General features: G+C 65.2%; 206 protein-coding genes, 1 tRNA gene and 1 pseudogene (2 of these 208 running past the window's edge). 117 read left to right on the top strand and 91 right to left on the bottom strand.

Translation table 11 applies throughout. The annotated features are described in order from the left end of the window. On the top strand, positions 1–579 hold the 3' portion of the coding sequence (locus DCM79_RS21770) for a LysR family transcriptional regulator (RefSeq protein ID WP_257176278.1). 306 nt of this gene lie to the left of the window's left edge; only the last 579 of its 885 coding nucleotides appear in the window; its start codon lies beyond the left edge, outside the window; its stop codon occupies positions 577–579. A 143-nt stretch (positions 580–722) separates the two neighbouring features. Here the strand turns inward: DCM79_RS21770 and DCM79_RS21765 are convergent, their stop codons facing one another. Together DCM79_RS21765 and pobA are read right to left on the bottom strand one after the other, a co-directional pair. Continuing rightward, positions 723–1,142, bottom strand: coding sequence for a PaaI family thioesterase (locus tag DCM79_RS21765; protein WP_257176277.1), 420 nt, complete (start codon positions 1,140–1,142; stop codon positions 723–725). A gap of 219 nt (positions 1,143–1,361) precedes the next feature. Beyond that, the gene (gene pobA / locus DCM79_RS21760) at positions 1,362–2,531 is read right to left on the bottom strand and encodes a 4-hydroxybenzoate 3-monooxygenase (RefSeq protein ID WP_257176276.1); all 1,170 of its coding nucleotides are present in this window, start codon (positions 2,529–2,531) and stop codon (positions 1,362–1,364) included. 252 nt (positions 2,532–2,783) lie between these two features. On the opposite strand from pobA, the gene DCM79_RS21755 reads away from it, so the two are divergent. The 9 genes from DCM79_RS21755 (at position 2,784) to DCM79_RS21715 (ending at position 11,715) form a co-directional block, all read left to right on the top strand. Beyond that, the gene (locus tag DCM79_RS21755; protein ID WP_257176275.1) at positions 2,784–3,800 is read left to right on the top strand and encodes a TRAP transporter substrate-binding protein; all 1,017 of its coding nucleotides are present in this window, start codon (positions 2,784–2,786) and stop codon (positions 3,798–3,800) included. Between the two features lie 207 nt (positions 3,801–4,007). After that, positions 4,008–4,517 carry a TRAP transporter small permease gene (locus DCM79_RS21750; RefSeq protein WP_257176274.1) on the top strand — a complete coding sequence of 170 codons (510 nt, stop codon included), beginning with the start codon at positions 4,008–4,010 and terminating at the stop codon, positions 4,515–4,517. Between the two features lie 2 nt (positions 4,518–4,519). Continuing rightward, the gene (locus DCM79_RS21745; protein WP_257176273.1) at positions 4,520–5,839 is read left to right on the top strand and encodes a TRAP transporter large permease; all 1,320 of its coding nucleotides are present in this window, start codon (positions 4,520–4,522) and stop codon (positions 5,837–5,839) included. Between the two features lie 11 nt (positions 5,840–5,850). Beyond that, positions 5,851–6,312: a DUF3237 domain-containing protein gene (locus DCM79_RS21740; RefSeq protein WP_257176272.1), complete on the top strand. Its 462-nt coding sequence runs from the start codon at positions 5,851–5,853 to the stop codon at positions 6,310–6,312. Between the two features lie 248 nt (positions 6,313–6,560). Beyond that, positions 6,561–7,370 (top strand): crotonase/enoyl-CoA hydratase family protein, encoded by an 810-nt coding sequence (locus DCM79_RS21735; protein ID WP_257176271.1) that lies wholly within the window; start codon positions 6,561–6,563, stop codon positions 7,368–7,370. Then, positions 7,367–9,250 carry a feruloyl-CoA synthase gene (locus DCM79_RS21730; RefSeq protein WP_257176270.1) on the top strand — a complete coding sequence of 628 codons (1,884 nt, stop codon included), beginning with the start codon at positions 7,367–7,369 and terminating at the stop codon, positions 9,248–9,250. The genes DCM79_RS21735 and DCM79_RS21730 overlap by 4 nt, the downstream gene beginning before the upstream one ends. 25 nt (positions 9,251–9,275) lie before the next feature. Then, complete coding sequence (locus tag DCM79_RS21725) at positions 9,276–10,037, top strand: SDR family NAD(P)-dependent oxidoreductase (protein ID WP_257176269.1); 762 nt, start codon at positions 9,276–9,278, stop codon at positions 10,035–10,037. A 13-nt stretch (positions 10,038–10,050) separates the two neighbouring features. Next, a complete protein-coding gene (locus tag DCM79_RS21720; protein ID WP_257176268.1) occupies positions 10,051–10,470 on the top strand; it encodes a thioesterase family protein in 420 nt (139 codons plus the stop codon). A 93-nt stretch (positions 10,471–10,563) separates the two neighbouring features. Continuing rightward, positions 10,564–11,715: an ABC transporter substrate-binding protein gene (locus tag DCM79_RS21715; protein ID WP_257176267.1), complete on the top strand. Its 1,152-nt coding sequence runs from the start codon at positions 10,564–10,566 to the stop codon at positions 11,713–11,715. Positions 11,716–11,846: 131 nt separating this feature from the next. Here the strand turns inward: DCM79_RS21715 and DCM79_RS21710 are convergent, their stop codons facing one another. Continuing rightward, on the bottom strand, positions 11,847–12,575 hold the full coding sequence (locus DCM79_RS21710) for a glutathione S-transferase family protein (protein WP_257176266.1): 729 nt from the start codon (positions 12,573–12,575) through the stop codon (positions 11,847–11,849). A 36-nt stretch (positions 12,576–12,611) separates the two neighbouring features. Next, on the bottom strand, positions 12,612–12,872 hold the full coding sequence (locus tag DCM79_RS21705) for a hypothetical protein (protein WP_028138605.1): 261 nt from the start codon (positions 12,870–12,872) through the stop codon (positions 12,612–12,614). A 112-nt stretch (positions 12,873–12,984) separates the two neighbouring features. Between DCM79_RS21705 and DCM79_RS21700 the strand changes: the two genes are divergently transcribed. Both DCM79_RS21700 and DCM79_RS21695 read left to right on the top strand, forming a co-directional pair. Further along, entirely contained in the window at positions 12,985–13,683 is a 699-nt protein-coding gene (locus tag DCM79_RS21700) for a YafY family protein (RefSeq protein ID WP_212087737.1), read from the top strand. A 5-nt stretch (positions 13,684–13,688) separates the two neighbouring features. Beyond that, complete coding sequence (locus DCM79_RS21695; protein WP_257176265.1) at positions 13,689–14,012, top strand: YkgJ family cysteine cluster protein; 324 nt, start codon at positions 13,689–13,691, stop codon at positions 14,010–14,012. On the opposite strand, the gene DCM79_RS21690 is transcribed toward DCM79_RS21695, so the two are convergent. Together DCM79_RS21690 and DCM79_RS21685 are read right to left on the bottom strand one after the other, a co-directional pair. Next, on the bottom strand, positions 14,009–14,407 hold the full coding sequence (locus DCM79_RS21690; RefSeq protein ID WP_257176264.1) for a hypothetical protein: 399 nt from the start codon (positions 14,405–14,407) through the stop codon (positions 14,009–14,011). The two genes, DCM79_RS21695 and DCM79_RS21690, sit on opposite strands and share 4 nt — an antisense overlap. Before the next feature lie 259 nt (positions 14,408–14,666). Continuing rightward, positions 14,667–15,014 (bottom strand): DUF3307 domain-containing protein, encoded by a 348-nt coding sequence (locus DCM79_RS21685; protein ID WP_049820470.1) that lies wholly within the window; start codon positions 15,012–15,014, stop codon positions 14,667–14,669. 416 nt (positions 15,015–15,430) lie between these two features. Between DCM79_RS21685 and DCM79_RS21680 the strand changes: the two genes are divergently transcribed. The 3 genes from DCM79_RS21680 (at position 15,431) to DCM79_RS21670 (ending at position 18,247) form a co-directional block, all read left to right on the top strand. Next, complete coding sequence (locus DCM79_RS21680; RefSeq protein WP_257176263.1) at positions 15,431–16,876, top strand: TAXI family TRAP transporter solute-binding subunit; 1,446 nt, start codon at positions 15,431–15,433, stop codon at positions 16,874–16,876. Between the two features lie 149 nt (positions 16,877–17,025). Beyond that, positions 17,026–17,244, top strand: a complete 219-nt coding sequence (locus DCM79_RS21675; protein WP_028138611.1) for a hypothetical protein — start codon at positions 17,026–17,028, stop codon at positions 17,242–17,244. A 217-nt stretch (positions 17,245–17,461) separates the two neighbouring features. Continuing rightward, on the top strand, positions 17,462–18,247 hold the full coding sequence (locus DCM79_RS21670) for an enoyl-CoA hydratase/isomerase family protein (protein WP_257176262.1): 786 nt from the start codon (positions 17,462–17,464) through the stop codon (positions 18,245–18,247). 84 nt (positions 18,248–18,331) lie between these two features. Here DCM79_RS21670 and DCM79_RS21665 read toward each other — a convergent pair whose 3' ends face one another. Continuing rightward, positions 18,332–18,976: a glutathione S-transferase family protein gene (locus tag DCM79_RS21665; protein WP_257176261.1), complete on the bottom strand. Its 645-nt coding sequence runs from the start codon at positions 18,974–18,976 to the stop codon at positions 18,332–18,334. Positions 18,977–19,065: 89 nt separating this feature from the next. Between DCM79_RS21665 and DCM79_RS21660 the strand changes: the two are divergent. After that, a pseudogene (locus tag DCM79_RS21660) lies at positions 19,066–20,085 on the top strand (helix-turn-helix transcriptional regulator). A 98-nt stretch (positions 20,086–20,183) separates the two neighbouring features. Further along, positions 20,184–20,432 carry a hypothetical protein gene (locus tag DCM79_RS21655; protein WP_028138614.1) on the top strand — a complete coding sequence of 83 codons (249 nt, stop codon included), beginning with the start codon at positions 20,184–20,186 and terminating at the stop codon, positions 20,430–20,432. 54 nt (positions 20,433–20,486) lie between these two features. Here DCM79_RS21655 and DCM79_RS21650 read toward each other — a convergent pair whose 3' ends face one another. From DCM79_RS21650 to DCM79_RS21635, 4 genes are all read right to left on the bottom strand, one after another. After that, the gene (locus DCM79_RS21650; RefSeq protein ID WP_257176260.1) at positions 20,487–21,719 is read right to left on the bottom strand and encodes an EAL domain-containing protein; all 1,233 of its coding nucleotides are present in this window, start codon (positions 21,717–21,719) and stop codon (positions 20,487–20,489) included. Between the two features lie 291 nt (positions 21,720–22,010). Further along, complete coding sequence (locus DCM79_RS21645) at positions 22,011–22,958, bottom strand: fatty acid desaturase (RefSeq protein WP_257176259.1); 948 nt, start codon at positions 22,956–22,958, stop codon at positions 22,011–22,013. Between the two features lie 16 nt (positions 22,959–22,974). Then, on the bottom strand, positions 22,975–23,991 hold the full coding sequence (locus tag DCM79_RS21640) for an alpha/beta fold hydrolase (RefSeq protein WP_257176258.1): 1,017 nt from the start codon (positions 23,989–23,991) through the stop codon (positions 22,975–22,977). A gap of 138 nt (positions 23,992–24,129) precedes the next feature. Further along, complete coding sequence (locus tag DCM79_RS21635) at positions 24,130–24,933, bottom strand: MBL fold metallo-hydrolase (RefSeq protein ID WP_257176257.1); 804 nt, start codon at positions 24,931–24,933, stop codon at positions 24,130–24,132. 172 nt (positions 24,934–25,105) lie between these two features. Between DCM79_RS21635 and DCM79_RS21630 the strand changes: the two genes are divergently transcribed. Next, positions 25,106–26,308 (top strand): MFS transporter, encoded by a 1,203-nt coding sequence (locus tag DCM79_RS21630; protein ID WP_257176256.1) that lies wholly within the window; start codon positions 25,106–25,108, stop codon positions 26,306–26,308. Positions 26,309–26,498: 190 nt separating this feature from the next. Then, positions 26,499–27,449, top strand: coding sequence for an AraC family transcriptional regulator (locus DCM79_RS21625; RefSeq protein ID WP_257176255.1), 951 nt, complete (start codon positions 26,499–26,501; stop codon positions 27,447–27,449). A gap of 75 nt (positions 27,450–27,524) precedes the next feature. On the opposite strand, the gene DCM79_RS21620 is transcribed toward DCM79_RS21625, so the two are convergent. Continuing rightward, positions 27,525–29,138 (bottom strand): acyl-CoA synthetase, encoded by a 1,614-nt coding sequence (locus tag DCM79_RS21620; RefSeq protein WP_257176254.1) that lies wholly within the window; start codon positions 29,136–29,138, stop codon positions 27,525–27,527. Positions 29,139–29,348: 210 nt separating this feature from the next. Here DCM79_RS21620 and DCM79_RS21615 point away from each other — a divergent pair, with 210 nt between their 5' ends. The 4 genes from DCM79_RS21615 to DCM79_RS21600 all read left to right on the top strand — a co-directional run bounded on the left by DCM79_RS21615 (position 29,349) and on the right by DCM79_RS21600 (position 35,755). Continuing rightward, positions 29,349–30,554: an ABC transporter substrate-binding protein gene (locus DCM79_RS21615; RefSeq protein ID WP_257176253.1), complete on the top strand. Its 1,206-nt coding sequence runs from the start codon at positions 29,349–29,351 to the stop codon at positions 30,552–30,554. A 247-nt stretch (positions 30,555–30,801) separates the two neighbouring features. Beyond that, entirely contained in the window at positions 30,802–31,869 is a 1,068-nt protein-coding gene (locus DCM79_RS21610) for an HlyD family secretion protein (RefSeq protein WP_257176252.1), read from the top strand. Then, entirely contained in the window at positions 31,866–34,640 is a 2,775-nt protein-coding gene (gene rbbA / locus DCM79_RS21605) for a ribosome-associated ATPase/putative transporter RbbA (RefSeq protein WP_257176251.1), read from the top strand. The genes DCM79_RS21610 and rbbA overlap by 4 nt, the downstream gene beginning before the upstream one ends. A 2-nt stretch (positions 34,641–34,642) precedes the next feature. After that, complete coding sequence (locus DCM79_RS21600; RefSeq protein ID WP_257180813.1) at positions 34,643–35,755, top strand: ABC transporter permease; 1,113 nt, start codon at positions 34,643–34,645, stop codon at positions 35,753–35,755. Between the two features lie 138 nt (positions 35,756–35,893). Here DCM79_RS21600 and DCM79_RS21595 read toward each other — a convergent pair whose 3' ends face one another. After that, a complete protein-coding gene (locus tag DCM79_RS21595; protein WP_257180812.1) occupies positions 35,894–38,947 on the bottom strand; it encodes an AAA family ATPase in 3,054 nt (1,017 codons plus the stop codon). A 286-nt stretch (positions 38,948–39,233) separates the two neighbouring features. Between DCM79_RS21595 and DCM79_RS21590 the strand changes: the two genes are divergently transcribed. Next, entirely contained in the window at positions 39,234–39,725 is a 492-nt protein-coding gene (locus DCM79_RS21590; protein WP_257176250.1) for a hypothetical protein, read from the top strand. Positions 39,726–40,199: 474 nt separating this feature from the next. On the opposite strand, the gene DCM79_RS21585 is transcribed toward DCM79_RS21590, so the two are convergent. Both DCM79_RS21585 and DCM79_RS21580 read right to left on the bottom strand, forming a co-directional pair. Then, entirely contained in the window at positions 40,200–44,615 is a 4,416-nt protein-coding gene (locus DCM79_RS21585) for a hypothetical protein (protein ID WP_257176249.1), read from the bottom strand. A gap of 275 nt (positions 44,616–44,890) precedes the next feature. After that, a tRNA-Met gene (locus DCM79_RS21580) sits at positions 44,891–44,967 on the bottom strand. Positions 44,968–45,276: 309 nt separating this feature from the next. Between DCM79_RS21580 and DCM79_RS21575 the strand changes: the two genes are divergently transcribed. From DCM79_RS21575 to DCM79_RS21560, 4 genes are all read left to right on the top strand, one after another. Continuing rightward, complete coding sequence (locus DCM79_RS21575; RefSeq protein WP_257176248.1) at positions 45,277–46,710, top strand: coniferyl aldehyde dehydrogenase; 1,434 nt, start codon at positions 45,277–45,279, stop codon at positions 46,708–46,710. A gap of 143 nt (positions 46,711–46,853) precedes the next feature. Beyond that, on the top strand, positions 46,854–48,452 hold the full coding sequence (locus tag DCM79_RS21570; RefSeq protein ID WP_257176247.1) for a GMC family oxidoreductase: 1,599 nt from the start codon (positions 46,854–46,856) through the stop codon (positions 48,450–48,452). Between the two features lie 305 nt (positions 48,453–48,757). Next, entirely contained in the window at positions 48,758–49,270 is a 513-nt protein-coding gene (locus tag DCM79_RS21565) for a CvpA family protein (RefSeq protein WP_257176246.1), read from the top strand. 213 nt (positions 49,271–49,483) lie between these two features. Continuing rightward, positions 49,484–50,266 (top strand): SDR family oxidoreductase, encoded by a 783-nt coding sequence (locus tag DCM79_RS21560; protein WP_028138631.1) that lies wholly within the window; start codon positions 49,484–49,486, stop codon positions 50,264–50,266. Positions 50,267–50,429: 163 nt separating this feature from the next. On the opposite strand, the gene DCM79_RS21555 is transcribed toward DCM79_RS21560, so the two are convergent. After that, positions 50,430–50,906, bottom strand: coding sequence for a DUF3775 domain-containing protein (locus tag DCM79_RS21555; RefSeq protein WP_257176245.1), 477 nt, complete (start codon positions 50,904–50,906; stop codon positions 50,430–50,432). After that, entirely contained in the window at positions 50,881–51,306 is a 426-nt protein-coding gene (locus DCM79_RS31855; protein ID WP_373568144.1) for a hypothetical protein, read from the bottom strand. The genes DCM79_RS21555 and DCM79_RS31855 overlap by 26 nt, the downstream gene beginning before the upstream one ends. On the opposite strand from DCM79_RS31855, the gene DCM79_RS21550 reads away from it, so the two are divergent. The 8 genes from DCM79_RS21550 to DCM79_RS21515 all read left to right on the top strand — a co-directional run bounded on the left by DCM79_RS21550 (position 51,194) and on the right by DCM79_RS21515 (position 60,239). Continuing rightward, positions 51,194–51,901 (top strand): MBL fold metallo-hydrolase, encoded by a 708-nt coding sequence (locus DCM79_RS21550; protein ID WP_373568123.1) that lies wholly within the window; start codon positions 51,194–51,196, stop codon positions 51,899–51,901. The two genes, DCM79_RS31855 and DCM79_RS21550, sit on opposite strands and share 113 nt — an antisense overlap. 219 nt (positions 51,902–52,120) lie before the next feature. Beyond that, the gene (locus tag DCM79_RS21545) at positions 52,121–52,963 is read left to right on the top strand and encodes a fumarylacetoacetate hydrolase family protein (protein WP_257176244.1); all 843 of its coding nucleotides are present in this window, start codon (positions 52,121–52,123) and stop codon (positions 52,961–52,963) included. Positions 52,964–53,147: 184 nt separating this feature from the next. Beyond that, positions 53,148–53,759, top strand: coding sequence for a glutathione S-transferase family protein (locus tag DCM79_RS21540; RefSeq protein ID WP_257176243.1), 612 nt, complete (start codon positions 53,148–53,150; stop codon positions 53,757–53,759). A 15-nt stretch (positions 53,760–53,774) separates the two neighbouring features. Continuing rightward, positions 53,775–54,644, top strand: a complete 870-nt coding sequence (locus DCM79_RS21535) for an MBL fold metallo-hydrolase (protein ID WP_257176242.1) — start codon at positions 53,775–53,777, stop codon at positions 54,642–54,644. Positions 54,645–54,791: 147 nt separating this feature from the next. Then, positions 54,792–55,940, top strand: coding sequence for an alpha/beta fold hydrolase (locus DCM79_RS21530; protein WP_274069729.1), 1,149 nt, complete (start codon positions 54,792–54,794; stop codon positions 55,938–55,940). Between the two features lie 67 nt (positions 55,941–56,007). After that, positions 56,008–56,979 carry an iron exporter MbfA gene (gene mbfA / locus DCM79_RS21525; protein WP_257176241.1) on the top strand — a complete coding sequence of 324 codons (972 nt, stop codon included), beginning with the start codon at positions 56,008–56,010 and terminating at the stop codon, positions 56,977–56,979. Positions 56,980–57,149: 170 nt separating this feature from the next. Beyond that, complete coding sequence (locus DCM79_RS21520) at positions 57,150–58,622, top strand: amidase (protein WP_257176240.1); 1,473 nt, start codon at positions 57,150–57,152, stop codon at positions 58,620–58,622. Between the two features lie 273 nt (positions 58,623–58,895). Then, positions 58,896–60,239 (top strand): hypothetical protein, encoded by a 1,344-nt coding sequence (locus DCM79_RS21515; protein WP_257176239.1) that lies wholly within the window; start codon positions 58,896–58,898, stop codon positions 60,237–60,239. 21 nt (positions 60,240–60,260) lie between these two features. Here the strand turns inward: DCM79_RS21515 and DCM79_RS21510 are convergent, their stop codons facing one another. Continuing rightward, entirely contained in the window at positions 60,261–61,349 is a 1,089-nt protein-coding gene (locus DCM79_RS21510) for a Zn-dependent alcohol dehydrogenase (protein WP_257176238.1), read from the bottom strand. A gap of 92 nt (positions 61,350–61,441) precedes the next feature. Then, entirely contained in the window at positions 61,442–63,226 is a 1,785-nt protein-coding gene (locus tag DCM79_RS21505) for an acyl-CoA dehydrogenase family protein (protein ID WP_257176237.1), read from the bottom strand. A 229-nt stretch (positions 63,227–63,455) separates the two neighbouring features. Between DCM79_RS21505 and DCM79_RS21500 the strand changes: the two genes are divergently transcribed. Further along, complete coding sequence (locus DCM79_RS21500) at positions 63,456–64,157, top strand: SDR family NAD(P)-dependent oxidoreductase (RefSeq protein WP_257176236.1); 702 nt, start codon at positions 63,456–63,458, stop codon at positions 64,155–64,157. Positions 64,158–64,279: 122 nt separating this feature from the next. Then, positions 64,280–65,110 carry an enoyl-CoA hydratase gene (locus DCM79_RS21495; protein ID WP_257176235.1) on the top strand — a complete coding sequence of 277 codons (831 nt, stop codon included), beginning with the start codon at positions 64,280–64,282 and terminating at the stop codon, positions 65,108–65,110. A 189-nt stretch (positions 65,111–65,299) separates the two neighbouring features. On the opposite strand, the gene DCM79_RS21490 is transcribed toward DCM79_RS21495, so the two are convergent. Together DCM79_RS21490 and DCM79_RS21485 are read right to left on the bottom strand one after the other, a co-directional pair. Then, positions 65,300–65,923: a GNAT family N-acetyltransferase gene (locus tag DCM79_RS21490; RefSeq protein ID WP_257176234.1), complete on the bottom strand. Its 624-nt coding sequence runs from the start codon at positions 65,921–65,923 to the stop codon at positions 65,300–65,302. A gap of 69 nt (positions 65,924–65,992) precedes the next feature. After that, complete coding sequence (locus tag DCM79_RS21485; RefSeq protein WP_257176233.1) at positions 65,993–66,196, bottom strand: DUF1127 domain-containing protein; 204 nt, start codon at positions 66,194–66,196, stop codon at positions 65,993–65,995. Between the two features lie 110 nt (positions 66,197–66,306). On the opposite strand from DCM79_RS21485, the gene DCM79_RS21480 reads away from it, so the two are divergent. Continuing rightward, positions 66,307–67,206 (top strand): transcriptional regulator GcvA, encoded by a 900-nt coding sequence (locus DCM79_RS21480; protein WP_257176232.1) that lies wholly within the window; start codon positions 66,307–66,309, stop codon positions 67,204–67,206. A gap of 156 nt (positions 67,207–67,362) precedes the next feature. Here DCM79_RS21480 and DCM79_RS21475 read toward each other — a convergent pair whose 3' ends face one another. From DCM79_RS21475 to DCM79_RS21465, 3 genes are read right to left on the bottom strand one after another with little or no spacing between them, the layout of a single operon-like run. Further along, on the bottom strand, positions 67,363–67,776 hold the full coding sequence (locus tag DCM79_RS21475) for a Rieske (2Fe-2S) protein (RefSeq protein WP_257176231.1): 414 nt from the start codon (positions 67,774–67,776) through the stop codon (positions 67,363–67,365). Further along, on the bottom strand, positions 67,776–68,885 hold the full coding sequence (locus DCM79_RS21470) for an amidohydrolase family protein (RefSeq protein WP_257176230.1): 1,110 nt from the start codon (positions 68,883–68,885) through the stop codon (positions 67,776–67,778). Before DCM79_RS21470 ends, DCM79_RS21475 begins: the two co-directional genes overlap by 1 nt. Positions 68,886–68,910: 25 nt before the next feature. Next, on the bottom strand, positions 68,911–69,969 hold the full coding sequence (locus DCM79_RS21465) for an amidohydrolase family protein (RefSeq protein WP_257176229.1): 1,059 nt from the start codon (positions 69,967–69,969) through the stop codon (positions 68,911–68,913). 144 nt (positions 69,970–70,113) lie between these two features. Between DCM79_RS21465 and DCM79_RS21460 the strand changes: the two genes are divergently transcribed. Next, positions 70,114–70,596 (top strand): CinA family protein, encoded by a 483-nt coding sequence (locus DCM79_RS21460; protein WP_257176228.1) that lies wholly within the window; start codon positions 70,114–70,116, stop codon positions 70,594–70,596. A gap of 172 nt (positions 70,597–70,768) precedes the next feature. Here DCM79_RS21460 and DCM79_RS21455 read toward each other — a convergent pair whose 3' ends face one another. The 12 genes from DCM79_RS21455 to DCM79_RS21400 all read right to left on the bottom strand — a co-directional run bounded on the left by DCM79_RS21455 (position 70,769) and on the right by DCM79_RS21400 (position 84,099). Beyond that, positions 70,769–71,044: a DUF1488 domain-containing protein gene (locus DCM79_RS21455; protein WP_257176227.1), complete on the bottom strand. Its 276-nt coding sequence runs from the start codon at positions 71,042–71,044 to the stop codon at positions 70,769–70,771. Between the two features lie 86 nt (positions 71,045–71,130). After that, positions 71,131–72,600 (bottom strand): AMP nucleosidase, encoded by a 1,470-nt coding sequence (locus tag DCM79_RS21450; RefSeq protein ID WP_257176226.1) that lies wholly within the window; start codon positions 72,598–72,600, stop codon positions 71,131–71,133. Between the two features lie 206 nt (positions 72,601–72,806). After that, entirely contained in the window at positions 72,807–74,141 is a 1,335-nt protein-coding gene (locus DCM79_RS21445) for an HlyD family type I secretion periplasmic adaptor subunit (protein WP_257176225.1), read from the bottom strand. 10 nt (positions 74,142–74,151) lie between these two features. Further along, entirely contained in the window at positions 74,152–75,900 is a 1,749-nt protein-coding gene (locus tag DCM79_RS21440; RefSeq protein WP_257180810.1) for a type I secretion system permease/ATPase, read from the bottom strand. A gap of 257 nt (positions 75,901–76,157) precedes the next feature. Then, positions 76,158–76,427 carry a GlsB/YeaQ/YmgE family stress response membrane protein gene (locus DCM79_RS21435; protein WP_028138655.1) on the bottom strand — a complete coding sequence of 90 codons (270 nt, stop codon included), beginning with the start codon at positions 76,425–76,427 and terminating at the stop codon, positions 76,158–76,160. A 110-nt stretch (positions 76,428–76,537) separates the two neighbouring features. Then, positions 76,538–77,515 carry an ABC transporter ATP-binding protein gene (locus DCM79_RS21430; protein ID WP_257176224.1) on the bottom strand — a complete coding sequence of 326 codons (978 nt, stop codon included), beginning with the start codon at positions 77,513–77,515 and terminating at the stop codon, positions 76,538–76,540. Further along, positions 77,512–78,927, bottom strand: a complete 1,416-nt coding sequence (locus DCM79_RS21425) for an amidase (RefSeq protein WP_257176223.1) — start codon at positions 78,925–78,927, stop codon at positions 77,512–77,514. Before DCM79_RS21425 ends, DCM79_RS21430 begins: the two co-directional genes overlap by 4 nt. After that, a complete protein-coding gene (locus tag DCM79_RS21420) occupies positions 78,924–79,121 on the bottom strand; it encodes a hypothetical protein (RefSeq protein ID WP_135164504.1) in 198 nt (65 codons plus the stop codon). Before DCM79_RS21420 ends, DCM79_RS21425 begins: the two co-directional genes overlap by 4 nt. After that, positions 79,118–80,173, bottom strand: coding sequence for an ABC transporter ATP-binding protein (locus DCM79_RS21415; protein WP_257176222.1), 1,056 nt, complete (start codon positions 80,171–80,173; stop codon positions 79,118–79,120). Before DCM79_RS21415 ends, DCM79_RS21420 begins: the two co-directional genes overlap by 4 nt. Positions 80,174–80,175: 2 nt before the next feature. Further along, positions 80,176–81,078, bottom strand: a complete 903-nt coding sequence (locus DCM79_RS21410) for an ABC transporter permease (protein WP_257176221.1) — start codon at positions 81,076–81,078, stop codon at positions 80,176–80,178. A gap of 210 nt (positions 81,079–81,288) precedes the next feature. Further along, positions 81,289–82,242 carry an ABC transporter permease gene (locus tag DCM79_RS21405; protein ID WP_024338965.1) on the bottom strand — a complete coding sequence of 318 codons (954 nt, stop codon included), beginning with the start codon at positions 82,240–82,242 and terminating at the stop codon, positions 81,289–81,291. A gap of 198 nt (positions 82,243–82,440) precedes the next feature. Next, positions 82,441–84,099, bottom strand: coding sequence for an ABC transporter substrate-binding protein (locus DCM79_RS21400; RefSeq protein WP_257176220.1), 1,659 nt, complete (start codon positions 84,097–84,099; stop codon positions 82,441–82,443). A gap of 199 nt (positions 84,100–84,298) precedes the next feature. Between DCM79_RS21400 and DCM79_RS21395 the strand changes: the two genes are divergently transcribed. Continuing rightward, positions 84,299–85,894, top strand: a complete 1,596-nt coding sequence (locus DCM79_RS21395) for an ABC transporter substrate-binding protein (RefSeq protein ID WP_257176219.1) — start codon at positions 84,299–84,301, stop codon at positions 85,892–85,894. An 801-nt stretch (positions 85,895–86,695) separates the two neighbouring features. On the opposite strand, the gene DCM79_RS21390 is transcribed toward DCM79_RS21395, so the two are convergent. Further along, positions 86,696–86,899: a hypothetical protein gene (locus DCM79_RS21390; protein ID WP_257176218.1), complete on the bottom strand. Its 204-nt coding sequence runs from the start codon at positions 86,897–86,899 to the stop codon at positions 86,696–86,698. Between the two features lie 128 nt (positions 86,900–87,027). Here DCM79_RS21390 and pgm point away from each other — a divergent pair, with 128 nt between their 5' ends. The 4 genes from pgm (at position 87,028) to DCM79_RS21370 (ending at position 91,777) form a co-directional block, all read left to right on the top strand. After that, complete coding sequence (pgm, locus tag DCM79_RS21385; RefSeq protein WP_257176217.1) at positions 87,028–88,674, top strand: phosphoglucomutase (alpha-D-glucose-1,6-bisphosphate-dependent); 1,647 nt, start codon at positions 87,028–87,030, stop codon at positions 88,672–88,674. Between the two features lie 305 nt (positions 88,675–88,979). After that, positions 88,980–90,029, top strand: a complete 1,050-nt coding sequence (locus tag DCM79_RS21380) for an aromatic ring-hydroxylating dioxygenase subunit alpha (protein WP_257176216.1) — start codon at positions 88,980–88,982, stop codon at positions 90,027–90,029. Positions 90,030–90,032: 3 nt separating this feature from the next. Next, positions 90,033–90,785 carry a GntR family transcriptional regulator gene (locus tag DCM79_RS21375; RefSeq protein WP_028134773.1) on the top strand — a complete coding sequence of 251 codons (753 nt, stop codon included), beginning with the start codon at positions 90,033–90,035 and terminating at the stop codon, positions 90,783–90,785. Positions 90,786–90,796: 11 nt separating this feature from the next. Further along, the gene (locus DCM79_RS21370; protein ID WP_257176215.1) at positions 90,797–91,777 is read left to right on the top strand and encodes a PDR/VanB family oxidoreductase; all 981 of its coding nucleotides are present in this window, start codon (positions 90,797–90,799) and stop codon (positions 91,775–91,777) included. A gap of 124 nt (positions 91,778–91,901) precedes the next feature. Here DCM79_RS21370 and DCM79_RS21365 read toward each other — a convergent pair whose 3' ends face one another. Then, entirely contained in the window at positions 91,902–93,863 is a 1,962-nt protein-coding gene (locus tag DCM79_RS21365; protein WP_257176214.1) for a bifunctional diguanylate cyclase/phosphodiesterase, read from the bottom strand. Between the two features lie 271 nt (positions 93,864–94,134). Here DCM79_RS21365 and DCM79_RS21360 point away from each other — a divergent pair, with 271 nt between their 5' ends. Beyond that, positions 94,135–95,079, top strand: coding sequence for a hypothetical protein (locus DCM79_RS21360; RefSeq protein WP_257176213.1), 945 nt, complete (start codon positions 94,135–94,137; stop codon positions 95,077–95,079). A gap of 19 nt (positions 95,080–95,098) precedes the next feature. Here DCM79_RS21360 and DCM79_RS21355 read toward each other — a convergent pair whose 3' ends face one another. Then, on the bottom strand, positions 95,099–95,464 hold the full coding sequence (locus DCM79_RS21355) for a nuclear transport factor 2 family protein (protein ID WP_257176212.1): 366 nt from the start codon (positions 95,462–95,464) through the stop codon (positions 95,099–95,101). Between the two features lie 101 nt (positions 95,465–95,565). Here DCM79_RS21355 and DCM79_RS21350 point away from each other — a divergent pair, with 101 nt between their 5' ends. The 3 genes from DCM79_RS21350 (at position 95,566) to hemC (ending at position 98,898) form a co-directional block, all read left to right on the top strand. Then, positions 95,566–96,156: a TetR/AcrR family transcriptional regulator gene (locus DCM79_RS21350; protein WP_257176211.1), complete on the top strand. Its 591-nt coding sequence runs from the start codon at positions 95,566–95,568 to the stop codon at positions 96,154–96,156. A gap of 52 nt (positions 96,157–96,208) precedes the next feature. Further along, positions 96,209–97,834, top strand: a complete 1,626-nt coding sequence (locus tag DCM79_RS21345) for a GMC family oxidoreductase (protein ID WP_257176210.1) — start codon at positions 96,209–96,211, stop codon at positions 97,832–97,834. Between the two features lie 83 nt (positions 97,835–97,917). Further along, the gene (gene hemC / locus DCM79_RS21340) at positions 97,918–98,898 is read left to right on the top strand and encodes a hydroxymethylbilane synthase (RefSeq protein ID WP_257176209.1); all 981 of its coding nucleotides are present in this window, start codon (positions 97,918–97,920) and stop codon (positions 98,896–98,898) included. 124 nt (positions 98,899–99,022) lie between these two features. Here hemC and hemE read toward each other — a convergent pair whose 3' ends face one another. Next, complete coding sequence (gene hemE / locus DCM79_RS21335) at positions 99,023–100,057, bottom strand: uroporphyrinogen decarboxylase (protein ID WP_257176208.1); 1,035 nt, start codon at positions 100,055–100,057, stop codon at positions 99,023–99,025. A gap of 102 nt (positions 100,058–100,159) precedes the next feature. Here hemE and DCM79_RS21330 point away from each other — a divergent pair, with 102 nt between their 5' ends. Beyond that, the gene (locus DCM79_RS21330) at positions 100,160–100,375 is read left to right on the top strand and encodes a hypothetical protein (protein ID WP_257176207.1); all 216 of its coding nucleotides are present in this window, start codon (positions 100,160–100,162) and stop codon (positions 100,373–100,375) included. Between the two features lie 174 nt (positions 100,376–100,549). Next, the gene (locus tag DCM79_RS21325) at positions 100,550–102,454 is read left to right on the top strand and encodes a diguanylate cyclase (protein ID WP_257176206.1); all 1,905 of its coding nucleotides are present in this window, start codon (positions 100,550–100,552) and stop codon (positions 102,452–102,454) included. Positions 102,455–102,459: 5 nt separating this feature from the next. Here DCM79_RS21325 and DCM79_RS21320 read toward each other — a convergent pair whose 3' ends face one another. Beyond that, positions 102,460–102,678, bottom strand: a complete 219-nt coding sequence (locus DCM79_RS21320; protein WP_257176205.1) for a SlyX family protein — start codon at positions 102,676–102,678, stop codon at positions 102,460–102,462. Next, the gene (locus DCM79_RS21315) at positions 102,668–103,435 is read right to left on the bottom strand and encodes a rhodanese-related sulfurtransferase (protein ID WP_257176204.1); all 768 of its coding nucleotides are present in this window, start codon (positions 103,433–103,435) and stop codon (positions 102,668–102,670) included. Before DCM79_RS21315 ends, DCM79_RS21320 begins: the two co-directional genes overlap by 11 nt. Before the next feature lie 197 nt (positions 103,436–103,632). On the opposite strand from DCM79_RS21315, the gene ggt reads away from it, so the two are divergent. The 5 genes from ggt to DCM79_RS21290 all read left to right on the top strand — a co-directional run bounded on the left by ggt (position 103,633) and on the right by DCM79_RS21290 (position 109,837). Next, positions 103,633–105,219 (top strand): gamma-glutamyltransferase, encoded by a 1,587-nt coding sequence (gene ggt, locus DCM79_RS21310; RefSeq protein WP_257176203.1) that lies wholly within the window; start codon positions 103,633–103,635, stop codon positions 105,217–105,219. Positions 105,220–105,433: 214 nt separating this feature from the next. Further along, entirely contained in the window at positions 105,434–105,997 is a 564-nt protein-coding gene (locus DCM79_RS21305) for a (2Fe-2S)-binding protein (RefSeq protein WP_373568140.1), read from the top strand. A gap of 4 nt (positions 105,998–106,001) precedes the next feature. Further along, complete coding sequence (locus DCM79_RS21300) at positions 106,002–107,018, top strand: xanthine dehydrogenase family protein subunit M (protein ID WP_257176201.1); 1,017 nt, start codon at positions 106,002–106,004, stop codon at positions 107,016–107,018. Positions 107,019–107,020: 2 nt separating this feature from the next. Next, positions 107,021–109,312, top strand: coding sequence for a xanthine dehydrogenase family protein molybdopterin-binding subunit (locus tag DCM79_RS21295; protein WP_257176200.1), 2,292 nt, complete (start codon positions 107,021–107,023; stop codon positions 109,310–109,312). A gap of 60 nt (positions 109,313–109,372) precedes the next feature. Next, positions 109,373–109,837, top strand: coding sequence for an FKBP-type peptidyl-prolyl cis-trans isomerase (locus tag DCM79_RS21290; RefSeq protein WP_212092113.1), 465 nt, complete (start codon positions 109,373–109,375; stop codon positions 109,835–109,837). Positions 109,838–109,923: 86 nt separating this feature from the next. Here DCM79_RS21290 and DCM79_RS21285 read toward each other — a convergent pair whose 3' ends face one another. Then, positions 109,924–110,142: a CsbD family protein gene (locus tag DCM79_RS21285; RefSeq protein ID WP_257176199.1), complete on the bottom strand. Its 219-nt coding sequence runs from the start codon at positions 110,140–110,142 to the stop codon at positions 109,924–109,926. 128 nt (positions 110,143–110,270) lie between these two features. Between DCM79_RS21285 and DCM79_RS21280 the strand changes: the two genes are divergently transcribed. The 3 genes from DCM79_RS21280 (at position 110,271) to DCM79_RS21270 (ending at position 111,872) form a co-directional block, all read left to right on the top strand. Further along, on the top strand, positions 110,271–110,786 hold the full coding sequence (locus DCM79_RS21280; protein ID WP_028134790.1) for a cupin domain-containing protein: 516 nt from the start codon (positions 110,271–110,273) through the stop codon (positions 110,784–110,786). A 126-nt stretch (positions 110,787–110,912) separates the two neighbouring features. After that, positions 110,913–111,341 (top strand): VOC family protein, encoded by a 429-nt coding sequence (locus DCM79_RS21275; RefSeq protein WP_028134791.1) that lies wholly within the window; start codon positions 110,913–110,915, stop codon positions 111,339–111,341. A 42-nt stretch (positions 111,342–111,383) separates the two neighbouring features. Then, the gene (locus DCM79_RS21270) at positions 111,384–111,872 is read left to right on the top strand and encodes a VOC family protein (protein ID WP_028134792.1); all 489 of its coding nucleotides are present in this window, start codon (positions 111,384–111,386) and stop codon (positions 111,870–111,872) included. 122 nt (positions 111,873–111,994) lie between these two features. Here the strand turns inward: DCM79_RS21270 and DCM79_RS21265 are convergent, their stop codons facing one another. Both DCM79_RS21265 and DCM79_RS21260 read right to left on the bottom strand, forming a co-directional pair. After that, a complete protein-coding gene (locus tag DCM79_RS21265) occupies positions 111,995–113,179 on the bottom strand; it encodes a hypothetical protein (RefSeq protein WP_257176198.1) in 1,185 nt (394 codons plus the stop codon). 2 nt (positions 113,180–113,181) lie between these two features. After that, a complete protein-coding gene (locus DCM79_RS21260; RefSeq protein WP_257176197.1) occupies positions 113,182–113,883 on the bottom strand; it encodes a FecR domain-containing protein in 702 nt (233 codons plus the stop codon). A gap of 51 nt (positions 113,884–113,934) precedes the next feature. Here DCM79_RS21260 and DCM79_RS21255 point away from each other — a divergent pair, with 51 nt between their 5' ends. Continuing rightward, on the top strand, positions 113,935–115,365 hold the full coding sequence (locus DCM79_RS21255) for a phospholipid carrier-dependent glycosyltransferase (RefSeq protein ID WP_257176196.1): 1,431 nt from the start codon (positions 113,935–113,937) through the stop codon (positions 115,363–115,365). 54 nt (positions 115,366–115,419) lie between these two features. On the opposite strand, the gene DCM79_RS21250 is transcribed toward DCM79_RS21255, so the two are convergent. Next, entirely contained in the window at positions 115,420–116,061 is a 642-nt protein-coding gene (locus tag DCM79_RS21250) for an OmpA family protein (protein WP_257176195.1), read from the bottom strand. A 502-nt stretch (positions 116,062–116,563) separates the two neighbouring features. Here DCM79_RS21250 and DCM79_RS21245 point away from each other — a divergent pair. After that, positions 116,564–116,809 (top strand): hypothetical protein, encoded by a 246-nt coding sequence (locus DCM79_RS21245; RefSeq protein WP_028134798.1) that lies wholly within the window; start codon positions 116,564–116,566, stop codon positions 116,807–116,809. 102 nt (positions 116,810–116,911) lie between these two features. Beyond that, positions 116,912–118,078, top strand: a complete 1,167-nt coding sequence (locus DCM79_RS21240; RefSeq protein WP_257176194.1) for a winged helix-turn-helix domain-containing protein — start codon at positions 116,912–116,914, stop codon at positions 118,076–118,078. A 39-nt stretch (positions 118,079–118,117) separates the two neighbouring features. On the opposite strand, the gene DCM79_RS21235 is transcribed toward DCM79_RS21240, so the two are convergent. After that, positions 118,118–118,630 (bottom strand): DUF2809 domain-containing protein, encoded by a 513-nt coding sequence (locus DCM79_RS21235; protein WP_257176193.1) that lies wholly within the window; start codon positions 118,628–118,630, stop codon positions 118,118–118,120. Positions 118,631–118,708: 78 nt separating this feature from the next. Here DCM79_RS21235 and DCM79_RS21230 point away from each other — a divergent pair, with 78 nt between their 5' ends. The 10 genes from DCM79_RS21230 (at position 118,709) to DCM79_RS21185 (ending at position 133,041) form a co-directional block, all read left to right on the top strand. Further along, positions 118,709–120,049 carry an MFS transporter gene (locus DCM79_RS21230; RefSeq protein WP_257176192.1) on the top strand — a complete coding sequence of 447 codons (1,341 nt, stop codon included), beginning with the start codon at positions 118,709–118,711 and terminating at the stop codon, positions 120,047–120,049. A gap of 352 nt (positions 120,050–120,401) precedes the next feature. Continuing rightward, positions 120,402–121,508, top strand: a complete 1,107-nt coding sequence (locus tag DCM79_RS21225; protein ID WP_257176191.1) for an efflux RND transporter periplasmic adaptor subunit — start codon at positions 120,402–120,404, stop codon at positions 121,506–121,508. Between the two features lie 226 nt (positions 121,509–121,734). After that, positions 121,735–124,872, top strand: a complete 3,138-nt coding sequence (locus tag DCM79_RS21220; protein WP_257176190.1) for an efflux RND transporter permease subunit — start codon at positions 121,735–121,737, stop codon at positions 124,870–124,872. Positions 124,873–124,906: 34 nt separating this feature from the next. After that, positions 124,907–125,506: a TetR/AcrR family transcriptional regulator gene (locus DCM79_RS21215; RefSeq protein ID WP_257176189.1), complete on the top strand. Its 600-nt coding sequence runs from the start codon at positions 124,907–124,909 to the stop codon at positions 125,504–125,506. 169 nt (positions 125,507–125,675) lie between these two features. Next, positions 125,676–126,299, top strand: coding sequence for a flavin reductase family protein (locus tag DCM79_RS21210; protein WP_257176188.1), 624 nt, complete (start codon positions 125,676–125,678; stop codon positions 126,297–126,299). 251 nt (positions 126,300–126,550) lie between these two features. Further along, entirely contained in the window at positions 126,551–128,818 is a 2,268-nt protein-coding gene (locus DCM79_RS21205) for an acyl-CoA dehydrogenase (protein ID WP_257176187.1), read from the top strand. Further along, complete coding sequence (locus DCM79_RS21200) at positions 128,818–130,101, top strand: acetyl-CoA C-acetyltransferase (protein ID WP_257176186.1); 1,284 nt, start codon at positions 128,818–128,820, stop codon at positions 130,099–130,101. The genes DCM79_RS21205 and DCM79_RS21200 overlap by 1 nt, the downstream gene beginning before the upstream one ends. Positions 130,102–130,103: 2 nt before the next feature. Continuing rightward, positions 130,104–132,200, top strand: a complete 2,097-nt coding sequence (locus DCM79_RS21195; protein WP_257176185.1) for a 3-hydroxyacyl-CoA dehydrogenase NAD-binding domain-containing protein — start codon at positions 130,104–130,106, stop codon at positions 132,198–132,200. Between the two features lie 7 nt (positions 132,201–132,207). Beyond that, positions 132,208–132,618 (top strand): acyl-CoA thioesterase, encoded by a 411-nt coding sequence (locus tag DCM79_RS21190; protein ID WP_257176184.1) that lies wholly within the window; start codon positions 132,208–132,210, stop codon positions 132,616–132,618. Positions 132,619–132,849: 231 nt separating this feature from the next. Next, positions 132,850–133,041, top strand: a complete 192-nt coding sequence (locus DCM79_RS21185) for a hypothetical protein (RefSeq protein ID WP_257176183.1) — start codon at positions 132,850–132,852, stop codon at positions 133,039–133,041. Between the two features lie 226 nt (positions 133,042–133,267). On the opposite strand, the gene DCM79_RS21180 is transcribed toward DCM79_RS21185, so the two are convergent. Beyond that, entirely contained in the window at positions 133,268–133,717 is a 450-nt protein-coding gene (locus tag DCM79_RS21180) for a nuclear transport factor 2 family protein (protein ID WP_246776440.1), read from the bottom strand. 153 nt (positions 133,718–133,870) lie between these two features. On the opposite strand from DCM79_RS21180, the gene DCM79_RS21175 reads away from it, so the two are divergent. Both DCM79_RS21175 and DCM79_RS21170 read left to right on the top strand, forming a co-directional pair. Further along, on the top strand, positions 133,871–134,545 hold the full coding sequence (locus DCM79_RS21175; RefSeq protein WP_257176182.1) for an HAD family phosphatase: 675 nt from the start codon (positions 133,871–133,873) through the stop codon (positions 134,543–134,545). Between the two features lie 93 nt (positions 134,546–134,638). Then, on the top strand, positions 134,639–135,484 hold the full coding sequence (locus tag DCM79_RS21170) for a DeoR/GlpR family DNA-binding transcription regulator (RefSeq protein ID WP_128924068.1): 846 nt from the start codon (positions 134,639–134,641) through the stop codon (positions 135,482–135,484). 3 nt (positions 135,485–135,487) lie between these two features. On the opposite strand, the gene DCM79_RS21165 is transcribed toward DCM79_RS21170, so the two are convergent. Continuing rightward, the gene (locus tag DCM79_RS21165) at positions 135,488–135,913 is read right to left on the bottom strand and encodes a type II toxin-antitoxin system VapC family toxin (RefSeq protein WP_257176181.1); all 426 of its coding nucleotides are present in this window, start codon (positions 135,911–135,913) and stop codon (positions 135,488–135,490) included. Beyond that, complete coding sequence (locus DCM79_RS21160; protein ID WP_257176180.1) at positions 135,910–136,194, bottom strand: type II toxin-antitoxin system Phd/YefM family antitoxin; 285 nt, start codon at positions 136,192–136,194, stop codon at positions 135,910–135,912. The genes DCM79_RS21165 and DCM79_RS21160 overlap by 4 nt, the downstream gene beginning before the upstream one ends. Positions 136,195–136,420: 226 nt before the next feature. Between DCM79_RS21160 and glpD the strand changes: the two genes are divergently transcribed. From glpD to DCM79_RS21125, 7 genes are all read left to right on the top strand, one after another. Continuing rightward, positions 136,421–137,971, top strand: coding sequence for a glycerol-3-phosphate dehydrogenase (glpD, locus tag DCM79_RS21155; protein WP_257176179.1), 1,551 nt, complete (start codon positions 136,421–136,423; stop codon positions 137,969–137,971). Further along, positions 137,968–139,044, top strand: a complete 1,077-nt coding sequence (locus DCM79_RS21150; protein WP_257176178.1) for an ABC transporter ATP-binding protein — start codon at positions 137,968–137,970, stop codon at positions 139,042–139,044. Before glpD ends, DCM79_RS21150 begins: the two co-directional genes overlap by 4 nt. Before the next feature lie 11 nt (positions 139,045–139,055). After that, on the top strand, positions 139,056–140,141 hold the full coding sequence (locus DCM79_RS21145; RefSeq protein ID WP_257176177.1) for an ABC transporter ATP-binding protein: 1,086 nt from the start codon (positions 139,056–139,058) through the stop codon (positions 140,139–140,141). Next, positions 140,141–141,043: a carbohydrate ABC transporter permease gene (locus tag DCM79_RS21140; protein WP_257176176.1), complete on the top strand. Its 903-nt coding sequence runs from the start codon at positions 140,141–140,143 to the stop codon at positions 141,041–141,043. The genes DCM79_RS21145 and DCM79_RS21140 overlap by 1 nt, the downstream gene beginning before the upstream one ends. Next, positions 141,043–141,849 (top strand): carbohydrate ABC transporter permease, encoded by an 807-nt coding sequence (locus DCM79_RS21135; RefSeq protein ID WP_024341434.1) that lies wholly within the window; start codon positions 141,043–141,045, stop codon positions 141,847–141,849. Before DCM79_RS21140 ends, DCM79_RS21135 begins: the two co-directional genes overlap by 1 nt. Before the next feature lie 71 nt (positions 141,850–141,920). Next, the gene (locus tag DCM79_RS21130) at positions 141,921–142,250 is read left to right on the top strand and encodes a DUF2160 domain-containing protein (protein WP_028134820.1); all 330 of its coding nucleotides are present in this window, start codon (positions 141,921–141,923) and stop codon (positions 142,248–142,250) included. A 130-nt stretch (positions 142,251–142,380) separates the two neighbouring features. Next, complete coding sequence (locus tag DCM79_RS21125; protein ID WP_257180808.1) at positions 142,381–144,123, top strand: ABC transporter substrate-binding protein; 1,743 nt, start codon at positions 142,381–142,383, stop codon at positions 144,121–144,123. A 194-nt stretch (positions 144,124–144,317) separates the two neighbouring features. On the opposite strand, the gene DCM79_RS21120 is transcribed toward DCM79_RS21125, so the two are convergent. The 3 genes from DCM79_RS21120 to DCM79_RS21110 form a co-directional block, all read right to left on the bottom strand. Next, entirely contained in the window at positions 144,318–145,418 is a 1,101-nt protein-coding gene (locus DCM79_RS21120; protein WP_257176175.1) for an alkene reductase, read from the bottom strand. A gap of 188 nt (positions 145,419–145,606) precedes the next feature. Next, positions 145,607–146,110: a DUF1993 family protein gene (locus tag DCM79_RS21115; RefSeq protein WP_257176174.1), complete on the bottom strand. Its 504-nt coding sequence runs from the start codon at positions 146,108–146,110 to the stop codon at positions 145,607–145,609. A 275-nt stretch (positions 146,111–146,385) separates the two neighbouring features. After that, positions 146,386–147,687 carry a lytic murein transglycosylase gene (locus tag DCM79_RS21110; RefSeq protein ID WP_257176172.1) on the bottom strand — a complete coding sequence of 434 codons (1,302 nt, stop codon included), beginning with the start codon at positions 147,685–147,687 and terminating at the stop codon, positions 146,386–146,388. A 186-nt stretch (positions 147,688–147,873) separates the two neighbouring features. On the opposite strand from DCM79_RS21110, the gene htpX reads away from it, so the two are divergent. The 3 genes from htpX (at position 147,874) to DCM79_RS21095 (ending at position 150,199) form a co-directional block, all read left to right on the top strand. Further along, positions 147,874–148,821: a zinc metalloprotease HtpX gene (gene htpX, locus DCM79_RS21105; protein WP_257176171.1), complete on the top strand. Its 948-nt coding sequence runs from the start codon at positions 147,874–147,876 to the stop codon at positions 148,819–148,821. A 133-nt stretch (positions 148,822–148,954) separates the two neighbouring features. After that, positions 148,955–149,596, top strand: coding sequence for a tetratricopeptide repeat protein (locus tag DCM79_RS21100; protein WP_257176170.1), 642 nt, complete (start codon positions 148,955–148,957; stop codon positions 149,594–149,596). A gap of 210 nt (positions 149,597–149,806) precedes the next feature. Continuing rightward, on the top strand, positions 149,807–150,199 hold the full coding sequence (locus tag DCM79_RS21095) for a DUF3551 domain-containing protein (RefSeq protein ID WP_257176169.1): 393 nt from the start codon (positions 149,807–149,809) through the stop codon (positions 150,197–150,199). Between the two features lie 575 nt (positions 150,200–150,774). On the opposite strand, the gene DCM79_RS21090 is transcribed toward DCM79_RS21095, so the two are convergent. The 3 genes from DCM79_RS21090 to DCM79_RS21080 form a co-directional block, all read right to left on the bottom strand. Then, entirely contained in the window at positions 150,775–151,122 is a 348-nt protein-coding gene (locus tag DCM79_RS21090) for a hypothetical protein (protein WP_257176168.1), read from the bottom strand. Between the two features lie 164 nt (positions 151,123–151,286). Next, complete coding sequence (locus DCM79_RS21085; protein WP_257176167.1) at positions 151,287–152,087, bottom strand: hypothetical protein; 801 nt, start codon at positions 152,085–152,087, stop codon at positions 151,287–151,289. 324 nt (positions 152,088–152,411) lie between these two features. Further along, entirely contained in the window at positions 152,412–153,857 is a 1,446-nt protein-coding gene (locus tag DCM79_RS21080) for a short-chain fatty acyl-CoA regulator family protein (protein ID WP_257176166.1), read from the bottom strand. 230 nt (positions 153,858–154,087) lie between these two features. Here DCM79_RS21080 and DCM79_RS21075 point away from each other — a divergent pair, with 230 nt between their 5' ends. The 3 genes from DCM79_RS21075 to DCM79_RS21065 all read left to right on the top strand — a co-directional run bounded on the left by DCM79_RS21075 (position 154,088) and on the right by DCM79_RS21065 (position 156,701). After that, entirely contained in the window at positions 154,088–155,722 is a 1,635-nt protein-coding gene (locus tag DCM79_RS21075) for an isocitrate lyase (protein ID WP_126260485.1), read from the top strand. A 30-nt stretch (positions 155,723–155,752) separates the two neighbouring features. Continuing rightward, positions 155,753–155,962, top strand: a complete 210-nt coding sequence (locus tag DCM79_RS21070; protein WP_028134831.1) for a hypothetical protein — start codon at positions 155,753–155,755, stop codon at positions 155,960–155,962. 184 nt (positions 155,963–156,146) lie between these two features. Next, positions 156,147–156,701 (top strand): hypothetical protein, encoded by a 555-nt coding sequence (locus DCM79_RS21065; protein WP_257176165.1) that lies wholly within the window; start codon positions 156,147–156,149, stop codon positions 156,699–156,701. A 119-nt stretch (positions 156,702–156,820) separates the two neighbouring features. On the opposite strand, the gene DCM79_RS21060 is transcribed toward DCM79_RS21065, so the two are convergent. Then, entirely contained in the window at positions 156,821–157,702 is an 882-nt protein-coding gene (locus DCM79_RS21060) for a metallophosphoesterase (protein ID WP_257180807.1), read from the bottom strand. Between the two features lie 107 nt (positions 157,703–157,809). Here DCM79_RS21060 and DCM79_RS21055 point away from each other — a divergent pair, with 107 nt between their 5' ends. Continuing rightward, positions 157,810–158,301 (top strand): NUDIX domain-containing protein, encoded by a 492-nt coding sequence (locus DCM79_RS21055; protein WP_257176163.1) that lies wholly within the window; start codon positions 157,810–157,812, stop codon positions 158,299–158,301. Between the two features lie 150 nt (positions 158,302–158,451). Next, a complete protein-coding gene (locus DCM79_RS21050) occupies positions 158,452–158,967 on the top strand; it encodes a GNAT family N-acetyltransferase (protein WP_257176162.1) in 516 nt (171 codons plus the stop codon). Between the two features lie 144 nt (positions 158,968–159,111). Here the strand turns inward: DCM79_RS21050 and DCM79_RS21045 are convergent, their stop codons facing one another. The 7 genes from DCM79_RS21045 to DCM79_RS21015 form a co-directional block, all read right to left on the bottom strand. Further along, a complete protein-coding gene (locus tag DCM79_RS21045) occupies positions 159,112–159,327 on the bottom strand; it encodes a DUF3551 domain-containing protein (RefSeq protein ID WP_257180806.1) in 216 nt (71 codons plus the stop codon). Between the two features lie 396 nt (positions 159,328–159,723). Then, on the bottom strand, positions 159,724–162,102 hold the full coding sequence (locus tag DCM79_RS21040) for a TonB-dependent receptor (protein ID WP_257176161.1): 2,379 nt from the start codon (positions 162,100–162,102) through the stop codon (positions 159,724–159,726). A gap of 147 nt (positions 162,103–162,249) precedes the next feature. Then, on the bottom strand, positions 162,250–162,654 hold the full coding sequence (locus DCM79_RS21035) for a DUF2946 domain-containing protein (RefSeq protein WP_257176160.1): 405 nt from the start codon (positions 162,652–162,654) through the stop codon (positions 162,250–162,252). A gap of 154 nt (positions 162,655–162,808) precedes the next feature. Then, the gene (locus DCM79_RS21030) at positions 162,809–164,872 is read right to left on the bottom strand and encodes a hypothetical protein (RefSeq protein ID WP_257176159.1); all 2,064 of its coding nucleotides are present in this window, start codon (positions 164,870–164,872) and stop codon (positions 162,809–162,811) included. A gap of 7 nt (positions 164,873–164,879) precedes the next feature. Continuing rightward, positions 164,880–167,684 (bottom strand): DUF4159 domain-containing protein, encoded by a 2,805-nt coding sequence (locus DCM79_RS21025; protein ID WP_257176158.1) that lies wholly within the window; start codon positions 167,682–167,684, stop codon positions 164,880–164,882. Beyond that, complete coding sequence (locus DCM79_RS21020) at positions 167,681–168,625, bottom strand: DUF58 domain-containing protein (RefSeq protein ID WP_257176157.1); 945 nt, start codon at positions 168,623–168,625, stop codon at positions 167,681–167,683. The genes DCM79_RS21025 and DCM79_RS21020 overlap by 4 nt, the downstream gene beginning before the upstream one ends. Then, positions 168,625–169,623 (bottom strand): MoxR family ATPase, encoded by a 999-nt coding sequence (locus DCM79_RS21015; protein ID WP_257176156.1) that lies wholly within the window; start codon positions 169,621–169,623, stop codon positions 168,625–168,627. The genes DCM79_RS21020 and DCM79_RS21015 overlap by 1 nt, the downstream gene beginning before the upstream one ends. Before the next feature lie 256 nt (positions 169,624–169,879). Between DCM79_RS21015 and DCM79_RS21010 the strand changes: the two genes are divergently transcribed. The 5 genes from DCM79_RS21010 to DCM79_RS20990 are packed head-to-tail and all read left to right on the top strand — an operon-like array spanning position 169,880 to position 173,465. Continuing rightward, complete coding sequence (locus DCM79_RS21010) at positions 169,880–170,491, top strand: DUF1285 domain-containing protein (protein WP_257176155.1); 612 nt, start codon at positions 169,880–169,882, stop codon at positions 170,489–170,491. Next, positions 170,488–171,159: a CoA pyrophosphatase gene (locus tag DCM79_RS21005; RefSeq protein WP_257176154.1), complete on the top strand. Its 672-nt coding sequence runs from the start codon at positions 170,488–170,490 to the stop codon at positions 171,157–171,159. The genes DCM79_RS21010 and DCM79_RS21005 overlap by 4 nt, the downstream gene beginning before the upstream one ends. Further along, positions 171,156–171,419: a DUF6111 family protein gene (locus DCM79_RS21000; RefSeq protein ID WP_028134844.1), complete on the top strand. Its 264-nt coding sequence runs from the start codon at positions 171,156–171,158 to the stop codon at positions 171,417–171,419. Before DCM79_RS21005 ends, DCM79_RS21000 begins: the two co-directional genes overlap by 4 nt. 10 nt (positions 171,420–171,429) lie before the next feature. Beyond that, on the top strand, positions 171,430–172,698 hold the full coding sequence (locus tag DCM79_RS20995) for a CCA tRNA nucleotidyltransferase (RefSeq protein ID WP_257176153.1): 1,269 nt from the start codon (positions 171,430–171,432) through the stop codon (positions 172,696–172,698). Continuing rightward, a complete protein-coding gene (locus tag DCM79_RS20990) occupies positions 172,695–173,465 on the top strand; it encodes a sulfite exporter TauE/SafE family protein (protein ID WP_257176152.1) in 771 nt (256 codons plus the stop codon). The genes DCM79_RS20995 and DCM79_RS20990 overlap by 4 nt, the downstream gene beginning before the upstream one ends. 161 nt (positions 173,466–173,626) lie before the next feature. Here the strand turns inward: DCM79_RS20990 and DCM79_RS20985 are convergent, their stop codons facing one another. Further along, on the bottom strand, positions 173,627–174,730 hold the full coding sequence (locus tag DCM79_RS20985) for an acyltransferase (RefSeq protein ID WP_257176151.1): 1,104 nt from the start codon (positions 174,728–174,730) through the stop codon (positions 173,627–173,629). 757 nt (positions 174,731–175,487) lie between these two features. Here DCM79_RS20985 and DCM79_RS20980 point away from each other — a divergent pair. Beyond that, complete coding sequence (locus tag DCM79_RS20980) at positions 175,488–175,976, top strand: hypothetical protein (protein WP_257176150.1); 489 nt, start codon at positions 175,488–175,490, stop codon at positions 175,974–175,976. Between the two features lie 125 nt (positions 175,977–176,101). Here DCM79_RS20980 and DCM79_RS20975 read toward each other — a convergent pair whose 3' ends face one another. The 5 genes from DCM79_RS20975 to DCM79_RS20955 form a co-directional block, all read right to left on the bottom strand. Next, entirely contained in the window at positions 176,102–176,299 is a 198-nt protein-coding gene (locus tag DCM79_RS20975; protein WP_257176149.1) for a DUF2158 domain-containing protein, read from the bottom strand. 290 nt (positions 176,300–176,589) lie between these two features. Then, positions 176,590–177,336: an HAD family hydrolase gene (locus DCM79_RS20970; protein ID WP_257176148.1), complete on the bottom strand. Its 747-nt coding sequence runs from the start codon at positions 177,334–177,336 to the stop codon at positions 176,590–176,592. Next, a complete protein-coding gene (gene hemF, locus DCM79_RS20965; protein WP_257180805.1) occupies positions 177,327–178,214 on the bottom strand; it encodes an oxygen-dependent coproporphyrinogen oxidase in 888 nt (295 codons plus the stop codon). Before hemF ends, DCM79_RS20970 begins: the two co-directional genes overlap by 10 nt. A 134-nt stretch (positions 178,215–178,348) precedes the next feature. Continuing rightward, on the bottom strand, positions 178,349–178,981 hold the full coding sequence (queE, locus tag DCM79_RS20960; RefSeq protein ID WP_257176147.1) for a 7-carboxy-7-deazaguanine synthase: 633 nt from the start codon (positions 178,979–178,981) through the stop codon (positions 178,349–178,351). 18 nt (positions 178,982–178,999) lie between these two features. Further along, positions 179,000–179,458, bottom strand: a complete 459-nt coding sequence (locus tag DCM79_RS20955; RefSeq protein ID WP_257176146.1) for a tRNA (cytidine(34)-2'-O)-methyltransferase — start codon at positions 179,456–179,458, stop codon at positions 179,000–179,002. A gap of 278 nt (positions 179,459–179,736) precedes the next feature. Here DCM79_RS20955 and petA point away from each other — a divergent pair, with 278 nt between their 5' ends. From petA to DCM79_RS20925, 6 genes are all read left to right on the top strand, one after another. Beyond that, positions 179,737–180,267, top strand: a complete 531-nt coding sequence (petA, locus tag DCM79_RS20950; protein WP_028134854.1) for a ubiquinol-cytochrome c reductase iron-sulfur subunit — start codon at positions 179,737–179,739, stop codon at positions 180,265–180,267. 62 nt (positions 180,268–180,329) lie between these two features. Then, on the top strand, positions 180,330–182,402 hold the full coding sequence (fbcH, locus tag DCM79_RS20945) for a cytochrome b/c1 (RefSeq protein ID WP_257176145.1): 2,073 nt from the start codon (positions 180,330–180,332) through the stop codon (positions 182,400–182,402). A 264-nt stretch (positions 182,403–182,666) separates the two neighbouring features. Beyond that, entirely contained in the window at positions 182,667–183,341 is a 675-nt protein-coding gene (locus DCM79_RS20940) for a dienelactone hydrolase family protein (RefSeq protein WP_257176144.1), read from the top strand. Positions 183,342–183,397: 56 nt separating this feature from the next. After that, positions 183,398–183,964, top strand: a complete 567-nt coding sequence (locus DCM79_RS20935; protein WP_257176143.1) for a hypothetical protein — start codon at positions 183,398–183,400, stop codon at positions 183,962–183,964. Positions 183,965–184,196: 232 nt separating this feature from the next. Then, positions 184,197–186,362, top strand: a complete 2,166-nt coding sequence (locus DCM79_RS20930; protein ID WP_257176142.1) for an anthranilate synthase component I — start codon at positions 184,197–184,199, stop codon at positions 186,360–186,362. A 9-nt stretch (positions 186,363–186,371) separates the two neighbouring features. Beyond that, entirely contained in the window at positions 186,372–186,911 is a 540-nt protein-coding gene (locus DCM79_RS20925) for an adenine phosphoribosyltransferase (protein ID WP_018323310.1), read from the top strand. Between the two features lie 14 nt (positions 186,912–186,925). On the opposite strand, the gene DCM79_RS20920 is transcribed toward DCM79_RS20925, so the two are convergent. The 11 genes from DCM79_RS20920 to DCM79_RS20870 all read right to left on the bottom strand — a co-directional run bounded on the left by DCM79_RS20920 (position 186,926) and on the right by DCM79_RS20870 (position 197,765). Next, positions 186,926–187,258 (bottom strand): GIY-YIG nuclease family protein, encoded by a 333-nt coding sequence (locus DCM79_RS20920; RefSeq protein WP_257176141.1) that lies wholly within the window; start codon positions 187,256–187,258, stop codon positions 186,926–186,928. Between the two features lie 85 nt (positions 187,259–187,343). Then, positions 187,344–188,012 (bottom strand): hypothetical protein, encoded by a 669-nt coding sequence (locus DCM79_RS20915; RefSeq protein WP_257176140.1) that lies wholly within the window; start codon positions 188,010–188,012, stop codon positions 187,344–187,346. Between the two features lie 60 nt (positions 188,013–188,072). Beyond that, the gene (locus DCM79_RS20910) at positions 188,073–188,825 is read right to left on the bottom strand and encodes a hypothetical protein (RefSeq protein ID WP_257176139.1); all 753 of its coding nucleotides are present in this window, start codon (positions 188,823–188,825) and stop codon (positions 188,073–188,075) included. 216 nt (positions 188,826–189,041) lie between these two features. Beyond that, a complete protein-coding gene (locus DCM79_RS20905; RefSeq protein ID WP_257176138.1) occupies positions 189,042–190,274 on the bottom strand; it encodes a M48 family metallopeptidase in 1,233 nt (410 codons plus the stop codon). A 146-nt stretch (positions 190,275–190,420) separates the two neighbouring features. Further along, positions 190,421–190,981 carry a LemA family protein gene (locus DCM79_RS20900; protein ID WP_257176137.1) on the bottom strand — a complete coding sequence of 187 codons (561 nt, stop codon included), beginning with the start codon at positions 190,979–190,981 and terminating at the stop codon, positions 190,421–190,423. 140 nt (positions 190,982–191,121) lie between these two features. Next, positions 191,122–192,099, bottom strand: coding sequence for a small ribosomal subunit Rsm22 family protein (locus DCM79_RS20895; protein ID WP_257176136.1), 978 nt, complete (start codon positions 192,097–192,099; stop codon positions 191,122–191,124). A 112-nt stretch (positions 192,100–192,211) separates the two neighbouring features. Next, positions 192,212–195,676, bottom strand: a complete 3,465-nt coding sequence (gene smc, locus DCM79_RS20890; protein WP_257176135.1) for a chromosome segregation protein SMC — start codon at positions 195,674–195,676, stop codon at positions 192,212–192,214. Positions 195,677–195,893: 217 nt separating this feature from the next. Further along, entirely contained in the window at positions 195,894–196,550 is a 657-nt protein-coding gene (locus DCM79_RS20885; RefSeq protein WP_028134866.1) for a DsbA family protein, read from the bottom strand. 134 nt (positions 196,551–196,684) lie between these two features. Beyond that, complete coding sequence (locus DCM79_RS20880; protein ID WP_257176133.1) at positions 196,685–197,176, bottom strand: DUF721 domain-containing protein; 492 nt, start codon at positions 197,174–197,176, stop codon at positions 196,685–196,687. A 9-nt stretch (positions 197,177–197,185) separates the two neighbouring features. Then, entirely contained in the window at positions 197,186–197,509 is a 324-nt protein-coding gene (locus DCM79_RS20875) for a HigA family addiction module antitoxin (protein ID WP_257176132.1), read from the bottom strand. After that, positions 197,481–197,765 carry a type II toxin-antitoxin system RelE/ParE family toxin gene (locus DCM79_RS20870; protein ID WP_257176131.1) on the bottom strand — a complete coding sequence of 95 codons (285 nt, stop codon included), beginning with the start codon at positions 197,763–197,765 and terminating at the stop codon, positions 197,481–197,483. The genes DCM79_RS20875 and DCM79_RS20870 overlap by 29 nt, the downstream gene beginning before the upstream one ends. Positions 197,766–197,849: 84 nt before the next feature. Here DCM79_RS20870 and mutY point away from each other — a divergent pair, with 84 nt between their 5' ends. Together mutY and DCM79_RS20860 are read left to right on the top strand one after the other, a co-directional pair. After that, positions 197,850–198,965 carry an A/G-specific adenine glycosylase gene (gene mutY, locus DCM79_RS20865; protein WP_257176130.1) on the top strand — a complete coding sequence of 372 codons (1,116 nt, stop codon included), beginning with the start codon at positions 197,850–197,852 and terminating at the stop codon, positions 198,963–198,965. 50 nt (positions 198,966–199,015) lie between these two features. Continuing rightward, the gene (locus tag DCM79_RS20860; protein WP_257176129.1) at positions 199,016–199,435 is read left to right on the top strand and encodes a PaaI family thioesterase; all 420 of its coding nucleotides are present in this window, start codon (positions 199,016–199,018) and stop codon (positions 199,433–199,435) included. A 217-nt stretch (positions 199,436–199,652) separates the two neighbouring features. Here DCM79_RS20860 and DCM79_RS20855 read toward each other — a convergent pair whose 3' ends face one another. Beyond that, a complete protein-coding gene (locus tag DCM79_RS20855) occupies positions 199,653–200,930 on the bottom strand; it encodes a flavin-dependent oxidoreductase (protein WP_257176128.1) in 1,278 nt (425 codons plus the stop codon). A 125-nt stretch (positions 200,931–201,055) separates the two neighbouring features. Between DCM79_RS20855 and DCM79_RS20850 the strand changes: the two genes are divergently transcribed. After that, positions 201,056–201,676, top strand: a complete 621-nt coding sequence (locus tag DCM79_RS20850) for a glutathione S-transferase family protein (protein WP_257176127.1) — start codon at positions 201,056–201,058, stop codon at positions 201,674–201,676. A 100-nt stretch (positions 201,677–201,776) separates the two neighbouring features. Here DCM79_RS20850 and DCM79_RS20845 read toward each other — a convergent pair whose 3' ends face one another. Then, the gene (locus DCM79_RS20845) at positions 201,777–202,700 is read right to left on the bottom strand and encodes a LysR family transcriptional regulator (RefSeq protein WP_257180804.1); all 924 of its coding nucleotides are present in this window, start codon (positions 202,698–202,700) and stop codon (positions 201,777–201,779) included. A gap of 91 nt (positions 202,701–202,791) precedes the next feature. Between DCM79_RS20845 and DCM79_RS20840 the strand changes: the two genes are divergently transcribed. The 5 genes from DCM79_RS20840 (at position 202,792) to DCM79_RS20820 (ending at position 208,981) form a co-directional block, all read left to right on the top strand. Next, the gene (locus DCM79_RS20840) at positions 202,792–203,235 is read left to right on the top strand and encodes a nuclear transport factor 2 family protein (RefSeq protein WP_257176126.1); all 444 of its coding nucleotides are present in this window, start codon (positions 202,792–202,794) and stop codon (positions 203,233–203,235) included. Between the two features lie 65 nt (positions 203,236–203,300). After that, positions 203,301–203,456 carry a DUF1127 domain-containing protein gene (locus DCM79_RS20835; protein WP_257180803.1) on the top strand — a complete coding sequence of 52 codons (156 nt, stop codon included), beginning with the start codon at positions 203,301–203,303 and terminating at the stop codon, positions 203,454–203,456. 133 nt (positions 203,457–203,589) lie between these two features. Further along, positions 203,590–204,171, top strand: a complete 582-nt coding sequence (locus tag DCM79_RS20830; RefSeq protein ID WP_257176125.1) for a biliverdin-producing heme oxygenase — start codon at positions 203,590–203,592, stop codon at positions 204,169–204,171. Further along, positions 204,168–206,714: an HWE histidine kinase domain-containing protein gene (locus tag DCM79_RS20825; RefSeq protein ID WP_257176124.1), complete on the top strand. Its 2,547-nt coding sequence runs from the start codon at positions 204,168–204,170 to the stop codon at positions 206,712–206,714. Before DCM79_RS20830 ends, DCM79_RS20825 begins: the two co-directional genes overlap by 4 nt. A gap of 257 nt (positions 206,715–206,971) precedes the next feature. Next, complete coding sequence (locus DCM79_RS20820; RefSeq protein ID WP_257176123.1) at positions 206,972–208,981, top strand: methyl-accepting chemotaxis protein; 2,010 nt, start codon at positions 206,972–206,974, stop codon at positions 208,979–208,981. Between the two features lie 56 nt (positions 208,982–209,037). On the opposite strand, the gene DCM79_RS20815 is transcribed toward DCM79_RS20820, so the two are convergent. The 3 genes from DCM79_RS20815 to DCM79_RS20805 form a co-directional block, all read right to left on the bottom strand. Next, positions 209,038–209,724: a glutathione S-transferase family protein gene (locus tag DCM79_RS20815; protein ID WP_257176122.1), complete on the bottom strand. Its 687-nt coding sequence runs from the start codon at positions 209,722–209,724 to the stop codon at positions 209,038–209,040. Between the two features lie 125 nt (positions 209,725–209,849). Further along, the gene (locus tag DCM79_RS20810) at positions 209,850–210,176 is read right to left on the bottom strand and encodes a hypothetical protein (protein ID WP_257176121.1); all 327 of its coding nucleotides are present in this window, start codon (positions 210,174–210,176) and stop codon (positions 209,850–209,852) included. Between the two features lie 228 nt (positions 210,177–210,404). Beyond that, positions 210,405–211,535, bottom strand: a complete 1,131-nt coding sequence (locus tag DCM79_RS20805) for a site-specific DNA-methyltransferase (RefSeq protein ID WP_274069726.1) — start codon at positions 211,533–211,535, stop codon at positions 210,405–210,407. A 424-nt stretch (positions 211,536–211,959) separates the two neighbouring features. On the opposite strand from DCM79_RS20805, the gene DCM79_RS20800 reads away from it, so the two are divergent. Continuing rightward, the gene (locus DCM79_RS20800; protein ID WP_257176119.1) at positions 211,960–212,901 is read left to right on the top strand and encodes a neutral zinc metallopeptidase; all 942 of its coding nucleotides are present in this window, start codon (positions 211,960–211,962) and stop codon (positions 212,899–212,901) included. Between the two features lie 189 nt (positions 212,902–213,090). Continuing rightward, entirely contained in the window at positions 213,091–213,654 is a 564-nt protein-coding gene (gene moaB, locus DCM79_RS20795; RefSeq protein ID WP_257176118.1) for a molybdenum cofactor biosynthesis protein B, read from the top strand. 251 nt (positions 213,655–213,905) lie between these two features. Here moaB and DCM79_RS20790 read toward each other — a convergent pair whose 3' ends face one another. Further along, entirely contained in the window at positions 213,906–214,835 is a 930-nt protein-coding gene (locus DCM79_RS20790) for a helix-turn-helix domain-containing GNAT family N-acetyltransferase (RefSeq protein WP_257176117.1), read from the bottom strand. 62 nt (positions 214,836–214,897) lie between these two features. Then, entirely contained in the window at positions 214,898–215,473 is a 576-nt protein-coding gene (locus tag DCM79_RS20785; protein ID WP_257176116.1) for a glycosyl transferase, read from the bottom strand. A 324-nt stretch (positions 215,474–215,797) separates the two neighbouring features. Here DCM79_RS20785 and DCM79_RS20780 point away from each other — a divergent pair, with 324 nt between their 5' ends. Next, positions 215,798–216,637 carry an RMD1 family protein gene (locus DCM79_RS20780; protein WP_257176115.1) on the top strand — a complete coding sequence of 280 codons (840 nt, stop codon included), beginning with the start codon at positions 215,798–215,800 and terminating at the stop codon, positions 216,635–216,637. On the opposite strand, the gene DCM79_RS20775 is transcribed toward DCM79_RS20780, so the two are convergent. Together DCM79_RS20775 and DCM79_RS20770 are read right to left on the bottom strand one after the other, a co-directional pair. Next, positions 216,631–217,830: an acetate/propionate family kinase gene (locus tag DCM79_RS20775; RefSeq protein ID WP_257176114.1), complete on the bottom strand. Its 1,200-nt coding sequence runs from the start codon at positions 217,828–217,830 to the stop codon at positions 216,631–216,633. The two genes, DCM79_RS20780 and DCM79_RS20775, sit on opposite strands and share 7 nt — an antisense overlap. A 2-nt stretch (positions 217,831–217,832) precedes the next feature. Beyond that, the gene (locus tag DCM79_RS20770; protein WP_257176113.1) at positions 217,833–220,247 is read right to left on the bottom strand and encodes a phosphoketolase; all 2,415 of its coding nucleotides are present in this window, start codon (positions 220,245–220,247) and stop codon (positions 217,833–217,835) included. Between the two features lie 220 nt (positions 220,248–220,467). On the opposite strand from DCM79_RS20770, the gene DCM79_RS20765 reads away from it, so the two are divergent. From DCM79_RS20765 to DCM79_RS20750, 4 genes are all read left to right on the top strand, one after another. Then, entirely contained in the window at positions 220,468–221,634 is a 1,167-nt protein-coding gene (locus DCM79_RS20765; RefSeq protein WP_257176112.1) for a PA0069 family radical SAM protein, read from the top strand. Between the two features lie 22 nt (positions 221,635–221,656). After that, the gene (locus DCM79_RS20760) at positions 221,657–222,112 is read left to right on the top strand and encodes a VOC family protein (protein WP_257176111.1); all 456 of its coding nucleotides are present in this window, start codon (positions 221,657–221,659) and stop codon (positions 222,110–222,112) included. Positions 222,113–222,182: 70 nt separating this feature from the next. After that, a complete protein-coding gene (locus DCM79_RS20755; protein ID WP_257176110.1) occupies positions 222,183–223,052 on the top strand; it encodes a ribonuclease HII in 870 nt (289 codons plus the stop codon). Between the two features lie 296 nt (positions 223,053–223,348). Beyond that, positions 223,349–224,857 carry a glycosyltransferase family 39 protein gene (locus DCM79_RS20750; RefSeq protein ID WP_257176109.1) on the top strand — a complete coding sequence of 503 codons (1,509 nt, stop codon included), beginning with the start codon at positions 223,349–223,351 and terminating at the stop codon, positions 224,855–224,857. A gap of 121 nt (positions 224,858–224,978) precedes the next feature. Here the strand turns inward: DCM79_RS20750 and DCM79_RS20745 are convergent, their stop codons facing one another. Further along, positions 224,979–225,785: a uracil-DNA glycosylase family protein gene (locus tag DCM79_RS20745; RefSeq protein ID WP_257176108.1), complete on the bottom strand. Its 807-nt coding sequence runs from the start codon at positions 225,783–225,785 to the stop codon at positions 224,979–224,981. A gap of 134 nt (positions 225,786–225,919) precedes the next feature. Between DCM79_RS20745 and DCM79_RS20740 the strand changes: the two genes are divergently transcribed. After that, on the top strand, positions 225,920–227,149 hold the 5' portion of the coding sequence (locus DCM79_RS20740; protein WP_257176107.1) for an electron transfer flavoprotein-ubiquinone oxidoreductase. It continues 432 nt past the right edge of the window; the window shows 1,230 of its 1,662 coding nt (coding positions 1–1,230); it begins with the start codon at positions 225,920–225,922; its stop codon lies off the right edge, out of view.

Here is a 227,149-nt window from a genome sequence, read left to right as displayed (position 1 = left end):
GGCCGGCTGCATGTCGGGCCGGTCATGACCGCCTATCTCAAGCGCTATCCCGAGGTCGCCTGCGAATTGCGGCTCTCCGACCATCTCGTCAACCTGGTCGAGGACGCGGTCGACGCCGCGGTGCGGATCGGCCACCTCGCCGATTCCTCGCTGGTGGCGCGCCAGGTCGGCGAGATGCGGCGGATCGTGGTGGCCGCGCCGGCCTATCTCAAGCGCCATGGCGAGCCGAGGACGCCGGAGGCGCTGCGCGGGCATCAGACCATCCAGTTCGGCCCGTCCGCGAGCTGGCATTTCATGCAGGACGGCCGCGACATCGAGGTGACGGTCGCGCCGCGCTTCACCAGCAACAGCGCCGACGCCGCCCTGCAATATGCCGAGGCCGGCGGCGGCGTGACACGGGTGCTGGCCTATCAGGCCGCCGAAGGGCTGAAGCGCGGGCGGCTGAAGATCGTGCTGGCGAAATACGAGCAGCCGGCGTTGCCAATCCACATCGTCTACCCGACCTCGCGCCTGCTCTCAGCCAAGGTGCGCGCGTTCATCGATCTCGTGGTGGAGACGGCGGAATGGAGGTTTGGGTAGGTCTCGTGTCCCGGACGCGGTGCGGCGCGAAGTGCCGCTCCGCAGAGCCGGGATCCAGAAAGCAGTACGGTCCCATGCGAGTATGGGTCCCGGCTCTGCGCAGCAGCGTTGCACGCTGCAGCGCGTCCGGGACACGGAGAGTATCACCCCTTCTTCGGCACCACGCGGAACGTCCCGCTCGCCCGCGCGATCACGGCATCGTCGGCTTTCGCCAGACATTGCGCGAAACAGATCGTGGTTCCGGTCTTGATCGCCTCGCCCTCGACCGCGAGCCATTGACCGATCTCGGCGGCCCCGGCATAGTCGACCGACAGCGAGATGGTGACCAACGAGGTCGACCAGCCCGTCGCCTGGGCACAGCTATAGCCCATGGCGGCATCGGCCAGCGCAGCAATCAACCCGCCATGGATCAGCCCGCGTGCGTTGGTGTGCGGCGTCGCCAGCCGCAATCCCACGGTGACGCCTTTCTCGGTCTTCTTGGAGTAGAGCGGCTCCCAGGGATCGGTGAGCGGCGCCTTGCGGAAATGCGGCTCGAAGCCGGCGGGAATGTCGGTGAGGGTCATGGCTGTCTCGCGCTATCGTGTCACCGGCATTGAACACGACGGACGCGACGGGCGCATCAATTACAAAGTTTCAAACGGGATTTGCGCGCGTGTTTGAAACGCGCGAGGGCACAGATCGCGTAGGGTGGGCAAAGGCGCGTAGCGCCGTGCCCACGATCTCTGCACGATTGAGAAAGATGGTGGGCACGCTCACGATTTGCCCACCCTACGGCACGGTCCTTAAAACGGCAGCCCCACGTAATTCTCCGAGAGCGACGTCATCGCCGCCTGCGACTGCGTGACGTAGTCGAGCTCGGCGAGCTGGATGCGCGCGCCGATGCTGCCGGTGTCGGGGAATTTGTGCAGCATCGAGGTCATCCACCAGGAGAAGCGCACGGCTTTCCAGACCCGGGCCAGCGCCTTGCCGGAATAGGCGTCGATGCCGGCGCTGGACTTCTCGTCGTAGAATTCGCGCAGCGCGCCCGCCAGATAATGCGCGTCGCTGGCGGCGAGGTTGAGGCCCTTGGCCCCGGTCGGCGGCACGATGTGAGCGGCATCGCCGCACAGGAACATCCTGCCGAAGCGCATCGGCTCGGCGACGAAGCTGCGTAACGGCGCGATGCTCTTCTCGATCGAGGGGCCCGTGACGAGGCTGTCGGCCGCCTCCTGATCGAGCCGGCGCTTCAATTCGTCCCAGAAGCGGTCGTCCGGCCATTGGTCGACATGGTCGTCGAGCGAACATTGCACATAATAGCGGCTGCGTTTGGTCGAGCGCATCGTGCAGAGCGCAAAGCCGCGGGCGTGATTGGAATAGATCAGCTCGTGGCTGACCGGCGGCGTGTCCGAGAGAATACCGAGCCAGCCGAACGGATAGACCCGCTCGAACTCCTCGATCGCAGAGGCCGGAACACTGGCCCGGCTGACGCCGTGGAAACCGTCGCAGCCGGCGATGAAGTCGCAATCAAGCGTGTGGGTGACGCCGTCCTTGACGTAAGTTACGCGCGGGTGACTGCCGTCGAAATCGTGCACCTGGACGTCCTTGGCCTCGTAGACCGAGACGAGACCGGTGGTCTTGCGCGCATTCATCAGATCGAGCGTGACCTCGGTCTGCCCGTAGATCATGACCGTCTTGCCGGTCGCACCCTTCATGTCGATACGATGACGGCGCCCGGAAAATGCGAGCTCGATGCCTTCGTGCACCAGACCCTCGGCATGCGCCCGGGTGCCCGCGCCGACCTGGTCGAGCAGCGCGACGGTTCCCTCCTCCAGCAGGCCTGCGCGGATACGGCCGAGCACGTAGTCCGGGCTCTGCCGCTCCAGAATGACATTATCGATGCCGTAAGCGTGCAGCAGTTGCCCAAGCAACAATCCGGCCGGCCCGGCCCCGATGATTGCGACCTTTGTCCGCAATACTTGCTCCTCCCGATCCTGTAGGTTTTCGTGGCGGCCTGCTTGTCGCTTCAAGACGCTCAGGATAATTATACCATATAATCGTTGGGCAAAAGGGGAGCGCGGTCGCCGCGAAGGCGACAAGTCCATGCAACAGGGCTGACGGTGGATGCGCGCCAATTCCGGCTTGAACCCGTCCGCCATCTAGATAACATGTTAATTAATCAGACCGGGCCGTCGAAGCCCGCCGTCGACAACAGGGAGAGACGCGTGATGAGAAGAGCCTGTCTGGCATTGCTGCTGGCCGCGAGCGTGACGCCTGCCTTGGCGCAGGACAAGACCTTCGATCTGAAGATCTCGCACTGGGTACCGGCTTCGCATCCGCTGCAGAAGTCGCTGGAAGACTGGGCAGCCGCGGTCGAGAAGGATTCCGGCGGTACCATCAAGGGCAAGGTGTTTCCGGCCCAGCAGCTCGGCAAGGCGTTCGACCATTACGACATGGCGCGCGACGGCATCGCCGACGTCACCTACGTCAATCCCGGCTATCAGCCCGGCCGCTTCCCGATCATCGGCGCCGGCGAGCTGCCGTTCCTGATTTCGGACGCCAAGGGCGGCTCGATGGGCCTGGACGCCTGGTATCGCAAACATGCCGAGAAGGAGATGAAGGACGTCAAATACTGCCTCGCCTTCGTCCACTCGCCCTCGTCGTTCCATTCCAAGACCAAGAAGATCGTGATGCCCGAAGACGTGAAGGGCATGAAGATCCGCCCGGCGCACGCCACCATGGCGAACTTCGTCACCTCGCTCGGCGGCACCAACGTGCAATCCTCGGCGCCGGAAGTGCGCGACATCATCGAGCGCGGCGTCGCCGACGGCGTCACCTTCCCCTGGGGCTCGCTGGTGCTGTTCGGCATCGACAAGGTGACCAAGTACGACATGGAGGCGCCGCTCTACACCACGACCTTCGTGTTCGTGATCAACAAGGACAAGTACAACGCGATGTCCGACAAGCAGAAGGCCGCGATCGACAAGAACTGCTCGGTCGAGATGGCGGGCGTGGTCGGCGAGCACTGGGGCAAGTTCGAGGATGCCGGCATCGCCAAGGTGAAGGCGGAATCCAGCCACGAGGTCTACAAGCTGACGGCGGAGCAGACCGCCGCCTGGAAGAAGGCCGCCGAGCCCTTGGTGAAGACCTGGAGCGACGGCGCCAAGAAAGCCGGCGCCGATCCGGATGCCGCGCTCACGGACCTCAAGGCCTCGCTGAAGAAGTACAACGCACTGGCGGAGTGACGCCAGCGGCCGATCAGACGCTTGCTGCACCTCTCCCGCTCGCAGGAGAGGTCGCGCCGAAGGCGCGGGTGAGGGCTCTCTCCTCTTGGGGGCTCTCGATTGCAGAAGCACCCTCTCCCCAACCCTCCCCCGCAAGCGGGGGAGGGAGCGCACCTCCCTCGCGGAAAACCTGAACCGGCTTCGCTGGACTGGATAGGATTCTTCCTCATGAAGCGCTCCTGGATGGATCGCGTGATCGACTCGATCGAATGGATCGCGGCCGGCTTCGTCGGCATCGTCGCGCTCGACATCTTCCTGTCGGTGCTGCTGCGCAACACGCTGAACTATTCGATTCCCGACAGCTTCGACATCGGCCGCATGCTGCTCGGCATCCTCATCTTCTGGGGCATCGCCGCGACCTCCTATCGCGGCACCCACATCACCGTGGACCTGATCTGGGCCAATGTCGGGCCGCGCTACCAGCGCATGATCGACGTGTTCGCGACGCTGGTATTGCTGTTCGTCGTGACGGTGCAGACCTGGACGCTGTTCGACAAGGTCCGGCTGACCTACAACGACAATGTCCAGACCTTCGACCTGCACATGCCGACCTGGCCATTCTTCCTCGTCGCCTGGATCGGCGACGTCTGCGCCGTGCTGCTGATCGCGATCCGCACGTACCGGCTGATCTTTCACCCCGAAGACATGCAAGAACCGAAGATCAAGGTGACGGAGTGACCATGAGTACCGACGCCGTCGCCGTCATCGGCTTCGTATCCCTGTTCGCCCTGATGCTGCTGCGCGTGCCTGTCGGCATGGCGATGGGCCTCGTCGGCGTGACCGGCTTCAGCTACCTCGTCGGTTCGACGCCGGCCCTGAAGATGGTGGGCCAGGTCACCATGCGGACGGTGACCGATTACACCTTCGGCGTGATCCCGATGTTCCTGCTGATGGGCTCATTCGTCAGCAATTCCGGCATGAGCCGCGAGCTGTTCCGCGCCGCCAACGGCTTTGTCGGCCATTTGCGCGGCGGGCTCGGCATCGCCACCGTCGGCGCCTGCGGCGGCTTTGCCGCGATCTGCGGCTCCTCGGTCGCGACCGCCGCGACCTTCTCCGCCGTCGCCTATCCCGAGATGCGCCGGTTCGGCTATCCGCAATCCTTCGCCACCGGCGTGATCGCGGCCGGCGGCACGCTGGGCGCAATGCTGCCGCCGTCCACCGTGCTCGCGGTCTACGGCATCATCACCGAGCAGGACATCGGAAAGCTGTTCATCGCCGGCATCATTCCCGGCCTTCTGGCGATGACCATGTACATGATCACGATCTTCCTGATCGGCTATTTCCGTCCCGATTTCCTGCCCAAGGGCAAGGCGACGTCGTGGCGCGAACGCTTCGCCGGGCTGAAGGACATCTGGGCGCCGGTGCTGCTGTTCATATTCGTGATCGGCGGCCTCTACGGCCTGCCCTTCCTGCCGCGCTTCACCCCGACGGAAGCCGGCGGCGTCGGCGCCACCGGCGCCTTCATCATCGGCGTCCTGACCGGACGTCTCGATCGCGAGAAGGTGCTGGCCTCTCTGCTGCAGGCCACCCGCACCGCGGCCGCGGTGTTCACCGTGCTGATCGGCGCCCTGATCTTCGGCTATTTCCTGACGATGACGCAGACGCCGCAGAAGGTCACGGAATTCCTCACCGGCCTCGGCCTCGGCCCCTACGGCGTGCTGGCGCTGATCATGGTGATGTATCTCGTGCTCGGCTGCTTGATGGACGCCATGGCGATGATCATCCTGACCGTGCCGATCATCTTCCCCGTCATCATGCATCTCGGCTTCGACCCGATCTGGTTCGGCGTCATCATCGTGATGACCGTCGAGCTCGGCCTGATCCATCCACCGGTCGGCATGAACGTCTTCGTCATAAAGAGCGTGGTGAAGGACGTCTCCTTCACCACCATCTTCAGGGGCGTGATCCCATTCGTGGCAACCGACCTCATCCGCCTCGTGATCCTGATCGCCTTCCCACTGCTGGCGACCTGGCTGCCGACGCGGATGATGGCGAATTGAGAGGTGACGCGATGACCACACCCACCCTCCAAACCAAATACGCCTTCACCATCACCGCGCGCATCGGCGACGTCGTCACCGCCGGCGAGACCGGGATCGGCGTTCGTCGCATCATCCCGATCATCGGCGGCGAGGTGACGGGCGCGATCACGGGCAAGGTGCTGCCGTTCGGCGCCGACTTCCAGACCATCCGCCCCAACGAGCTGATCGATCTCGAAGCGAAATACGCCTTCGAGACCGACGGCGGCGCCGTGGTCTATGTCGAGAACAAGGGCATGCGCTTTGGCCCGGTCGAGCTGCTGCAGAAGCTCAAGCGCGGCGAGCCGGTCGATCCCAAGCTGATCTATTTTCGCACCGTGCCGAAATTCGAGACCGGCCACGAGAAATATCGCTGGCTGATGGAGCACATTTTTGTCGGCTCCGCGGCGCGGCACGCGGACCGCGTCGTGATCGACGTGCACCAGGTGCTGTGAGAGCTACTACCTCGTCATTGCGAGCGCAGCGAAGCAATCCAGAGCCCTCCGTGGAGAGTTACTGGATTGCTTCGCTGCGCTCGCAATGACGGAGAGTGTGGCAACAGCAGCGCGTCAAAATGCCCCCGAGCCTCTGGCCGCGGCGTCAGACCCCGGCAACCGATCGCTGCCCGGCGTTGATATCGTCCTGTCCTCCTTGACTCCCCCAGAATTCGTTATACAACATAACTATTCTGACAAGGACGCAAATGACACAGGGAAACGCCGAGACCGCTGCCGCGGGTGGCTCCGGGCTACTCCGGATCGAGAGGGCGGACCGGGTTCTGACCGTGGGTCTGAACCGGCCGGCCAAGCGCAATGCGCTCAACGACGGCATCATCCTGGAAATCGGTGAGTGCTTTGCGTCCCTGCCCGAAGATATCGGCGCCGTCGTCATCCACGGCATCGGCGACCATTTCTCCTCCGGCCTAGACCTCTCCGAGCTGACAGAGCATGACGCGACCGGCGGCCTGCTGCATTCCCAGATGTGGCACCGGGTATTCGACCGCATCCAGTATAGCCGCGTGCCCGTGATCGCGGCCCTGAAGGGCGCCGTGATCGGCGGCGGGCTGGAACTCGCCTGCTCGGCGCATATCCGCGTCGCCGAGCCCTCGACTTATTTCGCGCTGCCGGAAGGACAACGCGGCATCTTCGTCGGCGGCGGCGGCTCGGTGCGGCTGCCGCGGCTGATCGGCGTCGCCCGGATGATGGACATGATGCTGACGGGCCGCGTCTATAGCGCGACCGAAGGCGCGTCCTATGGCTTCGCGCAATATGTGACGGAAGCCGGCAACGCGCTCGGCAAGGCGATGGAGCTTGCGACCAAGGTTGCCTCCAACGCGCCGCTGACCAATTTCGCCGTGCTCCAGGCGTTGCCGATGATCGCGGAGGCCAATCCGCAGACCGGTCTGTTGATGGAATCGCTGATGGCGACCGTCGCGCAGAGCGACAAGGAGGCAAAACGCCGGATCCGTGAATTCCTCGAGCACAAGACCGCGAAGGTAAAGCCGAAGCCATGAGCGCGCAGCCGTCCTCTTCCAGCATGGAGCGCGGCGCGAGTGCCTTCCCGCTGCGGCCCATCTCGTTCGGCGATCCCGCCGTCAACATCGAACGGCGCGACGACGGCACGATCTATCTCAGGCCGAAGCAGCCGCTCGGCGACTATCCCGTCCGCCTCACCGACCGCCTGCATCATTGGGCGGCCACCACGCCGGATCGCGTCTTCATGGCGGAGCGCGAAGGCAGCCGCGGCTGGCGCAAGATCACCTACGCCGAGTTGCTCGTCGCGAGCCGGCACATCGCTTCAAGCCTGATTGCGCGCGGCCTGTCGGCGGAGCGGCCGGTCGTGATCCTCTCCGGCAACTCGATCGACCACGCCCTGCTCGCGTTCGGCGCGTTCTACGCCGGCATTCCGTTCTGCCCGGTATCGCCGGCCTATTCGCTGGTGTCGAAGGACTACGGCAAGCTGTCCTATCTGATGAAGCTGCTGACGCCCGGCCTGGTCTTCGCCGAGGATGCCGACAAGTTCGCCGATGCGCTCGCCGCCAATGTTTCGCTCGGCACCGAGATCGCGGCCTCCTATGGCCGCGTGCCGGGCCGCGACGTCACGCTGCTCGCCGACCTCATGGCGACGCCGACCCGCAGCGATCTCGACGACGTCCATGGCAGGATCGGCCCCGACACGATCGCGAAGTTCCTGCTGACCTCGGGCTCGACCGGCAATCCGAAGGCCGTCATCAACACCCAGCGCATGATCTGCGCCAACCAGGTGATGCTGCGCGAGACGCTCGCTTTCCTGAAGGACGAGCCGCCGGTCATCGTCGACTGGCTGCCCTGGAATCACACCTTCGGCGGCAATCACAATATCGGACTGACGCTCTACAATGGCGGCTCGATGTATCTGGATGCCGGCAAGCCGATGCCCGGCGGCATCGAGGAGACGGTGCGCAATCTCCAGGAAATCTCGCCGACGGTCTATTTCAACGTGCCCAAAGGCTATGAATCGCTGCTGCCCTATTTGCGCGAGGACCAGGGCCTTCGTGCAAAATTCTTTGACCGCCTGCACGCGATGTTTTTCTCGGGCGCGGCGCTCTCGCCGTTCATCTGGGACAGCCTCGACGAGCTCGCGGTGAAGGAAAAAGGCTATCGCGTGCCGATGCTGACCGGGCTGGGCGCGACCGAGACCGCGCCGTTCTTCATGTCGGTCAATCCGCGCACCAGCCGCTCCGGCCATGTCGGTCTGCCCGTTTCGGGCAACGACGCCAAGCTGGTGCCGAACAACGGCAAGCTGGAGGTGCGGGCCAAGGGGCCGAACGTCATGCCCGGCTACTGGCGCCAGCCCGACATCAGCGCGAAGTCCTTCGACGAGGAAGGATTTTACAAGATGGGCGATGCGCTCAAGCCCGCCGATCCCGACGATCTCAACGCCGGCTTCGATTTCGACGGCCGTGTCGGCGAAGACTTCAAGCTTGCCAGCGGCACCTGGGTCAGCGTCGGCCCCTTACGCGCGCGCCTCACCGCCGCCTGCGCACCGCTGGTGCGCGACGTCGTCATCGCCGGCATCAACCGCGACGAGATTTCCGCGCTGGTGGTGCTCGACCTCGACGGTTGCCGGCTGATCAATCCGACGCTGCCGGCCGACGATCTCGTCGTCGCGACGCGCGACCGTCTGGTGCGCGAAGCCTTCCGCGAGCGCCTGACCGGTTTCCTCAGCCAGGCCACGGGATCCTCGACACGCATCACGCGCGCCATCCTGATGGACACGCCGCTGTCGATCGACAAGGGCGAGGTCACCGACAAGGGCTCGATCAACCAGCGCGCCGTGCTGGAGCACCGCACCGAATTGATCGAGGAGCTCTACGCTGCCAATCCATCCAACCGTGTGATATCGGTCGGATAAGAAATCAACGCTACAGGAGAACGCCATGTTGTTGAAGGATCAGGCAGCCATCGTCACCGGCGGCGCATCGGGACTGGGCGCGGCCACCGCGCGAAAGCTGGCGGCCCAGGGGGCCAAGGTCGCGGTGTGCGATCTCAATACCAAGCTTGCCGAGACGGTTGCGGCCGAGATCAAGGGCGTGGCCGTGACCTGCGACGTCTCCGATGCCGCCTCGGCCGAAGCCGCGGTGGCGCAGGCTGCGAAGGCCCACGGTCCGGCGCGCCTGCTGGTCAATTGCGCCGGCATCGGCGTTGCCAAGCGCGTGGTCGGCCGCGACGGCCCGATGGCGCTCGCCGATTTCGACAAGGTGATCAAGGTCAATCTGATCGGCACCTTCAACATGCTGCGCCTTGCCGCCACCGAGATGTCCAAGCTGGAGCCGCAGGCGACCGGCGAGCGCGGCGTCATCATCAACACTGCGTCCGTTGCCGCCTATGACGGCCAGATCGGGCAATCCGCCTATTCGGCGTCCAAGGGCGGCATCGTCGGCATGACGCTGCCGATCGCGCGCGAGCTGGCGCAATTCGGCATCCGCGTGCTCACCATCGCCCCCGGCCTGTTCCTGACGCCGCTGCTCGCGAACCTGCCGCAGGAAGCCCAGGACTCGCTCGCCGCCGCGATCCCGTTCCCGCGCCGGCTCGGCCAAGCCGACGAGTTCGCCGCGCTCGCGCTGCACATGGTCGAGAACGCGTACCTGAACGGCGAGGTGGTGCGCCTCGACGGCTCACTGCGCATGGCGCCGAAGTAAAGGCGAGCGACGCATGTTCGTGAACCGGCGCGAGGTCCAGATCCAGTGGGGCGATTGCGACCCCGCCAACATCGTCTACTACCCGCGCTATTTCGCGATGTTCGACGATTCGACCTCAACCCTGTTCGAGGTCGCCGGCTTCTCCAAGCAGGATCTGGTCCGCAAATACGGCCTGGTGGGCATCCCCATGGTCGACACGCGGGCCACGTTCTACATCCCCTCGACCTATGGCGACTGGATCACCATTGAAACGAAAATCGAGAGCATCAAGCGCTCGAGCTTCGAGGTGAAGCACAACGTCTACAAAGGCGAGACGCTGGCGCTCGAGGGGTTCGAAACCCGCGTGCTGGTCGGCCGCGATCCCGTTAACCCCGACAAGCTGAAATCGGCACCATTCCCGGCGGAAATGGTAGCCAAGTTCACGGGGAGTTAGAGCCTGGAGCTAAATCGCCGCATCACCAAAAGAGGGGGCTGAAATACCCCCCGATTTCTGCTTTCAAAGAAACACGTAAAGGGAGGAAATAGAATGAAACGCTTTTACCTGACTGCCGCGATCGCCGCGGCGACGCTGGCGCTGCCGGCGCTGCCCGCGCTGGCCCAGTCCAGCGAGATCACCATCGGCATCACCACAACCACGACCGGCCCGGGCGCAGCGCTCGGCATTCCCGAGCGCAACGCGCTGGAATTCGTGCCGAAGGAGATCGGCGGCGTGCCGCTGAAGGTGATCGTGCTCGACGACGGCGGCGATCCCACCACCGCGACCACGAACGCCCGCCGCTTCGTGACCGAATCCAAGGCCGACGTCATCATGGGCTCGGCGCTGACGCCGCCGACGATCGCCGTCTCCAACGTCGCCAACGAAGCCGGCATTCCGCATTTCGGCCTGGCGCCGTTCCCGATCACGCCGGAGCGCATGAAGTGGTCGGTCGCAATGCCGCAGCCGATTCCGATCGTCGGCAAGGTGCTGTACGACCACATGAAGGCCAAGGGCGTGAAGACGCTCGGCTATATCGGCTATTCCGACTCCTACGGCGATCTCTGGTTCAACGATCTGAAGGCGCAGGCCGTGCCGATGGGCATGACCATCGTCGACGAGGAGCGTTTCGCCCGTCCCGACACCTCGGTGACCGGACAGGTGCTGAAACTGGTCGCCGCCAATCCCGACGCCATCCTGGTCGGCGCATCCGGCACCGCGGCCGCGCTGCCGCAGACCGAGCTGCGTGAACGCGGCTACAAAGGCCTGATCTACCAGACCCACGGTGCCGCCAGCATGGACTTCATCCGCATCGCCGGCAAAGCGGCGGAAGGCGTGCTGATGGCCTCTGGCCCCGTCATGGCCCCCGAGGAACAGCCGGACAGCGCGCTGACCAAGAAGCCGGGCCTCGCGCTGAACGCGGCCTATGAGGCCAAGTACGGCCCGAACAGCCGCAGCCAGTTCGCCGGCCATTCCTACGATGCGTTCGAGATCCTGAAGCGCGTCGTCCCAGTGGCGCTGAAGACGGCCAAGCCCGGCACGCCGGAATTCCGCGAAGCCATCCGTCAGGCGCTGCTGTCGGAGAAGGACCTCGCGGCAAGCCAGGGTGTCTACAACTTCACCGAAAAGGACCGTTACGGCGTCGACGAACGCGCCCGCATCCTGCTCACGGTGAAGGACGGCAAGTACGCGCTGGTGAAGTAGGCGCCGAGAGTCGAGAGACGACGAGAGCCGGCCCGACGGGCCGGCTCTTTTGTTTTGGCATCTGGTTCGAACTGCTCTGAGGTCGTCATGCCCGGGCTTGTCCCGGCCATGACGGTGTGGCGACATCAGCGCTACGCCGCCTGCCGCAGCGGGGCCCAGGCGAATTCGGGGTAATACGTCTCCATCATGCGGTCGACGAAGGCGGTGAGGTTCGGAAAGGCCTCGGCGCGCTCGCGCAAGATCGATTCGAAGAACGGCGTCAGGACGCCGGCGAGCATACCGAAGGCGGTGGCGTCGACGCCGCAGGGCTTGCTGCCCATCAGGTACGCCTTGTCGCCGAGCTGCACCGAGAGCGCAAACAGCGAGCGCACGGCGAGGTCGACGTCGTCATCGGGGGCGTGGCGGCCGAGGCCGGAGAGCAGATAGTTCTCGGCGACGCGGAACTGCGCATCCTCGCGCAGCTTCTCGCGGTTGTGCTCCGGCGCGCCGTCGAAGAAGTGCGCGGGTCCCTTGGCGAAATTCACCGGATCGACCCAGCGCGCCCCGACCAGCCCCCAGTAGACATGGTGCTCCACCATCCGCTCGAACGCCCAGGCCTGCGCACGCTCGGCCAGCGACAGGCCGGCATCGAAATCGAAGCCGTAGCGACGCTCGATATGGGCGCGGATGAAGGTGGAATCAGCCACCGCCTCACCACCGTCGTCGATGAACGGCAATTGCCCCTTGGGCGAGGCCGGCGGCATCGCCCGCTCCTTCCGGTAGGGTAGTCCCGCCATCTTGAGCTGCACCTCCGTCTTGGTGACGAAGGGGCTGATTTCCGGCAGGCCGAAGCCAGTGCCGAAGCCGTAAAGCGTGATCATGCGAGCTCTCCTGAACCTCTCGAAAGTCGACGGAACCTAGCGACCGGCTGCTGCCACCATGGTGGCAGCAGCCGTGATATGTTCTGCGAAGCGGGCTCCCCGCCAGGCGCGGCCCATCACGTGGCGGACCAGCGCGTCCGCGGCCTGGGTCAGCGAGCGTGCCACCACGCTTGCGAGAGCAAACCGGAGATCGACGGCCATGAGATCGAGCGAAACGAGGCGGCCGAATGCCGATACGGACCACGCCTGTGCCCGCAGCATCGGAATCGCCGGGCCGAAATGGGTTGGAATGATCATGGACAAATCCCCTTCAGTCGATGTGTTGTCCCGGTATAGAACCCCCCTGCTGCCAACATCCTGTCAGCAGCCGCGCGCCGCTTGCTGAAAAACCACCGATAAGAGAATTGTCATGAGACGCGCCGACCGGCTGTTTCAGATCATCCAGGTGCTGAGGCGCACGCGTAAGCCGCTGACGGCGGACGCCATCGCGGCCGAGCTCGAGACCTCGAAGCGCACGATCTATCGCGACATCGCAACGCTGATCGGCCAGCGCGTGCCGATCCGCGGCGAAGCCGGCATGGGCTACATCCTGGAGAAGGGATTTGACCTGCCGCCCTTGATGCTGACGCCCGACGAGATCGAGGCGGCCGTGCTGGGCGCGCAATGGGTCGCCGGCCACGCCGATTCGGCGCTGGCGCGCGCGGCCGAAGATCTGATGGCCAAGATCGCAGACACCGTGCCCGAACGCTTGCGCCCCTTCGTGCTGGAGCCGGCGAGCCGCGCGCGCCCAAGCTGGAACAGGGAGCCGGACCGCCTGGACATGGCGCGCACCCGCACCCAGATCCACGAAGGCAAGAAGATCATGCTGCGCTATCGCGACGAGCAGGGCCGCGCCAGCGAGCGCATGATCTGGCCGATCTCGGTCGGCTATCTCGAAGCGGTGCGGCTGCTTGCCGCCTGGTGCGAGCTGCGCGGCGACTTCCGCAGCTTCCGCACCGACCGGGTCGTCGAGGCGAACTATCTCGACGAGAAATATCCGGAACGTCGCGACGTGCTGCGCGCAAGATGGCGGCAGAGCCTGGTCTGGGGCCCGCCAAAGGACACGTGACGAGGATGCAGGAGAGCTCCCCCATCGATCCGTCGAGCTGCTGCCAGAGTTGCGGCGCGTGCTGCGGCTATTCGGCCAACTGGCCGCGCTTCTCGATCGAGAGCGACGAGGAGCTCGCTGCGATTCCGGAGACGCTGGTCAACGAACGCCAGTCCGGCATGCGCTGCGAGGGCGATCGCTGCTCGGCCCTGCAGGGGGACATCGGAAAAGCCACCGCATGCGGCATCTATGCGGCGCGGCCGGAGGTGTGCCGCACCTGCATGCCGGGCGATGCCGAATGCGCGATGGCGCGGCGGAAGTTCGGATTGCCGTCGATCGCAATCGTTTAGGCAGGAACGGCTTCGCCGATCTCGTCGTCGAGCTCGTCATCGAGCGGGGCGAGCACCGACAGCGGCTTGGTCGACAGCGTGATCGGCTTGCGGCCGCCCGACAGCGACGGCGAGGCTTTCGCCGCGCCCTCCCGCGACAGCGCATAGAGCGTCGAGCCGACACGGCCGCCGTTCTCGATCAGATCGCGCTCGGTGCAGCTCGCTGCGATCACGACCGCCAGCGAATGCAAATGGTTGCGGCGATAGCAGAACAGCGCCAGCCTGGCGCGTGCGTCAGGGGAAACACTCTCAACCAACCTCGGCAGGCCACTCTCGCTGGCGCGGTACATCTCGCCAAGGAGTTCGTCGCGAACCGGGCAGAAATCGCTTTCAAAGGCGTCGCGGCTTGAAAACATTGCAGTTCTCCCTCGTGTGAGGAAGATGCAGCGCAATTCTCTAATGAAAGGTTAACCACGCCGGCCGGTAGTCACCCGGGGTGCTTGCGCCTGTGGACGAATCAGGAGCCGCAGGAAGAAGCTCGTGAGGAGCTGCGTAGCCCGGATGGAGCGCAAGCGTAATCCGGGGCCAGACTAACCGCATCGCTCGGTTGCGCCGTCTGGAACGAATCCCGGATTGCGCTTCGCTCCATCCGGGCTACGGGATCAATCGCTGGTCTCAGTTCGCCGCCATGAAGATGGAAAGGCCGAAGCCGGTCAGATGATGCAGCGCCTGGTCGACGCCGATCAGGGTCCAGAACCAGGGATGCGCCAGGTCGACCCCGAAATTCGCCGAGACGAACCCCTTGGCGCGGTCGATCGTGATGTGGATCACGAAGTCGATGAAGGCCACGAACCAGAATTTCGGCGCCACGATCAGGATCAGCGGCAGTGCAACCGCAAGGTGAACGAGGCAGTGCACCAGAAGCGGCAGGGCCCAGCCGTGCTTCTGGTCCTTGCCATGCGCCATCCAGGCGGTCTGGAGGACGAAGTCGGCGATGATGTGCTTGAAAGTGAGCAGCAACATCCAGCCAATGAGCGCTTCGACCGGAACCGCCGATGACATGGGTGGAAACGACAAGGCTGACGCCCTCATTGACGTGACAAGGAAAATTGGAGCGTTCAGCGCAACTTATTATTGGACCAGGTCTGGACCGGTCAAATCGCCGGAAGGCGCGATTTATGACATCTCCCGCGGCGGAATGCAGCCGGGGGAACCGGAAATTCGCCAAGTGTGGCTAACCGGGCATAGGGGCGAGCCATGGCCGCGGAAGCCCCGCGTAAGGTTACCTTCGGCTCGAAATTTGCTTTCCGTGACCTTCGCGCTATCATCCCAGATAGAGAATACCGTTCTTTTTTCAGACGTTTACAAATTTTAGGGCGCGCCCCGCGATCGCATCCGCGAGCTGCCCACCACCGAGACAATAAGGCCAGAGTGCTGCCATGAGTACTGAAGGCCCGATTTCGTCACTTGCCGAACCGCCGCCCCGGCGCCCCAAGGTGATCAAGACCAATCAGCAGCAGGTCTTCCTCTACGTCGTGCTGACCCTGCTGTTGTCGCTGGCCACCGTCTGGGCCGGCCGCGCGATGCTGCACAATTCGGAAACGCTGACCTTTGCCGTCGGCGCCCCCAACAGCGACGAGGCGCTGTTCGCGGCCAAGCTCGCCACGGTGCTGACGTCCAACGCCTCGCGCTTGCGCATCAAGATCGTCAACAACGCCGACAGCACCAAGGCGCTCGCACAATTCGACCGCAAGCAGGCCGACCTCGCCGTCCTGCGCACCGACGCCAAGGTCCCGCTGCGGGCGCGCACGCTCGCGATCCTCGAGCACGATCTCGTGCTCCTGCTCGGCCCCGGCAACAGGAAGATCAAATCGATCGCCGAGCTGAAGAAGAAGAAGGTCGCCGTTCTCGCCGAGAGCGAATCCTCCCTCGCCTTCGTGCGCAGCATTCTCGACATCCCCGACGGTCCGGACGCGGCGAAGATCCAGATGGCGCCGCAGGGCGCAACGCTCGACAAGCTGTTCGCACCGGCAAGCGGCTTTGGCGCGGTCGTCGCCATCGTCCATGCCTCCAGGGCGGTGCGGGACAAGACCTATGAGCAGGTCGCCAAGCGCGGCGGCTTCACGCTCAACGCGATCGACGAGGCCAAGGCGCTGGCGCGCAGGCTTCCCGGCATTTCCAGCGAGACGCTGACGGCAGGCACGCTGTCGACATCCCCGCAAATTCCCGATGACGACCTCGACACGATCGGGCTGGAATGGCTGCTGGTGGCGCAATCCAGGATGTCCCCGAGCACGGGAGGCGAGCTCGCCCGCATCGTCTACGAGAACAAATCCGCGCTCGGGCTCGACAACGGCTTTGCCACCAGGATCGAGCCGGCCTCTGTCGAGAAGGACGCCTTCGTGATGGCGCACCAGGGCGCGGCCGATTACATCAACGACGACACCAAGTCGTTCATGGATAAGTACAGCGACTTGATGTATGTGGGCGCCGCCGCGCTCAGCGTCATCGGCTCGATCTTCGCCGCGATCTACGCCAAGATCACCCGCATCGCGCCGGAGAAGGCCAGCGAACTCTCCACCGCCATCCTCGACATCGGCGAGCGGATCGAGCACGCCCACTCGCTGGATCAGCTCGAATGTCTTCAGGACGAGCTCGAGGGCATCCTGCGCGGCGCCGTCATCGGACTGCGAGACGGCACGATCAGTACCGATGGGCTCGACACCTTCAAGCTGGGCTACGAGTTCGTCCGCGACGAGATCGGCATGCGCCGCGACTATCTGAAACGTCATGCCAGCGAGACCGAGACGTCGGCGCCGGGCACCGGGCCCGCCCCGCACGACGACAGCAATGTCGTGGTCGTCAAGACCGCCCAGAGCGCCTGAGCAGCCGGGTCGTTCGAGGCCGCCGCTGCAGCGCATCACGACGTGCTGCATTGCGTCCGGGTGCGCGGCTGGGGCTGGGACCTCCGCCCTGTCGGTAGGAACTAGCGCGATCTGCAACCGTTGGTTCCGTTGCAACCGGAAACCTCCGCATGCGTGCACTCCTCATCATCCTCCTCCTGGGAATGCTGGCGGCGGCCGGCTACTTCGCCTATTCCGCAATAGCGGTCGAAGGCGAGCCGATTCCGACGGAAGGCTATGTGGCGCTGGCGCTGGGCGCGGGGTTTTCCATCATCGTCGGCGTCGGGCTGATGGTGCTGCTGTTCTTCAGCAGCCGTCGCGGTTACGACGAGCCGCCGCATTTCAGGTAGACCCCATGACCAAGGCGGCCTGCGCCGCGGTCACCATCAGCGTGCTCGGCAGGTCTTGCTGTCGGACCGGCGGCGTGCTCTGGGTGCTCGACGCGGTGCCGCACGTTCCGGGCCTGCGACAGCTTCGAGATGGCACGGCATCCCGATCTCGCTAAGACCGGCGGCGACGCCGAGGCGAAACGCCGCGCCCTCCAAAACAGGTACGATGGAGACAAGAATGTCGGACGTCACCGACGCAGCGACCAGCCCCCTGCTCCAATGCGACGGCGCACGCGCCACCATCCGCCTCAACCGGCCGAAGCATCTCAACCGGCTCCAGGCGGAAGACCTCGACGAACTGGTCAGGCTGTTCGACCTGATCGAGGCCGATCCAGCCATCCGCGTGCTGGTGCTGACCGGCACCGGCCGCGCCTTCTCCGCCGGGTATGACCTCAACTCGGTCGCCGAGCGCGCCGTCAGCGCAAACGAGCAGCAGAGCGCGGGCTCTGCCTTCGAACTCGTCGTCAACCGGCTGGAGGATCTCGGCGTGCCGACGATCTGCCGGCTCAACGGCGGCGTCTATGGCGGCTCGACCGATCTCGCGCTCGCCTGCGATTTCCGCATCGGCGTCGACACCGCCGAGATGTTCATGCCGGCGGCTCGGCTCGGGCTGCATTATTATCGGAGCGGCATCAAGCGCTACGTCACCCGGCTCGGCATCGACAACGCGAAGCGACTGTTCCTGACCGCGCAAAAGATCAGTGCCCCGGAGATGCTGCGGATCGGCTATCTCACCGCGATGGTGCCGGTGGAGTACCTGGACGAGGAGGTCGACCAACTCGCGACGGTTCTCGCCGGCAACGCGCCGCAGGCGATGGCCGGCATGAAGCGCGCCATCAACGAATTCGCCCGCGGCGAGCTCGATGATCGCGCCGCCGACCAGCGCCACCGCGACAGCATGCGCGGCGAGGAGATCAAGGAAGGCATCAAGGCGTTCGCAGAGAAGAGAGCGCCGCGGTTTTGAGGGAGCCAAACCCTCCGCTGTAGTCCCGGACAAGCGCGCCTCAAGCGCGCGTCCCGGGAGGACAGCGGAGGTTGGCTTAACAGCTTAGCTCGGAATCGCCTTGGCATGCTGCGCGGCCATCTCCTCATCCGCCGCGTTGATGCGCTGGAATGTCGGTCGCGAGGTCATGCGCTCGGCGTAGCGGACGAAGACGTCCTTCTTCGGGACGATGCCGAACATCATGGTCCAGCTGAACGCGACGCCCCACAACACATCGGCGGCTGTCATACGCTCGCCGAGCAGATACGGCCCCCTCGACAGCTGCGCTTCGAGCGCGCCGAGCATGGTGTCGTAGTCGGCATAGGGCGACTGCGTGATGGGCGCCGGCTCGCGCTGCATGAACTTGTCGATCAGCGCCGGCTCGAAGGATGAGCCGTAATAGGCGATCCAGCGTAGATATGGGCCGCGCAGAGGATCGTTCAGCGCAGGTGTCAGACCCGCCTGCGGGAAGAGATCAGCGAGATAGATGGTGATCGCGACCTGCTCGGTCACCAGGGCCTCGCCGTGGCGGATCGCCGGGACCTTGCCGAGCGGATTGATGGCGAGATAGGCCGGCTTCCGCTGCTCGCCGGCCTTCATGTTGAGGACGTGGAGATCATAGGGCGCGCCCAGCTCCTCCAGCAGCACCCGCGTGCCGGTGGCGCGGCTTTGCGGCGAGTAATACAGCGTGATGCGGTTCGGATCGGTCATGGCAGGCTCTCCCGGGGCGCTCTCTGGCAAGGCGCATCTTGTAGAGACCCATACCTGACATCCCCTGTCAGGTATGGTTTAAGGAAATCATGCGCGCGAGCCGGATGCTGTCGATCCTCACCATCCTCCAAGCCAGGGGGCAGGTCACCGCGCCCGAGCTTGCGAAGTCCTGCGAGGTCTCGGTGCGCACGATCTATCGCGACATCGACGCGCTCGCGGCGTCGGGCGTGCCCGTCTACGCCGACCGCGGCGCAGAGGGCGGTTACCGCCTGCTCGACGGCTACCGCGTGCGACTGAACGGCCTGTCGCAGAGCGAGGCCGGCGCGCTGTTCCTGACCGGATTGCCCGGTCCTGCGGCGGCCCTCGGCCTCGATGCGGCGATGATCGCCGCGCAGAACAAGCTGATGGCGGCGCTGCCCGCCCATCTGCGCGAGGACGCCAATCGTATGCAGGAGCGCTTTCACCTGGATGCGCCGGGCTGGTTTGGCGAGGCGGAAGAACCGAAACATCTACGCACGATTGCCGGCGCGGTGCTGCGCGGGACATTGATAAAAATCCGCTACCAGAGCTGGCGTTCCGAGAAGCAGCGCCGCCTCGCGCCGCTCGGCCTCGTGCTGAAGGGCGGGAACTGGTACCTCGCGGGCCAGGTCGACGCTAGCGTGCGCACCTATCGTGTCGCGCGCGTGCTCGACTGCGCGGCGCTCGACGAGAACTTCGAGCGCCCCACCGATTTCGACCTTGCCGCCTATTGACAGGCCGCGACACTTCGCCTCGAGGCCGAGATGCATCCCAATGTCGCGGTGGTGCGGCTGTCGCCGTTCGGCGTCAAGCTGCTCGACGCATTGAGCCAGCCTTACGTCAAGGCGCGTACGCAGCTCGCAGAGACCGGCGATGCCGACGGCTGGCGCATTGCGCGCGTGCCTGTCGGCAAGACATCCTGGCACGCCGCGGCCGAATTATTGCGGCTCGGCCCCGAGGCCGAAGTGCTGGAGCCCGCCGATCTCCGCGACAAGATGACGGAACTGACGCGGGCGATGGCCGCGCGCTACCGCGCGGCGCGGAAAACATCACACCGGCACATTACGCCGCAGGCCACGAAACAATCCTGAAACACGATTCTCCTGATCCCGCGTGAACGCGATCGCATCTCGGCCCGACCGAGATGCAGGGACACAACAACGGCCCTAGCACCAAATGGAGAATGAAGATGTTTCGTAAGCTTGCTCTCGGTCTGATCGCCGCCGGTTCGCTCGGCGTTGCCGCTCTGGCCCCGACCGCCGCTTCGGCCGGCGGCTTCCATCACCATCACGGTCATCACCACTGGGGTCCCGGCTGGGGCTTCGGCGGAATCTACCTCAACACCGGCGTCAGCAATTGCTACCAGGAACGCCTGGTCCGGACCCGTCACGGCCTGCGCGTGCGCGTCGTCAATGTCTGCGCCTACGGGATCTACTGAGCCGCCTGCATCTGTTGACGAATCCCGGTCGCCCGGCGACCGGGGTTCGCCATCTCAGCCTGCGAGAGCAACCGGCGTCGCCGATGCCCCGTGCCCGTCGGCGAGAGCATTGCGCGCGGAGATCCACCGTTCGGCGCGCGATCGCCGCAGCGAGGGCGCAAAGAAAAAGCCCTGGGCGACATCGCAGCCGATCCGGCGGATGATCTCGAGCGCTTCGGAGCTCTCGACGCCCTCGGCCACGACCTTCATGTTGAACGCCTTCGCCAGCGCCACCGAGGCATCGACGATCTTCATCATGTCATCGTCGGATTCGCAGCCCTTGATGAACGACTGGTCGATCTTCAGCTCGCTGAACGGCAGCCGCGCCAGGGCCGCGAGCGACGAATAGCCGGTGCCGAAATCGTCGATGGCCGTCCCGATCTTCTTGAGCCGCAACCGCACCAGGATGTCGTTGGCACGTTCGACGTCCGCCATGGCCGAAGTCTCGGTGATCTCCACCGTCAGCGAGGTCGGCGAGATGTTCTCGCGGCGCAGGATCTCCTCGATGCGGTCGGGCAAGGCCAGATCGGACATCAGCGAGCCCGAAATGTTGACGGCAATGGTGAAGCCGGGATTGCGCTCGATCAGCTTGCGGCCCTGCGACATCGCCGATGACAGGATGCAATCGGTCACCTCGCGCATGAGGTCGGCCTCCTCGGCGATCGGAATGAAGACCATGGGCGAGACCATGCCGAATTCGGCGGTGCGCCAGCGTGCGAGCGCCTCGGCGCCGACGACCCTTCCGGTCTCAAGCGATATCTTCGGCTGAAACTCGACGAAGAATTCGCGATCGGCGAGGCCGCGCATGATTCTCGCCGGCGTGATCGGGAGTTGCGGCGAGGTCGATGCCGCGGCCAGCGGCGCACGCCGCGGAGATTCGAGTGCGCTGCGCAAGCGGTTCAGATCGAGCGGCTTTGTCAGGCATCCGCCGACCGACAGCTTCAACCCGTTCGCGACCCGTCGCGTGGCCTTCATGATACGATCGTCGCAGCCGCTGATGATGACGATCGACATCTCGCGGAGGCCTCGCTCGGCGACGAAGTGCAACAGCTCCACCCCGTCCCGCTCTCCGAGCGACAGGTCGAGCGCCATGATCTCGAAGGCCTCGCGGCCCAGCAGCTCGGTTGCGGCCTCATAGGAGGACGCAACGACCGTCTCGTAGCCGAGTTTCGCCCCGATCTTGCCGATCAGGACTCGCTGCACCAGGTCGTCGTCGACCACCAGAAGACGGCCTCTCGTCGCGCTCATCACCAAACTCTCCAGACGTCGGCGGCGTTGATGACCCCAACGCTTACAGCAGCGGTCTCGCCTGGTCATGAATACAACACGGCTAAAACTTTCCCGATCCGGAGGGATTCGTTAGGCATCTTCTTCGAGGCGCCAAGCGATTGATTTTGATCAGATTTATGCCGAGCGCGACGGCACGGTACCGGAATGCTCCGGGCCATCGAGCAAGTGCATGAACACGTCGTAAAGCTCGCTATCGGAAGCCGGCAAACCCACGACAAACTACGGGAAACTCCATCGGCGCTCGTCCGCCTAGCCGGCCTGCCGCTGCCGGCGAAACCAGGTCCAGGTCTCGCGCGTCGTTCGGATGTAGCCGTGGCCGCGATGGACGATCTCGTCGTCGACGATTGCGTTCAGCTTCGGCAGCGCGTGAAACGGGATCGAGGGATAGGCGTGGTGCTCGACATGGTAAGGCATGTTCCACGCGAACCATTTGACGAACGCGGCGGTGTAGGTGGTGCGCGTGTTCTCAAAGGCGCTGCGGGTGCGCTCGCAGCCGGTGTGCTCGGCATAGAGATAGGGCCGCAGGAAGAACTGCCCGATGATGAGCGGGACGATCCAGACCCAGAGCAGTAGCGCCGACGTGAACCACAGCGAGAGCGCCAGCAGCAGAGCATAGAGCGCGACATAGACCCGCGCCTCTCTGACGATGACGGCGCGCTTGCTCTCGGGGATCCACGGCACGGTGACGTTGCCGGTGATCGCGTGACCGAGCATCAGCCGGAGACGGCCGGCGACCTGGAGCAGGCCGCTATAGGCGATCGCGAGCTGCGTGTCGGATGTCGGTTTCACCCCGACGATCAGCTCGGGATCCTTGTCAGGATCCTGGGTATAGCGGTGATGGTCCCAGTGAAACAGGCAGTAATATTCGTAAGGCAATCCGATGATGAAGGCTGAGACGTGGCCCACGGCTAGATTGAGGCCGCGACTCCTGAACGCGGTCTTGTGCGCGGTCTCGTGCACCGCCATGAACAGGAAGGCCACGACATAACCCTGCAACGCCATCAACGGCAACGCCCAGAGCACGCCCCATCTCGAGGAAACCACAGCGATCGCCGCGCCCACCAGCAGGATCGCGCCATAATGGCCAGTGGTCTGCATAGCGCCCTTGAGATCGGAGCGGACCGACAGATCGCGCAGCATCGCCGGCGTCAGCGGCTTCAGGCGGTGGCCGGGCTCTGAAACGGTCGTGTCTGTCATGATCGAAATGCCTGTCCTACTTGCCGAGAAGCGCCACGACCTCGGCCTTGAGGAAAGCAAGGTCGCGCGGATTGTTGACTGGGTTGCCGGCGCGATGGCCGTGCAGCGACGGAATCGGATGCAGCACGGCCGATTTCGCGTTCACCAGCCGGCCGAGCTCATCCTCGTTGTCGCGGGCGTCGAAATAGCGATCGGTCGCGCCCGGCATCAGCAGCATGTGGGCCTTGACGGCCGCCAGCGCGCGATCGATATCGCCTGCGAACCTCGCGCAGCGGCTGATATCGCCGTTCTGCCAGATGCCGATCTGCGTCAGAAGATCATTGGCGTCGCGCCGGGCAAATGTCGCGTCCCAGGTGCGGACGAGATAATCCTCCAGCGAGGTGAAGCCCGCCTCGCGCCAGAGCTCGTCGCGATAAAAGCCGTGCGACATCGCCCAGCCGGCATAGACGCGGCCCATGGCGCGATAGCCGGCGACCGGCTTCTCGGCGAAGCGGCCGTCGCGGAAGGCGGGATCGGCGGTGAGCGCGGCCTTCACGCCTTCGAGGAAGACGTAATTGTAGGGTGCGCAACGCGCACTGCCGCAGACCACGGCCGCGCGCGCGACCATGTCGGGATGCAGCGCCGCCCAATGATAGGCCTGCATGCCACCCATCGACCAGCCGTAGACGAGGGCCAGCTTCGAAATGCCAAGGCGCTCGGTGAGAAGCCGGTGCTGGACCGCGACGGCATCGTGATAGCTCACCTCGGGAAATGGCGCGGGGGTATTCGACGGCGAGGATGACAGGCCGTTGCCCAAGAGGTTCGGGATGACGATGAAGTAGCGCGTGGGGTCCAGCACACCATCGGGCCCGATCAGCCATTCGGTGTCGATGTGCTGCGCGCTGAACGAGGTCGGATAGAGGATGACGTTGTCCCTGGTCGGGGTCAGCGTGCCATAGGTCTTGTAGGCGAGCTTCAGCGCGGGGAAGACGGCTCCGGATTGCAGCGTGACATCGCCGGCGTCGAAAATCTCGTAATCCTGCGGCCCCGTCATGCGTCCAACTCCCGCTCACGCGGCCACAGCGTGCCGCGACTTGCACGATGCATCGATCATGCCGGACCGCATCTGCATCATTGCAGTCTATACTGTACTTATAGTACAGTTATTCGAGACAAGCAAGATAGATCCGGCTCAGGCGATCGCCGCCAGATAGCGCGCGACCGACGCCGCGAAGGCGGCCTTGGCGCCGGCGGCGATGTTGCGCCCCCACCACGCGCCATAGATGCGATCGAAGGCGAGCGGCTCGACGGCTGCCGCGATCCGCCGCACCGCGGCTGCATTGAGCGGCAAGTAGTTGGGATAGGAGTACATGAAGCTGACGAAGCGGCGGTCCATCGTCACCTGGGCGATGTCGCCGGTGAGCAGCGCCCCCCTGCCGTCCGCACTGCGCGCCGAGTGCAGCATGGTGGCGCCGGCGAAATGACCGCCGGTTCGCAGCAGCAGCACATCGTCGGAGATCCGATGGCTTTCGCCGGTCCAGTGCACGATCGAAGAATGCGGTCGCGTGACGAAAGCGCGATCGTCCGCGTGCAGATAGACCGGCACGCCGCCAAAGGTGTCGCTCCAGTCGGCGACCGCGCCGTAATAGTGCGGGTGCGAGATCGCGATTGCCTTCAGTCCGCCGAGCGCTGCGACGTATTGGATGGCTTCATCGGTAGCGAGTGGAATGCAATCCCACATCACGCAGCCGTCGCCTTGAGGCACCAGCAGCGCGCGCTGCCCGATGGCGAAGCTCGGTTCCAGGCCGATCCCGGTGAGGCCAAGATCGTCGCGGCCCACCACGCGGTGCTCCCGCGCCAGCTGCTCGCGCGTGAGAAAGGTCTGTCCGTTCCAGTTCACGAACTGCCGCTCGTCCTCGCAGATCACGCAGGAGGCGGGCGGATTTCCGCCGCTCGGGAATTGCGCGCCGCAGGTTTCGCAGGTCCAGAGAGGCATGGCTCGAGCTCCGTAGCAGACCGCAGGATGACATTGCGAACGAGCTTTCGGCAAGGCCGGTGAGCATCAGCCGTGATGGGAACCAACGCGGCGGGCGCCCGTTACGTTCGGATCAACGCCAGATCGATTGGCCAAGAGGATCACGACAGACGAACAGCATGCTTGGGTATCGATGACATCGCGGCCTCCCTCCCCGTCCCGTATCTGGCCTCTGTTCGCGCTCAACTTCTTCATGGCCGACATGCAGTCGGGCATCGGGCCGTTCGTCGGCGTCTTCCTTCAGGAGCGCGGCTGGGCGACCGGACTGATCGGCACCGCGATGACGATCGGCAACGTCGCCGGCATGCTTGTCACGACGCCGATCGGCGGCTTCATCGATGCCAGCCGCAACAAGCGGATGTGGGTCGTGATTCCCGGCATCTGCGTGGTCTCGGCCTCTGCGATCATCCTGATCTCGCAGAATTTCTGGGCGGTGACGTTTTCGCAAGTGGCGCAATCGCTGGCGAGCGCCGCGATCGTGCCGGCCGTCACGGGCATCACGCTCGGCATCGCCAAGCAGAAGGGCTTCAACGCGCTCAACGGCCGCAACCAGGCCTACAACCACGCCGGCAACATGGTTGGCGCTGCGCTCTCGGGTTATCTCGGCTACAAGTACGGCTATTTTGCCGTGTTCGCGCTGGCCGCCCTGTTCGGCGCCATCGCGATCGCCTGCGTGATGATGATTCCGGCCAAGGCGATCGACGACCGCGCCGCACGTGGCAGCAATGAGGATGACCCAGACAGTGCCCCTGACGCGCTCTCGATGCTGCTCAAGCATCGCGCGCTGCTCGTACTCGCGCTGGCGCTGGCGCTCTTCCATCTCGGCAACGCCGCGATCGTCCCGCTCTACGGACTGGCGGCGGTCGCCGAGGGACAGGCCAATGGCCCGAGCTTCGTCGCGACCACCGTGGTCATTGCGCAGGGCGTCATGGTCGTGACCTCGCTGATCGCAATGAAGGCGGCGAGCAAGCGCAATTACTGGCCGATCATCCTGATCTCCTTCATGTTCCTGCCCATCCGCGGCGTGCTGGCGTTCTTCGTCACGGGATGGTGGGGCGTGGTGCCGATGCAGGTGCTCGACGGCATCGGCACAGGACTGCAGACGGTCGCCGTTCCCGGCATGGTTGCGCGCGCACTCAACGGCACCGGTCGCATCAATCTCGGCCAGGGCGCCGTGATCACGGTGCAGGGCGTCGGCGCCAGCCTCAGTCCCGCGCTCGGCGGCTGGATCGCGCAATGGATCGGCTACGGGCCAACCTTCCTGCTGCTTGGCGGCTTTGGCCTCGCATCGATGCTGCTGTGGTTCGCGCTCGGGGCGGCGGTGAAGAAGTACTGAGCTTCGCCATCGCGCGAACACCGCCGAACTGCTCGTGCGATGCGGCGCACCGAACTGCGGCACCGCGTCGCGTCTTCGCACGTCATCGCGAGTGGCTTATCACGCAATCCCGCGCTTTTGCCGTTGCGGTGCACCGGCCTGACGGTACAACCTTGCTCCAAATCACCGACGAACCTGCACCTTCCGATCGATGACACAGCCACAGCTCTCATTCAGCGGCGATCCGACGGGGCCGGCCTATGAGGGGTGGCGCGAGCAGTTCTGCCGGAAGGTGATGGGGACCGATTTCGTTCCGATCGGGGACGGCCCAGTGCACCGGACAATCACGCCGGCCATCCTTCCGCGCCTGAGGCTGTCCGCCTCCTACGGGACGCCGATGAGCTTCGTGTCCATGGGCACCAACGACGAATTGGTCGTCGCCATGTCACCGAATTCGGATCTGAGCGGCACCATGGGCAGGCGCCCGCTGAACGTCGCGGCCGGCGACCTCACGATCGGAGATCCGTCGATCAGGGGGGCCCGAGTTAGTCAATTGGCCTACGGCAACTTTCAGACCGCATTGTTGCCCCGCAAGGCGCTGCTGCGCGCGTGCCCGAATGCCGAGGACCTGATCGCGCAGCCGATCCCTGGCACCAGGCCGATCACATCGATGTTCCTGCGATATTATGACCTGGCGCATACGCATTCGGACAAGCTCGCCCCGGCCGAGCTCGACGCGGTCTCGCAGCACCTGTTCGACCTGGCCGTGCTGATGATCGGAGCCCGCGGCGATGCCGCCGAGGAGGCGCGCATGCGCGGCCTTGCAGCGGCGCGTTTCGAAACGCTCAAGTCCGACATCCTGGCGCGGCTGGACAGCCCCGGGCTGTCGCTGACCGGTCTTTCGGCCGCGCATCGCATCAGCCCACGGACGATCCAGCTGCTGTTCGAGCAGGCCGGCATCACCTATAGCGGCTTCGTGCTGGAGCAACGCTTGCTGCGCGCCGAGCGGTTGCTTCGAAATCCCGCCATGCGTACCCGTAAGATCATCGAGATCGCGCAGCTCGCGGGCTTCCACGACGTCTCCTATTTCCATCGCGCGTTTCGCCGCCGCTTCGGACAGACCCCGGACGACGTCCGGAAGCTTTCCGGCGAGGCCGGCTAAGCGAACTCGAGCACGATCTTGCCGAAATGACCGCCCTGCTGCATCGGCGCAGCGCGTCCAGTGAAGCGCGCCCGCTCAGGTGCCAAAGCTCTTCTGCACCGCCTTGTCGAGCGTCTCGCCGCCGACGAAGCGCTGGCGCAGCTCGCGCTTGAGCAGCTTGCCGCTCGGATTCTTCGGCAGGGCATCGACGAAGATGACGCGCTTGGGCACCTTGAAATGCGCCATCTGGCCGGCGCAATGCTTGATGACGGTCTCTTCGTCGAGCTTCTCGCCGCTCTTGACCACGACGATGGCCGTGACCGCCTCGATCCAGCGCGGATCTGGCAGGCCGACCACGGCGACCTCCGACACGGCGGGGATGCGATAGACCATCTCCTCGACCTCGCGGCTCGCGACGTTCTCGCCGCCGGTCTTGATCATGTCCTTGACGCGGTCGACCACGGTGATGTGGCCCTCGTCATCGACGGTGGCGAGATCGCCGGAGTGGAACCAGCCGCCCGAGAACGCCGCCGCGGTCTTCACGGGATCGTTGTAATAGCCGGAGAGCAGATGCGGCGAGCGGTGCACGATCTCACCGACCTCGCCGACCTTGACGTCCTCCATCGCATTGTTGACCACGCGCGTCTCGACGTTGAGCACGGGCTTGCCGGCCGAGCCCGCCTTGCGCAGCTGGTCCTCCGGCCGCAGCACGGTCGCGAGCGGCGCGATCTCGGTCTGGCCGTAGAAGTTCCAGAACTTCACGGCGGGCAGCCGACGCTGGAGCTCGAGCAGGACTTCCACCGGCATGATCGAGGCGCCGTAATAGCCCTTCTGCAGGGTCGACAGATCGGTCTTGTCGAAGTTCGGCGAGCGCAGCATCGCGATCCAGATCGTCGGCGGCGCGAAGAACGAGGTGATCTTGTGCGCCTGGATCAGCGCCAGGATGTTGTCGGCGGTCGGCTTGCCCGTGATCACGCCGGAGGCACCGAGATAGACTTGCGGTCCCAGGAACACGTCAAGCTGGGCGCAATGATAGAGCGGCAACGCGTGCAGGAACTTGTCATCCACGCTCATGCCGCCGTCGATGATACAGCTGACATACTGCCACATCACGGCTTCATGGGTCAGCATGGCGCCCTTGGGCAAGGATTCCGTGCCCGAGGTGTAGACGATCTGGGCGAGATCGCGGCTGTCGACCGACGCTTCCAGGAACGAGCCGTCGGCATCAAGCAGGTCGTCGAAGGTGGTGAGACCCGCGGGCGCGGTCGCAGTATCCTCGCCCGGCAGCCAGATCATGTTCTCGACCGCGCAATCCTTGGCGCTGGCTGCGCGCGCGGACTCGACGAAGTCCGGCCCGGCCGCGAGCAACTTTGCCCCGGAGCTCTTCAGGATGAAATTGATCTCGTCGGGATTGAGCATGAAATTGACCGGCACCAGCACGGCGCCGATCCGCGCCGCCGCAAAGCGCAGCGCGGCGAAGGCGTGCGAATTGCGCGACAGCACCGCGATGCGATCGCCCTTGCTGACGCCGAGGCCGAGCAGGCCGCGGCCGAGCCGGTTGCAGATCGTATCCATCTCGGCAAAGCTCCAGCAGACGTCGCCGCAGCTCACCGCGAGCTTGTTCGGCTCGCGTCCCGCCGAGCGGCGCAGCAGATCGCCGATGGAATGCTCGCGCGCTTTCGAGATGGTGGCTGCAATGTCTCCGGTCATTTCCGTCCCCTGAATTGGCAATCCGCCGGAGATCCGCGGAGCATGGGGCGACGCCGTTGCATTCGCGGGATTCCGATGTTTGCGCAAAACGTAGTCGGCGCGATGGGCCGCGTCAATTCGGCTCGCATGCGCGGCGTCGTTACGCAAGAATTGCCGCTTCGCCGAGGCAATCTGAACCGGCGCACCAACTATAAAATCAGAGGAAATACCATGTGCCGGATTATTATGCGTGCCGCCTTTGCGGCCGGGCTCGCATCGTTCGCAATCAGTCCATCCTTCGCCCAGCAGGCGCCGCTCAAGATCGGAGTGCTCTCCGACTTCTCCTCGGTCTATTCCGACATCGGCGGCATGGGCAATGTCGAGGCGACCAAGATGGCGATCGAGGATTTCGGCGGCCAGATGTTCGGCAAGCCGATCGACATGGTCTCGGCCGACGTGCTCAACAAGCCCGACGTCGCCTCCACCATCGCCCGTAAATGGTGGGAGACCGAGGGCGTCGACATGATCATCGACCTGCCGACCTCGGCGACCGCGCTCGCGGTGATGGAGCTGTCGAAGCAATACGAGAAGATCATGATCGTGACGGACGCGGCGAGCTCCGACATCACGGGAAAATCCTGCTCGCCCTATACCGCGCACTGGACCTACGACACCTACGCCAACGCGCACACCGTCGGCAGCGCCATCGTCAAGAACGGCGGCGACACCTGGTTCTTCCTCACCGCCGACTACGTGTTCGGCCATTCGGTGGAGCGCGACACCGGCGATGTCGTTAAGGCGGCGGGCGGCAAGGTGCTGGGCAGCGTCAAGCATCCGCTCAATACGGCGGATTTCTCCTCGTTCCTGCTCCAGGCCCAGGCCTCCAAGGCCAAGATCATCGGCCTCGCCAATGGCGGCGGCGACACCATCAATGCGATCAAGCAAGCCGGCGAATTCGGCATCGTCGCCGGCGGCCAGAACCTGGCCGCGATCGTGATGTTCATCTCCGACGTGCACAGCCTGGGCCTGAAGCTGGCGCAAGGCCTGATCGTCACCGAGGCCTATTACTGGGATCTCAACGACAAGACCCGCGCCTTCGGCAAGCGCTTCCTGGAACGCGTCAAGCGCATGCCGACGATGAACCAGGCGGCGACCTACAGCGCCACGCTGCATTACCTCAAAGCCGTGCAGGCGGCCGGCACCAGGGACACAAAGACGGTGATGGCCAAGATGCGCGAGCTGCCGGTGAAGGATGCCTTCACCGACAATGGCGTGCTGCGCGAGGACGGCCGCATGGTGCACAGCATGTACCTGTTCCAGGTGAAGAAGCCGGAGGAATCGAAGGGGCCGTGGGATTATTACAAGCTGCTTGCCGAGGTTCCTGCCGACCAGGCGTTCCGCCCCCTCAAGGATGGCGGCTGCCCGCTGGTGAAGTGAGGCGGCGAGGTTCGGGCGGATCGTAATCCGTTCAACAATCCGCTCGTCCGCCTGATCCATTTGGGCGGACGAGCGGCGACGACGTCGCGCAGCCCAAAATAGAGGCAAGGATGGCTCGCACCGCGGTCTGATCTGCATCAAGTTGCGACGCAAAATTCGCTGCATGTTGGGGCCGCCCCTCCCGCGCGATCAGCGGCCGGGCGCACGTCTCTCAACAATGGGCGCCACCTCGCGGCGTTTTGAACAGATGAACTTCACTTCGGGTCGCGTCATCGCCGCGATCGCCGTCCTCGTTGCAGGTGGCGGCTACTATTATTGGCAGCACCGCGATACCAACACGCTGCCGGCAGGCTTTGCCCGCGGCAACGGCCGCATCGAAGCGGTCGAGATCGACATCGCGACCAAGACACCGGGCCGGATCCGCGACATCCTGGTTGGCGAAGGCGACTTCGTCCGCGCGGGCCAGGTGCTGGCGCGCATGGACACCGAACAATTGCAGGCGCAGCGCCGCCAGGCCGAGGCGCAGCTGCAGCGCGCCACGATCAATGTCGAGACCGCGAAGAGCCTGGTGAACCAGCGCGAGGCCGAACGCAAGGCTGCGGAGGCCGTGGTCGACCAGCGCGTCGCGCAGCTCGACACCACGAGCCGCAAGCTCGATCGCTCCGAACAATTGATCAAGACCAGCGCGGTGGCGCAGCAGGTCCTGGACGACGACCGCTCCGCCAACGCCACGGCAAAGGCGGCGCTCGCCGCCTCCCACGCCCAGGTCGCGGCATCCGAGGCTGCGATCAGCTCCGCCCGCGCCATGGTGATCGACGCCGGCGCCGCCGTCGACGCGGCAAAGGCCGCGATCGAAAGCATCAATGCCGACCTCAATGACAGCGTGCTGAAGGCGCCGCGCGACGGCCGGGTGCAGTATCGCGTGTCGCAGCCCGGCGAAGTGCTCGCCGCCGGCGGCCGCGTCCTCAACATGGTCGATCTCGGCGACGTCTACATGACGTTCTTCCTGCCGACGGCCGCTGCCGGCCGGGTCGCGATCGGTGCCGAGGTGCGTCTGGTGCTCGACGCCATTCCGCAATACGTCATCCCCGCCAAAGCCACTTTCGTCGCCGACGTCGCGCAATTCACGCCAAAGACGGTCGAGACCGAGGAGGAGCGCCAGAAGCTGATGTTCCGCATCAAGGCGCATATCGCGCCCGAGCTGCTGCGCCAGCACATCGAGCAGGTGAAGACCGGCCTGCCGGGCATGGCCTATGTGCAGCTCGATCCGGCCGCGCAATGGCCAGGCAATCTCAACGTCAAGCTGACGAGATGAGCACCGGGGCCGCAGCCGAGCTGCCTGCCGCGCCCGGCAGCGTGGTGCATCTCGACGACGTGGGCCTGAGCTACGGCAAGACCCGCGCACTGGAAGCGATCACGCTCGACCTTCCGTCCGGCTGCATGGTGGGACTGATCGGCCCCGACGGCGTCGGCAAATCCAGCCTGCTCTCGCTGATCGCCGGAGCCCGCGCCATCCAGCAGGGGCATGTCCACGTGCTCGGCGGCGACATGGCGAGCGCGCGCCACCGCCGCAACGTATGCCCTGATATCGCCTACATGCCGCAGGGGCTCGGCAAGAACCTGTATCCGACGCTGTCGGTGTTCGAGAACATCGACTTCTTTGGCCGCCTGTTCGGGCACGACGAGGCGGAGCGCAACAGACGGATCGCCGGTCTGCTGCGCGACACCGGCCTCGCGCCCTTCGCCGACCGGCCGGCGGCTAAGCTGTCCGGCGGCATGAAGCAGAAGGTCGGCCTGTGCTGCGCCCTGATCCACGATCCCGAGCTCTTGATCCTGGACGAGCCGACCACCGGCGTCGATCCGCTGTCGCGCCGCCAGTTCTGGGAATTGATCGCCTCGATTCGCGCTGGCCGGCCCGGCATGAGCGTGATCGTCTCGACCGCCTATATGGAAGAGGCTGCTCAGTTCGATTTTCTGATCGCGATGAATGCCGGCCGCGTGCTGGCGACCGGAACGCCGGCCGCGCTCAAGCAGCAGACCGGCGCCGACACGCTCGATGAAGCCTTCATCCGCCTCTTGCCCGAAGCCGATCGCGGCAATCATACCGATGTCGTCATCCCGCCGCGCGGCGAGGACCATGACGAGATCGCGATCGAGGCCGACCACCTGACGCGGCGCTTCAACGGCTTCGTGGCCGTCGACGACGTCAGCTTCCGCATCAGGAAGGGCGAGATCTTCGGCTTCCTCGGCTCGAACGGCTGCGGCAAGACCACGACCATGAAGATGCTCACCGGCCTGCTGCCGGTCACCGAAGGCACCGCACGGCTGTTCGGCAACGCCATCGATGCCGGCGACATGTCGGTGCGGCGGCGCATCGGCTACATGTCGCAGGGTTTCTCGCTCTATTCCGAGCTCACGGTCGCGCAAAATCTCGACCTGCATGCGCGGCTGTTCCAGCTGCCGGCGGACACCATCGCTCCGCGCATCGACGAGATGATCGCCCGGTTCGATCTCGCCGAGGTCGCCGATTCTCTGCCCGATGCGTTGCCGCTCGGGCTGCGGCAGCGCTTGTCGCTGGCGGTCGCCATGATCCATGCGCCCGACATCCTCATCCTCGACGAGCCGACCTCGGGCGTCGATCCGGTCGCCCGCGACCGCTTCTGGCAGATCCTCGCCGAACTCTCCCGCAAGGACAACGTCACCATCTTCGTCTCGACCCATTTCATGAACGAGGCGGAGCGTTGCGACCGGATCTCGCTGATGCATGCAGGCAAGGTGCTGACGTCGGACACGCCTGCGGCGATCGTGGCTGCGCACGGCACCGCGACGCTGGAGCAGGCCTTCATCGCCTGCCTGGAACAGGCGATCGCAGACGCGACCGTGCCGGCCGGCCAGCCGGCGACCGCCGTGCCAGCGCCCGCACCGGCAACCGCCGCGCCACCGGCCCGGCGCAACGCCGCATTCAGTTTGACGCGCATGCTCGCCTATTCCCGGCGCGAGACGCTCGAGCTGCGGCGCGACCCGATCCGGGCCACGCTCGCGGTTCTCGGCAGCGTGCTGCTGTTGTTCGTGCTCGGCTACGGCATCAGCATGGACGTCGAGAACCTGACCTTCGCCGTGCTCGACCGCGACGACACCGCGATCAGCCGCGACTACAGCCTCCAGATCGCGGGCTCGCGCTACTTCACCGAGAAACGCCCGATCACCGACTACGCCGATCTCGACCGCCGCATGCGTGCCGGCGAGATCGGCCTCGCCATCGAGCTGCCGCCGGGCTTTGGCCGCGACGTCAGCCGCGGCCGCCATGTCGAGATCGGCGCCTGGGTCGACGGCGCCAATCCGACGCGAGCCGAGACGCTGCGCTCCTACGCCCAGGCGATCCACGCCAACTGGCTCGCGCAGAAAGGCCGCGAGCTCTATGGCGAGGCGGCGATCGCCGGCGCCTACCAGCTCCAGCTGCGCTATCGCTACAATCCCGACGTCATCAGCGTCGTCGCGATGGCGCCGGGGATCATCCCGCTGCTGCTGGTCCTGATTCCCGCGGTGCTCGCTGCGCTCGCCGTCGTGCGCGAGAAGGAGCTCGGCTCGATCGTCAATTTCTACGTCACCCCGGTGACGCGGCTGGAATTCCTGCTCGGCACCCAACTGCCCTATGTCGTGCTCGCCTTCGCCAATTTCCTCCTCCTGGTCGGCTTCGCGCTCACCGTCTTCGGCGTTCCCTTCACCGGAAGCTTTGCGACCTATGCCCTTGCCGCCCTGTTGTATGTCACGGCGACGACCAGCATGGGACTGGTGATCTCGGCCTTCATGAAAAGCCAGATCGCCGCGCTGTTCGGCACCGTCCTGATCACGTTGATCCCGGCCATCCAATATTCCGGCCTGATCGATCCGGTCTCCTCGCTCCAGGGACTGGGGGCTGCAATCGGGCAGCTCTATCCCACCACCTATTTCGTTACGATCTCGCGCGGCACCTTCTCCAAGGGGCTCGGCTTCGACACGCTCCACAACGACCTGCTGGCGCTCGCCGTCATGGTACCCGTTCTGATGACCGCCGGCGCAATGCTGCTGAAGAAACAGGCCCGGTGATCATGCGTCTCGACCACGTATTTCAGCTCGGGGTCAAGGAACTGCGCGGCCTGGTGCGCGACCCCATGCTGCTCGTGCTCATCGTCTATTCCTTCACGCTTGCAATCTATGCCGGGGCCAAGGCGCTGCCGGAGACGCTGAACCGCGCCGCGATCGCCATCGTCGACGAGGACCGTTCGCCAGTCTCGAACCGCATCGACCTGGCATTCACGGCGCCGTACTTCTCCGAGCCGCGGCTGATCTCGCAATATGAAATGGACCGGCGGATGGACGCCGGGCTCGACACGTTCGCGCTGAACATCCCGCCGGAATTCCAGCGCGACCTGCTGGCACGGAAGTCACCGGCCATTCAGCTGAACGTCGACGCAACGCGGATTTCGCAGGCGTTCAACGGCGGCGGCTATGTCGAGCAGATCGTCAGCGCGGAGATTGCGGAGTTCCTGGCGCGGACGCGCAATGCGCAGAGCGTGCCGATCGAGCTGACCCTGCGGGCACGCTTCAACCCCGAGCTGAAGAAATCCTGGTTCGGCGCCGTCGACGAGCTCATCACCTCGATCACCATGCTCTCGATCATCCTGACCGGCGCGGCGCTGATCCGCGAGCGCGAGCACGGTACGATCGAGCATTTGCTGGTGATGCCGGTCACGCCGCTGGAGATCATGGTCAGCAAGGTGTGGTCGATGGGGCTGGCGGTGCTCGCGGCCTCCGCGCTGTCGATCGTCTTCGTGATCAAGGGCTGGCTGGCGATCACGATCGACGGCTCGGTCGCACTCTTTCTGCTGGGGGCGGCACTGCAGCTGTTTGCCACCACCAGCATGGGCATCTTTCTCGCCACCGTCACCGGATCGATGCCGCAGTTCGGATTGCTGCTGATGATGACCCTTCTGCCGCTGCAGACTCTGTCCGGCAGCATGACGCCGCGGGAGAGCATGCCGCAATTCGTCCAGGACATCATGCTGGCGGCACCCAACACGCATTTCGTGATGCTGGCCCAGGCCATCCTGTTCCGCGGCGCGGGCCTAGAATCGGTGTGGCCGCAGCTTCTCGCGCTGGCCGTGATCGGCGGCGTCTTCTTCGCGATCGCGCTGCGCCGGTTCCGCGCGTTCCTGGCGTGAGACACGGGGCCGCGCTGCAAAAAGTGCGAAAACAACCCCATGCACAGTAGCCAAGCCCTTGCTTCGCCTACAGAATTTATTTGGCTTGTCGGGCAGTCAAGGCGCGTTGCGCGGAGCTGACCGGGGCGGGAAGCGGAATCAGCTCAGCTCGTTGCCCCGGGCCAGCATCCCGGTCAGCATCGCCTCTGCCTTGCGCTGCAGCGGCCGCGCGCCGCTTTCGGACGCGATCGCGATGGCCCCGCGCAAGGACGCGAGGACGGCCGCCTTGCCGTTCTCGCTCGCGACAGGCGTCACCACGGCCTCGCCGAACAGGGCCTCGGCCTCGAGCCCGGAGAATCCCTGCTGTCGCGCGGTGTTGCGCGCCTCGCGCAGCATGTTCTGAGCCGCCTTAACATCGCCAAGACGCCAGGTTGCGAGCGCCAGATAGATCGAGCTGCGCAGCACGGCCGAAGTATAGCCGACCGCCTTCGCCTCCTCGCGCGCCTCGATCAGCATGCCGCGCGCCCGGTCGAGCAGCCCCTGTTCCAAATAGGCCATGCCGAGGTGGCAGGCGAGCACCGGCACGAACAGCCGGATGCCGTGCTTCTGCGCCAGCACAAAGCCATCTTCGAGAATGGCGGCCGCCGCGGCGGGATCGCCCCGGCCGAGCATGAGCCAGCCGCCGCTATAGGCGGCGGCGACGCGGTCGTAGGGACGGCCCGTCTCCTCGGCGATCGCGGCGGCCTGTTGCTGGAGCTGCTCGGCGGCCTCGAGGTCACCCATGACGGTATGGGTGAAGCTGTTCATCATGCAGCAGAGGAGGAGGAGGGAGCGCGGCGTCGTGCCGGTCGGGGCGATGGCTTGCGGACCCTCCAACTGCGCGTGAGACTCGGTCAATGTCAGCGCTGCCTCGCGAAAGCGGCCGGCGAGGAAATACGCCTGTCCGAGACTGTATCGAGCGAGATTGAGCCAACCCGCATTGCCCCATTGTTCTGCGAGACGAACCACCTCTTCCGAAACGGCGACGGCTTCGACCGGCGCTCCGAAGAAGTTCTGCGCGCCCGCTCTGACCGTCATGGCGGCGACCTTGCGTCCGATGTCGTCGATCGCCCCCGCCCGGCGCTCGGCGTCCTTTCCGAGATCTAGCCACTCGGTCACCTGACCGGACGCAATGAACGCCGCTCGCGCTTCCGTCCGCAAATCGATGGCGTCCATCTCCCGTAAACGCGTCATGGGCGTCTTGTCCAGCGAGCCCATCGCAATCTCGAAATAGCTGGCCGCGTCTAAAAATGCCGAGCGGCTCAAGCATTTTCGACCCGCGCTCCTGCCGTGGCTGAACGCCTTGAGCCAATCGCGGGCGCGCACCGCGTGATAGCACAGCGCGTCGGGCTCATCCGCGCTCGCCCGGTCGCTCTCCAGCCTCGCAAGAATGCGCGCGTGAATGCCTTCGCGCACCTTTTCGACCATGGAATCATAGGTCACCTGACGGACCATCTCGTGCCGAAACTCGAGCACGTCGCCCAACTCGCTGTCGATCCTGACCAGCAGTTCGGCGCGATCGAGCGACGCGAGGCAATCCTGCAGGCTGTCCTCGGGCAGCTCGAGCAGCTTGCGAAGCATGGCGACGCTCGATCGCGGGCCAAGCGCCGCCGCGACCTGCAGGATGGAGCGTTCCGGCCGCGACACCCGATCGAGCCGCGCGGCAATGACCCCCTGAATACTCGAGGGGATGCCGAACTCCTCGATCGGCCGCATCAGCGCGAGATCGCCCCATTGGCCGTGGAGCGTTCCGCTGTCCCGAAGCCCGCGGCACACCTCCTCGATGAACAGGGGGACATTGGCCGTGTGCGAGATGATCCGGTTCTTCAGATCGTCGTTCGCCGTGGAGGGACCGAGCATGTCGGCCAGCATGGCCAACCCAGAGTCATCGTCGAGAGGCTGCATCGCGACGATCTCGGCGCGGCAGCGCGCAATCCAGACCGGCATGCCGTTTGGCCTGGACGTGAGGAGGACGAGCAGACCCGGCACCTGAAGCGAAGCCATCGTCGCCACGATCGTATCGCTGGCCCGGTCGATCCAGTGCAGATCCTCGAGCAGCAGGACCGTCGGCTGGCGACGGGCGAGGCGCTCGACGATGCCACAGCTGACCTCGGAGATTGCGCGTCCCCGGGCGTGAGGCTCGAGCTGATTCCACTGCGGATTGGTAATCGGCAGATCGAGCACGGCGTCGAGGGCGCAACTTTCAATCTCCCCCAGATCGTTGCGGGGATCCGAGGGGCTGCCGGGGTCCTTGGCGGCCGCCTCCAGAGCCGAGAGCAGCAGACGCTTGAGCGTGCTGAACGGCGCCCCCTGCAAGTTCGGGCTGCACTCGGCGTCGATCAGGCGCCAGCCGTGGGGCCTGAGCTCCTGGACAAATTCGTGCGCGAGCCGCGATTTGCCGATGCCGGCATCGCCCAGCAGCAGAACCGTCTGCCGGCCCGTTCCGGCGCCCTCGACCGCACGAGCCAGCAACGCCCGCTCGGTCGTCCGATCGACGAATCGCGAGACGCTGCGCGCACGCCGCACCCGCCAACTCGACAGATCGCTGGCCCCAACGATCCGATAGACCGGCACGGACTGATTGAAGCCGCGCAGCGGCTTGTCACCCAGAAACTCGAATCGGACGTGCCCTTCGGCAAGCTCCTGGCAGGCCTGCGACACGTAGATCTGATTCGCCTCGGCCGCAGCCTCCAGCCGGGCGGCCAGGTGCTGGGCCGCTCCGCCAATCTCGTAAACCTTGGAAAACTCGCTGGCGACCATATAGGCAACGACATGGCCGGAGTGGAGACCCACCCGAACCTTAAGGTCGGGGTCACCGAGGCTTGCAACGCGCCGGACCAGCTCGATCGCCGCGTGGCAGGCCAGCGGCGCATGATTGTCGTCCGCGATCGGAGCACCGAACACCGCAGAGAGCCCGTCGCCCAATTCCTTGCTGACGATGCCTCCGAACTGACGAACCGCGCCTCTCATCGCAGCCAACGCCGGCTCCAGGCGCGAGACAGCCTCCTCCGGATCGAGATCTGCAACGAGCCCGGTCGAGTCCACGACGTCGGCACGGAGAATCGTCACGAACCGCCGTTCGCTCTCCGGTTCGGAGCGTCGCACGGCCACCCCGCATTTGGAGCACCAGCTATCGCCTGGGTCGATCGCCGACTGACACGCGGCACAATACATTTCCGTGCCTTCAAAAGTCGCAGCACCGTCCTTCGGTCGGCGCTCGCGAGGAGCCTGACGCAAGATTACCTATCGGAAGATTCGTGGCAATCGAACTTGCACGCACGCATGGCGGCATCACCAGCCGGTATCTCTCTGGACGACGCACAATTTCGGGTGATAGCGTTTGCGCGCGCGAAGATGGGGCCGCGCGTTCTGGGGGCGCCGAGGGCTGTCGTTCTGGCCAACGAGCTTTGCCGGGCTGCGGGCCACCCTGGTTGATTGGATCAAATCAAAGGACAAGGCGATGGGCGGCAAGACATATAGCGGCAAGGCATTTCGAGACTTGATGAACAGCAATTACTATCCCTTGGCGAACATGAAGAAGAGCGTGGCCAAGCTCAAGGCGTCGGATGACATCGATCTGCCGACCCTGGAATACGGCCAATACCATTTGATCCTGAACCCGCCTTCGAGGTGGCCGCAGGGAAGCGCCAAGTACTGGCACAAGGAGAAGGGCCGGGCCCGCGTCGATCTCAGCACCCAGCCGAACACGGTGCCGCTATCCAGGGACGAGCCCGGCGTCATCCCGCTGACGCGATGCGACCTGCTCGATGCCTGCGTGCGGAAGTGCTTCAACTCCGAGCCGCCGATCCCGATGAAGACCAACATCATCGTCCACGCGCCGAACGATGCCTTCGCCCACCGGCACGAGATCCGGCTGGAGTGGGAGTACAAGAAGGGCTCGGACAAGCCGACGCTGCTGAAGCTGACCATGGTCTGCCCGTTCAGATCCTGATCCCTCATCCTGCCCGCAGACACCTTGCAGCTGACGCGACAACCGCCGCGCACGCTGCTCGCGCTGATCAGGAGGGAGCGCTGCGACAGTGCTCCCTCCAAAAACAAAAATGGCCCGCATCAAGCAGGCCTTTTTCGTCTCGGATCCGGTCAATCCGAATTTGGTGCGGGGGTAGGGTTTGAACCTATGACCTCCAGGTTACGAGCCTGACGAGCTACCGGGCTGCTCTATCCAGAGTCAACGAGAAACGCTTGTATCGGCTGGCTGAGCCCATCGCTCGGGCCGATGGGCTACCTGATCGAATCACGTCTGATCCGAGCGGCAGTTGCATTCCATTCGTGGAACATCGAGACAGCATGCAATTCTGGTGGCATTTTGCCGGCTCGGCCTCACTCCAGAGATCACGTATTACGACTGGTGCCGTCGCCACACGCGCGACGATGTCGTCGAAATACGCTGTCGTTGCATCAACGCTCATCGGCGCGAACCTCGCTTATTCGCCGAGGCACGCTTGCCGGAGCGCCGGGGCTTCCGCTTTGCAGTCCGCTTCCTCGGCTTTTCGGCTGCCCGTGTTCGCGGCTTCTTGACGGCATCTATGCCGATGACACTAACGGTGATCTCTCCCGTCTTGTTCTTTCGCAGTGTGGCGGCAACACCGTTCAAGTAGGCGATCATCTCCGGAAAGGTCATCGCCTTGCGCGACTTCGGGTGCTGCCAGCCTCGCTGCTTATGATTGGTAACAACAAGGACACCATGCCGGCGTACCGCCGGGCGTAGATAATCCTCTGCAAGCTGAGCGCGCAACGCGTCCTCGAGCGCCTTGGTACTCCAGCCCTTTCCGCCGTGTTTGGCCTCAACAGCTGTTTCGACGAGCGAGCCGATAGCGGCGACGAGGATGTCGGGCATATTGCCCTCGGCTACCTCCGACTCGCGCGAGGCATGATAGCGGCCTTTGGCGCGCTGTTTCATTTCGGCCGCCAGCCATTGTTGGACAGCGTTCTCGTCCTTCGCGGTCTCCAGAACCGCGCGAGCACTCGCATCCGCGTTGACAAACTCCCAGTCGATCTCGCGGATGATGGCTTGAACGACGCGATAGAGGTCCCGGCCGGTTTTTATTGGAAGGATCTTCTCGCGCTCGAAAGCGACCACGTCTTGCGGCAACCACGCCACGACGTCTGCGTCACGCTCCGCCATCCGGCGTGCTAATTCTCGAAAGCGAATGCGGCGCGCAGTCATCGCGGCATGACGTGAAAGGCGGATCATGGCTTCGAAGGCTGCGGGTCCCTCGCTGTCCATCAAAGCTTTGAGGATCGCACTGCGAGCGTTTTCCGCATCGTCCCGATCGTCGGGTGAATACATTCCCTCATGGACATTGTCTTCGTCCGGCCGAATTTCCTGATACGCGAACAGGGTTAACTGGCTCAGTATCGGAATCGACAACGCCGCGAGCACACCTACGATCAGAGGATGGTGCCCTCCAAACAGAAGACCAAGCACGGTAATCGTAAGGGTCTGGCGTGCGGACGGCTTTTCGCCACGGAGCCAGGCGGTAAGCAAGGTGACCGCGGAGGGTTCACCGAGCAAGAAGAGGAGCGCAATATAGCGCGCGGCCCATACCGTATTCGATTTCTTCAACGCACCAAAGCGCGCGGCCGCCCTGGCCCGCAGCGCAGCGCGCTGCGCGTCGGACAGAGAAAGATTTCGAACGATGTCAAGGCCGCGATCAAACGTGTTGATTTGCGTGGGCTCGCTCGTGGAGATCACGTCAAAGATCGCGGACTGAAGGTCGGGATGAATCGCGGCCGCATTCTGCGCGAAGTGATAGAGGAAATAAGAAACGCGGCTCTCCGCAGCGTCCCATTCATCCTTGAAGACGGCTCGGATGAGCGGAACGGCGATCTTTGGATGCGCCTTGATCATGCCATCCAGCCAATCGGGGTAGCCCTGTTCGGAAGCGCACACGTGCTGGATTGCGCGCCGCGCATCGCTTTCAGAAAGGGGCTCCGGGAAGCGCGGATTGTCAGCGGCTTCCAAGCCGATGGCTGCATAAGCGTAAATTGTAATCCACTTGACGGTGGTCCCTCCACCGGGCGCGTGAACGGGCTTCTCCGGCGGCTGCACGCGCCACAACGCTTTCATGCCATCGCGATAACCCTCCGCAATCTCCTTGGAGAAGGCTGGCTCCAGCAATCGCCACTGGCGGATCGCGGAAGGAGCCTGCTCGCGCGTCTTCTTGAGAAGCCATTGGCTGAGGTTGTGAAGGCCCCAGAATCCCGTTCCGGCGACGACGGTGGAAGGATCGCTGAGTGCCGGGATATTCGCCTGAAGTTTATCGCGGAAATCGCGCCATGTAGCCTTGTCGCGCTCCTTGCGCGCTTCCTTTTCAGTCTTGTTCTTAGCCGACCGTTCGTTCATACGCCGAATGGCGGGACTTACAGGCCGTGGCCGCAGGAAGGCCCTCAAGTCCTCCCGCAGCTTGGGATCTTTACCAATAAGCTTGCGCAGCGCGGGCGCCTCGGTCTTCAGTTGTGAGCCGATCAACTGCACGAGGGCACTGAGCGCAACGCGCCGGTCGTCCTGCAAGGGCTTGTTCTTCAAGTCATCGCGAAGCCATTCGAGGTCGGGGCTCTCCAGTGCCCACAATGGCGTTCCGCCGAAATGCACCTGCCAATGATCTTGGACAGTATGACCGGCATTGCGAGCCTCTTCCGCGTCATGCCAGAATAAGGCCCGGTTCAAGGCCCGATTTTGCCTGACGCGCAGATTGAGTTCCGGCCCATCGCCCTCGTGCCCAATAGGCCGTTCAGCGCGCTCAACAACGGCCAGCAGCGCGATGAGATCGGGAGACGGCGAACGGTCGCCTAATGTGGATACGGCTTCGAAGGCAATGTTACCAAGATGCCTCGAAAGCTCTCCTTGGCGTGCCGCGACCCGCCGGTACTCATGAACAAATGGCGGCTGCGCGCAAAGTTTTGCAAGCCCCGCGATCAAGGCCGGTTTGTCGGTGGCTGGACATGCCTGCCAGAGCTCGTCAATGGCGTAGGCGAATCCTTCGGCCGAGCTTGAGGACGGCGGCTTTGCCTTATCAATCAATGTGAGGAGCTGGACGACATTGAGGTAGCTCGGGAACAGGGCTCTGGCGAAGCCGGCAGCAAGGCGCGGACTGGCCTTGGCGGGAGCGCCCATCAAGTCGGCCGTGACCCTGCGAAGGGCATCATCAGCTTCGCAGGCCACCAACGCATCTACGGCCGTGATGCGTGATTGATCGGCTTGCTGACCATCGCACGCTATTTTTTCGGCAAGATCTGTGCATCCCGCGATGCGCCCTTCGCGCACGGTGCGAATAAGATCGTTCCGGAAGTCCGCACGGGAGTTGATTTTCCACGCCTCATGGATCGCATCGGAAAGATCCGGCGATGCGAACATCCCCAAGGCACGGCGATCGATACTGTCATCTGCGATCTCACCCGCGGCATGTTTGCGGGCGAGGTTTAACAGCACCGCCGTCTTGCTTTCGATCGAAAGGGCCGCAGGATCGCCATAGGTGATCAGCAAGAGCGGCTCGCGGCGAATGATTTCATCGCGAATATCGGGATAGTGATGGGCTAACCACGCGGCGGGGGCACGCAGGGAAGGCGCTACAGTTTCGACACCGTAGCGCTCAGTGAAAATCAGTCCGAAGACTTCCGACAGCGGGCATCCTCCGTCGAGGAGCCGTTTGAGCCAGCAAGCGGTGAGATATTCCTGGGTCGAACGGTGGTGGAAGCGGACCCGACCGTAAGTCGATGGCGCGAAAATTCCGCGCCGGAGCAAGGCGTTGGATTCGGCGACGTTCCAATCATTGAGAAGTTCTACCGCATCAAGAGCTCCAGAGGCGAGTCCCAGATCGGGCTCTTGCCCGGGCGCGATGAGCGTGAATGTCTTCGCCAGAGTCAATGCTGCTGCGACACGCTCGACGCCCGCGCGCGCTTTCGCGGGCGCCAGATCGGTATTATCGGGACGGTACCGATCTGGTTCACGCAGCTTGGCCTCGATGGCCGCCTCGGTCATCGTCGTCAACGTGCCGAACTTGTTGTGATCGGCCCAGTATTGAATGAGGTCCAGCATATCGCCGGGGCGCTCGGCGAGCACGTCCAACCCCTGCCGATCAATCGCCGCCATGAATGCGTCAACGTCGCGGACGCCTTTCGCGAGCGCGAACGCCTTCCGCTGCTCGTCCGTCAACGGCACCAGCCGGATAACCAGCAAGTCATCCGGCTTCTTCTTCTCACCTTTTTCGGTGCGTTTGGGTTTTTCCGGCTCCTCACGCTCGAAAATTGGGTCGAGGAGCGCGGCGTCGGGATCGACCGCCGGTGGCGGTGCGGGCGCTGGCGGAGGCGGCGGCACCGGCAGAATATCGAGAATGGTTTGACGATCCGATTTGCCTTTCCAATCGCTGACACGGCAGGAGACAAGAATGCTTGCGCGGGCCAAGGCCGCGCCGATCTCCGCAGCCAGATAATGGAGTGCATCGTCAAATTTCTTGCGGTTGAGCCGAGCCTCGTCGACAGAGTCCAGGAAAAACCAGCCCGGCTCTGCTCCAGCCTTCCAACTCTCGAAGAGCGCTCGCTGTGGGGGACTGAGGTTCAGGCGACCTTCCGCGAGTTGCTCGATCGTCGCGTAAAAGGCCGGAGTACCGCGATCACGCAATTCGGCGGTGGTGTTCTTGAACTCCTCGGTCTTGCCACTTTGCGCTTCGGCAAGCACAACAACACGCGGGTGATTGAGAACGTCAGGCCAATCCAGCCAACCGCCGTATTTGCGGCCCCAGAGGTGGCCAATGGCAAGCTCCGGCTCCGCGTCGTCAGCAACAGGCACGAAGCTTCGCTTTAAGTCGACATAGCCTGACACGAAAGGGAGCACCTTAGGCGGAGGGTTGTTTCACCAAACATAGGGTAGCGACCGATCTCGCCAAGTCATCAACGCGTAGGATACTTCGCCTTCAAAATTTCATGTGCCATGCAGAAAATTGTAACGCTCGGCAACCGATAGGACAGGATCGATATAACATGCTGATAATAATGGGCTTTCAAGCATAACGGATCATAATGCGCGGGAAGCATCGGCAACGCATGAAAAAACCCGCCGCCGGCGGGTTTTTTCAGTTTGAGATCAAACATTTATCTTGGTTGCGGGGATAGGATTTGAACCTATGACCTTCAGGTTATGAGCCTGACGAGCTACCGGGCTGCTCCACCCCGCGTTAAACACTTGCATGCCTTCGGTTAAATGCCGGGACGGTCGGTTGAGGCCGGCGCTGTTCGCGTGGCTTTTCCAGTCCGTCCCAAAGGCTTCCTTGGAAGGCAACCCCGGGGCAGTGCCCATCGGGTGCGGGGCGTATGTATCAAGGCGGGCCGGCTTTGGAAAGGGCTGCGGGGACGTTTTTTTCGACTTTATGACAGGGGAATCGACCGATTTCCGCTGCTTTCCCTGAGGTCTTGCCAGAAGTTCCACAAAGGGACAGCTTGCGGCAACAAGATTCAGCTGAAACGCAGCTGAAGGGAGGAACGCCGTGGACAAATCCCTGACGAGCGCCCCGCTGCGGGCTCTGGAAGAGGCCTTCCACGCCATGGTCGCGCGGTCGCGGGACGAGCCCGCGCCAGGCCTTGCCGAGCGGCTCGACCGGCTGGCGCGGCTGCGCGCCGTCGTCGCCGACAACGAGGAGCGCTTCCGGCAGGCGATCTCGGCCGATTTCGGCCACCGCTCGGCGGTCGAGACGACCATCGCCGAGACCATGCTGCTGTTCTCCGAGATCCGGCACGCCACCAAGCACCTGAAGGCCTGGATGGCGCCGCAGCGGGTCGCGACCGCGCTGCAATTCCTCCCCGCCCGCAACCGGCTGATGCCGCAGCCGCTCGGCGTCGTCGGCATCATCGCGCCCTGGAATTATCCGCTCCAGCTCACGCTCGCGCCCGCGATCGGCGCGCTCGCCGCCGGCAACCGCGTGCTGATCAAGCCGAGCGAGCTGACGCCGCACTTCGCAGCCCTGCTGAAGCAGACGATCGCCGCGAGGTTCGATGCGACCGAGTTGCTCGTCACCGGCATCGAGGGCGAGATCGCGCAAGGCTTTGCGCGCCTGCCGTTCGATCACCTCGTCTTCACCGGCTCGACCAGGGTCGGGCGGCTGGTCGCGGAGGCCGCGGGGCGCAACCTGACGCCTGTCACGCTCGAGCTCGGCGGCAAGTCGCCGGCGATCGTCGACGCCTCGGCCGACCTCGATGAAGCAGCCGAGCGCATCGCCTACGGCAAGCTGCTCAATGCGGGACAGACCTGCATCGCGCCGGATTACGTGCTGGTGCCGGAGCCATCGCTGCAGGCCTTTGCCGAGAAGGTGCGGGCCCAGATGCGGCGGATGTTCGGCACCGATCCTTCCAACAAGGACTACACCTCGATCATCTCGGACCGACACTATGCACGGCTCGAAAGCCTGGTCGCCGATGCGGCGCAGCGCGGCGCAAAAATCCTGCAGCCGGCGATGGCGGACGATCCGAACTGGAAGGCGCACCGCAAATTCCCGCCGACGCTGATCGTCGGCGCGACCGCAGCGATGGCGGTGATGCAGGAGGAGATCTTTGGGCCGGTGCTCCCTATTCTCGGCATTCGCGATTCCGCCGATGCCATCGCCTTCATCAACCATCGCGACCGGCCGCTGGCGCTGTACTGGTTCGGCAAGGACGGCGGCGCGCGCGACGAGGTGCTGGCGCGCACTGTCTCCGGCGGCGTCACCATCAACGACTGCCTGTTCCACTTCACGCAAGTCAACCAGCCGATGGGCGGCGTCGGCGCGTCCGGCACCGGGGCCTATCACGGCGAATGGGGCTTTCGCACCTTCAGCAAGCTGAAGCCGGTGTTCTATCGCTCCAAGTTCAACCGCCTCGCCGACCTCTATCCGCCCTATGGCGGCAAGATCGCGCGGTTGGAGAAGCTGATGCGGTTCATGTCGTAGGTATCAGTCATTCCGGGGCGCGAAGCGAACTATGGTGCGCAATTGCGCACATGAGAATCCATTTCGCATCACGTCATGCGGATCAATGGATTCCGGGCTCGCGCTCCGCGCGCCCCGGAATGACGAGAGACAGGGGGAAACAAGTGACTGACACATTCGATTTCATCGTCGTGGGCGCGGGCTCGGGCGGCTGCACCGTCGCGGGGCGGCTGTCGGAGGATTCGGGGACATCCGTCGCGCTGCTCGATGCCGGCGGACGCAACGACAATTGGCGGATCACCACGCCGTTCGGGCTCGCCCTGCCATACAGCCCAGCCAACTGGGCCTTCGATACCGTGCCGCAGAAGGGATTAAACGGCCGCATCGGATATCAGCCGCGCGGCAAGGGCCTCGGCGGCTCCTCGGCGATCAACGCCATGGTCTACATCCGCGGCCACAAGCGGGACTACGACCATTGGGCCTCGCTCGGCAATGCCGGCTGGTCGTATGCCGACGTGCTGCCCTATTTCAAGCGCTCGGAGGACAATTCCGACTTCGACGGCGAGTATCATGGCAAGGGCGGCCCGCTGCATGTCAACAGGCTGCGCTCGGACAATCCGATCCACGAGGTCTTCCATCAGGCCGCGCGCGAGGCGCAGTTTCGCATCCGCGAGGACTTCAATGGCGAGGACCATGAAGGCCTCGGCAGCTACCAGGCGACGCAGCACAACGGCGAGCGCTGGAGCGCGGCGCGCGCCTATGTGCAGCCCCACATGGGCAAACGCGCGAATCTGCGCGTCGAGACCGGCGCGCACGCCACGAAGATCCTGTTCGAAGGCAACCGCGCGGTCGGCGTCGAATATGTGCAGGGCAGGCAGACAAAGCAGCTGCGCGCCCGCCGCGAGGTGATCATCGCCTCCGGCGCCTTCCAGTCCCCGCAATTGCTGATGCTGTCGGGGATCGGCGACGGCGATGCGCTCGCCGCGCACGGCATCGGCGTCGTGCATCATCTGCCGGGCGTCGGGCGCAATCTGCAGGACCATCCGGATTTCGTGTTCGTCTACGCCTCCGACTATCCGCATTTCGTTCACGCTTCGCTCGGCCGGCTGCCGTCCCTGCTCCGCGCCGTCCGGCAATACCGCCGCGAACGGCGCGGCCTGATCACCACCAATTTCGCCGAGTGCGGCGGCTTCCTGAAGACCCGGCCCGACCTCGACGTGCCGGACATCCAGCTGCACTTCGTCATCGCGATGCTCGACGACCATGGCCGCAAGAAGCACAAGCAGGCGGGTTTCTCATGCCATGTCTGCCTGCTCAGGCCGAAGAGCCGCGGCAGCGTCTGGCTGAAAAGCGCCGACCCGCTCGCAGCTCCCATGATCGATCCGAACTTTCTCGGCGAGGACGACGATCTGGAGACCCTGGTCGCTGGCTTCAAGACCACGCGGCGGCTGATGGAGACGCCGGCGCTGCGCGCGCTGCAGAAGCACGACATGTTCACGGCGAACGTGAAGACCGACGACGACATCCGCGCCATCCTGCGCCAGCGCGTCGACACCGTCTATCACCCCGTCGGCACCTGCAAGATGGGGACGGATGCGATGGCCGTGGTCGATCCGGCGCTGAAGGTGCACGGCGTCGAGCGATTGCGCATCGTCGACGCCTCGATCATGCCGACCCTGATCGGCGGCAACACCAATGCGCCGACCATCATGATCGGGGAGAAGGCGGCGGACATGATCCGGGCGGAGATGCGGACGAGTTGAGGGACGATGTCGCCGCGTCATCTTCCGCTGTCGTCCCCGCGAGCGCGGGGACTCATAACCACAGAGAGAAGTGTGGGACGCGATGGCAACTCCGAGTCTTCGCCAAATCACGTCCTGTGGTTATGGGTCCCGGATCTGCGCGCGCCTGAGGGCGCGCTTGTCCGGGACGACAACGGAGTGAATCCATTTGCAGTGCGGCGGGTTCCTGCGCGTAGCGCTGGCCAAAAATACAGACGATTTTAGCGATCTGAAACCGGAATGATCGGACTTGCGTTCACTTGCTCCGTCAAGGCAGGGTTGCGCGCATGAACAGTTTCGATCTCGCCGTCTACGCCGCGCTCGCCGTCGCGGTCGGCTTCGGGTTCAGGACCGGCCTGCTGCGCAGCGCCATGACCATCCTCGCCTATCTCCTCGCCGCGCCGATCGCGGTCTCGCTGATGCCGCTGATCGCGCCGCAGATCGCAGGCAACCCGAATTCGCCGCTGCTGCAGAACTGGATCTGGTTCTTCGGCATCTTCGTCGTGGTCGGCATGCTGTTCGGGCATATCGGCCGCATCGCGCTGAACGACACCATCGGCGAGGCCGGCCTCGGAGACCGGCTCGGGGGCGCCGCGCTCGGCGCCGTCAGGGTCGGCCTCGTCGCCACCACTTTGGTCCTGGTGTTCGACCAGATCGTGCCGGCCAATCGCCAGCCGCCGTTTCTGGCCGGCTCGCATCTGCGGCCGTTGTTCTCGATGGCCGGGCAGATGGGCTTCAAATCGCTGCCGCCTGAGGCCGCGTCCGCGATCGACCGCATCAAGCAGGAACGGCGGATCTAGAGCGCGATATGATCGCGCTCTAGATCATTTCCTTGAGCATGATCTTTTCGGAAAACCGCTACACACTTTTCCGGATCATGCTCGGTCGGCGCATTTGCATCGCTGGCGCCGGGCGCATGCATTTTGGTGCGAGCCCGTGCCTTATCAGCGGCGCCACGATTGGTTAAAGTGTCCGCTATCCAAAACCTGCCTGACATTTACGGGAGTGAAACAGTGGATCTTGGGATCAAAGGCCGCCGCGCCATCGTCTGCGCATCCAGCAAGGGCCTCGGCCGTGCCTGCGCCATCTCGCTGGCGGATGCCGGCGTTCACGTCACGCTGACCGCGCGCGGCGCCGAGGCGCTGAAGAAGACGGCCGACGAGATCCGCAAGGCCTATCCCGAGGTCACGGTGACCGAGATCGTCGGCGACATCACGACGCCGGCTGGCCGCGAGGCCGTGCTGAAGGCATGCCCGGAGCCCGACATCCTGATCAACAATGCCGGCGGCCCGCCGCCCGGCGATTTCCGCAACTGGACCCGCGACGACTGGATCAAGGCGATCGACGCCAACATGCTGACCCCGATCGAGTTGATCAAGGCGACCGTGGACGGCATGATGGCGCGTAAGTTCGGCCGCATCGTCAACATCACCTCGGCCGCGGTGAAGGCGCCGATCGACATCCTCGGCCTCTCCAACGGCGCGCGCGCCGGCCTCACCGGCTTCATCGCCGGCCTGTCGCGCAAGACGGTGATCAACAACGTCACCATCAACGGCCTGTTGCCGGGCCCGTTCGAGACCGACCGCCTGACCAGCACTGCGAAGGGCGAAGCCGACAAGCGTGGCGTCACGCCGCAGCAGATCCTGGCCGAGCGCGCCAAGCTCAATCCCGCCGGCCGCTTCGGCCAGCCCGACGAGTTCGGCTATGCCTGCGCCTTCCTGTGCGGCGCCAAGGCCGGCTTCATCACCGGCCAGAACATCCTGCTGGACGGCGGCGCGTTCCCGGGGACGCTGTAGTTGCTGTTGTAGGCCGCCGAAGCATCCACGTCGTCATGGCCGGGCTTGTCCCGGCCATCCACGACTTGCCGCAGAGCACGTAGAACGTGGATGCCCGGGACAAGCCCGGGCATGACGGTCCTGCGCAGACCGTCGTTGGCTCTTTCCGTACGAGCCTAGAAGCTCACCGCTGCTTGGTTGGCTCGTCCTCGTCCTGCTGGCTGGGGCCGGACGAATCCGCCGTGGTGCGCTCGTCGCTCCAGTCGATGCCGAATGCATCGAGCCCGTCGGCGAGCAGATCGCCGAGCATGGGCTCGCCGAGCAGATAGTGCACCGTTTCGCGGCGCGGGCTGCGATATTCGGTGCGGGCCTCCGCCGCGCGGGCGCGTAGATCGTCCCAATCGTCGATCGTGCCGTCGCCGCGACCGAGCCAGGTCAACGCGACGAGATCGAGTTGCTCGTCCTCGTTCAAGGCGATCATGAAGCTGCCGAGTTCCTGGACGACGGGATCGGAGCCGTCGTCCTCGAGAACGTCGAGCGCATCGTCATCGCTCGGGTTCGAGCCGGAATCCGGATCGGAATCGCCCTCCTTGACGTCGAATTCGCGCGCCTTCTCGATGATGAAGGCGACTTTGTCAGCGGATATTGCAAGCTCTGGCATGGCTCCTCCTCCGGTTCCGGCGATAACGCCGCATCGCGTCAGATGATCCATTGCGCATCATGGCGGAAACGGCGCATGTTTCGGCACCAAAACAAGACCATGAGAGGTGCCGGATGCAATGGAAGGTCGGTCGGGTCAAGATCACCAAGGTGGTGGAATTGGAGACGGTCGGCTCGACCCGCTTCATCCTGCCGCTCGCGACCAACGAGGAGATCCAGAAGCTGCCCTGGCTGATCCCCCATTTTGCCACCGAGGAAGGCCGGCTGAAGATGTCGATCCATTCGCTGGTGGTGGAGACGCCTTCGCGCCGCATCGTGGTCGATACCGGGCTCGGCAACGACAAGCAGGGCCGCAACGTTCCGACCTGGAACAACCGCAGCACGCCGTTCCTGGAGACCATGAGCGCGGCCGGCTTTGCGCCTGAGAGCATCGATAATGTGCTGTGCACGCATCTTCACGTCGACCACGTCGGCTGGAATACGAAGTTGGTGGACGGCAAATGGGTGCCGGCCTTTGCAAACGCGCGCTACGTTCGGCAAGACCGAATACGAGCACTGGCGCGACCATTCGACCGAGCCGGACAAGGCGGCGGTGTTCAACGATTCCGTGCAGCCGATCGTCGATGCCGGCCGGGCCGATCTGATCGCGAGCGACCACCGGCTCTGCGAGGAGATCAGCATGATCCCGACCCCGGGCCACAGTCCCGGCCATATGAGCATTCTCATCCGGTCGGACGGCGAACAGGGCCTGCTCACCGGCGACGTCGCCCATCACCCCTGCCAGATGACGCACCTCGACTGGTCCTCGACCGCGGATTCCGACCAGGCGCAATCGGCCAGGACGCGACGGGAATTGTTCGGCCGCTTTGCCGACACGCCGACATTGGTGATCGGCGGCCATTTCACGGCCGGCCACATCGAGCGGGACGGGGACGCGTTCCGGTTCGTGGCGCTGGGCTAGGTCTCGTGCCCCGGATGCTGCGCAGCACGAAGTGATGCGCTGCCAAGCCGGGGCCCATGCTGCGCGCTTGCGGCGAACGTGATCCGGGTCCCGGCTCTGCGGAGCAGCGTTTCACGCTGCACCGCGTCCGGGATACGATCGCGCCCACCGAATCCAGAAGCCTGCAATGCGCCGCCTTTCGACGGTTGAATTTCCAGCCGCCCTGTTCCATGAAGCTATTAACCGATCGGTCCAATCTCCAGGGAGAAACGAGAATGAAGCTTGTTCGTTACGGCGAGAAGGGTGCGGAAAAGCCCGGCCTGATCGACAAATCCGGCCAGTTGCGCGACCTCTCCGCGCATGTGAAGGACCTCACGGGCGAGGCCTATTCGCCGGAGAGCCTGAAGAAGCTGGCAGGCCTCGATCCCGCCTCGCTGCCCGCAATCTCCGGCAAGCCGCGGTTCGGCGCCCCCGTCACCGGCATCTCGAAATTCGTCGCGATCGGCCTCAACTATTCCGACCATGCCAAGGAGACCGGCGCCGACATTCCGAGCGAGCCGATCATCTTCATGAAGGCCAACACCTCGCTGTCCGGCCCGAACGATCCGGTCGAGAAGCCGCGCGGCTCGACCAAGCTCGACTGGGAGGTCGAGATCGCCGCCATCATCGGTACCCGCGCCAAGTACGTCTCGGAAGCCGACGCGCTGAACCATGTCGCCGGCTATTGCGTCTGCAACGACGTCTCCGAGCGCGCCTTCCAGATCGAGCGCCTGGGCCAGTGGACCAAGGGCAAGTCGCACGACACGTTCGGCCCGCTCGGACCGTGGCTCGCGACCAAGGACGAGATCAAGGACGTGCAGAACCTGTCGATGTGGCTCGACGTCAACGGCCAGCGCCGCCAGACCGGCTCGACCAAAACCATGATCTTCTCCATGGCCAAGTGCATCTCCTACGTCTCGCAGTTCATGACGCTGCTGCCCGGCGACGTCATCACGACAGGCACCCCGCCCGGCGTCGGCCTCGGCATGAAGCCGCCGACATTCCTCAATGTCGGCGACGTCGTCACGCTCGGCATCGAGGGCCTCGGCGAGCAGAGGCAGGAGATTGTGGCGGCGTAAGCCTCCGCCCTCATCCTGAGGAGCGCGCAACGCGCTCGTCTCGAAGGATGCGCCACAAGCACGGTTGCCCGACGTTCGCGCCGGGTGACGAGAGACCATCCCTCGTTGTCCATCCTTCGAGACGCGCGCCAAGGGGCGCGCTCCCTAGGGATGAGGACTGTGTGTCTGGATAGAGGTATTTCCCATGAAGCTCACCTTCTCCCCCGCCTCGCCGTTCGCCCGCAAGGTCCGTATCGCAGCGATCGAGCTCGGGCTGATCGACAAGATCGAGTTCACGCCCGCCAGCGTCGCGCCAGGCACGGCCAACGAAGATTATTCGAAGATCACGCCGCTGAAGAAGCTGCCGGTGCTGATCACCAATGACGGCGACGTCATCTTGGACTCCTACGTCATCGTCGAATATCTCAACGAGATGGCCGGCGGCAGCCTGATCCCCGATTACGGCCCGCGGCGCTGGAAGGCCAAGACCAACCACTCGCTGATCAACGGCATGCTCGATTCCATGCTGTTGTGCCGCTACGAGAAGTTGGTGCGGCCGCAAGGCCTGCAATGGCAGGCCTGGTCGGACGACCACTGGAACAGGGCCTGGACCGGCATGGCGCGCTTCGAGAACATGCCCGAGGTCCTGAACGGCCCGTTCGACATCTCGCAGATCGGCCTCGTTTGCGTGCTCGGCTATGCCGATTTCCGCTTCGCCGATTGCGGCTGGCGCAAGGCCTATCCCAAGCTCGACGCCTTCCACCAGAAGATGCTGGAGCGGCCCTCTGTGAAGATCTCGGTGCCGCCGGCGGCGTAAAGTGCGGGAGTTCTCATGAGCCTGAAGTTCTCAGTCGGCGATCTCACCATCCATCGCGTCATCGAGCAGGAGACCTCCTTCGTCCCGGCCCTGGAAATGCTGCCGAGACTGACGCCGGACGTGCTGGCCGAGAACCGAGCGTGGATGCGCGAGGCGAAGGCGCTGGACGAAGAGGACGTGCTGCTGCTGTGCTTCCAGTCCTACATCGTGAAGACTCCGCATCACACCATTCTGGTCGACAGCTGCATCGGCAACGACAAGCCGCGGCCGCAGCGGCCGAAATGGAACATGAAGACCGACGACACCTATTTGCGCGGCCTCGATGCCGCGGGGTTCTCGGTCGAGGACATCGACTTCGTGATGTGCACGCATTTGCATGTCGATCACGTCGGCTGGAACACGCGGCTCGAGAACGGCCGCTGGGTGCCGACCTTCCCCAAGGCGCGCTATTTGTTCGCCAAGCAGGAATTCGACCACTGGTTCGCGCAGAACGCGAAGGCGGAAGTCCCGCCTTTCGCCGACAGCGTGCTGCCGGTGGTCGAGGCCGGGCGCCATGAACTCGTCGGCAACGACCACCAGATCGGCGATCACGTTCGCATCCTGCCGACGCCCGGTCACACGCCCGGCCATATCGCAATCACGATGGGACGCGGCAAGGACGATGCGGTGTTCTCCGGCGATCTCATGCACTCGCCATTGCAGACGCTCTATCCGGAGCTGTCGATCAAGTTCGACGTCGACCCGGCCAAGGCAGCCACGACGCGCCGCAGCTTCCTGGAGCGCTATTGCGACACCGACACGCTGTGCTGCACCGCGCATTTTCCGTCGCCGTCGATCGGTAAGATCAGGCGCAAGGGCAACGCGTTCGTGTGTGAGTCGGTTTAGCGAGATGCCGTAGGTTGGGCAAAGCTTCCGCGTAGCTCGAAGAGCGAAGGCGGAAGCGTGCCCACGATTCCGTGCATTATGAGAAATGGTGGGCACGGCGCTTTGCGCCTTTGCCCACCCTACGATGCTGCCCGTGTGGAGAACATCATGACTGCACTCCCCGACGTCCCGCTGCCCGCCGGCATCCGCTCGCGCTATGTCGACGGCGTCAACGGCTTGCGCATGCATGTGCTGGAGGCGGGCTTCGAGACCAGGGGCCGTCCTTGCATTCTCCTGCTGCACGGTTTTCCCGAGCTGGCGTTCTCCTGGCGCAAGGTGATGCCGGGGCTCGCCGCGGCCGGCTATCACGTCATCGCGCCGGACCAGCGCGGCTATGGCCGCACCACGGGATGGAGCGCGGACTACGACGGCGATCTTGCGCCGTTCTCCCTGCTCAACCTGGTGCGCGACGCACTCGCCCTGGTGTCGGCGTTCGGGTACAGGCAGGTCGACGTGGTCGGACATGATTTCGGCAGCCCGGTCGCGGCCTGGTGCGCGCTGATCAGGCCCGACGTGTTTCGTTCGGTGACGCTGATGAGCGCGCCGTTCGGCGGAGCGCCGCCGCTGCCCTTCAACACCGCAGACGCGCCGGCCAAGCCTGCAGCCGAAGATCCCGTTCATCGCGAGCTCGCCGCGCTGCCGCGTCCGCGCAAGCACTATCAGTGGTACTATTCGACGCGCGAAGCCAACGCCGACATGCTCCGCGCGCCACAGGGCGTGCACGATTTCCTGCGTGCCTATTACCATCACAAGAGCGCGGACTGGACCGGCAACAAGCCCTACCCGCTCGAGTCATGGTCGGCGGGTGAGCTTGCGAAACTGCCGACCTACTACGTGATGGACGCCGACGAGACCATGGCGCAAACCGTCGCGAAGGAGATGCCCTCGCCCGCGGCGATCGCCGCCAACCAATGGCTGCCGGACAGCGAGCTCGCCTATTACAGCGCCGAGTATGGCCGCACCGGATTCCAGGGCGGGCTGCAATGGTATCGCTACGGCACCTCAGGCATGCTGAACAGCGAGATGCAATTGTTCTCCGGCCGCAGCATCGACGTGCCCTCGTGCTTCATCTCGGGCAGGCAGGATTGGGGCACTTACCAGCGCCCCGGCGTGTTCGAGGCGATGCAGGCGCGTGCTTGCACGAACATGCTCGGCTGCCATCTCGTCGACGGCGCCGGCCATTGGGTGCAGCAGGAGCAAGCTGCCGAAGTTAACCGCCTGCTGCTCGACTTCCTCGCTGGAGCTCGCACGGCCTGATTTGACCTGGGAACAGCGGCCTCCTATAGAATTTAGAATGATTCTAAATTGAGATGACAGGGCCGCCGTGAAGAATTTTGCCGATCTGACCGAGCGCGAGGTGCTGGCGGTCGCGATCTCCTCCGAGGAGGAGGATAGCCGCATCTACATGACTTTCGCCGAGGACTTGAAGGAGCGCTATCCGGACTCGGCGAAATTGTTCGAGCAGATGGCCGAGGAGGAGCGCGGCCACCGGCACATGTTGCTGGAATTGTACGAGCAGCGCTTCGGCCCGCATCTGCCGCCGATCCGGCGCGAGGACGTCAAGGGGTTCCTGCGTCGCCGTCCGGTTTGGCTCACCAAGAACCTGTCGCTCGACGCCATCCGCAGGGAAGTCGAGACCATGGAGATGCAGGCGGAGCGCTTCTACGTGAAGGCCGCCGAACAGGCCCAGGACGTCGGCGTGCGCCGCCTGCTCGGCGATCTCGCCGAAGCCGAGAAAGGTCACGAGGAGACCGCCGCCAAGCTGACCGGGGAGATCCTGAGTTCCGACGTCCGCGCCGAGGAGGATCGCACCAACCGCCGTATGTTCGTGCTGCAATATGTCCAGCCCGGCCTCGCCGGCCTGATGGACGGCTCGGTCTCGACGCTGGCGCCGCTGTTCGCGGCCGCTTTCGCCACCCACCAGAACTGGCAGACGTTTCTCGTCGGCCTTGCCGCCTCGATCGGTGCCGGCATCAGCATGGGCTTTGCGGAAGCGCTGTCCGACGACGGCTCGCTGACGGGGCGCGGCTCGCCCTGGCTGCGCGGCGTCACCTGCGGCGCGATGACCACGCTCGGCGGGCTCGGCCACACCGCGCCCTATCTGGTGCCCGACACTTGGGCCAACGCGTTCTGGATCGCAACGGCGATCGCCTGCGTCGTGGTGTTCTTCGAATTGTGGGCGATCGCCTTCATCCGCTCGCGCTACATGGATACGCCGTTCCTCCAGGCCGTGTTCCAGATCGTGCTCGGCGGCGCCATCGTGCTCGCGGTCGGGATATTGATCGGGGCGGCGTAGACCGCCTCACATTCCCCTGTCATCGCCCGCGAAGGCGGGCGATGACACCGACGCTGTCGTTGGATCTGCCCGATAACCAGCAGCCAGCATATCAATCTCCATCAAACAGCCGTTGCGAGATCCGGCCAAACTGCGCACCATCCTTCAACAACCGGAACAGGAGACGCGCGGTGGCCAAATCGGAATGGAGTTTCAAGAGCGCGGTCGAGCTGGCGGCCGCATTGAGCGCGAAGAAGGTCTCTGCGGTCGAGCTCACCCGGGACGCGATCGCCCGTATCGAGCGTCACGACGGCAGGATCAACGCGATCTGCGTCCGGGATTTCGATCGCGCCCTCGGTGCCGCGCGCGAGGCGGACGCCGCCTTGGCACGCGGCGAGCGCAAGCCGCTGCTCGGCCTGCCCGTGACGGTGAAGGAATCCTTCAACATCGCCGGCCTGCCGACGACCTGGGGATTCCCGCCGCAGAGGAATTTCAAGCCTGCCGAAGACGCGTTGCCGGTGGCACGCATCAAACAGGCTGGCGGCGTCATCCTCGGCAAGACCAACGTGCCGGTAGGCCTCGGCGACTGGCAGAGCTACAACGACATCTACGGCACCACGAACAACCCCTATGATCTCGGCCGCACACCGGGCGGATCGTCCGGAGGATCGTCGGCAGCCCTCGCCGCAGGTTATTGCGCGCTCGCCACCGGCTCCGACATTGGCGGCTCGCTGCGAGTGCCGGCCTTTCATTGCGGCATCTTCGCGCATAAGCCGACTCTCAATCTCTGTCCGGCGCGCGGTGAGACCCCGCCGCCATTTCCGGCGATTCCGCGCGAGGACGACCTCGCCGTCATCGGGCCGATGGCGCGCACGGCAACCGATCTCACCTTGCTCCTCGACGTCCTGGCCGGCCCGGAACCGCTGGACGCCGGTGTCGCCTACGAGCTCGAGCTGCCCGCTGCACGGCATCATTCGTTGCGGGACTTTCGCGTCCTGGTGATCGACAGCCACCCGCTGTTGCCGACTGATGGTGACGTCCGCGGCGCGATCGACCGGCTCGCAACCGATCTGTCGAAGGCCGGCACGCGGATCGCGCGCGAGAGCGGCCAGCTCCCGGACTTCGCGGAGACGTCGCGGCTCTACATGCGCATGCTCCTGAGCTTCCTCGGCGCCTTCTTCCTGCCCGATGAGCTTGTGGATGCGCAGACACGGGCGAGCCAGCTTTCGCCCGAGGATCGCAGCCTCGGTGCGGAGCGACTGCGCGGCATCACCGCAAGCCACCGCGCCTGGGTACTCGACGCCGGCGCCCGCGCCGGCCTGCGTGCACAATGGCGCGCGCTGTTCAAGAGCTTCGACGCGGTGATCTGCCCGATCATGCCGACGCCGGCCTTTCCGCATGACCATTCGCCGGACCAGAACCTGCGGCGTATTAGCATCGACGGCAAGGACTACCCCTATTCCGATCAGCTGGCTTGGCCGGGGATTGCGACGTTGCCCGGCCTGCCTTCGACGGCCGTTCCGTTGGGCCTGTCGAAGGGCGGCCTGCCTGTCGGCGTGCAGATCGTCGGCCCGTGGTTGGAAGACCGCACGCCGCTCAAGCTTGCCGAACTAATCGAGCGCGAGTTCGGCGGGTTCGTTCCGCCGAAGATGTTCGATGATTAGCCGCCCGTCTTGGCGAGAAGCTCTTGCGACGACGCAATTCGGAAATCCGTCCGTCTGTAAAGCAATCGCTAACCAAACAATCTCTTCTCAAGCATCGGACAAGCTGCACATCTGAAGATTTATACAACTGGCAATTGTTCGCCCGTCAAGACTGCAAGTCGCGAAAGGATCGCCAGGAGTCTTCGACCGCGAAGGCGTCGCGACAATGCACTGCGAAGCCCGAAGTGCTCGTGAACCTGGCTAGGGTTACCGCTCGAATCCTGGAATGATTGCGTGACAAATGACACAATCGAGACAGGCGCGCTCCGCAATCCCTATCGTCGCGTCAATGCAGACCGGGCGTTGCCGGAGAGATGGCACATTCCGATCGTCATCATGCTGGCGTGCGGATTTGCCGGCCTTGCACTCCGTTACCTCGCCCGGGAGCACACCAACAGCGACGCCATTCAGTTCCTGATCCCGTGGTACACTTTTGCCCGGGATCACGGTATTGGCGCGCTGGCCGAGCCCTTCACCAACTACACCCCATTCTACAGCTACCTCCTGCTGATCGCCGCCTGCTTTGACTGGCTCGGCCAGCCGCTTTCGCTGGTGAAGACCATCTCGGCGATATTCGAGCTCGGTTGCGCGATCGTCGTTGCGCAGATGGTGTGGCGAGCAACAAGAGTGCCATTGCGCGCATCCATGGCCTTCTGCTCGGTCTGGCTTGCACCGACGGTGCTCTTCAATGGAGCGATGTGGGGACAGGCCGATGCGATCTGGACCTTCTTCACGCTGCTGTCCGTGGCGATGTTCATGCGCAACCGAAATGGCGTTCTGCCTTTCGCCATAAGCTGCTCGGTGAAAGCGCAGGGCGTCTTCCTGGGACCGTTCGTGCTCGGCATGATCTTGCGCCGCAAGATTCACCTGGCGTGGCTTGCAGCCATTCCGGGAGCCTATGCGATCCTCGCCATCCCCGTTCTCGTTGCAGGCCGATCTCTGGTCTCGGTGCTCGGCGTCTATCTCGGCCAAGCCAGCACATTTCATCACCTGACCATGAATGCAGCGAACGTCTGGGTGTTCGCAGGAGCAACGCCCTACACGGTCGGAGTCGCCATTGGTCTGGTGCTCGCGGCAGCGAGCGGGCTTGCCCTATCGATCTTCATCGCACAGTCCAAGCGGACCGGGCCGGAATTCATCCTGCTCGTCGCATGCGCATCGCTCATTCTAATGCCGTACCTGCTTCCGAAGATGCATGAGCGCTACTTCTACGCGTTCGAGCTTGCGAGCATCGCCCTGGCCTGCATCAACCTGCGCTATCTGCCGTTTGCGGTGATTGCCCAGGTCGACGGCGTGTTGTCCTATCTTGCATTCGAGAGCGAGATCGTCATGGGCCTGTTGCCGGCGGCGCTCTGCAACACCTTCCTGGTGTTCTACCTCGTGCTCGATCTCCGCCAGGGCGAACGTGGATTTCGCCTTCCCAAGCTGGCCTGGCTTGGCTTCATTGCGTCGACGGCAGGATTGTTCTCCTATTTGCTGTTCGCAGGTGCCGGCCTGAACATATCCCCTGCCTATATGCTCACCGCCGGCCTTGCCGCGCTCATGACGCTGCTGCTCATAAAGGAGTCGCGCGCCTGATCGGGCGCGGCATCAGCCGTGCTAGCTGTCGAACATGATCACGCTGCGCAGCGTCTTGCCGGCTTTCATGTTGGCAAAGCCTTCGTTGATCTCGTTCAGCTTCAATTTCGCCGAGATCCAGTCCTCCAGGTGCAGCCGGCCGCGCAGGTAGAAGTCCACCAGGCGGGGCATGTCGACGCGAAAATGGTTCGAGCCCATCGACGAGCCCTGGATCCTGCGCTCGCGCAGGAAGTCGAAGCCGTGCAGCTCGATCTTCTGGCCGAACGGGATCATGCCGACGATGGTGGCGGTGCCGCCGGAAGCGAGCATGCCGAACGCCTGCTCGGCGGTCTCCTTGCGGCCGAGCACCTCGAACGAATGATGCACGCCGCCATTGGTGAGGTCGCGCACCTGCTTCACGACGTCGCCGTCGGCGGGGTTGATGATGTCGGTGGCGCCCAGCTTGGTCGCGAGCTGGAGCTTGGCCGGATTGGTGTCGATGGCGATGATGCGGCCGGCGCCGGCGATCTGCGCGCCGTTGATCGCGGCCATGCCGACGCCGCCGCAGCCTATCACAGCGACCGTCTCGCCCGCCGTCACCTTCGCCGTGTTCACCACCGCGCCGTAGCCGGTGATGACGCCGCAGCCGATCAGCGCGGCGAGATCGAGCGGCATTTCTCTCCTGATTTTGACGATGGCGTTCTCGTGCACCAGCATCTGCTCGGCAAACGACGACAGGTTGAGGAACTGGTGCAGCTTCTCGGGCTTCGACCATTGCATCCGGTTCGAGACGCCCGGCAGCATCTTCACCGTGGTGTCGGTGCAGAGCACGGTGCGGCCGGTGGTGCAATTGTCGCAGGTGCCGCAGAACACGGACAGGCAGGTGACGACGTGGTCGCCCGGCTTGACGTAGGTCACATCGGAGCCGACCTGCTCGACGACCCCTGCGGATTCGTGCCCGAGCACCGCTGGCAGCGGATGCGGATAGAGCCCCTCCATGAAGTGCAGGTCGGAATGGCAGAGGCCGGCGACCGCCGTGCGGATCAGGACCTCGCGCGGACCCGGCTTCGGCAGGCTGACATCCTCGATGACGAGCGGCTGGTTGACTTCATGGAGGACGGCGGCCTTCATCGGTGTTTCCTCGTCATCTTTGTTTCATTCGTCGTCGACTCTACAACCTCTCCCGAAGGGAGAGGTGAACTGCGCTCGCTGCAACACTTAGCCTACGCCGCCAGAACCAGTTCGCCAACCTCGCTCATGCTGGCGTCGCGATCCCCAAGCAGCAGCTCAGCAATCCTCGCCTGCGCGGTATTTTCCGTCAGCCGGAACGGGTCGTTCGGCGACACCCTGTGGTCGATGACGAGGCGCGAGAGCAGCAGGCGGCGCGCATCGCCGCGCATGTCGTGGATGCGGTGCGCTTCCCAGGCGAGCGCCACCGCGCTGGCGACATGATAGAGCAGGCTGGTGGCGCGGCGGGCATCCGCCTCGTTCTCGGACTTGCTCGCGACCTCGCGCGCGAAGCTGACGGCGCGATCGGTGAGGCCGCGCAGACGGTCGCGCCAAGCCTGCGGCACCGACGCGCTGTCATCGAGCCGGGCCTGCAGATCGGCCGCAAGCGCGGACTCCGCGCCGTGACGGCCGACCGCGCGCCGGAGCGCATCGATCGCCACGATGTTGCCGGTGCCTTCCCAGACCGAGCCGAGATGGGCATCGCGCAGCAGGCGCGCGGTGGCGAATTCCTCGATATAGCCGATGCCGCCGCGCATCTCGAGCGCATCGCCGCAGACCTTGCGCGCATCGCGCGTGGCGCGGAATTTCAGCGTCGGGGTGAGAATGCGCAGGAGCGCCGCCGCATCCTGGCTGCCGGCTTCGGCGCGGTCGAGCGCGTCGGCGGTGAGAAAGCTCATCGACAGCGCCTGCTCCACCGGCAGCATGATCTTCAACATCTGGCGGCGACCGAGCGGCAGGTCGATGATGCGGCTGCCGAACACCACACGGTTCGTCGCCACCGTCATCGCGTCGTGATAGGCGCGGCGCATCAGCGCGGTGGATTTGACGCCGTTGGACAGGCGCGACGAGTTCACCATCTCGGCCATCTGCACGAAGCCGCGGTCGAGCTTGCCGACCGCGTAGGCGATCGCGCCTTCCAGCTTGATCTCGCCCGAGGCCATCGAACGGGTGCCGAGCTTGTCCTTGAGACGCACGATCCGGTAATTGTTCTGCGCGCCGTCGTCGAGAAAGCGCGGCATCAGGAACAGGCCGACGCCGCGCGTGCCGGGGCCGGCACCTTCAGGACGCGCCAGCAGCATCACGACCTTGGCGTCCGCATTCGAGCAGAACCATTTTTCGCCATAGAGGCGCCAATGGTCGCCCTCCTGCACCGCGCGTGTGGTGAGCGTGCCGACGTCGGAGCCGCCCTCCTTCTCGGTCATGAACTGGCCGCCCTGCGTCAGCTTGCTCATGTCGGTCGAGGTCAGGCCGTCCAGATATTTCGCCTTCAGCGCCTCGCTGCCGAAGTTCGCCAATAGCTTGGCGCAGCCGTCGGTGACGTTGATCGGGCAGCCCATGCCGAATTCGGTCTGGTTGAACAGAAAGGTGAAGGCATGCTTGGCCACCACGGGATATTTATCCGGCCAGCCCATGATGCCCTTGCGGATCGAGAGCGCGTGAATGCCGAACTCGCCGAAGGCGGCGTTCTCCAGCTCACGATAGGCCGGGTGATATTCGATCGACTGCACGTCGCGGCCGAACTTGTCGCGCTGGTGCAGAATGGGCGTGTGCCGGTCGGCAAGCCGCGCGCATTCGTCGAGCCGGCCGCCGGCGAGCGCGCCGAGCCGGTCGAGATGCGGCTCGATGTGGCGAAACAGCGGCTCGGGCAGATGGATGCGCAAGAGATCCGTCAGCGCAGGATCGGCGCGGTAGAAATTCATGCCTGTGGTATCTGGCGCCAGCAGGCCGGATGGCTCGGCCGCGGCGTTGTTCGGCTGTGCTGGGGCCGGCTTGTGCATGATCGTCCTCACTCGTTTCCGCCGTGCGGACATTTTGCGCTGATTTGGCGCTTGCCGCTTGGGATGATGTCGATCATGCTCCAGCCGCGGAGAGCGATAAAGCCGCAAATTGTCAGGCAGGCATGATCGCCGTGGAGGAGCAATTCGCTCTGCGGAATTGTGATCGTGCCGGCTGGTTGTTCGCGTCGGCATGCATAGATCTACGGCTCCCATCCCAAGAGATCACGCCATGGAACATCCGAAATACAAGATCGCCCTCATCGTCGGCGCCGGCGAAGGCCTGAGCGCGTCGCTGGCGCGGCTGCTCTCCGCCCAGAATATTCGCGTGGCGCTGGCCGCGCGCAAGATCGAGAAGCTTGGCGCGCTCTGCAGCGAGACCGGCGCGAAGGCCTATGCCTGCAACGCGGCGGATCCGGAGGAGGTCGAGCGGCTGTTCGGCCTGGTCGAGCGCGAGATCGGCACGCCCGACCTCGTGGTCTACAATGCCAGCGGCCGCACGCGCGGGCCGTTCGTCGATCTCATTCCGGCCGACGTCGCCAACGCGATCGCGGTCAGCGCCTATGGCGGTTTCCTGGTGGCGCAACAGGCCGCAAAACGCATGCTGCCGAACAAGCACGGTGCGATTCTGTTCACGGGCGCTTCGGCCAGCGTCAAGGGCTATGCGCAGTCGGCCTCGTTCGCGATGGGCAAGTTCGCGCTACGCGGACTGGCACAGAGCCTGGCGCGGGAGCTGTCGCCGCAGGGCATTCATGTCGCGCATTTCGTGATCGACGGCGGCATTAGGAGCGCGGCGCGGACGGAGGCCGCGGACAGACCGGATTCGATGCTCGACCCCGATGCGATCGCGCAGAGCTATTGGAACGTCTTGCAGCAGCCGCGCAGCGCCTGGAGCTGGGAGCTGGAGCTGCGGCCCTGGGTGGAGAATTTTTGAGGCGAGCTGCCGAAGGGTGGGCAAAGGCGCAAAGCTCCGTGCCCACTATCTCGGCGAAATTGCGCAAAAGACGTGGGCACGCTCCGCTTTGCCCACCCTACGAGAGAAGGGAGAGAGCGAACATGACCACGGAAACCAGCATCGACACCGGTACCAACGAGCTCCTCTGCGTCATCCGCGACCGCGTCGCCGTCATCACGCTGAACCGGTCGGAGGCGCGCAATTCGCTGTCGGACGCGCTGACGCCGGCGCTGCGCACGATGATCCGGACCTGTGGCGAGGATCGCGACGTCGGTGCGCTGCTGCTCACCGGCGCGGGCGAGGCCTTCTGCGCCGGCGGCAACGTCAAGGGCATGGGTGCGCATCGCGACCCCAAGAAGCTCGAAATGTCCTTCGACGATAAGGTCGCCGATCTCCAGGAGCGGCAGCGGCTGCTGACCGGCGCGCTGGTGTCGGTGCGCAAGCCGACCATCGCCGCCCTGCCCGGCCCCGCGGTCGGTGCCGGCCTTGCCATCGCGATGGCCTGCGACATCCGCATTGCCGCGCGATCGGCCTTCGTCGCCACCGGCTATGCCCGCATCGCGCTGTCGGGCGATTACGGCATCGCTTGGCTGCTGACGCGGCTGGTCGGCACCGCGCGGGCACGCGAATTGATGTTCACCGGCGACCGCGTCGATGCCGCACGGGCTGAAGCGATCGGGCTCGTCAACCGTGTCGTGCCCGACGACAAATTGCAGACGGAGGCGTTCGCGCTGGCCAGATCGCTCGCCGAAGGCCCGCGCCTCGCGCTGCGCTACATGAAGGACAATCTCGACGAGGCCGTGCTGTTCGACTTCGAGACCGCGCGCGACCACGAAGCCGAGCGGCTGGTGCGCCTGACCACGACCGCCGATCACAAGGAGGCGGTGCAGGCCTTCATCGAGAAGCGCAAAGCGGTGTTCACGGGGAAGTAGGCATCCGAAATCTATCACCGTCACCCTGAGGCGGCCGCTTCTTCGGTCCGTAGCCCGGATGGAGCGTAGCGTAATCCGGGGCCGCCGACGGATGTGGCGCGAGTCCCGGATTGCGCTGCGCTCAATCCGGGCTACAAAGGCAAAAAAAGAGCCCGGCTCTGGATAACCAGGCCGGGCTTCTCAGTGGTGTCAGGCCGAGGCTGAGGGGCGTTCGGCCTGACGGGAAAGGGCGGCGAGGCGCCAGCTCGCGCAGGGGATGTCTTTCGGCGCGACCGAGATCTCCTTGCCGAAGCGCACCAGCTTCCAATCGTCGGGATGATTGACGAATGCGAAGCCGGATTTCCGCGCGAGCGAGACCATGGTCTCGTTGGAGCGCAGCGTCTCGCCGAACATGTGCTCGGCACCAAGCGCGGCGGCGCGGCATTCGAGGTTCTTCATCAGCGCGGTGGCGATGCCGTGGCCCTGCCAGCGGTCATGGACCGACAGGCCGAATTCGAGCGTCGCGGTTTCGGCATGCAGCGCGTAGCGCGCCTCGGCGACGATGGTCTCGAAGCCGTCGACCAGCATGGTTGCCACGATCGTGAAGCGCTCGCGATCGCCGATCTGGAGGAAGTCGCGCAGCAACCCTTCCGGCAATTCGCTGACGGCGCCGAAGAAACGGTTGTAGCGCGAGCGGGTCGAGAGCGAGCGGAAATAGTGCTGGAGCTCCTCGGTGTCCCGCGGCTCGACGAAGCGGACGTTGAGCGCCTCGCCGTGCCGGGTGCGCAGCGTGTCCGAATATTGCTTCAGGTCTTCGAGGCGAATGGTGCCCATGACACATGCCCATCCGGGAAAGGGAGCGCCGGCGCCCCTGTGGTCAGGCGACGCCGGCCTGGCGGCCAATCAGGCCCGCCAGAAGGGTTTCTCGGCCTCGAAGGCGATATCGGACCAGGACAGTCCGACGTCCTGGAGATCGCGTGCGGTCCATTGCGTGAGCTCGCGCCGGGTCCGGTAGCGCTCATGCCACACGTGAAGCGTCTCGCCGATCTGCTCGATCAAGCCAGGCGCATGATGATTTGTCATCGAGTTGTGGGTCAAAGTAGACATTTCGAGCTCCTAGAGCTAACTTGACCGCTAATATCTGCTTCCTAGTGCACTGCGACAAACGACAATTTGTACCCTTTCGCATGAAATAACGTCATGTATCCTGCTGCCAAATGACTGCCAGATTGCCGTCCCTGAACGGATTGCGGGCGTTCGAGGCTGCCGCGCGCCATCTCAGCTTCACGCTGGCAGCCAGCGAGCTGAACGTGACGCAGACCGCGATTAGCCATCAGATCCGCAGGCTCGAGGGGGAGCTCGGCATCCGCCTGTTCATCCGGCAGAACCGCGCGCTGGCCCTGACGCCGGAAGCGCGCGACTACCTGCCGGGCGTCCGCGCCGCCTTCAACGACCTGCGGCTTGCGACCGACCGGTTGCTGCGCAAGGACGACGACAAGGTGCTGACGGTCTCGACACTGGCTTCACTCGCCGCGAAATGGCTGCTGCCGCGGCTGAGCGATTTCCAGGAGCAGCATCCCGGTCTTGATGTGCGCATCACCACCTCGACCAGCCTCGTCGACTTCCAGCGCGACAATGTCGATGCCGCGATCCGCTACGGCCGCGGCCAGTGGCCGGGCTTGCGCGCCGATTGGCTGATGGCGGACGAGCTGTTTCCGGTGTGCAGTCCGTCACTGCTGCGCGGCGACAAGCCGCTGCGCCGGCCGGAGGATCTGCGCAACCACGCGCTGCTGCACACTTCGAGCACCAACAGCGACGACTGGCGGCTATGGCTGACCGCGGCGGGCCTGCCGGCCGACATCGCCAGGCATCCCGGCATCACCTTCGACATGATCTTCATGACCATCCAGGCCGCGATCGACGGCATCGGCGTGGCGATGGGGCGGACCTCCTATGTGCAAGACGATATCGCCAAGGGCCGGCTGGTGGTGCCCTTCAAGATCGCGCTGCCGGCCGATGCCGGTTTCTACCTGGTCGCCCCGGAGGGCCGCCGCGAGGCGCCGAAGCTGACCGCGTTCAGGCAGTGGCTGATTGCTGCCACGCAGAATAAAGCCTGAAAAGCAGCGGCTTGCCGTCTTGCTGTCATTCCGGGGCGCGCGTAGCGCGAGCTACGATGCGCAATTGCGCATCAGAGAATCCATTTTGCCGCCGTTCTGCTGTACGATGGATTCCGGGTTCAGCCCTGCGGGCTGCTCCGGAATGACAGCGGGGGGCTACAGCTCCACCACCACGTAATCGCTCTCGACGCTCACCGGGATCGTCTCGGCGACATACGGCCCCTTGACCACGCTCGCGCCGGGCTCGACATGGGCCGGATAGGCCTTCACGCGGAAGCGGCGGGGGTCGCAGTAGGATTGGCCGGTGCGGATGTCGAATTCCCAGCCGTGCCAGGGGCAGCGGATGATCTCGCCGAGCTTGGTGTACTCGATCTCGCCGGGATTGCTGGACTGCGCGAGGCCGATCAGCGGACCCTCGCACAGCGCCGCGCCCTGATGCGGGCAGCGGTTCATCAGGCCGAAATATTCGCCCTTGACGTTGAAGATCGCGATCGGCCGTCCGTCGATCTCGAGGAATTTTCGCGTGCCCGGCGGAAGCTCGTTGACCGGCGCTATGACGTGTCTCGCCATCAGGAAATGCCGTACAGCTTCTTGGCATTGCCGAGATAGAATGCCTCGCGGTTGGCCTCGCTGACGCCCGCCGGCAAGACGCGCGAGGGCTCGTCATAGTCCCAATGCGGATAGTCGGTCGCAAACAAGAGCCGGTCCCAGCCAATCCAGTTGATGACGTCGAACAGGTCCTCGCGCCTTTCAGGGTCTTCCATCGGCTGCGTGGTCCACCACACCTGCTCGCGGATATATTCCGAGGGTGGCCGCTTCACGTGCGGCACCTCGCTGCGCAGGCGCTGCCAGGCCTTGTCGAGCCGCCACGCCAGCGACGGCGCCCAGCCGAATCCGGCCTCGATCATCACCATCTTCAGCTTCGGGAAACGTTCGAACACGCCTTCCAGCACGAGGCTCGCCAGCGCCGATTGCTGGCACTGCGAATGCCCGACCATCTCCTCGATGTAGTAGCTCGGCCAGCCCGACGGCGTAATGGGGTTGCCGCCGAAACCGAAGGCGTGAACGCCGACAGGGAGCCCCGCTTCTTCCGCGGCCTGGTAGATCGGCCAATAGCGGCGCTGGCCGAGTGGCTCGACATTGCGGCTGAGCAGCAGCACCTGCACGAAATTCTTGTCGCCGGCGCGCTCGCGGATCTCGGCGGCGGCCGCGAGGCCGTCCTCGTTGCCGACGACGATCGAGGCCTTCAGCCGCTTGTCCTTGCTGGTCCATTTGTCGATCTGCCAGTCGTTGATCGCCGAGCACAAGGCGGCCGACAGCTCGTGATTGCGGATGCCCTGCCCGGTGTTGAGCGGATTGAGCACGCCCAGCTGCACGTTGTTGGGATCGAGCAGCTGCTTCTGCATGAAGGACAGCGAGGATCCCTGCGGCCCGCCCTCGGGCGGATAGGCATCGCGGCGCGAGGCGTTGGGCTGCGCCTTTGGATAGGGCGGGCCTTCCATCATGCCCTGATAGGCGTGGACGCCGTAGACCTCGAGATGATGCTGCCAGCGTTTGGCGAGATAGGGATAGAGCTCGGTGCGGGTGGCGCGGGCCGGATGGATGTCGCAGTCCGCGATCGCGGTCTTGGCGGTCAGGGGGGACGCGGCTTCTTGGTTCTCGCGGAACTGGATATTCATCGCCTTGCCTCCTCTGGCAGCGGGCTCATTTCAGGCGGGGATAGGTTGCATGCGGATTGTCGATCATGATCTTGCGCACGAGATCGGGGGACAGACCTTCGGGCAGCGCGTCCTGGCCGTCGAATTGCCAGTGCGGATAGTCCGTGGAGAATAGGACCAATTCGTCGGACTGCATATGCTCAAACAGGCGATTTAATGTCGCCTCATCCGGCGGTGCATCAAATGGCTGTAACGAGAAGCGGATGTTGCTGCGCACAATGTCCAGCGGCGCGCGATCGACCCACGGCGTTTCCATCCGCACCCCGCGCCAGAACTTGTGCAGCCGCCAGAGATAGGGCGAGATCCAGGAGACGCCCGACTCCAGCATCACCATTTTCAGGCGCGGATATTTGGCGAACACGCCCTCGACGATCAGGCTGGTGAGCTGGGTCTGGAACGCCTGGGCCTGACCGACATAATCCTCGATGTGATAGGAACCCCATCCCACCGCGGTCGGCGGATTGTGATAGGCGGAACCGGCGTGGATGCCGACCGGAAGTTCCAGCCGCTCCGCGGCCTCGTAGATCGGCCACAGCGCGCGCTTGCCGAGCGGCGTGTCGCCCATCACCAGCATCAGCACCTGCACGAAGCGCCTGTCCTGTGCGCAGCGCTCGATCTCGGCCACGGCTTTCTCGACGCTCTGCGTGGGAATCACGATCGAGCCGCGCAGCCGCGGATCGCGATCGAGCCACTCCGTCACGAGCCAGTCGTTCAACGCACGGCAGAAGGCCGCCTGCATGTCCTCGGAGAACACCATCTGCACGCCGTAGAGCGGATTGCAGATGGCATGCTTGAGCTGGAAGGGATCGAGCACGTGGCGCTGCATGTCCTCCAGGCTCTCGCCGGGCTTGCCTGTCTCGGGACGCCAGTCCGGTCGCGCCGTGATCGGCGACCTCTCGGGATAGGATTGCGAGATGAGGTCGACCATGCCGCGCGTCGTCACCTGATCGCGCCAATAATCGTTCAGGTAGGGCAGCAGGCTGGTCAGATGCGGCACGGCCGGATGCACATCGCAATCCACCCCGCCGGCGATCAGGGACGCCATGACGTCTCCCTTCTCACGTTTCCTCGCTTGTCTTTTCTGTCCCCGCCATTCAATCAGGCCTGCCGGTCGCCCGCAACTCGGCCAAGGCTTCCGGCATATGCTAGGAAGGCGCAGCTCGGTTGCGGGAAACGAGAGGTTCAGGGAATGAAAGAGCTCGTCGGCATTGCGGAACAGATCGCCGCCAAACTGATCGCGCGCAAACAGACCATTGCCGTCGCCGAATCCTCCACCGGCGGCCTGATCGCCGCGAGCCTGCTCGCGGTACCCGGCGCGTCCGCCTATTTCCTCGGCGGCGCGGTGGTCTACACCCGAGACGCCAGGCGCGTGCTGATGGATATTTCGGACGAAGGAATGAGAGGCTTCCGCTCCTCGTCTGAGCCCTACGCACAGCTGCTGGCCGGACAGATGCGAACGCGCTTCGGCAGCGACTGGGGCCTGTCCGAGACCGGCGCAGCCGGCCCCACCGGCAACCGTTACGGCGACGCGGCGGGTCATAGCTGCATGGCGGTTGCAGGGCCTGTGTCGGAGGTGATGACGCTGGAGACGGGGAGCAGCGACCGGCTTGCGAACATGCAGGTGTTCGCTGCGGCCGCGCTGCGGTTGTTGCTGAGGAAGCTGGGGGAGTGACGCTCGGTGCCGCATGTGAGTGAGTTGGCGCCGTCTCACCCCCAACACCACTGTCATCGCCCGGCTTGACCGGGCGATCCAGTACTCCGAGGCGATAGTGATTGAATCGACAGGCCACGGCGTACTGGATTCCCCGCCTTCGCGGGGAATGACGGCGGAGAAAGCGCTACGGCTACCGTCCCAAATGCCGCATGAAGATCCGCACCACATATCCCTGCACCCGTGGCGCTTCATCGTAGACATCCGACGCGATCCGCTCGATGGTCTCGCGCAGCGACAGGAATTGCGCCTGACGCGCGCTGCTTTCGGTGCCTTGCATGCCCGCGAGCTCGTCCATCGCGGCGTCGCTGATCTGGCACTGCACGACCTCGCCGTCGTTCAGCATGGTGAAGCGAAAGGCCAGCCGTTCATGGTCGTGGCCGATGATCCTGTCGCGCGTCAGTGGCATCAAGTCGTCCCGGTCGAGCCCCCCCCCCCCCCGACGGACAATGCTGAAAATCGCTTCGGTTGTCAGCAGCAAAGAGCAACTTCGCCCTACTGGAACGCCACCTCGGCAAAGCTGCGAAGCTTTCGCGAATGCAGGCGCTCCGATTCCTGCTGCTTGAGCCGTTCCAGCGCCTTCAGGCCGATCTCGAGATGTTGGCCGACGCGGCGGCGGTAGAATTCGCTGGCCATGCCGGCGAGCTTGATCTCGCCGTGCAGCGGCTTGTCGGAGACGCACAGCAACGTGCCGTAAGGCACGCGGAAGCGGTAGCCGTTGGCGGCGATCGCGGCCGATTCCATGTCGAGCGCAACGGCGCGCGATTGCGACAGGCGGCGGATCACCTCGGGCCCCGAGATCTCCCAATTGCGGTTATCGACGCTCGCCACCGTCCCCGTCCGCATCAGGCGCTTGAGCTCGAAACCTTCGAGGCCGGTGACGTCCTCGACCGCCTCTTCGAGCGCGACCTGCATCTCGGCCAGCGCCGGAATCGGCACCCACGGCGGCAGCTCGCGGTCGAGCACGTGATCCTCGCGCACATAGCCGTGCGCGAGCACGTAGTCGCCGAGCCGCTGCGTGTTGCGCAGGCCCGCGCAATGGCCGAGCATCAGCCAGGCGTGCGGGCGCAGCACGGCGACGTGGTCGGTGACGTTGCGCGCGTTCGACGGGCCGGTGCCGATATTGATCAGGGTGATGCCGCGATAGCCCGATACGACCAGATGGAAGGCCGGCATCTGCGGCATGCGCGCGGGCGCGATGCCGCTCACCGCGCCGCCGCTCTGCGTGATGATGTTGCCCGGCGCGACAAAGGCATCGAGGCCGGCCTCGCCCGACTGAAGCCGCTGCTGACACGCTTGCGCGAAGGCGTCGACATAGAACTGGTAATTGGTGAAGATCACGAAGTTCTGGAAATATTCGGGATCGGTGCCGGTGTAATGATAGAGCCGGCGCAGCGAGTAATCGACGCGGGCGGCGCGGAACAGCGACAGCGGCTCGGCCGCGCCGGGCCGGAGCTCAAAGGTGCCGTCGGCGATGGAATCGTCGATGGCGGCGAGATCCGGCACGTCGAACGCATCGCGCAGCGATCGCGTCGCGGCCGAATTCTCGCTGGTGGTGATGGCCGCCTCGATATTGATGTCGCGGCGATAAGCGAAATGGATCGGGATCGGCTCGGCCGATTCGCCGATCTCGACGGGCACGCCGTGATTCTGGATCAGCAATCCGATCTGCTCGACGAGATAGCTGCGGAACAGATCCGGCCGCGTCACGCTGGTTTCATGCACGCCGGGCCCGGCGACGAAGCCGTAGGCAAGGCGCGAATCCAGCCTGGCATGCGTCGCAGTGGTGAGACGCACGAAGGGATAGTAGGCCCGCACCCGCGTGGTAACGGCCTCGCCACCGACATAGGCCTCGAACCGCTCGCGCAGGAATTTTGTGTTGCGCTCGTAGATCTCCTCAAGGCGCGCGACGGCGAGGCCCGCGTCGGAGAAGGATTCAGTGGCGATGGAGGGAGGAGATTGCATGGTTCGACCGCCGGGCTATTTGAGCTTGAGCCATACTATAGCAAAGAAGGCGGTGCCGTAGGGTGGGCAAAGCGAAGCGTGCCCACCAATATGCTCATCGTGTGAAAAATCGTGGGCACGGCGCTTTGCGCCTTTGCCCACCCTACCAGACTGGATTTGCTTCGCTACGCTCGAAATGACGGGTGAAAATGACGCGCTTTCGCGCGTCATTTCTCCCTGAACGCGCGCATCAGCTGGTCGTGCAGCGGCTTCATCAGGTAGGACAGCATGGTGCGGTCGCCGGTCTGGACGAAGGCTTCCACGGGCATGCCGGGAATCATCTTGACGTCCCCGAGGCGGGCGATCTCTTCGGCAGGCATCGAGACGCGGATGGTGTAGTAGCTCTGGCCGGTGCGCTGGTCGGTGGTGACGTCGGGCGAGACGCGGCTGACGAGGCCGTTGAGCTCGGGCGTGGTGCGCTGGTTGAACGCGGACAGGCGCAGCAGCGTCTTCTGGCCGATCTGGAGCTTGTCGATGTCGACCGGATTGACCTTGGCCTCGACCTGGAGGTCGTCGGTCTGCGGCACGATCAGCATGAGAGCGTCGCCGGCGGTGACGACGCCGCCGACCGTGTGCACGTTGGATTGCAGCACCATGCCGTCCTGCGGCGCGCGGATGTCGATGCGGCGAAGCTGGTCTTCGGCGGCGACCTTGCGCTCGATCAGCTCGCCGATCTTGTCGTTGGTCTCGCGCAGATCCTTGGAGACTTCGCTCACCACGTCCTTGTCGACCTGGATGATCTGCAGCTCGGTCTCGGTGATCTTGCCCTTGGCCTGGGCGCGCGCGGCGATGTACTGCGCGCGCTCGCCGTTGAGACGCGCCGAGTCGCGTTCGAGCTGGGTCAGGCGCGAAAGCTGCACCAGACGCTTGTCGTAGAGATCGCGCACGCCGGTGAGCTCGTTCTGCACCAGCGCGATCTCCTGATCCTTGGCCTTCTCCTGGGCGCTGAGACCGGCGATCTCCTCGTTGAGCTGGGTGATGCGCTCGCGCAGCTGCGCCTTCTGTCCGGCACGGCCGTTGACGCGGACGTCGAACAGTTTGGTTTCGGCGGAGAGCAGCAGCTTGACGTCGGGATCGCCAGCGCGGTCGAGCAGGGTTTGCGGAAATTCGATCCTGTCTACACCGCGCTGCTCGGCCTGCAACCGGGCTGCGCGCGCCTGCGCGGCATCGAGATTCTTGGTGACGATGGCAAGGTTCGCCCTGGTGACGGTGTCGTCGAGCCGCACCACGATGTCGCCGGCCTTGACCAGGTCGCCGTCGCGGGCGCGCACCTCGCCGACCACGCCGCCGGTCGGATGCTGCACCTTCTTGACGTTGGATTCGACCACGATCTGGCCCGGCGCGATCAGCGCGCCCGAGATCAGCACGGTCGACGCCCAGCCGCCGAGACCGACGACCAGCACCAGCACGATGCCGAGTCCGAGCAGCAGGTGAAACTTGATCGAGTCCCGGACGGTGTTCTTCGCGGCAGGCTTCGGACCGCCGATGGCCATCGTGCTCATGGCTTGGTGCTCATGGTTTGGCCACTCCGCCTTCGCTGACGATCTTGATCGGCGCCGGCGGCGTCGCCCGCGGCTGCAGCACCTGGGCCAGCACCTGTTCCTTCGGGCCGAACGCCTGTATGCGACCGTCGCGCAGAACCAGGATCTGGTCGACCGCCTCGACGCCGATCGGGCGGTGCGCCACCACGACGACGATGGCGCCGCGCTCGCGGGCGGCGCGGACGGCGCGGGTCAGCGCCTCATCGCCTTCGGTGTCGAGGTTGGAGTTCGGCTCGTCGAGCACGATCAGGAACGGATTGCCGTAGAGCGCGCGCGCCAGCGCCACGCGTTGCGCCTGGCCTGCCGAGAGCGCAGTGCCCTGCTCGCCGACTTGCGTGTTGTAGCCCTCGCGCATCTTGATGATCATCTCGTGCACGCCGGCTTCTTTCGCCGCCGCGATGATGGCGTCGGACGTCGCCTCGGGATCGAACCGGCTGATGTTCTGGGCGATGGTGCCGCCGAACAATTCGACGTCCTGCGGCAGATAGCCGATGTGCCGGCCGAGCATGTCGGACGACCATTGATCGAGCGCCGCGCCGTCGAGCCGCACCTTGCCGCGCACCGGCTGCCAGACCCCGACCAGCGCGCGGATCAGCGACGACTTGCCGGAGCCGCTCGGGCCGATCACGCCGAGGCCATTGCCCGCAGTGAGCGTGAAGTTGATGTCCTGCACGATGAGGCGCTGGTCGCCGGGCGGCACCATGGAGACGCCTTCGACCGAGAGCCGGCTGGTGGGCGCCTGCAACTGGGTCGGCATCGCCTGCGCCGGCATCTGCTCCAGCAGGCGGGTCAGGCGCTGCCAGCTCTGGCGCGCGGCGACGAAGGATTTCCAGTGCGCGATGGCGAGGTCGACGGGTGCCAGCGCGCGGGCGGAGAGGATCGAACCGGCGATGATGATGCCGGCGGTCGCCTCCTGGTGGATGACGAGATAGGCGCCGACCGCGAGCACGGCCGATTGCAGCATCATGCGCAGCACCTTGGCGACCGCGCCGAGTCCGCCGGCGACGTCGCTGGCGCGCTGGTTGCCGGCGAGATATTTTTCGTTGGCCTCGCTCCAGCGCTGGTTCATCCGGCCGGCCATGCCCATCGACACCATGACTTCGGCGTTGCGGCGGCTGGCCTGGGCGAGATCGTTGCGCTGGGCGGCAAGGCCCATCGCCTCCTTCGCCGGCTGGCGGGACATGAATTCGGTGACCAGCGTCAGGCCGACCAGGATAATGGCGCCGATCAGCGCGGTGACACCGATCATGACGTGGAAGGCGAAGCAGATGGCGAGGTAGAGCGGCAGCCAGGGCAGATCGAAGAACGCGCTCGGGCCCATGCCGCCGAGGAAGGAGCGGACGTTGTCGAGATCACGCAGCGGCTGCAGACCTTCGTTGCGGCTGCCGACCAGCAGCGGCAGGCGCACGATGGTGTCGAACACGCGCTTGTTGAGCGCCTCGTCCAGCGCGGTGCCGATCCGCCCGAGGATCCGGTTACGGATCATGTCGAGCACGCCCTGCGCCATGTAGAGGAAGCCGGCGAGGATGATCAGGCCGACCAGGGTCGGAATGCTGCGGCTCGGCAGCACCCGGTCGTAGACCTCCAGCATGAAGATCGACCCGGTCAGATAGAGCAGGTTGATCATGCAGCTCATCAGGCCGACGCCGACGAACGCCGTGCGACAGGCGCGCAAGGCGTCACCGAGCTCTGAACGGCGGACGCCGGAGGCTGCCATCAGTCTGGTCTCTTTCTGGTGGGGCCAAAGCCCCTGATTTCACGGGCAATTCAGGCTACGCGTCCCGAATTAACATCATGTTGGCGCTGCGTCCAACGCGGGCCGGTTCATTCAGAACCCCGATGGGCCACATCTACTCCCGACGGCCGGGCACGCAAGCCCGGTATTTCACAGTCTTTGCGGCTTTTTGGTGCAGACGTGGCCGCCCCTCCCCAGGTCTGGAAGAGGCGGCAGTTCCGATCGATCGACCCGGGCTGCTGCTAGAGCCGGCCGCCGCCCCGCACCAGCCGCACCACCAGCAGCAGGATGACCGCACCGATGGCGGAATAGACGATCTCGGAGACCAGGCCCGTGCCGAGGCGGATGCCGAGCCTGGGAAACAGAAGGCTCGCCACCAGCGCACCGCAGATGCCGATCACGATGTCACCGATCAGGCCGAACCCGGCGCCCCGCACGATCTTGCCGGCCAGCCAGCCGGCGACCAGGCCAACGAACAGGATGACGAGCAGGCCTTCGTTGGAAATGTGCATCGGCGCGGTCCCTCTCCTTCAACGCCCGGCATGGAACGGGAACCGGGATGAATGGAGTCTGAATGGCATGAGGCTCGCGCGGCCGCGAGCCTGGTTGATTTCGTCCAAAGCTATGACACCGCTGTGAAGGGCTCCGCCAGCACACATCGTGCCGCCCGCCCCGGGCCGACCTCCACATTCGCAGGCAGCCGCTCCAGGCAACGCGGCTCGGCTAGCTTGCAGCGCGGGGCGAAGGAGCAATTGTGGGGCATTTCGGCCAGCGAGGGCGGCGTGCCGGGGATGGTCTCCAACCGCTGGCCGCGCCTGGCGCCGTGGATGGTGGAGGCAAGCAGGCCTTTGGCGTAGGGATGCATGGGGCTGCGGACGATGTCGCGCAAGCTGCCCTGCTCGACGATCTGGCCGGCATACATCACCGCGACACGGTCGCAGATCTCGATGGCGACGCCGATGTCGTGGGTGACGAAGATCACCGACATGCCGAACTCGCGCTGCAGCTCGCGCAGCAAGAGCAGGATCTGGATTTGCACGGTGGCATCGAGCGCCGTGGTCGGCTCGTCCGCTAGCAGGATTTTTGGCCTACAGGCCAGCGCCAGCGCGATCATCGCGCGCTGGCGCATGCCGCCCGACATCTCATGCGGATAGGCATCCAGCCGCCGCTTCGCCGAGGGGATGCGCACGACCTCGAGCATCTCGAGTGCACGGGCCCTGCCCTCCGCATAGGTCTTACCCTCGTGGCGGACGACGCTTTCGGCGATCTGCGCGCCGATAGTGTAGACCGGATCGAGCGCGAGCGCAGGCTCCTGGAAGATCATCGAGACGGTCTGGCCGCGGAACGACGACAATTGCTCGTCGTTCATGGCGAGCACGTCCTGCCCCATGACGTTGACCTTGCCGGAAATCTGCGTGCGCTTCTTCGGCAACAGCCGCATCAGCGCGCGCAGCGTCACGCTCTTGCCCGAGCCGGACTCGCCGAGCAGGCCGAGCACCTCGCCATCACCCAGCGACAGGCTGAGGTCGTTCACGGCATAGACCGTGCGCTCGCCGGTGAAACGGATGTTGAGGCCGGAAATCTCGACGAGCTTGGTCATGACGGCAGTTTCGGCAATCGATCATGATAATCGGTGACGCGCTGGAAGGCGGCGCCGATGGTGAGCAGGGTCGCCTCGTGGAAGGAGCGGCCGATCAGCTGCATGCCGACCGGCAGGCCGCTCCTGGTGAAGCCGGAGGGCACCGTGAGCGACGGCAGGCCGAGGAAGTTCACCGGGCGGGTGAACAGCGTCAGCCGTTGCAGCAGCGCCGGCGCGTTCGGGCCGCCGCCGACATCGCTCTCCTCGATCGTCGGCGCCGGCACCGGCGAAGCCGGCGCGATCACCGCGTCGACCCCGGCGGTCGCCGCGTTATGCGCAGCCAGTGCCGGCCCACGCCAGCGCATCGCCTCCAGGTAGGTGATGGCGGGAACGGCGAGGCCGTTCTGAAGCCGCATCAGCACCTGCGGGCCATAATCCTGCGGGCGCTCGATCATCCAGCGTTTGTGGAAGGCGGCAGCTTCCGCGGCGAGCACGAGCTGGCTCGCCGAGGACAATTGCCGCTGATCCGGCAGCTCGACCTTGACGATCTCGGCCCCCTCGCGCTTGAGCACCGCGATGGTCTCGTCCAGCACGCGCGCGACCTCGGCGTCGAGATCGTCGACGTAGAACGAGGCGGGCACGCCGATCTTGAGGCCTTTTAGCGAGCCCTTGGTGGCGGCGACGTAATCCGACAACGGCTCTTGGCTGCATGTCGAGTCGGCGGGATCGGGGCCGGCCATCAGTGCCAGCAACAGCGCGCAATCTTCGGCGGTGCGGGCCAGCGGACCGACCGTGTCGAGCGATTGCGACAGCGGCATAGCGCCGGCGCGGCTGACCCGGCCGACCGTGGTCTTCAGCCCCGTCACGCCACAGAAATGCGCGGGCATCCGGATCGAGCCGCCGGTGTCGGAACCGAGCGCGGCATAGGTCAGCCGCGCCGCGACCGCCGAGCCGGAGCCCGACGACGAGCCGCCGGTGATGTGGGCGACGTTCCAGGGATTGCGCACCGGGCCATAATGGGCGTTGTGGCCGGTCGGGCCATAGGCGAATTCGGCCAGGTGCAGCGTGCCGAGGCGGACCTGGCCGGCATCCTTGAGCCGTTGCAAGGCGGTGGAGGTCACTGATGGCACGAAGTCGCGGCGGATCAGCGAGCCGCAGGTCGCGACATGGCCGGCGTCATAGTACATGTCCTTGTGCGCGAGCGGCACGCCGTGCAGCGGACCGCGGACCTTGCCCGCGGCGAGCTCGGCATCGGCGGCATCGGCCGCCTTCAGCGCGGATTCTGCCTCAATCAACATGAAGGCGTTGAGATGCGGTTGCCATTGCGCGATGCGGTTGAGCAACGCGCGCGTCGCCTCATGCGAGGACAGCTGCTTCATCGCGATCGCACGCGCGACCTCGGTGAGCGTCATCAGTGCGGGCTCAAGGCTCATTTCGACACCTTCTGCGTCTGCACGATCGGATAGAGCGCGGGCTCGAGATCGAACGGCAGCGTACCCGCGATGGTCGCGAAGCCTTCGAAGGCAGGTCCGATGGAGTTGGAGATGCGGGTTGCGATCTCGTCATCCACGGGCACGCCGGCGATTTGCGCGATGGGCTTGATCTCTTTCGGTGTCGGTCTCGTCATGCGATCATCTCCCTGGGCGCGCGGCTATGGCCAGAACCAGGAATCGCCATATAACACGCGGCCTCGTGGCCCATCTTATCCAGCGCTGTCAGCTTTGGTGTCGCATTTGCGCAGAGCGGCTCCGCAAACGGACAACGGGTGTGGAAGCGGCAGCCCGGGGGGGGGTCGATCGGGTTCGGCGGATCACCCGTGATCGGCGGCGTCTCGGTGCGCCTGTCGGGGTCTGAGGACGGCATCGCGGCCAGCAATGCGCGGGTGTAGGGATGCGCCGGACGATCCCAGACCTGGTCGACCGGGCCGAGCTCGACCACCTCGCCGAGATACATCACCAGGACGCGATCCGAGATGTAACGGACGACGTTGAGGTCGTGGCTGATGAAGAGATAAGTCAGGCCGAATTCGCGCTTGAGGTCGACAAGCAGATTGAGCACCTGCGCCTCGACGGATTTGTCGAGCGCGGAGACGGCTTCATCCAGGATCACCAGCCGCGGCGACAGCGCCAGGGCACGCGCGATGTTGACCCGCTGGCGCTGGCCGCCGGAAATCTCGTGCGGGTAGCGATTGGCGAAGGTCTCGGAGCGCAGTCCGACCTTGCCGAGCAGCTCGCGCGCGAGGGTGCGCGCCGCGCCATCGGCCATGCCGTGCACCTTGGGGCCGAAGGCGATCGACTCCTCGATCGTGAGTCGCGGGTTGAGCGAGGCGTAGGAATCCTGGAACACCATCTGCATGCCGCGGCGCAGCTCGCGCAGGCTCAGCGATTGTCCCACGGTCATGCCGTCATAGACGATGTCGCCGGTATCGCGCGGCATCAGATGCATCAAGAGCCGCGCGGTGGTGGACTTGCCGCAGCCGGATTCACCGACGATGCCGACGGTCTCCCCCTTGGCAACGGCAAAGGAGACGTTGTCGACGGCACGCACGGTGCGCCTGGCAGCGAACAGCCCGCCCCGCACCGGGAAGTGCTTGGTCAGGCCGTTGACCTGCAGCAGCGGCTGCGCGACGCCGCCGACGTCCTCGACCGGCTCGAGCATGGCAATGTTGGTCTCGCTCATGGCTAGTTCCTGATGTCCATGGCGCTGCGCAGGCCGTCCGAGAGCAGATTGAAGCAGATCGAGACCGCGAAGATCATCGCGCCGGGCAGGGCTGCGACCCAGGGATTGACGTAGATCGCGGTGCGCAGGGTATTGAGCATCAGGCCCCATTCCGGCTCCGGCGGCTTGGTGCCGAGGCCGAGGAAGGAGAGACCGGCGGCGAGAATCATCGAGACCGAGATCAGGCTGGTGGCATAGACGAAGATCGCGCCGAGCACGTTGCCGAGGATGTGCACGCGCATGATGGTGAAGGGCCCCGCGCCGGAGGCGCGCGCGGCCTCGACGAAATCCATGTTGCGTACGCCCGTGGTGACACTCTCGGCGACGCGGGTGATCTGCGGCACGAACACGACGGTGAGCGACACGATCGAGTTGAGGATGCCGGCGCCCAGTGCGCCGGAGATCGCGATCGCCAGCAGCACGGAGGGGAATGCATAGAACACGTCGACCGTGCGCATGATCGCGGTGTTGAGCTTGCCGCCGACATAACCGGCAATGAGGCCGAGCGAGGTGCCAATGCCGAAGGCGAGGATCACCGGCAGGATGCCGATCACCAGCGACAGCCGGCCGCCATAGACCAGCCGCGCCAGCATGTCGCGGCCGAGCTCGTCGGTGCCGAGCGGATAACCAGGCGTGCCGATGTGACGGAGGCGGCGGATCATCGAGCCCTTGTAGGGATCTTCGAGGCCGAGCCAGGGCGCGAGGATCGCCGAGAGGAAGATCAGCAGCAGCACCAGCGCGCAGGCCATGCTGACCTTGTCGCGCCGGATGCGGCGGCCGACGGTCGCCCAATAGCCGCGTGCCTTGGTCGCGGGCGCAGCCTGGAGCGCGGCGTCGGCGGTGGCGGAGAGGGGAAGCTCGCTCATCGGCTGGCTCCCGTTGCGTATGGATGTGGTCGGTGGAAGCCCGGAAGGCGGTGCACCTCTCCCGCTTGCGGGAGAGGTCGGCGCAACGCGCCGGGTGAGGGCTTTCTCCTCTTGGGGGTTCTCGATTGCGGAGACACCCTCTCCCCAACCCTCCCCCGCTCGCGGGGGAGGGAGCGCACCATTTGCGTGGCGTCGGCCAGGTTCATCCCGTCAGCCCCGCTTGATGCGCGGGTCGATCGCGGCTTGGGCGATATCGACCAGGAGATTGAGGAAGACGAAGAACAGCGCCAGGATCAGGATCGTGCCCTGCAGCAGCGGCAGGTCGCGCTGGAAGATCGCGGAATTCAGCAGGAAGCCCGAGCCCGGCCAGGAGAACACGGTCTCGATCAGGATCGAGCCGCCGAGCATGTAGCCGAGCTGGAGCCCCATGACCGCCAGCGCGGTCGGTGCGGCGTTCTTGATGACGTGGCGGAACACGCCGGTTTCGCGCAAGCCCTTGGCACGCAGGGCCTCGACGAAATCCTGGCTCAGGATGTCGCCGGTGAGCGCGCGCACGGTGCGGGTGACGATACCCATGGGAATCACCGACGTCGTGATCGCCGGCAGCACCAGATATTTCAGATGCGCCCAGTCCCAGGCCCAGGAATTGGAGCCGCTGGGGCCGGCGCCGACCGCGGGCAGCCAGTTCAGCTGCACCGAGAAGATGATGACGAGCAGCATGCCGAGCCAGTAATGCGGCACCGAGACGCCGGCGATGGCGAAGGAGGTCGCGACCTTGTCGATCCAGGTCTCGCGGAAATAGCCGGCGATCAAGCCGAGCAGGATGCCCATGGTGAAGCCGATGATGGCGGCCGCGATCGCCAGCGTGACGGTGTTGCCGACCGCGCGCATGACCTCGGCGAGCACGGGGCGTCCCGTCGCGATGGAATTGCCGAGATCGCCATGCAGGGCACGAAGCAGCCAAAGCCCGAACTGCACCGGCAACGGGCGGTCAAAGCCATAGGCGGTGCGCAGCTGCGCGGCGAGCTCCTGCGAGGCATCGGCCGGCAGCACGGCAACGAGCGGATCGCCCGGCGTGATGTGCACGAGCAGGAAGCACACCAGCGCGACGCTGATGACGATCGGGACGACATAGACGATGCGTCGGGCGATATAGGCGAGCACGGCGGGTTTCTTTTTTCCCTTCTCCCCTTGTGGGAGAAGGTGGCGCGAAGCGCCGGATGAGGGGTATCGATCCGCGGCTGCAGTCATCTCAAACGAGCGAGAGTCTCTCCGCGGAGAGATACCCCTCACCCGGCTTCGCTTCGCGAAGCCACCCTCTCCCACAAGGGGAGAGGGTGCACCGAGTGCGCCGCTAGCGCCTCACTGCTTGATCGACACCGGCGAGAAGTCGATGAACCAGCTCTTCGGCTGCACGACGCCTGTCACCTTCGGGCTCATGGCGCGCGGGCCGACGTCGTGGGCGACGTAGAGGAAGGCGGCATCGTCGACGGAGGCCGCGTGCAGCTCGGCGAGCGCGGCGTCGCGCGCGGCGGGGTCGAAGGTCTGACGCGCCTTCTTCACCAGCTCGTCGAACTTGGGGTTGTTGATGAAGCCCCAATTGTTCGAGACCGGCGGCGCCATGCCCGATTGCAGGAAGCGCACCAGCGCGAAGAACGGATCCATCGCGGCATAGGTAACGTTGGTGGCGTTCGAGCCGTTGGCGCTGGGATCCTTGGCGCCGCGGCGCCAGTTGGTGAACAGCGTATTCCACTCGATGACGTCGAGCTTGACGTCGAAATAGCATTCGGCCAGCGCCTGCTGCAGATATTCGTTCATCGCCAGCGGCTGCATCTGTCCCGAGCCCGACGCGGAAGTCTGCGTCTTGACCGTCAGCTTCTTGTTCGGACCAAAGCCCGCTTCCTGCATCAGCTTCTGGGCGGCGGCCTTGTCATATTTGATCTCGAAGGTCGGCTTGCCGCGCCAGGGATGGCCGGGCTCGAAGGTGCCGGTCGCCGGCACCATCAGGCCGGCAAGCAGGCCGTCCTTGAGGCCTTCGCGGTCGATGCAGAGGTTCGCGGCCTTGCGCACGCGGATGTCGTTCCAGGGCGAGCCTTCGACGCGCGAGAACTGCCAGGGCCAGACATGCGGCTGCTCGTTGGCGTAGAGCTTGAAGCCCCGCTGCTTCAATTCGGGAATCGCGTCCGGCGCCGGTGCCTCGACCCAATCGACCTGGCCGGAGAGCAGCGCCGCGGTGCGCGCGTTCGCTTCCGGCATCGGCAGCAGCACCATCTTGTCGACCTTGGGCACGCGTGCCTTGTCCCAATAGCTCGCGTTCTTCACCAGTTCGAGCCGTTCGCGCGGCGTGAAGCTCGCCATCTTCCACGGACCGGTGCCTGCAGCGTCCCTGGCAAACGCCGTCCATGCGGCTTGCGACTTCGCCTTGGCGTCGGCGCCTTCGGCCTTGTCGTAGAAGTGCTGCCACTTCGCCGGGCTCGCCATGAACAGATTGGTGAGGTTGATCGGCAGGAAGCTGTCGGGCTCCTTGGTGGTGAGCTCGACCGTCATGTCGTCGATCTTCTTCGCCGACGCCAGCGTCGGCATGCGCGAGGCCGTGACGCCGACCTGGCTGGCGTCGAATTGCGGCGCATCCTGCTTCAGCACCTTCTCGACGTTCCATACCACGGCGTCCGCGTTGAACGGCGAGCCGTCGTGGAAGGTCACGCCGGGGCGCAGCTTGAAGATCCACTTGGTCTTGTCGGCATCGTCGACCTTCCACTCGGTGGCAAGGCCGGGGATCACCACGCTTGCCTTGTCGGCAGAAGACAGGTCCCAACCGGTGAGCGCGTCGTACATGGTGAGGCCGGTGAAGCGATTGCCTTCAAAGCCCTGATCAGGCTGGCCCAGCGTGCGCGGAATATCGGCAGCAGTCATGCCGATGCGCAGCACGGTCTCCGCGCTGGCCACGCGCGGCCAGGCGGCCGCCGTCGTTAGAGCGAGCACCGCGATCAATGCCGCGCGTGTGTTCTTCTGAGTAAGCATCGCCTCAATCCTTTTCCGGCTTCGATGACTATTTTTGATGCAATCGTATGCAATGGCTATGCCAAAGAGAAACTTATTCTGCAATTTGGCCCTGCGACGACAAGTCCTTGTAGGCATTACGCAGGTGCACGCGTCGCCCTGCCTATTCTGGCATCAAGATTGCAGGTTTGGTCTCGAAATCCCCTGGGAGCTCTGGACCATGCGTCTTCGTCTGTCGATTTGTCTCGCCGTGCTTGCGCTGGCGTTGTCCGCAATCTCGGCGCGCGCCGAAACCGTGCTGCGCTACGGCATCTCGATGGCGGACATCCCGCTGACCACGGGTCAACCCGATCGCGGCGCCGGCGCCTACCAGTTCACGGCCTACACGATCTACGACCCGCTGGTGGCCTGGGAGATGGACGTCGCCGATCGACCCGGCAAGCTGGTGCCGGGGCTCGCGACCGAGTGGAAGGTGGATGACGCCGACAAGACCAAATGGCGCTTTACGCTTCGCAAGGGCGTCAAGTTTCACGACGGCAGCGAGTTCAATGCCGATGCGGTGATCTGGAATCTGGACAAGGTGCTCAACGACAAGGCGCCGCAATTCGACAAGCGGCAGAGCGCGCAGGTGAAGACCCGCCTGCCCTCGGTCGCGAGCTATGCCAAGATCGACGACTTCACGGTGGAGATCACCACCAAGACGGTCGATTCCTTCTTTCCCTATCAGATGCTGTGGTTCCTGGTGTCGAGCCCCGCGCAATACGACAAGCTCGGCAAGGATTGGGACAAGTTCGCCAGCCAGCCTTCCGGCACCGGCCCGTTCAAATTGACGAAGCTGGTGCCGCGAGAGCTCGCAGAACTCAGCAAGAACCCCGACTACTGGAACAAGAAGCGCATCCCGAAGGCCGACAAGATCGTGCTGGTGCCGATGCCGGAGGCGCTGACGCGCACCAATGCGCTGCTGGCGGGCCAGGTCGATCTGATCGAGACGCCGGCACCGGACGCGGTGCCGCAACTCAAGGCCGCCGGCATGAAGCTCGTCGACAACGTCACGCCGCATGTCTGGAACTATCACCTGTCGGTGCTGCCGGGCTCGCCCTGGACCGACATCCGCCTGCGCAAGGCGCTGAACCTCGCGATCGATCGCGATGGGGTGGTCGGGCTGATGAACGGCCTCGCAAAACCCGCCAAAGGCCAGGTCGATCCGTCCAGCCCGTGGTTCGGCAAGCCGGCCTTCGAGCTGAAATACGATCTCGCCGCGGCGAAGAAGCTGGTCGAGGAAGCCGGCTACTCCAAGACCAAGCCGCTGAAGGCCACCTTCATCATCGCGCAGGGCGGCACCGGCCAGATGCTGTCGCTGCCGATGAACGAATTCCTGCAGCAGAGCTTCAAGGAGATCGGCATCGAGATCGATTTCAAGGTCGTCGAGCTCGAGACGCTCTACACGCATTGGCGCAAGGGCGCGGCCGACGAGATGAATGCCGGCATCACCGCCAACAACATCGCCTACGTCACCTCGGACCCGCTCTACGCCATTGTCCGCTTCTTCCATTCGGGGCAGATCGCGCCCGTGGGCGTCAACTGGGGCGGCTACAAGAACCCCAAGGTCGACGCGCTGATCGACGAGGCCAAGCAGACGTTCGATTCCACCAAGCAGGACGAGCTGCTGGCGCAGGCGCACGCCCTGATCGTCGACGATGCCACGCTGGTCTGGGTCGTCCACGACACCAACCCGCACGCGCTGTCGCCGAAGGTGAAGCAGTTCGTGCAGGCCCAGCACTGGTTTCAGGATCTGACGACGATCGGGATGGAGTGAGGGCGGCAAACGCCGCTGCCGTAGGTTGGGCAAAGCGCTGCGTGCCCACCAATTCAACATTGCAGAGTAAGACCGTGGGCACGGCGCTGACGCGCCTTTGCCCACCCTACAAGAGCTGACGACGATCGGGATGGCGTGAAGGCGGCAAACGCCGCTGCCGTAGGACCTCCTAGCCTTGGTCAAGAGCTTTCGTGCCTTGGTGAACCAGGGTAGCGCGGTGCTCACCGCAGTCCAGGACGCTTCGCGCCGGCTACGCCGGTGCCGATGGCATCCTGGACAGCGGCTGCCGGAAATACTGCGGCGAAAGGGCGGGCCGTGCGTACGGCAAAACCGTGTGGTCCTGGCCGTCGTTGCTACGGTCAAGCTTCCGCGGAGGTGCGAGCGAGCCCAACCGGGCGGACTGCATCATCCAATTCGCGGGGCGAGGGAGGCCAGAAGGAAAGTTCGGCTCCCGGGAGAGCACGGCATAAGCCGTCCGACCATCGCGCAGGGAAGGCCGAGTGATCGGCACCACCTGTATGCTGCTGTGCGGTTCTTCCTGCGTGTGCATTTTCGCGCAGCGGACCGCGGGTGCGTTGTCAGCACCCGGCCTTCCCTGCGCCCTCTTGGCTTTGAGGGTGGAGACGCAAGCAAAGCTCGGGCGAATTCAGCCGCGAGGTCGAAGAGGCGTGTCTGTGAGTCGAGCTGCGTGTCACAACCTCGATCTCGTAGGGTGGGCAAAGCGCAGCGTGCCCACGCGTCTATCGCCGCATCGGACAGATCGTGGGGCACGGCGCAAGGGCGCCTTTGCACCCTACGGCACTAGCGCCTGGTGGATGCGCCGAAGCTGTCCGTGGTGTCGCTACGGAGCTCCCGCTCGAACCGGCGCCTTATCTTGGCGAGGTCATGATCCACGGCTGCGTTGCGCAGCGTCGGGTTGAGTTCGACGCCCGTTCGCTCGACGTATCTGGGAGACGATAGCACCAAGGAACTGGCGAGCAGCACGGCCGTTGCGAGAATGGTCATGTCCCAATTCATGGACCCAAATGCGGCCATTTGTTGCCGGCGTCGGCCGATGGCTTTTGAGTTGGCGTGTGCAAGCCCAATGCTATGGTGCGGCAGGGCCTCAATTTGACAAGGACGAGGATATTCCAGTGGCTGATGTTCATCCCGCGGCGGGCAAGCAGGCTTCGCCGGACGCGCTCACCAATATTCCGCGGCTGGTGACGGCCTATTTCGCCGGCAAGCCCGATGTCGCGGATCCCGCGCAGCGCGTGGCGTTCGGCACCTCCGGCCATCGCGGCACCTCGTTCAAGAACACGTTCAACGAAGGCCATATCCTCGCGACCACGCAGGCGATCTGCGATTATCGAAAGGAAAAGGGCCTGACCGGCCCGCTCTTCATCGGCATCGACACCCACGCCCTGGCCGAGCCGGCGCTGGTCAGTGCCGTCGAGGTGTTCGCCGCCAACGGCGTCGACATCATGATCGACAAGGACGGCGGCTACACGCCGACGCCGGTGATCTCGCGCGCGATCCTCGCCTACAACAAGGGCCGCACTGACGGCTTGGCCGACGGCGTCGTCATCACGCCCTCGCACAACCCGCCGGACGATGGCGGCTACAAATACAATCCGCCGCATGGCGGCCCGGCCGACACCGATGTCACGGGCGTGGTCGAGAAGCGCGCCAATGCCTACCTCGCCGACGCTCTCAAGGGCGTCAAGCGCATGGACTACGCCAAGGCGCTGAAATCATCGACCGTCCATCCGACCGACTTCGTCACGCCCTATGTCGCAGCTCTCGGCGAGGTCGTCGATCTCGAGCTCGTCAAATCCGCCGACATCAACATCGGCATCGACCCGCTCGGCGGCGCCGCCGTGCACTATTGGCATCCGATCATCGAGCGCTACGGCCTGAAGGCCACCGTGGTGAACGAGGCAATCGATCCGACCTTCCGCTTCATGACGGTGGACTGGGACGGCAAGATCCGCATGGACTGCTCCTCGCCCTACGCCATGGCGAGCCTGATCGCGATGCGCGACCGCTTCGACGTCGCCTTTGCCAACGACACCGACGCCGACCGCCACGGCATCGTGACGCGATCCGGCGGCCTGATGAACCCGAACCATTATCTGGCGACCGCGATCTCCTATCTGTTCGCGCATCGGCCGAACTGGGGCAAGGACGCCGCGATCGGCAAGACCGTGGTGTCGAGCTCGATCATCGATCGCGTCGCCAAGAAGCTCGGCCGCAAGCTGGTCGAGACGCCGGTCGGCTTCAAATGGTTCGTCGACGGCCTGCTCACCGGCGGCTTCGGCTTCGGTGGCGAGGAAAGTGCGGGCGCCTCGTTCCTGCGCCGCGACGGCGGGGTCTGGACCACCGACAAGGACGGCATCATCCTCGGCCTGCTCGCCGCCGAGATCATGGCCAGGACCGGCCGCGATCCGAGCCAGCTGTTCGGCGATCTCACCGCCGAGTTCGGCGTGCCGCATTACGCCCGCATCGACGTCGCGGCGACAGGGCCGCAGAAGACCATCCTGAAGTCCGTCACGCCCGAGCAACTCGGTCTCAAAAGCCTCGCCGGCGATCCGGTCCGTGCCACCTTGAGCAAGGCGCCCGGCAACGGCCAGCCCTTCGGCGGCATCAAGGTCGAGACCGATTTCGGCTGGTTCGCGGCAAGGCCGTCGGGGACGGAGGATGTCTACAAGATCTACGCGGAGAGCTTCCGTAGCCCGGAGCACCTGAAGCGGATTCAGGAGGAGGCGCAGGCGGGTCTGGCGAAGGTATTCGCGGCGTAGCTGCCAGGCGAGCCTCTCTTGCCCGCCTTTGAAGGCACTTGAGCGCAGGCCGCATGCTCAGCTTGGGTCGCAGCCACGGCTGTCATTCCCCGCGAAGGCGGGGAATCCAGTACTCCGCGGCAGTCAACAGTGCAGGCAACTTCCGCTGCGGAGTACTGGATCGCCCGCCTTCGCGAGCGATGACCATGAGTAGTGTATACATTCTCCTTGATTAAGGTATAATAATACAAATATTTGATCCTTGAACAATTCCACCTCTCGGCTATTGTATACATAACGCATACAACGCCGTGGGAGTGAGACCGATGACAAAGCCCTTCCCGATGAACGCCTGGTACGCCGCCGCCTGGGATGCCGAGGTGAAGCCGGCGCTGCTGCCCCGGACGATCTGCGGCAAGCATGTCGTGATGTATCGCAAGGCCGACGGTTCGATCGCCGCGCTGGAGGACGCCTGCTGGCATCGCCTGGTGCCGCTGTCCAAGGGCCGGCTCGAAGGCGACACCGTGGTCTGCGGCTATCACGGCCTGAAATTCAATGCGCAGGGCCGCTGCACCTTCATGCCCTCGCAGGAGACCATCAATCCGTCGGCCTGCGTGCGCTCCTATCCCGTGGTCGAGCGCCACCGCTACATCTGGCTCTGGATGGGCGATCCCGCGCTGGCCGATCCCGCGCTCGTCCCCGACCTGCACTGGAATCACGATCCGGCCTGGGCCGGCGACGGCAAGACCATCCACGTCAAATGCGACTATCGCCTCGTGCTCGACAATCTCATGGATCTCACCCACGAGACCTTCGTGCACGGTTCCTCGATCGGCAACGAAGCGGTCGCCGAGGCGCCGTTCGACGTCACCCATGGCGAGAAGACCGTCACGGTGACCCGCTGGATGCGGAACATCGAGCCCCCGCCGTTCTGGGCCAAGCAGCTCGGCAAGCCCGGCCTCGTCGACCGCTGGCAGATCATCCGTTTCGAGGCGCCGTGCACCATCGCGATCGATGTCGGCGTGGCGCCCGCCGGCACCGGCGCGCCGGAAGGCGACCGCTCGCAGGGCGTCAACGGCTTCGTGCTCAACACCATCACGCCGGAGACCGAGAAGACCTGCCACTATTTCTGGGCGTTCGTGCGCAACTACCAGCTCGGCGAGCAGCGTATCACCTCCGAGATCCGCGAGGGCGTCTCCGGCATCTTCCGCGAGGACGAACTGATCCTCGAAGCGCAACAGCGCGCCATGGACGAGAATCCGGACCGCATCTTCTACAACCTCAACATCGACGCCGGCGCGATGTGGTCGCGCAAGCTGATCGACAAGATGGTGGCGAAGGAAAGCGCGCCGCAGCGCCTTCAGGCCGCGGAGTAGATCATGGCCGAGCGCGAGGTCGACCGCTCCGTTTCCCAGACCGTGAAGGCGCAGCTCGCGCTGCGCGACCAGATCCTGTCCGGCGCCTTGCGGCCGGGCGAGCGCATCTCCGAGCTGCAGGCGGTGGAGACCACCGGCGCCTCGCGCACGCCGGTGCGCATGGCGCTGGTGCGGCTGGAGGAGGAGGGCCTCCTGGAGGCCATTCCCTCCGGCGGCTTCATGGTGAAGGCGTTCTCCGAGCGCGACATCTCCGATTCCATCGAGCTGCGCGGCACGCTCGAAGGCCTCGCCGCGCGCTTTGCGGCCGAGCGCGGCGTCTCCGCGCGCGAGCTCGAGCCGCTGAAAGAGTGCCTGGCCGCGATCGACGAATTGCTGCGCCAGGTGCCGATCTCGATCGAGGCGTTCTCGTCCTATGTCACGCTGAACGCGCGCTTCCACGCGCTGCTCACCGAATTGTCGCGCAGCCCCCCCTTGATCCGCCAGATCGACCGCGCCTCGGCGCTGCCGTTCGCATCCCCCAGCGGCTTCGTGATGGCGCAATCGGCGCTGCCTGAGGCGCAGCAGATCCTGATCATCGCCCAGGATCACCACCGCGTCGTGATTGATGCGATCGAGAACCGCGAAGGCGCGCGCGCCGAAGCGATCATGCGCGAGCACGCACGGCTCGCCGTGCGCAACTTGCGGCTCGCGCTGCGCAACCGGACCCATCTGGACCTGCTGCCGGCGCTCGCGCTGATCAAGTCCGCAACCGACTGAGGGCCGCCACCATGCGCTTCATCGAAACCTGGACTTCGGCAACGCTCGTCTCGACGCGCGATCTCGCCCCCGGCATCCGCGAATTCCTGATCCGGCCCGATCAGTATGACGGTGTCGCCTATCCGGTCGGCAGCCACATCAATATCAGCATGACCATCGACGGCCTGCCGGAGACGCGATCCTATTCGCTGGTAGGCGAGGCCTCGCCGCACGGCTTCAGGATCGCGGTGCGCCGCGCTGACGATTCCCGCGGCGGCTCGCGCTACATGTGGCAGCTCAAGCCGGGCGCGCGGCTCGACATCACCCAGCCGGCCTCGCTCCTTGTGGTGGACTGGTCCCGCGACAGCTATTGCCTGATTGCCGGCGGCATCGGCATCACGCCGATCCTCGGCGCTGCCCAGGCGCTGGTGCGGCGCGCGGCCGACGTCAAACTGCATTATGCGGTGCGCTCGCGGGCAGAGGCTGCCTATCTCGACGATCTCGCCGCACTGCTTGGCGATCGCTTGGTCGTTCATGCCGGCGACGAGGGCAAGCGGCTCGATCTCGACGCGCTGTTCGCCTCGCTCCCCAAGGGCGCGCTCGCGCTGTTCTGCGGCCCGATGCGCATGCTCGATGCCGCCCGCCACGCCTGGGTCGGCGCCGGTCATGCGCTGCCCGACTTGCGCTACGAAACCTTCGGCTCCAGCGGCACGCTGCCAACCGAGGCGTTCCGGGTGCGCCTGAAGGGCTCGAACATCGAGCTGGAAATCCCGCGCGAGCGCTCGATGCTGGACGTGCTCAACGCCAGCGGCTTTGAGGTGATATCCGACTGCAAGCGCGGCGAATGCGGGCTGTGCGCCATCGACGTGGTCGATGTCGACGGCGAAATCGACCATCGCGACGTCTTCTTCAGCGACCACCAGAAAGAGAGCAACCAGAAGATCTGCGCCTGCGTCTCCCGCGCGCGGGGGACCATCACCGTGGACACGCTGCTGCGGGCGGATGCGATTTGAGGCGATCGTAGCCCGGATGGAGCGCAGCGAAATCCGGGGCAGTCTCGCTCCGCGTTGCGCTTTCCCGGATTGCGCTCCGCTCCATCCGGGCTACAGCATCTCGCAGGATCGCCGCGGGGAAAACCTACGCCGCGAACGTCGCCCGGAGCTTCCTCGTCTCCAGCAGCGCCAGCACGCCGTCCGCCGACACCGGGCGGCTGATCAGGTAGCCCTGAATCTCGTCGCAGCCAATCTGCCTGAGATATTCCAGCTGGTCGGCGGTCTCGACGCCTTCGGCCACCACGCCGATGTGGAGGTCGCGGGCGAGGCCGATCACCGATTTCACGATCGCGGCGCAGTCGGGCTGCACCAGCATGTCGCGGATGAAGGACTGGTCGACCTTGATACGGCTGAACGGCAGCTTGCGCAGATAGGTGAGGGAGGAGAACCCCGTTCCGAAATCGTCCAGCGCCACGGTGACGCCGAGCTGCAGCAGCGCGTTGACGACCGGCTCGGCCAGGCCGTATTTCGACAGCAGCATCGATTCCGTGATCTCGATCTCGAGCCGGTGCGGGGCGATCCTGGCCTCGCGGAGCGCCTGCACGATGATCTGGAGGATGCCGGCGTTGTGAAACTGCGCCGCGGAGAAGTTCACGGCGACCCTGATCTCGTCGGGCCATTTGGCGACTGTCGCGCAGGCGCGGCGGACGACCCATTCGCCGATCTCGTGGATCAGCCCGGTCTCCTCCGCGATCGGGATGAATTCGCTCGGCGGCACCAATCCGCGCTCGGGATGCTGCCAGCGCAGCAGCGCCTCGAAGCCGGTGATCCGGCTTTGGTCGAGGTCGAGGAACGGCTGAAACACGAGAAACAGCTCGTCTCGCGCGATCGCACCCTCGAGGTCCGATTGCAGCGCCTTGCGATCGCGTGACACCTTGTCGTCGTTGGCCTCGAAGAAGCGGATAGTGCCGGGGCCCGCCTTCTTGGCGCGGTAGAGCGCCGTATCGGCATTCTTCATGATGTCGAGCGGCGCGTTGCCGTCGCGTGGCGCCAGCACGATGCCGACGCTGGTGGCGCCCACGATCTGGCGGCCCTCGATACGGAACGGCTCGTCGAAGGCCGCGACGAAGCGCTCGGCGATCTCGAGGGCATCTTCCGGGCGCACCAGATTGGCCATCACCAGCGCGAACTCGTCGCCGCCGATGCGCGCGACATGCTCGGCGGCGCGTGTGCAGCGTTGCAGGCGGCTTGCGACCTGGACCAAGAATTCGTCGCCGGCGGGATGGCCGAGCTGGTCGTTGACCTCCTTGAAGCGGTCGAGATCGAGCAGCAGCACTGCAAACTCCTCGCCGGACAGCGTCAGCCGCTTCAGCGCAGCCTCGAGCGTCTCGTTGAAGGCGACACGGTTGGGCAGGTGGGTCAGGGGATCCAGCCGCACCGTGCGCTCCGCCTCGATCTGCTGCGTGACGCGCCGCGCGAACGAGAACGAATTGACGAACACGCCGCGCAACAGCACGCTGCCGTAGACCACGACGAGGAAGGCGATCAGGACAAAGGCCAGATCGCCGCTCCTGCCGAGGCAGATGGCGATCCCGACGAAAATCGGGGCCGTGAAGGCGATGGCTGCGATCGGGACGGTGGCGAAGGCGAGCGCGCCGCCCGCCAGCATGCCCGAGCACAGGCAGGTGATGACGAGCTGGCCGCCGGTCGAGGCGTCGGCGAAGAAGGCGGCGGGGACGATGCCCCAGGCGGCGCCGAGGACGAAGGCATTTCGCACCAGGCGGTGCATGGCGCGGCGCGAGACGAATTGCGGTTTGGTGATGCGGCGCGCGGTGCGGGATTGCAGGCCGAATGCGATCGCCGCGCCGGCGACGGCGGCGCCCCAGATCAGCGCGGAGATCCGGTCCGGCGACGACCACAGCGCGATGGCGAGCACGATGGCGTTGCAGGCATTGGCCAGCATGATGCCGACCGAATAGCCGAGCACGAGCGACATCTGCTCGGCACGGATATGGCCGGCCACGGCTTCGTCCGTCACGGGACCGCCGAACGCCGACAGATCGCCGGCAAACAGCCGCGCGAAATAGGTGGTCAGTTGAGTCCGCATTCCAGAGCCTGCATGCGCCGTTGTCCGGCTCGGTGCGGAGAATTCGCTGCAAACCTTTGACGAACTATGAATTATCCTTCGCCGCGGGGCTCGCGCCGCCCACTTCTGCGTGTTCGTGCCAAGTATCGATAACAAATCGATACAAATGCGGGATGGCTTGCCGCACCCTTGGCCCTTGGGTGACGTTGTCCGTGATAGGATTGGTGGACCGACCAGGCTTCGGTGCGCCGCGTCGGCAACGGATACGTTTGCGATCCCGAGGGCCCTGTTCATGAGCGAGCCTTCAGCCGACGTTTCGGCAACCGTCGAATACACGATGGACAAATGGCGGATGGACCGCCTTCCCTGGGCGATGTGGGCTTGCGTCGCCGGCCTTGCGATCGCGCTTCATGCCGAAAGCCGCGGCCAGAGCGGAGCGGCCCTGGCCGTCGTCTATCTGGCTCTCCTGGGGCTGGCGTTCGCAGGCTTTGCACTGACGACCCTGATCGGGCGGTCCGGGCTGCCATTGCTGCTGGAATTGTTGATCGGCGTCCTTGTCCTGAGCATCGTCGCCGGCGTGATCGGTGTGATCAGCGTGTTGGTCGGCGGGCCAAGCGGACGCTCCAGCTATGGCGGCGTCGTGCCCAGTCTCTATTGGAGCCGTCTCGTCAATCCATCGCTGAATGTCTTCGGCTGGATGCTGCTCTATCTGGGCTTGGGATGGATCGCGTTTTCAGCTTACCGGCACCTCTACGCCGACCAGGCGGTCGTCTCCATGTCCGCCGCCGGCATCCGGTTTCACAGGCCCTGGCTCAAGGGTCTCTTCATTCCCTGGCAGGAGGTGCGCGGGGTGGGCCATCTCGTCGTTCCCGGCATCTCGGGGGTGCCATACGTCAGTCCATACGCTGCGGCCGTCACGGTCGGTCAGGATTTCTATGAGCAGCATATCGCCCCGAAGCGCAGAGTCTTCGCGCCGCCCGGGTCTGAAGCCATGTTCCAGCCGAAAGGCGAGATGATGCAGGTGGTGCTGAGCGGCGGCGACATGACGGTCAAGCCGGAAGATTTTCTCGGGCCTGCCGAGGCGCGATGGAAAGCATTCCGGGATCAACCGGGGTCGTCATCCCTGAACGGCGGCACTATCGTCTATGGACGGTGGTCGATCAACGGCTCCCCGTGGCAGGCCGTCTGGTTTCTTGCGCCTCTCATCGGCATGGCCGTGGTTATGCTGTACCGGTAGTGGCAATCGCCGGAAACACTCAGCGCCCGAGCTGTTTCGGATCGTAGAAGAAACGCTCCTCGACGATCTCGTTGCCGCGCCAGGTCTGCCACGCGATCTCCTCCAGCGTCCGCGTCACGCCGTCGGCGCTGGTGAAGGAGAATTTCCAGCGGCTGGCGACAATGTCGCCATCGATCAGGCTCGGGCCGATGCGCACGGCAGTGACGGCCTGGAACGCCGCCAGCACGCCACGCTCCTTGTCCGCGAGCTTGTCGCGCCCGACCACCGGCGCGGCGAGATTCTCGTAGGTCGCGGCATCCGGCGTGTAGTAGTCGAGGATCGCTCCGACGAAGTCGCCGTCCTCCAGCCTCTTTGCGAACGCTTCGACAATCTCACGGCTCGGCATGACGCACCTCCGGGACATAAACCGACTGTTAGTCGGTAAATACCGACTGGTGGTCGAAAAGTCAACTGGCGGCCGGCGAATGATTGGACTAGACGAGACCCATGGCGAAGCAGGCGGAGCGGAGGGCGGCGACATCGGAGGCGATCCTGACGGCGGCCCGCCGCCTGTTCGGGACGCAAGGCTTTGCCGCCACCACCATGGACGAGATCGCGGAGGGGGCCCGCGTCGCCAAGGGCGCGGTCTATCATCACTTCAAGACCAAGGAGGCGGTGTTCGAAGCCGTGTTCGACCAGGTTTCGCGCGACCTCGTCGTGGAGATCGACGGGGCCGCGCGCGCCGAAAGGGACGTGCTGGCCGCGATGGTCGCCGGCACCCAGCAATACTTCGCCGCGACCGCGAACGGCCCGACCGGCCAGATCATCCTGCGCGACGGCCCTGCGGTGCTCGGCTGGGAGCGCTGGCGCGAGATCGACGCAAGACACTTTGGCGGCAAGCTGCCGCGCGCGCTGGCGGCGGCGATGGACGCCGGTCTGATCGCAAAGCAGCCGGTCGAGCCCTTGGCGCGGCTGCTGCTCGGCGCCGTCACCGAGGCTGCGGTCGCCTGCGCCGGGCGCGCCGACATCGCAAGGGCGGGCGCGGAATATGCCCGTGCGTTCAAGTCGCTGGTCGAGGCGCTGCGCGTCAAGGCATGATCGTGCTAGTGACGAACCGGAACGCCCGCTCCAACAAGAAGAACCGCAGCGCATGAACGCAACTTCCTCCCTCACGCCGTCCGATCCAGAGTTCGATTACATCATCGTCGGCGCCGGCTCTGCCGGCTGCGTTCTGGCCAACAGGCTGTCGGCGAACGGCAAGCACACAGTGCTGCTGCTCGAGGCCGGGCCAAAGGATTCCAATATCTGGATCCACGTGCCGCTCGGCTACGGCAAGCTGTTCAAGGAGAAGACCGTCAACTGGATGTACCAGACCGAGCCGGAGCCCGAGCTGAAGGGCCGCCAGGTGTTCCAACCGCGCGGCAAGACGCTGGGCGGCTCGAGCTCGATCAACGGCCTGCTTTATGTCCGCGGCCAGCACGAGGATTACGACCGATGGCGTCAGCTCGGCAATACCGGCTGGGGCTATGACGACGTGCTGCCCTATTTCAAGAAGGCCGAGAACCAGTCGCGCGGCGCCGATCAATATCACGGCACGGGCGGACCGCTGCCGGTCTCCAACATGGTCGTCACCGACCCGCTGTCAAAGGCCTTCATCGACGCCGCGGTCGAGAGCGGCCTGCCCTACAACCCCGACTTCAACGGCGCCACGCAGGAGGGCGTCGGCCTGTTCCAGACCACGACGCGCAACGGCCGCCGCGCCTCGACCTCGGTGGCCTATCTCGGCCCGGCTAAGGCACGCGGCAATCTCAAGATCGAGACGAACGCGCTCGGCCACCGCGTGCTGTTCGAGGGCCGCCGCGCCGTCGGCGTCGAGTATCGGCAGGGCGCGCAACTCCGCCGCGCTCGCGCGCGAAAAGAGATCGTGCTCTCAAGCGGCGCCTACAACTCGCCGCAGCTGCTCCAGCTCTCCGGCGTCGGTCCCGCCGATCTCCTGCGCAAGCACGGCATCGACGTCGTGTTGGATGCGCCGGGCGTCGGTCACGACCTGCAGGACCACATGCAGGTCCGCATCGTGATGCGTTGCTCGCAGAAGATCACGCTGAACGACACCGTCAATCATCCGCTCCGCCGCACCATGGCCGGCGCGCGTTATGCGCTGTTCCGGAAGGGATGGCTGACGATTGCGGCCGGCACCGCCGGCGCGTTCTTCAAGACCAGCCCGCGGCTCGCCTCGCCCGACATCCAGGTGCACTTCCTGCCGTTCTCGACCGACAAGATGGGCGAGAAGCTGCACGATTTCTCCGGCTTCACCGCTTCAGTGTGCCAGCTCCGCCCCGAGAGTCGCGGTTCACTGCGCATCAGAAGCGCCGACCCGACCGTGCCGCCGGAAATCCGCATCAACTACATGTCGACCGAGACCGACCGCACCACCAACGTCGAAGGCATCAAGATCTTACGCAAGATCCTGAACGCGCCGGCGCTGAAGCCGTTCGTGGTCAGCGAGTACGATCCCGGGGCGAAGGTAGCTACGGATGCCGAAATATTGGATTATTGCCGCGAGCGCGGCAGCACCATCTACCATCCGACCTCGACCTGTCGTATGGGCAATGACCCACTCGCAGTGGTGGATCAGCGGTTGAGGGTGAGGGGTCTCGAAGGCCTGCGGGTCGTCGACGGCTCCATCATGCCGGACCTCGTCTCGGGGAACACCAATGCGCCGATCATCATGATCGCCGAAAAGGCCTCCGACATGATATTGGAGGACGCGCGGTAGAGCATGATCCGGAAAAGTGGGAACCGGTTTTCCGATCAGATCATGCTCAAAGATAACGATGCGTCGCTCGAAAGGACCAGGACTTGGCTACGCGACTGAAGATCGGCACCCGCAAGAGCGCGATGGCGCTGGCCCAGACGGAAGAAATCGCGCGCCGCCTGACCGCCGCCGTGCCCGGTCTCGACGTCGAGATCGTCAAGTTCGACACCACGGGCGATCTCGACCAGACCAGCAAGCTGCTGCCGCATGGCGGCAAGGGCGGCGCCTTCGTGGCGCAGATCCGGGCCGCCGTGCGGTCGGGCGAACTGCACGCGGCAATGCATTCGCTGAAGGACATGCCGGGCAACGAGGACACGCCCGGCCTCGTCATCGGCGCCACGCTGTCGCGCGATCCGCCGACCGACGCTCTGGTGCTGCGTGACGGCGTGACGTTGGCGGCGCTGCGCCAGTCGCGCGGCAAGGGTTTCAAGCTCGGCACCAACGCGGTGCGCCGCGCCGCCTATGCACGGCGGCTGTTTCCGGAGGTCGAGGTGATCCACTTCCGCGGCGCCGCCGACACGCGCGTGCGCAAGCTCGACAACGGCGAGAAGCAGCGGCTGCCGGGTGGCGGCGCCGTGGGGCCGGCCGATGCGTTGATCATGGCGCGGTCGGGCCTCGACCGCGTCGGCCTCGCCGATCGCATCGCCTATGAATTCACCCCGGCTGAGATGCTGCCCGCGGCGGGGCAGGGCATCGTCGCCGTCGAATGCGCGGCGCAGGACTGGCAGACGCGACAAATCCTGTCGTCGATCGACGATCCCGCCGCGCATGCCTGCGCCGACGCTGAGCGCGAGGTGCTGTGGGTGCTGAACGGCCATTGCAATTCGCCGGTGGCGGGCTTCTCGACCATCGCGGGCGATCGGATGTCGCTCACCGCATCCGTGCTCGACCTCTCCGGCAACACCATCATCGAGGCTTCGCGCGAAGGCCCGGCCGACCGCCCCCGCGAGCTCGGGCGTGAGGTGGGTCTGGACCTGCTGACCAGGGGCGCCGCCGAGATCATCGAGCGCAGCCGGCCGCGCTGAGCCTCATCGCGAAGCTCGTCATGCCCGGGCTCGTCCCGGGCATCCACGTTCTTCATGGCGCGTGGCAAGGCGTGGATGGCCGGGACGAGCCCGGCCATGACGATGCGGAGACACCGCTCGCCGATCAGCCCCGCACGCGCTTGATCATCTGCTCGACATGGGCGATCGGCGTTTCCGGCTGAATGCCGTGGCCGAGATTGAAGATCAGGCGCCCTTGCGCGAAATTGGCCAGCACGTCGTCGATCGCGCGATCGAGCGCGACGCCGCCCGCGATCAGCACCAGCGGATCGAGATTGCCCTGCACGGCCACCTTGCTCTGCACGTGGTCGCGGATGAAGGCCGGCTCCGCAGTCCAGTCCATGCTGACCGCATTGACGCCCGTCGCCTCGACGTAGGACGGCAGCAGCGCGCCGGCGCCGCGGGGGAAGCCGATGATCTTGGCATCGGGCACCTTGGCCCGCACCCCCTCGACGATGCGCCGCGTCGGCTCGACCGACCAGCGCGCGAATTCGGCCGGCGGCAGCACGCCCGCCCAGGTGTCGAAGATCTGCAAGGCATTGGCGCCGGCTTCGAGCTGCGCCAGCAGGTATTGGACTGAGTTCTCGACCAGCACGTCGATGATCTTCGCGAACGCCTCCGGATGCCGGTAGGCCATCATCCGTGCCGGCGCCTGGTCGGGCGTGCCCTGGCCGGCGACCATGTAGGTCGCGACCGTCCACGGCGCGCCGCAGAAGCCGATCAGCGCGATCTTCGGGTCCAGCGCGCCGCGCACGAGCTTGAGCGCCTGGAACACCGGCTTGAGCTTGCCGAAGTCGGCGCGTGGCGCCAGCGTCGCGACCTTGGCGGGATCATCCAGCGGATCCAGCCGCGGGCCCTCGCCGACCTCGAACCGCACCGAGCGCCCGAGCGCGTAGGGGATGACGAGAATGTCCGAGAAGATGATCGCGGCGTCGAAGCCGAACCTGCGGATCGGCTGCAGCGTTACCTCCGCCGCAAGCTCCGGATTGAAGCAGAGGTCGAGGAAGCCGCCGGCCTTGGCGCGCACCTCGCGATATTCCGGCAGATAGCGGCCGGCCTGCCGCATCATCCACATGGGCGGGATGCTCTGGCGCTGGCCGGAGAGCACGTCGATGAAAGGCTTTTTTGCAGTTTGGGGCACGAATGGTCCTGAACAGGGTTATCGCCCCTGATACACCCTCGGCCCTCAGCGGAACAGGGGAACCAGCGCCGCAGCGCCGCGTTGACCCTGACGGAGGACATCATGGCTGAGACATTCAATCCCGCGCCGCCCGACAAGCACGCCGACGATCTGCACGAGGCGCTGGCCGCCGATCGGCAATCCAAGCTCGACGCCGGGCTGAAGGACAGCTTCCCGGCATCCGATCCCGTGAGCGCGGCACAGCCGACGCCCTCGAAGGCCGATGCCGAGGCCGACAGTCCCTCGCTCTGGGACAAGGTCAAGGCGATCTTCAGCTAGCGGGCGGAGGCGCGCCGGATTCCGATAGGTTCGCTAATATCTTGTTAGCGATGCGCCGATTGCGGCGTCCGTAAGACTACCGGGAAACCGGCAGACTCTGCGTATTGCCGTCGCGATTTCAGAGTTCACTAATAGAAGCGGCAGAGGCTCCGAGCATCGGAGAAATTCTGCCGCATGAGTGCGACGACCCAGCGAACTGGATGGAGCCACCTGCCGTTGCGTGCGGCGGCTTTCGTCGCGCTGACCGGCGCGGCCATCCTCGGCGTCAGCGGCTGGCGCGAATGGACCGCGCGCGACGCGGTGCTGAGGGGTGCCGAGACCGAAATGGCAAACGTCGCCAGGTCGCTGACCCAGCATGCCGAGGACAGCCTCGATCTCCTGGATTCCGGCGTTGTTGGCGTCGTCAGCCGGCTCGAAATGGACGGCACTGCACCGGTCACGATCGCGAAGCTGCGCATCCTTTTGGAAGCGCGCAAGAAGGCCCTCGAGCGCATTCACAGCCTCGCCATCATCGACGACCAGGGTAACTGGCTGACCTCGCCTGGGACGATCGGGTCAACGCTCAGCGATGATGCGTTCTTCCGCTATCATCGGCTCTCCTCGAAACGAGAGCCCCATGTCGGCCCTCCCGTAAAGAGCCTCCTGGACGGAGAATGGGTGGTCACGCTGTCGCGCCGCTTCAACAAGCCGGACGGTAGCTTCGGCGGCGTGGTGATCGCGACCATCAGCTCAAAGTATCTTTCGCACTTCTACGAGCAGTTCGAGATCGGCCGCAACAGCTCGGTGTCGCTCACGCATGGCGACGGCCTGATGATCGCGCGCAATCCCAGCAACGAGACGTTCGTCGGACGCAGCGTTTCCGACACGCCCTTCTTCCGCGACGCCAGCCTGCAGCGGCCTAGCGGCGCCTACCATTTCAAGTCGCCGCTGGACGGTGCCGAGCGCGTCAGCTTTTTCAAGCGCAGCAGCCGTTTCCCGCTGCTCCTGATTGCCACGGTCGACAAGGACGAGCTGCTGGCGCCCTGGCGTGCCGCGGCAATCTCCCGCTTGCTCTACGTCGTCGCGCTGGTGCTGCTGATCGCGGTCATCGGCGCCGTGCTGGTGCGGCAGCTGCAGCGCGGCCAGCGCATGGCCGCGGCGCTGGTCGAGAAGGAGGCGCATTTCCGCCTGCTCGCCGAAGGCTCCAGCGACATGGTGACCCGCATCGGGCTCGACGAGCACCTGCGCTATGTCTCGCCCTCGTCCGTGCGCGTCGTCGGTTGGCGCCCCAATCAATTGGTCGGCACGCCGGCGCTGGCGGGCATCAATCCCGAGGATCTGCCGGCGGTTCAGGCCGTCGTCGACGCCATGAAGCGTGGCGAGCGGGAGGAGGCGCGCCTCACCTACCGCAACTCGCACCGGCAAGACGGCGAAGTCTGGCTGGAATCGACCATGCGGGTGACGCGCAAGGACAATGGCCGCGTCGACGGCGTGGTCGCGATCTCCCGCGACATCTCCGAGCAAAAGAAGCTGGAAACCAGGCTCGAGACGCTGGCGATCGAGGACAGCCTCACGGGCCTTGCCAACCGCCGCCGCTTCGACGAGCGGCTGAAGGAGGAATGGGCGCGCGCCTATCGCGACCGCTCCAGCCTCGCCTTACTCATGATCGATGTCGATCATTTCAAGGCCTATAACGACGAATACGGCCACCCCGCGGGCGATGCCTGCCTGCGCCTGGTCGCAAAGATCATCGCGGCCGAGACGCAGCGCGCCGGCGATCTGGCAGCGCGCTATGGCGGCGAGGAATTCGCCATGCTGCTGCCGAACACCGATGCCGCCGGCTGCGCCCAGGTCGGTGAACGGATCCGCAAGGCCATTCACGACGCCGGCCTCGTTCATGACAGCAATCAGGCCGCCGGCTGCGTCACCGCCTCGGTCGGCGGCGCGACGTGCCGGCCCGCGCTGGAACGCACGGCGGGCGTGGGCTCGCTGCTTGAAGCGGCCGACCGCGCGCTCTACGCGGCCAAGGACGCAGGCCGCAACCGCCTGATGATGTCCGGCGAGCTCATGAATTTGATGCCCAAGGCGTCCGGCCAGTAGACGGCTCAATAATGCGGCGGCGGCTCGTTGGCTGGCCCAGGCGCATTGGCCTCGGCGTCCTGCAGCCGCTCGCCGAGCTCTGCGATCTTCCGCGTCAACAGATCGATCTGCTTCCACTGCGCGGTGATGGTTTGGTTCAACGTCTCGATCGTGTCGTCCTGATAGGCGAGGCGCGTCTCCAGCGTGTCGATGCGCTCGCTCAGCGTCCTGATCTCATTCGTCACGCGCTGCGTCCTTATTCCGTTCGCGCAAACCGTGGCCGAGCGCGACGCGCTCGTCGAACACAAAGCATTCGCCGCTCCATCGGCTCTGCGCCTCCGGCACCTCTTCCAGATATTTGAGGATGCCGCCCTTGAGGTGATAGACCTCGGCAAATCCGCGCGCGAGCAGATGCGCGCTTGCCTTCTCGCAGCGGATGCCGCCGGTGCAGAACATCGCGATCTTCCGATGCTTTGCCGGATCGAGCCGCTCGGCGGCGAAATCCTTGAACTGGCCGAAGCTCCTGATGCCGGGATCGACCGCGCCCGCGAACGTTCCCATCGCCACCTCGAAGGCGTTGCGGGTGTCGAGCAGCAGCGTGTCGGGCGCGGAGATCAGCGCGTTCCATTCGCTTGCATCGACGTAGGTGCCAACCTGGCGGGTCGGATCGGCAGCGGCGTCGCCAAGGGTGACAATCTCCTTCTTCAGCCGCACCTTGAGCCGCCCGAACGGCATCGCCCCGGCGGTCGAGAATTTCAATTCGAGATTGTCGAGCCTGCCGCCGAACAGGTCGCCGTGCGCCAGCTCATGTGCGAAGGCGTCGATCGCGTCCGGCGCGCCGGCGAGCGTGCCGTTGATGCCCTCCTGCGCCAGCAGCACGCTGCCCTTCAGCTCCAGGCCGGCGCAGAACGCGCGCAGGGGCTCGCGCAGCTCGCGGTAATCCGGGAGGGCGGCGAATTGGTAGAAGGCTGCAACCTTGGTGACCGAGTGCGGATCAGACATGGCGGCTCGTTTAGCAGGCGCCCGCCGCTCGGAAAACCCACATCGCCGCCGGCCGCGAAGGTCCATACGTCCAGCGGATGGCAGCCATTTCGCTGGCATGCCAGCATTGCCGAGGGCCGCGTGAATGTGTCATGTAGACCCGGTTTTTCCGACATAGCGCGCCACCCGCGCCCACGGCCAAGAGAGCAAGAAATTCGATGAGAAACTTCCATTTCCCCGGCAGGTCCACGGTCCACGCCACCAACGCGATGGTTGCGACCTCGCACCCGCAGGCCTCGCTCGCGGCGATCGAGGTGCTGCGCGAGGGCGGCACCGCGGTGGATGCGGCCGTGGCAGGCTCGGCCGTGCTCGGCGTGATCGAGCCGCAATCGACCGGCATCGGCGGCGACTGCTTCGCGCTGGTCCAGCCGCGCGGCGAGGGCAAGATCGTCGCCTATAACGGCTCCGGCCGCGCGCCGAAGGCTGCGAATGCCGACTGGTATCTCGAACGCAAGATCAACTCCGTGCCGCTGACCTCGGCCCATGCGGTGTCGATCCCCGGCGTGGTCGATGCCTTCGCCACCGTCTTGCGCGATCACGGCAAGTTCGGCTTCGACCGGCTGCTCCAGCCCGCGATCAAGGCCGCCGAGGAGGGCTACGTTGTCGCGCCCCGCATCGCCTTCGACTGGAAGAACCAGTTCGAGAAGCTGAAGGCCGGCACCAACACGGTTCGCTACCTGTTGCCGGGCGGCAAGCCGCCCGTGGCCGGCGACGTCATCCGCCAGGCCGAGCTCGGCAAGACCCTGCGGGCGATCGCCAAGGACGGCCGCGATGCCTTCTACAAGGGCCCGATCGCGGAAGACATGGTCGAGACGCTGCGTGGCATCGGCGGCCTGCACACGCTGGACGATTTCGCCGCGCACACCACCGAGACCACAGCGCCGATCGGCACCATGTATAAGGGCTATGATTTCTGGCAGTGCCCGCCGAACGGTCCGGGCGTCACCGCGCTCTTGATGCTCAACATCCTGTCGCGCTTCGATCTGACCAAGTACGCGCCCGTCAGCGTCGAGCGTTTCCATCTCGAGGCGGAAGCCGCGCGCATCGCCTACATGAACCGCGAGATGCATGTCGCCTCTCCCGAGCACATGAAGATCAATGTCGCCGAGATGCTCGAAAAGGGTTTTGCCGACGAGTACATCAGCAAGATCAGCATGGACGGCATGCTCGACCTGCCGAATGTCGCGCCGCCGATGAATCCCTCAACCATCTACATCACGGTGGTGGACAAAGACCGCAACGTCTGCTCGTTCATCAATTCGGTCGCGCATTCCTTCGGCTCGGCGATCGTCTCCAACAAGACCGGCGTCCTGTTCCAGAACCGCGCCGGCGGCTTCCGCATCCAGCCCGGCCATCCCAACTGCATCGAAGGCGGCAAGCGCCCGCTGCACACGATCATGCCCGGCCTGCTCACCAAGGGCGGCCGTTCGATGATGTCGTTTGCCGTGATGGGCGGACAGTATCAGCCGACCGGCCAAACCCATGTCTTGACCAACATCCTCGATTACGGCTGCGACGTGCAGGAAGCGATCGACATGCCGCGCGGCCTGCACTACGAGGGCCAGTATCAGCTCGAGGACAGCGTGCCGGCCGCAATCGTCGAGGGCCTGAAGAAGCTCGGTCACAAGACCACCAGCGTGGTCAGCCCGCTCGGCGGCGCGCAGGCGATCTGGATCGATTGGGACAAGGGCACGCTCACCGGCGGTTCCGACCCGCGCAAGGACGGCTGCGCCCTGGGTTATTGATCCCAGCGAGTTCCTCGCACGACATCAGGAAAAGTTGACGAAGGCGATGCGGCTTTTGCCGCATCGCCCTTTCCCGTTCGGAACGGAGCTCATTGCTTCCGGTTAAGGGGCGATGAGCGGTGCAGGCGTGCGCTGCCTTGAGAGATCAGCGGCGGAGGCGTCGATGTCCGACACACCAGGTTCCAGGCAATCAACATTCGACCGGCGCGCCTTCATGGCCGGCGCGGCCGGCAGCGCGCTGGTCCCGCTCACGGCCCGCGCGGCCGCAGAGGAGGCCCGGGCCCCGGCGGCACAGGATCCGTCCCTTCCCGTCGATGTCACGCTGCGGGTCAACGGCAAGGACAAGCGCCTGCACATCGACGCGCGAACCACGGTGCTCGATGCGCTGCGCGAGCATCTCAAGCTCACCGGCAGCAAGAAGGGCTGCGACCACGGCCAGTGCGGCGCCTGCACGGTGCTGATCGACGACCGGCGGGTGGTGTCGTGCCTGACGCTCGCGCTTGCGGCCGAGGGGCAGGAGATCACGACGATCGAGGGCCTCGCCACCGACGATCGGCTGCATCCGATGCAGCAGGCCTTCATCGACAACGACGCGTTCCAGTGCGGCTATTGCACGCCCGGCCAGATCATGTCCGCCATTGCCTGCGTCAAGGAGGGCCATGCCGGCAACGAGGCCGACATCCGCGAATATATGAGCGGAAATATCTGCCGGTGCGCCGCCTATCCCAACATCGTCGCCGCCGTGAAGCAGGCCGCGCCCGAGATCATGAAAGGCTAGGCGCATGCGACCGTTTTCGTACCAGAGGGCAACAGATCCCGATACGGCCGTGCGGGCGCTCGGCGCCGCTGCGGCCGCGAACGATCCGCTGACCCAGGCCCGCGCGCAGCCGCTCGCCGGCGGCACCACGCTGATCGATTTGATGAAGCTCGACGTGATGCGTCCCTCCGCGATCGTCGACATCAATCCGCTCGCGCGTAGCTGGTCGGCAATCGAGCCCAAGGGCGATGGCGTGCGCCTCGGCGCGCTCGCGAAGATGTCGGACGTGGCCGCGCATGACGAAATCCAGCGCAGCTATCCGGTGATCGCCAATTCCCTGAAGCTTGCCGCCAGCGCCCAGCTGCGCAACATGGCGACGCTCGGCGGCAACGTGATGCAGCGAACGCGTTGCAGCTATTTCCGCGACGTGTCCTATGACAATTGCAACAAGCGTAATCCCGGCTCGGGCTGCGCCGCCATGGACGGTATCAACCGCATGCACGCGGTGCTCGGCGTCTCCGACCAGTGCATCGCGACCTATCCCGGCGATTTCGCGCAGGCGCTTATGGCTCTGGATGCAACGGTCGAGATCACCGGCAAATCCGGGGCCCGCAGCCTGCCGTTTGCCCAGCTGCACAAGACGCCTGGCACCACCCCCGAGATCGAGACCACGCTGCAACCCGGTGAGCTGATCTCGGCGTTCTCCATCTCCGGACGCTGGCCCCGTTCGGTCTATCTCAAGGCGCGCGACCGGCAGTCCTACGAGTTTGCGCTGTCCTCTGCTGCGGTCGCCCTCGACGTGCAGAACGGCACGATCCGCGATGCGCGCGTTGCGCTCGGCGGTGTCGCCACCGTGCCTTGGCGGGCGCGCGAGGCGGAGGCGCTGTTGAAAGGACAGAAATTCGATGGCGGCCTGGCGCAGCGCGTTGCCGATGCCGCCTTCGCGGACGCCAGGGGGCGGCGGCACAACAGCTTCAAGATCGCGCTTGGCAAGCGCGTCGTGGCACGTGCGCTCCAGCAGGCCGTAACGATGGAGATCTGATCATGACCGCTGCTGCTCCCGAGCCGAAGACGAACATGGGTCAGCCTGCGCCGCGCTACGACGCGGTCGTAAAGGTGACGGGGCGCGCAACCTATGCGTCCGACATGCCGCTCGCCGATCCCGCCTATGCCTTCCTCGTCACCAGCGCCATCGCCAAGGGACGCATCGACAGCTTCGATCTCGATGAAGCCAGGCGTGTCCGCGGCGTGATCGATATCGTTACCCACGAAAACGCACCGAAGCTGAAGGATTCCAAGCTCTTCAGCAACGGCGGCTATGCGGGCACGACGATCCAGCCGCTCAAATCCGCCGAGATCGCCCATGACGGCCAGATCATCGCGGTCGTCGTTGCCGAAACCTACGAAGCGGCGCGCGAGGCCGCCAACCGCGTCAAGGTAAGGCACACCGCGACCACGCCAAGCGCGACCTTCGACTCGCCGGGAACGACCGCAGCGGCTGCGAAGGGGCAGAATGCCCAGTTCAAGGAAGACCCGAAAGTCGGCGATTTCGCCAAGGCATTCGACGAGGCCGAGGTCAAGCTGACCGCCTCCTACGAGACGCCGACGCAGCATCACAACCCGATGGAGCTGTTCTCGACGAGCTGCGCCTGGATGGGCGACGAGCTCGTCATCTACGAGCCGAGCCAGTTCGTCTACGGCCTGAAGTATGGCGTGGCCGAGCAGCTCGGTATCGACGCCGACAAGGTGCGGGTGGTCAACCCCTATGTCGGCGGCGGCTTCGGTGCGCGCGGCTCCATGACGCCGCGTACCGCCATCATCGCCGGCATCGCCAAGCGGCTGAACCGGCCGGTCAAGCTGGTCCCGACCCGCGACCAGGGCTTTACCATCACCACCTACCGTGCCGAGACCCGCCACGAGATCAAGCTTGGCGCGCGCCCCGACGGCAAGTTGGTCGCGCTCAGGCATGATGGCGCCGAGGTGTCATCGCGCCCGGACGCCTATTGCGTCGGCGGCACCAAGACGACGACGCGCCTCTATGCCTGCCCGAATGTCGACAGCCTGGTCTCGATCGTGCGGGCCGACCGCAACACGCCCGGCTTCATGCGCTCGCCGCCCGAGGTGCCGTATCTGTTCGCGCTGGAAAGCGCGATGGACGAGCTCGCGGTCAAGCTGAACATGGATCCGGTCGAGCTTCGCCGTGTCAATGACGCCACCAACGAGCCCATCGGCGGCAAGCCCTACACCTCGCGCTCGCTGATGGCCTGCTTCGACGAGGCTGCCAAGGCGTTCGGCTGGGCGCAGCGCTCGCCTCAGCCCAAATCGATGTCGGACGGCGACTGGCTGATCGGCTATGGCTGTGCTGCTACCTGCTATCCGGCGCAGATGGGGCCCGCAGCAGCACGCGTGCGTCTGCAGCGCGACGGCCGCACCCGGGTCGAGATCGCCGGCCACGAAATCGGCACCGGCGCCTACACTGTCATTGCCCAGACCGCGGCCGAAAGGCTCGGCGTGCCGCTGGAGAAGGTCGCGGTCTTCATCGGCGATAGCGATCTGCCGCCGGCGCCCGTTGCCGGAGGCTCGAACTCCACGGCCAGCACCTGCTCCGTGGTGACGATGGTGTGCGACCAGATCCGGCAGCGCCTGTTCAAGGCGGTGATGCCGGGCCAAAGCCTGACGGACAAGGCCAGGGAAACCGTGGGCATCGGCCAGACACCGGCCACGCAGGCCGCGAAGGGCGACCAGCCACTGGATCTGGAGAAGGCATTCGACGCCCTCGGGGTCGGCGTGGTCGAGGAATATGGCGAGTGGAAGCCGGAAGGCGCGCCGCCGGATTCCTTCCGCGCCATGCATAGCGGGCAGGTGCGGCTCGTGGGCGGTCACCAGATGAAGGACCAGATCGCCTATGCGTTCGGCGCGGAGTTCGTCGAGGTCCGCGTCAATCGCTTCACGCATGAGATCCGCTGCCCCCGCCTGGTCGGCGCCTTCGCCGCGGGCCGCATCATGAACCCGCGCACCGCGCGCAGCCAGCTGATGGGCGGACTGATCTGGGGCATGTCCTCGGCCTTGCTGGAGGCCACCGAGATCGACGAGCGCAATGCGCGCTACGTCAACGACAATCTCGCCGATTACCTCGTGCCCGTGAATGCGGACGTCGCCGACGTCGAGGTCATCCTGCTGTCCGAGCAGGATGACCGCATCAATCCCGTCGGCGTGAAAGGCGTCGGCGAGCTCGGCAATGTCGGCACCAATGCGGCGATCTGCAATGCGATCTACCACGCCACGGGCCAGCGCATCCGCAAGCTTCCGGTCCGGCTGGAAAATATCGAGGTGTGAGGGGTGGAAACCCCACCCGCGTTGCGCTAGACACCTTCCGCCTCAAACGGAAGGTGCCTTATGCAGCGTTTCCAGCGCGCGCTCCTCACCCTGATGTCGGCACTCGCGATCACCGTGATCGCAGGCGTGTCGCATTTCGTCTCCACCACGGCCTCGGCCCAAACCGCAGGAAAGACCATGACCACAGCTTCAGGCTTGCAGATCATCGATTCCACCGTCGGCACCGGTGCCTCGCCGCAGGCCGGCCAGATCTGCGTGATGCACTATACCGGCTGGCTCTATGAGAACGGCCAGAAGGGCAAGAAATTCGACAGCTCCGTCGACCGTAAGGAGCCGTTCGAATTCCCGATCGGCAAGGGCCGCGTCATCGCCGGCTGGGACGAGGGCGTTGCTTCCATGAAGGTCGGCGGCAAGCGTACGCTGATCATCCCGCCGCAGCTCGGCTACGGCGCGCGCGGCGCCGGCGGCGTGATCCCGCCGAACGCGACGCTGATGTTCGACGTGGAATTGCTCGCGGTAAAGTGACGGCGCAGCCGGGAATGACGTAGAGAGCAGTCGAAACAAAAAGACCGGCCTTACGGCCGGTCTTCTCGCATTCAGATTTGCGTGCGTCACTCCGCCGCGCGCTTTGCGGCTGCCGCGGCGCGATCGATCGCATCCTTGGCCGCATCCTTGGCATCGCCCATGGCCTGCTGGCCCTTGCCCTTCACTTCCTGAACCACGCCTTCACCCTTGAGGCGGTCGGAACCGGTGGCTTCACCGATGCCCTGCTTGGCCTTGCCGATCGCCTCGTTGGCGGTACCTTTGATTTTGTCGGTCGTGCTGCCCATGAAACTCTCCTTCCATTTTGTTCGCAAGGACAACGTCCTGGAGCTATGAGGGTTCCAATTTTGTTATGGCTCGCGGGCGAAGCTTCGGGTTAGTTTGCCGCGCACGGAACCAACAGAAAGCAAGTCCCATGACCGGCCATGACCACTCGCACTCTCACCATGATCACGATCATCATGATGATCGCTGGAAACATGACGGCGTGCGCGTCATTCCCGGCAACCAGCTCGATACAAACGTGCCGTCCACAGCCGGCATGGATCGTGCGGCTGCAATCAATTTCGCGCGCGTCGGCGCGCAGAAATTGTGGGCGGGCACGGTCAGCATCAAGCCCGACGCCAAGACCGGCGCACATCACCACGGCCATCTCGAAAGCGTCATCTACGTCGTGAAGGGCAAGGCGCGGATGCGCTGGGGCGAGAGCCTGCAATTCACGGCGGAAGCCGGCCCTGGCGATTTCATCTTCGTCCCGCCTTACGTGCCCCATCAGGAGATCAATGCCAGCCCGGATGAGGTGCTGGAATGCGTGCTGGTGCGCAGTGACGGCGAGGCCGTGGCGATCAACCTCGACATCGAGCCGGTCGAGAAACCCGAGACCGTGCTGTGGATCGATCCGGTGCATCGGGATCCGAACGAGAAGAAATAGCCTGAGGGTCAGCCTGCCGGTTCTATGCGGCCGAAGCGGCAGGAGCCTGAAAAAATATCCGGAAGCGCTGTCGGATGGCTGTCGGCCCATCCGTCCTTGGGCAGAACCCCGCCCAAGGAGCTTCCGATGCCCAGGATGATCTTCCTCAATCTACCCGTGACCGACCTCGAGCGCGCGACCGCCTTCTACGAGGCGATCGGGGCGACCCGGAATCCGCAATTCAGCGACGACACGGCGAGCTGCATGGTCTTTTCCGAGACCATCTACGCGATGCTGACGACCCACGACAAATTCCGTCAGTTCACGCCCAAGCCGATCGCCGACGCAAAGACCTCGAACCAGGCGCTGTTCTGCCTGTCCGCCGATACCCGCAACGAGGTCGACGATATCGTCGGCAGGGCCGAGGCCGCGGGCGGGGTGGCCGATCCCAGCCCCAAGGACGAATACAGCTTCATGTACGGCCGCAGCTTCGAGGATCCGGACGGCCATATGTGGGGTGTGAATTGGCTGGATATGGCTTCGGTCCCTCCGCAGCCCGCGCTGGCGAATGCCTGATCGCCGTCCTTCCGAACGCTAAATCCCAGAGGAGCATTCACGATGTCCAAGGTCGTACCCTGCATGTGGTTCAACGGCGATGCCGAGGAAGCCGCGAAGTTCTACACCTCGCTCGTGCCGAACTCGGCCATCACGCACGTTCAGCGCAACGTCTCGGATGGTCCCTCCGGCAAGGAAGGCTCTGTGCTGGTCGTCGAGTTCACTCTGGCCGGGCAGCCCTTGGTCGCGCTCAACGGCGGCATGACGATGGAGTACACCCACGCCATCTCGCTGATGATCCATTGCGACGACCAGGCCCAGGTCGACAGCGTCTGGAATGCCTTCCTCGCTCATGGCGGCAAGGAGGAGCAGTGCGGCTGGCTGAGGGACCGCTGGGGCGTGGCCTGGCAGGTGGTGCCGAAGGTGATGTTCGAATTCCTGTCGAGCCCCGACAAGGCCGCCGCCGCGCGCGCGGTGCAGGCGATGATGAAGATGGTGAAGCTGGATATCGACGCGTTGCGCCGCGCGTTCGAGGGCAAGTCGGCGGCTTGACATTCGCACAGGTGCCGTAGGGTGGGCAAAGGCGCGCTTGCGCCGTGTCCACCACCTGTCTCCAGTTGAGAGAGCTGGTGGGCACGCTACGCTTTGCCCACCCTACAAGACCGTGCCTTGTCTCAGTAATTGATCCTCAGCCCGACGCCGCCGTGGATCGTGTTGCCGACCGGCTGCGGGCCGAGCGTGCCGTTGGCGAAGAGATCCACGATCCAGCCCTTCTGCACGCGGAAGCCGAGGCGGCCGCCATATTCGAACCAGCCCTGGTTGCCAATGGTCGGCACCACCGTGCCCTGACCGGTCACGGTCGCCACGATGCCGCTGTGGCTGGCGAACGACTGCACCCAGCCGCCGTTGATATTGGTCTCGATGTTGCTGCCGAACAGATGCGTCCACTGCCCGCCGATCTTGACCAGGCTGGTGCGGTCCGTCCCGGTTGCGATGCTGGCGTCGAACGGATTGAACGCCGCGGCACCGTCGCTGTAGCCGGACACGCGCTGCCATAGCTGCCAGACCTCGATCGAGGCCGCCACCTCGTCTCGCGGCGAGAGGCGACTGATCCATCCGGCGCGACCATAGACGGCGTAATTCGAAGCATTGGTCGAACTGGTCACGCTGACCGGGCCGAGACTGGTATCGTAGCTCCGCGTGTAGCGCGCCTTCTCCCACGGCGTCAGAATCGTGCCGATGTCGAAGAACGGACGCGAGGAACCCCAATCGGTGAAGTCATAGCGCAGCGCGAATGCGCCAATCGGCGCGCTCGTGATCTCGTAGCCACGCCCGTCGTAGTGCGTGTAGGCGATGCCGGCGAGGAGCGACAGATTGTTGGTCAGCGCCTTGCGGCCGTGGATGCCGGCGGAGAACGATCCGGCCGAACCGAACGCGCTGACGCAGTCGCCGCAATTGATCTGCTCGTTGACGCCGAGCAGCACCGTGCCGAGCACCCGGTTGGTGATCATCTGGTTGAAGCGCTGATTGGCGAGGCCGCCGATCGAATTGCCGCTGGAATCCGCGCCGGTGGGTCCGGACGGCGGCGGATAAGGGCTCGGCGACGGTGACGGAGCCGGGCTCGGCGACGGGGAGGGCGTCGGCGTGGGTGATGGATTGGGTGACGGGGAATAGGTCGGGGACGGGGACGGCGACGGAGAAGTGGTCGGGGACGGATTGGGCTCCGGCTCGCCGCATTCGGACCCGCACTCCGACGTTTGCGCAGCCGCCGGGCGGGCATCGAATACGACAAGCGCAAAGGCTGCGATCGCAGCCAGCAGGGAGGCGAGGATGATCCGGCTGACGCTCTGTCTTGCCATGGTCAGCGCCCGCACAGCATGCCGTCGTCGTGGACGGCGGGCGAGATGGTCGGCGAGGCGCCGGCATATTGGTTCACCGCGCATAGCCCGGCGCTTGCAGCGCAGTTGGCGGCGAAGGTCCAGGGCGGCGTGCCGGACTTGGTGATGCCGACCTTGCCGCCGGTCGATGTGATGATCGCGGTGTCGCCGGGCTGGGTGAGCTGCACGCACTGGCCGCTCCTCGTGCAGACGCTGGCTGCGCCGTCCTGAAGCACGACGACGGAGCGTCCGCGCTGCGAGAGGATGTCGAGCGTGGTGCCGCGCACGCCGATGGTCGCAAGCGGCGTCGTGATCTTGTAGGCGGACTTATCGGAATGTCCGGTGACGAAACGGAATGCGCCGGTGGTCATGCGGATCGCGACGTCGCGATAGCTGCGCTCGTCGTTGAAGACGGTGCGGTCGAGCTTCAGCGTGGCGCTGGGGCCGAGCGACAGATTGGTGCTGTCGGCCATCACGAAGCGCGCCGCGCTATCGGCGCCGGTGCGCACGGTCTCATCGCGCAGCATGCTGTCGCCGACATTGATCGGCGTGGTGGTCGCAGCGACGCGCACCACCTCGTTCTGGATCACGACGGCTTCGCCGACGCGCGTCTGCGCCAGCGCGCAAGGACCCGCGCACAACGCGGCCGACAGTAGGGTGGAGAAAAACCAGAAACGCAAATTCATTTTGTAACCGATCGATATGTCCCTGATCGTACCGGATCGCGCTTGCTTGCGATGTGGCGGAATTATCACAAGCGGCGCGGGACGTGCGTCATGCTTAGTGACAGTTGCGGCAGAATGCGTTCAATGAAAAACGAAGCTTTCATTTTTGTCCGCGGTGACGCAAATTTGCCACGCAAAACAGCCCCTCAGCAGCCGCTTCAATCATCCGCAGTTCCAAAGATGTCGCGGAGCGCAGTCATTGCTGTCGCGATTTTCCTGGTCGCGCATCTCGCGCTGTTGATCGGACTGACGACGCCGGAAAAGTTCGTCTTCGACGAGGTGCATTACGTGCCGGCGGCGCGGCAGATGCTGGCACCGGCGATGTCGCAGGCGATGCTCAATCCGATGCATCCGCCGCTGGCCAAGGAGCTGATCGCGGCCTCGATCGCGGTTTTCGGCGACAACGCGCTTGGCTGGCGCTATCCCGCGACATTGTTCGGCGCATTGGCGATCGTCGCGATCTATCTGTGCGGCCTCGCGCTGTTCGCGGCGCAAGGCCCCGCGATCGCCGCGGCGCTGATCGCGGGGCTGAACCAGATGCTGTACGTGCAGGCGCGCATCGCCATGCTCGACATCTTTGCGCTCGGCTTCGGTCTGCTCGCGACGGCCGCCTTCATGCATGGATTTCGACGAGAGCGACCGCAGGCGCTGTTCGCGCTCGCGGGCAGCCTGTTCGGCCTTGCTGCGGCCTGCAAATGGAGCGGCCTGTTTCCGCTCGGCGTTTGCATCGTCATCGTCGCCGTGATCCGCCTGATGCAGGGCTGGCGCACGCTGTTCGCCGACGCCAAGCCGGACGATTGGTATCGACCGGATCTTTGGCCCGGCCTCCGGCTGCATCATGTCGCGCTGTGCTTCGCGGTCTTGCCCGGTGTGGCCTACCTTGCCGCTTTCGTTCCGCTCTACGGGATGTCGGTGCCGGAGCTGATCGAGGCGCAGCGGCGGATCTTTACCGACAACACCACGACCGCGATTGCCGGGCATACCTACATGAGCTCGTGGCCGTCGTGGCCGCTGCTGGCGCGGCCGGTCTGGTTCCTGTTCGACAAGATTGCGGAAGACAACGTCTCCGCGGTCGTGTTCCTCGGCAATCCGCTGGTATTGTGGCCGGCTTTGCTCGCGCTCGTCGTCGTGCTGCGCGATTTCGTCGTCGAGCGCCGTTGGGATGCATTCCTGATTGCGGCGTTCTATGTCGGCCCGTGGCTCGCCTGGGCGTTGCTGCCGCGCACGCTGGGCTTCATCTATTACTATCTACCGGCCGCCACGGCGGCCTCGCTCGCCCTGGTCTATGTGCTGCGCCGGGGCGGCCTGCCGCGCTGGCTGCTGTGGGCCTATGTCGGCATTGCGGCGATCGGCTTTGCAATCATGCTGCCGATCTCGGCGGCCTTTATCGGCACCTCGATGCGGAGCTTCAACCGGCTGATGCTGTTCCAGAGCTGGATATGACATCGCCGCCTGCCGGGTTGCGGCAGGCGGCGTGTTTCGCGCCATGATGGCGAGTTACTTCGACGCGGTCTTGGTGTCCATGTTGACGACCTGGACGCGGCGATTGACGGCGTCGGAGCTGTTGGCGGTATCCTTCAGCTTGGTCTCGCCGTAGCCGACCGTGACGAGATCGTTGCCGTTGAGGCCGTAGTTCTGCACCAGGTACTTCTTGATGGTGTCGGCGCGCCGTTCGGAGAGGCCTTGATTGTACTGTTCGCCGCCGGTCGCGTCGGTGTGCCCGGCGACCACGAAGGTCGAGCCCTTCAGCGCCGGATCGGACAGCGCCTTGCCGAGCGCCTGCACCGAGGGCATCGAGGTCTTGGCGATATCGGCCGAGTTGTAGTCGAACTGGATTTCCAGGTCGATCTTCGGCTTGGTCGCCGCGAGCTCGGCGATCTGCTCGCGCTCGCCCGTCGAGAGCGACCGGGTCGAGCGGTTGCGCACCGTGTTCAGGAAGGTCGCCTCCTTGGCTTGCGCGGTCGTGTCGGTCTGCGGACCGACGGACAGGCCGCGGGTTGCCGGCTTGGGCTTCAGTGCATCCAGGATCTTGTCGGTGGAGACATTGCTGTCGCCGGCCAGAGCCAGGCCCGTCGTCATCGACAGGGCTGCGGAAAGAGCAATCGCCTTCAGTCCAAAGAATTTATCAAAACGGGTCATTGTCGTATCCTCGCTGTTACGCCTGATAGCGATTTGATGCTGCGAGCATAGGGCAGGTTCAAAGCCCCGGATGTGATCTTGGTCACGGTGGTCGACAGCGCTTCCAGGCCTGTTCTCGCGTATTTTCCGGCTTTCGGGCGGTGAACCGGCACGTTTCGCGGCCCCATCGGCAGCGGAGCCGATCGTCCCAATAGCAGTGGTCGCATTCTCCGCGGGACAGGTTCACACCGCGGCAGGCCCGGTATGACTGAAATCACGTTGAGGGCGCGGGCTCCTTGCCCGGGAGACGGACTCCCGCGGTGGCCCGCCGAACCGGGCAATGTGCCGGAGCCGGAGGTCGCTACCGGCAGCCGCGGGGGGAGCGCCCAAAAGTCGCACGCTGACAGCGGGCTTGCGCTGCGGCGCAGCAACGAAAATGTCTTCTCCCTGCAAACTTGTCGCTAAAGAATGGCTATCGTGTTGACCGGCATGGCGCCGGTTCGCTCTACGGAGGAGACATTAGATGAAGATCTTGCTTTCGGTCGTTCTGCTCGCCGCGTTTTCGGCATCGCCGGCTTTCGCAGCCAAGATGCAGCCCTGCACGGGCGAAGCGATGGGCAAGTCGATCACCGCGATGGGAACGGTGGATTCGCCGGCCAAGCAGGCGATGGCGAAGGAAATGGCTTCGGCCAACTCCGAGATGAGCAAAGCCAATATGCGCGGCGCCTGCAAGCACTACATGAAGATGCAGAAGATGAGCGCGAAATAGCCGAGCGTTCGTCGACCGGCCGCGCTGCCAGTCGATGGCAGCGCGGTTTTCTTTGCCTCGATTGTTTGCCTGCGCGCGAATCTCGCTACATTGCATTCTGCAATGTCACGCACGCTCAAACCCCATCCCCTCACCACGAGACAGGCCCGGCAGATCTGGCTGCATGCCCAGCGGCTGGATGAGCGCACCCCGTTCGGCGAGGGAGCACAGGCCGTCGCGGATGCGGTCGCTCATCTCGGCTATGTGCAGATCGACACCATCAACGTCATCGAGCGCTGCCATCATCACATTCTGTTCAGCCGGATCCCGTCCTATCGCCGCGCCGATCTGCGCCATGCCCAGAGCGCCGACAGAAGCGTGTTCGAGTATTGGACCCACGCGCTCTCCTACGTGCCGACCGGCGACTTCCGTTTCTTCCTGCCGGCGATGCGCGAGCATCGGCGCGAGGGGCACAAATGGTTCGCCTCGGTGAAGCCCGCCGACATGCGCAAGGTGATGCGGCTGCTGCGGGCCGGTCCGCTGACCATCCGCGACATCGAGGATGACGTGCTCGTCGAGAAGGAGCATCTGTGGCAGAGCCGCAAGCCCTCCAAGCGGGCGTTGCAGCTGGCCTTCTATACCGGCGCCGTCACCATCAGCGAGCGGCAGGGCATGCTCAAGACCTACGAGCTGATGACGCGCCATTTCGGCTGGGACACGCTGCCAAGGCCTGCCTCGACAAGGGAGATCACGACCTATCTGCTCGACCGCGCGTTGCGGTCGCAAGGTGTGGTGAGCCTCGATTCGATCTGCCACCTCGACGCCCCGCGCAAGAAGGCGGTGGCCGGCCTGATCGCTTCCCGCGTCCGCCGCGGCGAGCTCGTGCCGGTCGCGCTCGACGGCGCCGGCAAGCAGGAGCATTGGGCGGCGCCGGCCGTGCTGGAGCCCAGCAGTGAGGCGGTCTCCCCCGATCTGGTCCACATCCTCTCGCCGTTCGATCCCCTGATCATCCAGCGCAAGCGCACCAATCTCATCTTCGGCTACAACCATCTGTTCGAGGCCTATGTGCCGAAGGCCAAGCGCAAGCTCGGCTATTTCGCGCTGCCCGTGCTGGTCGGCGACGAGATCGTCGCCGCGCTCGATCTCAAGACCGACCGGCAGGCCAAGAAGCTCCTGATGCAGAAATGGACCTGGGTCGGACAGGGCAAGAAAACGGCGGGCCGCACGGCGCTGAAGCAGCGGATCGAGGAGGAGCTCGATCGCTTCGAGCGTTTTCAGCTCTCGGAGTGAATCGCAAAGCATCGGTCGCGTAGGGTGGGCAAAGGCGCGTTAGCGCCGTGCCCACCGTCTGCTTGTGGTGGGCACGCTTTCGCCTTCGCTCTTCGAGCTACGGCGGACAAGTCGCTTTGCCCACCCTGCGAGACCGCGCATCCCGACGAAACAATCGATCCAAACGCCGAACGCAATCCCCACCGCATACGCCGCCAGATTCCAGAGCGAGAAGATGCGGCCGAGCAACAAGGCGCCGGCGGTCGTCAAGCGGAATGCGTCGAGCCACGGCGCATGCACCATGCGGGAGAATTCCACGGCGATGGCGATGATCGCCGCGAGCGCTGCAATCTGCGTCCGCGTGAGTCGCGGCAGCAAAACGCCCGCCAGCAGAAACACCATCGTGGCCCATAATAACGAGCCGCCATACTTCACCACGAAAGCGGGGAGGCCGAGCGGAAAGCCGTACCAGCGCAACGACAGCCCGCAGGTGATGACGACGAGCGCGAGAGCGGCGCGGATCATCGTCTTCTGCATCGGCGCAATGGCGTGATCCGGCTGCGCCCCGTGCATTGCTCGCTCCATTGACTCTTCGCCCGCGATGCTCAAAACCGCCATCGACCCACAAAAGCAACAACCAAGGGGGAAGCCATGAGCCAGACCACTATCTATGCCGGTTCCACCGGCGGCGCCAAGAACGTCAAGAGCGAAATCGAAACGTCGACGATCCGCGCCATTTCCTGGCGCCTGATTCCCTTTCTGGTGCTGGCCTACTTCTTCTCCTATCTCGACCGCGTCAATCTCGGTTTCGCGGCGCTGACCATGAACGCGGACCTGAAATTCACGCCGCTGATCTTCTCCTGGGGCGCCGGCATCTTCTTCATCGGCTATTTCATCTTCGAGGTTCCGAGCAACCTCGCGCTGAAGAAATTCGGCGCGAGCCGCTGGATCGCCCGCATCATGGTGACCTGGGGGATCATCTCGGCGCTGATGGCGATGGTCAGCGGCGTGACGAGCTTCTACGTCCTGCGCTTCCTGCTCGGCGTCGCCGAGGCCGGCTTCTTCCCCGGCATCATCCTCTATCTCACCTATTGGTATCCGGCAGAATATCGCGCCCGCTTCCTGGCGGCTTTCGCCATCGCGGTGCCGGTCTCGACCGTGATCGGTGCGCCGATCTCGGGCCTCTTGCTCGGGCTCGATGGCCTGATGGGGCTGAAGGGCTGGCAGTGGCTGTTCATCATCGAGGGCATCCCCTCGGTGCTGCTCGGCATCGTCACCTGGTTCTATCTCACCGACAGGCCGGAGAAGGCGGACTGGCTGTCGGCCGAGCAGAAGGCCTGGCTCAAGGCGAAGCTCGATGCGGAGATCGCGGCCAAGCAGGCGGTGAAGCATGTCTCGCTCGGCGAAGCGTTGTCCTCGCCCAAGGTGATCGCGCTCAGCCTGATCTATTTCGGCTTCGTCGGGGCGCTCTATGGCATGCAGTTCTGGCTGCCCCAGATCGTCAAGGCGTTCGGGCTGACCAATGCCCAGACCGGTTTTGTCACCGCGATCCCGTACCTGTTCGGCACCATCGCCATGATCCTGTGGGCGCGGCACTCCGATGCGACGCGCGAGCGCGTCATGCATGTCGGCGCGCCGCTGCTGCTGACGGCGGTCGCGCTCGGCGTGTCGTCCTATCTCACCGATCCCACGGCGACGATGGTGGTGTTGACCGTCGCCGCGGTCGGCGTGTTCTGCTGCTTCGGCGTGTTCTGGACCCTGCCGACCGCCTGGCTGTCAGGCACCGCGGCCGCCGGCGCCATCGCCCTGATCAACTCGATCGGCAACCTCGCCGGCTTTGGCGGGCCGTATCTGATCGGCTGGGTCAAGGAAGCCACGGGCCAGACTTCGAATGGCCTCCTCGTGCTCGCCGTGCTGCCGCTGCTCGCCGGCATCCTGGTGTTTGTCGGCGGCCATGACAGCAAGCACGAGTTCGCCGGGCAGGGGCGGTAGCGGGGCTAATTGCGTAGGGGAGGCAAAGGCGCGCTCTTCGCGCCGTGCCCACCATCTTTCCCTAGGCTCGGTGTGTCCCGGACAAGCTGCAACGCACAAGCGTTGCAGCGCAGAGCCGGGACCCAGAGACCACGAACCCGGCGCATTATGGGCCCCGGCTCAGCAGCGCACCGTCGAAGAGACGCTGCGCTGCGTCCGGGGCACGAGCGCGCGCGACTTCGCCTCCTCTGTTGCCATCCAACCTCTTCTCACCACCCCTTAACGATCACGGATTCCTGATGACTGACGATTATTGACTTTTATCAGTGATTAGTCGACATTCATCCCAGTCGAGATGCAGGAGTGTCCTTCGATGTTCGTCCGGTTGGTTTTATCGAGCTATTCCAGGCTGTTGGCAGGCGTGGCGCTGGCCCTGATGGCCGCGACGCTGGCCGGGTGCAATGACACCGTCGCCGAGAAGGCCGAGCCGCCGCGGCCGGTTCTGGTCGCAACCGCGCATTATGATGCCGAGACCCCGGAGCGCAGCTTCGTCGGCACCGTCAGGCCGCGGATCGAGAGCGATCTCGGCTTCCGCGTTGCCGGCAAGGTCGCCAAGCGGCTCGTGGAGGTCGGCCAGACCGTCGAGGTCGGCCAGCCGCTCGCCACCCTCGACGAGGTCGATTTGAAGCTGCAGGCCGAGCAGGCGCTGGCCGAGCAGACCGCCGCCACCGGCGTGCTGGCCCAGGCCGCTGCCGCCGAGCAGCGGGCCAAGGATCTGAAGGCCAAGGGCTGGACCACGGATGCGCAGATGGATTCGAGCCGCGCCGCCGCGGACGAAGCCCGCGCCCGCCTGAACCGCGCCGAGCGCGCGCTCGAATTGAGCAAAAACTCACTTTCCTACGCGACGCTCGTTGCCGACGCCCGTGGCGTCGTCACCGCAACGCTGATCGAGCCCGGCCAGGTGGTTGCCGCGGGCCAGGCTTCGATCCGTGTCGCCCGCTTTGCCGAGAAGGAAGCGGTCGTCGCGATCCCTGAGACGCTGGTTGGACGCGCCAAGTCGGGCGTCGCCAGCGTCACTCTTTGGTCCGAGCCGGGCAAGAAGTACGCAGCCAAGCTGCGCGAGATCGCGCCGGCGGCCGATCCGGCCACGCGCACCTATCTTGCGAAATTCTCGCTGCCCGAGGCCGACGACAAGGTCTCGCTCGGCATGACCGCGACGCTGACGCTGTCGGACGCCGCGACCGAGCGCGTCGCGCGGCTGCCGCTGTCGGCGCTGTTCAACGAAGGCGGCAAGCCGTCCTTTTACGTCGTCGACGACAATGGCGCGCTCACCCTGAAGCCGGTGACGGTGAAGTCCTACGAGAGCAACGACGTCGTCATCACCGGCGGCGTGGAAGAGGGCGCCAAGATCGTCGCCCTCGGCGTGCAGAAGCTCGATCCGGGCCAGCGGGTGCGGGTCGTGTCGTCGCTGAGTTTCTAATTCCCGTCATTCCAGGTTCGCCCTATGGGCGCCCCGGAAGGACAAAGAGAAATTGAGTTTCGTCGTGCAAGGTGAGTTTCGGCCTTTGTCCCTAAGCAAAGGCTGAAGCGGCGAAGCGATCCAGAACCTGCCCAGCCCCCTGGATTGCTTCGCTGCCTCGCGACGACGGTTTGAACGGGATGGCTGTCGTGTCTTTGGCAATTGGATCGTCTTTTCGGAGAGAGCGATGAAGCGCTTCAACCTTTCGGCCTGGGCCGTCAGCCATCCGACGCTGGTTCTCTTCATGATGATCATTCTCGGCGTCGCCGGCTTCTTCTCCTATGAGAAGCTCGGCCGCGCCGAGGATCCGTTCTTCACGGTGAAGGTGGTCAACGTCTCCGTGATCTGGCCGGGCGCGACCGCGCAGGAGATGCAGACGCAGGTCGCCGATCCCATCGAGAAGAAGATCCAGGAGCTGCCCTATTTCGAGAAGGTGCAGACCTATTCCAAGCCCGCCTTCACCGCGCTCCAGGTCACCTTCCGCGACAACACCCCGCCGAAGGAGGTGCCTTATCTCTTTTATCTCCTGCGCAAGAAGCTGGTCGACGTGCAGGGCCAGCTGCCGTCGGGCATTCTGGGACCCGTCGTCAACGACGAGTTCTCCGACGTCGATTCCATCCTCTACATGATGACCGGCGACGGAGCGGATTACGCCCAGCTCAAGAAGGTCTCGGAAGGCTTCCGTCAGCGCCTGCTCAAGGTGCCGGGGGTGACGAAGGTCGACGTCTACGGCAACCAGGACGAGCGCATCTTCGTCGAGTTCAGCCACGCCAAGCTCGCCACCCTCGGCATCACGCCGCAGGCGCTATTCGATTCGCTCGCCAAGCAGAACAACGTCACCCCTGCCGGCACGGTCGAGACCTCCTCGCAGCGCGTGCCGCTGCGCGTCACCGGCGCGCTCGACGGTGCCAAGGCCGTGGCCGAAACGCCGGTCGAGAGCAATGGCCGCGTGTTCCGCTTGGGGGACATCGCCACCGTCACCCATGGCTATGTCGATCCGCCGAGCTTCGTCGTCCGCCAGGAAGGCAAGGCGGCGATCGGCATCGGCGTCGTCACCGCCAAGGGTGCCAACATCCTCGATCTCGGCAAGGAGGTCGAGAAGGCGACCGCGGACTTCATGAAGGCGGTGCCGCAGGGCATCGACGTCAAGCTGATCGCCGACCAGCCCAAGGTGGTCGAGCATGCCGTCGGCGAGTTCGTGCATTCCTTCATGGAAGCGCTCGTCATCGTGCTGTTCGTCTCGTTCCTGGCGCTGGGCTGGCGCACCGGCATCGTGGTCGCGCTGTCGGTGCCCCTGGTGCTCGGCATCGTCTTCATCGTCATGAACACGATGTCGCTCGACCTGCACCGCATCACGCTGGGCGCCCTGATCATCGCGCTCGGCCTGCTCGTCGACGACGCCATCATCGCGGTCGAGATGATGGTGGTGAAGATGGAGCAGGGCTGGGACCGCATGCGTGCGGCATCCTTTGCCTGGGAATCTACTGCGTTTCCGATGCTCACGGGAACGCTGGTCACGGCCGCTGGCTTCCTCCCCATCGGCTTTGCCAATTCCGCGGTCGGCGAATATGCCGGCAGCATCTTCTGGATCGTGGCGATCGCTCTGGTCGCCTCCTGGTTCGTGGCGGTGATCTTCACGCCCTATATCGGCGTCAAGCTGCTGCCGGAGATGAAGGCGCACCACAACCACGATCCGCATGCGGTCTACGAGACCCGCATGTACCGCGGCCTGCGCGCCATCGTGAAATGGTGCGTCAACCACCGCATCACCGTGGTGGTCGCGACCGTCGGCGTCTTCATCGCCTCGATCGTCGGGTTTGGCCAGGTCCAGCAGCAGTTCTTCCCGCTGTCGGAGCGGCCCGAGCTGTTCTTCCAGCTGCGCCTGCCCGAGGGCACGGCCTTCAACGTCACCGAAAAGGCGGTAAAGAAGGCCGAGACGCTGCTCAAGGACGACAAGGACATCGAGACCTATACGTCCTATGTCGGCCAGGGCTCGCCGCGCTTCTGGCTCGGCCTCAATCCGCAGCTGCCGAACGAGGCCTTCGCCGAGATCGTCATCGTCGCCAAGGGCGTCGAGGCGCGCGAGCGCATCAAGGCCAAGATCGAGAATGCGGCTGCCGAGGGCTTCCTGTCTGAGGCGCGCGTGCGCGTCGACCGCTTCAATTTCGGTCCTCCGGTCGGTTTCCCCGTCCAGTTCCGCGTGATCGGCCCCGACGCCAACAAGGTGCGTGAGATCGCCTACCAGGTGCGCGACGTCATGCGCCAGAACAAGAGCGTCAAGGACGTCCAGCTCGACTGGAACGAGCAGTCGCCTTACCTCAAGCTCGTCGTCGATCAGGACCGCGCCCGTGCCATGGGCCTGACGCCGCAGGACGTCTCGCAGGCGCTGGCGATGTTGATCTCGGGCTCGCAGGTCACGACCGTGCGCGACGGCATCGAGAAGGTCGGCGTGGTCGCCCGTGCGATCCCGTCCGAGCGGCTCGACCTCGGCGGCGTCGGCGACCTTACCATCACCTCGCGCAATGGCGTGGCCGTGCCGCTGCAGCAGATCGCCAAGATCGAGTATGCCCACGAGGAGCCGATCATGTGGCGGCGCAACCGCGACATGGCGATCACCGTGCGCTCCGACGTCGTCGACGGCGTGCAGGCGCCCGATGTCACAAACCAGATCACGCCGAAGCTGAAGCCGATCATGGATCACCTCGAGCCGGCCTACCGGATCGAGCCGGGCGGCGCGTTCGAGGAATCCGCCAAGGGCAACGCCTCGATCTTCGTCCTCTTCCCGGTGATGGTCATGGTGATGCTGACGCTGCTGATGATCCAGCTGCAGAGCTTCTCGCGCCTGATCCTGGTGTTCCTGACCGCGCCGCTCGGCATCGTCGGCGCCTCGCTCGGCCTCAACGTCGCCAATGCCCCGTTCGGCTTCGTGGCGCTGCTCGGCCTGATCGCGCTCGCCGGCATGATCATGCGCAACACGGTCATCCTGGTCGACCAGATCGAGACCGACGTCTCGCACGGCCTGCCCCGGCGCGAGGCCATCGTGGAGGCCACCGTCCGCCGCGCCCGGCCCGTGGTGCTGACGGCGCTCGCCGCCATCCTCGCCATGATCCCGCTGTCGCGCTCGGCGTTCTGGGGCCCGATGGCGATCACCATCATGGGCGGCCTGTTCGTCGCGACCTTCCTCACGCTCCTGTATCTGCCAGGCCTCTACGCGCTGTGGTTCAGGAAGAGCCTGGACGAGGCAGGTATCCCCGAACGGCCTACCGCGCCGCAGCATGGGAGCGATGAGCATTCAGCTATTCCGCTTGCTGAAGCGGCTGAATAAGTGAGATGAAGTGCTGATCGATGAGTCCTGACTGATGGCCCTTATTTCGGAACATATCGAAGGCGACACCCGGGATCGTATCCTCGAGGTGGCCGAGCGGCTGTTCCGCCAGATCGGCTACCAGAAGACCACGGTGGGCGACATCGCCAAAGAGCTCCGGATGAGTCCCGCCAACGTGTATCGCTTCTTCGAATCGAAGAAGGCGATCCATCAGGCGGTGGCCCGCTCCCTCATGGGCGAGGTCGAGCTCGAAGCGCAGCGGATCGTGGCAAGGCCCGGCCCGGTGCCGGAGCGCTTCCGCGAGCTCCTCACCACCATCCATCGCATGAACACCGAGCGCTATGTCGGCGACAACAAGCTGCACGAGATGGTCGAGATCGCGATGCAGGAGGACTGGGAGGTCTGCGTCAACCATATGGAGTGCATCGCCGGCGTCGTCGGCCAGATGATCGCGCAAGGCGTGGCCTCCGGCGAGTTCGAGACGAAGGACCTCCAGCTGGCCTCGCTGTGCGCCTGCACCGCGATGATGCGGTTCTTCCACCCCCAGATGATCGCCCAGTGCGCCACCAAGCCGGGCCCGAACATCGACCAGATGATCGATTTCGTCATCGCCGGTCTGTCGCCGCGCCACTGACGGGGCGGCGGGTTTCCCTCTATAAGCAGCGGGCTGACCCGCTCGAGGCGGCCAGGACGGATCAACAAACTCCGTCATTGCGAGCACAGCGAAGCAATCCAGACTGTCTCCGCGGGGGGATTTCTGGATTGCTTCGCTGCGCTCGCAATGACGCAAAGGAAGCACCCGCGTGACCGACAAAGACCTTTACTTCTACGAGCCCTCCAAGGGCCACGGCCTCAAGCACGATCCCTTCAACGCCATCATCGCGCCGCGGCCGATCGGCTGGATCTCATCCCGCGACAGCAAGGGCCACGTCAACCTCGCGCCCTACAGCTTCTTCAACGCCTTCTGCTACGTGCCGCCGATCATCGGCTTTTCCTCCACCAACTGGAAGGACACGGTGGAGAACATCCAGCAGACCGGCGAATTCGTCTGGAATCTCGCCACGATGGACCTTGCCAAGCACATGAATGCGACCGCGGCGCATGTCGCGCCTGAGGTCGACGAGTTCGAGGTCGCGGGGCTCACCGCCGTGCCCGGCAAGCTCGTCAACGTGCCGCGCGTCGGCGAAAGTCCGGTCGCCTTCGAATGCAAGGTGTCGGACATCATCCGCCTCAAGGGCGCTGACGGCAAGGAGGCCGACGCCTGGTTGACGTTGGGGGAGGTCGTCGCCGTCCACATCGACAAGGCCATGATCAAGGACGGCGTCTACCAGACCGCCGCCGCCCGCCCGATCGTCCGCGCCGGCCGCCGCGGCGATTATTTCGAGATCAAGCCGGAAAACATGTTCGAGATGGTGCGGCCGGATTGATCCGGTCGCTCCCGTAGCCCGGATGGAGCGAAGCGAAATCCGGGTTCTTACCGCGGATAGACCTTCCCGGATTGCGCTTCGCTCCATCCGGGCTACCGCTCTCCTCATCCCTCCCGGAACTGTCCCCGCGTCCCGGCCGTTATGGCCCGGGCGGCCGCCCGGCCGCGTCAATGTTGCAGGCTGGATGTTCGCCTCCGCCAGCCGATTTCCGCTAAAATACCCTGTCACCGCGCCGATGCATGAGGTCAGCCATGAGCTTCCGCCGCGACACCCTGACCAAGCCGATCTTCTCCTGGGCGCGCGGCGTGCTGCCGTCGATGTCCGACACCGAGCGCGAGGCGCTGGAGGCGGGCGACGTCTGGTGGGACGCCGATCTCTTCACCGGCAACCCTGACTGGTCGAAACTGCTGAAAATTGCGCCAGCCAAATTGACCGAGGAGGAGCGGGCCTTTCTCAACGGTCCCGTCGACGAGCTCTGCGCCATGCTCGACGAGTGGAAGATTTTCTGGGAATGGCGGGACCTGCCGCAGGACGTCTGGCACTTCGTCAAGCGCGAGAAATTCTTCGGCATGATCATCCCGAAGGAGTTCGGCGGCCTCGGCTTCTCGCCCTATGCCCATTCCGAGGTGGTACGCAAGATTTCGACCCGCTCGATCGCAGCTGCGGTGACGGTGATGGTGCCGAACTCGCTGGGGCCCGGCGAGCTCCTGATGCGCTTCGGCACGAAAGAGCAGCAGCAGCGCTGGCTGCCGCGCCTCGCCGACGGCCGCGACATTCCCTGCTTCGGCCTCACCAGCCCGGAAGCCGGTTCCGATGCGGCCTCGATGGTCGACAGCGGCATCATCTGCAAGGGTGAGTTCGAAGGTCGCGAGGTGCTCGGGCTCAGGCTGAACTGGCACAAGCGCTACATCACGCTGGGCCCGGTCGCGACGCTGCTCGGCCTCGCCTTCAAGGCCTATGATCCCGATCATCTCGTCGGCCATCAGGAAGAGCTCGGCATCACCGTCGCGCTGATCCCGACCAATCTGCCCGGCGTCGAGATCGGCCAGCGCCATCTGCCGTCGATGCAGGTATTCCAGAACGGCCCGAACCGGGGCCGCGACGTCTTCATTCCGCTCGACTATGTCATCGGCGGCCAGGCGCGACTGGGGCAGGGCTGGAAGATGCTGATGACCGCGCTTGCCGCCGGCCGCGGCATCTCGCTGCCGTCGCTCTCTGCCGCGGGTGCCGCCTATGCAGCGCGCACCACCGGCGCCTATGCCCGCATCCGCGAGCAGTTCGGCATCTCCATCTCCAAATTCGAAGGCGTCGAGGAGCCGCTCGCGCGCATCGTCGCGACCGCCTACCAGCTCGACGCGGCGCGCCGGCTGACCTGCGCGGCGCTGAATGCCGGCGTCCATCCCGCCGTCATCTCCGGCATCATGAAGCTGCATGCGACCGAACGGATGCGCACCGCGATCGACGATGCCATGGACATCCACGGCGGCAAGGCCGTCATCGACGGTCCGCAAAACTATCTCGGCAATCTGCACCGCGCCGTTCCTGTCGGGATCACGGTCGAGGGCGCCAACATCCTGACGCGCAATCTCATCGTGTTCGGGCAGGGCGCGATCCGCGCGCATCCCTATCTGCTCGACGAGATGAATGCACTCGCCGACACCGATCGCGAGCGTGGCCTCACTGCGTTCGACAAGGCCTTCTGGAAGCATGTCGGCCACAGTTTTCAGACGCTGTTTCGCGCCTTCGGCCGGAGCTGGACGTTCGGCGCCTTCGCGCTTGCCCCGGATGCGGGCGACGCCACGCCATTCTATCGCCAGCTCTCGCGCTATTCGGCGGCGTTTGCGCTCTGCGCCGACATGGCGCTGCTGACGCTCGGCGGCGCGCTCAAGCGCAAGGAGATGCTGTCGGCGCGCTTCGGCGACATCCTGTCCGAGCTGTATCTGCTCTCGGCGGCACTGAAGCGCTGGCAAGACGAGGGCCGGCAGAAGCAGGACTTTGCCGCGCTGGAATGGTGCATGGCGAGCGGTTTCAGGACCATCGAGAACCGCCTCGCCGAAATCCTCGCCAACCTGCCCAACCGCTTCGTCGCCGGCTTCCTCAAGCTCGTGGTTCAGCCGTTCGGCGCCCGCGTGCTCGGCCCGTCCGACCGCGTCGTGCACCAATGCGCTGGCATCGTGCTGGAGCCCTCGGCCGCGCGCGAGCGCCTGACACCGGATCTGGCTTACGTCGATGACGACGGCGGCTTTGCCCGGCTGGAGCGTGCTTTCAAGCTGGTCACCGGCGCTGAGGCTATCGCCAAGAGCATGCGCGCCGCGCATATCCGCGACTGGAAGGATGCCGTCAGCAGGGGCGTGATCACGCAGGCCGAGGGCGAGCAACTGGCTGCTGCTCATGAAGCCGTCACAAAAGTGATCGAGGTCGACGATTTTGCGCCGGAGGCGCTGTCGCCGATTTACAAGAAAACCGTCAATGTGCATCAGTTCTTCCAGGAACTCGGTGAGCAGAGGGCGGCGGGCTGATGGCACGACCGGTATTCATTATCGACGGCAGCCGGACGCCGTTTCTAAAGGCGCGCTCGGGCCCCGGACCGTTCACGCCGGTCGATCTCGCCGTGCAATGCGGCCGGCCGCTGCTGGCGCGCCAGCCGTTTGCGCCCGATAGTTTCGACCAGGTCATTCTCGGCTGCGTCAACGTCATCGCGGACGAGATGAATCCAGCCCGGGTTGCCGCGCTCCGGCTCGGCATGGGCGAGGACATGGTCGCCTTCACCGTGCAGATCAATTGCGGCTCCGGCATGCAGTCGATCGACACCGCCTATCGCTACATTCGCGAGGGCCATGCCGACATGATCCTGGCGGGCGGCACCGAGGCGCTGAGCCACGCGCCGCTGGTCTGGCCCAATTCGGGCGTGCGCTGGTTCGCCGGCCTTGCCACCGCCAAGGGTGTGGCCGCGAAGCTCGCCGCGGCCTTCAAGCTCCGCCCCCGCGATCTCAAGCCGGTCATCGGCCTGGAGCGCGGGCTGACCGATCCGATCACCGATCTGAACATGGGCCAGACCGCCGAAGTGGTCGGCCATCTCTTCGGCATCACGCGCGCCCAGTCCGACGCCTACGCAGCCGAGAGCCATCGCCGGCTCGCGCAGGCGCAAGGTGCGGGCTATCTGAAAGGCGAGGTCGAGACGGCGTTCGCGCGCGACGGCAAGTTCTTCGACCATGACGATGGCGTGCGGCCGGACTCCACGGCGGAGACGCTCGCGAAACTCCGGCCGGTGTTCGAGCGGCCCTGGGGCCAGGTCACCGCCGGCAATTCCTCGCAGATCACCGACGGCGCCTCCTGGGTGATCCTGGCTTCCGACGCGGCGGTGGCAAAGCACAAGCTCACGCCGAAGGCCGCGATCGTCGACAGCCATTGGGCGGCGCTCGATCCTGGCATTATGGGGCTCGGGCCGGTGATGTCGGCGACGCCGCTGCTCCAGCGCAACGGCCTCACCATCAAGGACGTCGAGACCTGGGAGCTCAACGAGGCCTTCGCCACCCAGGTCCTCGGCTGTCTCGCGGCCTGGAACGACGACAAATTCTGCCGCGAGATCCTCGGTCTCGACGGCGCGGCCGGTGAGATCGACCGCGACAAGCTTAACGTCGACGGTGGCGCCATCTCGCTCGGTCATCCCGTCGGCACCTCCGGCAACCGCATCGTGCTGCATCTCGTCAACGCGATGAAGCGGCTCGGCACGCGCCGTGGCGTCGCCACCGAATGCATCGGCGGCGGTCTTGGCGGGGCCATGCTGATCGAGGCGGTGTGACCATGGATTCCAAGATCATGACCGCGCTCGGCGACCGCGTCCTGGAGCTCGGGCCCCGGCCCGCGCCGGACAGCCCGTACAAGCACTTCAAGCTGACGCGCGACGCCGACGGCGTCGCCTGGCTGCTGTTCGACCGCACCGACGCAAGTGCCAACACGCTGTCCTCCGACGTCATGGAGGAGTTCGACGCGGTGCTCGCGGCGATCGAGACCGAGCGTCCGGCTGGCCTGGTGATCCGCTCGGCAAAACCGTCGGGCTTCATTGCCGGCGCCGACGTCAACGAATTCCGCGGTGCCTCCGATGCCGGCATGGTCGAGACCCGTATCCGCGCCGCGCACGCCGTGGTCGATCATCTGGAGGCGTTGAAGCTGCCGACCGTCGCCGTGATTCACGGCTTCTGCCTCGGCGGCGGGCTCGAGGTTGCGCTGGCCTGCCAATCGCGCATCGCGATCGACGGCGCGCGCTTCGGCTTCCCGGAGGTGATGCTCGGTCTGCACCCCGGCCTCGGCGGCACCGCGCGGTTCACGGCGCTGGTCAATCCGACCCAGTCCATGGCCTTGATGCTGACCGGCCGCACCATCGATGCCCGCCGGGCCAAGGCGCTCGGCCTCGTCGATGCCGTCACGCAGGAGCGCCACGTCAGGGGCGCTGTGAAGGACGCTTTGTTCGGGCGGCTGAAGCGGGCCAAGCCCGGCCTGCTCGTGCGCGCCGCAAATCTCGGGCTGGTCCGCGGCCTGCTCGCCAAGCGCATGCGCTCGGAGGCGGCCAAGGCCGCCTCCCGCGAGCACTATCCCGCGCCTTACGCGCTGATCGACCTCTGGGAGACCCATGGCGGCAGCAAAGCCGCGATGTTGAGGGCGGAGCAGGCATCCTTCGCCAAGCTGATGGTGACGCCGACCGCGCAGAATCTGATCCGCGTGTTCTTCCTGCGCGAGCAGATGAAGAAGGCGGCAGGCAGCGGCAATACCGTCAAGCATGTCCACGTCATCGGCGCCGGCGCCATGGGCGGCGATATTGCGGCTTGGGTAGCCGGGCAGGGGTTGCGGGTCTCGCTCGCCGACATGAAGGCCGAACCGATCGCGGGCGCGGTGAAGCGCGCTGCCGAACTCTACGGCAAGATCATCCGCAAGCCGATCGAGGTCCGCGACGCGCTCGATCGCCTCATCCCCGACATGAACGGGAACGGCGTGCGTAACGCCGATCTCATCATCGAGGCGGTCCCTGAAAAGCTCGAGCTGAAGCAGAAGGTCTATGCCGGGCTGGAGCCGCGGATGAAGCCGGGCGCAATCCTTGCCACCAATACGTCGAGCATTCCGCTCCAGGACCTGCGCACCACGCTGGCGCGGCCGGAGCGGCTGGTCGGCCTACACTTCTTCAATCCGGTGTCGCGATTGCAACTGGTCGAAGTCGTCAGCCACGACGGCAACGACGCGCAGGTATTGAAGGACGCGCTCGCTTTCGTCGGTGCGATCGACCGCCTTCCGCTACCTGTGAAGAGCTCGCCCGGCTTCCTCGTCAACCGCGCGCTGACGCCCTACATGCTGGAGGCGATGGTGATGCTGGACGAGAAGATCGACCAGCGCCTGATCGACGCCGCGGCCGAACAGTTCGGCATGCCGATGGGACCGATCGAGCTCGCCGATCAGGTCGGGCTCGACATCTGCCTCGACGTCGGCGACATGCTGCGCACCAAGTTCGGCGATCTCTTGCCGCCGACGCCGGCCTGGCTGCGCGACAAGGTCGCCAGGGGCGAGCTCGGCCGCAAGACCGGCAAGGGCTTCTACACCTGGAAGGACGGCAAGGCGGAGAAGGCACCGCTCCCCGAGACCGGTCCGCGCGTCACCGACCAGATGATCGACCGCCTGGTGCTGCCGATGTCCAACGTCTGCGTTGCGGCCCTGCGCGAAGGCATCGTCGACGATGCCGACGCTGTCGACGGCGCCATGATCTTCGGCACGGGTTATGCACCGTTCCGCGGCGGTCCGCTGAACTATGCGCGCACGCGTGGTGTGGAGAATGTCGTATCCACCTTGCGCGGGCTCGCCGAGAGGTTCGGCGAACGGTTCGCACCCGATCCGGGCTGGGACAGTTTCAAGTGAGAGAAGTATGAACGAACAGTCGACTACCGGGCCGCGCGGCGATCTCTGCATCCGGACGTTGGCGATGCCGGCCGACACCAATGCCAACGGCGACATCTTCGGCGGCTGGCTGCTGAGCCAGATGGACGTCGGCGGCGGGGTGTTTGCCTCGAAAGTCGCGAAGTCGCGGACCGTGACGGTCGCGATCGAGGCGATGAATTTTCGCAAGGCCGTCTATGTCGGCGATCTCGTCTCGGTCTATGCCAATCTGGTCCGCGTCGGACGGACCTCCCTCACCGCGCATCTGGAAGCCTGGGCGCTGCGGCGCGGCGAGGAGCATCCTTTCCTCGTCACCGACGGCAATTTCACCTACGTCTCGATCGACGAGCACGGCCGTCCGCAAGCGGTTCGCGCGACCGACGCGACGATCACGACGTAACCGCGCGACGCGCTGCCGCATCTCGCGAACGTGTGCCCGCGGTGAAACGCGGCGCCTGTAAGTCATGTTCGTCGCGGCTTCGCCAAGAACCAGTCAAGAACCAGTCATAAAACGGATGAGGTCCCGGCGTACTCAATTGCGTGTCGATTCGGGGTGGAAACGGCCTCAAATGCCTGGGGAACCTTTGGGCAGGAGCACCGTTATTTGCCCGCACTGAGGAATCCACGGACCATGCCGGATAGCTACATTATCGAAGTCGATTCGCAGACCGCAGGTATCGTCGTTCGTTCTCAGGGAGGCTATTGTTTCTTCGCCTCATCCCACCGCTTCAACCGCCTCGAAGGCCAGCTTTTTCGCAACGCCCGCGAAGCCGAGCGCGCCGCGCGCAAGCTGGTGAATGGCGATGTGAGGGAAGCGGCGTAACTGCCGTCATTCCGGGGCGCGCGTAGCGCGAGGCCGGAATTTTTTGCCGAGCACACATCCGCCTTTCCTTCTTTCCTTGTGGGAGAAGGTGGCGAAGCGCCGGATGAGGGGTTCTATCCGCGAATCCAATTGTGAGAGATCTGCTCGCCGAGAGAGACCCCTCACCCGTCTCGCCGCTGCGCGGCGAGCCACCCTCTCCCGCAAGGGGAGAGGGGAAGAACTGCCATCACAGTTTCGTCGCCGCCCGCGACAGCAGCTTCCACTCGTCGCCCTGCTTCTGCCAGTTCATCAGGATGTGAAGATTGGTCGATACTTTCTTCCCGTCGGCCGCCATTTCCTGTTCCCCCAGCCAATGGAACCGCACGATGGCGGCGGGGCCGACGACCTTGATGGTCGGGTCCTTGTATTCGATCGAGAGGAATTTCGACTTGCCGTCGGTGGCGTTGGCGATGAAGGTCGCCTTGTCCTCGACCTTGCCGCTGGAATGGCTGTAGCTGAGATCGTCCCAGCACAGCGCGCCGAGCGCCTTCGGATCCGCCGCGATCTGGGCGAGGCGGAAGGCCTCGACCTTCTTCGCCACCGCCTCTTCATCTGCCGAGGCGGCGAGCGCCGGTGCCGTGAGCGCAAGCGCGGAGACGGCGAGAGTCGAGAGAGCAAGGTCGCGTCGGTTGATCATCGTTTCCTCCTTTTTGGTCTTGCAAGGAGTGTTGCAGCCGCGCGCGGTTTTGTCGAGTGGCGCATCGTTGTCATGTCGATGCATCATTGCGCGTTCGAGCCCGTATTGATACGTCTTCCGCATTGATGCGTCGCGGACTTGGAAAGTAGGGAAATGATCGAGGCAATCGGCAGGGCGTTGTTGTTCGACATCGACGGCACGCTCGCCAACACCGACCCGCTGCATCTCAAGGCCTTCAACCAGGTGCTGGGGCCGCACGGCCATGTGTTCGACCACGCGCGGTTTTCCAGGGAGCTGCAGGGCTTCGCCAATGTCTCGATCGGCGACCGCTTTCTGCCCGACGAAACGCCGGCGCGGCGCGCCGCGATTCTCGCCGAGAAGGAGGAGATCTTCCGCACGCTCGTGGCCGGACAGGTCGAACCGTTGCCGGGTCTGATGGCGCTGCTCGACCGCGCGGACGCCGCCGGCGTTCCCATGGTCGCCGTCACCAATGCGCCGCGTCTCAACGCCGAGCTGCTGCTGTCGGGCCTCGGCATCACCGAGCGGTTCAAGGCGATCGTGATCGGCGACGAATTGCCCTACGGCAAGCCGCATCCGCTGCCCTATCAGGAAGGGCTGCGCTTCGTCGGGGGCAGTGCCGCATCCTCGGTTGCGTTCGAGGATTCCCGCACCGGCGTGCAATCGGCCGCCGCCGCCGGCATTCCGACGATCGGAATCCGGACCAGCCTCAGCCATGACGATCTTGTCGGTGCCGGCGCCGTCGCCTCTGCAAGCGCCTTCGACGACCCGGATCTGCTCGCGCGCCTTGCCGCCGCCATGGCATGGTGAGCAACGCTCCATCCGTTAACCGTGATCGGCGCGCGCATTGACCGCAGCTGCGAACCGCCGCACCATGCAGCTTCCTGATGTGAGGCCCTTGCCGTGACCGGACTGACCCATCGCCAAGCCGAAATCCTCAACATCGCGCGCGCCTCGGGCCGCGTCATGGTCGAGGAGCTCGCGCGCCGCTTCGAGGTCTCGGCGCAGACCATCCGCAAGGATCTCAACGATCTCTGCGAGCGGAGATCGCTGACGCGCATTCATGGCGGCGCCATCATCGCCTCCGGCGTCGAGAACCTCGCCTATGAGGCGCGCCGCTTCGTCGCCGCCGACGAGAAGAAGGCGATCGGAGCTGCAGCCGCCTCGCTGATCCCGAACGGATGCTCGCTCTTCATCAATATCGGCACCACGACGGAGGAGGTCGCGAGCGCCTTGACCTCGCACGAGGATCTCCTCGTCATCACCAACAATCTCAACGTCGCGATGCTGCTCTACCGCCATCCCCGCATCGAGGTGGTGGTCGCCGGCGGCACGGTGCGGCGCGCCGACGGCGCCGTGGTCGGCTCGACCGCGACGCAGCTGATCGGCCAGTTCAAGGTCGACTACGCCATCATCGGCGCGTCCGCGATCGACGAGGAGGGCGCGCTGCTCGACTTCGACTATCGCGAGGTGCAGGTCGCGCAGGCCATCATCGCCAATGCCCGCAGCGTCATGCTGGTTGCCGATTCCACCAAGCTACGCCGCAGCGCGCCGGTGCGCATCGCCCACATCACCCAGATCCAGACCTTCGTCACAGATCAGGAGCTTCCCGAACGCCTCGCCACCATCTGCCACAGCAAGGGCATCGAAGTGGTGGAAGCGCTGCCGAAGGGCGCGGACATCGACGATGCGCCGGCCGAGGTGCAGGACGCGGCTCCGGAAGCCGCGCCGGTGGTGCGGCTGAGATAGATCCTAGACATCGTCCCACGGATTGAGGAGTGGGACGCCGAACGCCGCAAAGTCTTTCACATTGCGCGTGACGAGCGTGAGGTGGTGCGCAAGTGCGGTCGCTGCAAAGAAGCCGTCCATGACTGACAAGGCAACGCCGCTTTTGCGGCTCTGAGCCATCAAGTCGCCCCAGTGCTCAGCCACCGCGTGGTCGACCGGCAAGATGCGTTCGGCAAATCGTGCTGGCAGATCGTGTGCAAGCCACGCGGCCAAAGCGGCGCGCCGGCGGCCATCTTCCAGCAGCGCGATGCCGCGGCGAAGCTCGGCGATCGACGCGACGCTGATGAACGTACGGTCCTCATCGATCGTATCCAGAAACGCCAGAACTTTCGGCGAAGGCGCGGGACGCTGAACTTCCGACAGCACATTGGTATCGAGCAAGAGATTCACGGCAAGTCGTCGCGTGGTTCATCGTGCACGCGATCGAGCTCAAGATCGGTGCCGCGCAGCGGCGAGGCCAGCAGGAATTCGGCCAGCGTGCCTTTGCGTGCGGTCTTGCGCGCCCATTCCTCAGCGGAGACGACAACCGCGTTGGGCTTGCCGTGCCGCGTGATGACCTGCGGGCCCGCTTGAGCTCGATCGATCACCTCGGACAACCGCGCCTTGGCATTGGCCAGAGTCCAGGTGTCATCGGCTGAAAGGGTGTCAGGTGCAGTGTTGCGACCGGTCATGCGAATAGTCCAGTATGACTATAATGACTATAATTTCGCGACGCAGCCGTCAAGAGCGCTGTGCCGTCCGGATCACCGTCGGAGCTGCCATTCTTGCCGCCATTCTGCCTGTCAAAAAAGCCTACTTTCACTTCCTTTCGCTTCTCTTTCGTCTTGCTTTCGTTTTGCGGTGTGATCTAATCAAATTCGAAAGTAGCCGCTCGAAGGAACGGGCGGTCGCCGGGGGATGCGTCTGTTGGAGCGTATTTTCGACCTCGCCATCATCGGAGGCGGTGTGAATGGCTGCGGTATCGCGCGCGACGCGGTCGGCCGCGGCAATACCGTTTTCCTGTGTGAGATGAACGATTTGGCGAGCGGGACATCGTCCTGGTCGACCAAGCTGGTGCACGGCGGCCTGCGCTATCTCGAATATTACGAGTTTCGCCTGGTCCGCGAGGCCCTGATCGAGCGCGAAGTTCTGTGGGGCATTGCCCCCCACATCCTCCGCCCCCTCCGTTTCGTTTTGCCGCATCATGCCGGCCTGCGGCCCGCCTGGCTGCTGCGCCTCGGCCTCTTCCTCTATGATCACATTGGCGGCCGCCATCTGTTGCCGGCGACCCGCTCGGTCGATCTGGGGCGTGACGAGGTCGGCAAGCCGCTGATCCCGAATCGCTACAGCCGCGCCTTCGAATATTCGGATTGCTTCGTCGATGACGCCCGTCTCGTCGTGCTCAACGCGCGCGATGCCGCCGACAAGGGCGCCGAGATTCGCACCCGCACCCGAGCTACCGAGATCCGCCAGTCCGATGGCCTCTGGACCGTCGGCATGGTCAACACGCTGACCGGCGAGCGCTCGCAGATCCAGGCGAAGGCGCTGATCAATGCCGGCGGCCCCTGGGTCGAGGACGTGCTCGGCCGCGGCGCCGGCGTCAACGCCAAGGCCAAGGTGCGCCTGGTGCAGGGCTCGCACATCGTGGTCAGGAAGCTCTACGACCACGACCGCGCCTACATGTTCCAGAATGCCGACGGCCGCATCATCTTCGTGATTCCGTATCAGGATGATTTCACGCTGATCGGCACCACGGACCGCGACTATGACGGCGATCCCGCCAAGGTGAAGGCGACGACCGAGGAAATCCAGTATCTCTGCACGGCGGCGAGCGAATATCTGGCCAAGCCCGTCACGCCGGAGGACGTGGTCTGGACCTATTCCGGCGTGCGCCCGCTCTATGACGACGGCGCCAGCGAAGCCAAGGCCGCCACCCGCGACTACGTGTTCGAGCTCGACACGCCGGGCGGAGTGCCGCTGCTGTCGATCTATGGCGGCAAGATCACGACCTATCGCCGCCTCGCCGAAGAGGCGCTTGAGCGGCTCGCGCCTTATTTGCGCAGCGCGAAGGCGCGCGAGGGCTGGACCGGCAAATCGCCGCTGCCCGGCGGTGACATGAACGTGTCCGATATCGACGGGTTGATCGCCGAGCTCCAGCGTGGCTATCCTTTCCTCAGTCACGAGCATGCGCGGCGGCTCGCGCGCGCCTATGGCACGAGGGCCGTCAAACTGCTCGGCGACGCGAAATCGGCCGCCGATCTCGGCCAGTCCTTTGGCGCGACGCTGACCGAGCGCGAGGTTCGCTACCTCATGGCCAATGAATGGGCCGTCACTGCCGAGGACGTGGTCTGGCGCCGTTCCAAGCTCGGCCTGCGACTATCTGCCGACGAGATCGGCGCGCTTGACGACTGGATCAGGACCCACGCCGTGCCGCAAAGTCCCCTGCTGGAAGCGGGAGGACGCTCATGACCGTGACACTCGACCATGTGACCCGGACCGTCGATGGAATCCCCCACATCCGCGACGTCTCGCTGACGTTCGATAGCGGCACCCTGAACGTGCTGCTTGGGCCGACGCTGTCGGGCAAGACCTCGATCATGCGGTTGCTCGCCGGCCTCGACAAGCCGACCACGGGCAAGGTGGTGGTGAATGGCAAGGACGTCACCGGCGCCGACGTGCGCCGGCGTTCGGTCGCCATGGTCTACCAGCAATTCATCAATTATCCCTCGCTCACGGTCTATGAGAACATCGCTTCGCCTCTGCGCGTGCAGGGCAAGCCCCGCGACGAGATCGAGGCGCGGGTGGCGGAGGCCGCAAAGCTGCTGCGGCTCGAGCCATTCCTGAAGCGCACCCCGCTGCAGCTTTCCGGCGGCCAGCAGCAACGCACCGCGATTGCACGCGCCCTGGTCAAGGGCGCCGATCTCGTGCTGCTCGACGAGCCGCTCGCCAATCTCGACTACAAGCTCCGCGAGGAGCTGCGCGCCGAGCTGCCGCGCATCTTCGAAGCCTCGGGCGCGATCTTCGTCTATGCCACCACCGAGCCGACCGAGGCGCTGCTGCTCGGCGGCAACACGGTGTGCATGTGGGAAGGCCAGGCGCTGCAGATGGGCGAGACGACCAATGTCTATCGCCGGCCGCACACGCTGCGCGTCGCACAGGTGTTCTCCGATCCGCCGCTCAACCTGGTCGGCATCGAGAAGAAGAACGGGCAGGTCGCATATGCCGGCGGCACGGCTTCGCCGGCCTTCGGTCTTTATTCAGGCCTCGCCGACGGGGCCTATCGCGTCGGCTTCCGCGCGCATCAGCTTGCGCTCGCCAATGGCGAGGCCGATCGCCATGCGTTCCACGCCACTGTCACGGTGACCGAGATCACCGGTTCGGAGAGTTTCGTGCATCTGACCCGCGACGGATCGAACTGGGTGGCGGTGCTGCATGGCGTGCACGAATTCGAGCCGGGCCAGACGCTCGACGCCGTGCTCGATCCCAACGATGTCTTCGTGTTCGACGCGGCGGATCGCCTCGTCGCGGCACCGAGCTCCTGAGGAGATGCGCCATGGCCCGCATTGACCTCGTCGATCTCGCCCATTCCTACGGTGGCAACAACGCGCCGCAGGAGACTTTCGCGCTGAAGCCGGTCACCATGACCTGGCGGCAGGGCGGCGCCTATGCGCTGCTCGGGCCGAGCGGCTGCGGCAAGACCACGCTGCTCAACGTCATCTCCGGCATCATCACGCCGTCGCGGGGGAAAATCCTGTTCGACGGCGTGGACATCACACCGCTGTCAACCCAGAAGCGCAACATCGCCCAGGTGTTCCAGTTTCCGGTGATCTACGACACCATGACGGTGGGGCAGAACCTGGCGTTTCCGCTGAAGAACCGCGGCGTGCCGAAGGCCGAGATCGACAAGCGCGTGGCCGAGATCGGCCGCCTGCTCGACCTCGAGCCCTATCTGAACCGCAAGGCGACGCGGCTCACCGCCGACGCCAAGCAGAAGATCTCGCTCGGCCGCGGCCTCGTCCGTTCCGACGTCGCCGCCGTGCTGTTCGACGAGCCGCTGACGGTGATCGATCCCGAGCTGAAATGGCAGCTCCGCTCCAAGCTGAAGGCGCTGCATCGCGAGCTCGACCTCACGATGATCTACGTCACCCACGACCAGACCGAGGCGCTGACCTTTGCCGACACCGTCGTCGTCATGCATGACGGCCGCGTGGTACAGAGCGGCACGCCGGCCGAGCTGTTCGACAAGCCGGCGCATACCTTCGTCGGCTATTTCATCGGCTCGCCCGGCATGAACATCCTGCCGGCCGAGGTGAGGGGGCGTGAGGCGCGGGTCGGCGGCCACGTCATCGCGCTCACCCGCGCCTACGACAACCTGCCGGCCGGCGCCAAGATCGAGATCGGCGTCCGGCCCGAATTCGTCGAGGTCGTTGCGCCCGCGCCCGGCCTGCTCACGGCGAAGATCGAGCGGCTCGACGACCTCGGCCGCATCCGTTTTGCGCGCGCGCGCTTCGGCGACGCCAAGCTCGCGGCGCGCGCGCCCGCCGGATTCGCCAGCTCGGACGGCATGGCCGGTCTGAAATTCGATCCGTCACACGTCCACGTCTATGCCGACAGCCTTCTGGTGGAGGGAGCTGCCTGATGGACAAGACCGTCAACCAAAAAGCCTGGTTCCTGGTGCTGCCGGTGTTCCTGGTGGTCGCCTTCTCGGCGGTGCTGCCGCTGATGACGGTGGTGAACTATTCGATGCAGGACACCTTCGGCAACAACCAGTTCTTCTGGAACGGCGTCGGCTGGTTCAAGGAACTGCTCGATCCCTCGACCGATCTCGGCGGCCGTTTCCTCGCCTCGCTCGGCCGCAACCTGTTCTTCTCGCTGGTGATCCTCGCGATCGAGGTGCCGCTCGGCATCGTGGTCGCGCTGTCGATGCCGCGCCAGGGCTGGACCGTGGCCGCCTGTCTCGTCATCCTCGCGCTGCCGCTGCTGATTCCGTGGAACGTGGTCGGCACGATCTGGCAGATCTTCGGACGTCCGGACATCGGACTGCTCGGCTACGTCCTCAACGCCGCGGGCATCGATTACAATTACGTCTCCAACGACATCGACGCCTGGGTTACCGTCATCGTGATGGACGTCTGGCACTGGACCAGCCTCGTCGCGCTGCTCTGTTACGCCGGTCTGAAGTCGATTCCCGAAGCCTATTACCAGGCCGCCCAGATCGACGGCGCCTCGCGCTGGGCCGTGTTCAAGGCGATCCAGCTGCCGAAGATGAACCGCGTGCTCTTGATCGCGGTGCTGCTGCGCTTCATGGACAGCTTCATGATCTACACCGAGCCGTTCGTCGTCACCGGCGGCGGGCCCGGCAACTCCACCACGTTCGTGTCGATCGAGCTCGTCAAGATTGCGCTCGGCCAGTTCGACCTCGGCAAGGCCGCGGCGCTGTCGCTGGTCTACAATCTCATCATCCTGATCGTGTGCTGGATCTTCTACACCGTCATGACCAATGCGGGCGCCGAGCGCCCCGTCAAGGAAGGAGCCGCGTGATGCATTCGATCCCCGGCCGCCGCCTCATCATGGGCTTGTTCCTGGTCTTCCTGCTGCTGCCGATCTACTGGCTCGTCAACATGAGCTTCAAGACCAACAGCGAGATCGTCTCGACCATGACGCTGTGGCCGCACACGCCGACGCTGCAGCATTACAAGCGCATCTTCACGGACGAGAGCTGGTATTCCGGCTACATCAACTCGCTGACATATGTAGTCCTCAACACCATCATCTCGATCTCTGTGGCCTTGCCGGCGGCCTACGCCTTCTCGCGCTACCGTTTTCTCGGCGACAAGCATTTGTTCTTCTGGCTGTTGTCGAACCGCATGGCGCCGGCCGCGGTCTACGCGCTGCCGTTCTTCAACCTCTATTCGGCGATAGGCCTGTTCGATACGCCCTGGGCGGTCGCGCTGGCGCACTGCATCTTCAACGTGCCGCTGGCGGTGTGGATCCTCGAAGGCTTCGTCTCCGGCGTGCCGCGCGAGATCGACGAGACCGCCTTCCTCGACGGCTATTCCTTCCCGCGCTTCTTCATCAAGATCCTGGTGCCGCTGATCGCGAGCGGCATCGGCGTCGCCGCCTTCTTCTGCTTCATGTTCTCCTGGGTCGAGCTTCTGCTCGCGCGCACGCTGACGTCGGTGCATGCCAAGCCGATCGCCGCGATCATGACGCGCACAGTGTCGGCAGCCGGCATGGATTGGGGCCTGCTCGCGGCCGCCGGCGTGCTCACCATCATCCCGGGAGCGCTGGTGATCTGGTTCGTCCGCAACTACATCGCGCGCGGCTTCGCGCTCGGCCGGGTCTGAGGGGAGGCGCGCATGATCCCGAAAAGTGGAAGCCGGTTTTCGGACCAGATCATGCGCAAGGAGTAAGAGCTATGGAATCAATCGCATGGATGGCCTGGACGCTGCCGACTGCGATCTTCTTCGCCGCGCTCGCCTGCACGCTTGCGGTGATGACCTGGCTCGCCGCGGTCTATCCCGAGGCCGAGCGCGTCGGCGTGCTGCGCATCCCGACCACGCGCGGCGATCGCCTGTTCGTCTCGTTGATCGTGGCCGCCGTCATCCACCTCGTGTGGATCGGTGTCGTCGGCACTGATCCGGTCGCCACGCTGCCGATCGGCGAGGAGGGGTTTGAGATTTCGAGCCTGTGGCTCGCAAGTGGAATTTCGCTGGCCACGGCCGTGCTTATTTTTCGCACGGTCTGAAGCTCGCGAAGGGACGGCCAGATCCGGGGGCAACCCGGACCTGTATAAAAGTTTGTCGCTGCAACGGAGGAACACCATGCGACAGTTTAGGAGAAGGAAGGGTCCATTGACCAAGAGCAGTTTTCTGACCATGTCGAGCGCTGCCGCGATTGTTGCGGTCTCGTTCGCTCTCTCGGCTCCGGTTCGCGCCGCCGACGAGGCGACGATCCAGAAGTGGATCGCCGAATTCCAGCCCTCGACGCTGTCGAAGGAGGACCAGAAGAAGGAGCTGGAGTGGTTCGCCAAGGCCGCCGAACCTTTCAAGGGAATGGAGATCAACGTCGTCTCCGAGACCATCACGACCCACGAATACGAGGCGCAGACGCTCGCCAAGGCATTCTCCGAGCTGACCGGCATCAAGCTCAAGCACGACCTCATCCAGGAAGGTGACGTCGTCGAGAAGCTGCAGACCCAGATGCAGTCCGGCAAGAACGTCTATGACGGCTGGATCAACGATTCCGACCTGATCGGTACCCACTTCCGCTACGGCCAGACCATCGCGCTGTCGGACTACATGACCGGTGAGGGCAAGGACGTCACCAATCCGATGCTCGACGTCAACGACTTCATCGGCAAGTCGTTCGGCACCGGGCCGGACGGCAAGCTCTACCAGCTGCCCGACCAGCAGTTCGCCAACCTCTACTGGTTCCGCTACGACTGGTTCACCAACGCCGACTACAAGGCCAAGTTCAAGGCCAAGTATGGCTACGAGCTCGGCGTGCCCGTGAACTGGTCCGCCTACGAGGACATCGCCGAGTTCTTCACCAACGACATCAAGGAGATCAACGGCGTCAAGGTCTACGGCCATATGGATTATGGCAAGAAGGACCCCTCGCTCGGATGGCGGTTCACCGACGCCTGGCTGTCCATGGCGGGCAACGGCGACAAGGGCATTCCGAACGGTCTGCCGGTCGACGAATGGGGCATCCGCATGGAAGGCTGCCGCCCCGTCGGCTCCTCGGTCGAACGCGGTGGCGACACCAATGGACCGGCCGCGGTCTACTCGATTACCAAATACCTCGAGTGGATGAAGAAGTATGCGCCGCCGCAGGCCCAGGGCATGACGTTCTCCGAATCCGGCCCCGTGCCGGCGCAGGGCAACATCGCCCAGCAGATGTTCTGGTACACCGCCTTCACCGCCGACATGGTGAAGCCGGGCATCGCCGTGATGAATGCGGACGGTACGCCGAAATGGCGCATGGCTCCCTCGCCGCACGGCTCGTACTGGAAGGAAGGCATGAAGCTCGGCTATCAGGACGCGGGCTCGCTCACGCTCCTGAAGTCCACTCCGCCGGATCGCCGCAAGGCAGCGTGGCTGTATCTCCAGTTCATCGTCTCCAAATCGGTGTCGCTGAAGAAGAGCCATGTCGGTCTCACCTTCGTCCGTGAATCCGACATCTGGGACAAGTCGTTCACGGAACGTGCGCCGAAGCTCGGCGGCCTCGTCGAGTTCTACCGCTCGCCCGCGCGCGTGCAGTGGACCCCGACCGGCAACAACGTGCCCGACTATCCGAAGCTGGCGCAGCTGTGGTGGCAGAACATCGGCGATGCGTCGTCCGGTGCGAAGACGCCGCAACAGGCGATGGATGCCCTCGCGGCCGCCCAGGACTCCGTGATGGAGCGCCTGGAGAAGTCCGGCGTGCAGGGTGCCTGCGGTCCGAAGCTGCACAAGAAGGAGAAGCCGGAATACTGGTTCGCCAAGGCCGAGAAGGACGGCACCATCGCGCCCCAGCGCAAGCTCGCCAACGAGAAGCCGAAGGGCGAGACGGTTGACTACGACACGCTGATCAAGTCGTGGCCCGCCACTCCCCCCAAGCGCGCGGAAGCGAAGTGAGCGGCGGATAGCGCCATCAAATGCGAAAGGCCGGGAGCAATCCCGGCCTTTTTACTTTCTGTGTTCACTGCGCTGTCTCCGCATCGTCATTGCGAGCGAAGCGAAGCAATCCAGCCTGTCACCGCGGAAAGACCCTGGATTGCTTCGTCGCTGCGCTCCTCGCAATGACGGAGGATGGAGCAACCGCGCGCCGCTTACTCCGCCGGCTCGGCCGCCAGCGTCGGGTAGTCCGTATACCCCTTGGCGCCGCCGCCGTAGAACGTGGTCTTGTCCCAGTCGTTCAGCGCCGCACCCTGCTTCAGCCGCTCGACCAGGTCCGGGTTGGAGATGAACGGCTTGCCGAAGGCGATGAGGTCGGCTGCGTTCGCGTCCAGCACCTTGGTGGCGAGATCGAAATCATAGCCGTTGTTGGCGATGTAGGCGCCGGAGAAGCGCTTGCGCAAGGATGCGTAGTCGAACGGCGCGAAGTCGCGTGGCCCGCCGGTGGCGCCTTCGACGACGTGGAGATAGACCAACTTCAGTGCGCTGAGACGATCGACGATGTGATCGAACAGGGCTTGCGGATTGCTGTCGGAGATGTCGTTGGCCGGCGTCACCGGCGAGATGCGGATGCCGGTGCGATCGGCGCCGGCCTCGGCGGCGACGGCTTTCGACACGTCAAGCATCAGGCGCGCCCGGTTCTCGATGGAGCCACCGTAAGCGTCCGTGCGCTTGTTGGCGCCGTCCTTGGCGAACTGATCGAGCAGGTAGCCATTGGCGCCGTGAATCTCGACGCCGTCGAAGCCCGCTTCGAGCGCGTTCTTCGTGGCGCGCTTGAAATCGTCGATGATCCCCGGAATTTCGGAAAGCTCGAGTGCGCGCGGCTCGGAGACGTCGGCGAAGCCGCCGTTCACGAAAGTCTTGCCTTTGGCGCGGATCGCACTCGGCGCCACCGGCGCTGCGCCGCCTGCCTGGAGATCGACATGCGAGATGCGGCCGACATGCCAGAGCTGGATGAAGATCCTGCCGCCGCGCTCATGCACCTTGTCCGTGACCTTGCGCCAGCCGGCGACCTGGTCCTTGCTGTAGATGCCAGGAGTGTCCTGGTAGCCTTGCCCTTGTTGCGAGACCTGGCTTGCTTCGGTGACCAGAAGGCCGGCGGAGGCGCGCTGGCCGTAATATTCGGCGGCGAGCGCGCCGGGCACGAACGTTCCTGGTACGGCGCGGTTGCGCGTCAGCGGCGCCATCACGAGGCGATTGGCCAGCGTGATCGGGCCGAGCTTGTAGGTCTCAAACAATTTGGTCGAACGGCTCATTTGGAATGTTCCAGACGGTGAAAGGTCAGGAACACTTGTGCATCGCGACATCAGGCGCAAGAGACGAGCCATACGGAAAGTGCAGGCGAGCTACGCGGCAAGTCCCGCGTAGCATAATTCATGTGCAATCCCGGCCGCGGCGGCGGATTTCGACTGCCGCGCGCGATTGCCAAGTCGCGATTGGCAAGTCAGGTCAGGCCCATGAAGTCGCGCTTGCCGATCTCGACGCCGTTGTGGCGCAGGATGCCGTGGGCGGTCGCGCAGTGGAAATAGAAGTTCGGCAGCGAGAACGCGCTGAGGAATTGCTGGCCCTTCAGGGTCGTGGTCTTGTCGGGCCCGGTCGGGAAGGTGACGTCCTTGGCATCTGCGCCCTCGAATTGTTCGGGCTTGAATGACTTCACGTAATCGATCGTCTTCGCCAGCCGCTGCTTCAACTCCGCAAAGCTCGTCTCGGTGTCGGGCGTCGAGGGGACCTCGCTGTGGGTCAGGCGCGCGCAACCCTTGGCGGCGAAATCGCTGACGAGCTGGATTTGCCTCGACAGCGGCAGCATGTCCGGAAAGAGGCGGGAGCCGAGCAGGACGCTGGGGTCGATCTTCTTGGCCGCGCAATGCGCCTCGGCTTTGGTCAGCAGCCCGGTGACGCTGTTCAGCATTTGCAGATAGGCGGGGACGACCGCGTCGTAGAAGGACATGTGTGCTCGCTTCGTGAGTGGGAAATCTCAGGAGAAAACCTGAGCCACTCACATGGGAGCCTCAGGGAAAAATACAATCGCGAAATCGGCTTGTGCGATGCGAAAATCTCGCGCTGCTCGCGGTAGCGTCGCGCCACACCCTCACTGTCATCGCCGCGACGCTGTCATCGCCCGGCTTTGACCGGGCGATCCAGTACGCCGAGACGGCTATGGTTGATCGATAGGCCGCGGCGTACTGGATGCCCCGGTCGAGCCGGGGCATGACAGCAGAGGGTTCAGCGGATCGTCGCCTGTGGCTGCGCCTGGACCGTGCCGCCGCGCATGCGGGCGAGCAACTCGGCGGTCGGCCAGGAATCGGCCGGCAGGCCGAACTTGGTCTGCATCGCCTTCACCGCAATTCGGCTCTGCTGGCCCAGCACGCCGTCGACCTTGCCGACATTAAACCCGGCGCGCACCAGGAGCTGCTGCAATTCCTTCAGCTCGTTGAACGGCAGTTGCGGCACTGGTTGGGCCGGCTTGCGCATGGGGGCGGCGCCGGCAATGCGCGAGGCGAGATAGCCCGCCGTGGTCGAATAGATCAGCGAGTTATTCCACTCGGTGTAGGCGGCGAAATTCGCATAGGCCATGAAGGCCGGACCAAAGCGCCCCATCGGCAGCAGCACGGAGGCCGGCAGATTGTCGTTCGGCAGGGGACGGCCATCGGGATAGGTGACCCCCAGCTGCGCCCATGTCGAGCGCGGCTCCCGCACCGTGAGATCGGTCTTTTCCCACGGCAGGTTCGGCGGCACCTTGATCTCCTCCAGCCACGGCTCGCCGCGCCGCCACTTCAAGCCGTTGGCGATGTAGTTCGCGGTCGAGCCGATCACGTCGGCCGGCGAGCGCAACAGGTCGCGCCGTCCGTCGCCGTCATAATCGACGGCGTAGTTGACGTAATGCACCGGCAGGAACTGGGTCTGCCCGAGCTCGCCGGCCCAGGAGCCGATCATCTCGTCGGGATGCAGGTCGCCGCGGTCGATGATCTTCAGCGCGGCGATGGTCTCGCCCACGAACATCTCGGAGCGGCGGCAATCATAGGCGAGCGAGACCAGCGATTTCAGCGTCGGCAGATTGCCCATGTTGGCGCCGAAGTCGCTTTCCAGCCCCCAGAACGCGGCGATCACCGCCGGCGGCACGCCATAGTCCTTCTCCGCGCGCGCGAAAGCAGCCGCGTGTTGCTTGATGTGCTGCTGGCCGTTCTGCATGCGATAGGGCGCGGCCATGCGTCCCGCGAATTCGGTGAAGAGCTGGCCGAACACGCGCTGGCCGCGGTCGCGGTTGACGATGCCCTGGTCGTAGACGAGGTAGGGCGAGGCCTCCGCGATCGTCCGCTGCGACACGCCGGCCGCCACCGCCTGGCTCTTCACGTCGGCCAGGAAGCGATCGAAGCTCGCGCCGTTGTGGCACGAGGCGGCGCGCGGCGAGGGCGCGGCCGCCTTGGGGGCAGGGGCCCTGGCGGGCGGAGGCTGGAGCTGGGCGGAGGCAGGAAAGGACAGCGCAGCGAGAGCAACGGCCGCGATCGCAAATCGGGTCTGGAGCATGGAGTTTCCGGCGGGGAGGAGACGCTTGGATTCTGAATGAAGTTTAATGGAAGTAGGGTGAGCAAACCAGTGCCGCGGCTCCGCGACGCACCTTGAAACCTTGCACTCCGGCCGGGGTCATCCCTACCTGATGCTTGCCGGCCTGCAGGTGCTTCCAGCAGCCGCGGCCGGCTCTGGGAGACGGCCATGAACTATCTTCGTACCGCAATTCTGCTCGCAGGCCTGACCGCCCTGTTTATGGGCGTCGGCTATCTGATCGGCGGCGCCTCGGGCGCCATGATCGCGCTCGTTATCGCCGCGGCGACCAATCTCTTCACCTACTGGAACTCCGACCGCATGGTGCTCTCGATGTACGGCGCCCATGAGGTCGACCGTTCGAGCGCGCCGGAGCTGGTCGGGCTCGTCGCCGAGCTTGCCGGCCGTGCCGGCCTGCCGATGCCGCGGGTCTTCCTGATGGACGAGCCGCAGCCCAACGCGTTCGCGACCGGACGAAATCCGCAAAATGCCGCGGTTGCCGTCACCACCGGCCTGATGCGCCAGCTCAGCCGCGAGGAGCTCGCCGGCGTGATCGCGCACGAGCTCGCCCATATCAAGAATCACGACACGCTGCTGATGACTATCACCGCGACCATCGCCGGCGCGATCTCGATGCTGGCGCAGTTCGGCATGTTCTTCGGCGGCAATCGCGAGAACAACAATGGTCTCGGCATCGTCGGCTCGATCCTGATGATGATCCTCGCTCCGCTCGGCGCCATGCTGGTGCAGATGGCAATCAGCCGCACCCGTGAATACGCCGCGGACAACCTCGGTGCGCGCATCGCGGGACAGCCGATGTGGCTGGCCTCCGCGTTGGTGAAGATCGAGGGCGCCGCGCATCAGGTGCCGAACTACGAGGCCGAGCGCAACCCCGCGACCGCGCACATGTTCATCATCAATCCGCTGTCGGGCCATGGCGTGGACAATCTGTTCGCCACCCATCCGTCGACGCAGAACCGCATCGCCGCGCTTCAGCAGCTGGCGGCCGAGCTCGGCACGCGGGCCGCGCCGTCGGTCGGCGCCAACGAGAACTACCCGCCGCGTGGTCCGTGGGGGCGCTCATCGTCGCGTGGTCCTTCGCGTGGTCCTTGGGGCTGACGGAACCGCAGGCCTTGCGTGCGGCTTTGTGACCTGGCGCACACAGAATCCCCGACGCCGGTGTTAACACCCCGGCGAGACCAATTCTTCGAAAGGGGATGCGTGGCCGGCCCGCTGCCGGCCATCGCCGAAGATGACCAGACTTTTGGTGCCACTACTGATCGTCCTGTGCGTGCTTTTCGGCCTGTCCACGCACATGGTCGTCAATTGCGGCGACGAGGACGATCCCGACATCTGCTCGGCCGTGATCGGCTTCTCGCCGCTGCGCGGCTCCCTGATCGCCTTCGCCTATGAGGGGCGTGGGCGGATCGCGCTGCGTCAGGGCGACTTCAGGCGGGCGATCGCCGATTTCAACGAGGCCATCCACCTCAATCCCAACCGCGCCTCGCTCTATCGCGACCGGGCGCTGGCGCGCCGGCAGAACGGTGACCTCGAGCTTGCGGTTACCGATTATGACGAGGCGATCGCGCATGATCCCAAGCGCGCCGCGCCCTATCACCAGCGCGGGCTCGCGCTCGCCGCCATGGGCGATCTCGATCGCGCCATCCTGAGCTACAACACGGCGGTCCGTCTCGACCCCTCCGATGCGCAGGCCCGCCTCGACCGCGGCCTCGCGTTCCTCGCCCGCGGCCAAGCCGACGACGCCCGCGCCGATTTCGAGGCGGCGCTGGCGCTGCCCGCCGGCAAGGACAGCCGCGCGCGCGAAGCGGCGCGCGCCAAGCTCGCCGAACTCGCGAGCGCCGAGCCGATGCCGATTGCCGCGTCGAGAAGGTGACGGGCCTGGAGCAGCACTCGCCGCCCGCAGCTCCCCGCTCCGTGTCTGAGACAGGTGGCTCGCCGTAGAGCTGTGACTGATACGGCCGCGGATCAATAATGTCGCGGTTCCTCACGGCGCGCGTTCGAACCAATCTCCCGGAATTGATTTGGATCAACGCCGACCGCGGTCAGAGTGCACCGGTGTCGTGCGGACTTGGAGGAGGTTCCAATGCGGAAATGGACTCTCACGCTCTTGACCTTGAGTATCGCCCTGACAGCCGGGCACGCCCGGGCTCAAAGATACGACCCGGCTTTTCCGGTGTGCCTGAACGTCGTTTCTCAGGGAATGACTCCTTACTATCGATGCACCTACATGACGATGGACCAATGCAGGGCGTCGGCGAACGGTCAGATGTGCGTCCTCAATCCCTACTACAATGGTGCGGCGGCCAGAGGAAACAAACGGCGTCAGCAGCCTCAAACCTTCATGCCGTCGCGGCCGCCGGTCCACTACCGGGCCTCACCGTACAATCAGTTCAATGAACCGTATTTCGGAGCGTCCCAAGGCTATGCGCCGGGCGAGAAAGAACGATTTCTCCAAAGTTCGAGGAGCCACATGTGACGGATGACGGATCGGCTATGGACTGACACGCGTGTGTGCCGGGGATCGCTTCGTGCGTCACGGCCGACCCTATCGACCTTCGGGCCCACGTCGCCCGAAGGTCGTAAGCGAACATTGCTGCGTGGAGGCACGCGAGCCGATTACGCCGGAGATGACCAGACAACCGGACCAGTCCGGGAATCGTAGGACCTCCTAGCCTTGGTCAAGAGCTTTCGTGCCTTGGTGAACCAGGGTAGCGCGGTGCTCACCGCAGTCCAGGACGCTTCGCGCCGGCTACGCCGGTGCCGATGGCATCCTGGACAGCGGCTGGGGCGCGGGTCCTACGTCGGTGCTCAAGGCACAGGTGGGCAAGGCGGCTCCCGGCGGATCGGCCCGGCCGACCAGCCTACACCAACTGACTGGCCTCCGAACGCCAGAAGGGTACAGGGTGGGCAAAAGGCGCAAAGCGCCGTGCCCACGATCTTCCCAATGCGGCCACCGACGCGTGGGCACGCTTCGCTTTGCCCACCCTACGATGCTGATTGTCGCGTCGAGAAGATGGATTTCGTGTAGCTCGGGCCTTCTTCCTTCGCCGCCTACTTCGCCTTCTTCGCTTTCGCCCTCGCGGCTTTCTTCGCCGGCTTCTCTGCCTTGGCCTTCTTCGCCACCTTCACCGCAACCGGCGCGCTGGCGGCAATCCGCATCGACCGCGCGTAGCTGTCGGCGACGTTGTCGGCGGACATCTGGAGGCGCTTGGCCGCGGCGGTGGCCTGCTCCAGGGTGGCCTTGGCCATCATCTTGAAGCGGTCGGCGGTCTCCTTGCTCTTGGCCTTGGTCGCCAGGCCGTTGAGGCGATCCCGCCGCTCCTTGGCGCGGGTCATCAGGCCCGTATGCAGCTGTCTGGCCAGTTGCCGGATCACGACATCCAGGTCGGCGTCCGCCATGTTCTCTTATCCCCTTCGAAATACGCTATCGTTGCGGGCCGGACTATGCAGATCGGGCCCCGCCTTGGCAATTCCCGGCTGTGCGTCATCCGCAGCTTCCAGCGGGCCAAAACTGAAAAAGCCGCGCATGCCGCGCGGCTCTTTCGACGTTTCGGCGGGGCGCCTTACTTCAGCGAGGCAACCGGACCGCTCGCCGCCGCCGGCTCGGGGTCGAATCCGAACACGCCGACCAGATATTTGTAATAGTCCGGCATCTTCTCCTTGAGCGCCTCGCGCGACTTCGGGTCGTGGAATTCGCTCTTGCCGGCCAGGAAGATGCTGGCGGTCACCGCGAAGAACTCCATGGGATTCTTCATCGCATAGGTCTCCTTGGGCAGCAGGTCCTTGGACTTGGCCAAGGCGTAATAGCCGATCACGCCCTTGTTGGCGTAGCCGTCCGGCAGCAGCCGCGCATGATAGGCGTGAAGCAGCTCGTGCAGCAGCACGGCCTCCTTTTCGTAGCGCATCATGTCCGGGCGCAGCATGATCACGCCGAGCCCCGAATCGACCGCGAGGTCGACGGCGTTCGGATTGGTCCAGCGCTGCTTGTTCGGATCCCACACCGTGAGCGTCCGCGGCGCGGTGCGGCGGATGTCCGGCGTGACCCGGCCGTAGCACGCGGTCGCGGCGCCTTCGTCGAGGCAGGCCAGCTCGCTCGCGACGATCGGCACGGTATGGAAGAAGCGCAACACGCGCGGCGACAGGCCGGCGCCTTCGACGAGGTCGATCTGCTGCTTCAGATTGTCGGTGAGCTTGTCGACGTCCTTGCGCTCGGAATTCTCCGATAGGTCGAACATGTAGCCGCGATAGCTCTGGAAGCCCGGCGGCAGCGGCTGCGCCGGGTCGGCATCGAGCGATCCGGCGCGGGACGGACTGGCGAAGAGCGCGCCGACGATGGTTGCGGTCAGCAGCAACGCAATGCGCATGATGAAACCCCCTGATGTCACTTCGCCCGGCAGAATAGGCCGCCGTTGTTTGCGAAAAGTGAGTGGGGCAAGACTAAGGCACCGATGTTGAGGCGTGCTTAACCGCTGGTTGCAGATCCCGCGCGCGGATTAGGGCCGGGTTAACCAAGCACGGCGGCGGCGCGCGGCAATCTCAGCTGTCATCGCCCGTGCAGGCGGGCGATCCAGTACTCCGCGGCAGCAGTGATTGAGCCGATGAGCCGCGGAGTACTGGATGCCCCGCCTTCGCGGAGCATGACAGCGGTAGGTGTAGCGTGCTCCTTCCCCCAAACGCGCAGCCGAACCTCACAGCTCCCTCGCATTCGAGAACGCGAAGCTCGACACCCGCCGCGTCGTCTCGTCCAGGATCAGCGTGCGCGTGATCGGCGGCTCGGCGCGCTGGGCGCAATTTTCGCGCTCGCACAGGCGGCAATTGACGCCGATTGGCGTGCCCTCGGTCTTCTCCAGGTCGATGCCGGCCGCGTAGGTCAGGCGCGCGGCGTGACGGATCTCGCAGCCGAGGCCGATGGCGAAGCGCGGCTGCGGCAGCGGATGCGGCGCGACCGGGCGGCGCACCATCTGCGCGATCGAGAAATAGCGCGTGCCGTCGGGCAGCTCGATCACCTGCTTGAGCAGGCGGTCCGGCGTGTCGAAGGTCGAGTGCACGTTCCACAGCGGGCAGGTGCCGCCGAACTTGGAGAACGGGAAGGTGCCGGAGGAGAAGCGCTTGGAGACGTTGCCGGCATTGTCGACGCGCAGCAGGAAGAACGGAATGCCGCGTGCGTTCGGCCGCTGCAGGGTGGTGAGGCGGTGGCAGACCTGCTCGAAGCCGGAATTGAAGCGCTGAGCCAGCACGTGGATGTCGTAATTGAGCGCTTCGGCCGCGGCGAGAAAAGCCGGGTAGGGCATCATCACCGCCGCTGCAAAGTAATTGCCGAGCGTGATGCGGAACAGCCGGCGCGGCGCGTCGTCGAGCGGTCCGGCGCGGCCGATGATGCTCTCCAGGGCTTGCGTGCATTCGCCGAGGCCCAGCTGGAAGGCGAGCTGGAAGGCGCGGCCCGGCGGGTCGACCAGCTCCGAGATCAGCAATTGGCGGCGGTGGCGATCGAAACGCCGGAGCGTCTCGCGCATCACGTCGACGGGCATGATGCGGGTCTGGATCGAATGCTTTTCCCGCAGCCGCGCGGCCAGCGCCGCGTAGAGCCCTTCGGCCGGCACGTTCAGCTCGTCGCGGAGATTTTCCGCGGCCTGCTCCAGCTCCGGAAAATAGTTGCGATTGGCCTCGATCAGCTCGCGCACGCGCTCGACCGGATTGGCCTCGTAGCGCGTGCCGACGTCGCGGTCGGCCATCTGGGCGGCGGCCAGCGTCTCGCCCTGGCGGGCCTCGGTATAGGCGGCATAGAGCCGCTGCAGCGCATGGGTGACGCCGGGGCAGAGCTCGGCGAGGTCGCGCAGCTCCTGCTTGGGCACGTCGATCTGGCGGAACAGGGGATCGGAGAAGATCTCGTTGAGCTCCGCGAAGAAGCGGTCCTCGTCGGCGGTGGCGAGATCGCGCAGATCGAGGTCGTAAGTCTCGGCCAGCCGCAGCAGGATCTGCGCCGTCACCGGGCGCTGGTTGCGCTCGATCAGGTTGACGTAGCTCGGCGAGATTCCGAGCCCCTCGGCGATCTGGGTCTGCGACAGCCCCAATTGCTGCCGGATCCTCCGGAAACGCGGGCCGACGAACAGTTTCTTGCCGGACTCGGCGGCCATATCCTGCGATCTCCGTCTGCAATCAGGACAGTCTTGTTGACCTAATATTTACAAACTTTACAAAATAACATCTATTACATGTTCTCATGTTACATGACATCACCAATAAAAAGCAAGCCATCTGTACGAAGTTTCCGTTTTCGCGTTTAGCTCCTGACACGCATCTCGCAATGCAGTGTCAAGAATGTCGATGGCTCGCCATCGCCATCGTCAGCGAAAGGATCAGGCACATGAACTACCAGCCGCGCGGCATCAGCACCCTCCAGGGCCCGTCCTCGTATCAGGACGAGGTCAAGGCGGCCCAGGCGCTCCTCGAGACCCAGCCGACCTGGAACGGCGTGTCGGCCGAGGCCGTCGCCCGCATGCGCCTGCAGAACCGCTTCAAGACCGGCCTCGACGTCGCCCGCTACACCGCGGCGCTGATGCGCGCCGACATGGCGGCCTATGACAAGGACCCGACCAAGTACACGCAGTCGCTGGGCTGCTGGCACGGCTTCATCGCCCAGCAGAAGCTGATCTCGGTCAAGAAGCACTTCGGCGGCAAGACCGATCGCACCTATCTGTACCTCTCCGGCTGGATGATCGCGGCGCTGCGCTCCGAGTTCGGCCCGCTGCCCGACCAGTCGATGCACGAGAAGACCTCGGTGCCGGCACTGATCGAGGAGCTCTACACCTTCCTGCGTCAGGCGGATTCCCGCGAGCTCAACGACATCTTCCGCCTGCTCGACAAGGCGCGCAAGGAAGGCGACAAGACCCGCGAGCAGGAGCTGATCGCGAAGATCGACAACTTCCAGACCCATGTCGTGCCCGTCATCGCCGACATCGACGCCGGCTTCGGCAACGCGGAAGCGACCTATCTGCTCGCCAAGAAGATGATCGAGGCGGGCGCCTGCGCCCTGCAGATCGAGAACCAGGTCTCGGACGAGAAGCAGTGCGGCCACCAGGACGGCAAGGTCACCGTGCCGCACGAGGTCTTCCTCGCGAAGATCCGCGCCTGCCGCCATGCCTTCCTCGAGCTCGGCGTCGAAGACGGCATCATCGTGACCCGCACCGACTCGCTCGGCGCCGGCCTGACGCAGCAGATCGCCGTTAGCCACAAGCCCGGTGACATCGGCGACCAGTACAACAGCTTCCTGGATTGCGAGGAAGTGACGGCGGAGAACGCCCGCAACGGCGACGTCATCATCAACCGCAACGGCAAGATGATGCGCCCGAAGCGGCTGCCCTCGAACCTGTACCAGTTCCGCCCCGGTACCGGCGCGGACCGCTGCGTGCTCGACTGCATCACCTCGCTGCAGAACGGCGCCGACCTGCTCTGGATCGAGACCGAGAAGCCGCATATCGAGCAGATCGCCAGCATGGTCGATCGCATCCGCAAGGTCGTGCCGAACGCGAAGCTCGCCTACAACAACTCGCCGTCCTTCAACTGGACCCTCAACTTCCGCTGGCAGGTCTATGATGCCTGGAAGGACGCCGGCAAGGACGTCAGCAAGTACAACCGTGCCGAGCTGATGAAGGCGGAGTACGATGAGACGCCGCTGGCGCAGGAAGCCGACGAGCGCATCCGTACCTTCCAGGCGGATTCGGCCAAGCGCGCCGGCATCTTCCACCACCTGATCACGTTGCCGACCTATCACACGGCGGCGCTCTCGACCGACAATCTCGCTCGCGAATATTTCGGCGAGCAGGGCATGCTGGGCTACGTCAAGAACGTCCAGCGCGCCGAGATCCGTCAGGGCATCGCCTGCGTGAAGCACCAGAACATGGCCGGCTCCGACATCGGCGACGACCACAAGGAGTACTTCGCGGGTGAAGCCGCCCTGAAGGCGGGCGGTGCCCACAACACGATGAACCAGTTCGGCTAACCCATCACGCCATTCGACAGGAGACTGACAATGACCAAAGGCAGCAATTTCTGGGTGATCGGCGGCGAGTTCGGCTCGATGAACTTCCACAAGCTCGTGGAAGGCTCCGCCCAGGTCAAGGGTCCGTTCAAGACCCGCAAGGAAGCCGAGGACTGCTGGAAGGAAGTCTCGGAAGAGAGCCGCCACAAGGCCGGCGTCCGCTTCTCGATCGTGGAAGAGCCTTCCCGGGTCTCGGCCTGATCGCCCTCACTTAAGAAGACGTCCAAGGACGGACGGTCCCATCCAGGCCCTGCCTGGGTGGGATCGTCTGTTTTTGGCACAGGTCAAACGGCTGTGGGCGCCGTAAGTAGCTGGAATTGTAGGGCTTTGCGGAGGGTTTGGTTGCTGATAGGTTAATCGCGGAAAGTCGAGGACGAGGCCGACAATGTCAGAGCCCGAGACCAGCGGGACCCATCCCGGCCAGCCGCGCCCGGTGCGGCTGCGCGATGCGCTGCTGCGCGCGCGGATCGAGGCCGCCGACCGGACCGGCGTCGTCGTCGATCTCAGGGACGCCGAGGTGGCGCGGCTCGAGATCCTCAATGATGCGCTCGATCCCCTGTTCGCGCAGGTGCCCGATCAGATCGACCTGTTCGACCGCGGCGTCAGCCAGGGCGATACGCCGAGGCTCTGGATCGACGTCGTCGCCCACATCGTGATGGGGCGCGACAAGCGGATGTACCGCTTCGTCCAGGACACCCGTTTCGGCCGCATCGTGCTCGCCGAATCGCACGACACCGCGGCAATCGTCGAGGCCGTCACCGACTATGTCGCGCGCCGCATGGTCGAGCGCGAGCGGGCCATGGTCGTTCCTCCCGAACCGCAGGCACCGGTCGTCGCGCCACCGCGCCGCTCGCGCTTCTGGCCGTTCGTGTTCGGCTTCGTGCTAGGTGCGGCCGCGCTGTTCGGCGTCGCGGTGCTGGCGGCCTTGCGGAGCTGGTGACGACGGTTCTCGTAGCCCGGATGGAGCGAAGCGCAATCCGGGAAACCTGTTGCCACAGGCGCGCTGCCCCGGATTGCGCTTCGCTCCATCCGGGCTACGGACCCGCAACGACGCCGGCCCTAAATCAACCTCACATGCTTGATCTGCCCGACCTGAAAACCCGCCCCCAGGCTCCGCACCGTCTGCTCGCAGCGCCAGCCGGCATTGTCCTTCTCGATCCGGAGCAGATTATACGCCGCCGCCGGATAGCGTCCGTGCGCAAGCGCGGAGGCCGAGGGCACGCCGAGCGCAGGAATGTCGCCGTTGGGACCCTCGACCCACACGGTCGAATGAACGTGGTCGTGCCCGTGCAGGATCAGCTCGACGCCGTGGCGCTTGAGCAGCTCGAGCAGCGCGGGCGCGTCCGTCATACGCTTCTGACGGGCGTCGGATTTCAGGGGATGATGCACCAGCAGCACGCGGAAGACGTCCTCGGTCGCGAGCCGTTCCAGGACCGTTTCGAGGGCGGCGAGCTGATCGCGTCCGAGCGTGCCCGTTGCCATCAGCGGCAGCGTCGGCACCGCCGTCGACAGGCTGATCAGCGCGAGCGGCCCGCGCCGGCGCACCGAGGGAAAACCGACGCGGCCGTCGTCGCCCGCAAGATAGGGCGCAAAGGTCTCGCCGAAGCGGTGCGAGGTAGCTCGGACATAGGCGTCGTGATTGCCGGGAATCGTCGTGACGCGGTCGGGCGGGCCGACATCGTCGAGCCAGGCGCGGGCAGGCGCGAACTCGGCTTCCAGCGCGAGATTGACGAGGTCGCCCGTCACCGCGATGTGGTCGGGCGCCTGCGCCTTCATGTCCGCGACCAGCGCGTCGAGCACCTCGCGGCGCTGGTACTTGTGGCGGTTGCGGGTCCAGTTGACGTAGCCGAAGGCGCGCTTGCCCGCGAGTTCGATCAGCCGCGGTTTCGGCAGCGGCGGAAGATGCGGATCGGACAGATGGGCGAGCGTGAAGGGAGCCAGCCTGTTGGGAGTCATGGGGCGCGATTGCCTCGCTATTGCTCCGCTGTAATGGCAAGCTCGCAAGCAGTGCGCAAGCACGGCCTGAGCCGCGGCGTCGAGGAAGCCTGATGGGAGAACGTCTGAACCGAGCCCGACGCAGAGCCGAGCCGCTGCTGCGGCGCTTCTTCCACGCCTATTTTCTCCTGGTGCGCGGCATGACGCTCGGCGTCCGCGCCGTGGTGCTGGATGCCGACAACCGGGTCTTCCTGGTCAGGCACAGCTATGTCAGCGGTTGGTACCTGCCCGGCGGCGGCGTCGATTTCGGCGAGACCATGGATGAGGCGATGCGGCGCGAGCTCAAGGAGGAGGGCGACATCCATCTCACCGGCGAGGCGATCCTGCATGGTATCTTCCTCAACAGCCACGTCTCGCGCCGCGACCACGTCGCCGTCTACGTGGTCAGGCAGTTCAGCCAGAACCGGCTGCCCGCACCCAACCGCGAGATCGTCGAATGCGGGTTCTTCGCGACCGATGCGCTGCCCGAGGGGACCACGTCCGGCACGCGGCTGCGGATCGCGGAAGTGCTCGACGGCCGGCCCCTGATTGCGACGTGGCGGTGAGGGCGGGCCGTGTCTGCGCATGAGGATCGTCATTCGACAGGAGCGAGCTGAGGTCTCTGAACACCTGTCGGATCGGCGCCCCAAAATGGACCCGAGCGGCTTCGCTGCCCAATGGACCGCGCCGCGTTCCAATGCTATCCCGCGATTGCCATGACCGACCTTTCACTCACCGTCCTCCCCGAGGCCGCCGGCGACGCCCAGTCGATCGAGCGGCTGCATGAACGCACCTTCGGTCCCGGCCGTTTCGTGCTCAGCGCCTATCGGATTCGCGAGCACGTCGACCATCTGCTCGAATTGTCCTTCACCGCCCGCATCGGCACGCTGCTGGTCGGCTCGGTCCGGCAGTTGCCGATCTTGATCGGCGAGACGCCGGCCCTGCTGCTCGGGCCGCTCACCGTCGAGCCGCCGTTCCGCGGCCACGGGGTCGGCCGTCTGCTGATGGAGCGTGCGCTGAAGGACGCGAAGGCGAGAGGCCACCGTCTCGTGCTGCTGGTCGGCGACGAGCCCTATTACAGTCGTGTCGGCTTCAAGCCGGTGCCGAAGGGCCGCGTCACGATGCCGGGCCCGGTCGATGCCGCCCGTATCCTGGTGTTCGAGCTCGTCGACGGCGCCTTCGAGGGCGTGTCGGGGACGGTGGGCCCCGACTGGAGCAAGGCGCGGGGATAAGATTGGGCTGCCGCTGGGCTCGGCCGGCGCGGATGACCCGAAGCGCGCTCCATCGCCTGTCGAAAAGCAGCTCGCGATCCGGCAGCGGATAAGCGGTACTTTCTTCCAGCGTCGAGAAGAGAACGCCCGTCCGCACATTGTCTCTCAATGGCGAGGAGCTTTCTTCGGCCGCGGCTGCAATGCGCGCTGCTGGAACAGAACGTACCGGTTCACATCGCAGTATGTATTCCACCGGCCGGATGCCGAGGCCAGACACTGCTCTCTTGTTCGGTAAAGACACTCGCCGGAGGGGCCGAGCTCTCCACCATAGACGCACCAAGGATAATCATATTCAGCATGAGCGGTGGTGATGGGTGCCATGAGCATCAGTATGAGAAGGATCGTGCGCATCGTACCTCCATTCAAGAGCAGGGTGCCAGCAGTGAGCTGGCACCGAAGCGATATGGTGAATGTTGAGCTACATCAAATCTTCCCAGATACATATTGCTTCTGCTGCCTATGGTTCTGCAAGCCGTACTTGCCGATCGAACGTCTTGCTGTACCGTCCGAACGGACAAAGAGGCCGCCGAGTCCGGCCTGGCCGCGCGAGGCCGCGGGCGCCTTGATCGCCCGGTTTCGATGCCGGCTCGTCGGCGCAGGCGCGATAGGCTCGCAGCGCTCCATCCGGCTACGCCGCCGTCAATTGGAGGAGCAGCGCCCACGTCTCGCAATGACGGCATGTATGCCGGGGCCCGCAGGCCCCGACCGACGTCAAGCCTAGAACTTGAAGTTCGCGAACGCCCGCACGCCGATGCCGGGTAACAGCACCTGATCCTTATTGAAGGAGACGGCATTGCGGATGTTCTCGTTCAGCAGGTTGTTGCCGACGAGCCCAACATGCATCTCGCGCGCGCCGAACCAGCTTTGATCGAGCTTCGTCTTGTAGCTGACCTCGGCCCTTAGCAGGTTGTAGCCAGGCGTCGGCGTCTCCGCGATCGGTGCGATGTCGTTCTGCGCGAACGCGTGCAGCAGGTTGATCCGCGCAAACCAGTCGGCGTCGCGATAGTACACACCACCGCCCAGCCGCTGGGGCGGAATGCGTGGCACGTTGGTGCCGTCGTCGAAGGTCGCGCGCACGATGTCGTACTGACCTTCGATGCCCCAGATCCCGTTCCAGACCGGCATCACGTCGTACTGGAACTGGAATTCGCCGCCCCGGAATGTCGCGTCGCGCTGCGAATAGACCGCCTGATTCAGTTCGAGGCCCGCGCCAAGCTGGCAAACGCCGTCCTCACATGTGTTGCCGGTCAGGCGCCGGTAGATAAATCCGTTGAACTTGGTGTAGTAGCCGGTGATTTCGAAGCGAAGCGGTCCTACCGCCCGCCGCAGTCCCGCCTCGACCGACTTGGCGGTCTCAATGCCGAGATTGGGATTGCCTATGTCGAAAGTGGTGGTGGCGTCGTGGCCGCCGCGCGAAAACAACTCCGCCGGTTTCGGCGCACGCTCGACATATTGGCCGGTGATGCTCGCGACCAGATCCCACGGAAGGCTGTGGATCAGGCCGACGCTCCCGCTCACCGGCGTGAAGTTGCGGTTGACTGCCGTTGCGGGGCCGATCGCGGCGGGATCGACGGTGAGGTCGAATACATCGGGGACGAAGGCTGGCGCCGTACCGCTCAACCTTGCGCTCTCGATGCGTCCGGCGATCTGAGCCTTGGTCGCTTCGCTGAACTTGAACTCGTTGAAGATGTACCCGGCGACCTTCGTGTTCTTGTTCGGATCGAACAGACCGTTGATCGGACTGACTGGATCGTCCGGACTCGGCGCGGTCAGCTTCTGGTGCGACGCCTGAACGCCCACGGCGGTGGTCAGCGCAGCAAAGCGAACGTCGAACGGCGCAAGCTGCACCTCGACGCGGCCTTCCTGTTCCTTGCTGGTAAAGGTCTGTCTCACGCCGAGGGAGGTGAGATCGGCAGAGTCGGCGAGCCCGACCTCATCGTGTTTATAGTCGGTTGCCCCAGCCCAGAACCGAATCGCATCGATGGCCGCAGCGTCCGGCCGATATTCGCCTTTTGTCGTGAACTTTGTTTGTCGTCCGTCGATCCGCGTCAGGAACTCGCTGCCCTCGATACCGGGAATGTGGTAGAGCGCGTTGTGCTGCGTGATCGCCGCGCCAACGTATCCGCCATCGAAGATGTAGGAGCCGCCGACAGATCCGCCGTAGGCCTGCGATGCCGAATTCGGCTGGCGACCGTTGAACGGCAGCGTCGGGTCGGTCAAGAACGGGTAGCTCGGGATGCTGTAGTCGCCGGCCTTGCGGCCAAAGGCATCGGCGTGCACGGCAAAGTTACCGCCGCCGGCGTCGAGCAGTACGGCACCTTCGGTGCCGCGATCGACCGAAGTCACGGCCGTCCGCGTTTCCGCAGTGATGCAGCCCGGCGAACCCATGTTTGCCAGAGGCGCCTTGGTCGGGAGTCCGTAAGTTGCAAAGGGCGCCGTGCAGGATGGCAAGGCATCCGGAATTCGATTGTTGGTTGCGCTGACCACGCCGCCGATCGCGGTGGAGCCGTAGCGCAGCGTCGCCGGTCCGCGGATGACCTCGACCTGGTTGGCTGCCAGCGGATCAACCGGCACGAAGTGATCCTCGCCGAGATCGGACGCGCCGTTGCTGCCGGTGCCGTTCTCGACGATGCCGACACGGTTGGTGTCGAGCCCGCGAATGATGGGGCGGCTGGAGGCGCCGGGAGCGTATTCAGAGCCGGTGATGCCGGGCCTGGAGAACAGGAGATCGCCGAGCGTGCCGCCGCCGTTGCGCCGGATCTCCTCGTTCGGCACCACGGTGACAGTCGCGAACTGATCGGTCACAACAGGCAGCACGCCCTGCTGAGGCGCGGCGGGCACCGGGGCTGCCGGCGTTGCTTCCGCCGCTTGCTCGCGGCTGCGCACCCGTGCGGTCCGTGTACCGCGGCCTGGGTTGCGGGACGGCACCACCGCCCTGCGCACGATCGGGCTTGGCGCCGTCACGGTGACGGCGGGAATCTCGGTCGACGATTTGTCCTGTGCAGGCGTTTGGGCGAAGGCGGGCGTGGCGGCAGCGCCGAGCAGGAGCAGGCTTGCTCCGCCAAGTCGTTGCGCGCGTCGCGATTTGAATGACATTGTCCTGATTCCAGTCAGGCGCCGTCCGGATGATGGTCTGCTGATCGGAGGCGGCCTGCCGCCGCGGTGCGACGGAATTCGACTTCAACTTTTCCCGGCCGAGCGCCTGAGAGCGCGACGGCGGGCGTGATCAAGTGGTGTCGGGAGTCAGGAGGCGGGAGGTGCGCGCGGCTGGAACGCCGTGCCGGCCGATTTCAGATGGAGGAATTCGGCATCGGTGGTGCGATAGAGCAGGTCGATCGCCTGCGGCAGCTGCAACAGGGGCGGCGTCGCGAACAGGATCGTGCCCGCCATCGCGACGACGGTGCAGATCGCGCAATGGTCCTCGCCGGGGTGGTCGCGGTCGGGGCTTGAGGGCGATTGCTTGTGAACGGCCGCGTGGTCGCCCGCAGCTTGATCCTTGCTGCCATCGACTTGGTGGAGCGTGGACTGGGCCAGGGTAGCGGCCTGAGCGAACCAATGACTGTGGCCGAACGTCAGCGCGAGCTGCACCAGCATCGCGAACAACGCGAGCCGGGCGCCGTGCCTGAGATTCGACCGGAACCACTTCATCGGAAAACGCCACCCCCACATCGCGAGGCGCCCAGTCCCTGGGGCGTCGCGATGTTATAATGTAACATCGCTCCAATCGTCAGCTGATGTCAACGGCACTCCAACCCGCCCAGCGCGGGTGACAGGCCGATGTGGCGTTCGAGCAACGGAGCGTTCAGCGCCCTTCGCGGACCCAGGTCGCCGCAAACGCGCCGAGCAGCAGCAACAGGCCAATCAGGCCGGCAAAGATCGGCAGCACGCCGACGCCCTTGACGACGCTGGCATCGCGCATCCGCACCCCCATCCAGCCGTCGCCGGCAAAGACGCTGGCCGAACGCACCGGGAGGACGCGCGGCAGCTCGACGCTTGAGCCATTCGCGACGCGCACGGCGTTGCCGCCGGTCGCCTGCGTCAGCGGCTTCAAGGTCTCGACCGTGGAGGTGACTTCCGAAAACTCCTTCGGATTGGTCGGGCCGACATTGATGAGCGCCTTCAGTGTGCCGTCGGTGGCCTGCCACAGCCCAAGCTCGCTCGCCGGCAGGCTTGCGCGCCATTCGCCGGGCTCCCCTGGGCTCAGCGTCAAATCCTGCGAGGCGCCGGACGGCGAGGTCACGCTCACCGGCTGGACGCTGTCCGCCATGGTCTGGCGCACCACCACGAGATTCTTGCCCTGCACCTGGAGGCGCAGCGCCTCCTCGTCGAGGTCGGGCTGCTTCATCAGCCAGTGCGACATCCGCCGGAGCAGGTCCAGATGCGGGCCGCCGCCCTCATAGCCGCGCGCCCACAGCCAGATGTGGTCGGACAGTAGCAGCGCGACGCGGCCCTCGCCGAAGCGCGACAGGAACAACAGCGGCTTGCCGTCGACACCCGTCATCACCGGTGGGTTGACGGAATTGCGGGTATCAACGGTGCGGAAGAACCGGCTCCAGCGCGGCGGCTCGGAGGCGGAGCCTTCGAGGCCGCGCGTGACGGGGTGGCGTTTGCCGAGGTCGGACAGATGCGCATAGAACGGCTTTTCCGTCACCCCGACCGGCTCGGCCGGCAGCACCGTATCCAGCGGCGTGCGCCAGATGCTGGTGGTGGAGGCGTAGTCGGGGCCGGCCGAGACCAGCACCGCGCCGCCCGAGCGGACATAGCGCGCGATGTTGTCGAAATAGGCGATCGGCAGCACGCCCTGACGGGCGTAGCGGTCGAAGATGATCAGCTGGAATTCGTTGATCTTCTGCTGGAACAATTCGCGGGTCGGAAACGCGATCAGCGACAATTCGTTGATCGGCGTGCCGTCCTGCTTCTCCGGCGGCCGCAGAATGGTGAAGTGCACGAGATCGACGCTGGCGTCGGACTTCAAGAGGTTGCGCCAGGTGCGCTCCCCGGAATGCGGCTCGCCCGAGACCAGTAGCACGCGCAGCTTGTCGCGCACGCCGTCGATGGCGACGACGGCGCGGTTGTTCACCGGCGTCAGCTCGCGCTCGAGCGGCGAGGCCTCGATCTCGACGATGTTCGGTCCGGCATGCTTGATGTCGACGTCGACGCTGGCGGCTTGGCCGCTCGAGAGCGTGCGCTCGTTGATGACCTCGCCATCCCTGCGGATCGTGACCTTGGCGCGCTCGCCGGACACGCCCTGGTCGTCGAGGCGGTAGCTGATGGTCTGGCTCTGCCCGACGATGCCGAAGCGCGGCGCGGCCGTGATCGCGATGCGGCGGTCGCGCTCGTCCTTCTGGCCGGTGATCAACGCATGCACCGGCGCCTGGAAGCCGAGCGCGGCGGCGTTCGCCGGAATGTCGTGGACGCGGCCGTCGGTGATCAGGAACGCGCCGGCGACGCGGTCGACCGGAATGTCCGACAAGGTCGAGGCGAGGGCGCCGAACAGCCTGGTGCCGTCGGTCTCGCCGTCGGCCTGTCCGGCATCGACGACGCGCACCTCAAGCCCCTTGATCTTCTTCAGGCTGTCGACCAGCGCTTCCTGCGCAGCTGCGGCCTCGCGATTGCGGTTGCCGAAATTCTGGCTTGGGCTCTTGTCGACGACGATCGCGGCGACCGAGGTGAGGGGCTCGCGTTCCTCGCGGGTGAAGGAGGGGTTGGCGAGCGCGAGCAGGAACAGCGCCAGCGCGGCCACGCGCACGGCAGCGCCGCGCGCCCGCGCCACCAGCAGCACGATCGCGATGACGACGATCGCGGCGAGCGCGAGCCAGAGCACGATGGCGGGGACGAGCGGCGTGAATGCGATGCCGTAATTCATCTCGATCCTATTGCCCCAACCGTTCGATCAGGGCCGGTGCGTGCACCTGGTCGGCCTTGTAATTGCCGGTCAGGGTGTACATCACGATGTTGGCGCCGGCGCGGTAGGCGAATTCGCGCTGGCGGGTGTCGCCGCCGGTCACCGGCAGCATGGCCTGGCCGTCGGGCCGTACCGCCCAGGCGCCGGCAAGGTCGTTCGAGGTGATGATGATCGGCGAGACGCCGTCGCCGCCGCGCGCCGGCCGCTGCGCGCTGTCCTCGTCCTCGTCGCGCGGCAGGGTCTCGACCCAGGTCTGGCCGGTGACGAAGCGGCCGGGGAAGTCGCGCAGCAGATAGAAGGTCTTGGTCAGCACGTGCTCGCGCGGCACCGGCTCGAGCTCGGGCACGTCGAGGGACGACAGAATCTCGCGTAAGGTCTGCATGCCCGGCGTCTGCGACGCCCCGTTCGCGCCGGGCGGTGCCTCGATCGCGTCGCGGGTGTCGAACAGCACGGTGCCGCCCTGCTTCATGTAGGCATCGATCCTGTTGATGGCGTCCCGCGGCGGCTTCGGCGCGCCCGGCACGATCGGCCAGTAGATCAGCGGGAAGAAGGCGAGCTCGTCGCGCGCCGGATCGATCCCGACGGGATCGCCGGCCTCGAGCGCGGTGCGCTGGGCCAAAAACAGCGTCAGCCCGTTCATCCCCGCCTTGACGATGGAATCGACGTCGGCATTGCCCGTGACGACATAGGCGAGGCGGGTTTGCGCCGTCGCTTTCATCGCGAAATCGTCCGCGGCGCCGTCGGCGCGTGACGGCGTCGGCGCGAGCGTGGTGAGCAGCAGGCCGAGCACGATCATGGCGGGCGCGGCGCGGCGGCGCAGCAGCGCGGCGATGCCGCCGCCGAGCACCGCGACGATGATGGCGTCGATCAGGAACAGCGCGAGCGCCGTCGACAGCAGCCAGCCGCGCAGGTCGCGCGGCTCGGCATTGGTGTAGGTGGCGTGCCGGGCGCGCAGGCTCGTGGTGTTGAGGGCCGCGATGCGGTCGGCGCTGGCAAGCGTGTTCACGGCGAGCGGTCCTTCGGCCGGGCCGTAGAACCCGGGCGGATGATCTGATGTGGCGCGGTCGCGGTAATCGGCGGGCAGCGGCTTTGCGGTCGCCGGCGGCGGGCCGAAGGCACCGAAACCGTCGAGGATGTGCAGCGGCGCCACCGTCTCGGTGGTCGCTTCGCTGGCAATTCCTGCGCCGGGCTGGGACGTGTAGCCGGACATGTCGACGATCCGCCGCAGCATTTCGACGAAGGTGCCGGACATCGGCAGATCCGACCAGCGCATGTCGGCGCTGACGTGGAACAGGCTGACCAGCCCCTTGCCGCGATGCTCGCCGGTGACGAGCGGCGTGCCGTCCTCCAGCGAGGCCCAGCTCTTGGTCGCGAGCACGGCGTCAGGCTCGGCCAGCACCTGGCGGCTGACGGCGACGTCCCTGGGGACCGCGACGCCGGCGAACGGGCCGTCGGCCGCGAAGGAGGCCAGATGCTGCGGCTTCTCCCAGGTCAGGCTGCCGCCGAGCGTGCGGCCGCCCTTGCGCAGCTTGACCGGCACGAGGTCGTCCTCGGCCTGCGCCAGTCGGGGCCCTGCGAACCGCACCAGGACGCCGCCTTGGTCGATCCAGGCGTTGAGGCGCTCGCGCAACTCCGGCGCGATGGTGCCGACATCGGCGAGGATGATCATCGGCAGCTTCTGGTCCAGAAATTGTGTGATGCCCTGCTGCGGCGAGCCCTTGTCGGCGAGCCTGACGTCGGCGAACGGCGTCAGCGCACGAGCGAGGTAGAAGGTCGGCGCCAGCAGCGGCTGCGCGGTCTCGCTGGTCGAGCCCGAGACAATGCCGATGGCGCGGCGGCGCCAGCGCTTGTCGAGCAGCTGCACCGCGCCGGCGGAGCGCTCGCCCGAGATCTCGAGCCGGTTGATGTCGTTGCGCAGCTCGACCGGCAGATCAAACGCGGCGTCGGTCTCCTTGTCCTGCGGGCCGAACGAGAACCGCGCTTCGCCGATCGGCGAGGCCTTCTGGTCGAGCGCGCGCACGGTGCCGACCACGATGCCGCTGTCGGTGCGCAGCACCTTCACCGTCATCTTCGCGGCGGCGTTCTCGGCTGCGACCAGCGCCAGCGGCGAGGGGGTGCCGCCATCGAAGATGGTCAGGCTGCGCTCGCCGATGGTCTTGCCGAGGCCGGCCACGAATTCCTCGCCGCGGCCGGTGTCGACGCCATCCGACAGCCAGGCGATCTCGCAATCGCCGGTGGCTTTCAGGAAGCGGTCGATCGCGGCGAGCGTGTCGACGCGGTCGATCGAATAGGGCTTTGGCGCGAGCTGGCGCAGCGCGACGCGCGCGGCGCCCGCCGGCATCAGGGTGATGTCGCGGCTCGGCTCGGACAGCGGCACCAGCGCAATGGCGCGGCGGTCGTTGTCGGCGTTGGCGATCAGCTCGTCGGCGGCCCTGATCCTGACATCCCAGTGCGATGCGGCGCTCCAGCCGTCGTCTAACACGATCATCAGCGGCGCCGTGCTGCCGGCAAGGCCGGTCTGCGGATTCCAGATCGGGCCGGCGGCGGCGAAGATCACCAGCGCTGCCGCAAGCAGCCGCAGCGCGGTCAGCCACCATGGCGTCCGCGAGGGCGTCTCCTCGCGCGGGGCGATGTCGAACAACAGGCGGGTCGGCGGAAACTCGATGCGGCGCGGCCGCGGCGGCATCACGCGCAAGAGCCACCACAGCACCGGCAGGCTGACGAGGCCGATCAGAAGCAGCGGTTGGGTGAAGGCGAGCGGCAGTCCCATCATGCGGCCGGCCCCGCCTTGATGGTCGTGGTGCGGGCGCCCGACTTGCTCACCTGCATGCCGGCATGCAGGAACAGCAAGAGCTCGGCGGCGGAGCGGTCGGTGGCGTGCGTCGTGAACAGCCAGTCGAGCTTGCTCGTCTCGGCGCGGATCTGGTCGCGATGCAGTGCGAGCCGCGTGGTGTAATCCTGCGCCCAGCTCTCGGCGCGGCCGGCGGTGATCACGCCGAACCCTTCGGGCTCGACGAACTCGACACGGCCGGAATAGGGAAACGATTCTTCGGCGGGGTCGACGACCTGCACCAGCGTGCCGTGCGCGCCCGAGCCGGACAGCCCTGCGAGCGTGGTCCTGATCTCGGAGATCGGCGACCAGAAATCCGACAGCACGATCGTCTCGGCGAGCGCAGCAGGCACGAAGGACGGCGGCAGGCTGAGCCGATCGGCATCGTCATGCAGCATCGCCTGCGCCATCTTGTCGATGACGCTGCGGCTCGCCGTCGGCGCCATCAGCCCGGGGATCCCGACGCGTTCGCCGCCGGAGACCAGCAGCTCGGCCAGCGCGAAGGCGACGATCAGCGTCCGCTCGAGCTTGGACTCGCGCGCGGTCTTCGAAGCGAACGCCATCGAGGGCGAGCGGTCGGGCCAGATCCAGACCGTGTGCGAGGCTTCCCATTCGAGCTCGCGGACATAGAGAAGGTCATCCCGCGCCGAGCGACGCCAATCGACGTTCTGCGCCGGCTCGCCGGAGACGAAACGGCGATATTGCCAGAAATTCTCGCCGGAGCCGGCGCGGCGCCTGCCGTGCAGGCCGTGGATGACGTTGGCGGCAATGCGGCGGGCCTCTAACACCAGGCGCGGCAAGGAAGCTGCGAGCGTGCGGCTTTCGCCATCGGCACGTCGGATCGCGATGACCTCCTTCGCCGTGTGCCCGTTCTCCGCTGCCATCAACCGATCCGTGTCTTCAATTGCCGGATCACGTCCGGAATCGTGCGGCCTTCGGCGCGCGCCTGGAAGGTCAGTGCCATGCGGTGCTTCAGCACGGGCTCGGCGAGGTCGAGCACGTCGTCGACCGAGGGCGCCAGACGGCCGTCGATCAGCGCACGCGCGCGCACCGCCAGCATCAGGGATTGGCTGGCGCGCGGGCCGGGACCCCAGGCGATGAACTTGCCGGATTCGCCGGCGTCGGGACCCGGACGGGCGGAGCGCACCAGCGACAGGATCGCCTCCACGACGGAATCGCCGACCGGCAGGCGCCGGATCAGCCGCTGCGCGGTGATCAGCGCGTCCGCGCTCATCGATCCCTTCGCCAGCGTTTCCTCGGCGCCGGTGGTCTCGAACAAGATGCGGCGTTCGGCGTCGCGATCGGGATAGTCGACGTCGATCTCCATCAGGAAGCGGTCGAGCTGCGCTTCGGGCAGCGGATAGGTGCCTTCCTGCTCCAGCGGGTTTTGCGTCGCCAGCACGTGGAATGGTTTCGGCAGGTCGTGACGCGCGCCGGCCACGGTGATGTGCTGCTCCTGCATCGCCTGCAGCAGTGCCGACTGCGTGCGCGGCGAGGCGCGGTTGATCTCGTCGGCCATCAAGAGCTGCGCGAACACCGGACCCGAAATGAAGCGGAAGGCGCGCTTGCCCGTGGTGCTCTCGTCCAGCACCTCGGCGCCGAGAATGTCCGACGGCATCAGATCGGGCGTGAACTGGATGCGCTTGGCATCGAGCCCGAGCGTGACGCCGAGGGTCTCGACCAGCTTGGTCTTGGCGAGGCCGGGCACGCCGATCAGCAGCGCATGGCCGCCGGAGAGGATGGTGACCAGCGTGTTTTCGATCACGCGATCCTGGCCGAAGATGACGGAGGCGATCGCATCCTTCGCGGCGCGAATCTGGCTCGACACCTGCTCGGCCGAACGGACGATCCCGTCCTCGAGTTTCTCGACACTCTCCGCCATCCGTTCGCTCCTTCAGCCCGCCATGCGGCTGTCTGGGCCGTCATGTCATCGCATCGCGTCAAATCATGGGCCTATGCTAGGCTTGCAGGAAGGCCATGTATTCGTTGAATTAACCTATCCCCACCTTATCGGCTTCGGGTTATGTACGGCATCACGAAGTGGCGACCTCCACACCGGACTATCCCGGATGGAACCGCGCACCCAAGTACAACGTAGACCTGCACCAATCGTGCCAAAGACAAAGTCAGGGCAAACCATGGCGAACCAAGGGCAGAGCGCCGATCGTGGCCTCGAGGGGCTGACTGCCGCCGCCAAGAATGCTGCCAATGCCGAAGGCGGCAAGAAGGGCCTGCCGCCGGTGCACCTGTGGAATCCGCCGTTTTGCGGCGATCTCGACATCCGAATCGCCTCCGATGGTACTTGGTTCTACTTGGGCACGCCAATCGGGCGTCCCGCCTTGGTGCGGCTGTTCTCGACCATCCTCAAGCGCGAGGGCGACAAGCATTTCCTGGTCACACCGGTGGAGAAGGTCGGCATCCGCGTCGACGATGCGCCGTTCATGGCGGTCGAGATGCAGAAGGACGATGAGAGCGGCCATCGCGTGCTGCGCTTCCGCACCAATGTCGACGACTGGGTCAGCTGCGATGCCGCGCACCGGCTGCGCTTCGAGCAGGCGGCGGACGGCGGGCTGACGCCTTACCTGCATGTCCGAGCCGATCTCTGGGCCAAGGTCACGAGGGCGCTCTATTACGATCTGGTTGACATGGGCGAGGAGCGGATGGTCGATGGCCAGCCGATGTTCGGCGTCGAATCATCAGGCGAATTCTTCGCCATGGCCGATGCGGAGCAGGTGAGGGCCGCGCTTTGACCAAGCCTATCCTGAAGAGCGACCAGGTTGCGCTCGGCGCTGCGGATTTCTTCGCGCGCTCGAAGGCGAGGCTCGGCTTCGACGTGCCGGCCGGCCTCTACGATCCCAACATCATTCCCGCCTCGGGCGATCCCGGCACCGACAAGATGCTGGAGATCATCGCACGCGAGCAGCCGGTGCGCCCTGCGGCGGTGCTGATCGCCGTGGTCGATCATCCCGAGCCGACCATTCTGCTGACGCAGCGCGCGGCGCATCTCAACGACCATGCCGGCCAGGTCGCCTTTCCCGGCGGCAAGATCGACGCGACCGATTCCTCGCCACTGGACGCGGCGCTGCGCGAGGCCGAGGAGGAGGTCGGGCTGTCCAGGGATTTCGTCGAGCCGCTCGGCTATCTCGATCTCTACGGCACCGCGTTCGGCTTCCGGATCCTGCCGACGGTGGCCAAGGTCCGGCCGGGCTTCTCGCTCACCATCAACCATTCCGAGGTTGATGACGCCTTCGAGGTGCCGCTATCCTTTCTGATGAACCCGGTGAACCATCAGGTGCACAGCAAGGAATTCCGCGGCATGGAGCGGTCCTATTACGCGATGCCGTTCGCGGAGCGCTACATCTGGGGGGCGACGGCGGGAATGCTGCGTGTGCTGTATGAGCGGATCTATTCGTCATGATCCGGACGGTTCTGACCGAGATCGGAATCTTCCTCATCCCGTTTGCCGTCTATGCGCTGTTCCTGGCCGCGAGCCGCTCCGGTGTGTTCGCGCGTTCGTCCTGGCCGGTCACCATCGTCGCGCGCCTCACCCTGGTCGCGCTTGCGCTCGTCATCGCGGGCTTGATCGGCCTTGCGGAGTTCTCCGGCGCGCCGCCGGACTCGACCTACGTTCCCGCCCATATCGAGAACGGTCGGCTGGTGCCGGGCGTGGAAAAATAGGGGCAGCACGATGAGCGCGGAGCCTTTACTCGCGCCGGTCCTTGCCGATGCGCCCTGGCTGATCTCGGGCGGGACCGCGCGCGTCCTGCAATTGCTCAATGCCGACGGCGAGGAGGCGCGCGTGGTTGGCGGCGCGGTGCGCAACGCGCTGCTCGGCCTCAAACCTGGCGACATCGACATCGCGACCACAGCGCGGCCCGAGGAGGTGATGCGACGTGCCAAGGCCGCCGGAATCAAGGGCGTGCCGACCGGCATCGATCACGGCACCGTCACGCTGGTCATCGACAGCCATCCCTATGAAGTCACGACGCTGCGCGAGGACACCGAAACTTTCGGCCGCAAGGCCAAGGTCGCGTTCGGCCGCGACTGGGTGAAGGACGCCGAGCGGCGCGACTTCACCATGAACGGTCTGTCGGCCGACGCAAAGGGCGTCGTCTACGATTATGTCGGCGGCATCGCGGATGCCAAAGCGCGCCGCGTCCGCTTCATCGGCGATCCCGACCAGCGCATCGCCGAGGACTATCTGCGCATCCTGCGCTTCTTCCGCATCCACGCCGCTTTCGGCGCGGGCGATCCCGACCGCGACGGCTGTCTCGCCTGCATCCGCGGCCGCGCCGGCCTTGCCAGCCTCTCGGCCGAGCGGGTGCGGATGGAGATGCTGAAGCTCCTGGTGGCATCGGGCGCGGCCGCGGCCGCGCTGGCGATGGCCGAGGGCGGCCTACTGCAGACGCTGGTCGGCGGCGTCGTCTACACCGGACCGCTGGCGACGATGATCGCGGTCGAGCGCGAGCTCGGCCTCGCCGCCGGCAGCACGCGGCGCCTCGCCGCGCTGACCGTCGCCGTGACCGAGGATGCCAAGCGCGTCGCCGCGCGCCTGCGGCTGTCCAATGCCGAGACCAAGGCGCTGGATTCGATGGGACACCGCTGGTGGCGCCTCGCCACCAAGGACGAGGCCAATGCGCGGCGGCTGCTCTACCGGCTCGGTGCCGAGCGCTATCACGATCGCGTGTTGCTGGGCTGGGCGCGGAGCGGCGGCGATGTCGCCTCGACGCGCTGGCGCGCGCTCGCCGAGCTGCCGCAGCGCTGGACGGCGCCAAAATTTCCGCTGAAGGCCGCCGACTTCATCGCCCGCGGACTGCCTGAAGGACCCGCGCTCGGACACGTGTTGACGCTCGCCGAGGACGCTTGGCTCGCGGCGGATTTTCCCCTGGAGCAAGCCGCACTCGCTGCCATCGCCGATCAAGCTGCGGCCCGCATCAGCCGCGATGAGAGAACGTGACCATCGTCTCGGGCTTCGCCGACATCTCGATTTTCCAGCTGCTGCTGGTCGCGGTGATGGCGTTGTTTGCTTCGATCGTGGGCGGTCTCGCCGGCTACGGCACCGGCGCCTTGATGCCGCTGGTGCTGGTGCCGCTGGTCGGCGCCGAGCCCGTGGTGCCGATCATCGCGATCTCCGCCATCTTCACCAATTGCAGCCGTGCGGTCGCTTACCTGCGCTACGTCGACCGCCGCCGCGCAGCTATCGTGCTCGCCTGCGCGGCGCTGACCACCGCGCTCGGCGCCTACGGCTATACGCGGCTGACCAATGCGGGCGCGGCACTCGTGATCGGGGCCATGCTGATCCTGAGCGTGCCGTTGCGCCGCGTGCTCCGCCGCCGCAGCGTGCGGATCGGCGACGGCGGCCTTGCCGCCGGCTCGGTCGGCTACGGCGTCCTGGTCGGTGGCACCTCCGGCTCCGGTGTGATCCTGCTCTCGCTGCTGATGGCCGCCGGCCTGGAGGGCGCCGCCGTGATCGCAACCGATGCGATGATCTCGCTCGGCACCGGCCTGATCAAGATCTCGGTGTTCGGCCTCGCCGGCGCCGTCACCGCACAGGTGCTCGCCTTCGCGCTCCTGATCGGCGTGATCGCGATTCCTGGCGCCTTCCTGGCAAAGGCCTTCGTCGAACGGATGCCGCTGCACATCCACACCGCGATCCTCGATGTCGCTGTCATCACAGGCGGACTGGTGATGATCTCGGCGGCGGCGAGGCAACTGGTCGCGTAGAGGGATGGGCCCGATTGGGCATGCGCAACGTGCCCGCGATCCAGGCTCGTTCTCATGAACGTCGGCTGCTGAGCCAACCGGAAGGCGCCGGCTCAACGGTCTGCGGCAGCTTTGACCCGAACAGATCTCAGATCATCGAGCCCGAGGTCGCGGATCGGATTTCAATGCGGATGCAGTGCCGCCGAACCCTTCTTGGATCGTACGATGTAGGCCGTGCGCAGTCGGAGAAGCGGCTTCTCGAAGAATTCGTATGACAGCCCCGCCACAGGTGCGAAGGCTGCGAAAAGCAAGGTCGCAGCTGGGAGCGCCCACCAAAAGTTGGCGTCTTGGCCACCATGGTCTTTGACGAGGAATATTGCGACTTCGCGCAGGAAAAAATGCAGGAGATAGATCGAATATGACCACTCTCCGACTTTGCGAAGGCAGAGATCAAGCTTCGGGGGAACGCTAATCCCTGAATTGTCGTACCAGGCGATGAAACTGCCGAAGGCGACGGCCTGGATCGACGGAATGACTATCCACAATGCCGAGGGAGAGGGATAGGCCCCATCGAGGTAGAAGAAGCCGCCCTCGGCGTCGAAGATTTGCCAGAAGATCAGGAACAGCAGCCCACACGTGAAAGCCATGAAGCGACGTGCCTTCTCGCCCAGGCCAGCCGTTGCGAAGAACATGCCCATCAGAAACTGATCGATCGCCCCGACGATGGTCCAATACGCCACGAGCTGGACCTCTCCGTATTTTGCCCAGAGGAGCGCACGCAGGCAGAGGCTGAGACAGATGCCGATGAGCAGCGCATGAGGACCAAAGCGGTTGCTGAGCGCGAGCAGGTACGGGAACAGCAGGTAGAAGTGAAACTCGATCGTGATCGACCAGGCTCCGTTCGGCAACGTCGGCAACAAGACTCCGCGCCAGATCTGACTAAAGTCAATTGGAGGCCCAATGTGAAGCTTGCCAAGAAGATACCAGGCGGCCAGAGACGCGGCGAGCAAGGGTACCAATCTTACGGCTCGACTCCAGAGAAACGCGGGATAGTTGATCGCCTGCCCGTTCACCAGCTTGGCGAACAGGTAGCCACTCAGCGTCATGAAGAGCCCAACGCCGACGTGCCCCTCATCCAGCAGCGCGAAAGGAAATGGCGGCACGGCGGAGAACGGCACCGGGAATTGATTAGTCAGATGGGTGAAGTGCCACACGAAAACGAGGTAGGCCGCCAGAGCTCTGATGTGATCGAGGCGAGAAAAATATAAGCCATTGCTGGATTTCATGAGATCACGAACGATGCTCGGTCTAAATCGATCAGATAAGCCGACTAGCTGCTCGAAGCTTCCGCAACGCTAGGCGTTCCTGCTTTCTTGATGGCGTTGCGATTTCATCCTGAATCAACCTAGAGGAGCAATCATTTCCAGTTTCATAATGAGCGGTTGTTCCATAGGTGATTTCTCTTGGAAGAATTGTTTGGTTAGCAAAGCTTTAGTGGAACTGTTGATCGTTGAATGGGGCCGGAAGCATGGACGCGAGTTCGCATCGGGCGCCTTCGTGGTCCTCACGTTGTCGAATGTAGCCGTGGGGATGCGTTGACCGCGTGGTTGCCCGGGGGCATCAGTTGCAGCTCCTCGTGCGGATTAAAGCTTGCGCCGGTCGCAAGCCGTTCGCGGGATCTCGGCGGCCAGCATCGGCTCAACCAAAACACATTCCGCTTTGGGCTGTCCGCGCAGCTGTTGGGCCCATGCCGACAAGACCCGGGGTTCGTTTGCCTATCGGCTGCCATGGGTCAAGCGGACCTGATCGCGTATCGGCATCATCGACGCCCAAACCAAACGTTCCGACCAGAACAAATCGGACAACTCGCCGTCGAACGCGCCAGCGGCAAAGTACCAGACTTCAGAATGAATGGTTGTGCGATCAGGTTAATGCACGCTTAGCCTTAATCGAGCTACGGTAATCCGTTGCGTTGCTGCCTGACGGTGCGCAACCTACTTCCATCCGCTCCAATCCAAGTTGGCGGACCTGCGAGAATCAGAGATGAGAATCAAGCTCGCCATTGCAGCATTCGTAGTCCTCGGTGTCGCTGGTCTCGGCAATGCTTACGTGCGTAGCCATCCGCCGTTCACCTCTCAATTTGTGCAGACCTGCGAAAAGGCGATTCAAGAGCGGCTGGCGGATCCTTCCACCTATCAACGGATCGACCTGGAAGACTCCAGAAGAACGATCGCGTGGGACGAATTTTTCGCCGAGCCGGAACGGGCCGTACCCGAGTCAACCAGAAGATTCATGATGCAATCAGCGCGCCACCCGCCCGTTCAGTACGTGGCGCTCATCGCCTACCAGGCTCGAGATTCCGTCGGCGCCATCATGCGAGAAAGAGCATCATGTACGTTCAACTCGCTCACTGGCGACGATGCGCCGACTCGTACGTCTTGGGTGAAGATCGATGGCGAACGTAATCTGGAATGGGCCGCCAGGCAGCCCAACGCCGCAACGCTCCACCGGCGCTTGGTGAAAAATCTATGATGCGGCGGGTCGGCTATTGGCCCCTCGCGACATCAAGCCATGTCCGCTGTTGCCCCGCGATTGGCAGATCAGCAGGCGCTGTTGCCGAGCAGGCCGGCCTGACCGGGATGCGGTCTTGAGCGCGCCTAGTCTTCGTCCTCTTCCTCGTCTTCATCCTCATCCTCTTCCACCTGCACCAGTACTGCCAATGGCAGCGTCTCGCGGAACAGCTCGCCTTCCATGCCCATCCAAAGGCAGAGCACGTCGCTCTCCTTCACCTCCGCAACCGTCAGCGGCTGGCCGCCGGATTTGAGCATCACCACATCGCCGGCTTTCAAGTCCATGGAGTGTTCCTTTCGCGTGATCGACCCGGAAGGGAAGCTAGCAGGCGGTCATGACGGGCCGATCACGCAGACCGGTCGTGCCGAGAGAATCCGGCGGTGGGTCCGGCGTGGTGCACAAGATCCTGCTGCCGCACTGAGCCTCTGGGCATCCGCCTCTTGATCGTGCGACGTCATACCCCTGTTTTGACTGACGCTTCAAAGGCGTTTCGCAAAATCCGCAAGTCCTTGATTTTGCAGGGGCCGTCTACTGTGCATGGGGTTGTTTTTCGACTTTTTATCGGACGGCCTGCTCAGGACCGATCCGGCACCAATTCGCTCAGCGAGCGGATGATGCGGTCGGGCTTGACGGTCGAGCCTTCCGGCAGGCCGTCGCCGTGCACGTCGATCCAGATCGAATAGATGCCGAGCCGCTGCGGCGTCACGACTTCCCATTCCAGATTGTCGCCGATCATCCAGGTGTCCTCAGGCGTGACGCCGAGCGCCTCCATCGCGTGCAGATAGGCGCGCTCCTCGGGCTTGCCGAAACCGTGCTCGCCCTCGATCTGGATGTGGTCGAAGCGATGCGCCAGCTCGAACCGCTCGACCTTGGCGCGCTGCATGTCGGCGGCGCCGTTCGTCACCAGCGCGAGCTTGACGCCCCGTGCCCTGAACGCGTCGATCGCATCATGCGCACCGGGGAAGACGAAGATCGCTTCCTCGCGGAAGGTGGTGAAGCGGTCGGCGATGCGGTCGGCGAGATCATCGGGCAGGGCGCGATGGCCGTCGGCGGCGAGCGCGGCGAAGCCGCCGCGCACCGTGAGCCGCCGCGCCTCGCCGAGCTTCATCCGCCAGATCGGCTCCGCGGTCGACCAGAACTGCCTGGCATAGGCCAGCACCGCGGTCGCGACCTGCGGCGGCGGCAGCGGCGCAAGCTCCTCGGCAAACTCGTTCGCGATCGTATTCCAGGCGATCTCGGGCCGGCCATAGGCCGACAGGATGGTGTCGTCCATGTCGATCAGCATGGCGCGGGGGAGCGGCTTCGAAACGGTCACGGCCATTTCACCTCCGGCGGCATCGACGACAGGATCGAATCGACATTGCCGCCGGTCTTGAGCCCGAAGATGGTGCCGCGATCATAGAGCAGGTTGAACTCGACGTAGCGGCCGCGCCGGATCAATTGCTCCTCGCGGTCGGCGGCGGTCCAGGCGCTGGCGAAATTGCGTCTGACGATCTCGGGGTAGATCTTCAGGAAAGCGCGGCCGACGTCCTTGGTGAAGGCGAGGTCGGCCTCCCAATCGCCGCTGTCGTGCCAGTCGTAGAAGATGCCGCCGATGCCGCGCGGCTCCTTGCGGTGCGGCAGGTAGAAATACTCGTCGCACCATGTCTTGTACTTGTCGTAATCGGCAACGCCGCTGTTCTGCGCGCAGGCCTCCTTCATCGCGGCGTGGAAGGCGATGGTGTCGGCATCGTCCTGCGTGCGCCGGCGGTCGAGCACCGGGGTGAGATCGGCGCCGCCCCCGAACCAGGCTTTCGTGGTGACGACGAAGCGCGTGTTCATGTGCACGGCGGGCACGTTCGGATTGCGCATATGCGCGATCAGCGAGATGCCGGAGGCCCAGAACTTCGGGTCGTCCGCCGCGCCGGGAATCTGGGCGCGAAATTCAGGGGCGAACTCGCCGTGCACGGTCGAGCAATGTACGCCGACCTTCTCGAACAGCCGGCCGTGCATCATCGACATCACCCCGCCGCCGCCGGGCGCGCCGGTATGGTCGGCGCGCTGCCAGGGCGTGCGCTTGAAGCGGCCGGCTTCGCCCGGATAGAGATCTTGCGGGGCGTCGTCCTCGAGCCGCTCGAAGCTCGCGCAGATGTCGTCGCGCAAGGCCTCGAACCAAGTGCGGGCACGGGCCTTGCGGTCTTCGATCGTCGAATTGTCCATCTTCATTCCCGGTCGCTTACCACGCGGAGTGTGCCGTAGGGTGGGCAAAGGCGCCGTGCGCCGTGCCCACGTCTTTTTATCGTCGTCCTCAATGGTGGGCACGCTTCGCTTTGCCCACCCTACGAGATCTGTCCCTATCTGATGCCGAGCGATTTATGCGTCTGCACGCTGAGCCGCCATTGCGGGTGGCGCAGGCAATAGTCGATCGCGCGCGTGGTGTTCTCGATCACCTCGGGGCCGTCCATCGGCTGCAGCGAGAAGCGCTCGAAGGCAAGGTGCTCGAACGTCTCTGGCGCGGCAAGGGCCTGCGGGTAGACGAGTTTCAGCTCGTGGCCCCGGCGCAGCACCAGCTCGCTGCCGCCCTTGGGGCTGACGCAGATCCAGTCGAGGCCATCGGGCGCTTCGACGGTGCCGTTGGTCTCGACGCCGATCTCGAAGCCGCGGGCGTGCAGCGCCTCGATCAGCGCGGCGTCGACCTGGAGCAGCGGCTCGCCGCCGGTCAGCACCACGTAGCGGTCGGCTTCGGCGGCCCGCCATTGCGCGGCGATGGTGTCGGCGAGCTCGGCCGCCGAGCCATAGCGGCCGCCGAGCGTGCCGTCGGTCCCGACGAAATCCGTGTCGCAGAACTTGCAAATGGCTTCGATGCGGTCCGCCTCGCGCCCGCTCCAGAGGTTGCAGCCGGCAAAGCGGCAGAACACGGAGGCGCGTCCGGCATGGGCGCCTTCGCCTTGCAGGGTCAGGAAGATTTCCTTGACCGCGTAACTCAATCGTCTCTCCTTTGGCCTTCAGACTTGCGGATTCCGGACCTGCCGCAGCGCCTCGCCGGCGGCCATCGCCGCGCTCATGGCGACATTGAGCGACCGCAGCCCGGCCCGGATCGGGATCACCAGCCGCGCATCCGCGGCCTCGACCACCGCCTCGGTCACTCCGGCGCTCTCGCGCCCGAATAGCAGGATGTCCGACGTCTGGTAACGGAAATCGCGATAATCGGTGGCGGCCTTGGTGGTGAACAGCAGCAGGCGGTGGCCGTGGGCGGCGCGCCAGTCCTCGAACTTCGGCCAGGAATCGTGCCGGACGATGCTGACATGGCCGAGGTAGTCCATTCCCGCCCGGCGGAACGCGCGGTCGGAGACCGGGAACCCCGCCGGTTCGATGATATGGGCGTCCAGCCCGAGGCAGGCGCAGAGCCTGAGAATCGTGCCGGTGTTCTGGGGAATGTCGGGTTGGAAAAGCGCTATCTGCATCGGGAATGGCGGGCTGGTTGCGGGATGGAAATGTCTCAATAAAACATCGCCTGCCCGGGAATTCGTGCATGGCACGCCCCCGCGCCGATAGCGGGCTTGCGCTCGCCCGGCAAGGGTGCCAATAGAACGATTCTGGACTGCTGTTTCGCCTGTTTAGAGGCGAATAAGCGAAGTTCTGCCGCCGCGGGGGGCCGCGGGCGCCGGCAGCCTTTCCGGGGACCTCATGGGCGCCCCCTGGAGCGGTTCCACCGGTTGCACAAGAAGAAAGGGTTGGAATCGTGACGACAGCGTCTTCGGCGGACCATCCGACACGCCGTGATTTCTTATTCGTTGCAACCGGGGCAGCTGCAGCAGTAGGGGGCGCGGCCGCGCTCTGGCCCTTCATCTCGCAGATGAATCCTGACGCCTCGACCATCGCCGCCGGTGCGCCGATCGAGGTCGATCTCAGCCCGATCGCCGAGGGCCAGGACATCAAGGTGTTCTGGCGCGGCAAGCCGATCTACATCAGCCACCGCACCAAGAAGCAGATCGAGGAGGCGCGCGCCGTCAACGTGGCGAGCCTGCCCGATCCGCAGACCGACGAGGCTCGGGTCAAGTCCGGTCACGATCAGTGGCTGGTCGTGATCGGCATCTGCACCCATCTCGGCTGCATCCCGATCGCTCATGAAGGCAGCTACGACGGGTTCTTCTGCCCCTGTCATGGTTCGGTGTACGATACGTCCGGCCGCATCCGCCAGGGCCCTGCGCCCTCGAACCTGCCAGTGCCGCCGTACCAGTTCGTTTCCGACACCAAAATCCAGATCGGCTGAGCTTCGGACCTTCGTCCGAAGCTTCGCGCCGTCTCGTCGTATTATTTCCTCAGGATCGCATCATGAGCGGACCATCCGACTACCAGCCGAGCAATCCGGCCCTGCAATGGATCGAGCGGCGCCTGCCGATCTTCGGCCTCATGCACTCCTCGTTCGTCGCCTATCCCACCCCGCGTAACCTGAACTATTGGTGGACCTTCGGCGCCATCCTCTCCTTCATGCTGGGGATGCAGATCCTGACCGGCGTGATCCTGGCGATGCATTACACGCCGAATGCCGATCTCGCCTTCAAGTCGGTCGAGCTGATCGTCCGCGACGTGAACTACGGCTGGCTGCTGCGCAACATGCACGCGGTCGGCGCCTCGATGTTCTTCGTCGCCGTCTACGTCCACATGTTCCGCGGCCTTTATTACGGGTCGTACAAGGAACCGCGCGAGGTGTTGTGGATCCTCGGCGTCATCATCTACCTCCTGATGATGGCCACGGGCTTCATGGGCTACGTGCTGCCCTGGGGCCAGATGAGCTTCTGGGGCGCCACCGTCATCACCAACCTGTTCTCCGCCATTCCCTATGTCGGCGAGAGCATCGTGACGTTGCTGTGGGGCGGCTATGCGGTCGGCAACCCGACGCTGAACCGCTTCTTCTCGCTGCACTATCTGCTGCCGTTCGTGATCGCGGGCGTCGTCGTGCTGCACGTCTGGGCGCTGCACGTCGCCGGCCAGAACAATCCTGATGGCGTTGAGCCGAAGACGGAAAAGGACACGGTGCCGTTCACGCCGCATGCCACCATCAAGGACATGTTCGGCGTCGCCTGCTTCCTGCTGCTCTACGCCTGGTTCATCTTCTACATGCCGAACTATCTCGGTGACGCCGACAACTACATTCCGGCGAACCCGGGCGTGACGCCGCCGCACATCGTGCCGGAATGGTATTACCTGCCGTTCTACGCGATCCTGCGCTCGATTCCGGACAAGCTCGCTGGCGTCGTTGCGATGTTCGGGGCGATCATCATCCTGTGCTTCCTGCCCTGGCTGGACGCCGCGAAGACGAAGTCGTCGAAGTATCGCCCGCTGGCCAAGCAGTTCTTCTGGATCTTCGTCGTTGTCTGCATCCTGCTCGGCTATCTCGGCGCGCAGCCGCCGGAGGGCATCTACGTCATTGCCGGCCGGATCCTGACTTTCTGCTACTTCGCCTACTTCCTGATCGTGCTGCCGCTGCTCTCGCGGATCGAGAAGCCGCGGCCGGTGCCGAACTCGATCTCGGATGCGGTGCTGGCCAAGACCGGCAGCCGATCGACACCGATGGTGTCGACCGCGATCGTGCTGGCGCTCGCCGGCTCGTTGTTCGCGGGCTCGATCGACAGCGCGAAAGCGTCCGAAGGCGGCGACAAGCCTCCGGGCAACAAATGGTCCTTCGCTGGGCCTTTCGGTACGTTCGATCGCGGCGCCCTGCAGCGCGGCCTGAAGGTCTACAAGGAGGTCTGCGCCAGCTGCCACGGCCTGTCTTACGTCGCCTTCCGCAACCTCGCCGAGCCCGGCGGGCCCGGCTATTCCGTGGCGCAGGCGTCGGCGTTTGCAGCCGAGTACAAGGTCAAGGACGGTCCGAACGATGCGGGTGACATGTTCGAGCGGGCGGGCCGGCCGGCGGACTATTTCCCCTCGCCATTCCCGAACGAGCAGGCTGCGCGTGCGGCGAACGGTGGTGCGGCACCGCCCGACCTGTCCCTGATCACCAAGGCGCGCTCTTACAAGCGTGGCTTCCCCTGGTTCATTTTCGACGTCTTCACCCAGTACCAGGAGCAGGGGCCTGACTATGTCACCGCGGTGCTCCAGGGCTATGAGGACAAGGCGCCTGAGGGCGTGACCATCCCGGAGGGGTCCTACTACAACAAGTACTTCCCGGGCCACGCCATCAAGATGCCGAAGCCGCTCAGCGACGGCCAGGTGACCTATGACGACGGATCGCCGACGACGGTCGCGCAATATTCCAAGGACGTCACCACCTTCCTGATGTGGACCGCCGAGCCGCATATGGAGGCGCGCAAGCGCCTCGGCTTCCAGGTCTTCGTGTTCCTGATTCTGTTCGCGGGCCTGATGTACTTCACCAAGAAGAAGGTCTGGGCCAGCTCGCACTGAGGCCGCGCCTGACGAGACAAGACATGAGAAAGCCCCCGCAAGGGGGCTTTTTTGTTGCTCTCGTGTCCCGGACGCGCGAAGCGCGAGCCGGGACCCAGGATGCTTCCGGCTGGGCCCCAGGAACAGCAGCGCATCACGCCGCAAGGGGCGGCGCGCCGCGCAGCATCCGGGGCACGAGAGTTTGTTTGCGCGGTGATTGCGTCCTCTGCGCTCACCCGCCAAAATACCGTCAACCGCTCCCTCAGAAACTCACCGGAGGACACCATGGGAACCGCCATCACCTTCAAGCGGCCGGACGGCAAGGACGCCTCGGGCTATCTCGCCAATGCCGCGCGCGGCAACGCGCCGGGCGTGGTCGTGATCCAGGAATGGTGGGGACTGTCGGATCAGATCAAAGGCCTGTGCGACCGCTTTGCGTTGGCCGGCTTCGATGCGCTGGCGCCCGATCTCTACAAGGGCAAGGTGGTGCCGTATCACGACACGGACAGCGCCAACAAGGAGATGAACTCGCTCGACTTCATGGATGCCACCACGCAGACGGTACGCGGCGCCGCGCAATATTTGTCGCGCAACGGCGCCAAGGTCGGGCTGACCGGCTTCTGCCTCGGCGGGGCCGTGACCATCATCGGCGCGACCAGGATTCCGGAGCTCGCGGCCGGCGTCGTGTTCTACGGCATCCCGCCGGAGCAGGCCGCCAAGCCCGCCGACGTCAAGATTCCGCTCCAGGCCCATTTCGCCAACAAGGACGATTGGTGCACGCCGGAGCTGGTCAACGGCTTCGAAAAGGCGATGAAGGCCGCCGGCAAGTCGCTCGAGCTGTTCCGCTATGACGCCGAGCATGCCTTCGTCAACGAGCAGCGCCAGGCCGTGCACGACCGCGAAGCCGCCGAGCTCGCCTGGGGCAGGGCGACGGAGTTTTTCCGCAAGCATCTGGGGTGAGACGTATGGCGACGTCGTCTCTCACCCGCCGCGTGCGCGGCCTGATCGTTGGGGCCGTGGCCGCCATTGCCTGCATCGTTGCGTTGACGACGGCCCAGGCGGCGGCAGAGCAGGCCTTTGTCACGCTGAACGGCAACCTCAAGGCAGAGGCCTGGTGGGTCATCGCGGAATTCCACCCGTTCACGACCGAAGTTCGCGGCATCCCCGCGAACCAGATCCGCAAGAGCTGGTGCAAGGCGACCGAATTCCGCAAGGACCTGATTCCCAAGGAGCTGCTGGTCGAGAATGGCGCTGATGTGATGAAGGACGCCGGCATGTCCTTTGCCGTCGAGGGGCGCTTCGACAGCGCCGCCACGAGGCAGATCGCCGTGGTCGGTGTGTTTCAGGAGTGTGCCGGCCCAAAGGGCAGGTTCATGCTGATCCTCGATCAGCCGGACGGCGAGAAGCCTAAGGTGCGCTTTGTCGACGCCGTACGTACCAACCGCCAGTTCGCGGCTCTTTCGAAGGATAAGCGTGGCAAGCTCGTCCTTTGGGGGTGCATGGAATGCGACGGCTATTCTGTCCTCAAATGGGATCGGAAGAAGAGCAGGTTCGGCTGGGAGCCTGACCCTCTCGAGCAATAGTCCGAAGCCGACCCTCGCAGATGGGGCGGCCCTTGACGCCGTCCCCGCGCCATGGTGAGTATCGCCCCATGAGCACCGCCGTCCGCCCAGCCCGTCTTTGGTGGCGCACCTCCTGACGAGGTGGCCGGTGCGATTTTTCTTTCCCAAATCGTCTGAGGTCGCCTGCACAGCGCGGCGGCCTTCTCGTTTGTCCTGTGTGGCGTTCCCTCGGCAAGTTTCGTAAGAGGACGACATGAACAGGACCGTCTTTGCCCTCCCGGCCAGAAGCGACTATGCGACCCGCGCAGGTCTTGCGATCACGCGCGTGGCAGAGCAGTTTACCGGCGGCGCCAGCCGGCTCGACGACCTGATCAATCTGCTCGACCGCCGCCGCGGCGTGGTGCTGTCCTCGGGTACGACCGTTCCCGGCCGCTACGAGAGTTTTGACCTCGGCTTCTCCGATCCGCCGCTCAAGCTCGAGACAACGGGCTTCAATTTCAAGCTCGAAGCGCTCAACCCACGAGGAGAGGTGCTGATCGCCTTCCTCGGCGACGTCCTGCGCGAGCCCTGCGTGGTGATCTCCGAGAAGACGCCCGTGCGCCTCGCAGGCCACATCATCCGCGGCGACGCGCCGGTCGAGGAGGACCAGCGCACGCGGCGCGCCAGCGTGATGTCGCTGGTGCGCGACCTCGTCGCCGCCTTCTCCGCCAATGATGACGGGCTGCTCGGCCTGTTCGGTGCCTTCGCCTACGACCTCGTCTTCCAGATCGAGGATCTCGTGCAGAAGCGCCCGCGCGAGCAGGACCAGCGCGACATCGTGCTCTACGTTCCCGATCGCCTGCTGGCCTATGACCGCGCCACCGGCCGCGGCGTCGTGCTCTCCTACGATTTCGCCTGGAAGGGCAAGTCCACCGAGGGCCTGCCGCGCGAGACCACGGAGAGCCCGTACCTGAAGACGCCGCGCCAGGGCTTTGCCGACCACGCGCCCGGCGAATATCAGGCCACGGTCGAGACCGCGCGTGCGGCGTTCGCGCGCGGCGATCTGTTCGAGGCGGTGCCGGGACAATTGTTTGCCGAGCCCTGCGACCGATCGCCGGCCGAAGTCTTCCAGCGCCTCTGCGTCATCAACCCGTCGCCCTACGGCGCGCTGATGAATCTGGGGGAGGGCGAGTTTCTCGTCTCCGCCTCGCCGGAAATGTTCGTGCGCTCGGACGGACGGCGCGTCGAGACCTGCCCGATCTCGGGCACGATCGCGCGCGGCACGGATTCGATCGGCGATGCCGAGCAGATCCGTAAGCTCCTGAACTCGGAGAAGGACGAGTTCGAGCTCAACATGTGCACCGACGTCGACCGTAACGACAAGGCGCGCGTCTGCGTCCCCGGCACCATCAAGGTGCTGGCGCGCCGCCAGATCGAGACCTACTCGAAGCTGTTTCACACCGTCGACCATGTCGAGGGCATGCTGCGCCCCGGCTTCGATGCGCTCGATGCTTTCCTCACCCATGCCTGGGCCGTCACCGTCACCGGCGCGCCAAAGCTGTGGGCGATGCAGTTCGTCGAGGATCACGAACGCTCGCCGCGGCGCTGGTATGCCGGTGCGATCGGCGCGGTGAATTTCGACGGCAGCATCAACACCGGCCTCACCATCCGCACCATCCGCATGAAGGATGGCCTCGCCGAAGTGCGCGTCGGCGCCACCTGCCTGTTCGATTCCGATCCGGCCGCCGAAGACCGCGAATGCCAGGTCAAGGCCGCCGCGCTGTTCCAGGCGCTGCGCGGCGATCCGCCGAAGCCGCTCTCGACTTTCGCGCCCGATGCGACCGGCTCGGGCAAGCGGGTGCTGCTGATCGACCACGACGACAGCTTCGTGCACATGCTCGCCGATTATTTCCGCCAGGTCGGCGCCGACGTCACCGTGGTCCGCCACGTGCACGCGCTCGACATGCTCAAGCAGAAGACCTGGGATTTGCTGGTGCTGTCGCCGGGCCCCGGCAGGCCGGAAGATTTCGCGATCAACAAGACGATCGATGCGGCGCTGGAGAAGAAGCTGCCGGTGTTCGGCGTCTGCCTCGGCGTGCAGGCCATCGGCGAATATTTCGGCGGCGAGCTCGGCCAGCTCACCCATCCCGCGCACGGCCGGCCCTCGCGGGTGCAGGTGCGCGGCGGGCGCCTGATGCGCAATCTGCCGAACGAGATCGTCATCGGCCGCTATCACTCGCTCTATGTCGAACGCGACAGCATGCCGGAAGTGCTGTCCGTCACCGCCAGCACCGAGGACGGTGTCGCCATGGCGCTGGAGCACAAGACCCTGCCGGTCGCCGGCGTGCAATTCCACCCGGAATCGCTGATGTCGCTCGGCAATGAAGTGGGACTACGTATTGTTGAAAACGCGTTCCGGCTGGATGCGCGTGTCGATTGAGAGGCACCAATGACTTTTGACCACGACATCAAGGCGAGCGTCCGCACCATCCCGGACTATCCGAAGCCCGGGATCATGTTCCGCGACATCACGACCCTGCTCGCGGATGCGCGCGCCTTCCGCCGTGCGGTCGATGAGCTCGTCAATCCCTGGGCCGGCAACAAGATCGACAAGGTCGCCGGCATGGAGGCGAGGGGCTTCATCATCGGCGGCGCGGTGGCGCACCAACTCTCCGCCGGCTTCGTGCCGATCCGCAAGAAGGGCAAGCTGCCGCACACCACCGTGCGCATCGCCTATTCGCTCGAATACGGCATCGACGAGATGGAGATGCATGTCGACGCGATCCAGCCCGGCGAGCGCGTCATCCTGGTCGACGATCTCATCGCCACCGGCGGCACCGCGGAGGGCGCGGTGAAGCTGCTGCGCCAGATCGGCGCCAACGTCGTTGCCGCCTGCTTCATCATCGACCTGCCCGAGCTCGGCGGCGCCGCCAAGCTGCGCGCCATGGACGTGCCGGTGCGCACGCTGATGACGTTCGAGGGACACTGAGCCGCTCGCCGCGGTCAGATCGTCTCGGCCTTCAGCGCGTCCCGCCAGTGCAGCAGGCGCTCCTTCAGTAGTGCGTTCCGGACATAGGCGCTCTCTTCGTCCTCCAGCCGCTCGCATTCGGCAAACGTCAGGCCGGCCTCGCCATGCGCAGTCCAGGCGGCCTGGAGGCTGCGGCAGGTGTGGCTGCCCTGGCGCAGCGAGAACCAGATCCGGTTCTGGATCGTCTCCAGGTTCGGCGCTTGGCCGACCCAGGCCTGCTCCGACGCTGCGCAGCGCACGACGTAGATGCCCGCAATGGTCTTGCGCTCCTTATAGGCGGTGATCGCTGCTTTCCGGTCGATGCTCACGGACGGGCCGTTTTAACTGAGGGCGTTGCTGCGCACCCCAGTAGCGGCACGTATGGCTTCTGTCAATATTACCCGGGTAAAATATTCAGGAGCGCTGCAGGATCAGGCTGAGCTCGAGCTCGCGGAAGGCGAGGTAATTGCGCCGGGTCCATTGATGCAGCTCGGTGGAGGAGTCCTTCTCCTGGCGCAGGTAGCGGGTGAAGGAGAAGTTCAGCCGGTCGATATAGGTCTTGAGGAAGCCGGGCAGTGCGGGCAGGCGGAGCAGCCGGCCGCCTTCCATCGCTGCCGGCAGCTCGCCGCGCACTACATATTCGTTGTCGACCGTGATCAGGTTCATGCGCGGGATCTGCGCGCGCAGCATCTCGTGCGCGCGCGCCGAAACGCGGTCGGTGTCGGCGACGAACAGGATCTGGGGCGCGACGTGGCGGCGTGCCGCTTCCTTCAACAGGCCGATCTCGTCGGTCATCTTGAAGAACTCGTCGAAGGCGTGGAAGCCGAGGTCGATGACCTTGGCAAGCCCGTCGTCGACGATGACGCGGTCCATCAGCTGCATCTTGCCGTAGGTGTCGATCACGTCGGCGGTCTCGGTGACGCCGGGCAGGTAGTCGAGCAGCGACGGCTCCTTCAGATTGACGTCGAAGGCCGCGACGTTGCCGTTCTTGAGCAGCAGGAATTCGCTCAAAAGCCGCGCCAGCAGGGTTTTGCCGACCTGCGGGCGGGGCGAGCAGATGATGTAGACGGGCGTTGCGGACATCGACAGCTATATCAGTCGAACTTGACGACCAATCCAGCCGTATCAGCCCGGCTTGCGCAACTATTTTTCGCTGTTGCGGGTCACCGGCTTCGAACCGACGATGTCGGTCAGGCGGATGCGGTCGAACTCGCTCCAGACGTTGGCCAGCCAGTGCCGGACATAGCCGCGCAGCACGAAGGAGTAGTTCGCGGCCTCGTCGTTGATACCCTTGTTGGCGACGAACTTCAGGAACGGAACGGAGGACACTTCGACCTGCTCATAGGCCATTTCGTTGAGCTTGGGGATGGTCAGCTCGGTGGCGTCCTTGATGCGGTGGAAGTAGGAATTGTAGGTCGCCTGGTCCCACTGGAAGAATTGGGTGTCGTTGATGAAGTTCTTCACCAGGAAATATTTTGCACCGGTCATGAAGCCCGCGGTCTCGGCGATCTCCTCCAGCGAGGCGATCGAGGGTCCCAGGATGTGGAACACGGCAAAGGTGATCTGGCCCGCCTTGGCGGCGTCGAGGAAGCCGATGTCGCGCAGCGAAGCGAGGGCCGGCGAGAGCAGGCCGGCGCGGACGTCGATCACGGTTACCGAAGGGCTGACGGCGTTCAGCGTATCGAAGATCTTCATCTGGTCCGACGTCGTCGTCATGTCGACGATCTCGGTGATATCAGGGTGGAAGCGCTTCAGGGTTCCGCGCGGCGATTCCGTGTCGAAGGCGCGCGTCGGCACGTTGTTGGCTGAGAAATAATCGAGCAAGGTGCGCGACACCGTGGTCTTGCCGACCCCGCCCTTGTCCGCGCCCACCACAACCACTGCCGGCTTTGCCATTGCTGTCCCCTAACGCGCCCCCGATCGCGAGGTCGCAATCGGCCGGGCCCCAAATCGATGTCCCAAGGAATGCCCCAAGGATGTCCCGAGTCTGCTGTTGGGCGCGAACATGGCAGAAACAAGGGAGAATTCAATTCCTCGGCATGTCGATACGGCAATTTCCGAAGTTTTTCCCAATCGCGGCGAAACTGCCGCGCATGGCGGCATATCGCATCCTCAATGACGGCCCCAAGGACCCATAGGATTGCCTATGGGATTGCCGGCCGGCATGCCCATGGGGTTGCTGTTCGCAGTTCCGGAGGGGCCGGATGCGGGCACGGGCGGCGGAGCGACAGGGCCGCCGGCATCGTTCCAGGGACCGCGATCTGGCGGCGGTGGGGCGTCCTGCTGGTCGGCCGGCGCTTCGGGCTCGTCCGTTGCCTCGGCCGGCGGCAGCGGGCCCGGATCATGGCCGCCGGCAAACTTGACCAGTGCATCGACCCTGGATTGCACCGAGGGGTGGGTTGCGAACAGATCGGCGAAGCCCTCGCGGGGATTGTCGACGCAGAGCTCCATCACGGCCGAGGTTGCACCGGGCAGCTCGCCGCGATTCTCGATCTTGCGCAGCGCCGAGATCATCGCATCGGGATCTTTCGTCAGCTCGACGGAGCCGGCGTCGGCAAGATATTCGCGCGACCGCGACAGCGCGAGCTTGACCACCTGAGACAGCAGCCAGGCCAGCACGATCAGCACGATCGCGATGATGATCACGATCACCGCGCCGCCGCCGGAGTTCTTGCTGTCGCTCGACGACGAGGACGAGCGCGAGGACGATGAGGAGCTCGACGAGCCGCCGGAGCTCCAGTTGAAATTCGTGAACAGGCGGAAGAACATCTCGCCGAAGAAACCGACCACGCCGGCGATGATGACGGCGACAACCATCAGTTGGACGTCGCCGTTCCTGATATGGGTCAGCTCGTGGCCCAGCACCGCCTCGATCTCCTTGTCATCGAGCGCATCGAGGAGACCCGTGGTGACGGTGATGGAATATTGCCTGGGATTGAGGCCGGTCGCGAACGCGTTCAGCGCCGGGCTCTCCATGATCTTCAGCTTCGGCATGGTGATGCCGCGCGAGATGCAGAGGTTTTCGAGCAGGTTATAGAGCCGCGGCTCCTCCTGCCGGGTGACGCCGTGGCCGCCGGTCACCGCGTCGATCATCGACTGGTGGAAGAAATAGGCGATCACGATCCAGACCGCCGCCACGACGGTCGCGACGGGCGCTGCGACTTTCAGATCCTGGAAGGCGTGGCTCAGGTAGAAGGCGACGGTCCGGTTGCTGTCGATGAAAACCTCGGCGACGAGTGCGCCGGCAAAGACCAGCACGTAGACCAGCAGGAACAAGCCGGCGAGCAGCAGCATCGAACGAGACTTGTTCGAGGCGATGTGCGTGTAGAGACCGTACGCGGCCATGGCTGCTTCCGTTTGCTCCTTGTCATTCCGGGGCACGCCAACGGCGTGAACCCGGAATCTGGAGCTTAGTGCCTCGGTCGAGGTTCCGGGTTCGCGTCTTCGACGCGCCCCGGAACGACAAGAGTGAGAAGCCGGTCACGCAGCAATCAGAACTTCACCTGCGGCGCCGCCTCGACCTGGGTGCGGCTGGCGCCGAGATCGAAGAAGTCCTTCCTGGTGAAGCCGAACATGCCGGCGAACAGCGCAGCCGGCAGCTGCTGGATGCCGGTATTGTATTCCTGGACCGCGCTGTTGAAGAAGCGGCGGCTCGCCGCGATCTTGTTCTCGAGGTCGGAAAGCTCGGATGCGAGCTGCTGGAAATTGGCGTTGGCCTTGAGGTCCGGATAAGCCTCCGACAGCGCGATCAGCCGGCCGAGCGCACCGGACAGCTGGTTCTCGGCCGCGGACACCTGCGCCGGCCCCTGCGCGGACATCGCCGAATTGCGCGCCTTGATGACATCGTCGAGCGTGCCTCGCTCATGCGTGGCATAGCCCTTCACGGTCTCGACCAGGTTCGGAACGAGGTCGTGGCGCTGCTTGAGCTGCACGTCGATATCGGCAAAGGCCTGGCCGACGCGCTGGCTCAGCGCCACCAGGCGATTATACGCGCTGAAGGCGAACAGCGCGAGGACGACGATGACGCCGAGAACGATCCAGCCGGTCGACATGGAGGACTCCTGAAGGGAAAGAAAGCGGGCGGGCGCTAGGATAGACCAAATTGGCGCAGGATGAGAGCCCGACGCGGAAGGGAGGTAGGACTTGGTCGAACGGGAAGCCGCCCAAGTTCAAGGTAAGGCGAGCAACGAGGTTAACTTTCGGCAATCACGGCGTCGCCCCAGCGCCAGCGCCGGGCTGCTGCATAGGCCGCCTTGTCGCGCCGAGATACCTTCGCAAGCTCAACGCCGTCTTCGGTGCAGAGCTTGGCGGTGATCTCGGCCTTGCCCACGTCCGGTGGCGCCAGCACGCGCGCGGCGCGGCTTGCGGGTGCTGTGCGGGTCAGGGCGACGTAGATGAAGCGCTCGTCCTCGAACGGCACCTCGGCGCCCTTGATCTGCCGGTGCGCCTGCGAGCGGGGCAGGCGCTGGGAGAAATGGCACCAATCGGGCGGGGTGAGCGGGCAGGGTCCTTCGTGCGGGCAGGGCGCGGCGACATACGCGCCCGCCGCGATCAGCTGCTGGCGCAGCGCGAGGATCCGGGCGTAGCCGGCCGGCGTGCCGGGCTCGATAACGACCAGCGCCTGGCGCGCTTTCGCCCACATCGCCTCCGCGAGCTTGCGCTGATCAGCTTCGCCGAGCTCGCCGATGACGTAGCTGGCAATGACGAGATCGGCTTGCGAGACCTCCGCGAGGTTGCCGCCGGCATCGCCCGGCAGATGGCGGCACTCCGCCAATCGCGAGCTGTCGCGCGCCAGTTCGAGCGCGAGCCGGCTCAGCGTGGCGTTGGCGTCGAGCAGCGTAAAATCCTGCAACGACGGAAACGCCTCCGCGGCGGCCCAGCTCGCGGTGCCCGGGCCCGCGCCGACGTCGAGCAGCGTTTCCGGGGCGAAGTCGGGCGCGATCTCGGTGAGCGCATTCAGGCTCGCCGCCACCGCCGCATAGGTCGCCGGCATGCGCGCCAGCGCGTAGGCGAGGGCATCGGCTTCCGACTTGATCGCGCCGGAGGTGCCGCCTGCGCGATAGGTAGTCGAGATTTTTTGCGAGCGCTGGGCCGCGTCGGTGCGCGAGAAACCGTCGAGCTTGCCGTCGAGGGCCGCTTTCAGCTCGGAGGGAATGGTGGGGGCGATCATGTTTGCCCACCGTCATCCCGGGGCGCGACGCAGTCGCAAACCCGGGAGTTCGAGATTGTTGCGCGAGATGCCGGGTTCTCGCTGCGCGAGCCCCGGAATGACGCCACAGACGTCACGCCACGTTCTGGTCGAGAATGTCCACGGCCTCGGAAAGACTGACCGACACCAGCTGCGACACGCCGCGCTCGGCCATGGTGACGCCGAACAGACGGTTCATCCGCGCCATCGTGATCGGGTTGTGGGTGATGATGATGAAGCGCGTATCGGTCGAGCCGGTCATCTCGTGCAGGAGGTTGCAGTAGCGTTCGACGTTGTGGTCGTCGAGCGGCGCGTCGACTTCGTCCAGCACGCAGATCGGCGAGGGGTTGGTCAGGAACACCGCGAAGATCAGCGCCATCGCAGTCAGCGCCTGCTCGCCGCCCGACAGCAGCGACAGCGTCTGCGGCTTCTTGCCCGGCGGCTTGGCGATGATTTCGAGGCCGGCTTCCAGCGGGTCGTCGCTCTCGATCAGGTGCAGCGCGGCCTCGCCGCCGCCGAACAGCTCGACGAACAGGCGCTTGAAGTGGTTGTTGACGACCTCGAACGAGGTCAACAGCCGCTCGCGCGCCTCCTTGTTGAGGCTCTGGATGCCCTGGCGCAGCCGCTTGATGGCCTCGACGAGGTCGTCGCGCTCGGTGACGAGGCCGGTGTGCTGGGTCTCGACCTCGCGCAGCTCCTCCTCGGCGCGCAGGTTGACCGCACCGAGACGCTCGCGGTCGCGGCGCATCTTTTCGAGCTCTTCCTCTATGTCGTGCAGCGGCGGCAGCTCGGCGCCGGGCTCGATCTCGGCGAGGCCTGCGACGGCCTGCGGCTCGACCTCGAGCATGTCGCGGATCTCGCGCTCGACGTCCTCCAGCCGGCGGCGGGCGCCGTCCATGCGCTCCTCGGCGCGGGCGGTGGCCTCGCGGGCGCTGGAGAGCGCCTCCAGCGTCAGCTTGGCGACGCGGTCGGTCTCCGCCATCGCGCTTTCCGCAGTGGCGAGCGCGTCGGCGGCCATGCGGCGGTCGTTCTCCGCGTACTCGATCTCGGTGATCAGGGCGCTACGCTTCTCGGCGAACACGGCCGGCGCGTTCTCGAGCTCGCTGCGCTCGATCGTGAGCTCGGCGATGCGGGCCTGGATGGTGTCGATATGGGAGGCCGCGCTCTCCTTGCGGTTCTGCCACTCGGTGCGCTCGGCCAGGATCGCCTGGACGCGGCGATCGGCCAGCTCGGCTTCGCGCGCCAGCGCCTGCGCCTCGGCGCGGACCTGGGCCGCCATGCGGCGGTGACCCTCGATGTCGCTCCGAACGGCGGCGAGCTGGGTCTCGGTGTCCTCGCTCGACGGCAGCTCGCCGATGCCGGCCTGGGCGTATTCGTAAGCAGCTTCGGCCTCGGCGCGGTCTGCGGCAAGACGGCTGTGCGCTTCCGACAGCGTCGCCTTGCGCGCGGCGTGGCGGCTGATCTCGCGCTCGGCGTTGGCATGACGCTCGCGCGCGACGTTGAGCTCGCGCTGCGCGGCGCGCCAGGCTTCGCGGCTGGCGCCTTCGGTGCTCGCCGCCATCTGCAGCTCGGACTCGGCGTTCTCCAGCGACTGACGCTTGATCTGCGCGTCGATGCGGGCCTGCTCGAGCTCGTTCTCGATGTCGACGAGGCGGGCGCGCTCGGCAAGGCGGCGGGCCGCGCCGGTCGGGGCATGCGCCGCGGCGACGAAACCGTCCCAGCGCCAGACATCGCCTTCGGGCGAGACCAGCCGCTGGCCGGTCTTGAGCTGCGACACCAGCTCGGCGCCGCGCTCGCGCGGCACCACGCCGATCTGGGCGAGGCGGCGGGCCAGCTCGGCCGGCGCCTGAACGTGGTTGGCGAGCGGCACCGCGCCTTCGGGCAGCTCCGGATCGCCTTCGGTGTGGCCGACATTGGTCCAGCGCATCGGCGCCGACGGATCGATCGGGGCGTCGAGATCGTCGCCGAGGGCGGCGCCGATCGCCTTCTCAAAACCCTTGTCGACGGTGATGCCGTCGATGATCGGCGGCCACAGATTCTTGGTCTCGCCGTTGACGATCTTGGAGATCGTGCGCGCCTCGGTCTCGAGCCGCTGCACGCGCTTGTCTGCTTCGACCAGCGGCGAGCGCGAGGATTCCAGGGTCTGGCGGGCCGCGACGTGGGCAGCTTCGCTGGCCTGTGCCGCAGCTTCGGACGCCGCCAGCGTCTCTTCCGCGGTCTCGACCAGAGCGGTCAGCTCGTCGAGATCGCCGAAGCCGCCGGTCGCCTCGGTGAGCTTCTGCTCTTCCGCGGCGACGTTCGCGATCTCCTGGTCGAGCCGGGCAAGCTTGTCGCGATGGGTGCGGACGTTGGCCTCAAGCTGATTGCGCCTGGCGGTGAGGTCGGCGAGCGCAGTGGTGAGCTCGGCGAAGCGCTGCTCGGTCTCGGTCAGCACCGCCTCGGCCTCGGCGACGCGCTCGTCGACGCCGGAGCGCTTCTCGACCCGCGACTTGATCTCTTCCTTCAGCTCGGCGTCTTCGGTGTCGAGCCGCTGCAGCGCGACGTCGGCATCCATGGTCTGCTGCTGGGCACGCGAGATGTCGCCCTCGAACTGGGCGAGGCGGCGCTCGAGCTCGGCGACGCGCTCCTTGGCGCGCTCTTCCTCGCGGTCGAGCAGCTCGCGGGCATTGGTGAGGCGCTGCAGCCCGGCCGCAGCGCGCGCTTCCGCATCGCGCAGGGCAGGCATCTCGGCGGCGCGGATGGCCTGGATGCGGGCGGCCTCGGCCTGGTGCTGGGTGCGCTCGGCCATCTCGCGCACGGCGAGATCGTGGGTCTGGCCGGATTCGTTGACGTCGGCATGCGCGCCGATCCAGCGCAGATGGTACAGCGTGGCTTCGGCCTTGCGGACCTTGGCCGCGACCTCGCGATAGCGCACCGCCTGGCGGGCCTGCTTCTTCAGGCCTTCCATCTGCCCCGCGAGCTGGCCGATCACGTCCTCGACGCGGGTGAGGTTGGTTTCGGCCGCCTTCAGCCGCAGCTCGGCTTCGTGACGGCGGGCGTGCAGGCCGGCGACGCCGGCAGCGTCTTCCAGCACGCGGCGGCGCTGCTCGGGCTTGGCCTGGATGATCTCGCCGATCTTGCCCTGGTGGACGAGCGCAGGCGAGCGCGCGCCGGTGGCGGCGTCGGCGAACAGGATCTGGACGTCACGGGCGCGCACGTCGCGGCCGTTGATGCGATAGACCGAGCCGGCCTCGCGCTCGATGCGGCGGGAGATTTCGAGCAGCTGGCTGTCATTCATCGCCGCGGGCGCGGTGCGATCGGCATTGTCGATCGTCATCGTCACTTCGGCGTGGTTGCGCGCGGGACGGTTGCCGGAGCCGGCGAAGATCACCGCGTCCATGTCGGCGGCGCGCAAGCTCTTGTAGGAGGTCTCGCCCATCGCCCAGCGCAGCGCCTCGACGAGATTCGACTTGCCGCAGCCGTTGGGGCCGACCACGCCGGTCAGGCCGGGCTCGATGACGAAGTCCGTGGGCTCAACGAAGGACTTGAAGCCGTGAAGGCGCAGGCGGGTGATTTTCATAAGCACGTATCTCTGTTGGCAGGCGCGAATCCCCCTGCCGGGACAATACCATGAAAGGCAATGTCGCTATCCGGGCGAGTCGCGCGAGGCGCCTCATGCGGCTGGACAATGGCCGCGGTGGGCAGCGAGGGCAACCGGCGAAAGCCGCTTTTCCCAAGGGATTTATGCCGGGAAAGATACGGCTTTGGATGCGCGAATCAGAGCTGTCGCGTGCGAATCAGCTCTTCAGCAGCGGATTGATCTTCTTGGCGAACTCCTCGAACGAGGTCTCGCCCTTGATCTTCTCGCCGTTGATGAAGAAGGTCGGCGTCGAATCCACCTTGAGCACGTCGCTGGCGTATTTCTGGTCGGCGGCGATCTTGTCCAGCAACGCCTGATCCTTCAGGCAGGCTTCGACCTGCTGCTGTGTAAGGCCGGCCTGCTTGCCGATCCGCGTCAGGGTCTCGGTGGTGTTTTTCATGACCCAGTCGTTCTGCTGGCGGAACAGCATGTCGGTGACCGCGAAATATTTCGGCGCGTCGTCCTTGGCGATGCAGCGCGACAGCATCGAGCCGGCGGCGGCTTTGATGTCGAGCGGGAACTCGCGGAAGATGTAACGCACCTTGTTGGTGTCGATGTATTCCTTCTTGATCTTGGGGAACACCTGCTCGTTGAAGACGGCGCAGTGCGGGCACGTCATCGAGGCGTATTCGGTGATGGTGACGGCGGCATCCTTCGGGCCGAGCGCCATGTCGGGCAGCGACACCGGCTTGGCGACGTCGGCGGCCGACTGCGCCATGGCGTCGGAGATGAGGCGGAGCGGCGAGAGCCCGGCGAGCGCGGCAAGCCCGGTCAGCGACAGCATCGTGGTGAAGGCGCGGCGGGTGATGATCACGGTCGGCTCCCGAATTGGCGTGGTCTCGCCCCGGGGTTTGTCGAGGTTCCCGGGCGGCCTGTCGCTAGCTTGAAACGTGGTTTGAGGCAATGGCGAGCGACGAGGACGGGTCCAGATTGGCCGCGAAATGAGGCTCAATTTCGCTTGATGGCGGCCCCGAGCCGGGCCAGCGCCGTCTTCAGCTCTTCGTCTTCGATCTCCCCCAGGCTCTCGGCCACCTTGGCGACGCGTCTGGGGTCCGGCGGGGCCGGCCGCTTCCGGGCCTGGGGCCGCGACAAAGGGGCCTGGCGGAAGGCCAGCTTGCCGACCGCGCTCCAGCCGAAGAAGCGATTGACCCGCTCCAGGATCACGTCGGCGGAGTGTTGGATCTCCAGGGCCATCGGTCCCTCGACCCGCAGCACCAGGGTCGCCGGCTCCTGCGGCTGGCCCTCCACCGGCCGCGGCCATTGCATCTTCAACGGCTCGGCATGGGCGGCGATCTCGGCTCCCGCAATCTGCGCCCACCGCGTCACCAGCTCGCGCGCCGCGAATCCCTGCTTGGCATAGGCCTCGGCAAAGACGTCGTCGAGCAGGATCCCGAGCGGCTTGGCGCTGATGGGGCCGGGTTTGGGCGGGAATTTGGACATCGGCCGGAACTAGGCTGCCGCGCGTGGCCGGATGGCCTTGAGGTCGCGATCGATCTCGCGCCGTCGCTGCATCAGATCGTAGTCCATCTGGAGTCCCAGGAAAAAGCCTTCCGACAGACCAAAATAGCGGGCGAGCCGCAGATCGGTGTCGGCCGTGATGTCGCGTTTGCCCAGGACGATCTCGTTGATGCGCCGCGGTGGCACGCGAACGGCGCGCGCCAGCCCGTTCTGGCTGAGATCCATCGGCTTCAAGAACTCCTCCAGCAGGATTTCGCCGGGATGAGGATTGCGGAGGAGACCGTTCCTAGTCGTGGTAGTCGACGATTTCGACATCTCTCGGTCCTCCGTCGTCCCAAGCAAAACAGATGCGCCACTGATCGTTGATCCGAATCGAGTGCTGGCCTTGGCGATCAGCCTTCATGGCTTCGAGCCGGTTGCCCGGCGGAACCCTGAGATCGGCCAACACCCGTGCTTGATTCAGCAAACGCAGCTTTCGCAAAGCCGTATTTTGGATGTCGGGCGGCAGTTTTCGACTTCGCCGCCCGGACCAGATCAACCCTGTCTCGGAGTTGGCGAAGCTCTGGATCATGCTTGTGTATAACGTATGGCGTTATAGTGCGCAATGGTGGGGTTGCGCTGGCCAGGGGCGAAATCCTCCTCTAGGAAAGACCGAATGTCCTCGTCTGCGCGCAGGAAAGAACGTAGCACGACGGCGCCCACGCCATCGGCTCGCCCGTCATTGCTGCTCGCCTGGTACGACCGCCACCGCCGCCGGCTGCCCTGGCGCGCCGCGCCGGGGCAGGCGTCGGACCCCTATCGCGTCTGGCTCTCGGAGATCATGCTGCAGCAGACCACGGTGAAGGCGGTCGGGCCCTATTTCGAGAAGTTCGTCGCACGCTGGCCGGATGTCACCGCGCTCGGACGCGCCTCGCAGGATGACGTGCTGCGGATGTGGGCCGGGCTCGGCTATTACTCGCGCGCACGCAACCTCTATGCCTGCGCCGTCGCGGTGACGCGCGAGCATGGCGGCATCTTTCCCGACACCGAGGAGGGCTTGCGCGCGCTGCCGGGGATCGGGCCGTATACGGCGGCGGCGATTGCGGCGATCGCCTTCGACCGCCGCACCATGCCGGTCGACGGCAATATCGAACGCGTGGTGTCGCGGCTCTTTGCGGTCGAGGAAGCGCTGCCGCAGGCCAAGCCGCTGATCCAGCAACTGGCGGCGACGCTGCTGGCCGACAGCCGGGCCGGAGACAGCGCACAGGCGCTGATGGATCTCGGCGCCTCGATCTGCACGCCGAAGAAGCCGGCGTGCTCGCTGTGCCCGCTGAACGAGGATTGCATCGCGTATGCGCAAGGCACGCAGGAGACGTTTCCCCGCAAGGCGCCGAAGAAGAGCGGCACGTTGCGCCGCGGCGCCGCTTTCGTCGTGTCGCGCGGCGACGAGCTGCTGGTCCGCAGCCGGCCGGAAAAGGGGCTGCTCGGTGGCATGACCGAGGTGCCGGGTTCAGATTGGCTTGCCGGCCAGGACGATACGACCGCGAAGCGGCAGGCGCCCGAGTTGAAGGGATTGTCGCGCTGGCAACGCAAGGCGGGCGTGGTCACCCACGTCTTCACGCATTTTCCGCTGGAGCTCGTGGTCTATACCGCGAAGGCGTCGGCGCGCACGCGTGCACCGGAGGGCATGCGCTGGGTGCCGACTGCGACCCTTGCCGATGAAGCGCTTCCCAACGTCATGCGCAAGGTGATCGCGCATGCGCTGGATCTTGCACCGCCCCGTCCCTCCTGACAGCACGCTGGCAGCAGCGTTGCGCTAGGGATTGCGAACGGAGGCTGCCAATGGTCAAGACCGCACTCGACGACTTTCCGAGACCGCCCTGTGCCGAGCTGCTGGGATGGCGACTGCTCGATGCCCGTCCGCAGGAAGGCTGGATCAAGCTTGGCTTCGAGGGCAAGCCGGAATTCTGCAATCCGGCGGGCTTCATTCAGGGCGGCATGCTCTCGGCCATGCTCGATGACTCGATGGGGCCGGCGGTGCTCGTGATGAGCGAAGGCCGGCTTTACACCACCACCATCAGCATGACCGTGAACTTTCTGGCGCCGGCCAAGCCCGGTCCAATTATCGGCGAGGCCAAAGTGACGCAGCTCGGCAAGACCATCGCCTTCGTCGAGGCCAAGCTGATGGCGCAGGACGGCACGGTGCTGGCGACAGCGAGCGCGAGCGAGCGGCTGCTGGAGGCGGCGCGGGTGGTGAGGTGAGGTCGGCACCGGTCTAGCACCGCACTCCCTCTTCCTTCTCCCCTTGTGGGAGAAGGTGGCGCGAAGCGCCGGATGAGGGGTTTCTCTCCGCGAGTTCAAATCGCGAGAGACGAACTCGCCGAGACAACCCCTCACCCAAGCGAATGTCCGTCTACCGACGTCGCCGCCCTCTCCCGCAAGGGGCGAGGGCACATTCATGCGCATCTCGGTGGAGACCTCACGCCCCCGCGCGGGCGTCCTTGCTCACGATCGGCGGCTTGGCATTCAGTGCCTCGACCTGAAATCCGGCGACGCGCTTGTAATTGGCGGCGATGTCTTCCAGCTCTTTTTGCGACAGCACGTCGGTGACGATCTTATAGCCCTCGGGCGCGCGCTCTTCGACCAGCTGCATCACCTGCTCGGGGCCGTTCTTGCGGTTGAGCAGGACGAGATCGGTGGTCGCGGGCCGGCGCTCGGCCTCATAGGCGAGCAGCGCGGCGCTGGTCGGACCATGCGCGAGAATCTCGCGGGTGATGACGCGGGCATCGAGGATCGCCTGCGAGGCGCCGTTCGATCCGATCGGGTACATCGGATGCGCGGCGTCGCCCATCAGCGTGACCCTGCCGAACGTCCATTGCGAGACCGGATCGCGGTCGACCAGTGGATATTCATAGGCGTGCGGGCAGTTCTTGATCAGGCCGGGCACGTCGAGCCAGCCGAACGTCCAGCTCTCGAACCAGGGCAGGAACTCCTCCAGGCGCGCGGTGCGGTTATAGTCCTCGCGCCGCCACTGATGGGTCGGCGGCATGTGCCGCTCGGCGACCCAGTTGATCAGGCGGTTGCCGTTCGCGTCCGGCTCCTTGCTGATCGGATAGCAGACGAATTTCAGGATCTCGTGCCCGGCCATGATCATGGTGCGGCCGGTGAGGAAGGCTTTCGCCGGGGTGACGCCGCGCCAGAGGATACGGCCGTTCCAGATCGGAGGGCCTTCGTTCGGATAGAGCTTTTCTCGCGCGGCGGAATGAATGCCGTCGGCGGCGATCAGGATCGCGCCTTCATGGCTCCCGGCGGTCTTGCCGGTCGCGCGGTCGATGAAGTCGGCGCGCACGCCGGTTGCGGTCTCGGTCCATCCGGTCAGATGATGGCTGGTGAGAATGTTGTCGCGGCCGAGCCGCTCGACCGCGGTGTCGAGCAGGATCTGTTGGAGGGTGCCGCGATGGATCGAGAATTGCGGCCATTTGTAGCCGGCCTCCAGCCCGCGCGGCTCGCTCCAGATCGGCTTGCCATGCTTGGAGAAATAGGCGAGCTCGCGCGTCCGCACACCGCTGGCATCCAGCTTGTCCAAAAGCCCGAGCTCGATCAGCTCACGCACCGCATGCGGCAGCACGTTGATGCCGACGCCGAGCGGCTTCAGCTCGGCGACGCTCTCGAACACTTTCACGGGAACGCCGATCTGGTGCAGGCTGAGCGCAAGCGTCAGCCCGCCGATGCCGCCGCCGGCGATGAGTACGGTCATGACAAAATCCCCCTCCGATCGACGCGTCTTCGCATAGCAGGGCGGCGGTGGGCAACTGCGAAGAGCTCGCCTATGGACGGGGCGGCGAGGGGCCGTTAACCTCGGGCTTTCCCATGAGGTCCGACATGCTCAAGCTCTACTACGCCACCGGCACCTGCGCGCTCGCCACCTACATCACACTGGAGGAGGCCGGCGCCGATTACACGGCCGAACGGTTGAGCTTCAAGGACAACCAGCAGAACAGCCCTGATTATCTCAAGATCAACCCAAAGGGCCGCGTGCCGGCGCTGGTGACCGATCGCGGCGTCCTGACCGAGACGCCGGCGATGCTGGCCTACCTCGCCCAGACCTTCCCCAAGGCGAAGCTCGCGCCGCTCGACGATCCCTTCGACTTCGCCCAGGTGCAGTCGTTCAATTCTTATCTGTGCTCGACCGTGCATATCAACCACGCCCACAAGATGCGCGGCGCGCGTTGGGCGACCCAAGAGAGCTCGTTCGCCGACATGAAAGCGATGGTTCCGAAGACCATGGCCGCCTGCTTCAAGCTGATCGAGCAGAAGATGTTCGGGGGACCCTGGGTGATGGGCGAGCAGTACACGATCTGCGATCCCTATCTCTACACCCTCTCGACCTGGCTCGAAGGCGACAGTGTCGACATCAATGAGACGCCGAAGATCGCCGATCACTTCAAGCGCATGTCGGAGCGCCCCGCGGTGCGCAAGGTGATGGAAGCGCAGAAGGCGTAACAACGTTCCGGCTTTGTAGGGTGGGCAAAGCGAAGCGTGCCCACCATCGGTTCGTTGCCGCGGAAGATGGTGGGGACGGCGCTTTGCGCCTTTGCCCAACCTACGAGAGCTTGCGCTTGTCTTGCTCCAGCTCTCGTCCCGTCTCCAGCATCAGCCGGCGCAGCCAGATCGAGCCGGGGTCCATCTGAGCCCGGGTCGGATAAAACATGAACTGCTCGTCGATCCCGGGGTCGAGCGGCGGCGTCACCGTGACGAGGCCGAGCTGCTTCGACAATGCGGCAATCAGCCGGCGCGGCACGAAGGCGACGAGGTCGGTGCGGGCGGCGACGTGCAGCGCTTCGAGATAGCCTGACACCACCAGCGAAATGTGCCGCTCGATGCCCTTGGCTCGCAGCCAGGTGTCGATCAAATCCTCATTGCTGCCGCGAATGATCACGCCGACATGGCGTGCGGCCAGGAAGGTTTCGCGCCGTTTCAGTTTCGCGCCTGTGGGATGACCGCGCCGCACCGCTAATGCGTCGCTGTCGGTATAGAGCAGCTGGCGGTGAAATCCCTTGAAGGCGTTTCCGATCGAGATCACCAGGTCGATGGTGCGGGCGAATTCGGCGTGGAAGATCGCAGATCCCCGCCATGGGACAACGTCGATGCGGACGTTGGGCGCGACCTGCGTCACCTTCTCCATGAACCGCGGCACCAACAGCTCGACCGCGAGATCCGGCATCATCAGGCGGAATTGCCGCTCGCTGCGCGCTGCATCGAACTCGTCAGGCACGAACAGCCCGCGCACCTGGTCGAGCGCCTGAGCGAGCGGCGCGCGCAAGGCCTGCGCCCGCGGCGTCAGCTCCATCCGCGCGCCGGTGCGCACCAGCAGGGGATCGCCGAGAATGTCGCGCAGGCGCTGCAATGCATGGCTCGCCGCCGGCTGGGACAGGCCCATCCGAAGCGCGGCGCGACTGACACTGGTCTCGCGCAGCAATGCGTCGAGTGCGGTCAGCAGGTTCAGGTCGAGCGAATTCAAATTCATCGGGTGAATACATATCATATCCACTATCGATTTGAAGAATGTAGATCGGCCGGCGATGATCTCGGTGTTCTCACCAAACGGAGATGCCGCCATGAGCGCTGCCGCCAACAAGAAACTGATGCAGGATATTTTCGCCGCCGCCGCCAATCCGGATCCGGCCGCGCGCGATCGCGCCCTGTTCACCGCGAGCCTTGCCGACGACGCCAAATGGGTGGTCACCGGCCAGTATTCCTGGTCGCGCACCTTTTCGGGCAAGGAGGCGATCCTCAATGATCTGCACGGCTATGTGCGCACCCGCCTGCGCGACCGCACGCGCACGGTCGCGCACCGCTTCATCGCCGACGGCGATGTGGTCGTCGTGGAGGCCAAGGGCGACAACGTCACGCCTGAGGGCGTGCGTTACGACAATGATTATTGCCTGGTGTTCCGTCTGGAGGACGGCAAGATCAAGGAAATCCGCGAGTATTGCGACTCGATCCTGACGGAGAGGGCGCTGGGCCCGTTTCCGCAAGAGGCCGTGAGGGCTGCGAGCTGACCGGATTGGACGACGTCGGTTTCACCGGCCGGCCCTGTCCGTCCCGCCTCGCGGTGCTTGTACGAATGTGGCGGACGCTGGTGGACCTCGCGCGGGCTCGGCGACAGCGATCCCGAGCCCGGCGCCAGCTCGCTGCGATGACCGAGCGCGAGCTTCAGGATTGCGGCATGACCCGGGCCGAGATCGCCTACGAACTGAAGAGACCTGTGCGGCGCAAATAGATCGATGACGAGGAAGCGGCGCCGGTCGCGCCGCTTCCGGCTCGAATTCCCCCGGAACCTTTGCAGCTCCCCGACGTTTCTCTCGGTTTCCGGGGCAATCGCGCCCCGAGACCGCGGGCTTTCTGGGACTTGTATGCTGGTTGGGGCTTCGGACGTTACGAGACATGTAGGCCGCAGCTCGTCCGGTCTGCGTGAACGCCTAAGAGATGCGACGTCGGATGCCCATCGTGAGCTCGATGCGCAATTGTCCGCGTTCGACCTGACCGGCGTTTCCGGCTATCGCCGCTTCCTTCATGCCAGTGCCGGTGCCCTTCTTCCGCTCGAGGCCGCCCTGGCGGACGCCGGCGTGGACGGCATCTTTCCAGACTGGCCGGAGCGGTCGCGGAGCGCTGCCATTGCGACCGATCTGGATCGCCTGGGCGCTAGCGCCGCGGCGATGGTGTCGGTGCCGCCGCTCACGCGCAGCGGCGTGTTCGGCACCATGTACGTGCTGGAGGGTTCCCGTCTGGGCGCGAAATTTCTGCTGAAGACGGTGGCCGATGCGGCCGATCCGCGCATCGGTGCGGCCACCCTCTATCTCCGCCACGGGACAGGCAAGCGGCTCTGGCAAAACTTCCTGTCAAAGCTCGAAAGCGAGGTCTGCGACGAGATCGAGGTGATCGCGGCGGCGCGCATTGCCTTCGCCGCGTTCGAGCAGGCGGCGGATCGCGCATGAACGAGGCGGTCAATCTCACCAATTGCGATCGCGAGCCGATCCATATTCCGGGCAGCGTGCAGCCGTTCGGCTTCTTGCTCGCTGTGCTCTCGGATTTCACCATTTGCATGGCCTCCGACAATGTCGGCAGCTTTCTCGGAAGCGACGTTGCCGATCTGCTTCAGCGGCCGTTGTCGACCGTCATCTCCGAAGCCGCTGTCGCGACCATCCGCAGCCATGTCGACCATCTGAGCGGACCGGATGCCACCGAGCGCCTGTTCGGTCTCGAGCTCCAGGCCGGCAAGCCGCTTTACGATCTCTCGATCCACTTCTCCGGCGTCTACCTGATCGTCGAAGCGGAGCCGAGCGTCCACGAGCCGGGCGTCAATTCCGGCGAGCTGGTCCGCCTGATGCTCGACCGGATCCGCAAGACCCGCGGCATGACCGATCTCGCGCGTGAGGCGGCGCGGCAGCTCAAGGTGCTGACCGGCTTCGACCGGGTCATGGTCTACCAGTTTCATCCCGACGGATCGGGCGAAGTGATCGCCGAGACTGCGGAAGCCGGGCTCGAATCCTTCCTCGGTCTGCATTACCCGGCCTCCGACATTCCACGGCAGGCCCGCATCCTCTATCAGCGCAACTGGCTACGCATCATTGCCGATATCAACTCCAGGCCGGCTGCGCTGGTGTCTACCCCCACGCACAATGCCGGGCTGCTCGACCTTTCGATGAGCGTGCTGCGCTCGGTCTCGCCGATTCACATCGAATATCTGCGCAACATGGGCGTTGCCGCCTCGATGTCGGTCTCGATCCTGCGTGACGGCAAGCTGTGGGGCCTGTTCGCCTGCCATCATTATTCGCCGCGCTACATCTCGTTCGACAAGCGGACGGCGTCCGAGCTGTTCGGGCAGATGTTCTCCTGGATCGTCGAGGGGCGCGAACGCGAGGGCGACGTCGCCTATGAAGCCCGCGCCCATCAGGTCCAGGAGCGGCTGATCGAGATCGCGGCCTCGCACGAGCACAGTCGGCGCGCGATCGTCGATTTCCTCGGCGACTATCGCAAGATGATCGACTGCGACGGCGTCGCAGTGTGGTCCGACAACAAGATCGTGCTCCAGGGCGAGACGCCGACCGAGGACGAGGTGAAGGATCTCGTCGCCTTCATCAACCGGAATTCGCCGGGGCGCATCTTCGCCAGCGCCGAGATCGCCAAGATCTATGCCGCCGGCCAGGCGTTCCGCGACCGCGCCGCGGGGTTTCTCGCCATTCCGATCTCGCGAACGCCGCGCGACTGCCTGATCTTCTTCCGCCGTGAGGTCACGCGGTCCGTGAATTGGGCCGGCGCTCCCGACAAGGTCTACGACGAGGGTCCGAACGGACCGCGGCTGACGCCGCGCAAGAGTTTCGAGCTCTGGCAGGAGACGGTGGCGGGCCAGTCGAAGCCGTGGTCGGCGGCCGACATCCGCATCGCCGAGAGCCTGCGCGTCACTCTGCTGGAAGTGATCCTGCAATTGTCCGATCTCGCCGCGCGTGAGCGCCGCGGTGCGCAGGAGCGGCAGGAGCTGATGATCGCCGAGCTCAACCACCGCGTCCGCAACATCCTGAGCCTGGTCCGCGCGCTGGTGGCGCAGAGCAAGGACACCGCGACGAACGTGGAGGAGTTTGCCAGCGTCCTCGGCGGCCGTATCCAGGCTCTGGCCCGCGCCCACGACCAGATCACCAATCTGAACTGGGCGCCGGTGGCGCTGCGGACCCTCGTCGAATCCGAGGCCGGCGCCTATCTCGGCGCGCGTGCAGGCCGGATCAAGATGGGCGGGCCCGATGTCGCGCTCGATCCCAAGGCGTTTGCGACGCTGGCGCTCGTTGTCCACGAGATGATGACCAATTCCGCCAAATATGGCGCGCTCGCCGATTCCACCGGCAGCGTCGAGGTGGTCTGGCGGCTCGATCCGTCGTCGAGCCTCGTGATCGAATGGAAGGAAAGCGGCGGCCCGCCGGTGCAGCCGCCGTCGCGGCGGGGCTTCGGCACCACGATCATCGAACGCTCGGTGCCGTTCGATCTCAAGGGCGATGCCGAGATCCGCTTCGATCTTCTGGGGGTGCAGGCGAAGTTCGTCATCCCCGCAAATTTCGTAGAATTCGTGCCATCAATAGCAGGAGCCGCCATGCGCATCGAGGAGCAACAGTCCAGCCGTCCCCGGCTGTCTGAGACCGCGCTGATTGTCGAGGACAATCTGATCATCGCAATGGCGGCGGAGGTCATCCTGCTCGATCTCGGCGCCCGCCACGTCGACACCGCCGCCAGCGTCGATCAGGCGCTGCGTTCGATCGAGCGTTCGCGGCCGAGCTTTGCTCTGCTCGATCTCAACCTCGGCAACGAGAGCAGCATCAAGGTGGCGCAGAAACTGAAAGAGATCGGCGTGCCCTTCATCTTCGCAACCGGCTATGGCGAGCGCGCGCCGCTTCCGGCCGAGCTTGCCTCGGTGCCGGTCGTCCAGAAGCCGTACACGCTCGAAGTGGTCGAGCACGCACTCGGCAAATTGCAGCAGGCCAGCGTCCTCTAGGGATTTGCGTGCACGCTATGCACGCCGCTGCAGATTCTTGCATGACTTCGCATAGCTGCTGATAATATCGGCAGGTCCATGTGCGCCGATGCGCGTGCGCGCGAAGAATTTGAAGGTTCAATTAACGAGTGTCCCCCATTGTGTCGCGGTGCAGCGTGGGTCGCGAGGACGCGACGCGCGGCTGCCGGGGTGGCCGCTGACGATCGCCGGATTCGTTCGGCCGCTCGAAGTGAAATGCATGTTGGTGGACAGTGGGAATGCCGAAGTTTCGTTTGCGGATCAGGGGACGGCTGTACGCAGGCTTCATGGCCCTGGTGGCGGTTGGTCTCGTGATGGCCGTGGTGGCGGTCTGGAATTTGCGGGCGGTGCAGGATCAGGTCGGAAGACAATCCGCGCTCTCGGACAGCACGGCGCGGGTGCTGGAGATCTCGACCCACCTGCAGGCCATCCAGCGCGCCAATCTGCGCTACATCTACGATGCCAACGAACCCGCGATGAAAGAAGCGCAAGAGCGCGAAACCGCGGCGACCGAGCTGTTGCGGGTCGGCGCGACGGGGACGCTCTCGGAGGAGCGGCGGGCGCTCTACAACGGCCTCATCGACGACGTCGCCAAGATGCGACGCCTGCGTGACAACCTCGGAGACGCCGTCAACGAGGCGAGAACGGGCAAGGCGACGTTGCTGCCGAGCGGCGAAGAGCTGGCCGTGAAAATGGCCAAGCTGGTCGATACGGCGCGCGCAGCCGTCGACGAAGACACCGCGGCCCTCGTTGCCGACCTCGAATCCAGGGTCCTCCTGGTTCGGGTCGCCAACTGGCGTTTCCTGGCCCTGCGCGACACCCAGGGGCCGGCCAACTTCCGGGCCAGTGTGGACAGGGCGGCGCAACGGCTCGCGGCGATCGAAAAGAGCCCGCAGGCAGGGGAATTGCGATCCACGCTCGCGCCGGTGAAGACCGCGCTCGGCATCTACAAATCCGCGTTCGAGACGACCTCCGCCGCGATGCTCCAGGCCGACGAGATCTACCACAAGAACCTCGCACCGCTCATCGTCGACAGCATCGGCAGGCTCAAGGCCGCTGAAACGACCCTGAAGAAGGACTATCAGGACTCGCGCACCCATGCCGAAGACGTGATCGCCGGCACGACGACCATTCAGGAGGTTGCAGGCGGTCTTGCCATCCTGTTCGGCGGCATCGTCGCCTTCCTGATCGCCCGCAGCATCGTCGGTCCCCTGACCTCGATGACGCGTGCGATGGGGCTGATTGCCGGCGGCAATTTCGCGGTCGAGATTCCCGGTCGCGGCAAGGCCGACGAGATCGGCGACATGGCCAAGGCGATCCAGGTGTTCAAGGACAACATGATCGACACCGAGCGCATGCGCGCCGAGCAGGCCGAGCTCGAGGCGCGGCAGGCCGAAAGCCGCAAAGAGGACATGGCCAGGCTGGCGGACCAGTTCGAACAGGCCGTCGGCGAGATCGTCAACACGGTGTCGTCGGCGTCGAACGAGCTCGAAGCCTCCGCCGGCACTTTGACCACGACCGCCTCGCGGGCGCAGAATTTGTCGACGGAGGTGGCCAGCGCCTCGCAGGAGGCGTCGGCCAATGTGCAGGCGGTCGCCTCGGCGACCGAGGAGCTCTCCTCCTCGGTGTCCGAGATCGCCCGCCAAGTGCAGGAATCCGCCCGGATCGCCGGCGAGGCCGTCGGTCAGGCGAGCAAGACCAACGCGCATGTCGGTGAACTCTCCAAGGCCGCCGCGCGAATCGGCGACGTGGTCGAGCTGATCAGCACCATCGCCGGCCAGACCAACCTGTTGGCGCTGAATGCCACCATCGAGGCGGCGCGCGCCGGCGATGCCGGCCGCGGCTTTGCCGTGGTCGCTTCCGAGGTCAAGGCGCTGGCCGAGCAGACCGCGAAAGCCACCGGCGAGATCGGCCAGCAGATCTCCAACATCCAGGTTGCGACCGAGCAGTCGGTCGGCGCCATCAGGGAGATCAGCGGCACCATCGAGCGGCTGTCGGAGATTTCGTCGGCGGTCGCCGCCGCCGTGGAGCAGCAGGGCGCGGCGACGCAGGAGATTTCCCGCAACGTCCAGCAAGCGGCGCACGGTACGCAGCGCGTCTCGACCAATATCGGCGACGTGCAGCGCGGCGCTTCCGAAACCGGATCGGCCTCGTCCCAGGTGCTGTCCGCGGCGCGTTCGCTGTCGGCCGACAGCAGCCGGCTGAAGCAGGAAGTCGCCAGGTTCCTGAGCTCGGTTCACGCCGCCTGAGTCTCGAAAGCAAAGGGGCCACGCGCATGCGCGTGGCCCCAGCTGACGTCGCGCGGTCAGGCGACCTTGGTCGTCATGTGCTTGAACATGTTGGCGCGCGCCTCGTCGTCCATCTCGGCCTTGAAGGTGAACTTGTCCTTCAGGGCGATCGCGCGCTCTGCTGCGGGGCGCGCCGAGATCTCGTCCAGCAGCCGCTTCACGTTCGGGTATCGCGCGACGGCGTCGTCGCCGAGCTTGAACGGCAGCATCCGCGCCCAGCCCCACAGCGCCATGTCGACGATCGAATAGCTGTCGCCGACCATGTAGCGGCGGCCTTCGAGCCGGGCGTCGAGAATCTTGTAGTGGCGATCGGTCTCGTACTGGTAGCGGTTGTGGGCGTAGTCGTGGTTCTGGTCCTTCGGTGCAAAATGCTTGAAGTGCACCGCCTGGCCCGAATAGGGGCCGACGCCGGTGGCGACGAACATCAGCCATGACAGCGTCTCGCCGCGCAGGCTGGCGGCGGGCAGGAACTTGCCGGTCTTCTCGGCGAGATAGAGCAGGATGGCGTTGGAATCGAACACGATCGTCCCGTTGTCGTCGATGGCCGGCACCTTGCCGTTCGGATTGATCTTCAGATAGTCGGGCGCGAATTGCTCGCCCTTGCGGGTGTCGATCTTCACGGGCTCGTACGGCAGGCCTGCTTCTTCCAGGTAGAGCGCGACCTTGGTCGGGTTCGGCGATCCGTTGAAATAGAATTTGAGCATCGATCTCCCCAGGGTTTGTTGCCAGGCGCGAATGCAGCGTCAGTGCCGCTCCGCTTCTCTTGCCTGAACCCGCTGCGCGAGAGCAACCGGCGAGTTTGCCGGGCGGTATCTGCGCGCCACGCAGATCAGCCGGCGCAACAAAGGCCGATCGCGGCCGTAATGACCATCGCGGCGCCGACCGCCTCCAGGCGCAGCCCGAGCCGCGCGGCCAGATGCATGTCGGATGCCCGCGCCGCCCGCTCCGATCCGCGCGCATAGCCGTGCACGATGACGTCGTGATTGAAATTGTCGTGCGCCTCGTTGCTGCTGGCGAGCCCGACGCAGATCACGAGCACGCCGAACAATGCGAGGCCGAAGAATCCGAGCAGGGCGATCAGGAACATCGGAAACATGCCGACCAGGAAGATCGGCAGCAGCGGCACCAACAGCAATGTCTCGGACTGTCGTCGCATGGGAGCGGGCCCGCCAGGACGGAGGCTGATCGGGGGAGTCTAGTCCTGGTTGAGGCGGCATTCAACCAGTGACGCCGTCATTCCGGGGCGCGCCTCTTGGCGCGAGGCCGGAATCCATTGGGCGGCATGGGGTGTGGTTGGATGGATTTCCGGTTCGCGCGGAGCCTGTCATCGGGCCGCGCTGCGCGCGGACCCGTGGCGAGCCCCGGAATGACGGAGGGGAAGCGACTACTCCGCCGTCATACCCGCGCGGATTTCGGCGCGCAGCTCGTCGATCAGCTTGAGACCCTTCTTGGTCTCGACGTGCCAGAAGGTCCAGCCGTTGCAGGCCTGCGCGCCTTGCGCCACCGCGCCGATGCGGTGGATCGAGCCGACCTTGTCGCCGAACATGATGGCGCCGTCGGCGCGCACCAGCGCACCGAGCTGCTTCTTGGCGTCGAACAGCTTCGTGCCGGGCATGATCATGCCGCGCTCGATCAGCTCGGAGAACGCGACCCGCGGCGCCTCGCGCGCGGTCATGAACGGGGCGAGGCTCGCTTCCGGCAGCGGCTCGACCGCGGCGATGCGCGCTTCGGCGGCCTTGGCGTAGGTCCTGTCGCGCTCGAAGCCGATATAGGAGCGGCCGAGGCGCTTGGCGACCGCGCCGGTGGTGCCGGTGCCGTTGAAGGGGTCGATCACGAGATCGCCGGGCTTCGACGAGGACAGCAGCACGCGCGCGAGCAGGCCTTCGGGCTTCTGCGTCGGATGCACTTTCTTGCCGTCGGCGCCCTTGAGGCGCTCCTCGCCGGTGCAGAGCGGAATCAGCCAATCGGACCGTGCCTGCACGTCCTCGTTGGCGGCCTTCAGCGCCTCGTAGTTGAACGTGTAGCCCTTGGCCTTCTCGTCGCGCGCGGCCCAGATCATGGTCTCGTGCGCGTTGGTGAAGCGGCGGCCGCGGAAATTCGGCATCGGGTTCGACTTGCGCCAGACGATGTCGTTCAGGAGCCAGAAGCCGAGGTCCTGCATGATGGCGCCGACGCGGAAGATGTTGTGATAGGAGCCGATCACCCAGATCGTCGCCGACGGCTTCATCGCGCGGCGTGCGGCAAGCAGCCAGGCCCGGGTGAAATCGTCATAGGCGGAGAACGAATCGAACTTGTCCCAGTCGTCGTCGACGGCGTCGACGTGGGATTCGTCAGGGCGCTTGAGATCGCCCTTGAGCTGGAGATTGTAGGGCGGGTCGGCGAACACGAGATCGACCGAACCGGCCTGAAGCTTCGACATCTCGGCGACGCAATCACCGAGGATGACGCGATGCGACGGAGACTCGAAATTTGTGCGGGGCGCCCTTGCAGACGCCCCGCGACGCGACTCTACCATGACTCAAGAACTCTGACTCAGGCGACGCTGTCGGCGACGCGGGACCAAACAACCGACTGACCGTTACATTGAAGCGGCAAAGTAAAAATCGACTTAACCCGCCGCTTTGCTGAGCAAGTCTCAAGTCGCGTTCTGCGTGCATGTCGTCGCGCGCATTCGCCGTATTTTACAGTGCATTTCGCGGGTCGCTGGCTGGCGAAAGCAATCGTGGCTTGAAAAAGGCCGCAAATTTCTCTCGGAAAAAATTGCTCGACCCTCGGAAAAAATTGCTGGCATCGGCATGTTGCCGCACTAGGCAATTTTTGCCGGCCACGATATTGATAAAAGCAACGGAAATTTTACGTGTGTGGCGCGTTGAGCTTTCGCGTTTATGCGCCGGACGAAACCGACGAACCTGAATCAGGGACCCCAAAGGAAGGCCGCCATGCGTTACGATGACTTCCGCCGCAGCGACGACATCGAGGATCGTCGCGACGAAGGTGGCGGCTTTGGCGGCGGCGGAGGCGGCGGATTCGGCCTGCCGATGGGCGGCGGCGGGCTCGGCATCGGCACCATCATCATCCTCGGTCTCGTCGGTTACGCCTTCGGCATCGATCCGCGCATCCTGATCGGCGGCGCCGAGATCCTCACCGGCGGCGGCCAGGCTCCGAGCTACCAGACCGACCGCCAGGCCTCCTCCGGCAAGCGCGGCGCGCCGACCGACGAGATGGGCAGCATGATCTCCGGAATCCTCGGCGAGCTCGACGATCGCTGGAGCGAGATCTTCCAGGCCTCGGGCCAGTCCTATACCGGGCCGAAGATCGTGCTGTTCCGCAACGCCACCAATGGCGGGCGCTGCGGCATGGCGCAGTCGGCGATGGGCCCGTTCTATTGTCCGCCGGACCGCACCATCTTCCTCGACACCGGTTTCTTCCGCGAGGTCGAGACGCGCTTCCGCGGCTGCTCCGGCAAGTCGGCGTGCAATTTCACCACCGCCTACATCATCGCGCACGAGGTCGGTCACCACATCCAGAACCAGCTCGGCATCATTCCGCGGGTGACGCGGCTGCAGCAGCAGGCGGGCTCGAAGGCAGAGGCGAATGCGCTCCAGGTGAAGGTCGAACTGCAGGCCGATTGCCTGTCCGGCGTCTGGGTCAATCGCGAGGCCAAGAAACGTCCGAACTTCCTCGAGCCTGGCGATATCGAGGCTGCACTGAGCACGGCGAGCGCGATCGGCGACGATACGCTGCAGCGCCAGTCGACGGGCCGCGTCGTCCCGGATTCCTTCACCCACGGCTCGGCGGCGCAGCGCAAGCAATGGTTCATGACCGGCTATCAGCAGGGCACGGTCCAGGCCTGCAACACGTTCGGAGCGGGGGCGCTGTAGCACGAGTTCGTGCCCCCGGACGCAGCACGAATTATGATGCGCGATTGTGCATCTCAGGATTCGGAAGTAGTGGCGTCATCCTGAGGTGCTCGCCTCTTCGGCGAGCCTCGAAGGAGGACGAGCCCCTGGCCCATCCTTCGAGGCGCACCTCAGGATGACGGTGGAGGCTGGGGAAACAGGAGTGAAGTCGTGGCTTCCATCGACGAAACCAAGCAGTTCATCCCGCTCAATATCGCGGTGCTCACGGTGTCGGACACGCGCGCGCTGGCGGACGACAAGTCCGGCCAGACGCTGGTCGATCGTCTCACCGCTGCCGGTCACCATCTCGCCGCGCGCGAGATTGTCACCGACGACATCGAGGCGATCCGCGACGTCGTTCGCCGCTGGATCGCGGATGCCGGCGTCGACGTCGTCATCACCACCGGCGGCACCGGCTTTACCGGGCGCGACGTCACGCCGGAGGCAGTCGAGCCGCTGTTCGAAAAGCGCATGGACGGTTTCTCGATCGCATTCCACATGCTGAGCCACGCCAAGATCGGCACGTCGACGATCCAGAGCCGCGCCACTGCAGGCGTTGCGGGTGCGACCTACATCTTCTGCCTGCCGGGCTCCCCCGGCGCCTGTCGCGACGGCTGGGACGGCATCCTCGCGGCCCAGCTCGACTATCGCACGCGGCCCTGCAATTTCGTCGAGATCATGCCGCGGCTGGACGAGCATCTGCGAAGGCCGAAGGCCCAGGGCGCGACGGCGTAGGTGCCGATGGTTGACCGGTATCTCTCCACGCCGACGGCCTCGTAGGGTGGGCAAAGCGACTCGTCCGCCGTAGCTCGAAGAGCGAAGGCGGAAGCGCGCCCACGATTTTGCCTATTGCTGAAAGGTGGTGGGCACTGCGCGCGAAGAGTGCGCCTTTGCCCACCCACGGTCGCTTGCATCTACCAGCGTCGCTGCCTTCTCCCACAAGCGGCGAGGGCACATTGATGCGCATCTCGCTCGTTGCGAGATGATCAGAGATCACGCTCCCAGGTCTCGCCGATCAGATCCTGCCCAAAACTGTGATGCGGCTCGGTGGCGACCAGCTTGAAGCCTGCACTCTTGTAGATGCCGCGCGCGGCGACCAGGATGCTCTGCGTCCACAGCGTCATCTTGCTGTAACCCCGCTCGCGCGCGCCCTGGATGCACTGCTCGACCAGCGCGCGGCCGACGCCGAGACCGCGCGCCTTCTTCTCCACCTGCAACAGGCGCAGCTTGGCGGTCTCGTCCGTCGCCTTGACCAGGAAGACCGAGCCGACCGGCTCGCCGCCCAATTCCGCGATCCAGCAATGCTCGCGCGCGGCGTCGTAGTTCCTGATGAATTGTGCGCAGATCTCGGCGACCAGCGCCTCGTAGCTGATGTCCCAATTGTAGTCCGCGGCATAGGCGGCGCCTTGTCGGGAGATGACCCAGCCCATGTCGCCGACGCGATGGCTGCGCAGCATGACAGCCGCGGGCTGGCTTCGGCGTTGCTCCAGCACGGATTCGATGGTCGCCATGGCCTGCGTGAGCTGCGAGACATCGCTGGCCGAAAGCTGAGCCAGCATTGCGGCAACCTCATTCTGCGAGTTCAGGTTCAGCTTGGCGAACGCCTGGCGGCCCTTGGCGGTGAGGCTGAGCTGATATTGCCTGCGATCCGCGGGCAGGGGCCTGCGCGCGATCAGCCCCTTTTCATCGAAGCTCTGGACGATGCGGCTGAGATAGCCGGGGTCGAGACCGAGCTCGCTTCCGATCTCTTTGGCCGCCAGCTCGTCGCGTTGCGCGAGCTCATACAGCACCCGGGCTTCGCTGAGGGAAAACGGGCTCTCTCCCAGATGCTGGTCGAGCACGCCAAGCTTGCGGGTATAGAAGCGGTTGAAGGCGCGGACCGCTGCAATGGGGTCGTCGGTAGCGTCGATCGGCATGGATCACCTCGATACTTGCCATTGTCAAATAATTATTTGACTTTGGCAAGTATCGGCTGATCTCAGTTGATCATGACGATGCGGCTGCGCAGCATGGTGCGGGACGAACGGCCGAGGCGCCGGAGCAGCTGTGCCTCGGAATGCCGAGCCTGCGGCGGGTAGCCGCCGATCCGGTCGTAATGATCACGGGCAATCAGAAGTCCCTGGCCTCCGAGCGGGCCGATCAGACCGCGTGCCACGGCCCGGATGATGTCGCGCAATCCGGTATCTGCATAAGGCGAGCGCGCATAGCGGAACACCGCGGCCCGGTCCCGTCCGCTGCTCGCGACCGCCTGGATGAACTGGGTGGTCTCCTCGATCCAGCCGGTTTCCAGCACGGCGCCGGCGGGCAGGAACATCAACCAGGGCGAACGCGCCTGGAGCGCGCCGGCGGCGAGCGCGGCGCCCTGCGAGGTCCCCTCGAAGCCGACGAAACGGCAGCCTGCGACGTCGGCGACGCGCTCGATCACCCCGTTGCGGGTGCCGTCGACCAGGAGCACTTCCCGGACCACACCGGCGGCGGCGCCGGGCACCAGCGCGGCCAGAGTCGCCACCGCCGTCTGCTCGACGCCTTCGGTCGGGATGATGACGCTCAGCATGATTGAGGCTTCAATGTCCGCATTTCGGGAGAAGCGTAGCGCTGCATGAGGTTGTCATAAACCTGAAGCGTGGCCGAGTGCAACTTTCCGGCGGTGCCGCGGCATGCGATGGTAAACCCTCGCCAGTCATTGCAGCCAAAAGTGTCCTGCGCGGGCTGGTAATATTGCCGATTGTTTCGGCACAAGCCCCGTCCGACAGTATTAGCCCGGGGCTTCATGGCGGCATTCTCGCTGCGCCGGCACCCGGTCCCTCGCAGCTGAGGATGCAGCTTGCAGGAAAGGTCGAATGAAGATGTGTGATCTCGCGCGCAAGAGAGGCCTCTTATGAACGCCGATCAAATCGCCGTCGGCGCGTCGCCGCTCTCGCCGAAGCAGGCTGCGCCCACCTTACGGATCCGGGCGCTGATGCTGGGCGACCGCATCAATGCTTCCGGCCTGGAGATTGGGACGCTGGTCTCTTCCACCCCGGCGGCCTACCGGGTCCATGCCGGTCTCGCCGTGATCTTCCGCTACGGCGTCGTGGTGCTGATCGGCCTGCTCCCGTCGGAGGAGAAGGTGCTCATCGACAACCTGACGTCACGCGTGACCGGAGAGCTCAGCCCCTACGAAGAAGAGATCGCGCAGGCTCAGCTCTGCAGCGATGAGGCCGCCGAGGCGATCCAGCCGGGCGGGCCGATCTGCCTTGCCAAATTCTCCGACGACCGGCTGCTGCTGGTTGCGGATGCGCTCGCCAAGAGCACGTCGCTGGCCCGCGACGAGCGGCGCGTCGCCGCGGTCTTCGACGTGATCGAGCCGTTTGCACGGGAGCTCGCCGAACACGGCCGCACGCCGCAACGGCGCAAGGGCATCCTGCAATTGATCGGCAATGCGTTGCTGGTGCAGCAGCGGGTCGCCGGCCGCGTCGCCATCGCCGAGAAGCCCGACGTGCTCTGGGAGAAGCCCGAGCTCGATCGGCTCTATTCGCGCCTGGAGGACGAGTACGAGCTGAAGGAGCGCCTCGACACGCTCGAGCGTAAGCTCACCGCAGTGTCGGAGACCGCCAACGCACTGACCGACATCATCGACACCCAGCGCTCGCTCCGCCTGGAGATTGCCGTCGTGGTGCTGATCCTGATCGAGGTCGCGATGGGGAGTTTCCAGCTCCTGACCGGCAGCGGTCACTGAGGCGCGGCGGCCCCGCGTCCACGGATCAGCGCCGCGCAATGGCGGGCGATCATCATCTCTTCGTTGGTCGGAATGACGAAGACATCGACGGCACTTCCGCCAGCGCCGATCCGCTCGCGCACCGCATCGTTCGCCGCAGCGTCGATGCGCACGCCGAGCCAGCCGAGCCGCTCGCAGATCGCGCTGCGAATCTCCTTGGCGTGCTGGCCGATGCCGCCGGTGAAGACCAGGCAGTCGAGCCCGCCGAGTGTTGTGGCCATCATCGCGATCTGCTGCGCCGCGCGGAATGTGAAGAGCTCGACCGCCTCCCGCGCCCCGGCCTCGCCGCTCGCCAGCAACGTTCGCATGTCCGCGGAGATGCCGGAGACGCCGAGCAGGCCGGACTCGTGATAAAGCAGGTGCTGGATCTGCTCGGCCGACATCTTCTCATGCTGCTGCAGATAAAGCAGCACGCCGGGATCGATGGTGCCGCAGCGGGTGCCCATGACGAGGCCGTCGAGCGGCGTCAGTCCCATCGTGGTGTCGATGCTGCGGCCATGGTGCAACGCGCACAGGCTGGCGCCGTTGCCGAGATGCGCGATGACGCTGCGCTTGGCGATGAGCTCCGGCGCGATCGCGGCGAGGCGGCCCGCGACAGATTCGAAGGAGAGGCCGTGAAAGCCGTAACGCCGGACGCCACGCTCTTCATAGTGCCGCGGAATCGCGAAGCGCCGCGCGGACGGCGCGAGGCCGTGGTGGAAGGCGGTGTCGAAGCAGGCGATCTGCGTCAGCGCAGGCCGGAGCGCCGCAAGCGCGCGAACGGGCGCGAGGCAGCGCGGCTGGTGCAGCGGCGCCAGCGGCGTCAATGCCGCCAGCTTCGCTGTGACGTCGTCGGTCAGCACGGCCGGGCCCGAATAATCCGGCCCGCCGTGGACGATCCGGTGGCCGGCCGCGCGCAGGCCGTGTGCGCCGAACCTCTCCTCGATGAAGGCGAGCACGTCGGCGAACAAATGGCCGCCGTCGGCCTCCGGCGCCTCCTTCCGTGCCGCGAACAGGTCGTCGCCCCCCGGGCTCGTCACCACGAGGCGCGGTTTTGCCTCCTGCTCGTCGAGCAGGCCCTTGCAGAGCAGTACAGGCTCGGCCGGCGAGATGTCGAACAGGCCGAACTTGATGCTCGACGATCCCGAGTTGAGGACGAGGACCATGTCCGACATGGTTAGTCGCCGGCTTCGGCAGGCGTGTTGCCGCCGGAGCTGTTGGGCCAGACCCAGCCCTGGATCTCCGGCATGTCCTCGCCGTGCTCGCGCACATAGCGCGAATGCTCGATCAGCTTGTCGCGGAATTGCTGCTTGGCCTGCGCGGCCTTGGCCGCGAGTCCGGGCACGCGTTCGATCGCCTCGATCGCGAGGTGGTAGCGGTCGAGCTCGTTGAGCACGACCATGTCGAACGGCGTCGTCGTGGTGCCTTCCTCGGCAAAGCCCCGCACATGCATGCCGGCATGGTTGGTGCGGCTATAGGTCAGCCGGTGGATCAAATAGGGATAGCCGTGATAGGCGAAGATGACGGGCTTGTCCGTCGTGAACAGGCTGTCGAAGTCGCGGTCGGACAGGCCGTGCGGATGCTGATCCTGCGGCTGCAGCGTCATGAGGTCGACGACGTTGACGACGCGGATCTTCAAATCCGGCAGGGCCTTGCGCAAGAGATCGACGGCGGCGAGCGTCTCCAGCGTCGGGACATCGCCGGCGCAGGCCATCACCACGTCCGGTTCGCCGCCAGCCTTCTCAGTCCCCGCCCAGCTCCAGATGCCGATGCCGGCGTCGCAATGCGCCGCGGCGTCCCGCATCGACAGCCATTGCGGCGCCGGCTGCTTGCCGGCAACGATGACGTTGATGCGGTTGTAGGTGCGTAAGGCATGGTCGGCGATCCACAGCAGCGTATTGGCATCCGGCGGGAAGTAGATGCGAACGATGTCGGCCTTCTTGTTGGCGACGAGATCGACGAAACCGGGGTCCTGATGGCTGAAGCCGTTATGGTCCTGACGCCAGACGTGCGAAGTCAGGAGGTAATTCAGCGAGGCGATCGGGCGCCGCCACGGCAGCTCGCGCGTCACCTTCAGCCATTTGGCGTGCTGGTTGAACATGGAATCGACGATGTGGATGAAGGCCTCGTAGCACGAGAAGAAGCCGTGCCTGCCGGTGAGCAGATAGCCCTCGAGCCAGCCCTGGCAGAGATGCTCGCTCAGCACCTCCATGACACGGCCATCCTGCGCCAGATGCACGTCGTAGGATTCGATCGGCTCCATCCAGACGCGCTCGGTCGCCTCGAACACGGCGTCCAGCCGGTTTGACGCGGTCTCGTCCGGGCCCATGATGCGGAAGTTGCGCTCCTTCGCGTTGAGGCGGATGACGTCGCGCAGAAACTTGCCGAGCTCGCGCGTCGCTTCGGCCATGACGCCGCCGGGCTGCGGCACCTCGATCGCGAAGCGGTGGAAGTCCGGCAGCTTCAGCTCCTTCTTCAGCAGGCCGCCATTGGCATGCGGGTTGGCGCCCATGCGGCGGTCGCCGCGAGGCGCGAGCGCCTGAAGCTCGGGAACGAGGGCACCGCTTGCGTCGAACAGCTTTTCAGGCTCGTAGCTGCGCATCCAGTCTTCGAGGACTTTCAGGTGCGCCGGGTTGTCGCGGCAGCCGGCGACGGGGACCTGATGCGCGCGCCAAAAGCCCTCGACCTTCTTGCCGTCGACTTCCTTAGGGCCGGTCCAGCCTTTCGGGCTGCGCAGCACGATCATCGGCCAGCGCGGCCGCTCGACGCTTGTGCGCCTGTCGCGGGCGTGCCGCTGGATCGAACGGATGCTGGCGAGCGCGACGTCGAGCGCGTCCGCCATGGCCTGGTGCATCAATTTGGGATCGTCACCCTCGACGAACAACGGCTCGTGGCCGAAACCGCGAAAGAGATCGCGGATTTCCGCATCTCGCATCCGCCCCAGCACGGTCGGATTGGCGATCTTGTAGCCGTTGAGATGCAGGATCGGCAGCACCGCGCCGTCATGGGCGGGGTTCAGGAATTTGTTCGAGTGCCAGGACGCAGCCAGCGGGCCGGTCTCGGCCTCGCCGTCGCCGACGACACAGGCGACGATCAAGTCCGGATTGTCGAAGGCGGCGCCGTAGGCGTGCACCAGCGCATAGCCGAGCTCGCCGCCCTCGTGAATCGAGCCCGGCGTTTCCGGCGCCGCATGGCTCGGGATGCCGCCGGGAAAGGAGAACTGCCTGAACAGCCTGCGCATGCCGTCCGCATCGCGGGCGATCTCGGGATAGATCTCGCTGTAGCTGCCTTCCAGATAAGTGTTGGCGACCATGCCCGGACCGCCATGGCCGGGGCCGCAGACATAGATCACGTCGAGATCGAGCGCGCGGATGACGCGGTTGAGATGGGCGTAGATGAAGTTCAAACCCGGCGTCGTGCCCCAATGGCCGAGCAGGCGCGGCTTGATGTGTTCGGCCCGCAGCGGCTCGCGCAGCAGTGGATTGTCGAGCAGATAGATTTGCCCGACCGAGAGGTAGTTGGCGGCGCGCCAATAGCGATCAAGCAGATCGAGATCGCTGCTCGCTGCAGCTGATTGTTGTTGATTTGTCATGTTCTTGCCGATTGTTGCCGAGCCAAGGGCCGCGATCGTCACCAACTTTGTTCCGGCGCGATCGATCCCGATGCGACATCAAACGAGATCGTTACGACAGCCTTGTTGCGTGAGGTCAAAGGACCACGCTCGAAATTTGGGCGGCCGCTTTGCATGGGGCTATTTTTCCATTTCTCATTTGTGTTCTTGATTTGTTCCTTTGGCGTGCTATCTTGGCTCCATGAGTCCAGCAGCATCCTCTCATGCTCTCACGCACCCGCCGGTCAAGGCGCCCTCCGAGCCGGCGGGTGCGGACTCTGATTTTCCGGAGCTCGGCGTCGCCATCGACCGCGCCCGCCGGCGAGGGCGGGGGGCGCAGTCCAATGCCAGCGGCCGCTACGAGGCCGAGGCGCGCGTCGCTTTCGACGACGGCTGGCAGAGCCTGGAAGAGCTGCCGCCGTTCAAGACCACGGTCGCAGTCGACACGTCGCGCAAGGTGATCACCCGTAATGACTCACCCGACATCGGCTTCGACCGCTCGATCAATCCCTATCGCGGCTGCGAGCACGGCTGTGTCTACTGCTTCGCCCGCCCGACCCACGCCTATCTCGGCCTGTCGCCGGGCCTCGATTTCGAATCGAAGCTGTTTGCGAAACCCGAGGCGCCTTCGCTGCTGGAGAAGGAGCTCGCCGCCCCCGGCTACGAGCCGCGGATGATCGCGATCGGCACCAACACCGATCCGTATCAGCCGATCGAGCGCGAGCACCAGATCATGCGCGGCATCCTCGAGGTGCTGGAACGTGCCGGCCATCCCGTCGGCATCGTCACCAAATCGGCGCTGGTGCTGCGCGACATCGACATTCTCGCGCGGATGGCCAAGCGCAACCTCGCCAAGGTCGCGATATCAGTGACCTCGCTCGATCCGAAACTGGCCCGCACCATGGAGCCGCGCGCCGCGACGCCGCCGAAGCGGCTGGAGGCGTTGAAGCAGCTCTCGGACGCGGGCATTCCGACCACCGTGATGGTGGCGCCGGTGATCCCCGCGCTGAACGATTGCGAGATCGAGCGCATTCTCGATGCCGCCGCCCATGCCGGCGTCAAGGAAGCCTCCTATGTGCTGCTGCGGCTGCCGCTGGAGGTACGCGATCTCTTCCGCGAATGGCTGATGGCGAATTATCCGGACCGCTACCGCCACGTCTTCACCCTTATCCGCGACATGCGCGGCGGGCGCGACTACGATGCGAAATGGGGCGAGCGAATGAAAGGCACCGGACCGATGGCGTGGACCATCGGCCGCCGCTTCGAGATCGCCTGCGAGCGGCTCGGGCTGAACAAGCGGCGTTCCAAGCTGACGACGGATCACTTTGCGCGGCCGAAGCGGAACGGCGACCAGCTCAGCCTGTTCTGATCGGAAACGGAAGAGGCGTCGCATGCCAGGGGAACTCAATGTGCCGGTGCCGCGTCTCACGGTCATCACGCTCGGCGTCAGCGACCTCCGCGCCAGCATCGCTTTCTACGACGCGCTCGGTTTCTCGCGCCGGCTGAAGGCGACCGGCGAGGCCGTCGCGTTCTACGATACCGGTGGTCCCGTGCTCGCCTTGTATGGCTGGGATCAGCTCGCGGCCGACGCGGGGCTGCCGGACCAGCCGAGGCCGCAGGCCTTCCGCGGCATGACGATCGCCTGGAACTGTCGGACCCGCGAGGAGGTCGATGCGGTGATGGCCTTCGCGCTCGGCAAGGGGGCGAAGCTGGTGAAGACCGCGCACGAGACCCACTACGGCGGCTATTCCGGTTATTTTGCCGACCCCGACGGTCATCCCTGGGAGGTCGTGGTCGCGCCTGGCATCGATGTTGGCGAGGACCGGCGGGTGCATCTGGCGGAGTAGGGCCTGAATAGCGGGAATTGTCAGAGGTTCCCGGTTGCGCAGGCCGGGCGCCTTGCGCACGATCCCGGCCATGATTCGGGACAAGTCCGCCACCAAGCCGGCCAAAGACGCGCCTAATAAGCCGGGTAAGAAGGCTGCTGCGAACAAGGCCGCGCCGGCCAAGGCAGCCAAGACGGCTGCGGCCCAAGCCATGGCCGCTCCCGCCGGCAAGAGAGGTATCATTGCCGTCGCTCCCCCGAGCTTTCGCCGCGAGCGCGCGCTGATCAAGCGCGGCGTCTGGCCGGTCGCCGGCTGCGACGAGGCCGGTCGCGGACCGCTGGCTGGGCCGGTGGTGGCGGCCGCCGTGATTCTCGACCCCGACCGCATCCCGCGCGGCATCGACGATTCCAAGCGCCTGACGGCCGAGGAGCGCGATAAGCTGTTCGACAAGATCTGCGCCACCGCGCAGGTCTCGGTTGCCGTGGCCTCGCCCTCGCGAATCGATCGCGACAACATCCTGCGCGCCTCGCTGTGGGCGCTGAAGCGGGCCGTGGTGGCACTGCCGGAGGCGCCCAGGCATGTCTTCGTCGACGGCCGCGACCGGCTCGACACGGAATGCGACTGCGAGGCCGTGATCGGCGGCGACGGCATCGTGCTGTCGATCGCCGCGGCCTCCATCATCGCCAAGGTGACGCGCGACCGCCTGATGTGCGCGCTGGCGCAGGACTGCCCCGGCTACGGCTTCGAGCAGCACAAGGGCTATGCCGTCCCCGAGCACCTCGACGCGCTCGACCGCCTCGGCCCAACCATCCACCACCGCAGCTTCTTCGCCCCGGTCGCCGCCGCGCGCGCCAAGCACATGCCGTGGACCGTCCAGCCGGTGCAGGACCTGTTTGCAGTGGCCGAGGTCGAGGTGCACGTGGAAGCGAACGTCGAGATCGACGCATCGGCCGCGCTCTAAAACTTAATCTCCGGCGGCTGCCTCTTCGCCTCTCCCCGCGTGCGGGGAGAGGTCGGAATGCATCGAAGATGCATTCCGGGTGAGGGGGAGCTTCCGCGAGTCCATCTGTCACCGTATGCGCGGATAGAGCCCCTCACCCCAACGCTCTCCCCTTAAGAACGGGGAGAGGGAGAACAAGCAGCGGTCGCGTGGCTTTCACGCAAGTTCAGTTGCCACGACGCGCCGTGCCCTTTATCAAAACAGATGTGAGCGAACAGGGCCGGCTGGACGGGTTGGCTGCATCTTTCGGGCGTTGCATGCGGTTTACCTCCCTGGTCATCGAGCTCATTCGCGCCCGGCCGCGGCTGATCGTATGGATCGCCGTGCTGCTGCAGGCTTTGATGTGGCTGGTCGTGGCGCTGGTGTTCTACCGCAGCCCGCCCGGCACGCTGGCGACGCTGCTGGCTTTCGGACGCGAATACCAGGTCGGCACCGACCTCGGTCCGCCCTTGGCGGTCTGGCTCGCCGACATCGCCTATCGCGCCGCCGGCGGCCACATGTTCGGCATCTATGTGCTGGCCCAGCTCTGCGAGATCGCGACCTTCATCGCGCTGTATCATCTGTCCCGCGCCGTGGTCGGCTCGCAGCACGCGGTGCTCGCCGTGCTGCTGACTATGACGGTGCTCGCCTTCTCCTCCTCGGCGCTCGATTTCGGCCCCCTTGTACTGGCCCGGCCGCTGTGGGCGCTGCTGCTGCTGCACTCCTGGCAGATCATCGGCCAGCGCCGCGGCAATGCCTGGTTCGCCTGGTCGATCGAGGCCGGCCTGTTGCTGCTGACGACGCCCGCGGCGATCTTCCTGCTGCTGCTGCTCGTCGTGTTCGCGGTCTCGACCGCAGGCGGCCGCCGCACGCTGCGCGCGCTCGATCCGCTGTTCGCGCTGATCGTCGTCGCGGTGCTGGCGCTGCCCTACGCAGTCTGGCTGATGCGGGCGGAGACGCTTGCGATGCCGGCCCTGCCGCAAGTTGCGGAGCTGAGTGCCCGCGCCCTGCATGCGGCCTGGCTGCTGGCCGGCCTCGTGCTCGGAGCCGCCGCGATTCCGGCGCTGACCTTCCTCAACACCGGCCTGTTTGCCGGCAAGGGCGAGGAGCCGCCGATCATCTACCGGCCGCCGGTCGCGCCGCTCGCGCGCAACTTCGTCTATTTCTTCGCGCTCGCCCCGGTGCTGGGCGGGGTGCTGGTCTCTGGCCTGCTGGGGCTCGAATCCGTCGTCGGCGGCGCCGGCGTCGTGCTGGTGATGTCCGGGCTTGCCGTGGTGGTCGCGGCGGGCGATCTCATTGCGATGCGCCGCGCGCGGATGCTGCGCATGGTGTGGGCCGCCGCCGTCGTGGCCCCGGCCATCGGCGTCGTCCTGGGCGTCCTGCTGCTGCCCTGGACCGGCACGAGCGAGATCGCGACCTCGATGCCGGCGCGTGCGATCTCGGACTTCTTCGACGACAGCTTTGCCCGCCGCACCAACCACCGCCTGCGCGCCGTTGCGGGCGAGACGCAACTTGCGAGCCTGATCACGCTGCATTCAGGTCGTCCGCATCTCTTCATCGATGCCGACCCTGCGCGCACGCCGTGGATGAATCACGCCAAATTCAGCGAGACCGGCGGCGTCGTGGTCTGGCGCGCCTCCGACACCGCCGGCACGCCGCCGCCGGACATCCTCAAGCGCTTTCCCGGCATCGTGCCGGAAGTGCCGCGTGCCTTCGAATGGCTCGTGACCGGGCGCCAGCAACTGCTGCGCATCGGCTGGGCCATCGTGCGGCCGAAGGGGACGTAGCGACAAACGTCGATATCGTAGGGTGGGCAAAGGCGCAAAGCGCCGTGCCCACGTCGGCTCTGTCCAGCGCCACGATGGAGGTGGTGGGCATGCTGCGCTTTGCCCACCCTACAAGAGTTCGCTAGCCCGCCAGCACCTTGGCGATCGCACGCAGATCCTGCCACGCCAGCCGCTTGTAGGACGGAGAGCGGAGCAGATAGGCGGGATGGAACGTCGGCAGCGCCCGGATGGTGCGTGCGCCGGTCTCGTAGTCGAACCAGCGCCCGCGGGTGCGCATGATGCCCTCGCGCGTTCCCAGCAGCGTCTGGGTCGAGGGGTTGCCGAGCGTCACCAGCACATCCGGATTCACCAGCTCGATCTGGCGCTGGATGAAGGGCAGGCAGATCTGCGTTTCCTGCGGCGTCGGCGTGCGGTTGCCGGGCGGCCGCCAGGGAATGACGTTGGCGATGTAGGCGGTGCTGCGGTTGAGGCCGATGGCGCCGATCATCAGATCGAGCAGCTTGCCGCTGCGCCCGACGAAGGGCAGGCCCTCGATGTCCTCGTCGCGGCCCGGCGCCTCGCCGACGAACATGATGCGTGCCTGCGGGTTGCCGTCGGCGAACACCAGCCGCGTCGCGGTGTGCTTCAGCGCGCAGCCTTCGAAATTCTGCATCAGCTCGCGCAGCGCTTCCAGCGTCGGCGCGGTGCGTGCGGCTTCGCGCGCGGAGGCGATGGCGATGTCGGGAGCCGGCGCGGCTTCGCCGCGCATCACCGCCGGCGCGGTGAGCGGCCGCGGCACCTCGATCGCAGGTGCGATGCGCGGGGCCGCCGGGGGAGCATCCAATTCCGCCAGGCGGTCGATCGGTTCCTCGGCGAGCGCGCAGTCGACACCGGCCTCCAGATAGAAGGCAAGAAGCTCTCGGACGGTGGGTGCGGGTTCGGGGATCATGGAAAGTCAGACTTTTATATCAGTTTGGGGCGCCTTGCATCCCAGCGAAATGCATTTCCGCTGTTGTCCTGCCCGGAAAAATCGGAAACAAGAGGGCGCAAACGACCGAGGACCGTCTCGAGGGCTGAGATCAGATGAGCACCGAAGAACTTCCCCCGCGCGAATCCATGGAATTCGACGTCGTCATCGTCGGCGCCGGCCCCTCGGGCCTGGCGGCCGCGATCCGGTTGAAGCAGCTCAACGCCGACCTCAACGTCGTCGTGGTGGAGAAGGGCTCCGAGGTAGGCGCGCATATTCTCTCCGGTGCGGTGATCGATCCGGCCGGGCTCGACAAGCTGCTCCCGGACTGGCGCGAGGATTCCGACTGCCCGCTCAAGACTCAGGTGAAGGACGACCGCTTCTACTGGATGACGGGCGCCGGCGCGATCAAGCTGCCGAACTTCCTGATGCCGCCGCTGATGAACAACCATCACTGCTATATCGGCTCGCTCGGCAATGTCTGCCGCTGGCTGGCGCGCAAGGCCGAAGCGCTCGGCGTCGAGATCTATCCGGGCTTTGCCGCGGCCGAGGTGCTCTACGACGAGGCGGGCAACGTCAAGGGTATCGCCACCGGCGACATGGGCATCGGCCGCGACGGCAAGCCGAAGGACTCCTTCACCCGCGGCATGGAATTGCTCGGCAAGTACACGCTGTTCGCCGAAGGCGCCCGCGGCAGCCTGACCAAGCAGCTCATCAACAAGTTTGCGCTGGACGCCAACAGCGAGCCGCCGAAATTCGGCATCGGCCTCAAGGAAGTCTGGCAGATCGACCCCGCCAAGCATCAGAAGGGCCTGATCCAGCATTCCTTCGGCTGGCCGCTCGACATGAAGACCGGCGGCGGCTCGTTCCTCTATCATTACGACGACAATCTCGTCGCCGTCGGCTTCGTCGTCCACCTCAACTACGACGATCCCTATCTCTCGCCGTTCGACGAGTTTCAGCGCTTCAAGACCCATCCCTCGATCCGCGGCACTTTCGAAGGCGCCAAGCGGCTCGCTTACGGCGCGCGCGCCATCACCGAGGGCGGTTATCAGTCGGTGCCGAAGCTCAGCTTCCCAGGCGGCGCGCTGATCGGCTGCGCGGCCGGTTTCGTCAACGTGCCGCGCATCAAGGGCGTGCACAATGCCATGGGCACCGGCATGCTCGCGGCCGAGCATGCCGCAGCCGCGCTTGCCGCCGATCGCGCCAATGACGAGCTCGTCGAATACGAGAACGCCTGGCGGTCCTCCTCGGTCGGCAAGGACCTCTTCCTGGTCCGCAACGTCAAGCCGCTGTGGTCGAAGTTCGGCACGGTGATCGGCGTCGCGCTCGGCGGTTTCGACATG

It is taken from the genome of Bradyrhizobium sp. WBOS07, from assembly GCF_024585165.1.
Classification (GTDB): domain Bacteria; phylum Pseudomonadota; class Alphaproteobacteria; order Rhizobiales; family Xanthobacteraceae; genus Bradyrhizobium; species Bradyrhizobium japonicum_B.
The sequence above is the reverse complement of the archived record's forward strand: the minus strand, read 5'-3'. Positions and strand labels throughout refer to the sequence as shown.

Coding starts and splice junctions, on each gene's coding strand:
- DCM79_RS21765 (WP_257176277.1), bottom strand. CDS start 1,142: ATGACCCTCACCGACATTCCCGCCGGCTTCGAGCCGCATTTCCGCAAG.
- DCM79_RS21755 (WP_257176275.1), top strand. CDS start 2,784: ATGAGAAGAGCCTGTCTGGCATTGCTGCTGGCCGCGAGCGTGACGCCT.
- DCM79_RS21750 (WP_257176274.1), top strand. CDS start 4,008: ATGAAGCGCTCCTGGATGGATCGCGTGATCGACTCGATCGAATGGATC.
- DCM79_RS21745 (WP_257176273.1), top strand. CDS start 4,520: ATGAGTACCGACGCCGTCGCCGTCATCGGCTTCGTATCCCTGTTCGCC.
- DCM79_RS21740 (WP_257176272.1), top strand. CDS start 5,851: ATGACCACACCCACCCTCCAAACCAAATACGCCTTCACCATCACCGCG.
- DCM79_RS21735 (WP_257176271.1), top strand. CDS start 6,561: ATGACACAGGGAAACGCCGAGACCGCTGCCGCGGGTGGCTCCGGGCTA.
- DCM79_RS21730 (WP_257176270.1), top strand. CDS start 7,367: ATGAGCGCGCAGCCGTCCTCTTCCAGCATGGAGCGCGGCGCGAGTGCC.
- DCM79_RS21725 (WP_257176269.1), top strand. CDS start 9,276: ATGTTGTTGAAGGATCAGGCAGCCATCGTCACCGGCGGCGCATCGGGA.
- DCM79_RS21720 (WP_257176268.1), top strand. CDS start 10,051: ATGTTCGTGAACCGGCGCGAGGTCCAGATCCAGTGGGGCGATTGCGAC.
- DCM79_RS21715 (WP_257176267.1), top strand. CDS start 10,564: ATGAAACGCTTTTACCTGACTGCCGCGATCGCCGCGGCGACGCTGGCG.
- DCM79_RS21710 (WP_257176266.1), bottom strand. CDS start 12,575: ATGATCACGCTTTACGGCTTCGGCACTGGCTTCGGCCTGCCGGAAATC.
- DCM79_RS21705 (WP_028138605.1), bottom strand. CDS start 12,872: ATGATCATTCCAACCCATTTCGGCCCGGCGATTCCGATGCTGCGGGCA.
- DCM79_RS21700 (WP_212087737.1), top strand. CDS start 12,985: ATGAGACGCGCCGACCGGCTGTTTCAGATCATCCAGGTGCTGAGGCGC.
- DCM79_RS21695 (WP_257176265.1), top strand. CDS start 13,689: ATGCAGGAGAGCTCCCCCATCGATCCGTCGAGCTGCTGCCAGAGTTGC.
- DCM79_RS21690 (WP_257176264.1), bottom strand. CDS start 14,407: ATGTTTTCAAGCCGCGACGCCTTTGAAAGCGATTTCTGCCCGGTTCGC.
- DCM79_RS21685 (WP_049820470.1), bottom strand. CDS start 15,014: ATGTTGCTGCTCACTTTCAAGCACATCATCGCCGACTTCGTCCTCCAG.
- DCM79_RS21680 (WP_257176263.1), top strand. CDS start 15,431: ATGAGTACTGAAGGCCCGATTTCGTCACTTGCCGAACCGCCGCCCCGG.
- DCM79_RS21675 (WP_028138611.1), top strand. CDS start 17,026: ATGCGTGCACTCCTCATCATCCTCCTCCTGGGAATGCTGGCGGCGGCC.
- DCM79_RS21670 (WP_257176262.1), top strand. CDS start 17,462: ATGTCGGACGTCACCGACGCAGCGACCAGCCCCCTGCTCCAATGCGAC.
- DCM79_RS21665 (WP_257176261.1), bottom strand. CDS start 18,976: ATGACCGATCCGAACCGCATCACGCTGTATTACTCGCCGCAAAGCCGC.
- DCM79_RS21655 (WP_028138614.1), top strand. CDS start 20,184: ATGTTTCGTAAGCTTGCTCTCGGTCTGATCGCCGCCGGTTCGCTCGGC.
- DCM79_RS21650 (WP_257176260.1), bottom strand. CDS start 21,719: ATGAGCGCGACGAGAGGCCGTCTTCTGGTGGTCGACGACGACCTGGTG.
- DCM79_RS21645 (WP_257176259.1), bottom strand. CDS start 22,958: ATGACAGACACGACCGTTTCAGAGCCCGGCCACCGCCTGAAGCCGCTG.
- DCM79_RS21640 (WP_257176258.1), bottom strand. CDS start 23,991: ATGACGGGGCCGCAGGATTACGAGATTTTCGACGCCGGCGATGTCACG.
- DCM79_RS21635 (WP_257176257.1), bottom strand. CDS start 24,933: ATGCCTCTCTGGACCTGCGAAACCTGCGGCGCGCAATTCCCGAGCGGC.
- DCM79_RS21630 (WP_257176256.1), top strand. CDS start 25,106: ATGACATCGCGGCCTCCCTCCCCGTCCCGTATCTGGCCTCTGTTCGCG.
- DCM79_RS21625 (WP_257176255.1), top strand. CDS start 26,499: ATGACACAGCCACAGCTCTCATTCAGCGGCGATCCGACGGGGCCGGCC.
- DCM79_RS21620 (WP_257176254.1), bottom strand. CDS start 29,138: ATGACCGGAGACATTGCAGCCACCATCTCGAAAGCGCGCGAGCATTCC.
- DCM79_RS21615 (WP_257176253.1), top strand. CDS start 29,349: ATGTGCCGGATTATTATGCGTGCCGCCTTTGCGGCCGGGCTCGCATCG.
- DCM79_RS21610 (WP_257176252.1), top strand. CDS start 30,802: ATGAACTTCACTTCGGGTCGCGTCATCGCCGCGATCGCCGTCCTCGTT.
- rbbA (WP_257176251.1), top strand. CDS start 31,866: ATGAGCACCGGGGCCGCAGCCGAGCTGCCTGCCGCGCCCGGCAGCGTG.
- DCM79_RS21600 (WP_257180813.1), top strand. CDS start 34,643: ATGCGTCTCGACCACGTATTTCAGCTCGGGGTCAAGGAACTGCGCGGC.
- DCM79_RS21595 (WP_257180812.1), bottom strand. CDS start 38,947: ATGTATTGTGCCGCGTGTCAGTCGGCGATCGACCCAGGCGATAGCTGG.
- DCM79_RS21590 (WP_257176250.1), top strand. CDS start 39,234: ATGGGCGGCAAGACATATAGCGGCAAGGCATTTCGAGACTTGATGAAC.
- DCM79_RS21565 (WP_257176246.1), top strand. CDS start 48,758: ATGAACAGTTTCGATCTCGCCGTCTACGCCGCGCTCGCCGTCGCGGTC.
- DCM79_RS21555 (WP_257176245.1), bottom strand. CDS start 50,906: ATGCCAGAGCTTGCAATATCCGCTGACAAAGTCGCCTTCATCATCGAG.
- DCM79_RS31855 (WP_373568144.1), bottom strand. CDS start 51,306: ATGGTCTCCAGGAACGGCGTGCTGCGGTTGTTCCAGGTCGGAACGTTG.
- DCM79_RS21545 (WP_257176244.1), top strand. CDS start 52,121: ATGAAGCTTGTTCGTTACGGCGAGAAGGGTGCGGAAAAGCCCGGCCTG.
- DCM79_RS21540 (WP_257176243.1), top strand. CDS start 53,148: ATGAAGCTCACCTTCTCCCCCGCCTCGCCGTTCGCCCGCAAGGTCCGT.
- DCM79_RS21535 (WP_257176242.1), top strand. CDS start 53,775: ATGAGCCTGAAGTTCTCAGTCGGCGATCTCACCATCCATCGCGTCATC.
- DCM79_RS21530 (WP_274069729.1), top strand. CDS start 54,792: ATGACTGCACTCCCCGACGTCCCGCTGCCCGCCGGCATCCGCTCGCGC.
- DCM79_RS21510 (WP_257176238.1), bottom strand. CDS start 61,349: ATGAAGGCCGCCGTCCTCCATGAAGTCAACCAGCCGCTCGTCATCGAG.
- DCM79_RS21505 (WP_257176237.1), bottom strand. CDS start 63,226: ATGCACAAGCCGGCCCCAGCACAGCCGAACAACGCCGCGGCCGAGCCA.
- DCM79_RS21500 (WP_257176236.1), top strand. CDS start 63,456: ATGGAACATCCGAAATACAAGATCGCCCTCATCGTCGGCGCCGGCGAA.
- DCM79_RS21495 (WP_257176235.1), top strand. CDS start 64,280: ATGACCACGGAAACCAGCATCGACACCGGTACCAACGAGCTCCTCTGC.
- DCM79_RS21490 (WP_257176234.1), bottom strand. CDS start 65,923: ATGGGCACCATTCGCCTCGAAGACCTGAAGCAATATTCGGACACGCTG.
- DCM79_RS21485 (WP_257176233.1), bottom strand. CDS start 66,196: ATGTCTACTTTGACCCACAACTCGATGACAAATCATCATGCGCCTGGC.
- DCM79_RS21480 (WP_257176232.1), top strand. CDS start 66,307: ATGACTGCCAGATTGCCGTCCCTGAACGGATTGCGGGCGTTCGAGGCT.
- DCM79_RS21475 (WP_257176231.1), bottom strand. CDS start 67,776: ATGGCGAGACACGTCATAGCGCCGGTCAACGAGCTTCCGCCGGGCACG.
- DCM79_RS21470 (WP_257176230.1), bottom strand. CDS start 68,885: ATGAATATCCAGTTCCGCGAGAACCAAGAAGCCGCGTCCCCCCTGACC.
- DCM79_RS21465 (WP_257176229.1), bottom strand. CDS start 69,969: ATGGCGTCCCTGATCGCCGGCGGGGTGGATTGCGATGTGCATCCGGCC.
- DCM79_RS21460 (WP_257176228.1), top strand. CDS start 70,114: ATGAAAGAGCTCGTCGGCATTGCGGAACAGATCGCCGCCAAACTGATC.
- DCM79_RS21455 (WP_257176227.1), bottom strand. CDS start 71,044: ATGCCACTGACGCGCGACAGGATCATCGGCCACGACCATGAACGGCTG.
- DCM79_RS21450 (WP_257176226.1), bottom strand. CDS start 72,600: ATGCAATCTCCTCCCTCCATCGCCACTGAATCCTTCTCCGACGCGGGC.
- DCM79_RS21445 (WP_257176225.1), bottom strand. CDS start 74,141: ATGAGCACGATGGCCATCGGCGGTCCGAAGCCTGCCGCGAAGAACACC.
- DCM79_RS21435 (WP_028138655.1), bottom strand. CDS start 76,427: ATGCACATTTCCAACGAAGGCCTGCTCGTCATCCTGTTCGTTGGCCTG.
- DCM79_RS21430 (WP_257176224.1), bottom strand. CDS start 77,515: ATGACCAAGCTCGTCGAGATTTCCGGCCTCAACATCCGTTTCACCGGC.
- DCM79_RS21425 (WP_257176223.1), bottom strand. CDS start 78,927: ATGAGCCTTGAGCCCGCACTGATGACGCTCACCGAGGTCGCGCGTGCG.
- DCM79_RS21420 (WP_135164504.1), bottom strand. CDS start 79,121: ATGACGAGACCGACACCGAAAGAGATCAAGCCCATCGCGCAAATCGCC.
- DCM79_RS21415 (WP_257176222.1), bottom strand. CDS start 80,173: ATGAGCGAGACCAACATTGCCATGCTCGAGCCGGTCGAGGACGTCGGC.
- DCM79_RS21410 (WP_257176221.1), bottom strand. CDS start 81,078: ATGAGCGAGCTTCCCCTCTCCGCCACCGCCGACGCCGCGCTCCAGGCT.
- DCM79_RS21400 (WP_257176220.1), bottom strand. CDS start 84,099: ATGCTTACTCAGAAGAACACACGCGCGGCATTGATCGCGGTGCTCGCT.
- DCM79_RS21395 (WP_257176219.1), top strand. CDS start 84,299: ATGCGTCTTCGTCTGTCGATTTGTCTCGCCGTGCTTGCGCTGGCGTTG.
- DCM79_RS21390 (WP_257176218.1), bottom strand. CDS start 86,899: ATGACCATTCTCGCAACGGCCGTGCTGCTCGCCAGTTCCTTGGTGCTA.
- DCM79_RS21380 (WP_257176216.1), top strand. CDS start 88,980: ATGACAAAGCCCTTCCCGATGAACGCCTGGTACGCCGCCGCCTGGGAT.
- DCM79_RS21375 (WP_028134773.1), top strand. CDS start 90,033: ATGGCCGAGCGCGAGGTCGACCGCTCCGTTTCCCAGACCGTGAAGGCG.
- DCM79_RS21370 (WP_257176215.1), top strand. CDS start 90,797: ATGCGCTTCATCGAAACCTGGACTTCGGCAACGCTCGTCTCGACGCGC.
- DCM79_RS21365 (WP_257176214.1), bottom strand. CDS start 93,863: ATGCGGACTCAACTGACCACCTATTTCGCGCGGCTGTTTGCCGGCGAT.
- DCM79_RS21360 (WP_257176213.1), top strand. CDS start 94,135: ATGAGCGAGCCTTCAGCCGACGTTTCGGCAACCGTCGAATACACGATG.
- DCM79_RS21355 (WP_257176212.1), bottom strand. CDS start 95,464: ATGCCGAGCCGTGAGATTGTCGAAGCGTTCGCAAAGAGGCTGGAGGAC.
- DCM79_RS21350 (WP_257176211.1), top strand. CDS start 95,566: ATGGCGAAGCAGGCGGAGCGGAGGGCGGCGACATCGGAGGCGATCCTG.
- DCM79_RS21345 (WP_257176210.1), top strand. CDS start 96,209: ATGAACGCAACTTCCTCCCTCACGCCGTCCGATCCAGAGTTCGATTAC.
- DCM79_RS21330 (WP_257176207.1), top strand. CDS start 100,160: ATGGCTGAGACATTCAATCCCGCGCCGCCCGACAAGCACGCCGACGAT.
- DCM79_RS21325 (WP_257176206.1), top strand. CDS start 100,550: ATGAGTGCGACGACCCAGCGAACTGGATGGAGCCACCTGCCGTTGCGT.
- DCM79_RS21315 (WP_257176204.1), bottom strand. CDS start 103,435: ATGTCTGATCCGCACTCGGTCACCAAGGTTGCAGCCTTCTACCAATTC.
- ggt (WP_257176203.1), top strand. CDS start 103,633: ATGAGAAACTTCCATTTCCCCGGCAGGTCCACGGTCCACGCCACCAAC.
- DCM79_RS21305 (WP_373568140.1), top strand. CDS start 105,434: ATGGCCGGCGCGGCCGGCAGCGCGCTGGTCCCGCTCACGGCCCGCGCG.
- DCM79_RS21300 (WP_257176201.1), top strand. CDS start 106,002: ATGCGACCGTTTTCGTACCAGAGGGCAACAGATCCCGATACGGCCGTG.
- DCM79_RS21295 (WP_257176200.1), top strand. CDS start 107,021: ATGACCGCTGCTGCTCCCGAGCCGAAGACGAACATGGGTCAGCCTGCG.
- DCM79_RS21290 (WP_212092113.1), top strand. CDS start 109,373: ATGCAGCGTTTCCAGCGCGCGCTCCTCACCCTGATGTCGGCACTCGCG.
- DCM79_RS21285 (WP_257176199.1), bottom strand. CDS start 110,142: ATGGGCAGCACGACCGACAAAATCAAAGGTACCGCCAACGAGGCGATC.
- DCM79_RS21280 (WP_028134790.1), top strand. CDS start 110,271: ATGACCGGCCATGACCACTCGCACTCTCACCATGATCACGATCATCAT.
- DCM79_RS21275 (WP_028134791.1), top strand. CDS start 110,913: ATGCCCAGGATGATCTTCCTCAATCTACCCGTGACCGACCTCGAGCGC.
- DCM79_RS21270 (WP_028134792.1), top strand. CDS start 111,384: ATGTCCAAGGTCGTACCCTGCATGTGGTTCAACGGCGATGCCGAGGAA.
- DCM79_RS21265 (WP_257176198.1), bottom strand. CDS start 113,179: ATGGCAAGACAGAGCGTCAGCCGGATCATCCTCGCCTCCCTGCTGGCT.
- DCM79_RS21260 (WP_257176197.1), bottom strand. CDS start 113,883: ATGAATTTGCGTTTCTGGTTTTTCTCCACCCTACTGTCGGCCGCGTTG.
- DCM79_RS21255 (WP_257176196.1), top strand. CDS start 113,935: ATGTGGCGGAATTATCACAAGCGGCGCGGGACGTGCGTCATGCTTAGT.
- DCM79_RS21250 (WP_257176195.1), bottom strand. CDS start 116,061: ATGACCCGTTTTGATAAATTCTTTGGACTGAAGGCGATTGCTCTTTCC.
- DCM79_RS21245 (WP_028134798.1), top strand. CDS start 116,564: ATGAAGATCTTGCTTTCGGTCGTTCTGCTCGCCGCGTTTTCGGCATCG.
- DCM79_RS21240 (WP_257176194.1), top strand. CDS start 116,912: ATGTCACGCACGCTCAAACCCCATCCCCTCACCACGAGACAGGCCCGG.
- DCM79_RS21235 (WP_257176193.1), bottom strand. CDS start 118,630: ATGCACGGGGCGCAGCCGGATCACGCCATTGCGCCGATGCAGAAGACG.
- DCM79_RS21230 (WP_257176192.1), top strand. CDS start 118,709: ATGAGCCAGACCACTATCTATGCCGGTTCCACCGGCGGCGCCAAGAAC.
- DCM79_RS21225 (WP_257176191.1), top strand. CDS start 120,402: ATGTTCGTCCGGTTGGTTTTATCGAGCTATTCCAGGCTGTTGGCAGGC.
- DCM79_RS21220 (WP_257176190.1), top strand. CDS start 121,735: ATGAAGCGCTTCAACCTTTCGGCCTGGGCCGTCAGCCATCCGACGCTG.
- DCM79_RS21215 (WP_257176189.1), top strand. CDS start 124,907: ATGGCCCTTATTTCGGAACATATCGAAGGCGACACCCGGGATCGTATC.
- DCM79_RS21205 (WP_257176187.1), top strand. CDS start 126,551: ATGAGCTTCCGCCGCGACACCCTGACCAAGCCGATCTTCTCCTGGGCG.
- DCM79_RS21200 (WP_257176186.1), top strand. CDS start 128,818: ATGGCACGACCGGTATTCATTATCGACGGCAGCCGGACGCCGTTTCTA.
- DCM79_RS21195 (WP_257176185.1), top strand. CDS start 130,104: ATGGATTCCAAGATCATGACCGCGCTCGGCGACCGCGTCCTGGAGCTC.
- DCM79_RS21190 (WP_257176184.1), top strand. CDS start 132,208: ATGAACGAACAGTCGACTACCGGGCCGCGCGGCGATCTCTGCATCCGG.
- DCM79_RS21185 (WP_257176183.1), top strand. CDS start 132,850: ATGCCGGATAGCTACATTATCGAAGTCGATTCGCAGACCGCAGGTATC.
- DCM79_RS21180 (WP_246776440.1), bottom strand. CDS start 133,717: ATGATCAACCGACGCGACCTTGCTCTCTCGACTCTCGCCGTCTCCGCG.
- DCM79_RS21175 (WP_257176182.1), top strand. CDS start 133,871: ATGATCGAGGCAATCGGCAGGGCGTTGTTGTTCGACATCGACGGCACG.
- DCM79_RS21160 (WP_257176180.1), bottom strand. CDS start 136,194: ATGACCGGTCGCAACACTGCACCTGACACCCTTTCAGCCGATGACACC.
- glpD (WP_257176179.1), top strand. CDS start 136,421: ATGCGTCTGTTGGAGCGTATTTTCGACCTCGCCATCATCGGAGGCGGT.
- DCM79_RS21150 (WP_257176178.1), top strand. CDS start 137,968: ATGACCGTGACACTCGACCATGTGACCCGGACCGTCGATGGAATCCCC.
- DCM79_RS21145 (WP_257176177.1), top strand. CDS start 139,056: ATGGCCCGCATTGACCTCGTCGATCTCGCCCATTCCTACGGTGGCAAC.
- DCM79_RS21140 (WP_257176176.1), top strand. CDS start 140,141: ATGGACAAGACCGTCAACCAAAAAGCCTGGTTCCTGGTGCTGCCGGTG.
- DCM79_RS21135 (WP_024341434.1), top strand. CDS start 141,043: ATGCATTCGATCCCCGGCCGCCGCCTCATCATGGGCTTGTTCCTGGTC.
- DCM79_RS21130 (WP_028134820.1), top strand. CDS start 141,921: ATGGAATCAATCGCATGGATGGCCTGGACGCTGCCGACTGCGATCTTC.
- DCM79_RS21125 (WP_257180808.1), top strand. CDS start 142,381: ATGTCGAGCGCTGCCGCGATTGTTGCGGTCTCGTTCGCTCTCTCGGCT.
- DCM79_RS21120 (WP_257176175.1), bottom strand. CDS start 145,418: ATGAGCCGTTCGACCAAATTGTTTGAGACCTACAAGCTCGGCCCGATC.
- DCM79_RS21115 (WP_257176174.1), bottom strand. CDS start 146,110: ATGTCCTTCTACGACGCGGTCGTCCCCGCCTATCTGCAAATGCTGAAC.
- DCM79_RS21110 (WP_257176172.1), bottom strand. CDS start 147,687: ATGCTCCAGACCCGATTTGCGATCGCGGCCGTTGCTCTCGCTGCGCTG.
- htpX (WP_257176171.1), top strand. CDS start 147,874: ATGAACTATCTTCGTACCGCAATTCTGCTCGCAGGCCTGACCGCCCTG.
- DCM79_RS21100 (WP_257176170.1), top strand. CDS start 148,955: ATGACCAGACTTTTGGTGCCACTACTGATCGTCCTGTGCGTGCTTTTC.
- DCM79_RS21095 (WP_257176169.1), top strand. CDS start 149,807: ATGCGGAAATGGACTCTCACGCTCTTGACCTTGAGTATCGCCCTGACA.
- DCM79_RS21090 (WP_257176168.1), bottom strand. CDS start 151,122: ATGGCGGACGCCGACCTGGATGTCGTGATCCGGCAACTGGCCAGACAG.
- DCM79_RS21085 (WP_257176167.1), bottom strand. CDS start 152,087: ATGCGCATTGCGTTGCTGCTGACCGCAACCATCGTCGGCGCGCTCTTC.
- DCM79_RS21080 (WP_257176166.1), bottom strand. CDS start 153,857: ATGGCCGCCGAGTCCGGCAAGAAACTGTTCGTCGGCCCGCGTTTCCGG.
- DCM79_RS21075 (WP_126260485.1), top strand. CDS start 154,088: ATGAACTACCAGCCGCGCGGCATCAGCACCCTCCAGGGCCCGTCCTCG.
- DCM79_RS21070 (WP_028134831.1), top strand. CDS start 155,753: ATGACCAAAGGCAGCAATTTCTGGGTGATCGGCGGCGAGTTCGGCTCG.
- DCM79_RS21065 (WP_257176165.1), top strand. CDS start 156,147: ATGTCAGAGCCCGAGACCAGCGGGACCCATCCCGGCCAGCCGCGCCCG.
- DCM79_RS21055 (WP_257176163.1), top strand. CDS start 157,810: ATGGGAGAACGTCTGAACCGAGCCCGACGCAGAGCCGAGCCGCTGCTG.
- DCM79_RS21050 (WP_257176162.1), top strand. CDS start 158,452: ATGACCGACCTTTCACTCACCGTCCTCCCCGAGGCCGCCGGCGACGCC.
- DCM79_RS21045 (WP_257180806.1), bottom strand. CDS start 159,327: ATGGCACCCATCACCACCGCTCATGCTGAATATGATTATCCTTGGTGC.
- DCM79_RS21040 (WP_257176161.1), bottom strand. CDS start 162,102: ATGTCATTCAAATCGCGACGCGCGCAACGACTTGGCGGAGCAAGCCTG.
- DCM79_RS21035 (WP_257176160.1), bottom strand. CDS start 162,654: ATGAAGTGGTTCCGGTCGAATCTCAGGCACGGCGCCCGGCTCGCGTTG.
- DCM79_RS21030 (WP_257176159.1), bottom strand. CDS start 164,872: ATGAATTACGGCATCGCATTCACGCCGCTCGTCCCCGCCATCGTGCTC.
- DCM79_RS21025 (WP_257176158.1), bottom strand. CDS start 167,684: ATGATGGGACTGCCGCTCGCCTTCACCCAACCGCTGCTTCTGATCGGC.
- DCM79_RS21020 (WP_257176157.1), bottom strand. CDS start 168,625: ATGGCAGCGGAGAACGGGCACACGGCGAAGGAGGTCATCGCGATCCGA.
- DCM79_RS21015 (WP_257176156.1), bottom strand. CDS start 169,623: ATGGCGGAGAGTGTCGAGAAACTCGAGGACGGGATCGTCCGTTCGGCC.
- DCM79_RS21010 (WP_257176155.1), top strand. CDS start 169,880: ATGGCGAACCAAGGGCAGAGCGCCGATCGTGGCCTCGAGGGGCTGACT.
- DCM79_RS21000 (WP_028134844.1), top strand. CDS start 171,156: ATGATCCGGACGGTTCTGACCGAGATCGGAATCTTCCTCATCCCGTTT.
- DCM79_RS20995 (WP_257176153.1), top strand. CDS start 171,430: ATGAGCGCGGAGCCTTTACTCGCGCCGGTCCTTGCCGATGCGCCCTGG.
- DCM79_RS20985 (WP_257176151.1), bottom strand. CDS start 174,730: ATGAAATCCAGCAATGGCTTATATTTTTCTCGCCTCGATCACATCAGA.
- DCM79_RS20980 (WP_257176150.1), top strand. CDS start 175,488: ATGAGAATCAAGCTCGCCATTGCAGCATTCGTAGTCCTCGGTGTCGCT.
- DCM79_RS20975 (WP_257176149.1), bottom strand. CDS start 176,299: ATGGACTTGAAAGCCGGCGATGTGGTGATGCTCAAATCCGGCGGCCAG.
- DCM79_RS20970 (WP_257176148.1), bottom strand. CDS start 177,336: ATGGCCGTGACCGTTTCGAAGCCGCTCCCCCGCGCCATGCTGATCGAC.
- hemF (WP_257180805.1), bottom strand. CDS start 178,214: ATGGACAATTCGACGATCGAAGACCGCAAGGCCCGTGCCCGCACTTGG.
- DCM79_RS20955 (WP_257176146.1), bottom strand. CDS start 179,458: ATGCAGATAGCGCTTTTCCAACCCGACATTCCCCAGAACACCGGCACG.
- fbcH (WP_257176145.1), top strand. CDS start 180,330: ATGAGCGGACCATCCGACTACCAGCCGAGCAATCCGGCCCTGCAATGG.
- DCM79_RS20940 (WP_257176144.1), top strand. CDS start 182,667: ATGGGAACCGCCATCACCTTCAAGCGGCCGGACGGCAAGGACGCCTCG.
- DCM79_RS20930 (WP_257176142.1), top strand. CDS start 184,197: ATGAACAGGACCGTCTTTGCCCTCCCGGCCAGAAGCGACTATGCGACC.
- DCM79_RS20925 (WP_018323310.1), top strand. CDS start 186,372: ATGACTTTTGACCACGACATCAAGGCGAGCGTCCGCACCATCCCGGAC.
- DCM79_RS20915 (WP_257176140.1), bottom strand. CDS start 188,012: ATGTCCGCAACGCCCGTCTACATCATCTGCTCGCCCCGCCCGCAGGTC.
- DCM79_RS20910 (WP_257176139.1), bottom strand. CDS start 188,825: ATGGCAAAGCCGGCAGTGGTTGTGGTGGGCGCGGACAAGGGCGGGGTC.
- DCM79_RS20905 (WP_257176138.1), bottom strand. CDS start 190,274: ATGGCCGCGTACGGTCTCTACACGCACATCGCCTCGAACAAGTCTCGT.
- DCM79_RS20900 (WP_257176137.1), bottom strand. CDS start 190,981: ATGTCGACCGGCTGGATCGTTCTCGGCGTCATCGTCGTCCTCGCGCTG.
- DCM79_RS20895 (WP_257176136.1), bottom strand. CDS start 192,099: ATGATCGCCCCCACCATTCCCTCCGAGCTGAAAGCGGCCCTCGACGGC.
- smc (WP_257176135.1), bottom strand. CDS start 195,676: ATGAAAATCACCCGCCTGCGCCTTCACGGCTTCAAGTCCTTCGTTGAG.
- DCM79_RS20880 (WP_257176133.1), bottom strand. CDS start 197,176: ATGTCCAAATTCCCGCCCAAACCCGGCCCCATCAGCGCCAAGCCGCTC.
- DCM79_RS20875 (WP_257176132.1), bottom strand. CDS start 197,509: ATGTCGAAATCGTCGACTACCACGACTAGGAACGGTCTCCTCCGCAAT.
- DCM79_RS20870 (WP_257176131.1), bottom strand. CDS start 197,765: ATGATCCAGAGCTTCGCCAACTCCGAGACAGGGTTGATCTGGTCCGGG.
- mutY (WP_257176130.1), top strand. CDS start 197,850: ATGTCCTCGTCTGCGCGCAGGAAAGAACGTAGCACGACGGCGCCCACG.
- DCM79_RS20860 (WP_257176129.1), top strand. CDS start 199,016: ATGGTCAAGACCGCACTCGACGACTTTCCGAGACCGCCCTGTGCCGAG.
- DCM79_RS20855 (WP_257176128.1), bottom strand. CDS start 200,930: ATGACCGTACTCATCGCCGGCGGCGGCATCGGCGGGCTGACGCTTGCG.
- DCM79_RS20850 (WP_257176127.1), top strand. CDS start 201,056: ATGCTCAAGCTCTACTACGCCACCGGCACCTGCGCGCTCGCCACCTAC.
- DCM79_RS20845 (WP_257180804.1), bottom strand. CDS start 202,700: ATGAATTTGAATTCGCTCGACCTGAACCTGCTGACCGCACTCGACGCA.
- DCM79_RS20840 (WP_257176126.1), top strand. CDS start 202,792: ATGAGCGCTGCCGCCAACAAGAAACTGATGCAGGATATTTTCGCCGCC.
- DCM79_RS20835 (WP_257180803.1), top strand. CDS start 203,301: ATGTGGCGGACGCTGGTGGACCTCGCGCGGGCTCGGCGACAGCGATCC.
- DCM79_RS20830 (WP_257176125.1), top strand. CDS start 203,590: ATGCTGGTTGGGGCTTCGGACGTTACGAGACATGTAGGCCGCAGCTCG.
- DCM79_RS20825 (WP_257176124.1), top strand. CDS start 204,168: ATGAACGAGGCGGTCAATCTCACCAATTGCGATCGCGAGCCGATCCAT.
- DCM79_RS20820 (WP_257176123.1), top strand. CDS start 206,972: ATGCCGAAGTTTCGTTTGCGGATCAGGGGACGGCTGTACGCAGGCTTC.
- DCM79_RS20815 (WP_257176122.1), bottom strand. CDS start 209,724: ATGCTCAAATTCTATTTCAACGGATCGCCGAACCCGACCAAGGTCGCG.
- DCM79_RS20810 (WP_257176121.1), bottom strand. CDS start 210,176: ATGCGACGACAGTCCGAGACATTGCTGTTGGTGCCGCTGCTGCCGATC.
- DCM79_RS20805 (WP_274069726.1), bottom strand. CDS start 211,535: ATGGTAGAGTCGCGTCGCGGGGCGTCTGCAAGGGCGCCCCGCACAAAT.
- DCM79_RS20800 (WP_257176119.1), top strand. CDS start 211,960: ATGCGTTACGATGACTTCCGCCGCAGCGACGACATCGAGGATCGTCGC.
- DCM79_RS20790 (WP_257176117.1), bottom strand. CDS start 214,835: ATGCCGATCGACGCTACCGACGACCCCATTGCAGCGGTCCGCGCCTTC.
- DCM79_RS20785 (WP_257176116.1), bottom strand. CDS start 215,473: ATGCTGAGCGTCATCATCCCGACCGAAGGCGTCGAGCAGACGGCGGTG.
- DCM79_RS20780 (WP_257176115.1), top strand. CDS start 215,798: ATGAACGCCGATCAAATCGCCGTCGGCGCGTCGCCGCTCTCGCCGAAG.
- DCM79_RS20775 (WP_257176114.1), bottom strand. CDS start 217,830: ATGTCGGACATGGTCCTCGTCCTCAACTCGGGATCGTCGAGCATCAAG.
- DCM79_RS20770 (WP_257176113.1), bottom strand. CDS start 220,247: ATGACAAATCAACAACAATCAGCTGCAGCGAGCAGCGATCTCGATCTG.
- DCM79_RS20765 (WP_257176112.1), top strand. CDS start 220,468: ATGAGTCCAGCAGCATCCTCTCATGCTCTCACGCACCCGCCGGTCAAG.
- DCM79_RS20760 (WP_257176111.1), top strand. CDS start 221,657: ATGCCAGGGGAACTCAATGTGCCGGTGCCGCGTCTCACGGTCATCACG.
- DCM79_RS20755 (WP_257176110.1), top strand. CDS start 222,183: ATGATTCGGGACAAGTCCGCCACCAAGCCGGCCAAAGACGCGCCTAAT.
- DCM79_RS20750 (WP_257176109.1), top strand. CDS start 223,349: ATGCGGTTTACCTCCCTGGTCATCGAGCTCATTCGCGCCCGGCCGCGG.
- DCM79_RS20745 (WP_257176108.1), bottom strand. CDS start 225,785: ATGATCCCCGAACCCGCACCCACCGTCCGAGAGCTTCTTGCCTTCTAT.